Origin of the sequence: Pollutimonas nitritireducens (assembly GCF_002849615.1) — a bacterium.
GTDB classification, from domain to species: domain Bacteria; phylum Pseudomonadota; class Gammaproteobacteria; order Burkholderiales; family Burkholderiaceae_B; genus Pollutimonas; species Pollutimonas nitritireducens.
Genome location: NZ_PDNV01000003.1, coordinates 114,810 through 343,812, shown reverse-complemented (window position 1 = coordinate 343,812; position 229,003 = coordinate 114,810). Strand labels below are relative to the sequence as shown.

Genomic DNA, 229,003 nt, shown 5'->3' with positions numbered 1-229,003 from the left:
TGGGGGCGGGCGGAGGCTTTTTGTCAGTGCCATTCATGACGCGCAGCAATGTCCGGGTGCATAACGCCGTAGCCACGTCTGCTGCCTTGGGTTTCTTTATTGCCGTGGCCAACAGCGCGGGCTACATCTATTCGGGCTTTTCAGAAGCGCAAGGCCAGGAAGGAATGCTGGGCTACATCTTCTGGCCTGCGCTCATAGTCCTGTCGGCCATGAGCGTCCTGACGGCACCCTACGGCGCGCGCTGTGCGCATCGCTTGCCGGTAGTGACATTAAAGCGCGTGTTTGCCTGCCTGTTGTTCTTGCTGGCGGCATACATGTTGTTCGAAGCATATAAGGGATTTTCCTGACCGACAGGACGCGCAGTTTGCGTCCTTGTCGTCATGACGCCCGCTTTCAGCGGCCGTTACAGGGGTGTTAGCCCTGTGGTGGCAATGTGCTGATGAACGAAGGACGGCTTTGCAGCTTCTCGTCGAGGCGTTGCAAATTGCTGTGTTCAGAGCGCCAGTCCAGATGCGGGAAGCGCAGATCCAGATAACCCAAGGCGCAGCCCACTGCAATATCAGCCAGACTGAAATTCACGCCCATGCAGAAGGGTTGGTCGTCCAGGCTTTTATTCATCGATTCAAGCGCGACCGAGATTTTCAGGTACTGACGTGAAATCCAGTCTTCGCTGCGTAGTTCGGCCGGGCGGCGATGCGTTTCGATATGGATTGCGATGGCTGCATCAAGGATACCGTCGCCTATGGCCTCCCAACACTTTGTGGCGGCGCGGTCGCGACTTTGTTGTGGAATCAGGCGTCCTACCGGCGATAGGGTGTCCAGGTATTCCACGATGACACGGGAATCGAAAAGGCTGCCAGAGTCGTCCATGACCAGGCAAGGCACTTTTCCCAGTGGATTGTGAATCTGTATTTGCGTGTCGTCGGCCCACACGTTCTCAAGAACGAAATCGTAATCGAGCTTTTTTTCTGCCATGACGACGCGCACTTTGCGCACGTAAGGACTTGTGAGCGAACCAATTAGTTTCATGTCAAAGTTCGGGAGTTATGGGCAAAAAAAGTATAGCAGGATCGGTCTCTTTATTCGTCAGTAAGCAGGGACAAAGCGGCTGCCGTTACGATCGCGCAAGGAATGTGTCGTTTATATGCGCATTCGGCTCAACGGCATTGACGGATCCGGCAAATCCCGATGCATAATCGGCACTGCCCCCATGCGTTCCGCGTCGTGATTTGCCACGAATGCTAGAATTCGAGCTAATTTTCCTTTACGTGAACCCGCCATGTTGATTGCCTCGCAACTAAGTCATTTAAACGCCTTGTCCCCTCTCGATGGACGCTATGCCGCAAAAGGGCAACCTTTGCGCGCCACGCTTTCGGAAGCGGCGTTCATGGCACATCGAGTCGAGGTCGAGGTTGCCTGGCTCCAGGGTTTGTCGGAAGCGGGCCTGCCCGAACTGAAACCTTTTTCCGACTCTGCCAAAGCCGCACTTAAACAACTGGTCGACGACTTTTCGGAAGCCGACGCTGCGCGCATCAAAGAGATCGAGAAGACCACCAATCATGACGTCAAAGCTGTTGAATATTGGCTGAAAGAACGTGTGGCTGGTAGCAACGAACTGGCCGCGGCTGCCGAATTCATCCACTTCGCCTGCACCTCCGAAGACATCAACAATACATCGCATGCACTCATGCTCTCGCGGGCTCGTTCCGAGTACGTCGTGCCCAAGCTCACCGAGCTGTGCCAGCATTTGAAGACGATGGCGCGTCAGTTTGCCGACCAGCCCATGCTTTCGCGCACCCACGGCCAGCCGGCCAGTCCCACCACGCTCGGCAAGGAGTTCGCCAACGTGGCAGCGCGACTGGAACGCGCCATTGCGGCCATCGAGGCCGTTGAGCCGCTGGCCAAAATGAATGGCGCGACCGGCAACTACAATGCACATCTTTCCGCCTATCCCGAGGTCGACTGGCCGGCTTTTAGCGCCGGTGTGCTACGGAATCTGGGCCTTGTGCAGAACCCGTATTCGATACAGATCGAACCGCACGACTGGATGGCGGCCTTGTTCGATGCCGTCGCCCGCGCCAACACCATCATCCTGGATCTGGATCGCGATATTTGGGGCTATGTGTCGCTGGGTTACTTCAAGCAGCGCCTGAAAGAGGGTGAGGTTGGATCCTCGACCATGCCGCACAAGGTCAATCCCATCGACTTTGAAAACTCGGAAGGCAATCTCGGCCTGGCGAACGCGGTGTTGCGCCACCTTTCGGAAAAGTTGCCACTCTCGCGTTTCCAGCGCGATCTCACCGATTCAACAGTACTGCGCAACCTTGGGGTAGCCTTCGGCTATTGTGCTGTTGCCTACGATTCTTGCCTTCGCGGCTTGCACAAGCTGGAGCTGAATGTCGCCGCTATCGACGACGATATTGATTCGTGCTGGGAAGTCCTTGCCGAGCCCGTGCAGACGGTCATGCGTCGCTATGGCCTGCCGCAGCCCTACGAACAATTGAAAGCGCTTACCCGAGGCAAGGGCATCAACCAGGTGGGTCTTACCGAATTCATCAACGGCCTAGATTTGCCGGCGGAACCCAAGCTGCGACTGCTTGCCCTCACGCCCCGGTCTTATATAGGATTGGCAGCCGAATTGGCCAAAAAAATATAGATTGGTACTGGCACAGGGCCAATTTTCGCGGTAGAATCTTTTTCTTTCCAGGACACGGGCTGTTAGCTCAGTTGGTAGAGCAGCGGACTCTTAATCCGTAGGTCGGGCGTTCGAGCCGCCCACAGCCCACCAGTAATATCAAGCACTTAGGCCAATTCTTCGGAGTTGGCCTTTTTGTGCGTGAGGTGTTTCCGACGTGCCCCGTGTCGATTCTCTGCTGTTGTCTCTGTTAGTCATCGGCGGCGGAACCAGTGATAATCACGGTCTCTTTGTGTTCTTTTTTGTTACGCCCGCACATACTAAAGATCGAATGACGCCCTACACTCACTGTGTTTGTAACTACTCTGCAGAAATATGAAAATCTTTCCAATGATGCTGGCCGTGGCTCTACTAGTCGGTTGTTCCGTCCGTACGCCAGGGGCGTCGGTTTCTATTGGCACCGGATGGGGCTACGATGACGGCTACTATCGGGGTGACCGATACCATGGCGATTACTATGAAAGGGATCGCCACCCTCATGATGCCGGGAATTTCTGCCCGCCTGGGCAAGCAAAGAAAGGGCGTTGTTGAGCTGCGTGTAATGAGCTTTCTTACGCTTGTTTGAACAGCGGTACAGTGCCATTTGCTGTTAACGCAGATCCATGGAAAGATGAAAGTGGTCATGGCCGTCGGGACAGTCGGGAATACAAGGAAGAGTACTGGGAGGGCAATTGCAAGATAAAGCGAGAATTCAAAAAAGACGGCGAATATGAAGAAAAACGCAAGTGCGAGGCACCAAGGCATAGACAGTACGATCGCGCGCCGGTGTATCGCTCCGGCGCACCGGCGATAATTATTGACCCGATGATCAGGATAGGCATCGGACGGGAGTAGAATTCCCAAGCCGTCAAGTTGTGCAGCGGATGGTGCGCCCGAAGATTGCGGATAGTGCCGCGCTTATCCCGACTGCTATGAGCGCCCGGCCTGCTATCATGGTAAACGCAACTACATAGAGGCCACGTATGAACAAATCGTTAATATACAGAGGCCGTGAGGTTGAAGTAACCACCATGGTCAAGTCGGGCGGGTATGGTTTCGAAGCTCACGTCGATCACCGAAGCTTGAATATCGGCAAGTATGAAGGCGCATCGACAGAACAGGAAGCGTTCGATGACGGCATTTTGTTTGCAAAGCAGCATGTGGATCTTCTTTCGCCGGACGGTACGGCCTGAGCACCATCTTTGCTAGCGACCACTATCACCTAAAGCATAGTGCGCGAGACCATTACCAAATGACCAATTTTCCTTCGCGACCTCGACCAGGTTCACGAATATGTCATCCGAACGCATACCTGGGCTTTCACCAAGCAGAATCGAAATTCGCTTGAACAACTCCTTTTTCTGCTCCAGGCTGCGCGTGTTGCTCACCGTAAGCTGGATGAATATAACGTCATCGCTGCGTGAAACGCCCATATAAGACGCGTTGTAGCGAAGGTCATGTGCACCACGCAGGCTGCGGTAAGCTTGAAGTTGAAGCGTCTGGAAGACAGATTGGGCTGCCGGCTGGTTGAGCGGACATCACGATACGTCGAGCTTTCGGCACAGGGTGCGATGTTTCTCGAGCGCGCGCGGGAATTGCTGGATGTGCACGAGCGTGCACTTTCGGTTTTCGTTGCGGCCCGCCAGCGTCTGCCTATCGGCATAAGCGATCATGTTGCCGGCCCGGAACGTCCCTCGCTTATCGCACGTATGAATGCACAGGATCCCCAGTTATTGATCGCAGCATCGTCCGGATGAGCCCGTGCCGCTTGCCACGCTCTCCGAGCCTTGGGGGGGGGGTCGCGCATTGGCTGGAGAGCTATTGGATGGGGCAGGCGTACCCTGGACGCCAATCTTTGTCGGCGGGGGTGTTGCGGCGGTCGCTGCCGCCGTTATGGCAGGACTTGGCGTTGCTGCATTGGCCCCACGTATGCTGCCATTCGGCGCCATTGAGGTCGGCTCCAGACTTCATTTGCCGGACTTGCCGCGATTACCAGTCCTGCTTCATTCCAGGGCCAAGACTGCCCAGGCACGAGGCGCAATGACTGCACTTTCGGCCGCCTTCCGTATTGCTGTACGAGGCTAGCCGGTGTCCAGCCAAGGCAGTGCCTGTACAATTCCTTCCTTATATTCGCATGACCCCTCTGCGACAAGTTACGTATCGTTATAGACAGGATCAACCCGATGATCGATGAATCCAGCAAAATCAAACAAGTAGTGGCTCTCGGCAAGCAGCGTTTTTTTGAGCGCCATCCTGAGCTGATGCGCGAGGTGGATGCGATCGCAGACCAGGATGCACATGCCTCGGGGAAAAGCGCAGATGAACTGCGGGAAATCGCCAAGTATCGCGCCATTGCCGGCGTGACGAAAGCCATGGGGAAAGACAGTTTCGTCATGCTCCTGGAGCTGGGCTCCGACTCTACTGAGGAGTTCGAACAGCTTATCGCCGCCCAGAATGTTCAGATCAAAAGACTAATTGGAATGTAGTCATCCGGGGAATGTTGAGGCTATGTCGAAACAGGTTGCGGCCTAGGCCCGGATGGGATGTTGCGCGATGTGTTTCAATGTGCCCTGCAACGACGGCCAGGTACGCGTTCGCTGCTTGCGGCATGTAGCCGGATACGAACCAATTAACGAGTTGAAAGAGAAAAGAATGATCAAGAGCAAGAGCAGTGCCGTAATTGTGATGGGTATGTTGTCGCTGGCGCTGGCCGGGTGCCAGCCTAAGGAAGGCCCGGCCGAAAAAGCCGGAAAAGCAGTTGACCAGTCCATCAGCAATGCCGGCGCCCAAATCGAGAAGGCCGGCGACAAGCTACAAGGCGCGGCAAGAGACGCCCAAAAATAAAATCAAGTAATCGATGTCCCGGCTCGATGGCAAATGTGGCGCACTGCGCCACCTTTGCTTATGTTTGGGCGAGGTCGGCTCCCTGTTTTATATCCAACCCGCTGTTTCCCCGGGGACCAAAGGAGTGTCGTTCTTGGATTCCAATGGCGACAATTGGTCGCACTTGGAACTCGGTATTGGCCATGATCCCGAAAAAAATGGCCCTCCAACGAGGAGGGCCCTTAACGTGCCTATGAGCTGTGGACTCAACTGGCTTGTACTTCGATACGTCGGGGCCGCGCTTCCTCACGTCGCGGAATAGTTATCCGTAATACGCCGTCCTGTAAATTTGCATCGATACGCGACGTATCGAGATCGGGCGCCAGGGTAAACGTGCGGGCAAAGCGCGATTCCCGGACTTCGGCGTATTGGAGTTGGAGATTTCCAGGTGTCGGGACGACGGCTTCACCTTGAATGCGAAGATTGTCATCGTGGACTTCTATTTCCAATTTTTCTTTCGGTACAGCCGGCATATCCAGCCACAGAGTTATGCCCTGACTGTTTTCCTCCACGTCCACAGCGGGCGTACGCGTCAGTGGCTGAGCCGCTTGCTCATTCTTGCGAGCGGCGACCTGACCTTCATTGCGCTGCAAAGCGTTGCTGCTGGTATCGTTCATGATGCGTCCTCCATGTTCATTGAACCGTGATCGCCCGGGGCTTGGACGCCTCATGTTTTGCAATCGTCACCATGAGGCAGCCATTGGTGCATCGAGCAGTCACCTGATCGGGGTTGGCATTCGGGGGAAGCTCGATGGTGCGACGGAATGAACCGGCGTACCGTTCCTGGGCATAGCGCCGGGCGTCATCGCCGTCTTCCTTGGTGAACGAGGCCTCACGCTGTCCGCTGATGGTCAATAGACCTTTATCGATCGAAACATCCAGCTGATCGGACTTCACGCCAGGGACGAAAGCGACGATCTCGATAGCATCGTCAGTGGTACCTACGTTGAGCTTAGGGAAGGACCCATAGCGATCCGAACGCAGGCTTGAAGGAAGGCCCCCAAATAGCGACGCCACTTGCTGCTGCAAGCGATCAAATTCGCTCGAGAGGTCGGTTTGCAAATAAGAATTTCTCATCGACGTAACCTCCTTGTAAATGAAACGGGAGAACTGGCTACCCGCCTGCTAGCGATATAAGTGCGGTTGCGGAAATTTCAAGAGGTCGAAATTAGTGGGAAGCTAAACGGCCCATTGACGGTGTCTGGCGTTTTATTCACGATCACAACCATGTCCTGAGAGATACAAATCCTGATTGTTCACCCTTGCCAGCCAGCAAAGGAAGGTGTTCCCTTGAATTCCCCGCAGATCGTGAACGGAATCGGCATATACCGGACCCAGGGGGGCAGGCTCGCTTTTATTACCGAGATTACCGCCGGCGGAGAGTCAGGCGAAGTCAGTTGCCTGGGGTATGTGCTCGTCTTCGATCAGCGAGCTGTCGCGACAGAATGGCATCGGTGGTCCCTTAGCGGGCAATGCAATTCGGGGAACGATCTTGAACTTCATCTTGTGGAGCGGGTGTAGTCTGACCTGCCAGCCGCCATGGGCGACAGAGGCCTCTGGCAAAAGGCAAGGACCGCCGCCAGAAACAGCAGACCGGCCGAGGCGGCAAGACCACTCGACAGCGAGCCGGTCAAGTCACTGATCCAACCGCAGACTACGGGTCCGATCGCTTGTCCCAGGGCAAAAAGGCTCGTGGCGACCGCCAATGCATTGCCCCACGCAGGCGCGGGCAGATTTGTTTTGACAAAACCTGTGACTGCAGAAGGGACCATGAACACACTGGCGCCTACCATCAGTGCGGAAAGCCAGATGCCGATCAGGTTGGGCACCAGCAAGGGAAGCGCCGCGCCGCATGCCAGTACGAGAAGAGCCAGGGCCATAGGCATGCCGTCCCGACGCCCGTTGAACACCTTGCGCCAGATGACAGGGGCGACCAGGGTCATTGCGCCAAGGAGTATCCACATTATTGAAGTAATGCTGGCCAGGCGTGATGGATCTGTTGTTTGATGCTTGACCCATGCAATTATGAATGTCATGTAGGCGATGTAGCCCAAGCCGAAAAAGAAATAGGCGGTGAATTCAACAATGCACAGCCGCCAAGTCCAGCTTGCCGACTGGGTCGGCAAGGACGGTTCCTGAATCCTGGCGGAAGCCGCGATGGCGGCGAACGACAAGGGGATGCAGATGGCACCGATGACAAGCCAGGCCCAAGGCCAGGCGTCTGCGCCCGTGTCGTAGAACAGCCAGGGGAGAACGGCGCCTGTCAGCAGCATTCCCAATCCTCCGCCACTGAAGAAAATGACGATGGCGCGAGTCCCCAGCACGCCTGAAAGCACTCCGCCGCAGATGAAAGCGCCGGCGGCGCCAAACCCTGCGAGGAAACGATAGAGCGTGAGCCACTCGAAGTCGTATGTCATGCCGGTGGCTAACAGTGAGGAAGTAGTCACGACCAAGCCGCTGGCAAACAGGAATCGATTCCCGAGCCGGGCGACGACCAAGATGGTCAGCAGGGCTCCCAGTAAGTAACCGAGGGAGTTTGCGGTATTCAGCCACCCAGCCTGCGCATAGTTCAACTTCAGATCAGTCTGCATGGCCGGCAGAATGAGGGCATAGCCGAAACGTGTAAAGCCTACAGAGACTGCGGCCGCTCCTGACAGGGCCCATATGCGGGTCGTCCGATTCATCTTCACCTCCTCAGGGGCCGCTTGCGAAACGACTGGAGCACCGGTGGGTACGTTTCCGTTGATATGCGCTGGCGTATGCAAGCCAGCCGCAAATGGATTCTAATAGCTTCTGACGATGGACCCAGCCAAATTTGGCCAGCTATTCATGGATGGAAGCAAAGTAAATGATCGACGCACTCACGGCAGGCAGGCTTTACGGCGCGCCCAAGCAAGGTACGGGAAAGACGGGCGAAAGCTACACAACGGCGAAAGTAAAAGTAATGGCGGGCAATGGCGACACGCTGTTATGCAACGTCATTGCTTTCGATGAAAGGGTGCAGACTGCGCTCCTGGCCCTGGATGATGGCGATTCGGTGGCGATGTCGGGCAGCCTAACGCCCAAGGTCTATCAGGACAAGGCAGGCGACGTTCGCCCGACCCTGGACCTGGTGTGCCACGCGGTACTTACGGCCTATGACGTTCAACGCAAGCATCAGGCGGTCAACGACAGCAACGACTGCCGCTAATCCGGCTCGACCCAATAAGGATCAAAACCTATGCGTGTGGATAGCCGCGTGCAGACATTGCCCATGATCTCCTTGATTTGCTCGATGTTGGGTCGGGGTGTGCCGTCGATCCTGGCAATATGTGGAACATTGATCGCAGCCACCACACGACCTCCTATGCTGCGCACAGGGAATGCAATATTCGTAATGCCGTCAATCTGGATACTGGGCATGGATGCATAGCCTTTGGCGCGCACCTCCTTGAGCAGGGCAAACAACTGGCCCGGATCCATATTGAGTTCACCTTCCACTCTGATATGGCTGCTTAGCATGCGGGTACGTTCTATTTCGTCCTGGTAGGCCAGCAAAACATGGCCCGACGATGTGTCGGTCAAGCCCATTACCACGCCTATTTTGAGCCCGAAAGACCAGCGCTCGGGACTATCGACCTGGGCAATGACGACCACACGCCCATTCTGGAAAATAGACAAGTGGCAGGATTGCCGCGCACGCTCGGCCAGCTCATGCAGCAGTGGCAGCGAGGCGCTGACGAGTGATTTTATCGGTTGCTGGCGATGCGCCAGTTGAAACATTTTCAGTGTCAGGGTATAGCGGTCGTTCTGATCAGCCTGAATGAATCCGCGCCGTTGCAAGGTAACCACCATGCGAAAAAGCTCGTTCACATTGCGTCCCAGCGTCTGGCACAGCTCATTGAGCGTATAGCCGTCTGCGGTCTGACTTAGCGCCTCAAGAATATCGAGCCCTTTCTCGAGCGCCGGGGCCGCATAACGCGTGGCCTTATCCGCTGGTTGCCTGGTTGTGTCCGGCGTGTCGTCCGATGACATAGTATTCATAGCGTATCGCTCACGCAAAGTCTTTCATATAAAAAAACATATTTTATATACGAATTTGAACTTGATCGTGCTTTTAGTGAGCGTTGGAGCGAATTCTAGGGAATACGCCTATTCAGAGGGAAATCCCTAGCATAAACGCGCGATTATTCCATTGATCTGAGTTTACAAGTGGCTTAGGATAGCCGCAGTGATAGGAAATATGATTTCACAAATAAAATTTCGAGACGACGTCATTTGGACCCCAGGAAGGTTTCCCGCCTGACCAGTCCCTTCATCGAGCAGGAATAGACTTGACCTACGAGTTCGACTTTCAAAGTGTGCTGGCCTATTGGCCCCTGTTTCTGGACGGGGCTTGGACCACGCTTCAAATGTCTTTCTGGGCGACGCTTGCTGGCTTTGTCATTGGCGTCTTATGTGCCATCGCGCGCAGCGGCGGCCCCAATTGGGTGCGCCGGGGCGTAGGCGCTTACGTCGAGATCATACGCAATACACCGTTGCTGATTCAAAGCTACTTCCTGATATTCGGCATGGCCAGCGTCGGCATGAGATTGCCCATTATGGTTGGGGCGGTGCTGGCGCTGGTCATCAATATCGGCGCCTATACCTGCGAAATCGTTCGTGCGGGGATAGACTCCATTCACAAGGGACAGCGTGAAGCGGCCGAATGCTTGGGTCTGTCGCCTGCACAAGTGTACTGGCACATTATTCTTCGGCCCGCCATAGAACGCGTCTACCCGGCGTTGACCAGCCAGTACGTGCTTCTCATGCTCGTCACCAGCATTTTATCGGCGGTAGGGGCCAACGAGCTCTTTGGTGTTTCCAATTCGGTCCAGGCCAATACGTTTCGCAATTTTGAAGTTTTCATCGTGTTATGGGTTGTCTATCTGGCTTTGTCTGCGATGGTGCGCCTGGCTTTCTGGCTGGTCGCTCAACTCGTATTCGTGCGTCGGCGCAAGCTGGGTACGCCCTTATGAAGAGCGCCGCCAAATGACTACGCACCAGTTCGAGTATCTGATTCAGGGTGCTTGGGGCACGTTGGTGTTGTCGAGCCTGACGTTTTTATTTGCGGGCATGCTGGGGCTTCTGGTGGCGCTTTCGCGTGTGTCGACGTCCGGCGTAATCCGCGGCATAGCGTCGGCCTATATTCAGCTCATTCAAGGGACGCCTTTGCTCGTGCTCATGGGTGTCTGTTTCTATGGGCCTAATCTAGTGGGCATGGACAGCGTGCCGGCCCTGTTTGCCGCCACCTTGGCGCTCACCATTCAATCAAGCGCGTATTTCGGCGAGATATGGCGTGGTTGCATACAGTCGGTCGCCAGGAGTCAATGGGAAGCGGCTGAATGCCTGGGCCTCAGTCGTATTCAACGCATGAGCAGAGTCATCTTGCCACAAGCCTTGCGTATCGCGACTCCTCCAACGGTGGGCTTCATGGTTCAGATAGTCAAGAATACTTCGATTGCATCCCTGGTCATCGGGTATGCCGAATTGTCCTATAACTCCAAAATCCTGAATAACTCCACGTTCGAGCCCTTCCTGTATTTCGGCTGCGCTGCCTTTTTGTATTTCGTCATCTGTTACCCGCTATCCCGGTGGAGCCAGAAACTGGAAAGGAGGCTGAATGTCGCCCGTGGTTGAACTCAAAAACGTGCACAAGCGGTTTGGCGATCAACACGTGCTCAAAGGGATATCGCTTGCGGTGAATAGGGGCGAGATCCTGGCCATCATCGGACAAAGCGGATCCGGAAAAAGCACGGCGTTGCGCTGCATGGACCACCTCGAAACGGTGGACGATGGTGAGATAACCGTCTGTGGCCACAAGCTCGATCGTAAGCCGGTGAATTTGCGCAGTCTGCGTCAGAACGTCGGGATCGTATTCCAAAGCTATAACCTGTTTCCGCATCTCACGGTATTGCAGAACATCACGCTTGCTCTGATTCACGTCAAGAAATTAAGCCGGCGGAAGGCTATCGAAGCGGCTGATCGCGCGTTGGTGCAAGTGGGCCTGGCAGAGAAGCGCCAGGCGTATCCCGAGCAACTTTCGGGCGGCCAACAGCAACGTGTTGCCATTGCGCGCTCATTGGCCATGGATCCGCAGCTCATGCTGTTTGACGAGGTCACGTCAGCGCTTGATCCCCAGCTGACCGGCGAGGTGTTGAAGGTCATCGAAGCGCTTGCTGTCAAGGGCATGACCATGGTTCTCGTGACACACGAAATGGCGTTCGCATACCGACTGGCCAGTCGCATCGTATTCATGCATCAGGGACAGGTATGGGAAGAAGGTACAGGCGAGATTCTTAAAAATCCGGCCACCAGGGAATTGCAGGAGTTCGTGGGCAACGGCTTATAACGTAGAAAAAAACCTTCAGGAGAGGCAACAATGAACACAGGAAAGAGCGGTATAAAGACTGCGGTATCGAGCGCGTTGCGATGCGGCGCCCTCGCCGGCGTGTTGGCGCTGAACGTTGCCGGGGTGCAGGCCAATGACCTGGATACCATCAAGGCTAATAAGGTGGTTCGTGTCGCCATCGATCTTGGCGCCCCACCTTTTGCCACCAAGGACAACACGCTCAAGCCCATCGGATCAGACGTCGAGACGGCCGAGCTCCTTGCCAACGACCTCGGTGTTGCGCTCGAGATCGTTCCTACTACGGGTGCCAACCGAGTCCCATTCCTGTTGACGAACAAGGCCGATCTGGTTGTCGCGAGCTTTTCCATCACCCCGGAGAGGGAAAAGGTAGTCGCGTTCTCAGTGCCGTACGCCGCCATCCAGGCGGTGGTCGGAGCACCGAAAGACATGAACATCAGGACGTTGGAAGATCTGGTCGGAAAGACGGTGATCTCTACGCGCGGGACCACGAACGACATAGCGATAACCAAACAGGCGCTTCCCGGCACCAATATATTGCGGTTCGATGATGACGCGACGTCTATCACCGCCGTCGCAAGTGGGCAGGGTGATATTTTCGCCACAGCTCCGCCACTCCTCAAGGCCATCAACACGAAATCGTCCGACAGGAATATGGAGCCCAAGATCTTGTTGTCGACCGCCATGCTGGGTATAGGCCTGGATAAGAAGAGCACCGACCTGAAGGGCTGGGTCGATGGTTGGGTTCGGACCAATCTGAAAAATGGAAAGCTGAACGACATCTACAAGAAGCATCATGGTTCGCCGCTGCCGGAAAATGTCTTGAGCGCCGGAAAATAAGCAGTGGGGCCGAGCAATTGACGGTGAGGGGCGGGCGATTCAACCGCCCTGCCGATTAGTAGTGTATTTGGAGCAGAGAATGGCAGGTCGTTTAGCAGGGAAGGTCGCGCTTGTAACCGCGGCGGGGCAGGGAATAGGGCGGGCAACCGCCGAGCTGTTTGCGGCCGAGGGTGCACACGTCATCGCAACAGATATCAACGAAGGCCTGCTCGGCGACCTGGCAGGTTGTCAGGTACATCGCCTCGATGTAACCAAGCCGGACCAGATCAAGGCGTTGGCTGATGATCTTGGCAGCGTCGATGTCCTGTTCAATTGCGCGGGCTACGTCGATGACGGAACAATTCTTGATTGTGATCTGGACGCCTGGAATTTTTCGTTCGATTTGAATGTGACGGCCATGTATCACATGATCCGGGCTTTCCTTCCCGGCATGCTGCAGCGTCCTCAAGCCTCCATCATCAATATGTCGTCCGCGGCTTCCAGCATAAAGGGCGTGCCCAACCGCTTTGTCTACGGCACCACCAAGGCCGCTGTCATCGGCTTGACCAAGGCCGTGGCTGCCGATTTCGTTTCGCAAGGCATACGGTGCAATGCCATTTGCCCCGGCACAGTCGAATCGCCATCCCTAAGAGGGCGCATCGCGTCTCAGGCCAGCAAGTACGGCAAGACAGAGCAGGAAATACACGCCGCGTTCGTTGCCCGCCAGCCCATAGGCCGCGTCGGCAAGGCGCCGGAGATCGCAGCCCTTGCGCTCTACCTCGCGTCGGACGAGTCGTCGTTCACAACAGGTACGACACATATTATTGATGGTGGCTGGTCAAACTAGTTCACCCGTTTAAAAGGAAGAAGTGATGAAGCTATTACGATATGGGCCTGTTGGAAACGAAAAACCTGGCTGTCTGGATGACCAGGGCAGGGTCCGTGACCTGTCTGGAAAGGTATCCGACATTACTGCCGAAAGCCTGACTCCTGAACGGCTGAAAATCCTGCGGGGGATTGACGTTGCCAGTCTGCCACTGGTCGAGAATCCCGGCCGCATTGGCACGCCTTATTCGGGTCTGGGCAAGTTCATTTGTGTCGGGCTGAACTATAGCGATCACGCTGCGGAAACCGGCGCCGAAGTGCCCAAGGAGCCCATTCTTTTCAATAAATGGTCGCGCCCTTCAGGAGCCAACGACGCTGTCGTCATTCCCAAGGGATCGGTCAAGACCGACTGGGAAGTGGAACTGGGCGTCGTGATCGGAACCAAGGCGCGTTATGTCAGCCTGGCTGATGCGCTCAAGTATGTCGCGGGATATTGCGTCGTCAATGACGTGTCCGAGCGGGAATACCAAATCGAGCGTGGCGGAACCTGGGACAAGGGCAAGGGATGCGACACGTTTGGCCCAGTCGGTCCGTGGCTGGTCACTGCCGATGAAGTCGCCGATCCTCAAAGCCTCGCCATGTGGCTGGATATCAATGGCAAGCGTTTCCAGGACGGCAGCACCAAGACCATGATTTTCGATGTGGCTTATCTGATTCACTACATCAGCCAATTCACCACGCTGTATCCCGGCGACTTGATTTCAACCGGCACGCCTCCCGGTGTCGGGCTTGGGCAGAAGCCGCCGCTGTACTTGAAAGCGGGTGATGTCATGCGTCTGGGCATACAGGGTCTGGGGGAACAGGAACAATCCGTCCATGCGTGGGACGCCGCCTTACTGGATTAGAAGCGTATTCGGGAAAGTACTGACTCATTTATCGTGTCGTCGGACACCTGAGCGGCATTACGATGCACTGAAAAAGTCCGGTTTCTCAATATCTTTATGGTGAAAATGCAAGGAGAGAATGGGCAAGTAGCGGTAAACACTATGCATGTGCTTCAGAAAACAGATCACTATTTTTATATAAGACTGGAGAGAGACAAATGAAAAAAAGCTTGCTGTTTAAATCAGCCATGACGCTTGTTGCCGGACTGGTGGTCAGTACTGCCCACGCGGCCTGGCCCGAAAGACCCATCACCATGATTGTGCCCTGGGGAGCAGGCGGCGGCACAGATGCCACGGCCCGCATCATTGCCGCTCAGCTTGAAAAAGAGCTTGGACAACCGGTGAACGTCGTCAATCGTACCGGCGGCAATGGTGTCGTAGGTCACTCGGCCATCGCCAAGGCCAAGCCCGACGGCTACACCCTCGGAATGCTGACCGTAGAAATAGCCATGATGAAGAAACAGGGCCTCACCACGCTGGCTCCAGCCGATTACACACCACTTGCCTTGATGAATGTCGATCCGGCGGCCGTGTCGGTCAGCGCTACGTCGCCGTACAAGACCATGGCCGAACTGGTCGACGCCATCAAGGCCAATCCCGGCAAGCTGAAGGCATCGGGAACCGGACAAGGCGGCATATGGCACATTGCCCTGGCGGGCCTGCTCAAGAATATCAATATCGATCCCAAGGCGGTGCCGTTTGTTCCGTCCAACGGTGCAGCGCCAGCCATGCTTGAATTAGCTGCAGGAGGTATAGACATCGTGCCTACTTCGCTGCCTGAGGCGAGGTCCATGATCGATGCCGGCAAGGCTCGGCCTCTTGCCGTCATGGCAGCGAAACGCGAGCCTCTGTATCCCGATGTGCCAACGTTGAAAGAATCGATAGGAAGCGACTGGGAAATTGGGGTATGGCGCGGCATTGCAGGCCCCAAGGGACTGCCTGACGACGTAACGCAAAAAATGGTGACGGCGTTAAAGAACATAAATCAAAGCAAAGAGTTCAATGAATTCATGAAGACGCGCGGCTTTGGGGTCGGCTATGCCAGCGGGGCCGATTTTGGTGCCTTCATGCAGAAGTCGGAAGCAGACTTCGGCGAGGTCATTGCCGCAATCGGCATGGCCCGCGAGCCGGCAAAGTGATCCCGTAGCATCCCCAAAAAAGGGCCGGCGAGCGAGTATTGCGCTACCCGGCGCCTCCTTTTCCTGTGAGCGACAATGAAAATCAATGATGCCCTTGTCGGCGTGGTACTCGGTATTTTCTCAATCGCCGTATTCTTGATGGCGCTTTCTTTCCCGGCAATCCCTGGCCAGAACTTTGGTGCCGGGTTGTTTCCCCGTGCCATCGCACTCGGGATGTTGGCATGTTCCGGGCTGCTGATCCTTCAGGGCATAAAGAACAGGAAAACCGATACGCCCATGATGGTGCCCGTCTGGTTGCGGGATAGGGCTTCGGTGTTCCGTTTTTTATTGATACCGACATCGCTTTTTTTCTATTTCGCCGTGGCAGAGTTTCTGGGCTTTCTCATTACGTCGGGCCTGGTGCTGCTGGTGCTTTTCCTGGCCTTCAAGGTGCGATGGCCGATCGCCATAGCCGTGGCAGTCATCGGCTCTTTCATCATTCACTTCATGTTCTACAGCATACTCATGGTGCCCTTGCCATGGGGCCTGCTTGAAACGATGGCGTGGTGACGTCATGGAATACACGAATCTTCTCGCGGCATTCAATCAGGTAACCGACCCCTTCGTCCTTGGCGTAATTTTTATTGCTGCCGTATTCGGCCTGTTTGTGGGTGCGGTACCGGGTCTGAGCGCGACGATGGCAGTGGCATTGCTGGTCCCGATCACGTTCTTCATGGATCCTGTGCCAGCCATAGCAATGATGGTGACGGCAACCGCCATGGCGATCACATCCGGCGATATCCCGGGATGCCTTCTGCGCATCCCCGGCACTCCTTCGTCCGCGGCCTATACCGACGAAGCCTTCTCGATGACAAAGAAAGGGCAGGCTGATACGGCCTTGGGCGCCAGCATTGTGTTCTCGTTTGTCGGGGGCTTGTTCGGCACCATTGTGCTTATTGCCGCTGCGCCCGCGCTGGCCGATTTTGCACTTAATTTTTCTTCCTACGAATTTTTCTGGCTGGTGGTACTTGGCCTGTCATGTGCCATTTTCATTTCTCCCGCCAGCACATTGAAGGGTTTCGTGTCGCTTTTCATCGGTTTGCTGCTGGCCTGCGTAGGCATGAATAATCCCGCGGCATACCCACGCTTCACGTTCGGCAACGAGGACCTGCTCAATGGCGTCACGCTCCTGCCCATGATGGTGGGCATGTTCGCCATATCGGAAGTCTTGCGCTATGCCACGAATTCAGAGCAGAAGCGAGTGGAAATCAAGGCCAGCGTGGGCAATATCTTCACTGGCATGTGGGGGCTGACCAAGAAGTATCCCATGTCCATCCTGCGGGGGTGCACGCTGGGCACCGCTGTGGGCGCCTTGCCTGGGGCCGGGGCCGACATCGCGGCATGGATGTCGTATGGGGTGAGCAAGCGTTTTTCGAAAGAGCCGAAAAAATTCGGCACCGGACACGTTGAGGGCATCGTCGAAGCCGGGGCTGCGAATAATTCGGCCCTTGCGGGGGCGTGGATACCCGCCTTGGTATTCGGAATTCCCGGGGACTCGATCACCGCGATAGTCATCGGAGTGCTCTACATGAAAAACATGGCGCCAGGCCCGATGATATTCACCAACAGCCCGGTTGAGATGTATTCGGTATTCCTGGTGTTCATTTTGGCGAACATCATCATGCTTCCGTTGGGATACTTGGCTGTCAAGGCAGCGAAAACAGTGCTGAATGTTCCGCGGAATATTTTGATGCCCCTGATCCTGATCTTCTGCATCGTAGGTGTCTTCGCCATCAACAACAGTATTTTCGATGTTGTCGTGATGCTGTGCGTGGGCCTGCTCGCCTACTTCATGGAAGAGAACGATTTTCCCATCGCCCCGGCGGTGCTGGGCGTGGTGCTGGGCGGCATGCTTGAAGAGAACTTCGTGTTTTCCATGATCAAGGCCGATGGCGATTTTCTGATGTTCTTCAGCCGGCCCATTGCGTGTGCCCTGGGCATTTTCACTATCTTGATCTGGGCGACGCCCGTGTTCATCAAATTCTATAAATCGTTTTACGATGCAAGGAAGGTGCAGTATGAATGACCTGAAGAACAAAGTGGTCGTCGTCACCGGCGCGTCCACGGGTATCGGTGCAGCCGTCGCACAGGAATTCGGGCGTCACGGTGCCAGCGTGGTCGTGCATTACTTTTCGTCCTCACACGCTGCAAAGGCAGTGGCTGACGGAATTGATGCCACCGGGCAGCGTGCCATAACCGTGCAGGGCGATCTGCACCACACGGCCGAGTGCGAGGGGTTGATCGCCGCCGCTGTTGCGAAATTCGGCCGTATCGACGTGCTCATCAACAATGCCGGCGCCTTGGTCAAACGGGTCCCTATTGTCCAGATGAGTGACGACGTGTTCGATGATGTCGTGAACCTGAATGTGCGGTCGGTGCTGATGTGTACCCGCTATGCCGTGCCTCATATGCCGAAAGGGTCATCCATCATCAATCTGACCAGCGTGGCCGCGCGCAATGGCGGCGGACCGGGCTCCAGCTTGTATGCCGGATCCAAGGGATTTGTCAGCACGATCACCAAGGGCCTTGCCAAGGAGCTCATTCCCAACCAAATCCGTGTCAACGCGGTCGCGCCAGGCGTCATCACGACTCCCTTTCACGAAAAATTCACGACGGCCGAGCAATTGGAGGGCATGCGCTCGTCCATACCAATGGGTAGGTTTGGCACCGCCCAAGAGTGTGTGGGGGCATTTTTATACCTCGCGTCCAACGAAATGTCAGCATATGTGACGGGCCAGATCATCGAAGTAAACGGCGGTCAGTACATGCCCTGACCTGATCCTCGCAACGGAACACCAGACAGCATTGATGTCTTGTTTCCAGGCCGCTCTTGCAGGCCATGTTCGCTTGTTAACCCCGTTCGGGAGATTTGAAGTTGATGAATGATAAGAGCACGACAGCACTAGTGGCGAGGCGGATGGGAAACGCCTTATATGGGGTACTGACGGCCGTCATGGCAATGAGCTTGTTATTGATGTTGATCCTGGTTTTTGGCAATGTCGTCATGCGTTATGTCTTCAATTCCGGAATCATGATTTCCGAAGAAGTGGCGCGCATGACTTTCGTCTGGCTGATTTTCATCGGCTCGGTCCTTGCCTTTCGCGCCAAGCAGCATCTGGCGGTCAATATGCTGATGGTGCGCTTGCCCGTGAAGCAGCAAAAAGTCATCCACATACTGCGGCAATTGCTGATACTGGCCGTGCTTTGGTTGTTGATAGACGGTGGATGGGCGCAAACCATAATCGGCCTCAGCACAGTGACGCCGGTGGCAGGTGTTCCTATTGCCGTCTTTAGCGGAGCTGTCTGGTTTTGTGCCACCGCGATGGCCTTGATGATACTTGCGGATCTCTACGTCGCCATCAGGGCGCCCGCCACTCCCGGGAATGCAAGCAAGTTCATGACGTCTTACGACTATGTCGAAGACATTTGATACCGCGCTACTGTCCAGAATCTGCATTAACCAAAACCAATAGAGTGTTATGACCGTATTTATTTTTGTGGGTACATTGCTCGGCTTCATGGCGTTTGGCATGCCCATTGCCTTTGCGCTGTTGCTCAGCGCCATCGCGCTGATGTTTCACTTGTCCTTCTTCGACGCCCAGATCCTGGCCCAGAACATGCTCACCGGCGCCGACAGTTTTGCCCTGATGGCCGTGCCTCTTTTCATGCTCGCGGGCGAGGCGATGAACGCGGGTGGCATGTCGCGCCGCATGGTCGCATTGGCCAGCGCGTTTGTTGGACATATCAAGGGCGGACTGGGCTATGTGGCCATCATGGCCAGCATCCTATTGGCAGCACTTTCGGGATCGGCTGTTGCCGATGCGGCGGCGTTGGCCGCCATGCTGGTGCCCATGCTCCGTGACCGCGGCTACGACATGAATCAGGCTACCGGCCTTATCGCGGCGGGCGGCATTATTGCTCCCATCATTCCGCCATCTATCTCTTTTATTATTTTTGGGGTTGCGGCGAATGTATCAGTGACCAAGTTGTTCATTGCCGGTATTGTCCCAGGCCTGTTGATGGGGCTTACCCTGGTTTTGGTTTGGGCGTTCATTTCGTCGCGTTCGAAAACCATACAGTCATCACCCAAAGAACCCTGGCACCTTCGCGCAAAGACATTCAAGGATGCGGGTTGGGCCTTGTTCCTGCCAGTCATCATTATTGGCGGCTTGCGTTTCGGCATCTTCACTCCCACCGAAGCGGCTGCTGTCGCCGCAGTCTACGCGCTGTTTGTCGGGATGGTGATCTACAAGGAAATCACCGTCAAGAGCTTGTATCCATTGCTGATCAATGCGGCGATGACCACGGCCATTGTCATGTTCCTGGTGGCTGCCGCATTGGTGACCTCGTACATGATTACGCTGGCCGATCTTCCGCAGGCGCTCATCGGCATGCTCGGTCCGTTGATCGATTCTCCGATGTTGCTGATGTTCAGTATTGTGATCCTGCTTACTCTCATCGGGACGGCCATGGACTTGACGCCGACCATCCTGATCCTGGCGCCGGTGCTTATGCCGGTGATCAAGCAGGCGGGAATCGACCCGACCTATTTTGGCGTGATTTTCATATTGGTGGGATGTACCGGCTTGTTGACGCCGCCGGTGGGTACTGTCCTGAACGTGGTGTGTGGCGTCGCTAAGATCAAAATGGAAGACATCATAAAAGGTGTATGGCCATATGTTTTGGCGTATACAGGGCTGATCGCAATGCTGGTTGTGTTTCCAGAAATAGTATTGGCCCCGTTGCGCTGGTTTTACTAGTACCAAATCAATTAAAAAGGGTGGAAACCATGTTGTCGTTGAAAAAATCGTTCAGTTTTAAAAATATGGTGGTCGGCTTTACCGCCGTCGCCGCCTTGGGACTTTCGGCCCAATCAGTCATGGCACAAGACATCAAGAACCGCATCATCCGTTTCGGTTACGGTCTGGCCGATGACAGCCCGACCGGTAAGGCGACGCGTCATTTCGCCGAACAGGTCGGCCGCCTCAGCGGCGGAAAAATGAATGTGAAGACCTACGGAAACGGCTCGTTGGGCTCGGACGAACAGATGCAAAATGCCTTGATCGGCGGCTCCCAGGAAATGACATTCGTGTCAACCGCTCCATTGGCAGGCATGGTGAAGGAATTCGGCGTGTTCGACTTGCCCTTCCTGTTCGACAACGAAAAGGTTGCTGATTATGTCCTGGATGGGCCCGAAGGCACGAAACTGCTTGATAAATTGACAGACAAGGGACTGATTGGTCTGCTGTACTGGGAAAACGGTTTTCGCAATATCACCAACTCGCGCCTCGCTATTAATACGGCGCAAGATCTTAATGGCATCAAGCTGCGGGTGATGCAGAACCAGGTAGCGCTGAGCGTATTCAAGGGATTGGGTGCCAACGCGATCCCAATGCCATTCACCGAGTTGTTCACGGCGCTCGAAACCAAGACCGTCGATGGCCAGGAGAATCCCTTGAGCACCATCCAGACCAGCAAATTTTACGAAGTCCAGCCTTACCTGACGATTTCCAACCATGTCTATACACCGTTCGTTTTGCTGGCTTCGAAGAAGTGGTGGGACGGCTTGTCGGCCGATGAGCAGGGCGTGCTTCGCCAGGCAGCCAAGGAATCCCAGGCGTTCCAACGCAAAATCAGCCGTGAAGCTGCCATTGCCGCTCTCACTTACTTGAAGGAAAAGGGCGTGAAAGTATCCGAGTTCTCATCGGAAGAAAAGGAAAAGATACGCAAAGACCTTACTCCGATTCTTGCCGACTTGAAGGTCAAGATCGGAGCGCCGACCGTGGACGCCATCATGGCCGAAGCCAAGAAAGCGCAGGCGCTGTAATTCTCATCAACTATTTTTAAATCTACTCAAGGGGAATGTTGTCATGACAACACCTGGCAGTGCTCGGCTGCGTAGTCGCCGGTGGTTCGATAATCCGTCGGATCCCGGGATGACGGCCCTGTACCTCGAACGCTATATGAATTACGGAATCACCCGGGAAGAACTGCAATCGGGCAAGCCCATTATCGGGATTGCCCAAACTGGATCAGACTTATCTCCCTGCAATCGCCACCATATAGAACTGGCATCCCGGGTTCGGGACGGCATACGGGACATGGGCGGCATTCCTCTTGAGTTTCCCGTTCATCCTATCCAGGAAACCGGCAAGCGTCCGACCGCGGCGCTGGACAGAAACCTGGCCTACCTGGGCCTGGTGGAGGTCCTGCATGGCTACCCCCTGGATGGTGTCGTGCTGACGACCGGTTGCGACAAGACGACGCCCGCCTGCCTGATGGCGGCGGCCACCGTCAATATACCGGCCATCGTTCTATCGGGCGGACCGATGCTGGACGGTTGGTGGAAAGGAAAGCTGGCCGGATCCGGAACCGTGGTCTGGGATGCGCGCAAGCGCTTCTCGGCCGGTGAAATCGATTATGACGAATTCATGAATAACGTCGCATCGTCTGCGCCTTCTGTTGGGCACTGCAATACGATGGGCACCGCGCTGTCCATGAATTCACTGGCGGAAGTGCTGGGCATGTCCTTGCCAGGTTGCGCGGCGATACCTGGGCCTTATCGCGAGCGTGGCTGGATGTCCTATGAGACCGGTCGCCGTATTGTCGGCATGGTGCACGAAAATTTGCGTCCGTCGGACATCATGACCAAGGAAGCGTTCGAGAATGCCGTGGTCGCCGCGGCGGCGCTGGGCGCCTCCTCGAACTGTCCCATCCACATGATTGCCATTGCGCGTCACATGGGCGTGGACCATACGCTAGACGACTGGCAGCGCCTGGGACCCAAAATTCCCTTGCTGGTCGACTGCCAGCCGGCCGGGCGTTACCTTGGCGAGGCCTTTCACCGCGCCGGCGGCGTTCCCGCTGTCATGAGGGAACTGCTATTGGCGGGCAAGCTGAACGGCGCTGCCCTTACGGTGACCGGCAAATCCATACAGGAGAACCTGCAGGGCGTTCAGGAACCCGACCGCGACGTCATTCGCGAATATCAAAGCCCCCTATTAGACGACGCAGGGTATATCGTGCTCAGCGGCAATCTGTTTGATAGCGCTGTCATCAAGATCAGCGTCATCGATGTGGAGTTTCGGGCGCGCTTCTTATCGGATCCCGCGCATCCCAACGTTGTCGATTTGAAGGCGGTCGTCTTTGAGGGTCCCGAAGACTATCATGACCGGATCGAAAATCCGGACCTCGGCGTCGACGAAATGACGTTGCTGGTTATCCGCAATTGCGGGCCTATCGGCTACCCGGGAGGGGCTGAAGTGGTAAACATGCAGCCTCCGGCGTCGTTGATTTCCAGGGGTATTGAAACCTTGCCCACTATGGGTGACGGTCGGCAAAGTGGCACATCGGCCAGTCCGTCCATCCTCAACGTGACACCCGAGGCGGCAATCGGCGGCGGTCTCGCCCTGCTCAACACCGGCGACATGATCCGTATCGACTTGAACAACTGCCGCGTGGACCTGCTGGTGTCCGACGAGGAGCTGGCAACAAGAAGGGCAGCCTGGGTGAAACCGAAATTGGTGAACCAGACGCCTTGGGAAGAAATGTATCGGGGCATGGTCGGGCAGCACGCTACCGGTGCCTGCCTGGAACCGGCAACGCAATACCTGGACATCGTCCAGCAACGGGGTGAGTCGAGAAACAATCATTGATGCACTGAAGCGAGCCTGGCCGCCAGGCTCGCTGCCAAATCTTTCCTAAGGATAGGTGTACTATTTCAGACTCCAGGAAGCGTGTTTCAATCGTTCCGGGCAACGCGCCATCGAGGGGTTCTGTATGGATGTCGACGCGCTATTATTAGCTCGTATCCAATTTGGCTTTACGATTTCGTTCCACATTCTGTTTCCTGCCATCACGATAGGTCTTGCCAGCTACCTGGCAGTACTGGAGGCGTGTTGGCTCAAGACGCAAAATACCGTATATCGCGACCTCTACCAGTTCTGGATCAGGATCTTCGCGGTAAATTTCGGCATGGGCGTGGTGTCGGGGCTGGTCATGGCATACCAGTTCGGCACCAACTGGAGCTATTTTTCGGATTTTGCGGGAGGCGTAACCGGGCCGCTGCTTGCCTATGAAGTCCTGACCGCTTTTTTCCTGGAGGCAGGTTTCCTGGGTGTAATGCTCTTCGGATGGTCCCGTGTCGGCCCAGGCTTGCATTTCCTGTCCACCATCATGGTTGCGCTAGGTACCTTGATATCCGCGACATGGATACTGGCTTCCAATAGCTGGATGCACACGCCGGCTGGCTATGAGATCATCAACGGACGCGTCGTGCCTGTCGACTGGCTGGCCGTTATTTTCAATCCCTCGTTCCCTTACCGTCTCGCCCATATGGGTGTGGCTGCTTTTTTGGCGACCGCCCTGATGGTGGGGGCGTCGGCCAGTTGGCATCTGCTGCGCAATAACGACAACCAGGCCATCCGCAAGATGTTGTCCATGGCCATGTGGATGATTCTTGTCGTGGCGCCGCTGCAAGCCGTCATTGGAGACTTTCACGGCCTGAATACGCTCAAGCACCAGCCCGCCAAGATTGCGGCAATTGAAGGGCATTGGGAAAATGGGCCGAGCGAAGAGGGTGTCCCGCTGACCCTGTTCGGCTGGCCCGATATGGAACAGGAAAAGAATCACTTTGCCGTGGAAGTTCCCCACCTTGGCAGTTTAATATTGACTCACAGCTGGACCGGCCAGTTCGCCGGCCTCAAAGAGTTCGCTAAAAACGATAGGCCCAATGCACTGGTTGTGTTCTGGACCTTCCGCATCATGGTCGGGCTGGGCATATTAATGATAGCGCTTGCCTTATGGGCCTTCGCAGCCCGCATGCGCGGTCGACTATACCAGTCCAGGGCGCTATGGCGGTACTCACTGTACATGGGGTCCAGTGGTCTTGTCGCCATACTGGCAGGCTGGTTTACGACCGAAATAGGGCGCCAGCCATGGATCGTCTACAACGTGATGCGTACGGCCGATGCAGTCACACCGCATGGGGCGCTTGAAGTGGGGATTACCCTGGCTCTATTCGTTGTCGTCTACTTCGTTCTATTTGGTGCGGGTACGCTATACATACTGGCATTGATACGCAAGGGGCCCGTCTTGAACGCTATGGAAGCACCACCGGAAGGTGGGCCGGGCGAACATAACACGCCGAGTCGGCCGATGTCGGCGGCACCGGACGCCGACGAATCCCGTGCGCAGGTCAGCATGAATCGAGGGTAGAACCATGGGTATCGATCTGGCTCTTATATGGGCAATTATCATTCTGTTCGGCATCCTCATGTATGTCGTGATGGACGGCTTCGATCTTGGTATCGGAATACTGTACCTGTTCGTCACGGGTAAGGAAGATCGCGATGTCATGATGAATACGGTCGCTCCAGTGTGGGACGGTAATGAAACTTGGTTGGTGCTTGGCGGCGCTGGACTGCTGGCGGCATTTCCATTGGCTTACTCTGTAATCCTCAGCGCCTTCATGCTGCCGCTCATATTCATGTTGCTCGGACTCATATTTCGTGGTGTCGCCTTCGAGTTTCGCTTCAAGGCGCCGGCGCATCGGCGCCATCTTTGGGACAAGGCGTTCATCTGCGGTTCCATCGCGGCTACGTTTTTCCAGGGCGTGACGCTGGGCGCCTATATCCATGGCATCAACGTTGTGAATCGCTCTTATGCAGGGGGCGCGTTGGACTGGCTTAGTTCTTTTTCGATTTTTACGGGACTGGGTCTGATCGTGGCATACGCTCTGTTGGGGTGCACCTGGCTCATCCTCAAGACACAAGGTCCTCTGCAGGACCGCATGTTGCAGTTGGCAAGGCCACTGACGCTGGCGTTGCTCGCCGTCATCGTCGCGCTGAGCATCTGGACGCCTCTCACGCATAGCGACATTGCGCAAAGATGGTTCAGCCTGCCGAACCTGTTCTGGTTCGCACCCGTGCCTTTGCTGGTGCTACTGGCGGTCTACTTTCTTTTGCGGTCTCTGAACAACCGCCCTCACGCAGCCCCCTTTCTGCTGACACTGGCCCTGGTATTTCTGGGGTATAGCGGCCTGGGGATCAGCGTGTGGCCCAATATCATTCCGCCCGATATCAGCATTTGGGATGCTTCCGGCCCTCTGCAGAGCCAGGGTTTCACGCTGGTAGGCGCCTTGCTTATCGTGCCGCTTATACTGATGTATACCGCTTGGTCCTATTACGTATTCAGGGGTAAGGTGACGGCACAGGATGGCTACCATTGATGCCGGAAAACGACATCAAGGCAGCGCGGCCGTCGTGGCTTAAACGCGTAGCCTGGCTGGTGGGAATCTGGGCCGCGAGTATCGCCGTCCTGGCGCTCGCCGCCTATTTGCTGCGTATCGTGATGGAGACCGCCGGGATGACGGCAGGCACTTCTTGATGAAGGTCATTGGATCGCGTGGGGGGATATGGTACCGTCTTGCGATTAGCAATTTATTACCACCGCTGTCGACCATGCTGTCTACGAAGCGGACTCGGACAGACCAAGGATCAAAGCATGCAACAAATGGAAAACACCGCTATTGCGCTGGCTCAGCCGCAAGATATCTCTACGGAGGTTCTTATCGAAAAGTATGCCAAGGGTGGTGAAACCAGCATTACCGAGGTGCGCAGCCGAGTGGCCAATGCGCTGGCCCAGGTCGAAGAACCGAAGCAGCGCAAGAAGTATGCCGAAGAATTTCTATGGGCGATGCAGCATGGCTTTATTCCGGCGGGCCGCGTCAACAGCGCAGCCGGTACTGATCTGCAAAGCACGCTGATCAATTGTTTCGTGCAGCCCGTAGGCGACTCCATCACCGAACGGGTCGACGGCAAGCCTGGCATTTATACGGCGTTGGCCCAGGCAGCCGAAACCATGCGGCGGGGCGGTGGCGTGGGTTACAACTTTTCAGCAATCCGGCCTCGTGGTGCAATGGTAAAAGGCACGGGCAGCAGCGCTTCCGGTCCGATTTCCTACATGAGAGTCTTCGATCGCTCATGCGAAACCGTCGAATCCGCCGGTGCCCGCCGTGGTGCCCAGATGGCGGTCATCAATGTGACGCATCCCGATGTCATGGAATTCATCACGGCCAAGCAAGAGCGTGGTCAATTGAACAACTTCAACGTATCCGTCGGCGTCACCGACGCCTTCATGCAGGCGGTCGAAGCCGACGCATCGTTCGAGCTCACTCACGCCAACGAACCGAATGTCGACCTGAAAAGCAGCGGGGCTTACCTTCGCGACGATGGGCTATGGGTCTATCGCAAGGTGCAGGCGCGCGAAGTGTGGGATCTGATCATGCAAAGCACCTACGCGGCGGCGGAGCCAGGTGTACTGTATCTTGATCGCATCAACGCCGAAAACAATCTTTCCTATTGCGAGACCATTGAAGCCACCAATCCTTGCGGCGAGCAACCCTTGCCCGATTACGGCTGCTGCTGCCTGGGAAGCCTGAATCTGACGGCGTATGTGACCGCGCCATTCACGGCCAATGCCGCGTTTGATTTCAAGCAGATGCGCAAAGCAACGAAGCTTGCTGTTCGCATGCTCGACAATGTGCTCATTGCCACCAAATGGCCGCTCGACGAACAAAAGCGCGAGGCCGATGCCAAGCGTCGGCTGGGTCTAGGTTTTACGGGCCTGGGCGACACGCTTATCATGCTGGGCGTGCGTTACGACACCGATCAGGGTCGTGAGCTCGCGGCCGACATGGCTCGCGAAATGCGCGACGCTGCCTACGAAGCGTCCATCGATCTGGCCAAAGAGCGGGGCGCGTTCCCCTTGCTCGATACCGAAAAGTACTTGCAAGGCGGTTTCGCGTCGCGTCTGCCCGCCGACATCCAGGATGCGATCCGTGTGCATGGCATACGCAACTCCCACCTTACCTCCATTGCCCCTACAGGCACCATTTCCCTGGCGTTCGCCGATAACGCCTCCAATGGTATCGAGCCGGCTTTTTCGTGGTTCTACAACCGCATGAAGCGTATGGCCGACGGCAGCAAAAAAGACTATACGGTCGAGGATCACGCTTACCGCATCTACCGGGCGCTGGGCGGCGATGTCAACAAGCTCCCAGAGGCATTTGTCTCTGCGCTGGAAATCTCGGCCATCGACCACATGCTTATGGTTGCTGCTGTGGCTCCGTATGTCGACGCTGCGATTTCAAAGACGGTCAACGTACCAGCCGATTATCCCTACGACGAATTTAAGAATCTCTATCTCCAGGCCTGGCACCGAGGCCTCAAAGGCATCACCACCTATCGGCCGAACAGTATTCTTGGGGCCGTGTTGTCGGTCGGGGCGGCAGCCGAAGCCAGCAATCCACAGCCCATCACGTTGTCAGAGCAGGACAAGCGCCTGGTGCTCACCGAAGTCGCCATGTCGCCGCCGCTCGCGTCCTTGCGCTGGCCGTCTCGCCCGGGACTGCCAGCCGGTGCTTCCGGGTGGGTCAGCGAGACCATCCATACGCCGCAGGGCGAATTTGCAGTCGTGGTGGCCGATCAGGCTAATGTCCCCTTCGAGGTTTGGGTATTGGGTGGGCAGCCGCCGCGGGGTTTGGACGCCATTGCCAAGACGCTTTCCACCGATATGCGGGCCAACGATAGAGGCTGGCTGCGCAAGAAGCTGTCCGTGTTGTCCAGCGCCTACGGCGACGGCTTCCAGATGCCCATGCCGCCAAGTGGCGAGCTGGTGCAGGTACCCAGCGCCACGGCAGCGCTGGCCAGGCTTGTGGCATGGCGTTACGACAGTTTGGGCGCACTTGCCGCCCAGGAAAATGATCCAAGCCCGGTGCTGAATGCGCTTTTTGCACCGCATGAGCCAAAAACCGGCACCGACGGAACATTGGCGTGGGTAGCCGATGTACGTAATCCCTCCACGCAGGATGACTTCGTGCTGATGCTCAAGGAGCTGCAGATGCCCGACGGCAGCCGGCGTCCCTACAGCATGTGGCTGACCGGTGCTCATCCACGTGCCCTCGATGGCTTATGCAAACTGCTCAGCCTCGACATGCGCGTGGTGGACCCGGCCTGGATCGGCATGAAGCTGCGCAAGCTCCTGAATTATGCCGAGCCTCGCGGCGACTTCCTGGCGCGCGTGCCTGGAAGCGAAAGACAAGCAAATTATCCGTCGACGGTCGCCTATGTGGCGCAATTGGTCATTCATCGGTATGCCATGCTTGGCATTCTGACGGAAGAGGGCATGCCCATCAACGCCATGGGTGTCGTGGCCGACGAGCCCGCGCAGCGCTCGTCGTTGAATGCGGCAATGATAGGTGCTACATGCAACGAGTGTGGCAACCACACGGTAATCAAGAAGGACGGTTGCGACTTCTGCACGGCTTGCGGCGCGATCGGCAGTTGCGGCTAGCGTCTTTTGTCGGCAATGAGTTGTGTACTGCGGTGCTTCAGTGTCTTGCCGTCGTACACGTACATGTCTACCTTGTCGGGGGTATGCGCGCTGGGGGTCAGCATGGTCAGCTTGCGCCCCTTTGCTGTGACCTTGATCTGATCATTGCACGACCCGAACTCAGGCGAAACCTTGTAGCCGGATTTTTCAAGTACTACCCAGCGGTACGTGTATGGACAGGCATTACTTCCTGTATTGATTGAAACGAGCGCTGCATGGGAATTCGGTGTGCTGAACGCATAAGTGATGTTCAGGATGCCTTGCACCATCGGATCAATATCAGTATTGTCGATTTGCAGGCGTGACTCATACACGTACTCGTTATTGGCGACGTGCAGGTTTCCGTAGGGTGTTGGCAATTGGGTCCGTGAGGGACTGGTGGGCCATAGCGTCGGCGTCGCCAACGCAGCGTGGCCGACTAACGCGGTCAGCACGCCGGCCAGTATTTTTAAGGCGGGAGCAGGCATGATGGGACTCATAGTGGAAAACGGGTACACGCTTTTTCAAGGCCCGGATAACGGCGGCCGTGGCACTCGTACCGCATCAAAAAAGTTTATGACGCAAGTTACAATTTCGCGGACAAATACCACGTTTTGTAAGCCCTATTACATTTCATTTTAGGCAATCTTGCAAGTTTTATTCGCTTTTTGCATGGATAGGGCCATCCGGAGTATTGATTAGGATGTCGTAATCATTAAATAGACCACAGCGCAGGCCATCAGGGCAAAGTAGACGACAGCGCCGGCGGCCAGGCATTTCAGAATATTCTGAAATTGGTGTCCGAAGCTGGGTTTGCCCGCGCTTTGACGGGCTCGTGTGTTCCACCACCAGGTTGCTGTGGCCGCCAGGATACTCAACAGGATAATTGTGGTTTTCATACACGCATCTTAGGTGACATGGGTGCGCGATGGGGTTTAGTGAACCTTGGTCTCGTTGCTCCGCTTAAGCAGCTCGACTAGTTTTTGCTTCAACCCGGTGGAAAATATGGGAACCAGCAGCAGGGCGCCTTCAGCATCCACCACTGACTTGATCTCAATGGACTGCTTGGTGAAAGCAGTGGTGTTGCGCGCATTCCTTTCATAGGCCTGCACCAGTTTATTGGCGGCGGCTTGCGCCTGGAAAATTACCGCTTCGGGTTGGGCTGCGGCCTGGCCGGTGTAATGTTCAATGAGACGCTCCATGTCGTCCAGGAACAGGCTTAGCGCGAAGCTTCCGCGACAGTCGGCGCGTTCATAGCCCCATTGCTTTGTAGTCATGTGGACTCCGGTAATGGACCGCGCATGCGGCTTGGTATGCGTCGTTTTCAGTTGATGGAGCGGGATGCCTGTTGCTGGGCTTGCGATTCTATGATCAGCTGTTCCAGGTGGGGCGATGTATGCAGAGCCAGGACTGGCGCTGTATCGGGGTCGGTCTCGTCGCTTTCCAGGTGCAGCTCGATGCTTTGACCTTCAAATGCATCGGGATTGGCCTGTATCTGGACATACTGGGTAAGCAGGCGGTCTACCGCCTTTTGCGCTTCGTACAGTTGTATGGCCAACGACGACTGGGCATGCAAGGTAAATTGCTGCTCGATGGTCTTGGCCAGGTCCCAGCTGAAAAACATCAGTGCCTTGGCGCCGTGGCATTCAGGATGGAGAAAGCCCCAGGATTCAATCGGTGTCGTATTCAAATTACAAATCTTCAAAGTTAAAGTGGCCAGTGCGCGCCTTGGCGTTCACCAACTTGCCGGACGACTTCATTTTATCTGGCTTTTCGACTGCGTGTATTGGGCAGACATAGGCGCCAGAGGGCATTGAGGGGCGATTGTCCTTTGTGCGGGACGGTGAAAGCTGTTTGGAGACACTACTGCTGACCGCAGCACAGAAGTATCATGGAAGTCAGGCTGGCGGCCCGGAGACCGCCAGTGGAATTCGACGTGAGGGCCGGTTGGCTTTCTGTGCCGCGACATAAGCGCATTGAAGAATGTTAATCTCCGTTGTACTTCCGTTTCGAGGTTAAATTTTATGCAGCCCATGTACGGCGCTGACGCTGGCGTATTGGAAATCGAAAAAGCAGCAATTGAACAGCTCGCCCCTGCAGTCCAGGAACTCAGCTACGTTGCATCAAGCGAACTGCCCACTCCCTGGGCCACGTTCGGCATTCATGTGTTCGTCGAGGCCGCCACCGGGAAAGAGCATCTTATGTTGACATTGGGCGACGTCAATAATGGCGAGCCAGTGCTGGCCCGCGTTCATTCAGAATGCTTGACGGGTGATGCCTTGTTCAGCCAGCGTTGCGATTGTGGCGCCCAACTTGAAACTGCAATCAAGGCCATCGCTACGGAAGGACGTGGGGCCTTGCTATATATGCGGCAGGAAGGTCGCGGCATCGGCCTCGTGAACAAAATCCGTGCGTATCAATTGCAGGATGCGGGCGCCGACACGGTCGAGGCGAACGAGCAATTGGGTTTTCCGGCCGATATGCGCCGATACGACTTGTGCAAGCCCATGCTGGATCACTTCGGCATTGCCTCGTTGCGGCTGATGACGAATAACCCTCGCAAGGTGAGCACACTTGAAAGTCTTGGCGTGCCTGTGGTCGAGCGCATACCCATTCAGGTAAATCGCAATCCCTTCAATGAGAACTACCTCAGTACCAAGGCGGCCAAGCTGGGACATTGGCTTAAAGAGCACCTTTGACCCATAAGGCCGGAAGCGGGCGTCAGAGTTCCGACATAAAGCGCATCCTGAAGCGACGGCCCTTTATATTGCCGTTGCTCAGCTTATCGTAGGCTTCCTGGGCAATATGTCTGTCCAGCGCAACGAAGCTTACAAATTCCAGGATGTTGATCTTCCCGATCTGGTCGGCTGCGAAGCCGGCGTCCTTGGTCAGCGCGCCCAGCAAATCCCCGGGTCGCAACTTGTCTTTCTTTCCGCCCTGCACGCAAAGCGTGATCATTGGAGGATTGAGCCGACCACCCGGCGCAGGCTTCAGTGTCTTGGGGTTCACCCATATCAGCGGCTGGCCCTGGTATTTTTCAATTTGGTTGGCCCAGCGCATTTCATCGGGTGAACACAGGCTGAGCGCCAGGCCCTTGGCCCCCGCGCGACCGCTGCGCCCGATACGATGGATGTGGACTTCCGCATCCGGCGTTACGTCGACGTTGATGACGGCATCCAGCGTCTGGATATCCAGCCCCCGCGCTGCCACGTCGGTCGCCACCAGCACAGAGCAGCTTCGATTCGAGAACTGTACCAGCACATCTTCACGTTCACGCTGCTCCAGGTCGCCGTGCAGGGACAAGGCACTGAACCCCCGCGACTCCAGATAGGTGACCAGCTCGCGACATTGCGCCTTGGTATTGCAGAACGCCAGCGTCGACACAGGGCGGAAATGTTCAAGTAGCTGGCCGACCACAGCAAGCCGGCGATCGGCATCGATCTCATAGAAAATCTGCTCGATATGGCTGGCATCATGCACGGATTCCACTTTCACTTCGGCCGGCTTTTTAAGGAAACGCGCACTGGCCTTGCGGATGTCGTCGGCATAAGTGGCCGAGAAAAGCAGCGTCTGACGCTGGGTCGGGCACGCGCTGACAATGTGATTGACGTCGTCGTAGAAACCCATGTCCAGCATGCGATCGGCCTCGTCGAGTACCAGCGTCTTTATGCGGGACAAGTCGACCGTACTCCGGTCGATGTGGTCCATCAGCCTGCCTGGCGTCGCAACAATGATGTGGGCGCCAAACTTGAGCGATTCAACTTGCGGACGTATGGGCGTGCCGCCGCATAGCGTGATGATCTTGGTATTGCTCAACGCACGCGCCAGGCGACGCAGTTCATTGGCGACCTGCTCGGCGAGTTCGCGCGTGGGACACAGAACCAATGCTTGAGTCGCTGACAAGGCGACATTCAGGGAATGGACGATGCCAAGGCCGAATGCCGCGGTCTTGCCGCTGCCGGTCTTGGCCTGCGCAATGAGATCGCGTCCTTCGACGATGAGCGGAAGGCCCTGCGCCTGGATAGGCGTCATGGCTTGATAGCCAAGGTTATCGAGATTGTCGAGTATGGCGCGCGAGAGCGGGAGGGAAGAAAAAGAGAGGGGGGTCACAATAGGCAGGCATTTCAGTGCGTCCCGGCCCCGAGCCAGGATTGGGTCGGGGTCGGGATGTCTGGCCTGATTGTAGCCCGTGATTGACATTGGGCTGTCGCTGCCCGGGCAAACGCACGAGGGCAGGTTCAAGGCGTGATGACCGTCAGGCGGCCATTTCAGCCGTGCTGGGGTCAAATGATTTGGTAGCCAGGACCTTGATACATTTATCAGCCGTCTGCAATGCGTTCGTGCGGCTCTCGGCGCCCATGTCAGTGCCCTCGGCTCGCACGACCCGCACGTCGGTGATGCCGAAGAAGCCGAATATCGTCTTCAGGTAGCTTTCCTGGTGCTCCATGGCGCGGCCGGCTTCGCTGGTGGAGTAGATGCCGCCGCGGCTGAGCGCTGCGATGACCGTCTTGCCTTTGGCCAGCCCTTCCGGACCATTTGCGGTGTAGGTGAATGTACGGCCAGCCTGAGCCAGCCGATCGATCCAGGATTTGAGCTGGCTGGGAATCGAAAAATTATACAGAGGCGAGCCGACCACAATCACATCGGCAGCCAGGAATTGCGATACCAGCTTTTCCGATAATTCATTCTCCTGACGCTGCGCTTCGGTCGGCGTTGCGCCGGATGGGGGAAGGCGGAAACCCATGGCGTCTTGTGAGAAGTGACTGGGTGTATCGGCTGCGAGATCCAGGTATTCGACCTGGGTGTTGGGGTGGTCGGCCATCCATTGGGACACGATGTCTTTGGTGAGTTTGCGCGACACCGAGTTGGCGCCGTTGATGCTTGAATCGACATGTAGAAGTTTCATGAATTTGCTCCAGATTGGTTTAATAACAATGCATGGATCCATTGTGCATTAGCATCTGTTTATTGATAAGACTGTAAAAATGCAATAGATTGTCCTGAAATCAAGCCTAGTGGATATGCGATGCAAGATCTGAACGATATGATGTACTTTGCGGAGGTGGTGAATCAGGGAGGGTTTGCCGCTGCGGGACGGGCGCTGGGCGTGCCCAAATCGCGTTTATCGCGTCGCGTCGCCGCGCTTGAAGACGAATTGGGGGTAAGACTGCTCCAGCGCACGACGCGAAAGATTTCCCTGACGACAGTGGGCCAGTTGTATTACCGTCATTGTGCCTCGATGCGCGAAGAAGCCCTGGCAGCCGAAGCCGCTGTCGCGCAGGTCCAGTCAGGGCCGCGAGGGCTTATCCGGGTGGTGTGCCCTGTGACGCTTGCACAGAACGCGGTAGGGCCCATTTTGTCCGACTATCTCTTAACGTACCCCGAGGTCCACGTGCACATGCGCGTCAGCAATCATGTTGTGGATCTGATCGAAGAGGGCGTAGACGTGGCGCTGAGGGTTCGCGTGTCATTGGCCGATAGTGGCAGCGCCGTGATCAAGCATCTGGGGCTGAGTCACACGTTTCTTGTCGCCAGCCCAACACAGCTCCAGCGTCAGATTACGCCGGCAGATCCCAGTGATCTCTCGCTGCTGGATTCGGTGTCCATGTCGGTCAGTGATGGACGTGCCACTTGGCAGTTATTCGGGCCTAATGGTGCACAGTATGCCGTGTCGCACAGACCGGTATTTGTCGCCGATGACCTTTTCACCTTGAAGTTCGCGGTGCTCGGGGGCGTAGGCATGGGGGTTTTGCCCGACTATATGTGCCGCGACGAGATTGCGGACGGTCGGCTGGTCCATGTCCTGCCCGACTGGGCGCCCCAGCCGGGCATTGTTCACGCTGTGTTCGCATCGCGCCGGGGACTCGTGCCGGCAGTACGCTCATTCCTGGACTTTCTCGGCGAACGTCTGGCCCAGCAAACACCTTCTCATATTGCGTAACGCAAGATGCGGGGCGACGCCAGGCGTGACTGATCATCATGCAAGCAGCCGCCGCATCCAGTCCAGCAGCACAGTGGGAAGCAATTCCGGCTTGGGCAGCAATGCATACTGGCGCGGCCCGAATACAGCCGGCAGATAGCTTGCGGCTTGTCTATCTATAGTCAGGCAGAACGGGAAGATGCCCTGCAGTTTTGCTTCGTTGACGGCCTGCCGCATATCCTCCACGCCGTATCGTCCATCATACTCATCAGCATCATTGGGCTTGCCATCCGACAGCAGCATCAAGAGCCGATGCTGGGACGGTTGCTTCATGAGCAGCATGCTCGCATGGCGCAGGGCGGCACCTGTACGTGTATAGCGCTCAGGCTCCAGCGCGGCGATGCGCTGGGCAATCTGCATATCGTAGCGTTCCTCAAAGCCCTTGATGGCGCTGACTGTAACGCCCTGCGGGCCTTCGCCTGAAAATGCCTGGACGGAGTAGGGTTCGTTCAGGCCTTCCAGCGCGGCGCATACCAGCAACAAGGCCTCGCGCTCCACGTCGATGACGCGTTGCGTGGACGACAGCCACGAGTCGGTGGATCCACTGATATCGATCAACAGCATGATGGCCATATCCCGCTTGCCTGGCCGCTGGCTTTCGTAGAGACCCTGGGGCATGGCAATTCCCGCGTGCCTGTCCGCGAGCGCTTCGGTATACGCGGCCAAGTCTATGCTGTCGCCTTCGAGCTGTTTGCGCAGTCGTACGCGTTCGGGACGCAGCATCTCGAAGCGCCGCCGTATGACGGCCAGCATGCCTTGATGCTTGTCGAGTGTTTCCTTCACCCATTCCAGGGCGCCGAATCCAGGTGTCAATAAATGCACAGTTACCCCTGGATCACGGTAAGCATTGATCCGGCAGTCCCATTCGGGATAGCGTAATTGCATCGAGGTGGCGTCGGCGGCGTTTTCGCCTTGCTGTCCCGCGTGGGCCTGGGGCGGATCGTCTGACAACAGGACGTCCTTCGGACTTCCCGGTGTTGATACCAGCCGTGCTTCCGCCAGCTCCGACAATGAATCGGCAAACTCCTCCGGAGGCGTCTGATCGTCCTGGTCCGTGGGCCGTTGCATCCCCATGGGATCTTCCGCGTGCTCGTTCGGCGGGGATGGCTGAACCATCCATGCTCCCTGTTCGTCGTCGTCCTCATCTTCAATTGCATCGCGGACCTTGGGCCGGCGAAGCAACCTGGCACTACGGAGCTTTTGCGTATCGTCTCGATCCGAGGCGCCGCCAGCCGCGTTGAACTCCCCTGCACCGGGGGCGTCCGACTGGATATCGCCAGTCCAGCGGTCTTTGTATACCGCCGTCTTGCCCCATTTCGGCGACAAGATGTCGATAGCGGCAAGGCGCAGCGCCAGTTCCCGGCCCCGGTCAATGACTGCGGTGGCCGCCATGCAACCGGCCAGTTCGGCTGGCGGTGTGGCGCATGGGCTCTCGAGTATGGAGCGCAACAACCGTTCAAGCGGATGATAAAGAGGCGAGATGGTGGTCAAGGGCGGCCGGGCGCCCAATGCCTTGCGACGCAGCGCATCAATGGCGGGTTCCAGGCCGGGCAGCATGGCAATCAGGGCCTGATCGCTAGCGCAGGCTTCGACGATCAGACAGGTATCACGCTCCAGGGACGAGGGCAGGCTTGCGATCATGCGCGCGTTACCGCGAAACGCGCGCATGGCCTGTTGCAGGGCCATCGTCCTGAATTGTTCCAGACTCGCATCATAATCACTACTCTGGACGTCTGCCGGCAACCATAGAGAATGTCCGTCGGTTGATGGCAACGCCTGGTTCGGCGAAGGCAGGTCATTACGTCGGAACATTCTGGCCAGCAGGGTGCGCGCAGCTGGCGCCTGTGCGGTACGCAGGGGGTAGTGAATGCCGAATACGGCGCCGATCAACAAGTCCACGCGATCGGCAACTTCGGCAAGCTGTACGATTTTTGGCGTATTCGACGTGTCCTGGTGGCGCCTCCACACTTGCCGTGCGAATATCGTTGCATGGCGTGCCGCATCGGTGATGACATCTTCGGCTTCCGCCATAAACTGCCTCCGTGCTGGCTTAGACGAACGTCAGGTCGACCAGATCGCGCATGGCTCCTGCCAGGGACACATCGTCCGATAGCGGTGCCACCAAACCCACGTAGCAGGCCTGTCGCAAGGGAATGCCTCCGGCGATAAGCTTGGCGGTCGCCACCAGGAGCCGTGTGCTGGGCACCTCAACGAGCCCCCTGTCATGCAAGCCGCGGAGCTTATGGGCCAATGTGACCAGCGCGTGCGCCGTTGCGGTATCGGTTCCGCCTTCACGCAGCACAATGGCAATTTCGCGGTCTGTCGGCGGGAACTCGAAATCCAGCGCGACGAACCTTTGCCGGGTACTGGGCTTCATGTCTTTCAACATGCGTTGATATCCGGGGTTATAGGACACGACAAGCTGGAAACCTGGATCGGCGTGGATGAGCTCGCCCGTTTTCTCCAGGGATAAGGTGCGGCGGTGGTCTGTTAGCGAGTGCAGGACAACGACGGTATCCTGACGTGCCTCGATCACCTCGTCCAGATAGCAGATGGCGCCCTGGCGCGCGGCGCTGGCCAGCGGTCCGTCCTGCCATGCCATGTGGTCGTGATGGATAAGAAAACGGCCAACGAGGTCGCTGGCGGTCAGGTCGTCGTGGCAGGACACGGTGACAAGCGGCCGGCCCAGTCGCCAGGCCATATGTTCCACGAAACGCGTCTTGCCGCAGCCTGTCGGCCCTTTGAGCATTACCGCCAACTGATTGGCATGGCATTGTTCAAATACGGCAATCTCGTTGCCGGAGGGCATGTAGAACGGTTGTGACGCATGCTCCGGCATCGGCGGCGTCAACGGATCTGCCAACGACGCGGTGTCCTCACGGGTAAAGGAAGCACCGAGGCCGATGAAGCTGTTGCGATGTCCCGGTTCATTCAACTAGTTGACCCTCGTGCTGGTCGCCGGCGAGGCGTGCAACGGTGAACCTATTGTCGTATCCGCTGTACGGGAGCCGGGGATATGGCGGAAGAAGTCATAGATGAACAGGCCCACGCCGACGGCGAACAAGGATGCGCACGCGATTAGCATGACGAAGTGGATCTGGATTTTTAACTGCACATCGAGGTAGCCTATGCCCAGCACCCGCTCGAGATAGACCTGTCCGATGCCGGCAGTGGCAAATGACAGGGTCATGCCGAACATGCCGCTGACCTGCAGCCAGAATGCCCAATAGCCGACGCTGGTGCCGCGCTCGTTGGGTGTGCGCATCATGGAGGGCATGGCGTAGGAAATCATGGCCATGACGACCATCGCATAGGCACCATAGAATGCGGCATGTCCATGCATTGCGGTAATAAGCGTGCCATGAGTCCATTTGTTGATATCAGGAAAGGTATGCGCCAGGCCAAGAAGGCCTGCGCCGAACAAGCCGAAAATGGCACTGCCCAACGTCCAGTGCAAAGCCAGGTTGTTGGGATGGTTGACGCCGGAGCGCCGCATGGCGGCATAGGCATACATGGCCATGCCCAGCAGTGACAAGGGTTCCAGCGCACTGAAAAAGCCGCCCAGGGGAAGCCAATAGGTAGGTACACCTATCCAGTAGTAATGGTGAGCGGTGCCCAGTATGCCGCCTATGAATACCAGCCCGACTATGACGTAAAGCCATTTCTCCATGACCTCGCGGTCAGCGCCCGATAGGCGAATCAGCAAGTAAGCCAGGAAAGACGCCTGTATCATTTCCCACACGCCTTCCACCCACAGGTGTATGGTCCACCACCGGTAATAGATGGATACGATGTAGTTTTCGTAGTGCAGAAGGGCGGGCAGGTAAAGCAGGGCGGAACTTCCCAATCCCAACAACAGCACGCCTTCGGTCGTGGTGAAGCGCCCTGACCGCTTTATCGTCATGCCTACGTTGTACAGAAACATGAGCATCACGACCACGATGACTATCTTGTGCGGCAGTGGCTGTTCGAGGAATTTGTTTCCCGTGCCGTAGCGAAAGAAATAACCGATGATCGCCGACACACCCATCACGGCCCATAGTCCCAACTGAATATAGGCCAGCTTTACGCTATAGATTTCGCCGCGCGATTCATCACTGACCATCCAGTAGGTGGCGCCCATGAATCCCGTGAGGAGCCACACAATGAGCAGATTGGTATGTATCGTCTTCGTGACATCGAACGGCATGATATTCAGAAGCGGATCGGGACCGAGGTATTTGGTCGCTGATAACAGGCCGAACACGATTTGCAGGCCGAACAGGATCAGGGCGAGTGCGAAATACCAGTAGGCAACAGATTGCGATTTATAGCGCATGGCGACTCCTCAATTTTTCTATGTCGTATCCGATTTTCTGGCCTACTATTTGAAGCTTGCCAGGTAGGCCACCAGATGGGCAATCTGTTCCGGTGTCAGGTCCTTTCCATAGGTGGTGGGCATGAATGACGTGCCGCCGGCCGAATACATGGCGCCGGGATGCAGATAGGCGCTGGGCTCCACGATGGACTCTTGAATGAACTCTTCAACGGTTTTGGCCTTTCCCTTGTATTCGGGCGATGCAATTGTTACCTGCGCCCGGGTCGAAAGGCCAGCCAGGGTGGGACCCGCCAGGTTCACACCAGGCGCGGTGGAATGGCAGGCGTTACAGGTCGGTGTCACCGAACTGAAGAGCGCTTCACCTAGTGCAATGGGATCGTTTCCGCTTGCAACCGGCCTGGCTCCCGGCGGCAATTCACCGGAAGCGCCGCTTGCAGAGCGATCTGCCTGCTGCGCAACGGAAAGGTCGGTACCCGGTATGGACCCACCCGTGACGAGGATGGGGCGCGGAGGCCAGCCCTGGTTGTCGACTTTGCTGACCCAATCCATGAAAGCAATCAGGTCCGCGATGTTCTCGTCCGTCAGGTCTTGCTGGGGCATCAATCGGCGATGTTTTTGTTCGTCGTAGAACTGGGACGGGTCTTTAAGAAAAGCTGTCAGGTAGGGCGTGCCGCGATGCTGTGTGATTTTGGTGAGGTCGGGGGCATAATAAGCGCCTTCGCCCAACATAGTGTGGCAGTTGATGCAGTTTTTGGCGTGCCAGACATTCTGTCCCCGAATCACGCTCTCGGTGATGTTCTGGGAATTTGTCAGTGCTGGAAACTGGCGATGGGTGTCTACGGTCAACACCAGAAGGACCAGGACTGCAATGCCGGTCGAAGCCACGGCGAATAGGCGAGTCTGTTTTTTATTCATGTCCGCCTCCGCCTATACACCGATACCGGACCAATACATCCCGGCGATCACGGCGGCATAGCAGATGGCCGCCCCTCCCAATCCCAGAACAACAAAGCTCACGATCTTAAGTATTCGATATATCCCCGAATCTTGCATGATGAAGCGCTCCTCTGTGGTCTGCCGCGGGTGGCAGGACGTCCCGAATAGGCTGTTTTTCTGATGCGTGTCGCTACACTACCCCTTTCCTATGCTGCAGTGAGGTAAGCAAGTTATACACCTACAATGGATTATTGCCAAACTTATGCAGAAAATGCATTATGCGCGTCGCGGAACCACCTTGTGCATGGCCCGGCGTAAGTATGTCGGTTATTGGCAACAATCTGCGTGCATCGCTGCACAACCACGAAAGGAATTGCCGGGCGCACGGCGTCGCCACGATCGCAAGCGGAAGGTGAACATTACGGCGACCGCTGGCGAAGCAAACCGGAAGCATAAGCAGGTCTCGCAGCTTTTCATTGGATTTGAAGGAAGGGTTGGAAGCGGGAATTTGGGATGGATGTAACGGGTCGAAATGAACCGACGGCAATACCCCACATATTCCGGAGAACGATGTATATTCCATCGGTCGCGCATTGCAGGCGTAGCAGGCTGCGCCGGTGGTGAGACGCGACAGATTTTATTTATCAGGGGGGGGTCCCATGAAACTGTTTTTCGCATTTATAGCGTTTGCCCTTTCAGTCGGGTGGGCGGCGCCGTCCGCTGCCGCTGAAGTCAATCCCGCGCGAGGTAACGTAACGTATACGCCGGACGTCACCTTCACGTTTCGCACCAGCATTGCCGATGGCAAGCTGGTATTCATCGGTGACGCAGGCGCCATTTCGGGTCAGATCAACCCCGACCTCAAAGTGCCGGAAAATGCCGTCGTGCAAATCAACGTCATCAACGATGACGGCGCCATACACGATATTGCTGTACCGGAATTCGGCGCCAAATCGGACCAACTCGTCGGCAAAGGCGCGTCCACGGCCATTGTGTTCAGGGCGACCAAGAGCGGTACATTCGAGTATTTGTGTACCTTGCCTGGCCATAAGGCAGCAGGCATGTTCGGCAAGCTGATTGTGGGCGATCCCCAGGCGGCCGTCGTAAGCACTGCTTTGGATGTATCCCAGAACCCTACCTCGGTCGGCGAGCCGGTCGGTGCGCGCGCGCCCATGAAAGTCACCCTCGACCTGGAAACCACTGAAGTAGAGGGTCAACTAACGACGGGCAGCACCTATAAGTACTGGACATTCAATAATAAGGTGCCAGGGCCGTTTGTGCGGGTCCGGGTGGGCGACACCATCACGGTAAACTTGACCAACTCCAAGGAAGCTACTCACATCCACTCGGTGGATTTTCACGCTGTCACGGGCCCGGGGGGTGGTGCCGCAGTCACGCAGGTGGCTCCCGGCCAAACCAAGAGCTTCACGTTCAAGGCAATGCATCCAGGCTTGTTCGTCTACCATTGCGCTACGCCTATGGTGGCTCAGCATATTACCAACGGTATGTATGGGATGATTCTTGTGGAACCGGAAGGCGGCTTGTCCAAAGTGGACCGCGAGTTCTATGTCATGCAGGGTGAACTCTATACCGCGCAAAAGCACGGATCACAAGGACTGCAGGAGTTCTCCCTCGAGAAACTGCTGGACGAAAATCCGGAACATTTGATGTTCAACGGATCGATGCACGCGCTTAGCGACAAGTACAAGCTGCAAGCCACGGTAGGCGAAACAGTGCGCATTTTCTTCGGTGTAGGCGGCCCCAACCTCACGTCCAGCTTCCATGTCATCGGCGAGGTATTCGACAAGGTTTACGACCAAGCATCGCTGACCAGTCCTCCGTTGACCGATGTGCAAACCACGCTGGTTCCACCCGGTGGCGCTACGATGGTGGAGTTCAAGGTCGACGTCCCCGGCAATTACATCCTTGTAGACCATGCGCTCTCGCGGGTCGAAAAGGGTCTGGCCGGCATTCTTAGCGTCACAGGCAAGGAAGACCCCTCGATCTTTCACTCCAACGAGAAGATCGATCCTACGTCCGGACATTAACGCCAGGGGATTCCATCTAGAGGCGTAGTCATATGGCGGCGCAGCCCGGCACCAGGCCCGGGAACGCCGCTTGCTTGAATCGACCCATGTCATCACAACCGACCGGTCGGTCCAGGAACCTCTATGAATTGGCAAATGTTATTTGGTGAAAAGGCCACGACCAAGATCGCCGCGGTGTTCGACTCGGAGTCGCAGGCGCTTTCGGCGGCCGACTTCCTGAAATCGGCCGCAGGCCTTCAGAGCACGCAGGTGTTGCTTGTGGAGCCGTACGAGAGGGACTACGCAAAAAAACTGGAGCCCGAACCGCAAGGCGTTGCCAGGACGGCAATACGTGCCCATGCAATGCTTGGGCTGGCAGGCTTGGTCGCAGGTATCCTCGTCTGGTTTGCGCTTTATGCAGCCGATATTCCCGCAATTGACAGTTCCCCCGGTCTGAGCGCCATGGCAATCATCTTTCTGGGCTCGATAGCGGGGCTGCTGCTGGGGGGCTTGATCACGTCGCGGCCAGATCATCAGATCGTCATCCAACGGGTCAAGACGGCCACGGAAGCGGGTCAATGGTCGCTGATCGTACATCCCAGGGACGCCAGGGAGTGCGATGTCGTCATTGAAAAATTGACCGCTGCTGGGGCCGACATAGCGCGCACCGTTTGATTTGATCGAGCCGTTTGAGCCAGGTTGAATGCAGGGTTACTATGGCAGACGGCAAACTATGCCAGATTGGTGCGAGAGGGCATACATGCAAGCAATAAACAGGACAATTTCCTTACTGGCCGTCGTCGCAGGGGCAATCGGCATCACGGCCTTATCCGGCTGCACCCCAATGATGGCGGGGCAAATGGCGGAAGCCGGCTATAACGTCGCAAAAACAACGCTGGGCGGTACAGATGCTACGACGGCGGTTGGCGACGAGCGGCAGAAAAAATTACAGTCCGTCTTGTATTCTGTCGATATTGGACAAGAGCTCAAACCAATACTCGAGGCGATGGGCGAGCCGCCCAAAGAAAAGTCCGGCAATACCTATGGCTTTACCTGTTACGAATATGCGGCTGTTTACTCTGCAACCGAGGCGGCGGTCATCATGGCGCGCGACGGTAAAGTGGTCTTTTATGGGAATTCACGCTGTATTGTTGAAATGCAGGACGCCAATTTCAAGGGGGGCGGTAAGTACATGGTGACTCCTCCAGCCAACTAGGCCAGCCGCCTGGACTTACCTCGCAGTATTTCAACCGTAGCAGAATGACGAGCAAGAAGAAGCCAGTTTCCCGTAAAAGACGCAACACCACCACATCAAAACCAAGCAAGGTATCTGCCGGCCGCCTTGCCAGCTTCCTGAAGGCACTAAGCGCCTCCACCATTACCGCATTTAGCGTTGCGAGTTGTGCACTCAACCCACAATTAGTTGAGCAACTACCGATCGAGCCTATCCTCCGGCAGCTTGGGTTGCCTGGCCATGAGCAGGACCAGGTGGCTACGCAGGAAGTTCCTGCGGGATCGCTGGTTCAAACGCACTTTGTCCAGTGTCCCCAGTTCTTTCCAGAGGGCCGGCTTCCGGCCGTTCCTGGCGGCAAGGGGCTCCGCGAACTGTGCTTTTCGTCCTTTGCCATCCTGCACAGCGGTCAGACCAGGACGCCTGTATTCGTTGCTCAGCGCATCAACCGCGGAATGCTGTTGCGTGCTTCGAGCATAGAACGGATAGATCAATTTTACGCAGATGCCCGGCTGCCGAAGACTGAACGCGCGGAACTGGACGATTATCGAAACTCTGGGTATTCTCGCGGGCACATGGCGCCGGCGGCTGACATGCATAGCCTTCAGGCAATGACACAGAGCTTTTCGCTTGCCAATATGGTTCCACAGAATCAGACGCACAATGCGGGGGCCTGGAGCCAGATCGAGCAGGACACGCGCAAGTACGTAATGCGCGCGGCCGGCGATGTTCATATTTTCACCGGTCCTGTCTATGATGACCGGCTGCTATCCGCCCGGGCGGGGCGGGTCGCGGTGCCGACCCACCTGTATAAAGTGGTCCGCGATGCAACGACGGGGCGGACATGGGTGCATTGGCAGATGAACAAGGCAAGCGCAAAGGCAGGGCCGCCAATCACCTACGAAGAATTTGTCCGCCGTACCGGGTTGCGATTACTGCCTTAATCTTGCGGCATGTCGAGAAGGTCGTCATCCACGTCTTCAGGCGTCTGAGTGGAGGGTCCAGTGCCCTTTTCCGTTTTAGCGGCCCAATCTCTTCCTTTCTCGATGGTTGCTATGCCGGCGGCTTCCTTGATGTCGGCTTTAACTTCATGGTCCGAGTCGATCGCTTTGTCCTTGTCCATGGTGCCTCCTTCAAGAGTCCAGTCGTATGGTGCTGCACCAGCAAAAAAGAGAGCAATCAATATGCCAGAGCGTTCAAAGCGTATCAACCTTTTCTCAGGAAGAATGCTGAATTAAGTGTATCGTATGACTATGGCCAATACCGCTACTCTCTCAAGCAAGCCGCGTGTCCTGGTGTCAGGAGGAACGGGTTTTGTCGGGAAAAATCTGGTTCGCACGCTGGTTGATGCGGGCTACGTTGTCACGGTTCTCAGTCGGCACGCCGATCTTCACAAGGATCTGGCGTCGCCGCCGTTGCTGCGGGTGTTGGGCCTGCCGATGAACCTCGACGCCCATGGCCCAGAGCCTTCCGCCGCGTTGGTCGAATTGCTGAAAGGGCATGTTGCATTGATCAATCTGGTCGGCATATTGAATGAACCGCGCCATAACGGAGAAGTCTTCGAACAGGTGCATGTCGGGTTTACAAAACAGATACTGACTGCAGCACACCAGGCCGGCATAAGCCGCTACCTCCATATGAGTGCGTTGGGAGCCGATGCCATCAATGGCTCAAGCGTCTACCTGCGCAGCAAAGGAAGGGCGGAATCCTGGGCACACGAATTCGGGGCGTCGCACGGTATCGCGGTCACCAGTTTTCGGCCTTCGGTCATTTTCGGGCCGGGCGATTCGTTTTTAAGTCGTTTTGCTTCATTGGCCCGTTTGATGCCGGGGATTTTCCCACTGGCCTGTGCGCAAGCGCGTTTCGCGCCGGTATATGTGGGCGATGTCAGCAAGCAGTTTCTTGAAGCGCTTAACGATCCCGGCAGAGCTGGACAGCACCTCGATTTATGCGGTCCGCGCGATTATGCACTACGCGACCTGGTCGACTATGCTGCTCGTGTGTCGGGGCACCCGCGCCGTATTCTTCCTTTGCCTGACTGGGTCGCGCAAATACAGGCTCGCGTGCTGGAGCTTGCGCCAGGCCAGCCTTTTACCCGCGACAACTATGCTTCGCTGCAGACACCAAGTGTCTGTGCCGCTGGTTGCGCGCGCCAGCCGACCCGTCTGGAAGACATCGCGCCCGATTACGTGGGGCGTTCTTCATCATGACGGACAAGCGCTATGTCCACCGGCTTTCAGCTACGATCACGGTCTCGTCCGCAAAGGAAAATTAACCCGTGTTAAGGCAGAAAAGGAAGTGGGCTTTGGTAGCCATTGTTCTGTTGGTGGGCTTCGGGTTCATTGCTTATCGCGCATGGCTGGGTCCGGAAGTCTCAGGGTTCCAGATGGTCAACCGTCCACTTGTGCAGTACGTCGTGGCAACAGGCCGCGTCGTGTCGGAATCCCGCGTTCAGGTGGGAAGCGAGATCACCGGTGTGGTTACTGACAGGCCAGTCCGGGAGGGCGATCACGTTGTTGCAGGCCAAGTGCTGATTCGCTTGCGGGCCGACGAGTTGCTCGCCAGGCAGCGGGAAGCCTTGGCCGCTCTGACACAATTGGACGATGTCCGTCGGCCCCGGGCTATGGCTGACTTGAAGCAGGCGGAGGCGCAATTGGCGCAGGCCAGGCGTGAAGTTAAACGGCGCCAAGTGTTGTTGGCGTCGAAGGCAACGCCGCGTGAAGAGACGGAGAGAGCAGAACAGGCGTTGGCTATCGCATTGGCGGGGGTTGAGCAGGCACGGGTCGATGCAGCGTCGCTTGGCCCGGGGCAAATCGAAGAGGCTTTGATACGGGCCCGGCTGGACGCGGCCGAGGCGGCTTTGTCCAAGAGTGTATTGCGTGCACAGTTTCCGGGGACCGTTCTTACACGCAATGTCGAGCCGGGTGACTTGGTACAACCGGGGAAAGTGCTGCTTGAAATTGCGCATGATGACGGCGTTGAGATTTTGGTGCCTGTCGACGAGCGCAACCTTGGCCTGCTCAGGGTAAGCCAACAGGCCGTTTGCGTTGCCGATGCCTATCCCTTGCAACGATTTGCCGCAGTGGTGCATCGCATTGCTCCCAGCATAGATGCGCAGCGTGGCACTGTGGACGTGCGATTGGCTATTAAAGATCCCCCTCACTATCTGCGTGACGACTTGACGGTTACGGCCACCATGGAAACCGGTCGACAGGAAAGCGCGCTTGCTCTGCCCAATGACGCATTGTTCAAGAAGCGCGGCACGCAAGCCAGCGTCTGGCGTATACGCCATGGTGTCGCACGGGAAGTTCGAGTTTCGCTTGGTTTGCAGGGCGGGGCTATGACGGAAGTGACGTCGGGCCTTCAGGAAGGAGACTGGGTGTCGACGTCTGTCGACCTGACCGAAGGAAAGCGCGTAAGAGTCATTGTTCATGGTTCAAACGCTGCGTTACCCGATGCCGAAACGCGCAAAGAAGTACCATTCAAGTTCTAGTCGACGGTGGGCACGCATATGTGGCTGGAACTGATGATAGCCATCAAATTTTTGAGACAAGGCATTTCACAGACCCTGCTTATTCTGGTTGGAATCGCGGTCGGGGTGTCGGTCATCGTCTTCATAACGACGCTGATCTTGGGTTTGCAGAGCAACATCATCGATCGAACGTTAGGTACGCAGTCTCATATCCGCGTTGAACCGCCTCGCGAAGAAAATGCAGTGATTGGCGTTCCTGACGGCACTCTGGCGCTTCGGATCGACGAGAAACGTGGGCAGCGCCTGCGCTCAATCAATAACTGGATCCAAGTGCAGAGCGTCCTTGATACCCTGCCTGAGGCGACCGCCGTTTCGCCGGTCGTTGCCGGTCCCGCATTTGCGCGCCGCGGCGACGTAATCAAGTCTGTCTCCCTGCTGGGTATCGATCCGGTTCGATATGAACGCATTGTTCCAGTAAGTGAAGACATTGTTGCAGGCCAGTTTCGAGTGGGCGCGGGCAATGCTGTCATAGGGAGACTATTGGCTGATGACTTGGGGCTTGAGGTGGGCAGCAAACTGAGGCTTGAGACCGGAGATGACCGCCACGCGATTGTAACCGTGATGGGAATTTTTGAGTTAGGTGTGCGGGAGCTCGATCTGCGTTATGTGTACGTCGACTTAAAGCAGGCCCAGTCGCTGCTTGACTTGGCCGGCGGCGTCACGCTTATCGACGTCACGGTTCGAGATTTGTTCGCCGCGGATGTTGCTGCAAGGAGGATTGCGCGATTGACAGGTCTGAAGTCCGAAAGCTGGATCCAGTCTAATGCTCAGCTCATGAATGCACTGACATCGCAGCGCATTTCAACGTCTGTGATCAGTTTCTTCGTGGCCATTTCAGTCGCGTTTGGGATAGCCAGCGTTCTGGCCATCACGGTCACGCAGCGCACCCGCGAAATCGGAATCCTGCGCGCCATGGGCGCACGACGCGAGCAGATATTGGGTGTCTTTCTGTTGCAGGGCGGCTTGTTAGCCTTCTTGGGATCCATTTTCGGCGCGGCACTGGGCTATGGCCTGATCTGGAGTTTCAATCGTTTTGGCCCCAAATTGTTCTATATTCCTCTGCCGGGAGGGCTGCTCTTCGTCACCATGGGGGTGGCAACGCTGACTGGCCTGTTGGCGGCCATGGTCCCTGCGTGGCGCGCCTCGCGCTTGCATCCTGTAGAGGCTATTCGTTATGTTTGACCATGGTCGATCAATTCTCCGGCTTGAAGGTCTGCGCAAGTCCTACAACCTCGGCAAACCCAATGAAATAGAAGTGCTGCATGGCATTGATCTCAATATAGGCGCGCATGACTTTGCGGCACTCGTTGGTCCTTCGGGTTCGGGAAAAAGTACCTTGCTCAATATGCTGGGCTTGCTCGACGCGCCTACCGCTGGCGAGCTGTACCTTCTGGATCGGCCTACAGCCCGGATGAGCGACGCAGAGCGTACGGCATTGCGTGGTGCGCAGCTTGGATTCGTCTTTCAGTTTCATCACCTGATACAGGCCTTCACGTCTGTTGAAAACGTATTGATGCCACTGATGCTGACTAACGGAAAACCGTCACAAAAAGATCGCGATCACGCCATCGACCTGCTTTCTGAAGTTGGGTTGCGAGATTATGTTGACGTAAAGCCCAGTGATCTGTCGGGAGGACAGCAGCAACGCGTGGCCATAGCGCGCGCGCTTGTGACCCGCCCCGCACTATTGCTCGCTGATGAGCCAACGGGCAATCTCGACACAAAAACAGCCGACAACGTGTTCGAGTTGTTCAGGCGGTTTAATAAAACGCTTGATTGTGCGGTTTTGATCGTCACGCACGATCCTCGCCTGTCTGAATCGTGCGACCGCACGATTACGCTGGTTGATGGACGCATCGTAAGCGATGAACTCAAAGCCGGAAGTTCTGTGAGCCAAGGCACCAACTGATATAGCCGCTTATCATGCGCAACGGCACGTCCCCGTACCTTGCGTTTGTTCGAGTCGGTTCCCGCCCCTTTTCGCATCCAGTGCGGCCGTCGTGAAAGAAGGTGGTAACGTTTACTTTTCCACACCGGCAGCTGCTGTGCCTTTCCATGAACCAAACCGATAACGCGCGTTATTCCGACCTTCCTCCGTCCCCAGATCGTGGGCCCTTGGCCTGGATGCCGGGGCTGCATCTTGCGCGTCACTATCGAACGGAATGGCTGGGGGCTGACATTATGGCTGGATTGGCCCTCGCGGCGGTGCTCGTGCCGGTTGGCATCGCTTATGCGGTGGCGGCCGGACTTGCCGGCATCTATGGCCTGTACGCGACTATTGTCCCTCTGCTGGTCTACGCGCTCTTCGGCCCCAGTCGCATTCTAGTCGTCGCCCCCGACTCCGCCCTGGCAGCAATCATACTTGCTGTGGTGCTTCCCTTGGCTCATGGGGAGCCTGATCGCGCTATCGTGCTTGCCGGCGGTATGGCCCTGGTGGCCGGGTTGACCTGCGTGGTGGTAGGCGTTGCGCGCCTCGGTTTTGTGAGCGAGCTGCTGTCCAAACCCATACGTTATGGATACATGAATGGTATTGCCCTGACGGTGATGATCAGTCAGTTTCCGGCCCTGTTCGGGTTCCAGGCGGGGGGCGCGAGCGCGCCGGAACGTTTTATGGCCTTTGCCCAAGGTCTCTGGGATGGCGCCACTATGCCGTGGGCGCTGGCAGTCGGTGTCGGATGTTTGGCCGTCATGGATGTGCTCAATCGATACAGTCGTGTCCCGGGCGCGCTGCCGGCTGTGGTACTTGCTATTCTCGCGGTATTTGCTTTTGGCTTGGAAACGCAGATTGCCGTGTTAGGCGAACTGCCCAGGGGTTTTCCGATGCCTGCGTTTCCCCTGGTGGGTTGGGCTGATTTGGGGGCAGTCATTGCGGGCGGCATGGCAGCCGCCTTTCTTGCCTTTGCTGAAACCAGTATTCTTTCCCGCAGTTATGCCACCCGGCTCGGGCAGCCGGTTGATCCCAACAAGGAGGCCGTAGCCTTGGGCGCGGCCAATTTGGCCACGGCTTTCTTCCAGGGATTTCCCGTCAGCAGCAGTGCATCCCGCACACCGGTGGTGGAAGCGGCGGGGGGACAGACCCAGCTTGCGTGTGTGGTAGGCGCATTGGTGGTGGCGGTACTGCTGGTATTGGCGCCCGGTCTTCTTCGAAATCTTCCGGATGCGGCGCTGGCCGCCGTCGTCATATCGGCTGCTACTCAACTCTTTATTCTGCGCGACCTCAAGCGGATCTACCGCATTCAGCGGTGGGAGTTCTGGCTATCCATTGCATGTAGCGTGGGCGTTGTGGCGCTGGGTCCGATACCCGGCATAGGCTTGGCGATCGTAATCGCTGTAATCGAGTTTTTATGGGATGGCTGGCGGCCGCACTTTGCCGTGCTGGGGCGTGTGAATCAACTCAAAGGCTATCACGATCTGAAACGTTATCCCGAGGCACGCCAGATTCCGGGGCTGGTGCTGTTTCGCTGGGATGCGCCACTGTTCTTCGCGAATGCCGAGTGGTTCCATCGTTCGGCGGTCGACGCACTGAACGCAGCACCCCGTCCGGTTTCATGGCTGGTCGTGGCGGCTGAGCCTGTGACCAGCATTGATGTCACGGCGGCCGATATGCTGAAGGAATTTGATGATGAGCTGAAAGCTCGCGGGGCACGCCTGTGCTTTGCCGAAATGAAGGATCCGGTGAAAGACAAGCTGAGGCGCTTCGGCCTGTTCGAGCGTTTCGACGGATATTTGTTCCCGACGATCGGCGTGGCGGTCAACACCTACGTGGCAGCCAACGACATCGACTGGATCGACTGGGAAGAGGGCGGGCCGCACTGACGCGGTCGCTCGGGCAAAAAATCGTTACTGACGGGCGCTGCGTCGTAGCAAGCAGAAGCGTTCATTGTTGCTATGGAAGCATGGGTTCTTGCGTTTGCCGTGCTTAGCGCACTCCAAGAATCCGGCCAAGGATGGCCGTTCGAGGAACATAAGGGTCGCGCCAAGTTCGGCTGTCGCTGGAGGCGTCACGGTTGTCGCCCAGCAGGAAATAGTGATCCGGTGGCACCCGGTAAGTGTCGGTGAATACCGACAAGCTGGCATAGGGCTCCTCCAGGGCGCGACCGTCTATGCGGACCTTGCCAGCCTTGATTGTCACCGTCTCGCCCGGCAGGCCAATGATGCGCTTGACCATGGGTTTACCCAGCGCGCGCGAATCCACGACCACCAAATCACCCCGACGGATTGGCGTGGATCGGCGCAGCCTGCGCGTCAGCGCCAGGCGGCTATCTTGCAACGTTGGTGCCATCGAGTTCGATCGAACCCTGGTGAACCAGAACATCAGTTGTGTCCGCAACCGCCCGAAGCATGCTCGTGCGCATGGCCGGCATGGGCGTGTGCGTGATCATGGCCTTCGGCATACTTGAAGAACGAGACGTATGCGTCCATGTAGTTACGTGCTGCCACCAGATCGTCGGTATTGAAATCTTTGAGCGCGAGGGCGTGGGTGTAGCGCTTTTCCAGTTCTGCCCAGCGTTCTGTTTCAATCAAGCCACGCAAAGGTTCAATCGTACCCCGTTCGAGCGCTTCGTCCGCAGCGCGAACCTGCGGGGGGATCGCGGTTCCGGCAGGCTTAATGCCCTCGTAGCCCTCTCCTTCGCCGGCGCGGTGGATGCGCACCAGATTTTCCAGAAACCACTGATCCGCCAGCGCCGCAGCGTCACCGCCGACCGCCCGGACCTTGCGTGCGCGCTCAAAGGCCGTACGAACCTCGCTTTCGTCTTCGGGACGCACCCATTTCAACGCGATATTGACGTTACCGGAATCCAGGGCGCGACGCCCATCGGTAACTGCCGGCCCATCCTCCGTGTCGCAGTGGGCCGAAGCTGAGCGAATTATCAGACTGGTGAGCGAGTCAGCGAGGTTGCGCACGTATATGGTGAATTTCATGAACTTCTCCTATAGGAACGGGCGGACGGGTGATAGTCATGCTGAGTCCAGTAAACTCTCTATCCGCCGCACTATGGATTTGACAGACCAACCGTTCAGGCGTTCAGATCAGGGCCCGATTTCTTAATATGGATCAAGTTGCGGGCGATACGCGAAAAAGCCGCATGAATTCTGGAGGCCGGAGCCAGATCCAATGCGACCGTTGCAGTATTAAACATGGCGTTCTCCTCGTGTCTGGTTGAGGTGGGATTCGCGCGCTTTGGATAATGTCGACTCTGTCGTTGGGAACCATCCGGCGCTGCGGTTAGCGAAATACACCAGCGACAACATCACTGGCACTTCCACCAGCACGCCGACCACAGTGACCAGCGCTGCACCGGAATTGAGACCAAACAGCCCAATGGCCACAGCCACGGCCAGTTCGAAAAAATTGGACGTGCCGATCAATGCGCAAGGGGCTGCCACATCGAATGGGACTTTCCACAGCCGCGCCGCACCATAGGCAATGGCAAAAATGCCATAGGACTGAATCAGTAGCGGGACCGCGATCAACGCTATCAGTAGGGGCTGATCGAGAATGATCTGACCTTGAAAGCCGAACAGCAGAACCACCGTGCCCAGCAGGCCGAGTATCGACAAGGGCTTGACCCGGGCGTTGAAGCGCGAGACCGCCAGGTCTGCTTGTGCTTGATTGTCTGCTTCCCGACTGAGCCTGATGCGTGTGATGACGCCGGCGATCAGCGGGATCAACACGTATAATCCCACTGACAGAATCAAGGTTGCCCAGGGCACCTGGATATCGGTAACGCCCAGCAGCAACGCAACCAAGGGTGCAAACGCGAAGATCATGATCACATCATTGAGCGCCACCTGTGCCAGCGTATAGGTCGCGTCGCCACGCGTGAGTTGCGACCACACAAATACCATGGCGGTGCAGGGCGCAGCGCCGAGCAGAATCAGCCCGGCGATGTACTGGCTGGCGTTGGCTGGATCGATCAAGTCAATGAAGAAGTAATGGAAGAACAGCACGCCGAGGCCGGCCATGGTGAACGGCTTGATCAGCCAGTTCACCACCAGTGTGATGATCAACCCTTTGGGCCGTTCATGGATGCGCTTGAGGCTGGAAAAATCCACCGACACCATCATCGGATACACCATGAACCAGATCAGCACGGCGACGATGAAGTTGACGGAGCCGTATTCCCATCTGGCCAAGGATTGAAACAGAAAGGGAAAAGCACTACCCAGGCCAATGCCAGCGGCAATACACAGGGCGACCCACAGCGACAGGTAGCGTTCAAAAAAGCCGATCGATGACGCGGTGCTCATAGATCGGCCTCGGCGTTCGTGGTTGCCTGGCTTTGTGACAGTGCTCGCAGGTTCTCCTCGCCGACAGGTTCGTCTTTCAGCAGCGGCACCAGCGCATACCGCTGAGCGTGTACTTTGGCCACGGCATCAATTTCGCGACGTTCATTGGCGGCGCGTTGCAGCAAAAGCGGAGAGCATGTGCGCGCGGCGGCAATGCTGTTGTTGATGATCCAGGCCCAGGGTTCGATGCCGGCACGGCGCAGATCGTCCTGCAGATTGGCAGCTTCCAGTACCGGGGTGGTTTCCGCCAGCGTGACCAGTAGCACTTTGGTCTGCTTTGGATCCTGCAACTGCATCATCGGGGTGGTGAAGTGGATGCCCTTGTCGTCCATCTGACGGGCAATTTCCCGGTGGTAGGCGCCGGTGGCGTCCAGCAACAGCAAGGTGTGGCCGGTGGGGGCTGTGTCCATCACCACGAATTTCTTGCCTGCTTCGCGAATAATGCGCGAGAAGGCCTGGAAGACGGCGATCTCCTCGGTACAGGGCGAGCGCAGGTCTTCCTTCAGCAAGGCGCGGCCTTGGGCATCGAGCTTGGCGCCTTTGGTCTCCAGTACGTGCTGGCGGTAGCGTTCAGTCTCGGCGTGGGGGTCGATGCGGCTCACGCTCAGGTTCTCGAGCGTTTCGCTGAGGGTTTCGGTCAGGTGCGCGGCCGGGTCGGAGGTGGTAAGGTGAACCGGCAGGCCGCGATGCGCGAGCTCAACGGCCACTGCTGCCGCCAGCGTGGTTTTGCCCACACCACCTTTACCCATCACCATCACCAGACCGTGGGCATCGGCGGCGATCTCATCGACCAGGGTGGCCAGCGTAGGCGCCACTATTGGTTCGGCGTTTGTTGCTGCCGGATGCTCGGCCAGCGTTTCGACGTTGTCCAGCAAATGATGTAAGGCGTCGAGCCCCACCAAATTGAAGGACTTGAGAGCGATCTGATCGCGCGGCAGTGCTTTCAGTGCATCAGGAATCGTGGTTATGGCTGCTTGTTCACGTGCAAAGACGGCAGCGGCGAGCTCGTCATCACCTGCCGCACCCTCGGGTAAGACGCCATTGATCACCAGGTATTGCTGGCGCAGGCCAATGTCTGCGAGTTCCTCGTGGGTCCGGGCCACTTCACGCAGTGTGGAAGCTTGCGCACGCGCGACCAGAACCAGCCGTGTGCGAGCGGCATCGGCCAATGCATCGACGGCTGCCTTGTACTGTTCCCGTTGTTTTTCCAGCCCGGCCAGTGGGCCAAGACAGGAAGCATCGCCTTTGCCTTCCGCCAGAAAGCCACTCCAGGCTCCTGGCAACTGCAGCAAACGAATCGTGTGTCCGGTGGGGGCGGTGTCGAACAGGACGTGGTCGTAGTCTGCCGTCAGCGCAGAATCGACCAATAGCGCGGTAAACTCGTCGAAAGCTGCAATCTCGGTGGTGCAGGCGCCTGAAAGCTGTTCCTCGATGCCTCTGACAACGGTGTCGGGCAACACACCGCGTACCGGACCCACAATGCGGTCACGATAGGTTTGTGCGGCGGCTTGGGGGTCGATTTCAAGTGCAAAAAGATTCGGTACAGCCACGATGGCAGTAATCGCATTGCCAATGGCTACACCGAATACCTGCCCCACGTTGGACGCCGGGTCGGTGCTGACCAGTAGCACGCGCTTGCCTGCGTCCGCCAGTTTCACAGCGGTCGCGCAGGCGATGGAAGTCTTGCCCACGCCACCTTTGCCGGTGAAGAAAAAGAAACGTGGCGGATGATCAAGAAAGTTCATACAGATGTCTCCGGCAATCAGCAGCAATGGGTGCCAGTGCAGCAGTTCGCTTCTGTGGATTGGCTATCGGTCGTCTCGGCAATGCTTGCCCAGCGCGCCAGTTCCTTGCGGGTTGGGTAGCGCCCGGCCAGCGCCATTTCCCCATCGATCAGTACCAGCGGCAAGGCGTCTTGTCCGGACCGCTTCAGAAAAGACTTGACCACCGCGTTTTCGGCAAACGCCATCGGTTGCTGCGCCAGGTTGAAACGCTCGATCTGCGCGCCGTTCTGTTTGGCCCAGTCCACATCGGCGAAGAAGCTCACCAGTGCCTGCTCAACATCAACGCCGCACACGCCCGTGCTGCAGCACAGTGCCGGGTCATAGACTTGGATGGCTGTCATTTGATATCTCCATATAGTTGAATGGTCATTCTTCTTCCCGCTAGCACTGCAATCGTCCTTCTTGACACGCGGCGGCACGCATCCCGCCGTACGACCAATGAAAGTGATTCAAAAATCGTAGTCGACGAACTTATTTTTACGTTTTAATTATACGACAAAGATTGAAATATTGAATCGAAAAATCAGTTCATTACCCTGCGCTAGCCAATGCAATCAATCCGCAAGATTGCGCTGATCAGGTCCGTCGTTTGCTGAATGCACGACTACTATCGCATTATGTAAAAAAGAGGTAGTGCCTATGCTATCAGGAGGCGCAGGAGAAACCGTAACGCAACGAGGCATGTGCTTATGCACGTATTCTGAGTCGCCCGCCAGCACAGGTGCGCTGCCATGATGCCCAGGTGGCGCTGGTTGCTCTTGCAGTTCAGTCGGAAATTATGGTTTCGCGCATCTTTTTTTGTTATAGCGGGAGTTGTGTCGGCCGTCGCTAGTCTGATTCTCGCCCCTCACATTCCCTACGACTTTCCCGGAAAGATAGGCAGTGACGCGGTCGTCGACGTGCTGAAGATCATGGCTTCGAGCATGCTAGCAGTCACGACTTTCTCATTGGGGGTCATGGTTCAGGCGTATTCTGCCGCTACCAACAATGTAACTCCACGTGCAACCAAGTTGATTATGGAGGATCACACCTCTCAAAACGTCTTGGGTACCTTTATCGGATCTTTCTTGTTCAGTCTGGTGGGAATCATCGCCTTGAGCACCGGGTACTTTGATATGCAGGCGCGGCTGATTTTGTTCGGCGTCACCATATTGGTGGTCGCGCTAATCGTAATCACGTTGCTGCGTTGGATCGAATATTTGTCTCGGCTTGGAAGCGTGGCAGAGACGTCGCAACGAGTTGAGGAAGCTGCGCTGAACGCCATGAGCGACCGCATTGCTGCTCCTTACCTAGGCGGGCGTCCCTTGCGGAATCCGTACAGTCTGCCGCCAGAAGCCTATCCGATGGCGTCCTCCAGAACGGGATATGTGCAGCACCTCGATATAAAAGCTTTGCAAGTCTGTGCGGACGAACATCAAGCCGAGATTTTTGTTGTCGCACTGCCGGGAACATTTATTCATTTAGGCAAATTGATCGCTGCGGTAGTGCCGGGGGCCGATGGACAGCGTGTCTCGTCGGAAAGGATAGAAGAGGCCTATACCGTTGGGAATGAACGTTCTTTTGATCAGGATCCCCGGTTCGGCCTTTCGGTATTAACCGAGATTGGTTCGCGGGCCCTATCTCCCGCCCTCAATGACCCAGGTACTGCCATAGAAATCATAGGCAGGTTGACCCGCGTGCTCATGGCGTGGGCGGGACGAGATCAGGGGATGGCGGCAGAGCACATACTTTACGAGCGAGTATATGTTCCGCCACTTCGTGATGAAGATCTTTTGGATGATGCATTCCGACCGTTGATACGGGACGGGGTTGCTCTATTGGAAATCCAGTTGCGTCTTCAGAAGGCGTTAGCGGCATTGGCATCAATAACTAATGGGGAGCTTCGCGCGGCGGCATTCCGATTGGCTTTCACGGCCCATGAAGCCGCTTCGGGTGCGATGGCGCTGCCTGAGGACACGGAAAGGCTACGGGTTGAATACCGAGCGGCGTGGCAACCTGCCGAACGAATTCCCAATAAGTCGAATATTGCTTAACATGCTAAGTTGGTGGGCCGTTGTCCGTTTTCTCTGTTGGTCGGGGCAACAAGCAATAGCTTTGTGACCATATCCGGCGGACGTTAAACCTCACGAGGTTGCTTTTCGGCAGTATTGGCAGGAAAGAACCCGCGGATAAGCCAGGCGACGGCTCGAATGCCAACCGGGATGGCAACCGCGAAGATCATCCACTGAATGAAGAAGTCACGGAAAAAACCGCTAGTCATTGCAACTGCAAACATGGAAAAAGTGGCGACGATTGCCCAAACAACGCTCAGAAGATCTAGGCCTTTCGCGGTTCGCAACATGCCCGATTCGATACTAAAAGCCATTAGTAACTCCCAAAATTCTGCTCGCGTGACATACATAAGCGCTACATCGGATGCGGCCAGAATCAAAGTCGCTAGCTAAACTCGAAGAAGACGATATTTCCGCTCGCTCACAACTGTGTTTCATTCTGCTGATACCAGCGCTTTGAAATCTGATTCGCAGATAATTCGAATATTTTGACCGTCAACTATGAATTGCTCTGCTTTCCTCTGTTTGGAACTTTTTTCATGACCAGCGAGCTTCATAGTGTCTTGGTCTCCAACGACAAGGATGGTTGTTTTCTTAGTTACTCCCTGTGCGACCTGACAGCCAGCTTTCGCTGCAAGATCGGCTGCCATGCTTCGTGGCAACTCCAATGCTCCCGTGAATGCGAGAACCGCGCCATATAAATCTCCTTCCGGATTGCCATCGCGCTGTATGGATGCACTCGAAGAGGAATTGCAAAGATCGATGGGTCGATTAACACGATGAATCCAATGATCTAAATTCTGTTGTGACTCGCGAAATGCGGCAAGCAGAATATGCCCTGCCGCTTTGGCATCTTCTAACGCGTCGTGATGCTGAAAATCGTAGCCGATTATCCGACAAACATTAGATAGCCCATAGCCTTTCCAAGCAAGTTCTTTCCATGTGCGCCGTACCACCCTTGCGGAGTCCAACCATATGGTAGTTATTGGATCGAGATTGTATTTCGCGAATGCGCGCGAAAGTGCGACCCGGTCAAAATGCGTATGACAAACGGTCACGGTGCCTTCAAGTTTGGCTCGAAGAAGCGGAGCGACTTCGGGAAGTTTGGGTTGTCCTAATACCATTTTTTCCATGATGCCGTGAATTGAGATGTTCATGGGATCAAAGTACTCTTCCGGGTCCAGAAGCGTTGTCCACTCCTCAACAAGCTGGCCGTTAGCGAACCGAGCGATACCGATTTGACATATCGAACTCATATTCGCATTGGCTGTTTCAACGTCTATCGCTATGAAATCCATATCAAAATGCCTGGATGATTCTATGCATCGGCATACTTTGAAGGGTCATTGGTGAAAGTAACGCTCACCTTGAACTTTGAGCACTGAAATGTGGGCTCGTCTGTAGTGTCGATATCGAGGGGCTCACCGCGAAGGCCCTGCCACATGGCCAAGTATCTGAGGGTCCCCATTTTGGATTTCGTTTTTATGACCTTTTCAACACCACCTTTCCATGGCAAAGGGACCAGCTGGCCCATGCGTGCTCTCGTGGCTAGTTCAGGAACTTCTGACGAGACCTCTCTGCCTCTTTCCCAGCACGCAATGAGGCCGTTATCGGTTCCGTGCCATAGCTCGTTTATAGACAAGTCCTTACGTAGTGGCTCGGTTACGCAGCGCTTCAATTCCATTCTCGACCTCTTGTGATTTATTTTTATAAAATACACGTTTAGTTACGTTGTAACTAAAGAGAAAGGTTAAGTCCAGGAGAAATCGCAAGTTGCCATGCGGCAGTGGGCGTCAGGCAGAAAATTCGTTAAAAAAAGTGTTATCTATTTCGTAGGTGGTGATCGGCCGCAAGCCTAGCTCCAGGTGCTCAAGCATGTTGATGAGTTTTTCACTATCAACAAGCTCAATGGGCGGTACGCCATCACGATTCGCTTCCCTGCGCGCTTCGGTAGTAAATGAGCCGGTGGTGATAATGATGCCCTTGTCAGCACGGCCCGCCATTGCCCCGCGAAAATCTCGTACCAGCGACGGCGTTACAGAATTTGTGTAGCGTTTGCACTGGAATAAGACCTTGAAGGACACAAGAGGATTGATCTGCAGTGTGCCGTGCCCGTCGATGCCGCCGTCATTGCTCTGGCCGGTCACTTCAACATGAGTAAAGCCGGCCTCGCGCAGGATACGCTGTGACAAGCGCTCGAATCCGGCGGGCGAGAGCGACCGGAGCATTTCAAGGACAACCACCCTATAGTCATTCGACGGGACTCCAGTCTCCTCTGCAACTTGCTCTGCAAGTGACTCTTCTTCAGCGGCCTTCGCGCGCCGCTGTGCCTGAAAGACCGCTACCCAGCGACGGAATATTTCGTGCGATTGCTCGAGCGTCAAGCTTGTAGTTCGTCCGCGCTCGGTCAGGCTCCAAACTCCGCGCTTGGAGGAGTCGAGTAAGCCTTCCCTGGCTAAATAAAATCGAGCCCAGGCAACCTGATTGCGAAATCTCGGTTGGCCTGACGGGACAAGTTCATTTTGTATTTCATCGGAGAGCCCAAGCTCGGCGGCGATCTGCTCCACCACTTCGTCCGGGGAGCCTGAGCCGCCTAAATTACGAAGCGCATTCAATAGCGGACCGAACCAACTTACAAACTGAGAGCCTTCTGATTTTCTATTGCTTGCCACTGCGAACTCCGGATCAATGCACGCTGCGATCATATCACCGCAGTTCTAATCCAGTCGCTTTCTTTGTACCAGCCTATAAACCAAATCCGACGCCCTGAAACCCGCATAAAGCCTAGAGGCGGCCTGTTGAACGCTCAAGAGACAAAGAGAGAACGGAGAGCGGAAATTGCAGGAAACCCGGCTAAAGCGGGAAATGTAGTGATCGGCGCTCAAGAGGCCAAACCGCCAACCCCCGCTAACACTGGCGCTTCAGCCAAAAAAAATCCCAACCGATTAAGGTTGGGATTTGAATACTGGTGGAGTCGGCGGGAATTGAACCCGCGTCCGCAAGCCCTCTGCAGGCAGTTCTACATGCTTATTCGGTTCATTTTGAGTTTTAACCTTGGATCATGCCAACCGACAGGCCCTTCCTTGGCGATTCACATTAATTTAAGAGCAGGCTGAGTGACCCAGCAAGATCCGATTCTTTGTAAATGACGCTGCTGTAGGTTTTACCCTACCTAACCCAAAGACAAATTAGTGCAGCGGCTTACCGCACTAGGCGGCTAAAGCGAAACGCTCGTCGTTGGCGTTTGTAGTGTTCCAGTGGATTTACGAGCTTACTGGTGCTCGGCATGCCCTACTCTGTTTCGCGACCCACGTCGAAGCCGGATCGACCCCAGAAAACCAATTATACAAGTTTTCACTTCAAATGGCCAGTGTTGCAGCGATGGTAAAATCCCTCGGCCTGTTTCAGAGTTCTTTTCACCACATTGCGTGAATGGATGACGCTATTTCAGCGCAATGCCGCTCTACGACTGTCGGAGATTCCACGACACCGCTTACGAAGTGCAGGCACCGTTTATTAAGCAGGCCGCAGGGCCTCATTCTGGAGTTGGTAATGAGTCGTGGCCCGACAAGGCAAAATCCCCTGGTGCAATTTGTGAGCAGCGGCAGCCTGGTGACGCAGATCCTGGCCGGCCTGATTTTAGGAGTGCTGCTGGCATACTTTTTTCCGGGCGCCGCGAAATACGTCGAGTTACTGGGTGAGCTGTTCATCAGTGCTTTGAAATCGGTGGCACCGATCCTGGTGTTCGTGCTGGTGGCGGCATCCATCGCCAATCACAAGCGAGGTGAAAAGACCCGTATCGGGTCTATTCTTATTCTTTACATCGTCGGTACGTTCGCCGCCGCTTTAGTAGCCGTGATTGCCAGCTTCCTGTTCCCATTGACACTACAGCTTAAGAGCGGGGTGGCAGAGTTGAGTCCACCCGGCAATATTGGTGATGTATTGACCACTTTGCTTATGAATATCGTGGACAACCCCATCCGGGCATTGGCCAATGGCAACTATATAGGCATCCTGGCCTGGGCAATTGCAATAGGAATTGCTTTGCGTCATGCGCATGGCGCCACCAAGAACGTCATTGCCGATTTATCGCTCAGCATATCGTTTATTGTCAAAATCGTCATCCGCCTTGCGCCCATAGGCATCTTCGGGCTGGTTGCCTCCACAATAGCCAATACCGGTTTCGGCGCATTGTTCGACTACGCGCGTTTGTTGGCTCTTCTGTTGGGATGCATGGCTTTCGTGGCACTGGTCGTAAACCCCCTGATCGTCTTTGCCAAGCTGCGTCGCAATCCCTACCCACTCGTCTTTACTTGCCTGCGTGAAAGCGGGATAACAGCCTTTTTCACGCGTAGCTCGGCGGCCAATATCCCAGTGAACCTGGCCTTATGCAAGCGCTTGGGTTTGCACGAGGACACGTATTCGGTGTCCATACCCCTGGGAGCCACCATAAATATGGCTGGAGCTGCCGTAACCATTACGGTGCTCACGCTTGCAGCGGTGAACACGCTCGGCATTGTGGTAGACCTGCCGATGGCTCTTTTGCTGAGTATTGTCGCAACGGTCTGCGCATGTGGCGCATCCGGTGTGGCAGGTGGTTCGTTGTTGCTGATACCGCTGGCGTGCAGTCTGTTCGGGATTTCCGACGATATTGCAATTCAGGTTGTGGGAGTGGGATTCATTATTGGCGTACTGCAGGACTCGGCCGAGACAGCCCTGAACTCGTCGACAGACGTACTATTTACTGCGGCTGGATCGTATTCTTCCGAAGATAAACCGCTTACCGTAGTGCAGTCGTGATGATTTCAGCCACACTGCAACGGAAGGTTCCGGTGCATCCAGCCTTCATGGCTTGTTTACCGGACAGCCCAGCGCTGAATGGCGGGCCAAATATCCAGCGGTGATTCGGCTATGGCGTCGGCCTGCCAGGTGTGCAAGGCAGTCTCCTTGCCGCAGTATCCGTAGGCCGCGACAATAGTTGCCATGCCCGCGGCCTTGCCGGCAATGATATCGCGCTCGTCGTCGCCCACATAAATGCAATCGGCCGGTGCGAAGCCGGTTTCCTTGGCAGCGTGGAGCAATGGTGCCGGGTGTGGCTTGGTGTGGCTGGTGGTGTCGCCGCCCACAGTAACTGCGCATTCAGTGAACAGGCCCAGGTGCACCACCAACGGAATAGCCAGGTACTCCATCTTGTTGGTGACTATTCCCCATGCGTAGCCCTCGTCCTTCAGCGCCCCCAGAAGCTCGTTGACTCCAGAGAACAACGTGGTGAGCGTGGTCATGCCTTGCTCGTAGTCTTCCAGGAATTGCTGGCGGCAGGTCTCGTAGTCGCGATCGCCAGGCGCAATATCGAGCGCCACTTTCAGCAGGCCGCGGGCGCCGTGCGAAGCGTAAGGCCGGAAAGTTTCGTGGGGCAGGGGAGGCAATCCTTTGCGCTCGCGCTGTTTATTGGCAGCTGCAGCCAGATCCGGTGCGGTGTCGGCTAACGTGCCATCGAAATCGAACAAGACAAGTTTTTGCATGGGATCAGTTCTCGCGGCGGCTGGCCATGAGGTAATTGACGGAAGTGTCTCGGGAAATCTTGTAGAGATCGGTGATCGGGTTGTATTCGAGGCCCGCCAGGTCGGTGGTGGATAACCCCGCCTGTCGAATTGCAGCGGCAAGTTCGCTGGGTTTGATAAAGTTTTCGTAGCTATGTGTGCCGCGTGGCAATAGCCTTAACACGTATTCGGCTCCCACGATCGCAAACAGGAAAGACTTCGGATTACGATTCAGCGTGGAAAAGAATACCCAGCCACCCGGTTTTACCAGGGTCGCACAGGCCTGGACGATGGATGCCGGATCAGGCACGTGTTCCAGCATTTCCATGCAGGTCACGATATCGTATTCGCCAGCGTGCTCTGTAGCCATCTGTTCGGCGCTGACGGCCTGGTACGTAACAGGTACGCCTGATTCCAGCCCATGCAGTCGCGCTACCGTGAGGGATTTTTCCGCCAGGTCGATGCCTGTGACCTGGGCTCCTGCCTTGGCCATGCTTTCAGCCAGAATGCCGCCCCCGCAGCCGACGTCCAGCACCTTTTTGTCGACGAGAGTACTGGTGTGCTGCTGAATCCAATCGAGACGCAGAGGATTTATGGCGTGCAGCGGTTTGAATTCGCTTTCTGGATCCCACCAGCGTGAGGCCAGCGCGCTGAACTTGTCGAGCTCGGCCTGGTCGACGTTGGGGGTGTGTGTCGTTGTGGAATTTGCAGTGGCGTTCATGAGCGACCCGAGGCGTGCTTTGAAAGGGTGAGGCAAGGGCAGCGCGTAATCATAGGCTTGTCCGTCAATGAATAAGGGCCCCGCAATGCGGAGCCCTTATTGTAGCGTTTAACGCAAGCAAGTATTACATTGAAGTATTACTTCCGAACGCCAACGATTTCGATCTCTACGCGACGGTTCTGTGCGCGGCCTTCACGAGTCTTGTTGTCGGCGACGGGGCTCAACTCGCCCTTGCCTTCAGCATAGATACGATCAGCAGGAATGCCCTTGGTAACCAGGTAGTTCTTGACCGTATTGGCACGGCGCTCGGACAAACCTTGGTTGTACTTTTCAGTACCGATGGAATCGGTGTGGCCAGTTGCGATCAGTGTTTCCAGATTGATCGTGTCGGCTTGTGCGGCGACCTGATCAAGAATCTGGCGACCTTCTGGTTTCAGTGTGGCTTTGTCGAAATCGAAGAAGGTGTCAGCATTCAACACAACTTTGGTTGATGTAGGAGCAACCACTGGAGCCTGAGCTTGCGCTACTGGTACGCCGTCGCAGCCGGGGATGCCGGTAGCTGGGGTCCAGAAATTGTCGCGCCAGCACAATTCGTTGGTGCCGTTTTTCCAAACGTCGCCGAACGGATTTTGCCAGTTATCGACAGTTTGCGCAGAAACTGCACCAGAAGCCGAAGTGGCTGCAATGGCGAGTGCTAGTGCGATTTTGGAGGGTTTGTTCATGTTTCTCCTCGTTGAGCTTAATGCTGGTAAGTGACCGCAGCGAACCCCCGCCGCATATCAAGAAAACGGAGCCAGTATAGCAACGCTATGGGTTAATAGTATTGCGCTGGGTTTCATGCGTGTTAGGGCGAATCTTACGGCATTTCTGGGCGGTTAGTTAAGCCTCCACTGCGCATATGGCTCAGATATCAGGATTTCTACGCTATCTCCCCTTTTAATGTTGGTTTTTACCAACATTGCCCTGGGGCCGCCGGTCAATTCTCCAGCTGCTATATGTAGCGATCATCGACCGCGGGCAAAAATCAAGGCCCTGGGCCCACTGGGTTGTCGCTAGGGCGTAGCCATAGACGCAAGTGTTAGAATTTCCCATTCGCCCGTCATCGGTCCAGTTTCACGATTTTTAAGCTTTAGACAATCTATGGATTCCTTTGCCAAGGAGACCCTTCCAATTTCGTTGGAAGAGGAAATGCGCCGCAGTTATCTTGATTACGCCATGAGCGTGATCGTGGGGCGAGCCCTCCCGGATGTCCGGGACGGCCTGAAGCCGGTGCACCGGCGCGTGTTGTTTGCCATGCACGAACTTAACAATGACTGGAACCGGGCCTATAAGAAGTCGGCGCGTATTGTCGGTGACGTTATCGGTAAGTACCATCCTCATGGTGATTCCGCCGTCTACGACACTATCGTTCGTATGGCACAGGATTTCTCGCTGCGCTACATGCTGGTCGACGGCCAGGGTAACTTCGGTTCCATCGATGGCGATAACGCCGCCGCCATGCGTTACACCGAAATCCGCCTGGCCAAGATCGCGCACGAACTTCTCGCCGATATCGACCAAGAGACCGTCGATTTCGGTCCGAACTACGATGGCAGCGAACAAGAACCGCTGTTGTTGCCTTCGCGCTTGCCTAATCTTTTGGTCAATGGCAGTTCGGGTATTGCCGTAGGCATGGCCACCAATATTCCCCCGCACAATTTGTCCGAGGTAATAGAAGGGTGTCTGTATTGTCTTCGCAACCCGACCTGCACAATAGACGAGCTGATTGAACTGATACCGGCGCCCGACTTTCCCACCGGCGGCATTATCTACGGTATGTCAGGGGTGCGAGAAGGTTACCGGACCGGCCGCGGCCGCGTCATCATGCGCGCCAAGACACACTTCGAAGACATGGAGAAAGGCAATCGGCAGTCCATTGTCATTGACGCTCTTCCTTACCAGGTAAACAAGAAGACTCTGCAGGAACGCATTGCCGAGCTGGTCAACGAAAAGAAAATCGAGGGTATCTCCGATATCCGCGACGAGTCCGACAAAGACGGCATGCGTCTGGTCATCGAACTCAAGCGTGGCGAGGTGCCGGAAGTCATACTGAATAATCTGTACAAGCATACGCAGTTGCAGGACACCTTTGGCATGAATATGGTGTCGCTGGTCGATGGCCAGCCGCGTCTGCTTAACCTGAAACAAATGGTGGAGTACTTCCTGTTCCACCGTCGCGAGGTTGTCACACGGCGCACAATTTTTCAATTGCGCAAGGCACGAGAGCGCGGCCACGTGCTGGAAGGCCTGGCCGTGGCATTGGCCAATATCGACGACTTCATTACCATCATCAAGGCTGCACCCACGCCACCAGTGGCGCGTCAGGATCTCATGGCGCGCACCTGGGATTCATCGCTGGTGCGCGAAATGCTGTCGCGCGCGGATCAAGGCGACACCCCTGGCGGTCAGGCAGCGTATCGGCCCGATACACTGCCGACGGGATTCGGCCTGCAGGCCGATGGTCTGTATCGGCTCAGTGATGTGCAGGCCCAGGAAATCCTGAACATGCGTCTGCAACGCTTGACCGGCCTGGAGCAGGACAAGATTGTCGGCGAGTATAAAGACATCATGGCGACCATCGCCGATTTGCTCGACATTCTGGCCCGTCCCGAACGCGTCACTACCATCATCAGCGATGAACTGCTTGCCATCAAGCTCGAATTCTCGACCAACGCGAAGGATTTCCGCCGCTCCGAAATCGAGCACAATGCCACCGAACTCGACACCGAAGACCTGATCACCCCGATGGACATGGTGGTTACCTTGTCGCAGTCGGGATACATCAAGAGCCAGCCTTTGTCCGAATACCGCTCGCAAAAACGCGGCGGCCGGGGCAAACAGGCTACCACCATGAAAGAGAACGACTGGATAGACCAGTTGTTCATCGCCAATACGCACGACTACCTGCTTTGTTTCTCCGACCGCGGCCGGCTCTATTGGCTCAAGGTCTGGGAAGTTCCGCAAGGCTCACGCGGTTCCCGCGGCCGTCCTATCGTTAACATGTTCCCGCTGCTCGATGGCGAGAAAATCACGGTGGTTCTGGCGGTCAAGGAATTCAGTGATGACCACTATGTTTTCATGGCAACGTCGCGCGGCACCGTCAAGAAGACGCCGCTGTCCGACTTCTCCAATCCCCGCAAGGCAGGCATTATTGCTGTCGCGCTCGACGAGGGCGACTACCTGATTGGCGCCGATCTTACCGATGGCAAGCACGATGTCATGCTCTTTTCGGACTCGGGAAAGGCGGTGCGCTTCGACGAAAACGATGTCCGGCCCATGGGCCGGACCGCACGCGGTGTGCGGGGCATGATGCTGGAAGAAAATCAGTCGGTCATTGCCATGCTCGTGGCGGGCGATGAAACACAAAGCGTGCTCACGGCTACCGAAAACGGGTTCGGCAAACGTACTTCCATAACGGAATACACGCGCCATGGCCGAGGTACCAAAGGCATGATTGCCATCCAGACTTCCGCGCGCAACGGCAAGGTGGTTGGAGCCGTGTTGGTCGAACCGACCGACGAAATCATGCTGATTACCACTGGTGGCGTGCTGGTTCGCACGCGTGTCTCCGAAATTCGCGAAATGGGTCGTGCCACACAAGGTGTCACCCTGATCAACGTTGACGAAAACACCGTGTTGCAAGGTGTGCGCCGCGTTGTTGAAAGCGACGCCGATACCGATGACGAGCTGGCGGATTCCGATGAGGCCCAGTTGGTCGATGGCACACCAGGTCTGGAAGCGGCGGACGCGGACGATATCGCTACCGACGATCTCGGGGATGATGCCGATGAATCGGATCATCCGGACGTCGATGGCAGTGACGATGTCACGAAGGACGACAATTGATGCGCCCATGGAATTTTTCGGCAGGCCCATCGGCACTGCCGCTTGAAGTGCTGCAGCAAGCGGCTGCGGAAATGACCGATTGGCATGGCAGCGGCATGTCGGTAATGGAAATGAGCCATCGGGGCAGGCAGTTCACCCAGATACGCGACGAAGCTGAAGCCGACCTGCGCGAGCTGCTTGCCATACCGACGGACTATGAAGTCCTGTTCATGCAGGGCGGGGCCACCGCGGAAAACGCGATCGTTCCCTTGAACCTGATCGCTCGCGGTAGGGCGGGCAAGGCCGACTATATACTTTCCGGTATATGGTCCAGCAAGTCGCACAAGGAAGCGCAGCGCTATGGGGATATCGCCGTGGCAGCGTCCAGTGGATATGCAACGGAACTGGATGGCGCGACCCAGGCGCCATGGACCTGGTTTCCCAGTGTCGGCTCCTGGAAGGTCCGTCCTGACGCGTCTTATCTGCATTTATGCAGCAACGAGACCATAGGCGGCGTCGAGTTCCCCGATTGGCCCGACCTGGCCGCATTGGGCGCCTGCGATGTTCCCTTGGTGGTCGACGCTTCTTCGCACTTTCTGTCCCGCTCCATCGACTTTTCGAAGGCGGCCATGGTGTATGCGGGTGCTCAGAAGAACGCGGGGCCGGCAGGCGTTACCGTTGTCATTATTCGCAAAGACCTTCTCGGGCATGCCTTGCCGGTGTGTCCTTCGGCCTTTGACTACAGCAATGTCGCCGCCGCGGATTCCATGTTCAATACGCCTCCGACCTATGCTATTTACGTGGCGGGGCTGGTCTTCAAGTGGTTGAAGAAGCAGGGTGGCGTGGCTGCCATTGAGGCCGCCAACATGGCCAAGGCACAAGCGCTTTATTCCTATCTGGATTCCGCAAATTTCTATCTCAGCACCGTCCATGCGCCGGACCGTTCGCGCATGAATGTGCCGTTCTTCCTGCGCGACGAGTCGTTGAACCATGAATTTCTGGCCCAGGCGGATGCCGCCGGGTTGATGCAGCTTAAAGGACACAAAAGCGTCGGAGGCATGCGTGCCTCCATTTACAACGCGGTCCCCATGGAAGGCGTTCAAGCCCTTATTTCATATATGCAGAATTTCGCACAACGACATGGATAACTCTTTACAAGCCCGTTTGTTGCCTTTGCGTCACCAGATCGATGCGTTGGACGAGCAAATCCTGGACCTTCTGAACCAGCGTGCCATGACGGCGCAGGAAGTCGGCAAGGTTAAACAGGACTTCGATCTTGAAGGGCCGGTACTCAAGCCGGAGCGCGAGGCAATGGTCATACGCCGCTTGCAGGCCCTGAACAAGGGGCCGTTCACAGAGCAGGCCATAGACGCGGTCTGGACTCAGATCATTTCCACCTGTCGTGGCCTGGAAAGCGTGCTTACGGTCGCCTACCTGGGTCCGCAAGGGTCGTTTTCCGAGCAGGCGGCACTTGAACACTTCGGTCATGCCGTGACCCGGTTGCGCTGCGATTCTTTCGACGAGGTCTTTCGTGCCGTTGAGGCAGGTCAGGCGGACGTCGGCATGGTACCGGTCGAGAACTCCACCGAGGGTGCCGTCAATCGTACGCTTGATCTGCTTTTGAATTCACCCCTGAAGGTATTGGGCGAGCGTTCCATAAAGATCCATCACAATCTGATGTCGCAGTCGGGATCGCTCGAAGGTGTGACGCGCGTCATGGCGCATCCTCAGGCCTTGGCACAGTGCCAGGCATGGCTGACGCAACACTACCCGAAGCTCGCACGCGATGCGGCTTCCAGCAATGGCGAAGCAGCGCGCATCGCATCCCAGGATCCCACCGTGGCGGCCATCGCCGGCGCCGGTGCTGCGCAGGCGTGGGACTTGCAAATTGTCGCTTCCGGCATACAGGACGATCCGCAGAACCGGACCCGGTTCCTCGCCGTCGGCGCCATCGAGACACTGCCCAGCGGAAACGACAAAACCAGCATTATTCTGGCCGTTCCGAATCGGGCGGGTGCCGTGTACGACATGCTTGCGCCGCTTGCGGCCAACAAGGTGTCCATGACGCGTCTGGAATCCAGGCCGGCGCGTACCGGCCAGTGGGAATATTACTTTTACGTCGATTTGCAAGGCCACCGCAACGAGCCGGCTGTCGCCCAGGCGTTGTCCGACCTTAAGAAACAGGTCGCCTTTTTCAAAGTTCTGGGCTCATATCCCAGTCAGTAATCGAGCTTTGCATGAATAGTGAAATCCTCCATCGCGCAGGTAAGAGGTCGGTCAGCAAGGTTGTTCCGTTCTCATGAATGCTGGAAGGCCAGCGCCAGCCACGCCATTGGTGCCCGTACTGGCTATTGTGGGCGTGGGCCTTATCGGCGGCTCATTCGCGGCGGCACTGCGAAATTGTGGCGCCGTGGGGCGCGTGCTAGGAGTGGGCCGTCAGCCCGCGACGCTGGCGCGGGCCTGCGAGCTGGGCCTGATCGACGAAGCCGTCACGCTTGAAAGTGCCGCAGACCAGGCAGATCTCTTTTTTCTGTCCACCCCCGTTGGTGCCACAGAAACGATCTTGTCACGTCTTAAGCCTATCCTGCGGCCTGGCACCATTGTTACTGATGCCGGTAGCACCAAGGCCGACGTGGTGGCGGCCGCACGCACCGCCCTGGGTGCGAAAATCGGGCAATTCATACCCGGTCATCCCATAGCAGGTGCGGAAAATACAGGCCCCGAAGCGGCCGTGGCGTCACTTTACCGAGGCCGCACTGTTGTGCTGACGCCGCTGGACGAAAACACAAACGCGGCAAAATCCTACCTCACGAGAGTCTGGGAGTCTTGTGGCGCCCGTGTCATGGCCATGGATCCGCGGGTCCACGACACGGTGCTGGCATCGGTGAGCCACGTGCCGCACTTGCTATCGTCGGTCTTCATGTGGCAGGTTGCCACGGCGCACGACTCAGACATACGGATGGCGTTGGCCGGAAGCGGCTTCCGCGATTTCACGCGGATCGCCGCTGGCTCACCTGAAGTCTGGCGCGATATATTTCTTGCGAATCGCGCGGCGGTACTGGCCGAACTCCAGGAAGTCAAGGCGGCGCTAGGTCGCGCTGAGCAGGCGCTGCAAGATGCCGATGGTGAAGAACTTGAGAATTTTCTGGAACGCGCGGCGCTGGCCCGTCGATTCTGGGGCAGCAGGAGTGGTTTGACATGACGACAAGTCGCAGTCTGGATCTCGCACCGGTAAGCGCGGCTGCGGGCCAAATGCATTTGCCGGGCTCGAAGAGTATTTCTAATCGCGTCCTGCTGCTTGCTGCCATGGCGGCGGGCGCGACCCAATTGGAAGGGCTGCTTGATTCCGATGACACACGCGTCATGCTGGCCGCTTTGCGCCAACTCGGCGTGGTGGTCAAGGAAACCGGTCCCGCCCAGGTCGAGGTTCAAGGCGGCATTCCTTTTGCCGTGCGTCAGGCGGATCTTTTCCTGGGAAATGCCGGCACGGCATTTCGGCCACTGACGGCGGCGCTGGCGCTGATGGGCGGCGACTACCGTCTGTCGGGGGTCGCGCGCATGCACGAAAGACCCATTGGCGACCTTGTGGAAGCCTTGGTCCACCTGGGCGCCGATATCCGCTATGAAGGCAATGCCGGCTATCCGCCGTTGCGTATCGGCCAGGGCGAAATCCATGGCGGCAAGCCGGTGGTCGTAAAAGGCGCGGTATCCAGCCAATTCCTGACGGCGTTGTTGCTTGCTGCCCCGCTGTATGCAGCCCAGGCATCGGACGACGTGGTTATCGATGTGGAAGGCGAACTGATTTCCAAACCTTATATTCTGATCACGCTGAATCTGATGGCGCAGTTCGGCGTGCAGGTCGAGCGGCAGGATTGGACCCGCTTCACCATTCCGGCCGGTTCGCGCTACAGAACGCCCGGCCGTATGCAAATCGAAGGAGATGCCTCCACTGCCTCGTATTTCATGGCGTTGGGCGCCATAGGCGGCGGGCCCATCCATATCCACGGCGCAGGTTCGCAAAGCATACAGGGCGACATGGCATTTGCCGATGTTGTCGAAGCGATGGGCGCGACGGTTATCCGCCATGCGCAGTCGATCGAAGTGCGGGGAGTTCTCGTCGCGCGTGGCGATAAGCTCAAAAGTTTCGACCGCGATTTCAACCTTATCCCGGACGCCGCCATGACTGCAGCGATGCTGGCCCTGTATGCCGACGGCCCCTGCACATTGCGCAATATCGGCAGCTGGCGCGTCAAGGAGACCGACCGGATACACGCCATGCATACGGAGCTGGAAAAACTGGGGGCCTCGGTGGAGTCCGGACCCGACTGGATACGGGTTCATCCCATGCAGCCATCGCGCTGGAAGGCTGCCAGCATAGAAACCTACGATGATCATCGCATGGCCATGTGTTTTGCGTTGGCGTCTTTCGGGCCGGTGCACGTCACTATTCTTGATCCCGGTTGCGTCAGCAAGACATTCCCGGAATTTTTCTCGGTCTTCCAGAGCTTGGTGCAGGTATGAACACGTCGTCGACCCGCATCCCGGTCATTACCATCGATGGTCCCACGGCTTCCGGCAAGGGCACGATCGCTCATCGTGTGGCCGAGGCTCTGGGCTGGGTCGTCCTGGATAGCGGCGCGCTATACCGTCTTACCGCACTTGCGGTCCAGCAGCAAGGGGTGGATCCCGATGACGAGATTGCCGTGGCACAGGTGGCACACGACCTGGACGTCGCCTTCCAGGGGGACCGGGTAATGTTGTCCGGAATCGATGTAGCCAGCCTGATCCGGCAGGAAAACATCGGGAATCTGGCGTCGAAGATTGCGGCCTATCCTCCACTGCGATGCGCCTTGCTGGAGCGGCAACGTGCATTCCGCCTAGCACCCGGCCTGGTGGCCGACGGGCGCGATATGGGCACCGTCGTCTTTCCTGATGCTCCCTTGAAAATATTTTTGGAAGCCGATGTCCGGGCCCGGGCGGAAAGACGTTGTAAGCAGTTGAAGGAAAAGGGGTTTTCTGCTAACCTTATGCGCTTATTGGAAGACATGCGAGAGCGCGATGCGCGCGACCGCACAAGGGCCAATGCGCCGCTGGTAGCGGCGCCTGACGCCAAAACGGTCGATTCGTCCGCATTAAGTATCGATGAAACGGTCAACGTAGTGCTCGATTATTGGTCGAGTCTGGGGTTCCCGGCGGCACAATAGCACCATTGCCATATCTGCTGTCTGGAATTATTTTTTACTCCACTGGGGCTTTTTACCCTGGTGTGTTTTTTAACAGCCATCCCGGCTTATGGATTTCATTTAATGTCCACCATTCCCACCTCTGCCGCCGCCGGCGGTGAAAGCTTTGCCGACCTTTTTGCCGAAAGTATCAAGAACCAGGACATGAAGTCCGGTGAGGTCATTTCCGCAGAGGTCGTACGCATCGATCACAATTTTGTGGTGGTCAATGCCGGCCTCAAGTCCGAGGCATTGATCCCTCTTGAAGAATTCCTGAACGACCAGGGCGAGCTCGAAGTCCAGCCTGGCGACTTTGTTTCCGTTGCCATTGATTCGCTCGAAAACGGTTATGGCGACACCATCCTGTCGCGCGACCGCGCCAAGCGCCTGTCGGCCTGGCTGCAACTTGAACAAGCACTCGAATCGGGTGAAATGGTTACCGGCACCATCACCGGCAAGGTAAAGGGCGGCCTGACGGTCATGACCAACGGCATCCGCGCGTTCCTTCCAGGTTCGCTGGTTGACCTGCGTCCCGTCAAGGACACTACGCCCTACGAGGGCAAGACCATGGAGTTCAAGGTCATCAAGCTCGACCGCAAGCGCAACAACGTTGTGCTGTCACGTCGCTCGGTGCTTGAAGCCAGCATGGGCGAAGAGCGCCAGAAGCTGCTTGAAACTCTCAGCGAAGGCGCTGTGGTCAAGGGCGTGGTCAAGAATATCACCGACTACGGTGCTTTCGTCGACCTCGGCGGTATCGACGGCCTGCTGCACATCACCGACATGGCATGGCGTCGTGTTCGCCATCCTTCCGAGGTCTTGCAAGTAGGCCAGGAAGTCGAGGCCAAGGTACTCAAGTTCGATCAGGAAAAAAGCCGTGTGTCGCTGGGCGTCAAGCAGCTGGGCGAAGATCCATGGGTCGGCCTTGCTCGTCGCTACCCGCAAGGTACGCGTCTGTTCGGCAAGGTCACGAACCTCACCGATTACGGTGCATTCGTTGAAGTCGAAGCCGGTATCGAAGGCCTGGTGCACGTTTCCGAAATGGACTGGACCAACAAGAACGTTGATCCGCGCAAGGTTGTCACCTTGGGCGAAGAAGTCGAAGTCATGGTCCTGGAGATCGACGAGGACCGTCGCCGTATCTCCTTGGGCATGAAGCAGTGCCGTGCCAATCCTTGGGAAGAATTCTCCATCAACTTCAAACGCGGCGACAAAGTCCGTGGCGCCATCAAGTCCATTACTGACTTCGGCGTGTTTGTCGGCTTGCCGGGTGGCATCGACGGCCTGGTTCACCTGTCCGACCTGTCCTGGACCGAAACCGGTGAAGAAGCGGTTCGCAACTTCAAGAAGGGTGACGAAATCGACGCAGTGGTTCTGGGTATCGACACCGACAAGGAACGCATCTCGCTGGGCATCAAACAGCTTGAAGGCGACCCATTCAACAACTTCGTGGCTACTTACGACAAGGGCGCGGTTGTTCCTGGCGTGGTCAAGTCCGTTGAAGCAAAGGGCGCTGTTGTAACGCTGTCGCTCGATGTTGAAGGCTACCTGCGCGCTTCCGAGATTTCGACGGGTCGCGTCGAAGATGCAACAACGGCGTTGAAAGCCGGTGAAAACATCGAAACCATGATCGTCAACATCGACCGCAAGACGCGTTCGATTCAATTGTCGATCAAGGCTCGCGATACAGCCGATACTGCTGAAACCATCCAGCGCATGTCGGATGCCAGCGCTTCGTCCGGTACGACCAACTTGGGAGCCTTGCTCAAAGCCAAGCTTGACCAAGCACGCGACGACGGTTAATCGATGTGACCAAGTCTGAACTGATAGCGATCCTTGCCAATCGTTACCCGCAATTGGCTGTACGCGACACGGATTACGCCGTCAAGACAGTGCTCGAAGCGATGACCCAGGCTCTGGCTGGTGGTCAACGCATCGAGATCCGGGGTTTTGGCAGCTTTTCCTTGTCTGAACGTTCACCACGCGTAGGTCGCAATCCGAAGTCCGGTGAAAAGGTGTTGGTGCCTGGTAAACAGGTACCGCACTTCAAGGCTGGCAAGGAATTGCGGGAACGCGTGGATTCTGCCTACGACGACGAAGTCAAGGCGGCAATAAACGAGTCGTCCGTCGCATTAGGGCAGTTCGATACGCGCATCATGCATGGGTAGGTCGGTTTAAACGGCTTGTAGTAAGCAATTCGACCGGCATTTGCGGGCTCTCTGTTTCGAGAGCCCGCTTTTTATGGGTCGGCCCCCGGGTATTGCGCTCGATTCCCCTTACAATTGTCGAAATCCCAGTTTATTGGAGTGTTCGTTATGCGCTATCTCGTTTGGATATTGCGGCTGGTGGTGTTCGTTGTCGTTCTAATGTTTGCGCTAAAAAACACGGGCCCTGTGGACGTCAATTTTTTTGCTGACCGCGTGGTCACGGGAGTGCCGCTGATCGTGGTCATGTTGTCCGTATTCGTCTTGGGCGTGGTGTTTGGCCTGTTGATCGCGGCGCCTTCGATCATGCGCCGTCGTCGCGAAGCGAACAAGTTGCGGCGCGACGTGGCGCGCCTTGAAGACAAACTCAAGTACCCCAATGTGCCGGGTGAAGCCGTGGCACCCGAAACGGTTGCCCCTCTGGCACCTCTCTGAACTACCGAGGTTATGAATAGTGGATTTTGAACCCTGGTGGTTGATTTTTTTGCCCTTGCTTTTTGCGCTCGGCTGGATCGCGGCGCGCGTCGACATCCGGCAGATGCTGTCCGAGACCCGCAATTTGCCGAACTCTTATTTCAAGGGTCTGAATTTCCTGCTCAACGAAGAGCCCGACCGCGCCATCGACGCCTTCGTCGAGGTGGCCAAGCTGGATCCAGAAACGACGGAATTGCATTTCGCATTGGGGAGCCTGTTTCGCCGTCGTGGCGAGATGGAGCGTGCCATACGGGTGCATCAAAGCTTGCTGTCGCGGGCCGACCTGCCGCAGGTCGATCGGGAAACCGCCCAGCATGAACTGGCTCAGGATTTTCTCAAGGCAGGAATGCTGGACCGCGCTGAACAGGCTTTTGAGCAGGTTCTCGATAGCCGTTTCGCGGTCCCTGCCGTCAGGGCGCTGATACGCATCTATGAGTCTGAACACGATTGGCCCCGCGCCATTGAGGCGGTCAAGCGTCTGCGCGCATTGGTGGACGAGCCTGTGCCGCAGTTGATCCACTATCAATGCGAGCGCGCCGTCGCGGCCATGGCGACGAAGCCGCCTGATATACCCGCCGCGGAAGAGGCGCTTGACGCGGCAGACAACGCGGCGGCGGCGCTGGGCGCGAAGACTAATGGCCAGGCCTCGGAAGCACGCATCGCCATAGAGCGGGCGCGCCTGGCGCGGCTCAGCAGTAAGCCCGAACGCGAACGCAGTTACCTCGTGTCCATTCTTGATATCGCGCCCGAATACGCCAGTCTGGTGGCCGCAGATATTCTTGAAAGCTACCGGCGCGTCGGTCAGCAGACCGAGGGCCTGCAGTTGCTTCGCAATCACTATATGCGTTATCCCTCGCTCGATACGTTCAATGTGGTATTTCGCGAACTTCGCGCCCAGGAAGGGCACAGGTTGGCCTGGGCTTTCGCGCGTGAAGCCTTGCGCGCCCATCCATCACTGCTCGGTCTGGATCGTCTGCTCGAGGCGGAACTCGCCAGTAGCGGCGCCCCCGATCCGCGCACTCCATTGTCAGCGCCCGATGCCGGTGCTTCGCCGCAGGGGCAAGCGCTCGCATCATTGGTTCCGACACATGAAGCCGCAGCGGGCGCCGATCTCAGCCTCCTGCGTTCCCTCATTCACAAGCATACGCAGCGTCTGGACCGCTACGCATGTCGGGTGTGCGGCTTTGAGGCGCGCAATTTTTATTGGCAATGTCCGGGGTGCAATTCTTGGGAAACCTACCAGCCGCGTCGACTGGAGGAAACGAAATGACGCCTTTTCCAGTACAGGCGGCACGCCGTGTAAAAATCCTCGTGGCGGGCGATGTCATGTTGGATCGCTATTGGTTCGGCGAGGTCGAGCGTATTTCACCTGAAGCGCCGGTGCCGGTTGTGCGCGTTGCCAGGCGCGAAGACCGTCTCGGTGGCGCCGCCAATGTCGCGCGCAATATCGTGGCACTGGGTGCGCAGGCCACTTTACTGGGCCTGGTCGGCAATGACGAGGCAGGCGAAAAAGTGCAGGCGCTGGTGCACGACGCCGGCATTCGCCCCTGCCTGGTCGTCGATCCGCAGGCGCCGACAACCCTTAAAATGCGTGTATTGGGCCGCCAGCAGCAATTGCTTCGGGTCGATTTCGAAGACTCGCCGGGCATACAGGGTGTTGCCGACTTCGATGCCCGGGCACGCGAGCTCATAGGGCAGCACGATATCCTGGTTTTGTCCGATTACGCCAAAGGCGCATTGTCGCAGGTCGGGTCGCTGATACATATGGCTCGCGAAGCCGATATTCCTGTGCTCGTCGATCCCAAAGGACACCTGTACCAGCGTTATAGCGGCGCCACCATGATCACGCCGAATCGCGCCGAGATGCAGGAAGCCGTCGGCCGTTGGCACTCTGAACAGGAACTCGAGGATAGGGCCCAGAAGCTCAGGGCCGAGTTGAATCTTGAAGCCTTGCTGGTGACGCGCTCTGAACAGGGAATGACCCTGTTCACCGACCGTGGACGTCAGCATACCGATGCGTATGCGCATGAGGTCTTCGATGTTTCTGGCGCCGGCGATACGGTATTGGCCACGCTGGCCGTTACCCGGGCCACAGGACTTCCCTGGTTTGATGCCGTCCTGTGGGCGAATCGGGCCGGTGGTGTCGTCGTGGGCAAGTTGGGAACGTCAACCGTTACCCCGGAGGAATTAGCATGATAGTAGTAACCGGAGGCGCCGGCTTTATAGGAAGCAACCTCGTCCGAGGTCTGAATCGCCGCGGGTATACCGACATTCTTGTGGTCGACGACCTGACTGAAGGCGACAAATTCGTCAATCTGGTCAAAGGTCAGATTTCCGACTACATGCACAAGGACGAATTCCGCAGGCGCGTTGCGCAAGGAGAGTTGGGCAAGGTTGAAGCCGTACTGCACCAGGGGGCATGTTCCGACACGACCGAACGCAATGGTCGTTACATGCTCGATAATAATTATCGTGTCACGCTTGAACTGTTTGAGTACTGCCAGGTAAACAAGATTCCGATGTTATATGCGTCGTCGGCGGCGGTCTACGGTGCGGGGCCTGTGTATGCCGAAGAAATTCAATACGAATCGCCGCTGAATGTCTACGGCTATTCCAAATTTCTGTTTGACCAGGTCCTGCGTCGCCGCTTGGCGTCACTGACGGCTCCGGTCGTGGGTCTGCGCTATTTCAACGTTTACGGACCGCAAGAGCAGCACAAAGGGCGCATGGCTTCCGTGGCGTTTCACAACATGAACCAGTTCAAGGCAGAGGGACATGTGCGCCTGTTCGGGGGCTGGGACGGGTATGGCGATGGCGGCCAATCCCGCGACTTCATCTTCGTGGACGACGTGGTGGACGTGAACCTGTTTTTTCTCGACCATCCGGAAAAATCCGGTGTGTTCAATTGTGGTACTGGCCGCGCGCAGCCATTCAATGATGTCGCGCGAACGGTCGTCAATACCATGCGTACCTATGGCGGTCTGCCCGAATTGACGCTGGAAAATCTTGTATCGCAGGGCCTGCTGCGGTATATCCCATTCCCGGACGATCTCAAGGGACGCTACCAAAGCCATACGCAGGCTGATCTGACCCAGCTTCGCGCTGCGGGCTACGATAAGCCATTCAACGATGTGCAGACGGGCGTCGCCGCGTATGTGAACACGCTGGTGGCCACGTAGTACGTCAGCGTGCAGGGTAGCTTTACGCATGGACTATATGCCGCTGGATGACTGTAGTTAGGGGCGTAATGCAGGGATCATTGAAGTCCTGTTCATATTTTGGAGACTGCAATGAATCCCTTTACTGAATCCACGGTGGCACGGCCGCTGGCGCCTATGCAGGCTGACCTGCCAGGAGCAGTTGCGCTTGGGGTCCCGCCGGCTGCGGGCGCTCGTCACGCAAAACGGCGCTCATTGGTGGGATTGACCCTGGGTGCAATGAGCCTTGCCACCGGTCTGGGGCTTCCCGCTACAGGCGTATTGCCAGCTGCAACCGGCCACTTGCTGGCGCGTGCCGGATTTCTCGCAGGTTCCGTCGTGCCCGGACTGGCCTTCGCCATTGACGTCAATAACGCGACGCAGCAGCAACTCGAAAGCGTGCGTGGCATTGGTCCGCGGACCGCGCAAACCATCATCGATGAACGCAGGCGCGGCGGTCGTTACGAATCCTTCGAAGACCTTTCCGACCGCATCAAGGGCATAGGGCCCAAGAAGGCAGCCTCCTTGAAAGCCGCGGGGCTGACGCTGGGCGCAAATGCACCAGTCGTGCCGCAAAGCGGGCCACCAAAAAAATGAACACGGCACCGGCTTTTATCCAATGACATCCATGATCGGTGTATTATTTCGAGCATGAAATCGTATTCCACAATTGAAGACACCATAGGCGTGACACCTCTGGTTCGCTTGCAACGCATTCCTGGCGAGGCTGGCGAGCAGCGCGGCAACGTGATTCTGGCAAAGCTCGAAGGAAACAATCCGGCGGGCTCGGTCAAGGACCGCGCTGCCAGCGCCATGATCCGCAAGGCTGAAGAGCGCGGCGATATCAAGCCGGGCGATACGCTTATCGAGGCTACCAGCGGCAATACGGGTATTGCCCTGGCCATGATGGCAGCGATCCGCGGCTATAAAATGATCCTGATCATGCCCGACAATCTGTCGGTCGAGCGGCGCGCCGCCATGGCCGCATACGGTGCCCAATTCATCCTGACGCCCGCCAACCAGGGCGGTATGGAATACGCGCGCGACCTTGCCAATACCATGCAGGCCGAAGGCAAGGGCAAGGTGCTGGACCAATTCGCCAATGCCGATAATCCCGCAGCCCATTTCGAGACCACCGGCCCAGAGTTGTGGCAGCAAACCGATGGACGCATAAGCCACTTTGTCAGCGCCATGGGAACCACCGGTACGATAATGGGCGTTGCGGCATATTTGCGTTCACAAAATCCGCAGATCCAGATCGTTGGCGCCCAGCCGGCCGAAGGCGCTCAAATTCCGGGCATACGCAAGTGGCCCGAGGCCTATCAGCCTTCTATCTACAAGCCTGAACAGGTCGACGCCTTTGAAGCAATAGGCCAGGCAGAGGCTGAAGACATGGCGCGCCGCCTGGCTGCCGAAGAAGGGATTTTCGGTGGTATCTCTTCGGCCGGTGCCCTAGTGGCCGCCATGCGGGTCGCCGGCCGAGTACGCAACTCCACGATCGTGTTCATCGTCTGCGATCGGGGCGACCGGTATTTGTCCACAGGCGTGTTCAATTAACAGTCCTTAGTTCGGGTAGCCATATCCCACGCGGTCCGCCAGGGCTTGTGCCAGATCGGCAACCGATGTTGCATAGAAATAACTACGGTTGTAATGCGTGATTGCGAAAAAATTCGGTGTGCCGGCACGGTATTCCGCCGTGTTTCGCGGTTCGTCGAGCAGATCGACAACACCAAGCTTGTGGCTCTTCCATCCCGACAGCGGTACATCTGTCGGCGAGGCGCTGGCGACCAGCGTTTCATTTGTCATAGGATTGCCGACGGTTGGCCTGACTTTTGCACCTTGAGTCTGTAATGTCGCCCAGTCTGTCGTGGGGTAGAGCCCTCCCACCACCAGCTTTTGTGGATCCTCGGGTAGAACCAGCGGTGCGAAGACGGGCAGTCCGGGTTGCCAGCCGTGCATTCTCAGGAATCGCGCGACCGAAACGATGGCATCGTCGACGCTGTATAGCAGGTCGATACGGCCGTCCCCATTCCCGTCCGCGGCATACCGCATCAGGCTTCCAGGCATGAACTGCGGCAAACCCATTGCGCCCGCAAACGAGCCCTCGACGTTGCGGGCGTCGAGCTTCTTCTCGTAGTCCAATTGAATCAGGTCGGCCAGCTGGTCGCGGAACAGCTGGCTGCGTTCCGGACGGCTGCTGTCCGGGTAGCGGAACCCCAGGGTGGCCAGCGCATCGAGGACCCTAAAATTGCCCGTATTTCGACCATAAACGGTTTCCACGCCAATAATGGCGACGATGATCGAGGGAGGTACGCCGTATTCCCGTGCCGTTCGATCGAGCGTCGTTTTGTGTTCCGCCCAGAACTCGACCCCGCGATTGATGCGCACCGGCTCGACAAAACGATTGCGGTAGGTAACCCAGCTGCGGCGTATGCGGGTTTTGCCGGGTGTCATCAATCGGGATGCTGTGGCGTTGTATTGGGCTGTCTTGAGAAGATCGATGACATGCGTCAACGGCACGTGTCGTACGCTGGACACTTCGCGCGCATACGCCTGGATGTCTGGCGTCAGTTCTCCGTCCGGTCGCAGGAAGCCGCCAGCGCCCGGCGTGGATGAACCCGCCTTGATCGATACGTCGGTACCAGCAGGCGCGGCAGGGGACTGGCCAGGCGTAACCGTTGCAAGCTGTACAGGTGTTGAGGTGGCGGTGGGCAACTGGCCTGGTGCAAGCGCTGCGGTTTGCGTGGTGCCGCAACCAGCCATCAACAGGAAAATAGAAGTAGCTTGCAAAATACGAGCAGGTTTGAACATAATCTTCCTTATGGAGACTCTATATATTACTCATCCCGCGTGCCGCTTGCATGAAATGGGAAATTGGCATCCGGAATGCCCCCAAAGGCTCGATGCCATCAACGACCAGTTGCTGGCCAGCGGGGTGATGTCATTGTTGACCGAAGAGCAAGCTCCTCTTGCGCGCGACGCCGACATATTGCGCGTTCATACGTTCGAATACCTTGCCCAGCTGCGCGCCAGCCTGCCAGCCGAAGGATATCTGGCCATCGATCCAGACACTCTGATGAATCCGCATACGCTGGAAGCAGCGATGGCGGCTGCCGGCTCAGGCATCGCTGCGGTCGACGCCATCATGGAAAAAAAGTCGCAGACTGCATTTTGCTCGGTACGTCCGCCTGGTCATCATGCGCGACCTGGCGTGGCCATGGGTTTCTGTTTTTTCAATAACATCGCCATTGCGGCGGCATACGCAGTAGAAAGGTACGGGCTCGAGCGTGTTGCGATCATCGACTTTGACGTGCATCACGGCAACGGTACCGAGGAAATGTTCTCCGGAGATCCCCGTGTTCTGATGTGCAGTTTTTTCCAGCATCCGTTTTTTCCCAATATACGCCAGGAAGATCCGGCCGAAAACATGGTAAACATACCGGTTCAGGCTTACACCCAAGCCGATGACCTTCGCCAACTGGTCAGCGACATATGGATGCCCAGGCTTGACGCCTTCAACCCGGAGTTTATATTCATCTCTGCCGGGTTCGATGGCCATCGGGAGGACGACATGGGGCAGTTGAGCCTGGTGGAATCCGACTATGCCTGGATCACAGAGCAAATAGTGATATTGGCCAAGCGATCTGCGCAAGGTCGGATTGTCAGCTTTCTGGAAGGCGGCTACAACTTGTCGGCCCTGGGACGCAGCGCGGTAGCCCATATCAAGGTACTCGCAACGTTGTAGAATAAGAAAATTTACTTGAATTATTTCCTAGCGGGCAGGTTGGGGCCAACGGGCGACTGGTTCGACAGTCCGCTTGCCGAGTTGGGTGGCACGATTTTTTTTCAATTCTTGGAGAATGCTCGATGAAGGTATTGGTACCTGTCAAGCGTGTGGTTGATTACAACGTCAAAGTACGCGTCAAATCCGATCAAAGTGGCGTGGACATCGCCAACGTCAAAATGTCGATGAATCCATTTGACGAAATCGCTGTCGAGGAGGCTACGCGGCTCAAGGAAAAAGGCATCGCCACTGAAGTGGTTGCCGTTACTTGCGGCGTCGCCCAATCCCAGGAAACCTTACGCACCGCCATGGCCATCGGCGCCGATCGCGCGGCACTGATCCAGACCGACGTCGAATTGCAGCCTTTGGCGGTTGCCAAATTGCTCAAGGCTCTGGTAGACAAAGAGCAGCCTCAGTTGGTCATACTGGGCAAACAGGCGATCGACGACGATTCCAACCAAACCGGCCAGATGCTGGCCGCCTTGCTGGATTGGCCACAGGCCACGTTCGCCAGCAAAGTCGAGGTCTCGGGCGATTCCGTGTCGGTCACGCGTGAAGTAGACGGCGGGCTCGAAACCCTGACGCTCAAGCTGCCGGCCATCATCACGACCGACTTGCGCCTGAACGAGCCGCGCTATGTCACGCTGCCCAATATCATGAAGGCAAAGAAAAAGACGCTCGACGTGATCACGCCTGAAGAACTCGGGGTGGACGTTGCCCCGCGTCTGAAGACACTCAAGGTTTCCGAGCCGCCCGCACGTTCGGCCGGGATCATGGTGCCCGATGTGGCGACGCTGGTGGACAAACTGAAGAATGAAGCGAAGGTGGTTTAAATGACGATTCTAGTAATTGCAGAACACGATAATTCGCACCTGAAAGGTGCCACGCTGAACACCATTGCCGCAGCATTGAAACTGGGCGACGACGTACATGTATTGGTGGCCGGCAACGGTGCGCAAGCGGTGGCCGACCAGGCAGCGAAAGCGGCTGGCGTAAGCAAGGTATTGGTGGCCGACGGTCCGGCACTGGCCGAAGGCCTGGCTGAAAACGTCGCGGCCCAGGTCTTGTCGATTGCCGAGGGCTATAGCCATATCCTGTTTCCAGCGACCGCAGCAGGCAAGAACGTAGCGCCGCGCGTGGCGGCCAAACTCGATGTCGCCCAGATCTCCGATATTATTTCCGTGGAAGCCGCAGATACGTTCACGCGTCCCATCTATGCTGGCAATGCCATCGCCACCGTGCAGTCGGCCGATGCCGTCAAGGTCATCACCGTGCGCACCACGGCGTTCGATGGCGTGGCCGCTGAAGGTGCAAGCGCAGCCGTGGAGTCCGTAACGGTGGTGGCCGATTCCGGCTTGTCGTCGTTCGCGGGCCGCGAAGTGGCGGCCAGCGATCGGCCTGAACTGGCCGGCGCGAAAGTGGTGGTGTCCGGAGGCCGGGGCCTGGGTAGCGCCGAGAATTTCAAGATCCTCGATCCGCTGGCCGACAAGCTCGGTGCCGCACTGGGCGCATCGCGCGCCGCCGTGGACGCCGGTTACGCGCCCAACGATTGGCAGGTCGGCCAAACCGGCAAGATCGTTGCGCCTGAGCTGTATGTCGCGGTAGGTATTTCGGGGGCCATCCAGCATCTGGCCGGCATGAAAGACTCCAAGGTCATCGTGGCCATCAACAAAGACGCCGAGGCTCCGATATTCGGCGTGGCCGACTATGGCCTGGTGGCAGACCTGTTCCAGGCCGTACCAGAACTGGTCCAGGCGCTGTAGTCATACCGGTTCGTCTGTAGCAAGTAACAAAACGGGCCTGTGGCGCAAGTCTCAGGCCCGTTTTTACGGCAATTCAACCATGGAGAAATAATGAGCTACCGAGCCCCTACCGAAGATATCCGTTTCGTGTTGAACGAACTGGCCGATCTTGAAAATGTCCTGGCATTGCCCGGATTCGAAGACGTGTCGTCCGATCTGGTCGACGCCGTGCTCGATGAGAACGCCAAGTTTGTAGAGCAGGCGATTGCGCCGCTGAATCAGTCCGGTGACACATCTCCGGCGAAATGGTCCGACGGGTCGGTCAGCACATCTCCGGGTTTCAAAAAGGCGTTCTCCGAATTTGCCGCGGGGGGCTGGCAAGGGCTTCAGCATGAGCAGGAATGGGGCGGGCAGGGTTTACCGAAACTTATCGGCGCTGCGGTCAGTGAAAACATGAACGCAGCCAACCTGGCGTTCTCTTTATGCCCCTTGCTTACCGATGGCGTCATCGAAGCCTTGACGGCGGTGGGCACACACGATCAGCAGTCGCGTTTCATCCCTCCCATGCTCGAAGGGCGTTGGACCGGAACGATGAATCTCACCGAGCCCCAGGCCGGTTCGGATCTGGCCCAGGTTGCCACGAGGGCGGTGAAGCAGGGCGATGGAAGCTACCGCTTGTCCGGCCAGAAAATCTTCATCACTTACGGTGAACACGATATGGCCGAGAATATCGTGCACCTGGTACTGGCCCGTACGCCAGATGCGCCCAGAGGCGTGAAAGGGATTTCACTGTTCATTGTGCCCAAGTTTTTGGTCGGCGAAGACGGCACGCTCGGGCCGCGCAACGATGTATGGTGTGCATCGCTGGAGCATAAGCTGGGCATACACGGAAGTCCGACGGCCGTCCTGCTGTACGGCTCTGGCAAGGGCGACGTCGGGGAAGGGGCTGTCGGCTACCTCGTCGGCGAGGAAAATCGCGGACTTGAGTACATGTTCATCATGATGAACGCGGCGCGATATGCAGTTGGAATCCAGGGCATTGCCGTATCCGAACGAGCTTTGCAGCATGCGGTGGCCTACGCGCACGAGCGGGTTCAAGGCCAGGCACTCGAAGGGTCGGCGGGCCCTGTCGCCATTTCGAATCATCCGGATGTGCAGCGCATGCTGTTGAACATGAGGGCGCTGACTGAGGGTGGCCGCGCCTTGGCTTACGTGGCTGCGGCGGCGTGCGACACCGCGCGCCGTCATACCGACCCCGCAGCCAGGGCGCGCAGCAAGGCTGTGTACGAGTATCTGGTGCCAGTGGTCAAAGGCTTTTCGACTGAATCTTCCCTCGAGGTAACCTCTTTGGGCGTTCAAGTCCACGGCGGGATGGGCTTTATCGAAGAGACGGGAGCCGCCCAGTATTATCGTGATGCCAGAATCTTGCCCATTTATGAAGGAACGACGGCAATCCAGGCGAATGACTTTGTGGGGCGCAAAATATTGCGCGACGGCGGCGCCGTTGCAAAGGTTCTTTCCGCGGAGATGCGGGCGTTGGTCGTACAGCTGCAACAAGAGTCCGACAAGGCAGGCCGCGATGCAGACGGGTTGGACCTGATAGCGCGGCGCCTGGGCGCCGGCATAGAGGCGTACGACAAGGCGACCTCGTTTATTTTGGCCAATGCGCAATCGTCCCTTCGCGCCGTTTTTCTGGGCAGTGTCCCTTACCTGATGTTGGCGGGCACGGTCCATGCTGGTTGGCAACTGGCACGCGCGGCGCTGGTTTGCAGCCAAAAAGCCCATGCAGATGAAGCGGCGGCATTCTACACCACTAAGCTCGCCACCAGTGTCTTCTATGCGGCACACATCCTTCCGCGGGTGGAATCGTTGTCGGTGAGCGTCCTGGAAGGGATAGTTGCCAGTCGGTATGCCAATGAGGCCGGCGGGAAATAAGTATATAGCTATGGCTTGTTTCCTTTAGGGTTCTTATGCTGACACAATATATGGCATACCCTTTCCTTTTGTTCTACGACCAAGAGAGCCAATATGTCAACTTTGCGTCTGGGCGATACCGCCCCCGATTTCGAACAGGATTCTTCCATCGGAAAAATTCATTTTCACGAGTATCTAGGCAACAGTTGGGGCGTGCTGTTTTCCCACCCCGCCGACTTCACGCCAGTTTGCACGACAGAACTCGGCTACACGGCCATCGTGTCCGGTGAGTTCACCAAGCGCAACGTCAAGGTGCTTGCCGTATCCGTAGACGATGCCGAGTCACACAAGAAGTGGATTGAAGATATTAATGACACGCAGAACACCAAGGTAGACTTCCCCATCCTTGCGGATGCGGACCGTAAAGTATCAACTCTCTATGACATGATTCATCCGAATGCCAGCACGACGGCGACAGTGCGTTCGGTATTCATCATCGATCCTGCCAAGAAAGTTCGCTTGACCTTAACCTATCCGGCCAGTACGGGGCGCAATTTCAATGAGATCCTTCGTGTGATCGATTCCTTGCAACTGACAGACAGTCATAGCGTGGCTACACCGGTAAATTGGCAGGACGGCGACGATGTCATCATTGTGCCTTCGCTGAAGGATGAAGCCGTACTGAAAGAGAAGTTCCCCAAAGGGTATAAAGAAGTACGCCCCTATTTGCGCGTCACGCCCCAACCTAATAAATAGGAACGAAACAGCAATCCTTTAACCCGCCACTTGGTGGGTTTTTTTCTAGCTGCTTTTCCATTACGGTTGCCAATAACGGGAAGCCGGGAAGGGGACAGGCAAGGACGGGTTATCAAGCCAACTGTCGGAAAAGTGCCGCAGAAGCAAAAATATCGCTTGCAAATACTACTGTTGTTTTATACAGTTCTATTTACGCGATAGCTGTTTTTATAAACAGTATGCAGCACCAGCTCGCACGTATGGCATTTGGTGTGTGCAGTAATCCCATAGTCGCGACCAATTCCTTCCGGAGACAGCTCATGCAAACTTATCAGCCAAAAAGCCGGCCATCCAAATGGCCCTTCCAGTCGTGCCCAAGCCGTGGCAAGTCCACGCCACTCACACGTGGCGCCATGGTGGCTGACATCTGCCTGGTCGCTGCCTGGGGTGCAACAATCCCCGGGCTAATGTGGCTTGCTGCCGCAGGTGGCTTTTAATATCAGCCGTTTACCTGTACAATAATCGGCTTTGCTAACTCATCCTCTGCCTGGCTTGCTACATACCAAGAAATGCCAGCGTCATGATGAAATCAGGAGCTTTACCGTGAATTTGATTGAAATTCTTGAACAAGAAGAAATTGCACGCCTTACCGGCGGCGCAGAACTGCCTACTTTTGGCCCTGGCGATACCGTTATTGTTAATGTAAACGTGGTTGAAGGCGCCCGCAAGCGCGTCCAGGCCTATGAAGGCGTGGTCATCGGCCGTCGCAACCGCGGTCTGAATTCATCCTTTATCGTGCGCAAGATTTCCTCTGGCGAAGCCGTTGAACGTACATTCCAGCTGTATTCCCCGCAAATCGCAAGCATTGAAGTAAAACGTCGCGGCGATGTACGTCGTGCTAAACTTTACTACCTGCGTAGCCGTTCGGGTAAGGCTGCTCGTATTAAAGAAAAGCTGGTTCGCAACCCCAAGAAAGCAGCCGCTAAATAAGCAGCGTTTTTCCGGTTTAAACCAGCAAAGGCACCTCATGGGTGCCTTTGCTTTATTGATTTTATGTCTCAGAGCACCGTTATTCCTCGAAACAGGCGCATGATTCTCCCGGGTTTCGACCCGCTGGTACAGCCTATCATTTCGAGCGAGATATTGCAGCCTCTCTCCAAAGCCTCGCTCCAACTCGATTTCATTTCTTCTGCCTTCGCACACCCCGTCGAATGGAAAGTCGAACCCATCTTTGCTGATTCGTTCCAGGCCGATGTGCTCGGGCACCATGGCGTCATCAAGGCGGCAGTCTTTGTCGCGCTGGTACAGCGTCCTGCTGGCGTGCACGTGGTATTCACCCGCAGGGCCTCGCATTTATACGATCATGCAGGCCAAATCTCTTTTCCGGGCGGGCGTATTGAATCCACAGACACCGATGCAATTGCCGCTGCAATACGGGAAACCCACGAGGAAATTGGTGTGGCGCCTGAATTTATCGACATAATCGGTACTCAGCCCAGCTTTCTCACGTCGACGCGTTTCACCATGAAACCGGTCATAGGTGCCATACGCCCTGGATTCACCATCAGTCCCGATCGGACCGAAGTCGCCGAGGTATTCGAGGTGCCTTTGTCCGTGCTGATGGATACCGGTGTGCACCGACTGCACCAGGCTTCGCTTCCCGGTGGCGGACACCGCTATTATTTTTCGATAACGTGGAAGTCTTACTTCATCTGGGGCGCTACGGCGGCCCTGATACGAAACTTCTATCATTATCTTGCCGCCGCGCAATCCAAGCTCGCTTAGTGGCTATTTGCCGGATTCGAATACCGGACTGAGCAAACAGCGCAGCAGTCACCAGGCGCATGGTAGTCAGTATCTTCCCTGGGCTTCGTTCTCGGCCAGTATGCGCTTGTAAAGCTCATGGCGCGCCGTGGTGATGGCGCCACTTTCAATGGCTGCCAGCACGCCGCAACCCGGCTCGTGCCTGTGCGTGCAATTATAAAAGCGGCAGTGTTGAATGGCCTCTGTGAATTCTGGAAATCCGCGCTCGATATCCGTCGCGGTCAGATGATACAGACCAAAGGCCTGGAAGCCGGGCGAATCGATGATGTCGCCGGGCTGATCCGGCAAGTGATACAGGCGGGTGCTGGTCGTCGTGTGCTTTCCGGCTCCCAACGCCTGGGAATGTTCCTGAGTGTGCGCGCGCGCGTCCGGCACCAGTGCGTTCAGTATTGTCGACTTCCCCATGCCGCTCTGGCCCAGCAGCAGCGTGCAGCGGTCCCGCAGCAAAGGCAGGAGGGCGGCGCGCATTTGCTCGGGCGCATGTGCGCTCAGCTCGACGATGTGGATTCCGAGCTGCATAAGCGTGGCCAGACGCTGGCGCGCCATGCCTATGCTGTTTTCGAGATCGACCTTGTTCAGAACCACAATGGGTTCTATGCCAGCGCTCCACGCCGCAACAAGTGCGCGGCCGGTCAAGTCGTCGGAAAAGGCGGGCTCTGGTGCGACGACGATAAGCAACTGATCCACATTGGCTGCGAACTGCTTGGTGCGCATGTCGTCGGAACGGTACAGCAGGTTGCGACGCTCCAGGATGCGGTCGATGGAGCCTTCATCGGCACCCTGGGGGCTGATGACGACATAATCGCCGACCGTTGCGCCGGCCTTCTTTCCACGTGGAAAACACTTGCGCAAGCTGCCATCGGGCAGTTCTACCGTGTAGTGGCGTCCGTGTGCGGCAATAATGCGCCCTTCGGGCGCGGCCGCGTTAGGCATGCTTTAAGTTCTGTATTCGTATCACGGCTGGTGGGTGGCTATCATAAAACGCCGAGTGTACCGGATCGGGTGTCAGCGTGGCCGCATTATCATCATAAAGTTTCACCAGGGCTGACACCAGAGAATCCGGAGAGCACTGTTGGGCTGCATAGTCGTCAGCCTGGAATTCGTCTTTGCGGGAAAGCCAGCTGGCAAGCGGCGTGAGCCAGAACGTGAACACGGGTAGCGCCAGGAAAAACAGTATCAGTGCGAGGGCGTCGTTGGGACGGCCAAGCTGCGGTAATACGCCCAGCTGTACGTAGAACCAGACCTGTGTCGACAGCCAGCTCAAGAGCAGGGCAAACAGCAATGCAACAGTGAACGTGATGGCCATGCGCTTGAGAATATGCTTGTGCTTGAAGTGGCCCAGCTCGTGTGCCAGCACGGCTTCGATTTCGTCGATATTCAGTCGCGCAAGCAAGGTGTCGAAGAAGACGATGCGCCGCGCTTTTCCGAAACCGGTGAAGTAGGCATTCCCGTGCGCCGAGCGTTTGGACCCGTCCATGACGAACAGGCCGCTTAGCGAAAAGCCGCAACGCTGCGCCAGCCGGTGGATGCGATCGGACATCTCCGGATTATTCAAGGGCGTGAACTTGTTGAACAACGGAGCGATGATCGTGGGCAGAAGCCAGAGAACGAGCAAATTGAACGCGACCCATAGTCCCCAGGCCCATAAAACCCAGTAGGGGCCTGCATTTTCCATGATCCACAGAATGCTTGCGACCAGCGGTGTGCCAAGCAGAAGGCTGAGGACCAGCGTTTTGAATGCGTCCAGCAGGAACAGGCGAGGCGTCATACGATTGAAGCCGAACCGGGCTTCAAGCTTGAATTTCTTCCAGGCTGAAAACGGCAGCCCGACCACACCGAGCAAGGCCAATACGACTCCGATCAGGCATAGCTGACGCAGCATTTCATTGTCGATCAGGTTGCCCAGTTGAACATCCAGGGCTTGCAACCCCCCCAGCAAGGTGAACGCGACCAGCACGACGGCTTCGGTGACGCGCTCCACCATCGATACTTTCATCTTGGCTGTGGTGTAGTCGGCGGCTCGTTGATGGCTATGCAAGCTTATGCGGTCGGAAAACTCCGCCGGGACGGCCGACCGATGTTGACGAACGTGGCGTACCTGGCGTGATGCCAGATATAAGCGCATCGCAATATCGGATAGCAGGAAGACAATAAAGGCCAGGGTAAACATAGAGAGCGCCATTATGCGAAAATCGGTGTTTTAAGGAAGGATTATATGGCGGCGAACGAGCAGCGGTTGGTGTGGCTTGATATGGAAATGACGGGTCTTGACCCCGAAAAAGAACGCATTATCGAGGTAGCCGTGGTCATTACCGAGCCCGACCTGACCTTTGTCGCTGAAGGCCCAGTGTTGGTTATACACCAGAGCGCCGAACTATTGGACGCCATGGATAAATGGAATCAGTCCACGCATGGGAAGAGCGGGCTGATTGACAAGGTCAAGACCTCCACCCTATCTGAAGAACAGGCCGAACAGCAACTGCTGGAATTCATGGCTCAATACGTGCCCGCCGGGAAATCGCCCATGTGCGGCAACACCATAGGTCAGGATCGGCGTTTTATGGTTAAGTACATGCCGCGGCTCGAAGCTTTCTTTCATTATCGTAATCTCGACGTCAGCACATTGAAAGAGCTTTCCTTGCGGTGGAAGCCTGAGGTGTACAAAAGCTTCGTCAAGAAAAGCAGGCATGAAGCGTTGGCCGACATCTACGAATCAATTGAAGAACTCAAGCATTATCGCGAGCATTTCATCAAATTGTAGTTTGTTGCGCGTTGCCCGCGAAACCGTTCGTACACGGACGGTTTCGCGGGCTGGTAATGCGCGGGATCCTTATCCAGCAAATAGTCCAGGTGGCGTTCCGCCATGTCGAAAATCGCCCAGTACAACTCGCCGCATAGCATGCGTGCCGCATGTCCGGGCCAGTCCTCGGGCAGCATCTGAGTAGGCAGCTGGGGGTCGTGCAAGACGATGCGGCGCCATTCGTGTATGGTCAAGGCACGCACCGCGAAGGCCTGCGACGGCCGCATGCTATCGCCCACAGCCGCCAGCATGGGTCCGAAGGTATCGGAAAACTCCTGATACTGGCGCGCCACCCCATCCAGGTCCCAGCATTGCGAGATTAGAGAGCTGATGGCCAACCCCTTGCTTTCGTTCATGTCATGCGCGCCCAGCACCAACGCATTGTTCGATAGCTTCAGTTTGCCGAGTACTTTCTGTGCGACGTCCGCCTGGTTGCGCGGCAGCGCAAAAATGCCAGGTGCGATGGCGCCAAATCCAGCCCAGATCAGCTCGCGGCGCACCTCGCTGCGTTTGCTCATGCTGCCGTTTCCAAAGCGTGGCAGGATGACCAGCGTCCAATCGCCTGCCCATTGCTGCGGCGAGCCTTCATAGATACGGCTCGAGGCCTGGCGGGTGAGGTCCTCGCCCAGTTCGCTCAAGCGATACAGGCTGCGCCGGCCGTGGCGCTCGGATTGCAGCCATCCCTGGGCTACCAGACGAAAGACGCTCGTGCGCAGCAGCCGTTCGTTGATGCCAAGAGGAGTGACCAGCTCAATAAGATCGCTGAGCCAAATCCGGCCGCCGTGAGGCCCTATGGCGTCGCCCAGAAGGGTCACGCAAAGCGATTTTGCCCGCGGTGGGTCACGTTCGAGCAGGGAATGGATCAGACGCTGGAGGGTGCTGGGCGAGTCTTGCATGAGAGGGTGTCCGTAGGCAGAACGCTCATGTTATACGAAGCAGGCCGGGTCTTATTTGATACCATAATTTGATTGACATCAATATTTTTGTATTAAATAATGAAGGCATAAAGTATTGTTCAAGCCTAAAGGAGACTCTCATGTACGCTCAGCTTGTTGAAACCGGGGTAAAAAGCGTGCGCACCGTCGATCAGCTGACCGGGCCTGAACTGGCTTTCCAGCAGCGGATCGACGAAGGCGTGCGAATCGAGGCGAAGGATTGGATGCCCGAGGCCTATCGCAAGACGCTGGTCAGGCAAATCTCGCAGCATGCGCACTCTGAAATCGTCGGGATGCTGCCTGAGGGTAACTGGATCACCCGGGCCCCTTCATTGAAACGCAAGGCCATCTTGTTGGCCAAAGTTCAGGATGAAGCTGGGCATGGACTGTATCTGTACAGTGCGGCCGAGACCTTGGGCGTTTCCCGCGATGACCTGGTCGACGACCTTCATTCGGGCAAGGCAAAATATTCAAGCATTTTCAATTATCCAACCCTTAGCTGGGCCGATATCGGCATGATAGGCTGGCTGGTCGACGGCTCGGCCATTATCAACCAGATACCGCTTTGTCGTTGTTCATACGGGCCTTATGCACGCGCCATGGTCCGTGTCTGCAAGGAAGAATCCTTTCACCAGCGGCAGGGCTATGACCTTCTGATTCAAATGTGCCTGCATGGCACGCAAGCCCAGAAAGAGATGTGCCAGGAAGCCTTCAATCGTTGGTGGTGGCCGGCCCTCATGATGTTCGGCCCTTCTGATGCCGATTCCCCGAACAGCGCGCAATCCATGCAATGGCGCATCAAGCTCTTCTCCAATGACGAGCTGCGCCAGAAAATGGTCGACCAGACTGTGCCGCAGGCGGACTATTTAGGCCTGAAGGTGCCGGATCCGGACCTCAAATGGAACGAGGAACGCGGCCATTACGATTTCGGCGAAATCGATTGGTCGGAATTTTATGCCGTCATCAAGGGCCATGGCCCGTGCAATCGTGAGCGCCTTCAAGCCCGCGTCAAGGCGCACGAAGAGGGTGCCTGGGTGCGAGATGCCTTCATGGCATATGCCGACAAGCATGCCCGCAACAAAGCCGCTGCCTGAAGCTTCTTTTATTCAATGCGTGTGTCGGCGGCCGAGCCGGCGAAGGATACGAAAATGAGTCAAAACGGATGGCCCCTCTGGGAAGTCTTTATACGCAGTCAACATGGCCTGGCCCATAAGCATGTGGGCAGCCTGCATGCATCCGACGCCGAAATGGCCATCAATAACGCACGCGACGTCTATACACGGCGCAACGAAGGATTGAGCATTTGGGTGGTGAAGGCGGCCGATGTTGTCGCCAGCAGCCCCGGCGACAAGCAACCATTGTTCGAGCCGGCCAATAGCAAAATCTATCGTCATCCCACCTTTTTTCCCATGCCTGAAGAAATCAAGCATATGTAGGAGATCCCATGGATCAACCCTTGTTTCAGTATTTGCTGCACATGGGCGACACGTCCTTGATACTGTCGCACCGTTTGTCCGAGTTGACCGGCCACGGGCCGGCGCTTGAGGAAGATCTTGCCATGACCAACGTAGCGCTCGACCTTCTGGGTCAGTCGCGCCTGTGGCTGACCCTGGCCGGCGAGGTCGAAGGGCAATCGCGCGATGAAGATCAGCTGGCTTACCTGCGGGACGCTCCGGAGTATCGGAACTACTTGCTGGTCGAGCGGCCGAATACTCATTATGGTAGCGTTATCGCGCGCCAGTTCCTCTTCGATACGTGGCATTACTTCCTGCTCAAGGAATTGTGTTCGTCTTCTGACGAACGGGTGGCCGCCATCGCAGAGAAATCCATCAAAGAGGTCACGTATCACGTACGTCGTTCTTCGGACATCCTTGTGCGTCTCGGAGACGGAACGGCCGAAAGCCACGCAAGAATGCAGGTAGCGGTCAATGATGCGTGGCGTTTTGTCGGCGAACTGTTCCTGGATGACGAGATCATTGAAGCACTGGCAGACCGCAAGGTCGTGCCGCTGCATTCGCAACTATGGCCAGCCTGGCTCGAGCATGTGTCAGGCATCTTCCAGGAGTCTACGCTGATTCTGCCTGATCCTGATGATGCCAGTCACCGCGCACACCGGGGTGGAATCTCCGGGCGCCATACCGAGGCGCTAGGTTACATACTGGCTGAGATGCAGCATCTGCAGCGCACTTATCCCGGAGCTGTGTGGTGAGCGGGCTGGTTCACGCGTCGCCTGACGATGTGATGCAGTGGCTGACCGGTGTCCCCGATCCTGAGATTCCTGTGCTGTCGGTAGTCGACCTGGGTCTGATTCGTCATATCGCCTGGGAAGGATCCACCTGCGTCGTGACCATAACGCCGACTTATTCAGGGTGTCCAGCCATGCGCGAGATTTCGGCCGATATCGCCGGCACGCTTGGCGCGCACGGCATCGAGCACGTACGAATCGAAACACAGCTGTCGCCGGCATGGACCACAGACTGGATGACGCCGCAAGGCCGTGCTGCGCTGAATAACTACGGGATTGCGCCGCCGGGTGAAAAGGCGATCAACATTTCCGGTATTACAAGACGCGCCACGAACGTCGTCGTGCCTTGTCCCCTATGTGGTTCGAGCCATACCCGGCTGGTCAGCCATTTCGGGTCGACATCGTGCAAGGCCTTATACCGCTGTAACGACTGCCGGGAGCCCTTCGATTATTTCAAGGCACATTAATGAATCAGTTCTATTCTCTGAAAGTGGCCTCGGTGGCCAAGAACACGCGCGATGCGGTGGTCGTTACATTCGACGTTCCCGGCCAATTGAACGACAAGTTTTCATTCCGGCCGGGGCAGTACCTTACGCTGCGCACCAATGTCGGCGGTGAAGAGTTGCGTCGCTCATATTCGATCTGCGCCGCTCCCAGCGACAGGCAGTTGCGGGTGGCTATCAAGCGCCTTAACGATGGGGCATTTTCAAACTGGGCCAACCAGCACCTTGAAGCGGGGCAGTCCCTGGATGTCATGCCGCCGGATGGCAACTTCACAGTCGAATTCTCACCGACCAATGCACATCGGTATGTAGCCTTTGCAGTGGGCAGCGGTATCACCCCCATACTATCGTTGGTGAAAACCGCGCTGGACACCGAGCCCGAAAGCAGCTTTACGCTGTTTTTCGGCAATCGGGCGTCGTCCGCCGTATTGTTTCGCGAAGAAATCGAAGACATCAAGAACCGCTACATGACGCGATTCTCGCTGATATATGTAATGAGTCGCGAGCACCAGGACATTGACCTCTTCAACGGAAGGCTGGATGGGGACAAGGTGACGCAGTTGCTGAACGTCTGGATGGATCCTTCCATGATCGACTATGCCTTCGTCTGTGGACCGCAAGACATGACCGAATCCGTGACCAGGGCATTGATGGACAACGGTATCGACAAGTCCAGGATCAAGTTCGAGCTTTTCGGATCGCCCAAAGGGCCGCGCGCACTGCGCACCGGGCACGAAGCCCGCAAGGCGCCAGGCAGGGATCTCTGCGAAGTCACCGTCATACAGGACGGTCTGACGCGAACACTGAGTATAGAAAAGAACAAGGACAGTGTGCTCGATTCCGCACTGGCGCAAGGTATAGAGCTGCCTTATTCATGTAAGGGTGGGGTCTGCTCCACCTGTCGGTGCAAAGTCATCGAAGGCGAAGTTGATATGGATGCCAACTTCGCCCTTGAAGATTACGAAGTCGCACGGGGTTTCGTTTTGTGTTGCCAGAGTTTTCCTGTAACCGACCGGCTCGTCATCGATTTCGATCAGGAAACCTGAGTCCTCGGTGAATGGCCCTATCGAAAGATATCGGTTGAATCTTAAAATATATATGTGGCGGCCCCTGCCCCGGGAGCGGCCTTAGAAAGGAGCGAGTGTAGTGTCCACTGATTTTTTTACCACGCATGAAGACGTGCTGGCGCAGGCCATGGAGGCCATCGCGACACGAGGGTACTGGAGTCCTTTTCCAGAATCCGCCAGTCCACGCTTCTATGGCGAGACAGCCAACGATGAAGGACGCGCGGCATTTGAAAGCTACCTGGGCAGTGATTTTCCCCTGCACCTTGAAGGCGCCTCGGGTCGTGTCGGCAGCGAGGTCTCGCCATTCGGGATCGAATTGAATATCGGCTATCCCCAGGTTCCGGCCGAACGGCTTATCGAACAGTCCGCAGCAGCGCTTGCCACATGGCGCGAGGCCGGTCCGCGTGCGTGGGCAGGTGTATCGCTGGAGATACTCAAGCGTATCAACAAGCGTAGTTTCGAAATGGCTTATGCGGTGCAGCACACTACCGGGCAGGGCTTCATGATGGCGTTCCAGGCAGGTGGACCGCACGCACAAGACCGCGGGCTGGAAGCCGTGGCCTACGCATGGCAGGAGATGGCCAGGATTCCCGGGTTGGTCACCTGGGAAAAGCCGCAGGGCAAGCATGATCCCATCAAGATGCAGAAGCGGTTCACTATTGTGCCGCGAGGCATCAGTCTGGTGGTGGGATGCTCCACATTTCCCACCTGGAACGGATATCCCGGTCTTTTTGCCAGCCTTGCAACCGGCAACACGGTCATTGTCAAACCACACCCGGCGGCGATTCTTCCGCTGGCAATCACTGTCGGCATCGCCCGCGACGTACTTAGCGAAGGCGGGTTCGATCCCAATGTCGTCTTGCTGGCCGCGCACTCTGCTGCCGATGACACCGCCCAGGCATTGGCATTGAACCCCGCGGTCAAACTCATTGATTTCACCGGCAGCAGCGCCAATGGAGACTGGATCGAGGAACACGCCCGCCAGGCCCAGGTCTATACCGAAAAGGCCGGCGTAAACCAGGTGATCATTGATTCCGTTGACGATTTCAAAGGCGTCGCGCGCAATCTGGCCTTCTCGTTTTCCTTATACTCGGGCCAAATGTGTACTGCGCCGCAGAACGTCTACGTACCCCGCGACGGCATCAAGACTGCCGAAGGTCACATGACCTTTGACGAGGTGGCCGCCGGATTGGCGCAAGCCGTCGATAAACTCACCGCCGATCCTGCCAAGGCCGTGGAACTCACTGGAGCCATTCAGAGCACAGCTACGCTGCATCGTATTGACGAAGCCAGGGGCCTGGGTATGCCGGTACTGAGCGACAGTCGCCGTCTTGATCACCCTCAATTCAGGGATGCGCAGGTGCAAACGCCGTTGCTGCTCAAGGCCGATGCCGGCAACGCGGCAATATTGAGAGAATGGTTTGGGCCCATTGTTTTTATCGTGGCCACCGACTCGACCGAGCAGAGCATCGAGCTGGCCAGGCAGACCGTTATCGACCATGGAGCGCTGACTCTGTCTGCTTACACCACCGACGATGGCGTTGCGCGGCAAGTGCAAAAGGCTGCCGAGCAGTCGGGTGTTTCGCTCTCTTTGAATCTGACGGGGCCTGTGTTCGTGAACCAGACGGCGGCATTCAGCGACTTTCACGGCACAGGGGCCAATCCCGCCGCCAATGCCGCACTGTCCGATTCGGCTTACGTCGCCAACCGCTTCCGGGTGGTGCAAACGCGCTGGCATGCCTGAACAACCCGATCAAAAGAGACACAATGAGCTACGAAAATATCGAACTTAAAGACGAAGACGCCATAGCACGTATCACGCTGAACCGACCGGAAAAGCTCAACAGCTTTACTGCGGCCATGCATGCTGAATTGGCCGACGCATTGATCAAAACCGAAACCCGGGGGGCGCGCGTGCTGGTCCTGACCGGCAGTGGTCGCGGCTTTTGCGCCGGGCAGGATCTTTCCGAACGTGAAATGAGCGCGGGCTCAGGGCCTATCGACCTGGGGGCCACAATTGAAAAGCATTACGCGCCCCTGGTTCGCCGCTTGCGGGCGCTTCCCATGCCGGTAGTGGTGGGCGTCAACGGTGTGGCCGCCGGCGCCGGGGCCAACCTGGCGTTGGCGGGCGATATTGTCATTGCAAAGCAATCAGCCAGCTTCATTCAGCCGTTTTGTCGCCTGGGCCTGTTGCCTGACACCGGCGGTACGTATGCATTGCCAAGGTTGGTGGGGCATGCACGGGCCATGGGTCTGTCGATGTTGGGAGACAAGCTCAGCGCCGAGCAAGCGGCGCAGTGGGGACTGATCTGGCAGTGTGTTCCGGATGATCAATTCGACGCCCGCCTGGACGAGCTGGCTCGGCATTTTGCGAGGGCGCCCACCAAGGGACTGGCATATACCAAGCGAGCCTTGAATCACAGCCTGGCCAATACGCTGGATCAGCAGTTGGACCTGGAGCGCGACCTGATGCGCGAGCTGGGCGCCAGCGTTGATTATGCGGAAGGGGTGTCGGCCTTCCTGGGTAAACGCCAACCGGAATTCAAAGGAAAGTAATGAATATTGTGCCCATTTCTTCGTCGGCGGACTCACTTGAACTGCCCGATGATCCCCAGACGCTGGCCGAATTGACCGCGAAAGTTATGTATGACAACGATGCGGCGTCGCGGGCGCTCGGTGCACGCGTCGTATCGGTGGCACCCGGGCAGGCCAGCATGTCCATGATGGTACGTGCCGATATGTTGAACGGCCATAAGACATGCCACGGCGGTTTCATTTTCGCTCTTGCCGACAGTACCTTCGCTTTCGCCTGCAATTCCCGCAACATGGTGACAGTTGCGTCAGGGTGTTCCATCGATTACCTCGCGCCCGGGTACGAGGGCGATATTTTGACCGCCGAAGCACTGGAATATTCGCTGGCCGGGCGCACTGGTATCTACGACGTCCATGTAACGAATCAGGACGGCAGGCGCATTGCGATTTTTCGAGGCCGTTCATACCGGGTGAAAGGCCAGGTTGTAGGCGACTAACGCAATACATATCGAAAACATAGACGGAGTGGAAAATGTCCGAGTTGAAAACGTCGAATGCGGGACGCGATGCCATTGAGCACGCCAGCCGGGATCAATTGCTGGCCTTGCAGCTCGAGCGCATGAAGTGGTCGCTCAAGCACGCCTATGAAAAAGTTCCTCATTACAAGAAATCGTTCGATGCGGCGGGCGTGCATCCTGACGACTTGAAGCAGCTTTCGGATATTTCACGGTTTCCGTTTACCACCAAGCAAGACTTGCGCGATAACTATCCGTTCGGAATGTTCGCAGTACCGCGTGAGCAAGTGGTACGCATACATGCATCCAGCGGGACCACAGGCAAGCCCACCGTCGTAGGATATACGGCAAACGATATTGCCACCTGGGCCGATCTGGTAGCGCGTTCAATCTGGGCCGCCGGCGGTCGTCCCGGCGATATTGCACATATTGCCTATGGCTATGGTCTGTTCACCGGAGGCCTGGGCGCCCATTACGGTGCCGAGAAGCTGGGTTGCTCCGTGGTGCCGATGTCGGGCGGCCAAACCGAGAAACAGGTCCAGCTGATCCAGGATTTCAAGCCCGCCATCATCATGGTGACTCCCTCCTATTTCTGCAATATCCTCGAACAGATGGAGCGCGAAGGAATCGACCCGCGCGACAGCTCCTTGCGGATAGGCATTTTCGGCGCGGAGCCGTGGACGGGACAGATGCGTGCCGACATCGAACGCCGCTCGGGCATCGATGCATTGGATATCTATGGACTGTCCGAAGTCATGGGCCCAGGAGTGGCCATGGAATGCGTCGAATCCAAAGACGGCCCAGTCGTATGGGAAGATCATTTCTATCCGGAAATCATCAATCCGGATACCGGTGAGCCTGTTGCGGATGGGGAAGCGGGCGAACTGGTATTTACATCGCTGACCAAAGAAGCCATGCCGGTGATCCGTTACCGCACCCGCGACCTCACTTCCTTGCTGCCGCCCACTTCCCGCAGCATGCGCCGTATCGGCAAGATCACCGGGCGCAGCGACGACATGCTGATTGTGCGCGGAGTAAACCTTTTCCCGACACAGGTAGAGGAAGTCGTACTTCGTATTCCTGAACTTGCCGCTCAATATCAATTAGTGCTCACGCGCAGCGGCAATCTGGACGAGCTTGAAATCCTTACCGAAGTGCGGCCGGAATTCGACCATCTAAGCGTAGCGGACCGCGATGTGCTGGCCGCGAAGCTGCGGCATGCCGTCAAGACTTATATCGGCGTTTCGGCACGCATCACAGTGCAGACTTCCGGCCTGGTGGAACGCACGCTGACTGGCAAGGCCAAGCGCGTGGTGGACAAGCGGTCCCGACAGTAAGGGCGCTGAAGCTTTGGGCGACGCTTGCGCAATGGGCAAGGTATCATCTAGGGTCTTATCACGCCGCACCGGCGTCGAGCTATCCGGATGGTTAAATGATTGTTCAGGCAGCACCAGGCAAGATCGCGGGGATTGGGGTCGACCTGTTGAAGGTCGACCGCATCGAGCGGGTATTCGCACGCCACGGCGCCAAGTTTGTCGGCCGCATCCTCGGGCCCGAAGAAATCCAAAAATTTCATCAGCGTCACCAGCGGGATCCCAAACGCGGGATACGATACCTGGCTACGCGGTTCGCCGCCAAGGAAGCTTTTTCCAAGGCAATAGGCCTGGGCATGCACAGTCCGATGGCCTGGTCGCGCATGCAGACACTCAACGATATCAGCGGCAAGCCCCGTGTGCAGCTGTCCGAACCCCTCGCCAGCTGGTATCACCAGCGGTTTGGCCCTGCCCATGTTTCAATAACGGATGAAAGCGATTCGGTTCTGGCGTTCGTCATGATTGAGACTGCCGCGAATCATCCATCCAATCCAATCGAACGAATAACGGATCAATAGAATGACAGCCCAGCACATGCGTGTGAGCCTCCCGCCAGGACCGGTAATGGTTGATGTCGAAGGCACGACGCTGACTGACCACGAACGTGAACGCTTGCAAAATCCTCTGGTCGGAGGTGTGATCCTGTTCGCACGCAACTTCGACAATCGCGGCCAACTGTCAGAGTTGTGCCGGGCGATTCATGCCGAACGCGACGAACCATTGTTGATTGCCGTGGATCACGAGGGGGGCAGGGTGCAGCGGTTTCGCAGCGATGGTTTTACCGAAATTCCGGCCATGAGCGTATTCGGCGAATTATGGTTCGAGGATTCGCTGGCAGCCATGCGACTGGCGTCCGAAACTGGCTACGTGCTGGGCGCCGAGCTCCGCGCCTGTGGTGTCGACCTCAGCTTTACCCCGGTGCTCGATCTTGATTACGGGGTCAGCAAGGTCATAGGAAACCGTTCCTTTCATCGAGATCCGCGTGTGGTGGCCATGCTGGCGCGCTCCTTGATACAAGGCCTGATGCTTGCCGATATGGCCGCTTGCGGCAAGCATTTTCCAGGCCATGGCGCGGTCGAGGCCGATTCACATCATGAAATTCCGATGGACCAGCGCAGCTTCGAGGAGATCATGCAAGAGGACGCTGCGCCCTACGGCTGGCTGGGCGACATGGTCTTGCCTTCGGTGATGCCGGCCCATGTCATCTACCCCAAGGTGGACCCTCATCCGGCGGGGTTTTCTCCGCACTGGATCCAGAAGGTTCTGCGGCAGGATCTTGGCTACGATGGCGTCGTGTTTTCCGATGATCTGACCATGGAGGGCGCGACGGTAGCGGGCGATATCCTGGCGCGGGCCGAGGCCGCCCTGAATGCGGGGTGCGACATGGTCCTGGTTTGTAACCGCCCCGATTTGGCCGATGACCTGCTTGCGCGATTGCAGACTGCGCACAGCGCCGAGTCCATCCAGCGGATACGACGTCTGATGCCGAAAAAGCAAGCCTGCGACTGGGACGCACTGCAAGCCGATGAACGTTACCAATATGCCCGACGACTTCAATCTCAAATCATTTCTGGCTGACCTGCCGCATTTGCCTGGCGTATATCGGCATATCGATGCACAAGGAGAAGTGCTGTATGTCGGGAAGGCCCGCGACCTCAAAAAGCGTGTGAACTCCTACTTCCAGAAGACACCGGACAGCCCTCGTATTGCCCATATGGTGGCGCGGGTAGCGCGGCTGGAGGTCACGGTCACGCGGTCCGAAGCCGAAGCGTTGCTGTTGGAAAGCAATCTCATCAAGCGCCTGAAGCCGCGCTATAACATTATTTTCCGGGACGACAAGTCATACCCCTATTTGATGCTCAGCGCCCACATGGCGCCACGCATTGCCTATTATCGTGGCAGTACAAGTGGGAAAGGGCGGTTTTTCGGGCCATATCCCAATGCGTGGGCTGTGCGCGAAACCATACAGATTTTGCAGCGCGTATTTCGCCTTCGTACCTGTGAAGACAGTGTTTATGCCAATCGGTCCCGGCCTTGCCTGTTGTACCAGATCGGCCGATGCTCGGCGCCTTGCGTAAACCTGATCGGTGAGGACGACTACCAGGCCGATGTCGAGCGCGCGGTCCGGTTTCTTGATGGCCACGCCAAGGAAGTCATGCAGGAAATCGATGCCCGTATGCGTCAGGCATCCGATATGCTCGATTTCGAGAAGGCCGCCATACTGCGCGACCAGATGGGCTCGTTGGCTAAAGTCCTTCAGCAGCAATCGATGGAGCAGGTCGGCAATGACGATGTCGATGTCATCGCATTGGCTTCAGCGGGTGGTCGCGTATGCGTAAACCTGGCGATGATACGTGGCGGGCGCCATCTGGGCGACAAACCATTTTTCCCCACCCATACCAACGATGACAGCCCTGGTGACGTGCTCGCCGCTTTCGTCAGCCAACACTATGCCGAGAGCGGTATGCCTGCCGTCCTGGTGTGTTCGCATCCCTTGCCCGATCCCGATCTCATTGCTTTGGTCGCCGAGCGCACGGGCGTCAAGGCGCGTGTCATCGTCAAGCCTCAAGGCGTGCGCAAAACGTGGCTGGAGCAGGCTTTGAAGAATGCCGGTATGGCCCTGGCACGTCTGCTGACAGAGTCCAGTGCACGCGCTGCCAGAACTCAGGCCCTGGCAACCGTGCTCGAGCTCGACACCGACGAGGCTGCGCTGGACGCGCTGCATGTCGAGTGTTTTGACATAAGCCATACTTCCGGCGAAGCAACCCAGGCGTCCTGTGTCGTGTACCGACATCATGATATGCAGCCGTCCCTGTATCGCCGTTACAACATCGCGGGAATCATACCGGGGGATGACTATGCCGCCATGCGACAGGTCTTGACCCGGCGGTTCAGCCGGGTGGCCGACGGCCTGGCGGAGATGCCCGATATCGTATTGATAGACGGCGGCAAGGGTCAGGTCGAGGTCGCCAGGCAGGTCTTTGTGGAGCTTGGTCTGGACACCCGCAGCATTGTCGGCGTCTCCAAGGGTGAGGGGCGCAAGGTCGGGCTTGAAACCCTGGTCTTCGTGGATGGCCGAGAATCTGTCGCCTTGGGCATCGAGTCCGCGGCCTTGATGCTGGTGGCGCAAATCCGCGACGAAGCACATCGGTTTGCCATCACCGGCATGCGCGCGCAACGCGCCAAGGCCCGCAACGTGTCGCGCCTTGAGGAAATCGAGGGCGTGGGAGCCCGGCGGCGCCAGAAGCTGCTGGCCCGATTCGGAGGATTTTCGGGGGTCGTTGACGCGAGCGTCGACGATCTGCGTTCAGTGGATGGAATTTCCGCCGATTTGGCGGAACGTATCTATCATGCGCTGCGATAAGGTAGTATTCAACTTATGCCATTCAATTTACCCATCGCCCTGACTTGGCTGCGCATCGCCATGATCCCGCTTATCGTGGGGCTTTTCTATATCCCGACCGACTGGATATCCGCTCCGGTGCGCGATATGGTCGGTGCAGCCGCATTTGTCATAGCCGCCCTGACCGATTGGTTCGATGGCTGGCTGGCGCGACGCTGGAATCAAACGTCGTCGTTTGGCGCCTTTCTCGATCCGGTCGCCGACAAGCTCATGGTCTGTGCCGCGCTACTGATTTTGCTGGATCTGAACCGCGTCGACTCTTTTATTGCTTTTGTGATCATAGGCCGTGAAATCACCATATCGGCTTTGCGCGAGTGGATGGCAAAGATAGGCGCCAGTGGCAGCGTGGCTGTGCATCGGCTCGGCAAGTTCAAGACAGCGGCCCAGATGATCGCCATTCCTTGTCTTCTCTATTGGCAACCCTTCCAGGGCGTGTCCGTTCAGTTGGTAGGGCAGATCCTTATCGTGGTGGCAGCGGTACTTACTGTGTGGTCCATGTGTTATTACCTGCGACGGGCGTGGCCTCAGATCCGTGACAGGGGCGGCGAGACGCTCTAGCCTGTCCCGCGGCAGTAGCGGCAGTAGCGGCAGCATACGCTGCGACCTGTATCGTTTCATTCAAGAAGGTTTTGGGCATGGATTCCGCGACGTTAGATCAGGCACCCGATACATCCTCCCGGAAGCGCCAGGACTGGCTCATTATCAGTCTGGTGGGCGCCGTTCATTCCAGCTCGCATTTCTTCCAGCTTGTGCTGCCTACGCTGTACCTGTCGTTGGCCCACGAATACGGCTACGATTTCGTCAAGCTCGGCATGCTGGCATCCGCCTTTTTTCTCGTGTCATGTTTTGGGCAGGCCTCATCGGGTTTTGTCGTCGATCGTATCGGACCGGCGCCGGTTTTGCGGTTCGGGCTGACATGTTTCGTCGTATCCGGCATCCTTATCGGCATCTCTACGGGGTATCCGATGCTGTTGCTTGCGGCCGTTATCGGGGGGATTGGAAATTCTGTTTTTCATCCGGTCGATTTTTCCATCCTGAATCACAAGGTCAGCCCCCGGCGGCTGGGCCACGCGTTCAGTACGCATGGTCTCACAGGCAATCTTGGCTGGGCGCTTACGCCGGTGTTCATGGCCACCATCATCTATCTGGCGAATTGGCGGGTAGCGGCATTCTCCGCGGCTTCCCTGGTGGCAGTGGTTCTTTTCCTCACGTGGCTGGGACGTGGGCTGCTGGCAAACAGCGGGCAGGCCTTGCCCAACGATGAAGCCGTGGCCAATGTGGCGGTCGCCTCGAACGCGGCCGTAGCGGATTTATCCGACCGGACTGCCATGCAGACATTGACTACCCTGCTTGGGCAGCCGGCATTGTGGGGCGCTTTCCTGTTCTTTGCCTTCACCTCAATGGCGTTGTCGGCGGTCCAGAACTTCACCATACCGATGCTCAGCGAGGTATACGACATCGATAAAATTGTTGCAGGCACCACCTTGTCGGCGTATATGGTTGCGGCTGCGCTTGGCATGCTGGCGGGAGGCTTCCTGGCAGGCGCCACGCCCAACACCGAGCGCACGGTGGCGGTGTCACTGGTATTGGCAGGCGTGCTCCTGCTCGTGCTCGCCTACGGGGCGATTCCACCTTCATATGCCATTGCACTCGTTGCAATGGCCGGCTTCTGCTCAGGCGTGTCAGCCCCATCCCGCGACATGTTGATCCGGCGTGTGACCCCTAAAGGTGCCACCGGCGCCGTATATGGCCTGGTCTATTCAGGCATGGACGTGGGCTCGTCACTTGCACCGGTCGGCTTTGGCCTGATGCTGGATGCCGGCTTTGTGCAAGGACCCTGGTTTGGTGCCGCCATCGGCTTTGGCGTTGCGGCGGCATTGGCTCTGTGGGTGGCAAGAACCGCTACCAGCACGGCGCTTCGACCGGTTAGCGCCTGAACTTCAACACTTACTGCCGTGGTGTGCGGGTCTGGCTGACGCTGGCAGGTCGGCTGCTGCGCCATGGGTTGATGTCCAGGCCGCCGCGCCGTGTATAGCGGGCGTAGACCAGCAGGGACTCGGGCCGGCAACTGGCCCAGATGTCGCAATACAGCTGCTCGACGCAATGTTCGTGAAATTCGTTGTGCTGGCGCAGCGAAACGATATATTCCAGCAACGCGTCACGGTCTATCCGTTTTCCGGTATAGCCTATCTGGACGCTACCCCAATCCGGTTGTCCGGTGACGGGGCAGTTTGATTTCAATAAATCCGACACCAAGGTTTCAGTCACTACCCCGGCCCCGGCGACGCAGCGTAACAGCTCGGGCGTTGGCTGAGTAGCGGTGATTTCGATATCGGCGTCATCAATGCAGATGCCGTCCATAGGTTCACATAAAAATGTTTGCTGCCTGATGTCAGTGTCGATCTCAACGGTTACCGGTGCACCGGCTGCATTGCTCAAATCCGCGGCCATGCGTTGCTGGACCAGTGTCGCGTAGGCAAAACGTTCTTCATTGAACGAGTTAAGGTATAGCTTGAAGGATTTGGATTCAATGAGTCTGGGGCTCGCGGCCGGGAAGCTGAAGCGGGCCATGCCTACGATGGGCTTGCCTTTGCTGTTGAGCCACGATATTTCGTAGGCATTCCAGATGTCGTCGCCGTGCCAGACGTGGGGAATGCCGAGCTTTTCGCGGTTAAGGCTGCGATCGATCGGGAAGAGCAGGGCGGCATCGTATGAATCGGGGTAGGACACATTCTGGCCGAGCGGCGCGTTGGGTAGAACAAAAGCAGTCATGGCAAAAGGAATGGAAAAGTCGATAGGCTATTGTACCTTCCCCCCACGCACAGTTCCACAATGTGAAAAACGCCTCCCGTCATATGAAAACCGTGTGCTGCATTGCACGAAAATACTTTCCATGAGAGGAAAATTCGTTCCATAATATGGAAACAAAATCATAAGTGATTGAAAATAAAACGTTATATTTTTTGTCTTATATAAGAGTTACGGGTTCCTTGCCCCGCAGCAAACGCGTAGACTTTTCTTAATGGTTTCTCATTCAGTTTGTCTCACTTCACAAGGAAAACATCATGACCACAAGAGAAAGCGAAGTTCGTAATCTGCAAAAGAACTGGGCCGAAGATGCACGCTGGCAAGGCATCAAGCGCGGCTATAACGCGGAAGAGGTTATACGACTGCGTGGTTCCGTGGTGGTGGAGCATACGTTGGCAAGGCGCGGCGCCGAAAAACTATGGGGCCTGCTGCATTCGGAACCGTTCGTGAACTCGTTGGGGGCCCTTACCGGCAACCAGGCGATGCAGCAGGTCAAGGCAGGACTTAAGGCCATCTATCTTTCCGGCTGGCAGGTCGCTGGCGATGCAAACGGCGCTGGCGAGATGTACCCCGATCAATCTTTGTATCCGGCCAATTCGGTGCCGTTGGTGGTCAAGCGCATCAATAATGCGCTTACACGTTGCGACCAGATCCAATGGATGGAGGGCAAGAATCCCGACGACGAAGACTACCTGGATTACTTCGCTCCAATCGTTGCTGATGCCGAAGCTGGATTTGGCGGTGTGCTGAACGCTTTCGAGTTGATGAAGGCCATGATCGAGGCCGGGGCGGCGGGCGTACACTTCGAAGACCAGCTTGCCTCTGTCAAAAAATGTGGTCATATGGGCGGCAAAGTGCTCGTTCCCACACGGGAAGCCGTGGCCAAACTGGTTTCGGCACGCCTGGCGGCGGATGTGCTGAACGTGCCCACTTTATTGTTGGCACGCACCGATGCCGATGCGGCCGACCTCGTCACCAGCGATGTCGATGAAAACGACAGGGCCTTCATCACCGGCGAACGTACGGTCGAGGGATTCTTCCGTACACGACCTGGCATCGAGCAGGGCATCTCCCGCGGCTTGGCCTATGCGCCATATGCCGACTTGCTGTGGTGCGAAACGTCCACGCCCAATCTGGAATATGCGCGCCAGTTTGCGGAAGCCATTCACCGCCAGTTTCCGGGCAAGATGCTGGCCTACAATTGCTCGCCGTCCTTTAACTGGAAAAAGAACCTGGACGACGCCACGGTCGCGAAGTTCCAGCGTGAACTGGGCGCGATGGGCTACAAGTTCCAGTTCATCACACTTGCGGGCTTCCATGCCCTGAATTATGGAATGTTCGAACTGGCGCATGGCTATGCGCGTCGGCAGATGAGCGCTTTCGTGGAACTGCAGCAGAAGGAATTTGCTGCCGCGGAACTGGGCTTTACTGCCGTCAAGCACCAGCGTGAAGTCGGCACAGGCTACTTCGACGCCGTGACTCAAGCGATCGAAGGTGGACAATCGTCGACAACGGCTCTGACGGGTTCCACCGAAGAGGCTCAGTTTGACAGCCACAGTAGTCAAGGCCTGAAAGTCGCCTGACTGCCGCGCGTGGCATAGACGGGCAGGGGGCTATATTGCGCCCCCTCGCGTCGTTTGTACTGCTTGCTTATTAAAATTGATCTATATCAATACGGAAAATCCCTCGGTTGGTATAGTTCATTCCCATGCGCGCCTTCTCGATTTTTTCCACGCCCCAGGGCTTGTCCGACTCTGATCGCCAGAAGCGGCGCCACATGCTGGCTCGCATGGGGCTGGCGTGGCTGGGCATGATGCAAGTCATGATGTTTGCATTTCCAGGCTACCTGCGTAGCGACAGCATGGCACCGGATAACCTGGCGCTGCTCGATCAAGCCATATTCATTATGAACTGGATCAGCCTGGTACTCACCGTTCCCGTGGTGCTTTATTGTGCTTGGCCGGTTTGGGGCGGAGCTTTGAGCCGCCTCATGCAGGGAGGTGTCAGCATGGATGTTCCGGTAGCGCTGGGCATTGTCGCGGCATTCTTCCCTAGCGCGTATGCCACGTGGTCGAACGAAGGCGAAGTCTATTTCGACTCAGTCACCATGTTCGTGGCATTTTTATTGACGGCTCGCTATCTGGAGCTCTGTGCGCGCCAGGCGGTGGGCGTGGGCAAGGCCCACCTCGTCATCGAGCAATTCCGGCTCGCCGTCACGCGACGGGCCAATCAGCTGGCATTCTGGTTTGTTGTCATTCAACTGGCCCTGGCGTTCATAGTGGGGGCCGCGTGGTATGTCTATGCGCCTGAACATGCCCTGGCGGTGATGGTGTCCCTGCTGGTGATGAGTTGTCCCTGTGCCATGGCCATGGCCGTACCCACGGCCGTCGCCGCTGCCCACGCCAGCCTGTCAGCCCGTGTGCCAGTCTCCGATCTCGATATTGTGCGACTGGTACAGGCCACAGGCCGTGTCTCGCGACAAAACCTTTATGCCTCGGTAGCTTGGCACCTTCTTATGGCGCCTCTTGCCGCATTGGGCTTTGTCGCGCCCTGGCTGGCCGCAATATCCATGCTGTTGTCTTCGTTGGCAGTGGCAGCGAACTCCTGGCGCCTGTACCGGGCCCAATTACGCGTACCATACGGCGATTGGCTGCCCGCGGTCGCCCGGAGCTAGCGCGTGGCGTCGTCGCTGTTTTTGTTGTTGCCCATATCACTGGTGTTTGTCATTGTGATAGGCGTGTTTTTCTGGTGGGCAATCTTCTCGGGGCAGTTTGACGATACGCAGTCACGTGGCGAGTCAATACTGAACGATGATGACGTCTCTTGCGAAAGTCCGGCTGTCGCAGAAGATGAGGCAAGCAAGGCCGGTCCCCATCGGGAAAATGACCGCCCGCATGGCCGCTGAACCCCTTGGAAGAAGCCGCTTGGAAGAAGCCGCTTGGAAGAAGCCGCTTGGAAGAAGCCGCTTGGAAGAAATCACGGGGCATCAGATCGCCAGGATCGTATTGTTATCTATCTATCTATTTAGTGTGGTGTGGAAACGTCAACCTGCCCAGCTCTAATTTGACCTTGATGCATATCAAAGTCAGCTTCAGTGCCATGCTGGATCATGCTTGACGTCAAGCATTGTTTATTTGTTTTAGGGGAAACTCATGGGCACTTCCGATACGGTCGGAAAACAGGCCGAAATCTTCAACTATGGTGTGGTTCGTCAGTTTACGATCATGACCATAGTATGGGGTGTGGTAGGGATGGCGGTGGGTGTATGGATAGCCGCACAACTTATATGGCCACAGCTGAATTTCGACATCCCGTGGCTCAGCTACGGCCGTTTGCGACCATTGCATACGAATGCCGTCATTTTCGCTTTCGGTGGCAGCGCCTTGTTTGCCACAGCCTATTACGTGGTCCAGCGTACCTGTCAGGCGCGCCTGTACAGCGACAAGCTGGCGGCGTTCACTTTCTGGGGCTGGCAGACTGTCATCGTTGCGGCCGTCATCACGCTGCCCCTGGGTTACACCAGCACCAAAGAGTATGCGGAACTTGAATGGCCTATCGATATCCTGCTGACCTTTGTGTGGGTTGCATTCGCCATCGTGTTTTTCGGGACCATCGTCAAGCGCAGGGTCAAGCACATTTACGTGGCTAACTGGTTTTATGGTTCCTACATCCTTACCATTGCGGTGCTGCACATATTCAACAATCTTGAATTGCCGGTTTCAATGTGGAAGTCATATTCCGCTTACGGCGGCGTGCAGGACGCCATGGTGCAATGGTGGTATGGCCACAATGCCGTGGGTTTCTTTCTGACCACCAGCTTCCTGGGCATGATGTATTACTTCGTGCCCAAGCAGGCCGAGCGTCCCATCTATTCCTATCGCCTGTCCATCGTGCACTTCTGGGCACTGGCGTTCACCTATATGTGGGCCGGCCCGCACCACCTTCTGTATACCTCGCTGCCCGACTGGACCCAGTCGCTGGGCATGGCGCTTTCTCTGATCCTGCTTGCTCCATCGTGGGGCGGCATGATCAACGGCATCATGACGATGTCAGGCGCCTGGCACAAGCTGCGCACCGACCCGATCCTGAAATTCCTGGTCGTGGCGCTGTCGTTCTATGGCATGTCCACCTTTGAAGGTTCGATGATGTCCATCCGCACGGTCAATGCCTTGTCGCATTACACCGACTGGACCATTGGGCACGTGCATTCGGGGGCCCTGGGCTGGGTCGCCATGATCACCTTCGGATCGCTGTACTACATGATTCCTCGGCTGTATGGCCGCACCGCCATGGCCAGCACGAAGCTTATCGAGCTGCACTTCTGGCTGGCGACGCTGGGCGTGGTGATGTATATCAGCGCGATGTGGATCGCCGGGGTGATGCAGGGTCTGATGTGGCGCGCCACGGGCGTCGACGGCACGCTGACGTACAGTTTCGTTGAAGCGGTCAAGGCAACGTATCCTTTCTATGTCATCCGTATGCTGGGCGGCCTGTGCTTCCTGAGCGGCGTGTTCGTCATGGCCTGGAATACATGGATAACGATCAAAGGCCAGGTCAAGGTGAATCCGATCGTGCCTTTGTTCAGTCCCGATGCGCGTGATCCGGCCTTGCTCGGACCTGCATCGGCAACCGCTTGAGGAGAACCGGAATGTCCAAGCAAGAACATGGTTTTTTTTCGCACAAGACATTGGAAAAGAATGTCGGCCTGCTGATTATTTTAAGTGTTGTGGTTATCTCGTTTGCAGGGCTGGCGCAAATCGTGCCGCTGTTTTTCCAGCACTCGACGACCACACCTACTGAAGGTGTGCTGCCTTACGAGCCGCTTAATCTCATCGGGCGCGACATTTATATTCGCGAGGGCTGTGTCAGTTGTCATTCGCAGCAGATCCGGATGCTGAGTTCGGAAGTCCAACGCTATGGTCCCTATTCATTGGCTGGCGAGTCGCAATATGACCACCCCTTCCTGTGGGGCTCCAAGCGCACGGGCCCCGACCTTGCCCGGGTCGGGCAGCGTTATTCGGATGACTGGCATCGTATCCACCTGCGCAATCCGCGCGACGTCGTGAAAGAATCGAATATGCCGAGCTATCCATGGCTGCAGCACAATTCGGTGGCCAATGAAAACATACAGGACCGCATGTCGGTGCTCCGTACTCTGGGGGTGCCGTACACGGATGAACAGATTGCCAAGGCGCCTGAGCAATTGAAAGGCAAGACCGAAGAGGATGCCCTGGTTACCTACCTGCAAGGATTGGGCGTGGCCGGTCGTGCCGCGGCAGCCAAAGCTGTTTCGGAAGGAGGCTTGTAAATGGCAGTGCTCAACGGAATTATGACGATCATCGCCATGGCGACTTTCCTGGGCATCGTATGGTGGGCTTTTTCACGCGGCCGTGCCGATGCAAACCACGAGGCTTCGCTCCTGCCCTTTGCCGTGCCGGACGAAAGACCAATCAACAAGAATGACGGGGGCTCCCATGAGTGATTTTGTCAGTAGCTTTTGGAGCTACTTCATTGGTGTGATCGCCCTGGGCGGGATCGGCTTTTGCATATGGTTGCTGTTCAGCCAGCGCGCCTGGCTTAAGCATGATGTCAAGCAGGTCACGGATACGGGACATGTTTGGGACGGCGACCTGACCGAACTCAACAATCCGGTGCCGCGCTGGTGGACCGTCATGTACCTGGGCCTTTGCGGCATCGCCCTGGCCCTGCTATTTTTATATCCAGGCGTAGGCAGTTACAAAGGTACGCTGGGGTATACGGCCGCCAAGCAGGTCAAGGACGAGCAGATAGCCTTGAACGAACAAATCAAGCCTTTGTTTGAGCGCTATCAGCAAATGCCGGTTGAACAGGTCGCCCACGATGCCGAGGCCCGCGAAATCGGCCAGCGGCTGTTCCTGAACAACTGTGCACAGTGCCATGGCTCAGATGCCCGGGGCAGTGGCAGCTTCCCCAATCTTGCCGATCAAGACTGGCTATACGGCGGTGAACCAGAGCAGATCATGCAAACCATCACCAAAGGTCGTCATGGCATGATGCCACCGTGGAACGCCCAGATCAAGCCTAGTGAGGCTGCCGACATTGCCCAATATGTGCGGTCGCTGTCGGGCCTGGCCAGCGATTCCCTGCGGGTTGTGCCTGGCAAACGCGGCTTCGACACGTTCTGTGTCGCCTGTCACGGTGTCCAGGGCAAGGGCAATACAGCCATGGGTGCGCCCAACTTGACCGATGGCGTCTGGCTGTACGGCAGTTCCGAGGCCTCCATTGTCGAGACTATCCTCAATGGACGCCAGAATATCATGCCGGCACAGGAAGGCCTTCTGACTGAAGCCCAGATCCGCATGCTTACCGCATGGGTGTGGGGCCTCTCGAATCAAGGTAATACGGTAGCAGCAAAATAGGACATATCATGAGTAGCGAGCCATCCGTAATCCCGGAACAAGACCCTGCAAAGACGGCAGCACCGGCCTGGCAGCCGCCGCGGGTCACGAAAGTGGGTGGTGGTTCGTCTCCCCAGGTCGAGAAGGCCCTGGCCGACGTCCGCAAGAAGATTTATCCACGTTCGGTTTCGGGTCTGTTCGCCCACTGGCGCATAGCCATGGTGGTGCTGACACAGGTCATTTTCTATGGTCTGCCATGGTTGCAATGGAACGGGCGTCAGGCCGTACTGCTGGACCTGGCGGCCCGCAAGTTCTACATATTTGGTATGGTGCTCTGGCCGCAAGACGTCATTTATCTTGCGGTCTTGCTGGTCTTGTCCGCCTTTGCGCTGTTTCTGTTTACGGCCATGGCCGGCCGCCTTTTCTGTGGCTATGCCTGTCCGCAAACCGTCTACACGGAAATCTTCATGTGGGTCGAGCGCCGTATCGAGGGCGATCGATTGGCGCGCATACGTCTTGACGAACAACCCTGGACCTGGCGCAAAATACGCTTGAAAGCGGCCAAGCACACTGTCTGGATACTTATTGCCTGGTGGACGGGGTCCACGTTTATTGGCTATTTTGCACCCATACGTGAACTGGGCATGGGCCTGATCACCTTATCACTGGGACCATGGCAATGGTTCTGGATGGCCTTTTATGCTTTCGCCACATGGGGAAATGCCGGCTTCATGCGCGAGGCGGTTTGCAAATACATGTGTCCCTATGCGCGATTTCAAAGCGTCATGGTCGATGACGACACCTATGTGGTCACCTACGACTTTGAGCGTGGCGAACCCCGGGGAGGGCGCTCGCGACGTATCGATCACAAAGAAGCCGGCATGGGCGATTGTGTCGACTGCAGCTTATGCGTGCAAGTTTGCCCCACAGGCATCGACATCCGCGACGGCTTGCAGTACATGTGCATTGGTTGCGGAGCCTGTGTCGATGCTTGTGACCAGGTCATGGAGAAGATGGATTATCCCAAAGGATTGATCCGCTACACCTCAGGCCGCGCCATAACCGAAGGTCTCACGCAGCCGCAGGTTCGCAAACGATTGTTCCGCCCACGTGTTCTTGCCTACATGGCGATTCTTTCGGTAATAGGCATTGCCTTCGTCGTTTCACTCGCGACGCGCACCACACTGCGTGTCGATGTCATTCGCGATCGTGGCGTAATGGGACGTGAGGTGGCTGGCGGAATGATAGAAAACGTCTACCGTCTTCAAATCATCAATACGACGGAGTCTCCGTTGTCTGTCACCCTGGGCGCCAGTGGCGTGCCGGGTTTGTCCATACTCACTGCCGACAGTTCCTCGACATCGGTGGACATTGATGCTGCATCCAATAAGCTGGTGCCTGTGGTGCTGCGGGCGCCGACCCAAGAGGTCAAACCCGGGCTCTACGATATCAATCTAACGGTTACGGCCACCTCTGTCGACGGTAACGAGAAAGTCGTGGTCGAACGTTCCAGCTTTTTTGTCCCGAAATAGATGTAATTGTCGACCAAGGAGGACGTCATGCCACAAGTCGCTACCAAAGATCAAATGAATCCTCGTCCGGCCAAGCCGTGGTGGCGGGAGCCTTGGCCGTGGATACTGATGGCGGGTCCCGCAGCGGCCATCATAGGCTGTATTATTACCATCGTTCTAGCTGTGCAGAACTTCAGCGACCAGGCGATAGTCGATGGCGGCGTCAAGCGGGGGCTGGTGGTAAGTAAACCAGGGCCAGTCTCTAGCCCAGCGCAGGCATCGCCGGAACGTTGACAATACACCGAGAAGGAAAAGGGGTCGATATGAAGTGGCGTGCATTGATGTGGGTTTTATGGCCATCGTTTCTAATCGCCGGAGCTACCAGCGCGACAGTGTTCGCGCTGGTAGACCCGCTGGAAATCAACTTTCTTGGCCACCTACAGGTAGGGCGGCAGTTTGCCTATGCCGCAGGTTTCTTTTTGTTCTGGATCATGGCGGCGCTATCCAGCGCATTGACCTTGCATATGGCGCCGCGCGGCCAAGTGTTCGACGAGTTCGGCGACCCTATCTAGGCAACCCCTTCCAGGCAGGAAGGATCAGCCGCAATCGGTTCCCGCCAAGGCGCGCAGAGCCTGGAAATCGACGATATGGACCTGGCGTTGCTGGATGTGCAGCACGCCTTCGCGGGCAAAACGGGAAAACAGCCTGCTTACTGTTTCAAGCGTCAGGCCCAGGTAATTGCCGATTTCTTCACGGCTCATGCGCAGCAGGAATTCGCTGGACGAATAACCTAATGCGGCCAATCGTTGCGACAGGTTGATCAGGAACGCCGCGAGGCGTTGTTCGGACCGCAAGGAGCCCAGCGACATGACCAATTGATGCGAGCGGTTGATTTCCTTGCTCATCAGGCGTCGAAGTTGCTGGTTCAATATCGGAATGTGTTGCCCTAACTGATCCAGCTCGTCAATGCGTATCACGCATACTTCGCTGTCTTCGAGTGCAAGGGCATGCGAAACCTGCCGGTTTTCCAGCAGACCATCCATGCCCAGGATTTCACCCGGTAGCAGGAAACCGGTGATTTGAACCTGGCCGTTGACGTCTTCCAACTGGGTCTTGAGCGACCCCGAGCGTATGCCATAGACGGCTTCCGCCTTGTCACCCAGATGGAAGAGTGCCGATCCCTTGGGGATGCGGATCCGTTCCTTGATCAGTTCATCAAGTTTGTCGACATCGTGTCGGGCCATGCCCAAAGGCAGGCATATCTCGCTGAGCATGCATGTCGAACAGCGGGTTGAATCGGGTGTAACGGTGATTGTCTTTTGCATACAGATACAGCGGGGCGGGTGAGGCTGTTTCCACAGCATTTTCGGGCGGTTTGACAGAACTTGCAGCGATTTTACTGCACGAGCCAGCCGGGCCTAGATTTGATTTATATCAAGTATACGGGATAGAAGCCATCATGCGGACCGGCGGTCGTACATGTGGTATTTCCGCTAATGGGTTTCCCAGTATGACGGTGCCGCATAGTGTGCGCGTAACATATCCACGAACAGGCGCACGCGCAATGGAAGATGCTTGCGCTCTGGCAGCATGGCGAAAATTCCATTGGCCGGCGCGGCATACTCATCCAGGACACTTACCAGCCGGCCTGTCGCGATGTCTTCGCGGACTTCCCACAGAGATCGCCATGCCAGGCCATAGCCTGCCAAAGCCCATTTATGCAGGATGGAGCCGTCGCTGCATGCAAGATTGCCTTTCACCCGTATGGCCTTGACCTGTCCATCCTCCGTCAGCAGCCAACCACGGGATTGGTTGCCCTGATGGCCGAACGACAGGCAATTGTGCTTCGCGAGGTCGGCGGGCGTATTGGGCCGGCCGTGTTGACCGAGATAGGATGGAGCGGCGACGATTACGCGTTTGTTGTCGGCGATCCGGAGTCCGACGATTTGCGAGTCATCGAGTTCGCCTATACGGATGGCGCAGTCGTACCCTTCTTCAATGAGATCGACCAGCCGATCGCTCAGGTCCAGGGCGATCGTCACGTCGGGATAGGTGGTGACGAAATCCGGGAGCAGCGGCGCCACATGGCGCCGGCCAAAGCCAGCGGGAGCGCTGATGCGCAGATGGCCGCTGGGATTCACGCTGCCTTGCGCGATGCGGGTTTCAGCGTCGTTCAAGTCGCGCAGTATGCGCTGTGCCTCCTCCAGAAAATCATTGCCTTCAGCGGTAAGCGTCAGGCGCCGCGTGGTACGCAGCAAGAGCTTGATGCCCAGGCGCTCTTCCAGCGCATTGATGCGTCGTCCCAGCATGGCAGGCGCCACACCTTCGGCACGCGCCGCGGCGGAAAGGCTGCCCAGCGTCGCAGCAGCCACGAAGCTCTTGAGTTGTTTGAATTTGTCCATGCGGATCAGGTGAAGGTGGAGTGCGACCGATATTCGGGGAAGCGAATGATAGCAAAGCCGCTGGTTACCGGGCTGGTCAGGCCTTGAAGATGAGTGCCTGCAATTTTGCCCTCACCTGGCCGAGTTCATTCGAATCGATACGTCCATGATGGCTTATTTTTGTGTGGGCCCAATCCAGGCTCTTGACCTGGTCGGCGAGCACCGCCAGACGGTTCTCGGGCGCTATCAGCACCTCGAAAGGATAGCCCTTGGCATTCGATGTGATTGCACAGCATACGACCAGTCCCGTTTTCTTGTTATACGGCAAGGGACTAAGAACCAAGGCAGGTTTATAGTCTTGTGCTTTGCTGCCAGTGGGCAGGTCGAAATGTAGCCAGATAATATCACCAGCATCAGGTATGTAACGTTTGTTCATGGCCGCTCCGGCAATCAGCTGTCGGCAATGCCGAAATCAATTTCGGCATGCAGGTTACCGGGCTTTATTGCGCTTAGCAGCTGAGAAAGCAGGTATTCCTGTGACCGTATCGGTTCGATGACAATGCTTCCGCGCTCCACCTTGATTTCCACCATATCTTCCAGGTCGAGTTTGAGCGTTTTCATCATTGAAGAGGGCAGGCGGACTGCAGCACTGTTGCCCCATTTTTTTATCACTCCACGCATGATGAGCTCCTTTGCACGTTGGAATAAATCGGGTTTTTTGAGCTTAACAGTTTAGACTGTGTGTCAACAAGAGGCTCTTGAAATCCCTTGTTATGGCCGCACTTATTCTTTATTCGAGCGAAGCAGCTCTCTTTTCATGTGAAATGATTATGCGATTCGACAAATTAACCACAAAATTTCAGCAAGCGCTTGGCGACGCACAGAGCCTGGCGGCCAAGCATGATAATCCCTATATCGAACCGGCGCACGTGCTGGCGGCTCTGTTGGCCGATGCCGATAGTGGGGCAGCTAGCCTGCTGGCGCGCTCTGGCGTGGCGGTAAACCGATTGGGGCCATCCTTGAATACCCTTATCGAAGGGTATCCGCAAGTGAAGGGTGCGGGAGGAAACATACAGGTCAGCCGCGACCTGCAAGCCGTTTTTACGCGAACTGACAAAGAAGCGTCCACGCGGGGCGATAGCTATATTGCTAGCGAACTGTTCCTGTTGGCGCTTGCCGACGACAAGGGCGAGACAGGACGTATCCTGAGAGAATCGGGTCTGCAGCGCAAGGCGCTGGAGGTGGCTATTGACGCGGTACGCGGTGGGGCCAACGTAACCGACTCCGAGGGCGAGTCCAACCGCGAGGCCTTGTCCAAATACACGACAGATCTCACCGACCGCGCACGCCAGGGAAAACTCGACCCCGTGATTGGGCGCGACGACGAAATTCGCCGCGCAATCCAGATACTGCAACGTCGCACCAAGAATAATCCTGTGCTTATCGGAGAGCCGGGTGTCGGAAAGACGGCGATAGTCGAAGGTCTGGCCCAGCGTATCGTTAACAATGAGGTGCCCGAGACGCTCAAAGGCAAGCGCGTACTTTCGCTGGATCTGGCCGCATTGCTTGCAGGCGCAAAGTATCGGGGCGAGTTTGAAGAGCGCTTGAAAGCGGTGTTAAAGGAACTGTCGCAGGACGATGGGAAAACCATCGTCTTCATCGACGAATTACACACCATGGTAGGTGCCGGCAAGGCCGAAGGCGCCATGGATGCCGGCAATATGCTCAAGCCTGCTCTCTCTCGAGGAGAACTGCACTGCATAGGCGCGACCACATTGGACGAATACCGCAAGTACATTGAAAAAGATGCCGCACTGGAGCGCCGCTTCCAGAAAGTGCTGATCAATGAGCCGGACGTCGAATCGACCATCGCCATCCTGCGCGGCCTGCAGGAACGTTACGAGCTGCACCATGGAGTCGCAATTACTGACCCCGCTATCGTGGCGGCGGCAGAATTATCCCATCGCTATATCACCGATCGATTCCTCCCAGACAAGGCTATCGATCTCATCGATGAGGCCGCCGCGCGCATACGCATGGAGATCGACTCCAAGCCCGAGGTCATGGACAAGCTGGACCGGCGCATCATCCAATTGAAAATCGAACGCGAGGCCGTCAACAAGGACACCGACGAGGGCTCCCAGCGACGCCTCAAGGCAATCGAGGATGAACTGCTGAAACTTCAGCGTGAGTACAACGATTACGAGGAAATATGGAAATCCGAGAAAGCGGCTGTGCAGGGGTCGCAAGCCATCAAAGAGGAGATAGAACGCGTTCGTTCCGACATGGCCGAACTGCAGCGCCGGGGCCAGTTCGATAAGCTGGCCGAACTTCAGTATGGCAAGCTGCCGGAACTGGAGGGGCGACTTCAGACAGCCGAGGCGGGGCAGCAGGCCGAACCTGATGCGAACAAACCGCGACTCTTGCGTACTCGGGTCGGTGCCGAGGAAATTGCGGAAGTGGTGTCCCGTTCTACCGGTATTCCGGTGTCAAAAATGTTGCAGGGGGAGCGGGCCAAATTGTTGGGCATGGAAGATTTCCTGCACCAGCGCGTGGTCGGACAGAACGAAGCAGTCAGTCTGGTTGCCGACGCGATTCGCCGTTCACGGGCGGGTTTGTCCGATCCAGCGCGTCCTTATGGATCTTTCCTGTTCCTTGGGCCCACCGGAGTAGGCAAGACCGAACTGTGCAAGGCACTGGCAAGCTTTCTGTTCGACTCGGACGACCACATGATCCGTATCGATATGAGCGAATTCATGGAGAAACACTCCGTGTCGCGGCTGGTTGGCGCGCCGCCGGGATACGTCGGGTACGAAGAAGGGGGATACCTGACCGAGGCTGTTCGCCGCAAGCCGTATAGCGTGATATTGCTGGACGAGGTCGAAAAGGCGCATCCGGATGTATTCAATATTCTCTTGCAAGTGCTGGACGACGGCCGTTTGACTGACGGGCAGGGACGTACGGTGGATTTCCGTAATACCGTCATCATCATGACGTCGAACCTGGGTTCGCAGCATATCCAGAGCATGGCCGGTCAGCCCTATGACGTTATCAAGGAAGTGATCTGGGATGAATTGAAAACGTCATTCCGGCCCGAGTTCCTTAACCGGATCGACGAGGTCGTGGTCTTCCATGCGCTGGAATCCAAGCATATCGAGGAAATTGCGCGGATTCAGGTGCAGCGGCTGGCGCAGCGCCTGGCGCTGCAAGAAATGCGGCTGGAGGTCTCCGATACAGCACTGGCGCAGTTGGCGCGGGCCGGTTTTGACCCCGTATTCGGCGCGCGTCCATTGAAACGCGCCATCCAGCAGCATATCGAGAATCCGGTCGCCCGCCTGATACTGGAAGGAAAATTCGGACCCAAGGATGTCGTGCCGGTGGACTGGCAAAACGACAAGTTCGTATTTTCCAGAACCTTGCAGTAAGGAAGTTATTGGGGACGGCCTTATTTTTCGTGGGGGGGCGGGTTCAGTTGCAACTCGTCCTTCCCATAGAACTTGATGCCGATTTGTACGCGGTCCCGCCCTTGGGCGCGGCGGTGCCGGTTGGTGTCGCGTAAGGAATACACGCAGCCGCAGTATTCCTGCTGGTAGAACGCCTCGCGCTTGCTGATTTCTATCATTCGGGCGGATCCACCCCCCTTGCGCCAGTTGTATGTCCAGTAGACCAGATCCGGATACCTGGCCGCGGCCCGTTCACCGCAACCATTGATCTGGTTCATGTCCTTCCATCGGGAAATTCCCAGTGAACTGCATATCGTATCGTAGCCATGCTCGTGCGCGTAGAGCGCCGTACGCTCGAAGCGCATGTCGAAGCAGACCGTGCAGCGTTGCCCGCGTTCGGGTTCGTTCTCGAGACCCTTCACGCGCTCGAACCAGTTATCGCGATCGTAGTCGGCGTCGATGAACGGTATGTTGTGTTCAGCGGCGAACCGGATGTTCTCGTTTTTTCGAATGTCGTATTCGCGGTCTGGATGGATATTGGGATTGTAGAAATAAATGGCGTAGTCGATGCCCGATGCGGTCATTGCTTCCATGACTTCGCCCGAGCAGGGCGCACAGCATGAATGCAAGAGGACTTTCTTGCGGTTATCGGGCAGGGCAAGCTTGGGGCGTTGAATGTCGGTCATGGTCAGAATACGTGGATACCGGCGTATCGATTGATGGTCGCAATCGCCATTTTAGCCTCCGATGACGGTATTCCAAAGCGCTTGTACGGCGGCGCGTTCCTTGATCAGTGCATTGGGCGGTACCCTGGCCTTTTCAGCGCCCTGCAGACGCAATGCATGTTGCGCCTTGCGGAACTCCCTGTAGGCATCGCCCGACTGACGTGCCAATTCGGGAGATATGAGCCCGGCTTCAGCAGACAGGCGCAATAGCGCGATATTGCCCAGGTTCTCCAGCAATACCGGATACTGGCGAGCATGGCAAAGCACCAGATACTGTGTGATGAACTCCACATCCACCATGCCGCCGCGATCATGCTTCACGTCGAAGTTGGGCCCCGGATTAGGATGCCCGGCAATGATTTTTTCGCGCATGCTGCGTACTTCCATCCGGAATGCCTGGGGATCACGCGGCAACAGCATGACGTCCTGGCGTATGCGGTCGAACCGCTTGCCGATTTCCGGGTCTCCTGCCACGAATCGCGCCCGTGTGATTGCCTGGTGCTCCCAAGCCCAGGCGTGCTTGGTCTGGTATTCGGCAAATGCTTCGACCGATACGGCGAGCAAGCCGGCATCGCCATCGGGACGTAGCCGCAGGTCAATTTCATATAGACGACCCGACGACGTCATGGTGGACAGCCACGACGACATGCGCCTTCCCAGTTTGGCGTAGATCTCGCCTGCCTCATCTTCGCCGGGGTGGTCGTAGAGGAATACCAGATCGAGATCGGACGCATAGCCAATTTCCTTGCCGCCAAGCTTGCCATAGGCAATGATCGCGAATTTCGGGGGAGTCAGGTCTTTTCGGTTCTTGCGGCGTTGCACCAGCGGCCACACACGGTATATCGTTTCCGCGAGGAGCGTGTCGGCCAGCGCCGACAGGCGGTCTCCCAGATGTTCAACGGTCACGACGCCTTCCAGGTCCTGGGCGAGGAGTTGGAATGTGATCTGATGCTGCAGATCGCGCATCAGGTTCATCTGCTGCTCGATATCCGGCTGTCCGTCAGGCAGGGTGCACGCATCCAGTTCGCTGTGCAATTGTTTGGCGATTTGTTGGAAGTCTGGCGGTTCCAGCAGAGAATGCCATTCGATGAGGCTGTCCAGCAAAAGAGGATAGCGGCTAAGATAGTCGGAGGCCCAGGGACTGGCGCTGACTATGCGCGCCACCCGTGCAAGAGTGTCGGGATACTCGGCCAGCAGGGCCAGGTATGCACTGCGCTGCGCAATGTTCTCGACCAGCGTCAATAGTCGTATGGTCGTTTCCTGGGGCTGTTCGGTCTGGGCCGCGATACTGATAATGGAGGGCAGCAATGTTTCAATCCGCTTCCGGCTGGTTATAGGCAGGCTGCGGATGCGGTGGCTGTCCATCAAGGCATCGACGCGCTGGCAAATGGCTGGCGCCTGCGCGCCCAGGTGCTCACAGATATGCTCAGTCAGATTACCGCAAGGCGCTTCGGCGTGTGAAGGCGATGTATCGTCGCCATTCTCGTCATCGCCTCCCATGCCTGCAAGTCGAAAGGCATTACGAAAATTCTGTTCGACGTAGGCTCGGTGATCCGACAGCTGGGCATCGAATTCCGATAGTGTCATGTGCATGGATTGCGCCAATCCGAGGCGTTGCTCTTCGTCGCGCGGGAGCAAGTGGGTCTGCTCGTCCTCCCGATACTGCAGCCGGTGCTCGACCTGCCGCAGAAAGCAATAGGCGGCTTCGAGCTTGTCGGCGACTTCACTTGAAATGACGCCCGCGTCTTTCTGAGCGTGCAGCGCGGACAGTAGTGAACGTTGTTGCAGCGACGGCATGCGGCCGCCGCGTATCAGTTGGTTCAATTGAACGATAAACTCGATTTCGCGGATGCCGCCGTCGCCAAGCTTGATGTTATGCACCGTATCGACGCCTGTGCGTGCCAAAGCACGTCGCTGCCAGTCCTGGCGTATGCGTTCACGCAAACCGCGCAGTGCCGACAGGGCGTCGAAGTCGAAGTACTTGCGGTAGACAAAGGGAATGCGCAGGGACTCGAGTTGTTCAAGCTGGCTGGCGGGATCGCTGTCGGGAAATGCCTTGCAGGGAATGCTTCGGCTTTTCAGCCAGGCATACCGTTCCCATTCGCGTCCCTGGGTTACCAGATAGTTTTCCAGAGCGTCCAGGCTCCAGGCCAGAGGACCTGAGTCGCCGTCCGGGCGCAGGCGCAGGTCGGTACGGAATACCTGGCCATCGGCATCGAGTTCCGAGAGGACCGGCATCATGCGTTGCGTCACGCGTCCATAGAACTCGTGATGACTCAGCTTCCGCCTCCCTGTGGTTTCTCCTTCCTCACCGTACAGCATGATGAGATCGATGTCGGACGATACGTTGAGTTCTTCCCCCCCGAGTTTCCCCATGCCCACGATCAACAATTCTTGCGGTCGGCCCGTATTCGGATCCAGTGGCACGCCATGAGCGTCGGCAAGGCTGTTTACGACACTTTTATATGCTTCGGCCACGGCCAGGTCGGCGAGTGCGGACATGGCTGTCACCACTTCATGAAGGGGGGCGCAACCGTTGATGTCACGTACCATGGTGGTGAAGAACACCCGTTCGCGCAACTGGCGCAATACCCTGCGGATATCCGGCAAGGCAAGTGCGGTGACGGTGGTGTCCTGTCGCAGTTCATCAAACCAGGCATGGATGGTGTCTGGCGAGACAGGCTGCTGGATCGCGCTGATCAGCCAATGCTCGAACGCGTTGTTGGCGCCCAGCTTGCGGCGCAGGGCGCCAGACCATTGCAGGGCGGGCTCTAATATAATGGCGAGTGACATAAGGTTTGGAAGAAAGGGGTGAGGCTGGCAAACAGCGAGATGAAAACCGTGAAAACGGGTACAAGATACTGCAAATAATACTGTTCTGGCTAATTCTCAATCGGTGCTACGAATCGCTTCCCCCTTCTTAAAATTGCTCGCCAAGCTGTTGCTCCTCGTCTATTTCGCGGCAGGCGGCCTGTTTCTCGGTGTCAGGTACTGGTTGCTGCCCAATGTCGATCAGTGGAGACCGCAGATAGCGCAGCAGCTGTCTTCAGCCTTGAATGTCACCGTAAACCTGGGGCATATCAGCGCCGACTGGAGCGGTCTGCGTCCGCGACTTGCCATGTCCGATGTTACGTTGATCGACAAGCGTCAACGCAAAGTGCTGGACCTCCCGCATGTCCGGGCCGAGCTGAGCTGGCGCAGCGTGGCCACATTGACGCTCCAGTTTTCACGCATCGATGCCAGCGGTGTCGATGTCAGTGTGCGCCGCGACCGTTTTGAGCGGTTCTGGGTCATGGGGCAATCGTTCGAGCCCAGTGTTCCCGAACAGCTGGATTCCGGCGTGTACGACGAAGTGATGGGCTGGCTGGCGACCCAACGCCAGGTTGTGTTGCGTGATTCGACGCTGCGTTGGCTGGATGAAACACGTACGAGGATCCCCTTGGTGTTCAGGGATATGACACTGGTCCTGCAGAATCGCGGCAGTGACCACCGTTTTTCCTTGAGTGCGGCGCCCCCCTCGGAGTTGGGAAGGTCCTTGGACCTGCGCGGCGAATTCAGGCAATTAACGGCTGCGCAAGGGCAGGCCTTTTCTTTGCGCAATAGCGTAGGCACCTTGTATGCTCATATAGACCGGATGAGTCCTTTGGGCTGGAGCACCTGGATCGACACACCACGCCAGCTTTTGTCGGGCGAGGTTACGGCAAAGGGGTGGCTGGAACTGAATGCGGGCACGATGGGACGCTACACGTTGGACATGGCGGCCTGGAACGGACGCTGGACGCTGGATGAACTCCCTGACGGCGGCCACGTCGCGGCTGAATTCCTGCACCTTTATCTGGCAGGCGGCTGGAACGGCTTCCAGGACGTATTTCCGTCGCTTTTGGACCTCGAGATGGCCGGTCGGCCACTCATCGGAGCCACCGGTTCAGCCGCGCCCATCGCACCGGTCGAAATTCGTCTGGCGGCCAAAGGCCTGGAATTCCAGGCCCCGACCCTGTTTGGTCGAACATTGCGTTTCGACATGTTGGATGCAAAAGGCAGCGCCAAGAGATCCCCGGACTCCACCTTGCAGCTGGATGTCGAACGTGTCAACCTGTCCAATCGCGATATGCAGGCCAGCCTGGCCGGCAGTTGGCGCGAAGGTGGCTCGAGCCCTGCCGGGCAGATCGATGCGTATGGACGCTTTCGACATGCGCTGATCGCATCAATCGACGATTACCTGCCCAACACTGTCAGCGTGGAGGCTCGCGACTGGATGGCCACAGGCCTGCTGGATGGTCAGATTGACAATGCAACTCTGACGCTCAACGGTGATCTTGCGCACTTTCCGTTTGCCCAAGACCCATCGAAAGGCAATTTTCGTGTCGTCGGGGAGTTTTCAGGAGGCGTCATCGACTACCTTCCCGCCGACGATAAATCGCCGGGCTGGCCGCGGATTTCAGATATGCGAGGCCGGGCGTCGTTGAACAGGGCCGATCTTCGCTTGGTCACGGACCGGGCGCTGATGCATCCCGACTCCGGCCTGCCCATCCAGTTAAGCACCGTCTTTGCCCATATTCCCAACATCGAGGAAAAACCTGTGCTGACCGTGCAGGGCACTACGCGCGGTGATAGTAAGGCCTATCTGGCGCTGATAACCCGTTCGCCGTTAGGTGAAATGCTGGATGGCGTGCTCAATACGGCAACGGCCGAGGGCGAATGGGTGGTTCCGCTAGGCTTGAACATCCCCCTGCTTCATAGCCGCGATACAACAGTGCGGGGCGCAATCAGGTTTTCAGGCGGCAGCGTGCGCCTGTCACCAGCCATGCCGCCGTTTACACAACTGGCCGGCACTCTCGATTTTTCAGATGCCGGTCTCAGCGCAAAGGGATTGAAAGGAAGGTTTCTTGGAGGTCCTGTGTCCCTGAGTGGTGAGGCTGGTAAGGACGCGTCCACGGGTTTGCAAATGCAAGGACAGGTCGGCGCTGACGCGTTGGCGGGCTTTGTAGGCATGCAGGGAATGAAGCGCCTGAAGGGTACGGTACCGTACACGGCAGTGTTTCACCACGCCCGTACCCAGAAACTTTCTTTCACGATCAATTCAGATTTATCCGGTTTGGCACTTGATTTGCCCCCACCCCTTGGAAAGACTGCCGCGCAGTCGATGCCGTTGAGAATCGATTGGGGCGAACATACTGATGGCAAGCTCGTGGCCATGAAGATTGCGGTGGGCAACACGATACATGCCACGCTGCTGCATGACAGGAAGCAGGTTGCCGGCCCGTACTTCTCTTCGGCCGCGCTGGGCGTGAACCAGGATGCGGTGCTTTCAGGCGCCGGTGCGAATGTCGATATCCGCTACCCATCTGTCAATGTCGATGCCTGGGACCGCGTGATCACCGAATTTGCCACCCCGCTGCCCGAGACAAAAAAAGGCCAGAACTACCGATTGTTACCCGAGCTGCGCCAACTGCGCCTGCAGACCGGGCGGGCGCAGGCCTTGGGGCTGGTATTTGATGAGCTGACCTTCACCGCCCGTCGTCCAGCAACCGCACAGTGGCGTGTGGACATTAGTTCTTCGCAAACGGCCGGCACACTGTTCTGGCGCGAAGCGCATCAGCGGATTGCGGGACATATCGACGCCAAATTCGACCGGCTGGCCCTGGGGTCCCAAAAGAAGGCCGGTGCAGACGGCAAAGCGCCCGACGACCAAAGCTACGAGGTCAGCGATCAACTCGATATACCGGGCGTCAATCTGTACGTGAAGAACTTGCGTCTGTACGGTCGGGATGCCGGTGAATTGACTGTCGTAGGCGTCAATCAGGCCCGTGGACAGTTATGGCGGCTTGATCAGTTGAAGGTGACCGGTCCTGGAGGTCTATTGACGGGGGCGGGTACGTGGCGGCTTAGCGGCAAGGACCGCGGGTTGACACTGGATGCCGAAGCGACGTTCAGCAACCTTGGTGAATACCTCGAGCACGCCGGTTTCAAGGATCTCATGAGGGGAGGCGCTGGCAAAGTCGTTGGCCGCCTGGAATGGCACAATATGCCGTGGGACGTGAGTCGGGCCGACTTGAACGGTAAAGTGGAGATCGACCTGCAGAATGGCCGGTTCAGCAGCGTGAATTCTCGATCGTCACGCTTGCTGGAATTATTATCGCTGCAGTCGTTGCAAAGATTGGCGCGTATGGACATCAACCCTGCCGGATTGGCCAAAGACGGCTTTCCGTACGACAGGCTGCGTGGCACTTTGCTATTGAATAGCGGTGTGATGAGTACTGACGACTACCGCGTCGTAGGTCCGGTGGGTACTATCGTCCTTGCCGGCGACATCAATTTGATCAGTGAGCGATTGGATCTCGAAGCGGTGGTCGTACCGAACCTGGATGTCAGCGGAGCGGCCATCGCGGCTGGTATCGCCATCAATCCTATCGTGGGTATAGGCGCGTTTCTGACGCAGTGGTTGTTGAAAACGCCTTTGGCCAAGGCAATGACTGCACAATATCATATCGACGGCGACTGGGATGATCCCAAGATCAGCGATACGGTTGTACCCGCCGCGTCAAAGGTGAAAGAATCCAGTCCCATCACACCCTGAAATGTCGGGGGTGTACGGATGTCGGAAACAATGATGCCGCAGCGCGTGGCCCGCGAAGGCACTACGCTGCGGCATCATTGTATTGGTTGCCAGCTGCTAACAAATACCTTGTTGAAGCATGGCGTCAGCCACTTTGACGAAGCCAGCGATGTTGGCGCCATTTACGTAGTTGACCGATTTGGCGCCAGAGCTTGTACCGTGCCGCACACAGTTCTCGTGAATGTCGCGCATGATCGCGTGCAACTTGCTATCGACCTGTTCACGTGTCCACTGCAGACGCTGTGAGTTTTGGCTCATTTCGAGACCGGATACGGCCACGCCGCCCGCATTGCTGGCCTTACCCGGCGCATACAGGATGTTGGCATCGATAAAGGCGTCGACGGCATTCAGGCTGGTTGGCATGTTGGCGCCTTCGGCGACACAACGGACACCATTCTTGATCAGCGTTTTGGCATCGTCGATTTCAAGCTCATTCTGCGTGGCGCAGGGAAGGGCGACATCGACTGGCACGTGCCACGGTCTTTTTCCCGCTTCATAGACGAGCTTGAACTGCTTGGCGTAGTCTTCGACCCGCCCCCGCTGCTTGGTCTTGAGCTCGATGAGCGCGGCCAGCTTTTCAGGGGTAAAACCGGCTTTATCGATCACGGCCCCATGAGAGTCACTGACCGTGATGACCTTGGCGCCCAGTTGCATGCACTTTTCGATGGCGTATTGAGCAACGTTGCCCGAACCCGATACGGACACCGTCAGACCTTCCATCGATTGGCGCGCGTGCTTGAGCATTTCTTCGGCAAAATAGACCGTGCCGTATCCCGTGGCTTCCGGGCGGATCAGGCTGCCTCCGAAGCTTAGACCTTTGCCAGTGAAGACCGACCCGGCCGAATTCGACAGCTTCTTCATCATGCCAGCCATGAAGCCGACTTCGCGAGCTCCTACGCCGATATCCCCGGCCGGAACGTCGGTGTCGGGACCCAGGTGTCGGTACAGTTCGACGATGAGGGCCTGACAGAAGCGCATGACCTCGCCATCGGACTTGCCTTTCGGGTCGAAATCGGAGCCGCCTTTTCCGCCACCCATGGGAAGCGTCGTCAGCGCATTCTTGAATGTCTGTTCAAATGCCAGAAATTTCAGGATCGACAGGTTTACAGACGGGTGAAAGCGCATGCCGCCCTTGTATGGACCGATGCTCGCGCTGTGCTGGATACGAAAACCGCGATTGATTTGCACTTTGCCTTGGTCGTCCACCCAGGAAATGCGAAATTGAATGACCCGCTCCGGCTCGACCAAGCGTTCCAGGATGCCATGCTGCGCGTAATGAGGGTTCTGTTCAATGAACGGCCAAAGGCTGTGCATGACCTCTTTGACGGCCTGCATGAACTCCGGCTGATTCGGGTCGCGGGCGTGTATCTGGGCAAGAAACTGATCGAGCGTAGGTAGGGTCATCGTTTTATTTCTTCATCATGTCGAAAAATTCGGAATTGGTCTTGGTCGCGCGGATTTTATCCAGGATGAATTCCATGGCTTGGACTTCATCCATGTCGTGGATGAATTTACGCAGTACCCAGATCTTCTGCAGAAGTTCTGGTTTGATCAAGAGTTCTTCGCGGCGCGTACCGGACTTGTTCAGGTTGATAGCCGGATAAACGCGTTTTTCGGCCAGGCGGCGTTCCAGATGAACTTCAGAGTTGCCGGTGCCTTTGAATTCTTCGTAGATGACTTCATCCATCCGGCTGCCCGTTTCCACCAGGGCTGTACCAATGATGGTCAGCGAGCCGCCTTCTTCCACGTTGCGGGCAGCACCGAAAAATCGTTTGGGTCGTTGCAGCGCATTGGCGTCGACGCCACCGGTAAGGACCTTGCCGGAGGCGGGGACCACGGTGTTGTAGGCACGCGCCAGGCGTGTGATGGAATCAAGCAGGATGACGACATCTTTTTTGAGCTCGACCAGGCGCTTGGCTTTTTCAATGACCATTTCGGCCACTTGTACGTGCCGCGTGGCGGGTTCGTCGAAGGTGGATGCCACGACTTCACCGCGCACGGTGCGTTGCATCTCGGTAACTTCTTCCGGGCGTTCATCGACCAGCAACACGATCATGACCGCGTCAGGATAGTTGGCACTGATCGCGTGAGCCATGTGCTGCATGATCACTGTCTTGCCGGATTTGGGGCTGGCCACGATAAGGGCGCGCTGACCTTTGCCGATCGGGGCAAAGATATCCATGATTCGGCCGGTGACGTTTTCTTCGCTTTTAATGTCGCGTTCAAGCGTCATTACCTCGTCCGGATGCAGTGGCGTGAGGTTCTCAAACATGATGCGGTGCTTGATGGCCTCGGGTTGCATGCCATTGACTTTGTCGACCTTGACCAAGGCAAAATAGCGCTCGCCGTCTTTGGGAGTACGAACCTCACCCTCGATGGAGTCACCGGTATGCAGATTGAAGCGACGAATCTGTGACGGCGAAATATAAATGTCGTCGGTACTGGCCAGATAGGAGGTTTCAGGCGAGCGCAGGAAACCAAAACCGTCAGGCAGGACTTCGAGGACGCCGTCGCCGAAGATCTGTTCGCCTTGCTTGGCATGCCGCTTCATGATGGCAAACATCAGTTCTTGTTTGCGCAGCCGGCTGGCATTGTCTATGTCAAGGGCGGCGGCCATTTCGAGAAGCTTCGAAACGTGCTGTGCTTTTAATTCGGTGAGATGCATGTGCAGAAAGAGGGGGGTATTTGCAAAGTAGTGGCGAGCCTAGAGCAGGCTCGCGCGAAAACGACCTTTTACAGGGATTCGTCTAGGAAGGTGTTGAGTTGCGACTTGGACAGTGCGCCGACTTTCGTGGCAGCAGGCTTGCCGTCTTTGAAGAGCATGAGGGTGGGGATGCCGCGAATGCCGAACTTGGCAGCTGTCTCGGGGTTTTCGTCCACGTCGACTTTGGCTATGATAACACGCCCCTCGTATTGGCCCGCTGCCTCTTCGAGCAGGGGGGCGATCATTTTGCAGGGGCCGCACCATGCGGCCCAGTAATCGACCAGTACGGGTACGTCGGAGTTCAGGACGTCATTCTCGAAAGACGCGTCGCTCACGTGTTTGATGGATTCGCTCATGATAGGAAAACTAAGAAGATGATAGTGACTTGAATTTGCCGTCAGGAAGAAAGACAGCAAGACCATGTATTCTAATAAGCAAACGGCGCCTGGCGCCCGTTTTTTTACAAGCATACCACTGACAGCCCCGCCGCGCACAAGGCGTTTTGTCCATGATGGCGCGGGCTGCATCCACTGCAATAAAGCGCATACTCCGTAAAATACCGTAATTCCTACAGAAATTAGAGAAAAAATTGGCTACACCACGCTACGACGAAACATCCATCCGAGTACTCAAAGGTCTTGAACCCGTGCGTCAACGGCCCGGCATGTACACACGTACCGACCATCCCCTGCATATTCTCCAGGAAGTCATCGACAATGCTGCAGACGAAGCCCTGGCCGGATTCGTCCAGCAAATAAAGGTGACCCTGCACACCGACGGCAGCGTGACCGTCGAAGACGATGGGCGTGGCATTCCCGTGGGTCTGCACCCCGAAGAGCACGCTCCTGTGGTCGAACTGGTTTTCACACGGCTCCATGCCGGAGGCAAGTTCGACAAGAAGGATGGCGGTGCCTATGCGTTTTCAGGCGGCCTGCATGGTGTCGGCGTTTCAGTGACCAACGCACTGTCCACCCGGCTCGAAGTGCGCGTGTGGCGTGATGGCAAGACACACGAGCTGGTATTTGCCCATGGTGACGTGCTGGAACCCTTGCAAGAGCTGGATCCGGTCGGGCGAAAAAAAACCGGTACGCGAGTGCGGGTCTGGCCCGATCCCAAATATTTCGACTCGGCGACCATACCCATGGCGGAGCTTGTGCATGTATTGCGCAGCAAGGCTGTCCTGTTGAATGGCATCAAGGTTACGTTGACGCTCGAGAAAACCGCCGAAACACGCGAATGGCAATATGAAGACGGCGTGCGCGGCTATCTGGAAGAGGCCTTGGGCGACGCCGAGAAAATCATACCGGTCTTCGAGGGCAGACAATACGCCGGCGACGACGACGATTCCTTTGCGCCGGGGGAAGGCGCGCACTGGGTGGTCGTATGGACGGCCGACGGCCCCGTGGTAAGGGAGTCGTATGTGAACCTTATCTCGACCACGGCGGGCGGTACCCATGAAGCGGGGCTGCGCGACGGATTGTTCAACGCCGTCAAGTCGTTTGCCGAGTTGCACAGTCTGGTGCCCAAGGGCGTCAAGCTGCTGCCGGAAGATGTCTTTGCACGGGCCAGTTTCGTATTGTCCGCCAAAGTGCTCGATCCCCAGTTCCAGGGGCAGATCAAGGAACGCCTGAATAGCCGGGATGCCGTGCGACTGGTGAGCGGGTTCTCCAGGAATGCGCTGGACCTCTGGTTGCATGCCCATGTCGAGTATGGCAAGAAGCTGGCCGAGAGCGCCATACGACAGGCGCAGGCCCGTGCCAAGTCGGCGCAGAAAGTGGAAAAACGCAAGAGCTCCGGTGTGGCGGTATTGCCCGGCAAGTTGACTGACTGCGAGTCCAGTGACATTTCCCGGACGGAGGTCTTCCTGGTCGAAGGAGACTCGGCTGGCGGCTCGGCAAAAATGGGGCGCGACAAGGGCTTTCAGGCGGTCCTGCCCCTGAGAGGCAAGGTATTGAATTCCTGGGAGGTCGACCGCGATCGCTTGTTCGCCAATAATGAAATCCACGATATTGCGGTGGCCATCGGGGTGGATCCCCATGGGATTGACGACAAAGCCGATCTTTCCGGCTTGCGCTACGGGCGTGTCTGCATATTGTCGGATGCCGACGTGGATGGCTCGCATATTCAGGTGCTTTTGCTGACATTGTTTTTCCGCCACTTTCCCCGGCTGGTCGAAGCCGGACATGTATATGTTGCTCGTCCTCCCTTATTTCGGCTGGACGTGCCAGCGGCCGGCAAGCGGCCTGCGCGCAAGGTATATTGCCTGGATCAGGGCGAGCTCGATGCGGCACAGGACAAATTGCGCAAGGAAGGCGTGCGCGAAGCGTCGTGGAGCATCAGCCGGTTCAAGGGCCTGGGCGAAATGAGCGCCGAGCAGCTATGGGACACGACGATGAACCCCGATACCCGTCGGCTTACGCCAGTGGCGTACGGCGACCTTGGGCTGGCGGCTACAACGCAGATGTTCGATATGCTGATGGGAAAGGGGGAATCGGCGCAACGCCGCACCTGGCTCGAGCAGAAAGGAAATCTGGCCGAGGTCGACGTTTAAATCCACACAGAGATGACAATGGACAGTATTCAAACAGGCTTGTTCGACGAAGCACCGAACGGCGATAGTATTACGCTCGCGCATTACGCGGAGCAGGCATACCTTGATTATGCCGTATCGGTGGTACGGGGAAGGGCATTGCCCGATCTCACCGATGGCCAAAAGCCGGTCCAACGCCGCATTCTCTACTCCATGCAGGCCATGGGGCTTACCTCCGGCGCGAAGCCGGTCAAATCCGCCCGGGTCGTGGGCGATGTGCTTGGCAAGTATCACCCTCATGGCGATCAAGCCGCTTACGATGCCATGGTGCGTATGGCGCAAGATTTCATGTTGCGCTATCCCCTGGTGGATGGTCAGGGCAACTTCGGCTCGCGTGACGGCGACAACGCGGCGGCCATGCGGTATACCGAGGCCAGGCTCACCCCTTTTGCCCGCGTGTTGCTCGACGAACTCGACGAAGGCACGGTGGATTTCGCGCCGAACTACGATGGTAGCCAGAAAGAGCCCATGCTGCTGCCGGCGCGATTGCCGGTCATGCTGCTCAATGGCGCGTCGGGCATTGCCGTGGGCATGGCCACTGAGATTCCCGCCCATAATTTGCGGGAGATCGCCAGTGCATGCGTGAGCCTCATCAAGAATCCCAAACTCTCCGACGAGGATCTCTACGCCCTTGTGCCGGGGCCCGATTTCGCGGGAGGCGGACAGATCATTTCCTCACCGGCCGATATCGCACATATCTATAGCGTGGGGCGCGGTTCCATCAAGGCCCGCGCACGGTGGCAGTTCGAGGAACTTGCCAGGGGGCAATGGCAGCTGGTCATCACCGAACTGCCGCCCGGCACCTCGTCGCAGAAAATCCTGGAAGAAATCGAGGATCGGACCAATCCCAAGATCAAGGCGGGCAAAAAAAGCCTCAGTACCGATCAACAGCAGACCAAAGCCCTCATTCTGGGATTGCTGGACACCGTGCGCGACGAATCCGGCAAACAGGCCTCGATACGTCTGGTTTTCGAACCCAAGAGCAGCCGCATAGACCGGAATGAATTCATCAACACGCTCCTGGCCCAGACCAGCATGGAAACCGGCGTTTCCATCAACCTGGTGTGTATCGGCACCGATGGGAGACCCGGCCAGCGGTCCCTGCGCCAGGTCTTGACCGATTGGCTGGGATTTCGCGCGCACACGATTACCCGTCGCACCCAGTTCAGGCTGGATAAAGTCACCGATCGCATCCATGTGCTGGAAGGCCGGATGGTCGTTTACCTGAATGTGGACGAAGTGATCCAGACCATACGCGAATCGGATGAGCCACGCACTGCACTGATGCAGCGCTTTGACTTGTCCGAGCGTCAGGCCGAAGATATTCTTGAAATGCGCTTGCGTCAGTTAGCACGGCTGGAAGGCTTCAAGATAGAAAAAGAGTTGGCCGTCCAGAAGGACGAACAGACTACCCTACAGGAATTGCTGCACAATCCCAATGCTTTCAAGCGTCTGATGATCAAGGAAATCGAAGCCGACGCGAAGACCTATGGCGATGATCGACGCACGCTGATAGAAACCGCTGAACGCGCTGTGCTAGAAAGCCGCGTCATTGAAGAGCCGGTAACAGTCATTATTTCCCAACGTGGCTGGCTTCGTACCCGCCAGGGGCATGGCCACGATGTCGGGCAGTTCAGCTTCAAGGCGGGCGACGGCCTTTATGATGCGATTGAATGCCTCAGTACCGACGATCTCGTCGCGTTCTCCACCAGTGGCCGCGTGTATACCGTGGCCGTGGCAGGATTGCCTTCGGCACGTGGCGATGGCCAGCCGATCACCACGATGATAGAAATGGAGGCAGGCAGCCGCATCACCCACATGATCGCCGGTGCTGCCAGCCAGCGTTATGTGCTTGGCACACAGGATGGCTATGGTTTCATCACCACGCTCAAAGACCTCACCTCGCGCCAACGCGCTGGCAAGCAATTCGTTACGCTGGAAAAGGACGGCGTTTTATTGAAACCCATAGGACTGCGCGCTACAGATCACTATATCGCGATGTTGTCCAAAAAAGGGCGTTTCCTGGTCGTGGACCTTGCTGAACTCAAGTCCCTTTCCGGAGGCGGGCGAGGCACCATACTCATGGGTCTGGATGCAGGCGATGTGCTCGCCCAGTGCGTGCCAGGGGGTGCGGCCGGCATATCGGTCAGCGGGATATACCGCAACAAGGAAACAGTGCAGGAACTCGACACTGCCGCCCTGGAAGACTATGTGGGAAAACGGGCACGCAAGGGCAAAGCCTTGTCGGTAAAGGTCAAGCAACCCGTGCTGTCCCCGGTGTAACCCGCGGTGCCCTAAAATGCGTACATTCCCTTAAATTTTTGACTACTAGCGATTATGAGTTTCAAGGTCACGGTTCACCCCAGCAATCACGAATTCCAGGTCGAAGAGGGCCAGTCCGTGCTCGATGGCGCCCTGGCGGCGGGCATCGTTCTGCCTTATAGTTGTCGCAATGGAGCATGCTCGACCTGTAAAGGCAAGGTGGTTTCGGGCGAATTCGATGCGGGACCGAGTCCCGCACAGATACTGTCTCCTGAAGACCTGGCGCAGGGCTATACCTTGTTCTGCCAGGCCAGGCCCCAGTCCGATCTGTTGATCGAGGCCCACGAAATCCGCATGGCCAGCGACATCCAGATACGCAAGATGCCATCCCGCGTCATGGCCCTCGACCTCGCCGCCAGCGACGTCATGATAATAAAGCTGCAATTGCCTGCTACGGACCCGTTTCGGTTCTATGCGGGACAGTATCTGGAATTCATCCTGAAGGATGGCCGCCGGCGCAGCTATTCCATGGCCACGCCGCCGTCCGAAAACAACCTGGTCGAACTCCACATTCGCCACACGCCAGGAGGCGTCTTCACCGATCATGTATTCGGAGCCGGCGCAACGCAGATGAAAGTTCGCGAGATCCTGCGTGTCGAAGGGCCATTCGGTTCATTCTTTTTGCGGGACGATAGCGACAAGCCGGTAATTTTCCTGGTCAGTGGCACGGGCTTTGCACCCATAAAGGCCATCGTCGAGCGCATGATTGAGTCCGGCAACCAGCGCGAGGCAGTCCTGTACTGGGGGGGGCGCCGCCCAGGCGATCTGTACATGCACGACAAGGCGATGGAATGGACGCAGACCTTGCCCCATTTCAGCTATGTGCCGGTGGTGTCCGACGCTCGAGCCGAAGATGGCTGGAACGGTCGTACCGGGTTTGTCCACCAGGCTGTACTCGATGACTTTCCTGATCTTTCCGGGTATCAGGTATATGCCTGCGGGGCTCCCATCATGGTGGAAAGCGCCAGGAAAGCGTTTATTGGGAACAGAGGATTGCCCGAAGAAGACTTCTTCGCCGACGCATTCACGACGGAAGCCGACGTACCCTAGGCGATCGCGGACAGAGCGCGGGCCGGCAGCAAAGGCGTCTTATAGCGCCTCTCTTCATCAGCGGCAAAGGCAACGACTATGAGAATAGCAATACTGGGTAGCGGTATTATCGGAATTTCGACCGCATGGTGGCTCAACCAGGCGGGACACGACGTGGTGGTCATTGACCGCGAAACTGGGCCTGCCCAGGAAACCAGTCGAGCCAACGGCTGCCAGATCTCGGTTTCTTACGCCGAGCCCTGGGCAAATCCGCAGGCGCCCCTTAAACTCGCTCGTTGGCTCTTTCGGGACGATGCGCCCTTGCTGTTTCGTCCGCAATTTGATTTGCGCCAATGGTGGTGGGGCCTGATGTTCCTGCGTGAATGCCTGCCCGGTCGCCTCGCGCCGAATATACGTGCCATGGTTCGTCTTGCAGAATACAGCCGGAATACATTGCGTCATATGCGCAGCGACCTGGGCATACAATACGATCACCTCGAACAGGGCATTATCAATTTCTATCGGGATCCCGCTGAATTTGAAAGTTCCCAGGAAATGGCGGGCGTCATGCGCAACTTCGGCGTAGACCGGCGCATCGTGACGACCGACGAAATCGTCCAGCTGGAACCGTCCCTGGCTCATATGCGCAGCTCAATCGTGGGCGGTGATTACACCGCGGAAGATGAAACCGGCGACATCTATTTGTTTACGACGGCTCTCGCCGAGCGGGCGCGACATGCGGGCGTGGAATTCCGTTACTCTACCGAGCTCACCCGGTTGATACCCGCGGGTGGACGAATCACCGGGGCGGAAGTCATCCGGCCGGACGGTTTATATGAAACCGTACACGCTGATGCCTACGTGGCCGCGCTGGGTTCTTATACGCCGCATTTCGTGGCACCCCTGGGTATTCCCTGCAATGTCTATCCGGCCAAAGGCTATTCCGCCTCGTTCGATATCGTGGATGCAACCGCGGCGCCGACAATCAGCCTGACGGACAGCGCACACAAAGTCGTATACAGCCGTCTGGGCAATCAACTGCGTATGGCGGGCACGGCGGAACTTTCCGGGTATTCGCGTGCTCTTAATACAATCCGTTGCGATAATATGCTGCGGCTCGCCCAAGAGTTGTTTCCAACGGCGCTGGATTTTGATAACGTACGCTTCTGGTCGGGACTGCGCCCTGCAACACCTTCGAATGTTCCTCTTATCGGCAAGACAAGAATCCGGAACCTGTATCTCAATACCGGCCACGGTACATTGGGTTGGACCATGGGCGTTGGTTCAGGCCGCGCCTTGGCCGACATCATTTCGGGCCGCCAACCCGAACCCGAATTTCCTTTTCTAGGTTAATTGTTTTATGACACAACATTGGTTTTTTGACGCTCTTGGTTCGGGGCGTCGGCTGGCGTGGATGAGCGCCGGATCCTTGCTACTTTCTTCCATGGCAGCCGCAGCCGCGACTGACATCCAGGTTTGGCACTCGCTTAACCCTTACAATAAAAAAGTCTTCGAAGAACTGGTCAAGGATTTCAACAAAGATCAGAAAGATGTCAAGGTCCAGTTGAAGTCCTTCGACACTCCGCAGCACATCGAGGCGGCATTGAACAAGGTCAAGAAAGGCGAAAACAAGCCAGCGCTGGTTCAGCTCGATGACGCACGGGCGCCAGACAATATTGCAGCACGGTCCTACATACAACCGCTGCACGCACTGATCGCCAAGCACCCGATCAAGGACGCCAAGTGGTTCCTGCCGGAATTCAACACGTTCATGCGGGATGCCAAAGGCCGACTTGTCGCCTTTCCGTATATGGTCGACGTTCCGGTCATGTACTACAACGTGGACGCATTCAAGAAAGCAGGCATCAAACCCGCCGAGCCGCAACGTTCCTGGAAAGGGTTGCAGGACCAGTTGGTCACCATGGCGAATAACGGTTCGCGAAATTGCCCGCTGACCAGCGATCAGTCGGTATCGGTCAATCTGGAGAACCTGGCAGCCGTAAACAACCAGCCGTATACCACGCAAGGCAATGGTTTGACATCCAAGGGTACACCCGTATTTTCATTCGATTCGATGTACATACGGCATCTGTCGATGATGATCAGTTGGGTCCGCACAGAGTTGCTGGTCAAGCCAGAACACGATGCGGTGGCCGCCAAGCGTTTTGCCCAGGGTGAGTGCGCCGTGCTGATGTCGACATCCAGCAACCTGGGCTGGTTCAAAGACGTGAAGAAACTCGACTTTGCCATCAGTGGCTTACCGTATTACCCCGAAGTCACGCCGAAGCCTGGGAATCCATTCGTGGGCGGCTCCGCGCTGTGGGCGATATCTGGGCATCCCAAGGAAAGCGATGCAGCCAGCCTTCAGTTCCTGTCTTGGTTAAGCCAGCCAAAACAGGCCGCCGGCTGGTTCCAGAACACGGGCTTTTTGCCTTTGACCAAGCAAGCGTTCGACCAGACCGATAAATCGTATTACAAGAATCTTGGCGACTGGCAGCAGCTTGTAGCGGTCTACGCTACAAAGCCAGCAGTCACGTCTCGCGGTTTCCGCATCAAGAACTATCCGCAGATCCGTGCCATGTTCCAGCAGAAGCTTGACGGGGCTTTCAATGGCAAGCAGCCAGCGGTGACAGCACTGAAGTCAGCCTCTGCTGAAGCAGGCAAGCTCATGCAGTAAAGGAAGAGTCCTCGGCAACGGCGCTGCCGCCACCGCCTTCCCGCAAGAAATGAAACACCCCATGGGCAACTCCAGCCCACGGGGTGTTTCGCATTTTCCGCCGGATGCTTGCTTTAAGTGATTGATTTATTGGGGATAAATAGTTGGAATAGGGACGATAAAAGCCTCTATTCGTAAAAGTCTGTCTAGCGGCAAAAAGAAGTGGCGCCCAAGATAGCTGAAACGCCAAGGTGGCGTGAATCACTATCTTGGATCTGAATATGGCCAGAATGCTTATTGCTTCGATACTGTCTGGATTCTTGTCGGCGTGCTCGGGCCTGCCCGATTGGGCCTTGGTCTATCCTTTCCAGAATCAGCCAACTGCCGGCCCGGTCTCACACTACAGCTTCGCATGGCGTCTGTCGGGCGACAGGGCAGTCGCGCCAATTCAGGTTTTCGACAACGGACGACAGACATGGCTTCAGTTTCCGCCACAGCGGCCCCTGCCGGCAGTATTTGAACATACCACCGCAGGCGATCGAGCCTTGCATTACAAGCGGGAAGGTGCCTACGTAGTATTGGATGGTGTCTGGCCCAAGTTGGTCTTGCGCGGCGGACGACTGCAAAGTTGGGTCGAACAGCTGCCCGTTTCCTCTGACGTCCCGGTCTCTGCATCAACCGTTACATCCGTCACGCCGACCATGATTCCTGTCGATGCGTCTCCAGCTGCACCTGCGATCGTGCCAGCGGCCACTACCATGGCCACTGCGACCGCCGATCCTGAAGTCGCTCCGGCGACCGTGCAGCCAGATCTGCAGACAGCGGCACAGCCACCTGTCCAGCTACCACTGAATCCTGCCCTTGCGTCCAGGGACAGTGCAAATTCCATAGCCTTGCCGGCATCCGGCATGCCAGACGAGTCGCCGCAACGTTATACCGTGAGTCCCAAAGACCTGAATTTGCGCTTGGCATTGACACGCTGGGCGCAATCCGTCGGATGGACCTTCGAGTCCGAGCATTGGGCCGTTGATGCCGATATCCCCATTGTGGCATCTGCGACGTTCGAACCAGGTTTCAAGCCTGCGGTGCAGGATCTTGTGGCAAGCACTGAACTGGCGGACCGGCCTTTGCGGCCATGTTTCTATTCCAACCGGGTGCTGCGTATCGTCCCATATGCCCAGCAGTGCGATCGCACGGTTGCTGGCGCGGGGGCTTCGTAATGGCCTTGATGCGATGCCTGCCTGCGACCTTGTCATGCATTCTGCTGTCAGCTTGTGCGGTCGGTGAACGAATGCAAGATATGGTGGCCGTGATAAGCCAGGCGCGTTCCAGCGCCCAGGCCCAGCACGAAGGCTTCGCCCGTTCGGTTGGCAGCAAGGAAGAGAGGCGGGCAGCCCAGGTGGTAGACAAGCCGTGGCTGGTTGGCCGGGCCCGTCCACTTGCGCGGGAAATAACCCTGCCACCTGCATTGCGGGCCAATGTCAACACCACGTTAATGTTCGCAGACGGAGCCATGGATTTATCCCGATTGGCTCAGCGCATCGCCTCGGCAACTGATATTCCGGTATTTGTTGCACCCGACGCGTTGCTGCCGCTGGAACATTTCGCGCCCCGTCTTGGCGTAATCGCCAAGGGCAACGCGATAGCGGCTCCCAGTATTGTCACCTTATCCGGAGGACCCGAGCCGCTGGCCCGGATACTGGATCGCATCAGCGCACGTCTGGGCGTCATGTGGCAATACCGAAATGACCGCATTGAGTTCTATCGCACTGAGACGCGGGTCTTCAATGTGCGTGCCTTGACGCTGAACGCCAGTGCTGAAGCGTCCCTCGGTTTGGGCGCCGGTACAAAAACCGAAGGTTTTGTCAGCACATCTAAAACTGTCCTGAGCAGCAGTACCCAGGATCTGCTTGGCGTCGTGCGCTCGCGCATCGAACCTTTTCTTTCGCACGCAGGCGTGTTGGTGGCAGAGTCGGGTGGCAGTTCTTCAATTGTCGTTACCGATACCCCTGCCGTCTTGCAACGTATCGGACGCTACCTCGACGACGAGAATCGGGCCTTGACCCGTCGGGTGCGCCTCGTATTCGAAGAGCTTACTGTCGCCGTTAATGACAACGCCGAGGCCGGTCTGGACTGGAATCTGGTATTTTCCAGCGCGAAAGTCGCAGCCTCTCTGGCGGTACCGGGATCCGGCCTTGTCGAAGCCGCCAGCATGAGTCTCGGCATGAATGAAGGATCCTTCCAGGGATCGGATGCCATCATCAAGGCATTGAGCCAGGTCGGGCGGGTATTGCGGCGCAGCCGCATGCCGGTGCTCACGCTGAACCGGCGCCCCGTCACCCACGCCGTAAGAACGACCTTCTCATATATTGATAAAGTCCAGACGACAGCACTTTCAACCAGTGCGGGCATGGCCTTGCCGTCTGTTTCGGTGAGCCAGCGGGAAGAGACAGTGGGCTCCCTGATTACACTGGTGCCGGATGCCCAGGATGATGGACAGATCCTGCTGTCTGTCGCCTACGACAACACCGTGGCGCAACCGCTAAAGACCGTCACCTTTGGCGACAAAGACAACCCCCTGCAATTGCAGCAGATCACCATAGATGGAAACGGTACCGTGCAGCAGGTCGCGCTGCAACCCGGCCAGCCTTTGGTTATTTCCGGTTTTGATCGCAGCCAGGAAGAAACCGAAGGGCGACGATTGAATCCTGGCGTTCCTATTGCGCTGGGAGGAAGCGACCGTGCATCATCTCAGAACCTGACCACAGTCATGGTCGTTACGGCACAGGTCGAAGAAGGGTATTGAACGGCATGGCCAATGACGAACTCGTTATCATGCCTTTGCCGTCGGCCACGTTGGTGTTCGGTCTACAGTGGTTGCCATTGCTGGGCGGCAAAGTGGAGCGAGTCGGTTCGCGCCTGGCGAGACATCACCGCGCCACCCACATGGTGCTGGCAGGCGATTCGGCCGCCTCCGTGGGTATCGCCAGGCTGAAGGGCGGCAGGACCCAACGTAAGGTTGGTCTGTATTCCGCGGCGCAGAACGTTGCCCAGCTCTTCTCCGCGGGAACCATAGCACTGCTGCTGGATCTCGGACAGGCCGGGTTCTGGCTTGTCGCGGTGCATGAAGGGGCAGTGATCGCCCGTACAGATCGCCTGTTTGGGTCAAGTGCCGACGCCCGACTCGTGCTTTCCGAACTGTGCCAGTCATATCCTCAACTGGTGGTGCTCGGCGATCCCCAGGCCCCAGTATCACCCGGCCTGGGTGCCATTGAGGCGGCAAGTTCCCATCATAGCCGTTTGCGCGCATTGCGACGCTGGACGCCGATCTTGCCTTGGCCCGTGCAGTTTTTCTTGCTGGCACTGGTTCTTGTGTTGCTTGTGCCGCGCGCTCTTCATGGCCTTCGCCCGAATGTTCGGGCCCCCGCGCAACGACAGCCCGATGATCCAGGACTGGCCTGGAAAGCCGCAGTCGATAAAGCGATACAAGGCCGGATTGTTCATGGCTTGGCGGGCACTCGCAGTTTGCTTGATACCCTCCATCTACTACAGGTCCGTGTAGGCGGGTGGGCACTGAAGGAGGCCGAGTGCACCCGGCAATTGCATAAGTGGCGATGTCACGCTCGCTATGACAGAAGCACTGCTCAGGCGAGCAACAGCGAATTCCTGGCAGGCGCGCCGGCACACTGGCGGGTCGAGTTCATCTCCATCGAGCAGGCGCGGCCCACCTGGGAGGCCGGCTCTTTTGGGGTGCCGGTGAGCGTCGCCCACCTGAAAACCTCCTCGCATAACGAGCGCGAACTGTTCAGCTCGCTCCAATCGATCCGGATGGCGTTCAATCAGATGCAGATAGGCCAACCCTCACCGCTCCCGCTTTCCGTGCCCAGCGACGAAAAAGGACAGATGCATCCAAAGCCGCCCGGACTGACGACGTATCAGTCCCGGTCGTTGCGCTTTAGCGGTCCCTTGCGATCTGCCAGCCTGATGCTGCCGTACGCCGCATCCATTGAATGGAACAAGGCACTGCTGGTCGTTCGCGATGTTGATAAACCAGGCTTGACGAATAGTGGCTTGAGCCTGTCTCTCCAAGGAGTGCTCTATGAAACCGAAACGTCTGTCGCGCATGAGTTCCGCCCGGCCATCGTACCGGCCGATCACCGTGTCGACCAGGGCGAAATCCTCTATTGAGGCAACGGTGCTGGGAATGTTCCTGGGTTTGTGCGCCATGGCGCCACGACCTGCCTGGGCGTCCCTGGACGGACCGGCTGCCGACCAGATGTCCGTGCGCGAGTTGATGCGCATCGAGACCGACCTGGCGCTTGGACGCGCCAGGAAATCGTTGCGCAACCTGGACAAGAAGTCGCAAGGAGCAGAAGAGGAAAGTCCGGTCTCGCGTAGCGGCTCATTGAAACTCGTGGGGATATACGGCGTCGGGAAAAAGCTGCTCGCGGAAGTCGAAATTGGCGCCCAGGCGTACGTATACATGCGTGGGCATGCTTTGCCGGTCGGAATGAAGGCCAGCGCGTCGTCATATAAGTTGCGCGGAATTTCAGGTTCGTGTGTCCAACTCGAACGCAAGGAAGAAGCCCACACCTTGTGCCTGTCTCCTGCATGGAGGTAAATGGGATGGTTGCGTTTTCTTCATGGCGACGCCATTCGCTCGGCGTGTCGCCTGCCTCAACATCGATTCCCGCGCGATTCGACGCTGCCCAGGCGGTCGTCGTATCCAGTCCCGGTGAACTCGCCGACATGAAGCCGGGCTTCGTACGCTCGCTGAGCAGTCAGTTCAATGTCGACGCACTCGCCGCACGTCTATGCCCTGTTTTATTGAGCGACCAGACCGTCGCCGTGTTCGCGCTCGCTGAACATGTTGGCAGCGATCAGGCCGATGAGCTTGCTCATTTGATCGTCAAGTCAGGTCAGGTGCTGGCCAGTCCGTCGCGTTACGTTCTGGCGGCGCCCTTGCTTCTGGCTATCGCGCGCAAGCAGATAACGGCACAAACGCTTGCCAGTCAGCCCCTCGTCCACTTGGCACAATCCAAGACAGCCTTGGCCGATGCATTTCACGATCTCGTCGAATGGGGTGTACGCAACGGCGCCAGCGACTTGCACGTGAACGTATGCTTGCGCGAGCCGGAATCCGAAGTCAAGTACACCATATCGGGACGCTATGTCTCGCCCGAGCGCTTTCGCCGCATGCCGACCGGTCTGCTGGTGGATATGCTGTCGGTCGCATGGATGGACATTGGCGGTGGAAATGGCGCCGTGTTCGATCCAACGATAGAGCAACAGGGAAGCCTCATTCGCCAGGTGGAAGGACGCGACATCATGCTGCGCTGGGCTTCGTTGTCTTCCGAGCGCGGACCCAGCGTATGCTTGCGCCTGCTGAAACGGGAAGGATGTGCGCAGTTGCCAACGCTTGAACAACTGGGCTACCTGCCCGACCAGATCGCGCAGATCAAGCGCGTAATGGTGTCGGAAGGCGGCGCAATCGTGTTTGCCGGTACGGTGGGCTCAGGAAAGTCCACCACCCTGGCTTCCCTGATCGCGGCCCTTCCTTCGCACCGCAAAGTAATCACCATCGAAGATCCCGTGGAATACCTGATTCCCGATGCCATACAGAACACGGTGGCCAGAAACCTGGACAAGACGGCCCATCAAGACTATGCGGCCAAGCTCAGGGCGCTGAAGCGATCAGCTATGAGTGACGTGTTATTGGGCGAGATTCGCGATCAGGAAACCGCAAGGGCATTCATGGATCTGGCCGGTTCGGGTGTCAACGTCTACACGACGGTGCACGCACCGTGCGCAACGCAAGTGCCGGAACGCCTGGCCTCTGACTTCATTGGTGTGTCGCGCGATTTTCTTGCTGCGCCCGGGATGCTCAAGCTCCTGGTCTGCCAGGCACTCTTGCCGACGCTGTGTCCACATTGTTCTCTGCCTGCACAGGCGCTTGCCGCGGGCGTGGTCGATCATGAAGCCTCACATCGCACTGCTGCGCAATGGCGTTGTTGGCTCTGTCTCATTGAAGAGCTGTACGGCTTGCCGACTATGTCCTTTCGCATACGCAATTCCCAGGGCTGTCCGGCCTGCATTAAACCGCATGTTCCCGAGTTGAACGGCTACACGGGCCGCACTGTCGTCGCTGAACTGATAGAGCCGGCACTATGGCCTGAATTTTTGCAAGGCATCCGCCGTGGCGCCTACGCGGCGCTCGAGCGTGCACCTGTCTTGAATCCGCATTCAAAAAACGACTCGATTAGTATGCGAACGTCCATGGAATGTGCTGTTGCAAAGGCCAGTCACGGCCTGATAGATCCCCGGGATATCGAATTGCGCTTCCGTGCATTCGAAACTGAACGGCTGCTTCGTGATCTGCATCCGGGGCCTCGGCCTTCCAGGCCGCAACTCAGGGCAGTGCCATGAGCCACCATTCCCGTGAGCACTGTCTGAAGTCCATCCAATACGCTGTGGACCGTTTCCGCTTTGCCAGAGTCCGGGCCGACTACTACGATTACCTTGGCGCATTGTTGCAAGGCATGCAGGGGCGCCGTACGCTCAGGGAAATCTTCGAGCGGGATGCCAAGCGTTATGGCGTGAACTCGGTACGAGGCAGGTTGTCGCGACGGTGGAATCATGCCTACCAATTGACGGGCGGCGACCTCTACGCGACGTGGTTGGGTTGTTTTCCACAGGACGAACTCGGTCTGATACGTATGGCGCAATCGTTTGGGAACGCCGCGTTGGTCAGGACATTGGCAGAGCTGGCGCAGGTGTTGCAGCTGACCGCCCGCGCCAAAGCCACCCTCACGGCGACCCTATGGTCGGGTGCAATGGCGCTGCTTCTGGCATTTTGCATGGTGCTGGCGGTTCCCTGGTTCACGGTACCGCGCCTGATGCGTACTTTCTCCACCGTGCCATCCGAATACCATGGCGGTCTAACCCGTTCGCTGCTCGGGTTCTCGGACCTCATCCAGGACAACTGGCCGTTCATCACAGTGCTGACTGTGGGCGGAGGCCTTCTCGTACTGTGGTCGTTGCCTAATACTTGTGGGCCGTTGCGCCGCCGCCTGGAGCGATTCGCCCTGTGGCGCGTATACCGCTACGTTGCGGCGCTGCGCTTTTTGACTTTGCTCGCCGTCGTGCTTGGCCGCGATGGAAGCGAGTCGACGCAATTGCGTACCGCTCTCGTCATGCAGAGGACCGGCGCGTCCAGATGGCAGGCCAGCCACATCAACGCCATGCTGAATCGCATCGACGCGGGTATCGCTGGCGCCGATACCTTCGATACCGGTCTGCTCGATAGATCACAGTTATGGTTCCTGGCCGACATGGTGGCCGCCCGTGGACTTCAGGCCGGATTGATCCTGGGAGGCGAGCGCCTCCGATCCCAGGTCCTGGGCACTGTAGCCAGGCAGGCGTTGGCCTTGCGCTGGGCATTGATGCTGGCGAGCCTGGCTTGCCTGCTGGGTCTGGGTCTTTGGCATTACGCCGTCATCGACGAACTGCGTCGGTCGATGATGCTTTTCTACGCCAGCCGATAAGGGCGGGCGCAACTTCAAGGAGCTGTCATGTCTGTTGCTGCTATACGTGCTCAACAAGGGTTCTCGCTTATCGAAGTCTCGATTGTTTCGGCCATTGTATTGTTGCTGGCCATCATCGGAGTGCCGGCCATAGGCGGCTATCTCATCGAAAATAAAGTCCCCAAGGTCGGCGAGGAACTGGCGCGCTTCATCCTGCAAACGAAAGTAAACGCTCCAACCGGGACATCTGATCCTTACGAGGGTATCGATATCACGAATTTTGCAAATCTGGTGCGTGATTCCAGCGTCTTTACAGTCTCCGGGACGGGCGCAAGCACAAAGGTGTTGCACGGGCTTGGCACCGATGGTGAAGTAGGCGTAGGGGTTTCAGCTTCGACCGAAAGCTTCGAGATCACCTTGTCGAAAGTCAATAATGCGGCATGTCCTTCCATCGCTTCGGTCATGCAGCGTGTGTCCGACGTCATAACGGTCGCGCCCGACAATGGCGCGGCTATCGTGGTGAAAGATGCCAGCCAAAACATTCACTACAGCGCGTTGACCGTCGAGTCCAAGTGCGCCAGGGGTGACGTAAACACGTTTGTATTCACCGCCGGCTAGAGGCGGATATGCGGATGCAGCAAGGTTTTGTCATGCTCGAACTTATCGTCGCGGCAATCGTGACGACGCTTGTCGCCGTATGGGCCACCAATACACTGGTCAATAAAATCAATGATGCGCAGGCGCAGGCGGGTGCGGTATGGATGATGTCGGTTAAAAAATCGGTACATGACTACATTGGGCGTTATGCGGATGCACTGATCCAGGCGGATGATGCCGGTGAGCTCAATGCCAAAGGTTATGCCGACTGGGCGGCTCCGACAATCAACGAGCTCAAGGCGGACGGGTTATTGACACCCGGCTTTCCGGAGACCGTCGCGGCAGCGGGGAGCGCAGCCGTTCGATTGATGCGGCACGGCTCTTGTCCTGGTCTTTCGTGCCGCCTCGAAGCGATCGTTTACAGCACCATACCGTTCAGGGTTTCCTCAGGCCAGCAGGTGAACGAACAGATGGTGGCGCAATGGCTGATGGCCGCTCAAGGATGGGGTGGCTCGGTCTCCACATCCCAGCCGCATCTCTTTCGCGGAGCGGCGTTCCAGATGCCGAATCCGCCGGGACCCGGCGCAGCCTTGCCTCCTGGTACGGTGGCGCTGGCCATCACAGCCGAACAACTGGCTCATCTCGATTTCCTCCGCGTACGCGATTCCCGCGACCCTCAATTTCGCGGCATGGCCACTGTGGAGGGCAATATCAATGCACGGAGCGATCTACACGTGGCGCAGTATGTGCACCTGGGGGCGCAGGAAGAACTGCACAGCCCTTGTTCGGCGGATACGGCCATAGCACGGGACAAAAATGGCGGCTTGCTGGTTTGTCGCGAAAATGTTTGGCGTTCATCCAGCCGAACGGGGGGCGGCGGTTATTCGGTGAATCTATTGTATGGCTGCCTGACGCGAGCCGGAGGCTCGACCGCAAACCCGGTCACTGGTACGTGCGGATGTCCGTCCGGATCAAATCCTGTGCTGATTTCCGATAGTGGGCCTCAGGCATTTCCCGAGGGGCGCACTGTGGGTTACCTGTGCGTGGATTGACGCATCACGGTTCCTGCACTGGATCTGCATAGAGTTGAAGCGGTTTTACAACATCGCTCATTCCGATTTCTTGGGCTGATCGGGTAGCGGAGCAACAGGGCGCGCTTCGAGTCCCGGCCTGCTGCCGTGCTTCAGCAGTGCGTCCAGTAGCCCATCGGCCTGCCAATCACGCCAAGCAAGCTTCTCGTCGCGATTGCCGTGTGGACGGTTGCACAGCTGCTCGCCTTCCTTGCGGCTTAGCGTTTTTGACGAAACACCCCCTATAATCAAAGGTTACTTATCAATTAGTGTTTTTCTGCAATGAAAACATCCGAAATACGCCAGAAGTTCCTGTCTTTCTTTGAGTCGAAGGGGCACCAGGTCGTGCCATCATCGTCGCTGGTGCCGGGCAACGATCCAACTCTATTGTTCACCAATGCCGGCATGGTGCAGTTCAAGGACGTTTTCACCGGGAAAGACACGCGTCCCTATAGCCGCGCCACATCATCGCAGCGCTGTGTGCGCGCGGGCGGCAAGCATAACGATCTGGAAAACGTCGGTTATACGGCCAGGCACCACACGTTTTTCGAGATGCTGGGCAACTTCAGCTTCGGCGACTACTTCAAGCGCGAAGCAATCCAGCACGCATGGGAACTGCTTACGTCCGTCTACAAGCTGCCTGCCGAAAAGCTATGGGTCACCGTATACCAAGAAGATGACGAGGCTTACGACATCTGGGCGAACGAAATTGGCGTTCCGACCGAACGCATCATCCGCATTGGCGACAACAAGGGCGCCCGTTATGCGTCGGACAACTTCTGGCAAATGGCTGACACCGGTCCTTGCGGTCCTTGCTCGGAAATTTTCTATGACCATGGTCCCGCAATCTGGGGCGGGCCGCCGGGATCGCCCGAGGAGGATGGGGACCGCTACATCGAAATCTGGAACCTCGTTTTCATGCAATTCGAGCGCGATGCCGCCGGCAATATGCCGCAATTGCCCAAGCCCTGTGTCGATACCGGCATGGGCCTCGAACGTATAGCTGCCGTCCTGCAGCATGTACATTCGAACTACGAGATCGACCTGTTCCGGTCTCTCATCAAGGCCGCTGCGCGCGAAACCGGGGCGACTGACCTGAACAATAATTCGCTCAAAGTCATTGCCGATCACATTCGCGCCTGCAGTTTTCTTATTGTGGATGGCGTCATTCCCAGCAACGAAGGCCGAGGCTACGTATTGCGCCGCATCGTGCGCCGCGCCTTGCGCCATGGCCACAAGCTCGGCCAGTCTGGCACGTTCTTCTACCGCCTTGTGGCCGACCTTGTCGCTGAAATGGGCACGGCTTACCCAGAGCTCGCCGCCCAGCAGTCCCGCGTCGAGCAGGTGATCAAGCAAGAAGAGGAACGCTTCAGTGAAACGCTGGAAAACGGTATGAAGATACTCGACTCGGCGCTGGCAAACATTCCCGAAAATGGCATGCTGGATGGTCAGACGCTGTTCGCGCTGTACGATACCTATGGTTTCCCGGTAGATCTTACGGCAGATATTTGCCGTGAACGAAACGTCAACGTCGATCACGAAGGCTTTGAACTGGCCATGAACCGGCAGCGCACACAGGCGCGCGCGGCAGGCAAGTTCAAAGCCGTGGAAGGCCTGTCCTATAGTGGGGCGGAGACCCGTTTCGACGGATACGACAACCTGGCCAGTCAGGGCAGGGTCACCGCACTGTACATCAACGGTACATCGGTCGAAACATTGGCGGCGGGCCAGGACGCTATCGTGGTGCTTGATGCCACACCGTTCTACGCGGAATCCGGCGGCCAGGCGGGCGATGCAGGGCTGCTGCTGGGCAGCGGCTCGCGATTCGAGGTTGCCGATACGCAAAAGATCCAGAACGGCGTGTTCGGCCACCACGGCCGCTTGCTCGATGGTGCGCTGTCTGTAGGCGATACGGTAGATGCGCGGGTTGACACGCTGCGGCGCGCGCGCACGGTGCGCAACCACTCGGCCACTCACCTTATGCACAAGGCTTTGCGGCAGGTCCTTGGCGCACATGTGCAACAACGCGGTTCCCTGGTCGACGCTGACAAGACGCGGTTCGACTTTGCGCACGACGCACCGCTGACGCCTGCTCAAATCATCGAAGTCGAACAGTTGGTCAATGCGGAAATACTGGATAACCATGCCACCAATGCACAGTTGCTGCCTTATGACGAGGCGGTGCAGGGTGGGGCCATGGCCCTATTCGGCGAAAAGTATGGCGATGTCGTTCGCGTTCTGGATATCGGATCCTCACGCGAACTGTGTGGAGGAACACACGTAACGCGTACGGGGGATATCGGCCTGTTCAAGATAGTGTCCGAAGGCGGTGTCGCCGCGGGCGTACGCCGTGTGGAGGCCATCACTGGCGACAATGCGCTCAAGTGGGTGCAGCAGACCAACGATACCCTGGTGCGTGCAGCAGGCATGTTGAAGACTCAGCCCACCGAACTCGTAGACCGTATCATTCTTCTTCAAAGCCAGATCAAGGCTCTCGAACGCGATCTCGACCAGCTTCGCAGCAAGCAAGCCTCCGCCGCCGGCAACGATTTGGCAAGCCAGGCAGTCGATCTCAACGGCGTGTCCAAGCTCCTGGTCGCCGGCCTGTCGGGTGTCGAAGCCAAAGCCTTGCGAGGTATGGTCGACCAGCTTAAAGATCGCCTGAAGTCGGCGGTGGTACTGTTGGCCACCGTGGCCGATGGCAAGATCAGCCTTGTTGCTGGCGTGACCGCCGATCTTACCGGGAAGGTGAAGGCGGGCGACCTCGTTAGCCTGGTCGCGGCGCAAGTGGGTGGCAAGGGCGGTGGACGTCCCGACATGGCCATGGGCGGCGGTACCGATATCGCAGCGCTCAATGATGCGATCGCCGGTGCCGATGCATGGGTACGCGAACGTCTGGGACTGGCTTGACGCAATGAGCGATACCCTGGGCGGACTGGCTGCCGATCTTGAAGTGGATGCCTCGGGCCTGAAATGTCCGCTGCCGATCCTGCGTGCCAAGAAAGCATTGGCTCAATTGCATAGCGGACAACTGCTGAAGGTGATAACCACCGATACGCATGCCTTGCGGGACTTCCAGGCCTTTGCCAAGCAAACCGGCAACGTGCTTGAAGGCCAGTTCGAAACCGAGGGGTCGGCCGTCCACTTTTTGCGGCGTCGCTAAATGGTTGTTCTTCCTGTCGTTTTTTAGTTGTCGACAACGTCGCGATACCGATTGAGTTTGCGGAAGCGGCCCGAAAAGTGCTAGAATCTTTTGTTTTTCACAGTATATTTTAAGGATTACCAATGGTTGTGATTCGTCTAGCCCGTGGCGGCTCGAAGAAGCGTCCGTTTTACAACGTTGTAGCAGCCGACTCGCGTAATCGCCGCGATGGCCGCTTCATTGAGCGTGTGGGCTTCTACAACCCTGTAGCCAACGAAGGCCAGGAAAACCTGCGTCTTGCCCTGGATCGCGTTCAGTACTGGACCGACAAGGGTGCGCAATTGTCGCCTGCAGTGGCACGTCTGGTTAAAGATTTCTCGGCCAAAGCCGCTGCCTGATAGCAGCGCTACACAGCATTCATAGTGGCCAAGGCTGATTCCACACACGTCAAAGCTCCTGCGGATTTGGTAGAGCTTGGGCGTGTGGTATCAGCCTACGGAGTGCGGGGCTGGGTCAAGATCCAGCCGCATTCCACGAATGCGCAGGTTTTGCTTGCGGCAAAAACCTGGTGGTTGAAAGCGCCCGTTCCGGTTGGAAGCACGGGCGCTTTGCCGTCTTTTCTTTCCGCAGACGTGCTTGCGTGCCGCCCTCAGGGGTCCACGATCGTCGCCGAACTCAGTACTGTCGCCGACCGGGACCACGCCGAAGCCATGAAAGGGCATACGGTCTGGGTACCCCGAGGCGATTTTCCGTCTGCCGACGACGATGAGTACTACTGGGTCGACCTGATCGGCTGCCAGTTGTTCGGCGAACTCGATGGCCAACCCGCGCTTATCGGCCAGGTGATCGACGTAGTCGACAACGGCGCTCATGCGTTATTGCGTGTGGCACGTGCTAGGTTGGATGCCAACGGAGACCTGGTTCTGATGCAAAATGACAAAGGCTCTGCGAAAGGCCGTGCCATTGAAGTGCTGGTGCCTTTTGTCAATGCCCATGTCCATACCGTGGATCTCGCCAAAAAACGCCTCGATAGCAATTGGCCGGTCGAATTCTGACTATTACGCTGCGGTAAGACTGTTATTACAGCAGCAAGGCGGGCGCAATGCGATTCGATGTTATATCTCTATTTCCCGATATGTTCTCGGTGGTGCGCGATCTCGGTGTGACCGGGCGTGCCCACAAGCAGCAACTGTGGTCGTTGGCCTTATGGAATCCGCGCGATTTCACCCACGATGTTCACCGCACAGTCGACGACCGGCCTTATGGCGGCGGTCCTGGTATGGTCATGATGGCCGAACCGCTGGAGCAGGCTGTCAGCGCCGCGCGGAAAAGCAGGGAAGAGCTGCACGGAACGAGGTCGGATTCATCATTACCGGACGACAGCCCGGTAATACTGATGAGTCCCACAGGCAAGCGCTTTGACCAAGCCATGGCTCAGGAATTGGCCAATGGTCCGGGCGCCATCCTGATTTGTGGACGCTATGAAGGCATAGACCAGCGTTTCATCGACCGCAACGTCACCCACGAAGTCTCCATGGGTGATTTTGTGCTGTCTGGGGGAGAAATCGCCGCGCTTGCGATTATTGACAGCGCCGTTCGTTTGCTTCCCGGCGCGTTGAACGATGCGCACTCCGCCCTTCAAGACTCTTTCAACACCGCGTTGACCGGGCTGCTGGACAGTCCACATTACACCAGACCCGAAGTTTACGGTGGCGAATCCGTCCCTGCTGAATTGTTGTCCGGGCACCATGCAAATATTGCCGTGTGGCGTCGCCAGCAGTCCCTGGCCATCACAGCCGCGCGTCGTCCCGATCTGATTGCCGCCGCCCGCGAGGCTGGCCTGTTGTCCAGGGTCGACGAAAAATTTCTTCATGAATCAGGTGCCTGCAGCGTCGGCACATCGCGGGTCGCTACATCGGGCGTCGACAAGCCTGGCTCGCAAGGTCGCCGGTAGCGACGCCAGTAATAGATGTAATGCCCCGGCATTGAACATGTCGGGCGTCGCTACGTCGGGCGTCGCTATGTCGGGCGTCGCTACGTCGGCGTAGCCACGCCCGGTGTTCATCAGGCCAGCTTGGTCAGCTGTTCCTGCACCTTTTGCAATGTTTCACCGAATTGGGCCATGCGCAGCTTTTCCTGTTCCACCACGGCGGCTGGGGCACGTTCCACAAAACTGGCGTTCGACAGTTTGCCGCGTGCCTTTGTTATTTCATTCTGAAGGCGGTCGATCTCTTTGCCCAGGCGCAGCCGTTCCGCGTCGATGTCGATTTCGACGTGCAGCATCAGTTGGGTCGTGCCTACAACCTGGACTGGTGCGCCCACGTCGGGCAATTGATCGACGATATCCACGGTCTCGAGTTTGGCCAGCGCGGCCAGATACTGGCCGTTGGCCTGTAGCATGTCGCGTTCGCCTTGCGCGATCAGCGGGACGCGTTGTGCGGGCGACAAGTTCATTTCTCCGCGCAAGGCCCGTACTGCTTCAACCTGGGCTTTAAGCAACGCCACCTGTGCCTCGGCCTGATCGTCCAGCATCGCGTCATTGGCAGACGGGTAGGGCTGCACGCAAATGCTGGTGTTGTCGTGTGGGTCGCGCTTGCCGGCAACCACGGAGACTTTCTGCCAAAGCTCTTCCGTGATGTACGGAATAATGGGGTGAGCCAGCCGCAACACGGTTTCCAATACCCGGATAAGTGTGCGGCGGGTCCCCAACTGTTGCTCCGGAGTCCCATGCTGGATTTGTACCTTGGCCAGTTCGACATACCAGTCGCAGTACTCATCCCAGACGAAGCGATAGAGCGCATTGGCAATATTGTCGAAACGATAATCCGTGAAACCGCGTTCAATTTCTGTTTCGAGGCGCTGCAACTGGCTGATTATCCAGCGATCGACGAAGGAAAGTTCGCCTGGTGCCTGGGCGGCGTCGGCCTGTGCCACCAGGTTATGGCCTTCGGTGTTCATCAGCACGAAGCGCGTCGCATTCCACAGCTTGTTGCAGAAGTTGCGATAGCCCTCGCAGCGCTTCAGGTCGAAATTGATGTTGCGCCCCAGGGTGGCATAGGCCGCCATGGTAAAGCGCAGTGCGTCCGTACCGTATGCAGGGAACCCGGTGGGGTAGTCCTTGGCGGTCTTTTTCCTGATACTGGCAGCCTGCTTGGGATTCATTAGCCCGGTGCTGCGCTTTTCAAGCAGCTCGTCCAGCCCGATGCCGTCGATAAGGTCGACAGGATCGATCGTATTGCCTTTGGACTTGCTCATTTTCTTGCCTTCCATGTCGCACACGAGGCCGTGCACGTAAACGGTCTGGAAGGGGACTTTGCCAGTCATGTGCATGCTCATCATCACCATGCGGGCAACCCAGAAGAATATGATGTCGAAGCCGGTCACCAGGACACTGGACGGCAGGTAGCGCGCAAGGTCGGGAGTTTGCTCGGGCCATCCCAGATCCGTAAAGGGCACCAGCGCCGATGAGAACCAGGTGTCGAGCACATCGGCATCGCGCGTCAGTGGTCCGCTGACACCGGCTGCAATTGCTTTTTGGCTTGCTTCGGCTTCGGTGCGCGCCACGAAAATGCGACCGTCTTCCGCGTACCAGGCCGGAATCTGATGGCCCCACCACAACTGACGTGATATGCACCAGTCTTGAATATTTTCCAGCCACTGGTTGTACGTCGTGGTCCAGTTTTCAGGATAGAACTTGATGCGTCCATCGGACACAACTTCCAAGGCCACATCGGTAATACTTTTTCCGGGGTTCAATGTGCCGCCCGGTGCCGGCTTGCTCATTGCCACGAACCACTGATCGGTAAGCATGGGCTCGATGACAGTATTCGTGCGATCGCCGCGCGGCACCATCAACTTGTGCGGTCTTGCCAGTTGGAGCAGGTTTTGCTCGGTAAGATCCTGGACGATTTTCTTGCGCGCTTCGAAGCGGTCCATGCCCTGGTAGGCGGTCGGGGCAGTGTCCGCTATTTTTGCATCGAGCGTCAGTACACTGATCATGTCCAGTCCGTGGCGCTGGCCGACGGCGTAGTCATTGAAGTCGTGCGCCGGCGTGACTTTGACCACGCCGGTACCGAATTCGCGATCTACGTAGTCGTCGGCGATGACCGGTATCTGGCGGCCTACCAGCGGCAGCGTCACTGTCGCGCCAATAAGGTGAGCGTAGCGTGTGTCTTCGGGATGTACCATGACGGCGACGTCGCCCAGCATGGTCTCAGGCCGTGTGGTCGCCACGACCAGGTATTCAATATCGCCGACCGGTGTTGTGAGCGGATAGCGGATTTCCCACATGAAGCCATCTTCTTCGACGCTGACGACTTCAAGGTCGGACACCGCCGTTCCAAGCACGGGATCCCAATTGACGAGTCGCTTGCCGCGATAGATCAATCCTTGTTCATGCAGACGCACGAAGGTTTCCACCACCCCTCGGGAAAGGTTGTCGTCCATGGTGAAGTACTCGCGCTTCCAGTCGCAGGACGAACCCAGGCGCCTGAACTGCTCGGTAATGGCATTGCCCGATTTCTGCTTCCATTCCCAGACCTTTTCGACGAAAGCCTCGCGGCCCAGGTCGTGTCGCGAGATATTCTGGGCATCGAGCTGGCGCTCGACGACGATTTGGGTGGCGATACCCGCATGGTCGGTGCCGGGGATGAACACCGTATCGTCGCCCCGCATGCGGTGATAACGCACCAGGCCGTCCATGATCGTCTGGTTGAAGGCATGTCCCATGTGCAGCGTGCCCGTCACATTCGGTGGAGGAAACTGGATGACAAAAGGCTGGCTGCTACGGTGACCGGTAGGATGCACATGCTGGCCGCCGGTGAAGTAGCCCTGACGTTCCCATTCTGCGTACCAGCGCTTTTCTAGTTCTTGCGGTTCGAAGCTCTTGGAGAGTTGTGCGGGGTCGGTCGGTGCAAGTTCGTTGGTCATGGTGTAAAAAGTAAATGCAGACAGCCGCAGAGCGGCGAAAGTCTGACTATATATGAAACCGGAAAGGCGTGCGGACCGGGGTCCGGGCGCGGGTTCGGCGGCAAAACCGGATGTTGGTACGACCGGCCAGGTAACGCTATTTTATGATATGGCACCTGTGCTTAGGCATGTTAAAATGCCCGGTTAACAAAAACATTGTCAAAGTTATTGTTTTTATTAAGAAAACCATTATGCAACCCGGGTTTTCGTTGTCCTTCTTCTGAGCCGAGTCTGTCCGGAAGGCGTCGTGCGTAATGACAACGTCAAAATTCCCACCTATTCTTTGGATTTTATATGGCTATTGAACGTACCCTTTCCATTATCAAACCTGATGCAGTCGCCAAGAACGTCATCGGTCAAATCGTGGCCCGTTTCGAACAGGCCAACCTGAAAGTCATTGCAGCCCGCTTGCAACAGCTGTCGCGCGAAGATGCAGAACGCTTCTACGCCGTGCACAAAGAGCGTCCATTCTACAAAGACCTGGTCGATTTCATGATCTCTGGCCCCGTATTCGTACAGGTATTGGAAGGTGAAAACGCCATCCAGACGAACCGCGACCTGATGGGCGCGACAGATCCCAAGAAGGCTGAAGCCGGCACAATCCGCGCCGATTTCGCCGACAGCATCGACGCCAATGCGGTGCACGGCTCCGACGCCGCTGAAACCGCCGCCGCCGAAATCGCTTTCTTCTTTGCCGAAAGCACCATCCACAGCCGTTAATCCGTCAGGATTGCATCTTATTCACTGCGCCAAGGTTATGTCATCTACTGAACCCATCAATCTTCTGGGCCTCGATACCGCGGCCCTGACCGATCTGGTTGGCCGGTGGGGCGGAAAGCCGTTTCGAGCCAAGCAATTGCAGCGCTGGGTACATCAGCGCGGCGCGGATTCGTTCGACGATATGACCGATCTGGCGCGTGAATTCCGCCAGCAGCTCACCGCGCACTGTTCGATTCATGCGCCCGACGTATCAAGCGAGCACCGCTCTGCCGATGGCACGCGCAAATGGCTGTTCGACGTTGGCAAGAATAATGCCATCGAGACTGTCTTCATTCCTGAAGACGATCGCGGCACCCTGTGCATATCCAGCCAGGCAGGTTGCACCGTTGCATGTCCTTTCTGTTCGACCGGCTATCAGGGCTTCAATCGCAACCTGACCACCGCCGAGATCATCGGCCAGCTATGGTACGCGAAACGGGCCGTTCAAGCGGACCTGTCCAGTGCACGCGTGGGCGACCAGGCCGAGGCCGTGCCCGAGCCGGCGCGCGTGATCAGCAACGTGGTCATGATGGGCATGGGCGAGCCCCTGCTCAATTACGATCAGGTGCTCGGCGCCTTGCGCCTCATGATCGATGACAACGCCTATGGGCTATCGCGTCGGCGCGTCACCGTGTCGACGTCCGGGGTGGTGCCGATGATGGACAGGCTGGGCCGCGACTGCCCGGTTGCACTGGCTGTTTCGCTGCATGCACCCAACGATGCACTGCGCGACAAGCTTGTACCCCTTAATCGCAAGCATCCTCTGGCCGAACTCCTGGCGGCATGCAACCGCTATCTCGAACATGCGCCGCGTGACTTCATCACTTTCGAGTACATCATGCTCGACGGTGTCAACGACACCGATCAACATGCCCGAGAACTCATCGACATCGCGAAGCAGGTGCGTTGTAAATTCAACTTGATTCCTTTCAACCCATTTCCGCAGTCCGGGCTCAAGCGCTCACCCGCCGCACGCATACGTCTGTTTGCCCAGCGTCTGATGGACGCGGGCTTGGTCACCACCGTGCGCAAGACCCGTGGCGACGATATCGCCGCAGCCTGCGGACAACTCGCAGGCGACGTTAAAGACCGCACTCGCATCAACGAGCGCTTGCCCGACCGGGCAGTCATTGCAATCAAACAGGAGCGTGGATGAATCAACCATTGCTGAAAGAGGCCCGGCTTGAAGTCGTGGCTCCTCCCGTACCCATGGGAGTAGGACCCACGCTACGCAGTCTGCGCGAAGCCCGTGGCTTATCGCCTGGTGAAGTTTCGGCCAGGCTGAAGTTCACCAGCCGTCAACTCGATGCGCTGGAAACCGAGCAATGGGACCGTCTTCCATCGGGCGTTTCTCTACGAGGCTTCGTGAAGAATTACGCGCGCTACCTCGAGGCCGACGTCGAGGCATTGCTATCCATGCTCGACAACCAGGTCGGCACAACGGCGGCGAAAACCGTGCCCGTAACCCACGCCGGTTCGCTGGGGCCTGCCGACCTACCCATCCACGGCGAGCCCGTGCACAGGCCCTGGGGCTGGCTGCTTATTATCCTGGTCCTGCTTTTCGTCGCTGGTTTCTACGCGATCGAGCGTGGCTGGATCCCCGATTCCTGGCTTATTTTCGACTGGCTCAAATCCCTGAAAAAATGAACGATCTTCCAGGCAACGCTCCCGGCATCCCTTCTTCACCTGTTGGCGCCTCGCCACGGCGACCCACGCGCACGGCCGTGGTGACCTGGGGCGGTCATTCGGTGCGGATCGGAGGCGGGGCGCCCGTCGTAGTGCAGTCCATGACCAATACGGATACCACCGATGCCGTCGCAACGGCCATCCAGGTCAAGGAATTGGCCATGGCGGGATCCGAACTCGTACGCATTACGGTGAACACGCCGGAAGCGGCGCGCGAGGTCCCCGCGATCCGCGAACAGCTCGACCGCATGAACGTTTCGGTTCCCCTGGTGGGTGATTTCCATTACAACGGTCACAAGCTGCTGACCCAGTTTCCAGAATGCGCCCAGGCGCTGTCAAAGTACCGTATCAATCCGGGCAATATGGGCGGCGGAAAAAAGCGCGATGACAATTTCGCCCAGATGATAGAAATCGCTTGCCGCCACGATAAGCCGGTTCGCATAGGGGTGAACTGGGGCAGCCTCGACCACGAATTGCTTGCCCGCATGATGGACGAAAATAGCGCACATCTTCAGCCCAGGGATGCACAGGCGGTCATGCGTGATGCCTTGGTCGTGTCGGCCATCAGCAATGCCCAGCGCGCCGAAGAACTTGGCCTGTCACCGAATGCCATCGTGCTGTCGTGCAAGGTCAGCCACGTGCAAGATCTGATCACCGTATACCGCGACCTTTCAGGGCGCTGCGATTATCCTTTGCACCTCGGACTGACCGAGGCCGGAATGGGAAGCAAAGGCATTGTGGCGTCCACGGCGGCATTGTCGGTGCTCCTGCAGCAGGGCATAGGCGATACCATTCGTATTTCGCTGACACCAGAGCCTGGCGGCGATCGGCGGCGCGAAGTCATCGTCGCGCAGGAGATCCTGCAAACAATGGGGTTGCGTGCCTTTACGCCCATGGTGGTAGCATGCCCGGGTTGCGGCCGTACCAGCAGCACGGTATTCCAGGAACTTGCCGACAGCATACAGACCTATTTGCGCGAACAGATGCCGGTCTGGAAAAGCCGCTACCCCGGCGTTGAAACCATGAACGTTGCGGTGATGGGCTGCGTCGTGAACGGGCCTGGCGAAAGCCGGCATGCGGACATCGGCATCAGCCTGCCGGGCACAGGCGAAGTTCCGTCTGCGCCAGTCTTCGTGGACGGTCAGCGCACAGTAACGTTAAAGGGCGACAGCATTGCCCAGGAATTTCAATCCATTGTCGAACAGTACGTCGAACGTCGATATGGCGCCGGCCATCCGGAAAATTACAAAGGGCGGGTCTGACCCGCGGAAAACAAGAATTCTATGACGCAGTCGTTTCAAAAGGTCCGTGCCCTGACCGGCATGAAAGATGTATTGCCCGATACCAGTGGGCAGTGGGAAGCGCTGGAAGCGGTGGTTCGAGAGTGGCTGTCCAGCTATGGCTACCGCAATATGCGCACACCGGTGCTGGAACACACACGATTGTTTACGCGCGGCATCGGCGAGGTCACCGACATCGTCGAGAAAGAAATGTATACGTTCACCGACGCCCTGAACGACGAGCAGCTGACCATGCGACCCGAGTTCACCGCCGGAATGGTGCGCGCGGCAATCGAGCACAATATTCTGTATGATCGGCCGCAGCGGGTCTACGCCATGGGTCCGGTGTTCCGTCACGAAAAGCCGCAGCGTGGACGCTATCGGCAATTTCATCAGATCGATGTCGAGGCCCTGGGATTTGCAGGACCCGATGTCGATGCCGAACTTATCGTGATGTTGTCGCGTTTATGGAAAACGCTGGGCTTGACCGATATCCGGCTCGAGATGAACTCATTGGGACAGGCCGACGAGCGCGCCGCACATCGCGACGCACTGATCGCTTATCTTGAACAGCATAAAGACGTGCTCGACGTCGAAGCGCAACGACGCATGTACACCAATCCTTTACGCGTGCTCGATACCAAGAACCCGGCCATGCAGGAAATGGCGAACAACGCGCCGCGGCTCTTTGATATCCTGGGCAGCGACTCGCTGGCCCATTTTGAAGGCGTTTGCGAACGATTGCGTGACGCGGGCATCGATTACACGCTCAACACACGTTTGGTGCGTGGGCTCGATTATTACAACCTGACTGTTTTCGAATGGGTCACCGACCGATTGGGCGCCCAAGGCACAGTATGCGGCGGCGGACGCTATGATGGACTGATAGCGCTATTGGGCGGCAAGGCGGCCCCGGCTGTCGGGTTTGCCATAGGCGTTGAACGTCTGCTCGATCTTTGCGCGCAGTCCGCCGAGCAGGTCACTTTGCCGGAATGTCAGGTCTATATGATTCACCAAAGTCCGGATGCTCAGCGTCTTGCCGCCAAGGTAGCCGAGTCCTTGCGCGATGCGGGCCTGCGCGTCATTGTCCATGCAGGGCCAGCCGGCTTCAAGGCCCAGTTCAAGCGGGCCGATGCCAGTGGCGCCACGGTTGCGGTTATTCTTGGCGCCGATGAACTAGCTGCGAAGACGGCAAGCGTCAAATGGTTGCGGGTAAAAGAAGATGGACAAGATCAGCCGCAGCAAGAGACGATCGCACTCGATCGGCTCGTTACTGAATTGAAATTAAAGGTCTAAAGCATGGCATACGATTTGGAAGAGCAGGAAAAGCTTGACGCGCTGCGCGCATGGTGGGAGCGGTACGGCACGATATGCGCCGTTATCGTTTTTGTGATCGTCGCGGGTATCGCGGGCTGGCGCGGATGGCAGTGGTACGACGGCCATAGGGCCGGGCAGGCAATGGGCTACTTCGAGGCTCTCGAGAACGCAGCGGCGCAAGAAGGCGATGACGCGGTCGCGCGCATCAAGGCCGCGAGCACCACCTTGCGCGGCGACTTTTCCGGATCAGGCTATACGACCCGAGGCGTGCTGGTTGCGGCACAGGCGCTACAAGAACGTAACGATCTCGATGGCGCTCGCGAACAACTCGAATGGTTGATACAAAACAGCGCCGACGTCGCGCTCGTATCGCTGGCACGGTTAAGACTGGCCGGTGTGCTTCTGGATCAGAAACAGTATGAACCGGCCCTGGCCCAGCTTACCGATGCGCCTGCTGGGTTCGAAGGCTTGTATGCCGATCGCCGCGGCGATATCCTTCTGGCTCAGGGCAAGATAGCCGAAGCGAAAACGGCTTGGGAGAACGCATTGAAAGAGCTCGGGTCCGATCCCGTGGCACAAATCGTGCGTTTGAAAATTGATGCTTTAGGTGGAGCCTGACCCATGTCCTTAGCCTTTACTCGCCGTGCCTTGCGTAACTCCGTGCTGGCGCTCAGCGTCTCGGCGCTCGCAGGTTGTTCGTTGTTTTCGAACCGCAATCCACGCTACGATCCCTCGCCCCTGACCGAATACACGGCCGGTATTTCCGCCACGATAGTGTGGTCCGTCTCTGTCGGCAGCGATGGCGGATACGGTTTCGCGCCTGTCATGGTCGGTGACTCGGTCTATGCCGCTACGCCCAACGGCTCGGTCAGCAAAGTCGATATCGCGTCCGGCCGCATCCAGTGGCGCGGAGACGCCAAGCACGAGCTCACCGCTGGTGTCGGTTCAGACGGACAAACCACAGCCGTTGCCACCGCCGATGGAACCATAGTAGCCTTTGACGATACCGGCGTCGAAAAATGGAAAACGAAAGCGTCCAGCGCGGTCAATATCCCTCCGACGGTTGGTGCTGGCGTCGTGGTCGTTCGCAGCAGCGACTATCGTATCCAGGCATTCGATGCGGCAACGGGCGAGTTGCGCTGGAATATCCAGCGTCCGGGGCCGGCCCTCGCGCTCAAGACCACTATGCAGATGATCATCGTTGACGGCCTTCTGATTTCAGGCATGCCCAACGGCAGACTGATGGCAATCAATCCCGCCAACGGCGCCGTGCAATGGGAAGGTACGATATCGATCTCGCAGGGCGCAACAGATCTTGAGCGCATCAGCGACGTGGTAGGCAGTCCTCAAATACAAGGCCCCTTGCTTTGTGGCGTAAGCTATCAGGGCAGGATGGTGTGCTTCGATGTGTCGCAGGGCGGCCGCCCCATATGGGAACAGAACTTTTCCAGCAACACCGGGATGGCTACCGACGCGCAACAGGCCTATGCAGCCAATCAGCGCAGCGTTGTGTATGCCTTCTCCCTGGCCGACGGACACGAGGTCTGGAAACAGGACGCACTTAGCAATCGTCGCCTTTCCGCGCCCGCTGTCGTTCCGCAGGCGGTCGCATTCGGCGACCTTGAAGGCTATGTGCATTTTCTATCGCGTACCGACGGCAAATTGCTGGGTCGCGTGCAGGTCGGTGGCGACGCCATTACGTCGCCATTGCTGGCCACCAATCGGGGTGTGCTGGTGCAAACAGGTAATGGCAATTTGGTTCTGGTTGGTGTCAATTGAATAGTGTCAAGTTCAAACCGGTAGTGGCCATAGTGGGGCGTGCCAATGTGGGCAAGTCCACGTTGTTCAACCGGATCACACGCTCCCGCGCGGCTCTGGTTGCTGACTTCGCGGGCTTGACCCGTGATCGTCACTATGGTGAAGGACGCGTTGGCAACCATCCGTTCATCGCGGTGGATACGGGTGGCTTCGAGCCGGTTGCCAAAGACGGCATCCTGCTTGAAATGGCACGCCAGACGCAGCAGGCAATCGCTGAATCCGATGTTGTCATCTTCCTGGTCGACGCGAGAGCAGGCGTAAACGCGCACGATCACGAGATTGCGCGTTTGCTGCGTAAAACCGGGCAGCGCGTGTTTCTGGCGGTCAACAAGGCCGAAGGGATGCGTTACGGGTCGGCGGCCTCCGAGTTTCACGAGCTTGGCCTTGGCGAGCCGCATCCAATTTCCGCGTCGCACGGCGACGGCGTGGTCGACCTCATCGATCTTGCCCTGTCGTTCCTCGACAAGGAAGAGACCAGCGAATCCGAAGCGCCGGTTTTCGATCTCGACGAGGCCAATGCAGCCTTCGAAGACGATGGCGATATCGATCTTGATGCCGAAGAGGCCAAAGAACCCGACGAAGACGCCGAGGCGCCGATCAACCATCGCATCAAGCTTGCCATAGTCGGAAGGCCCAACGTAGGGAAATCCACGCTCATCAATACTTTGCTGGGTGAAGAACGCGTGATCGCCTTCAATATGCCGGGCACGACGCGGGACGCCATCGAGATCGACTTCGAACGCGGCGGGGTTGCTTACACGCTAATCGACACGGCGGGCCTGCGCCGGCGCGGAAAGGTGTTCGAAGCGGTAGAAAAATTCTCGGTGATCAAAACCCTCCAGGCTATCGAAGCGTGCAACGTGGTGTTGCTCATGCTGGATGCACAAACCGAAATCTCGGACCAGGATGCCCATATTGCGGGCTTTGTACTTGAAACGGGCAGGGCGCTGGTGGTGGGCATCAATAAGTGGGATGGACTCGACGCTCATCAGCGCGAAACCATATTGCGTGAATTCGAACGCAAGTTGCGCTTCCTGTCATTTGCTAAAATGCACACCATCTCGGCCCTTAATGGCGCCGGCATCAATGCACTGATCAGGTCCGTAAATACCGCCCATGCCGCGGCGTTTGCCAAGCTGTCCACACCCAAGCTCACCCGTGTGCTGCAGGCCGCGGTGGAGCAGCAACCGCCGCCGCGCAAAGGAATTTTCAGGCCCAAGATGCGCTACGCGCACCAGGGCGGCCAGAATCCGCCGCTTATCGTCATACACGGCAACGCATTGGACAACATTTCAGAGTCGTACCGTCGTTATCTCGAAACCCGCTTCCGCACCACATTCAAGCTCGAGGGCACGCCATTGCGCATTGAATTCAAGTCATCGCATAATCCATACGCACAGGGGGCCTCGTGAGTCGTTACTGGAGTGATCATGTCGCGGATCTGTCTCCGTATACTCCGGGCGAACAGCCCAGGTTGGACAATCTGTTGAAGTTGAATACCAACGAACATCCCTTTGGTCCTTCGCCGCGTGTACTGGCCGCCATCAAGGCGGCCACCAACGATAACCTGCGCCTGTATCCGGACAATGACGCCATGGCATTGCGCCAGACGGTCTCCACCCTGCATGGTGTCGACACGGCACAGGTCTTTCCCGGCAACGGATCGGACGAAGTGCTGGCGCACATTTTCAATGGCTTGTTCCGGCATGGCGACCGACCATTGGTCATGCCGGATATCACCTATAGCTTCTATCGTACGTATTGCAAGCTATACGGCATTGCCTGCCAAACCATACCGCTTGCCGACGACTATTCGATACGTGTTTCGGACTACGCTGGTGTGCAGCCTGCCAAGCCGGCCGGCATCATCTTTTCCAATCCGAATGCACCCACCGGTATTGCGTTGTCTCTGGCCGATATCCGGGTTATTGCGCTCGCCAATCCAGACGTCCCGGTGGTGGTCGATGAGGCCTATGTCGATTTTGGAGCAAGCTCGGCAATCGCATTGCTGTCGGAATGCCCGAATCTTGTCGTGGTGCATACGCTGTCCAAGTCGCGTTCACTTGCCGGGCTGCGCGTCGGCTACGCCGTCGCATCGAAAGAAATTGTCGATGGACTCATGCGCATCAAGGACAGCTTCAACTCTTATCCCTTGGACAGCCTGGCGCAAGTCGGGGCGGTTGCCGCCTTGCAAGATACGGCCTATTTCGACGAGACCCGAAATGCCGTGATCCGGTTGCGGGAAGCACTTACGCAACAATTGAAAACGCTTGGATTCCAAGTTTTACCTTCTCAAGCAAACTTCGTTTTTGCACGCCATTCCGAACATGACGCAGCGGCGCTAAGCCGCATGCTACGGGCACACGGCATACTTGTACGGCATTTCAGCATCGCGCGAATCGACCAGTTTTTGCGTATCACGATAGGAACTCAGGCCGACTCCGACCGTCTATGCAATACCTTGTCCGAAATATTGTTGAAAACCCATTAGAATTAGATCGATCTGTCGGATTTGGCCTGTTACCAGTGCGTATTCAGGGAAAACCCTGTACAGTAGATCCCTTCACCAAAATTACTTTAAATAACAACACAATTGGAGCCTAGCCAATGAGCAACAAAGGGCAAACACTACAAGATCCGTTTTTGAATGCATTACGCAAGGATCACGTGCCCGTATCGATTTACCTGGTTAATGGAATCAAGCTGCAAGGGCAGGTTGAATCGTTTGATCAATATGTCGTTCTGTTACGCAATACCGTTACACAAATGGTTTACAAACACGCCATCTCTACCGTAGTCCCCGCAAGACCGGTTGTTTTCCAAGTGGATGAACCCTCTGAGTAAGTCCCCGCTTTACCCAGCCAATCAAATGCCCGCCGTGCGCTCAGTGCCGGCGGGTACTTCGTTAATGGCCTTCTCATGAAGGTCCTTATCCTCAATGTAGACCTCGGCAAGCCGGATTATCAGGCGCATGCCGATGAGTTCCTGATGCTGGCCAAAGGCGCAGGAGCGGAGGTCGTTGCCACTGTTGTGGCGCGTCGTTCCCGGCCTGATGCAGCGCTGTTCATTGGTACCGGAAAACTCGACGAAGCGGTCTTGATTGCCGATGAAACGGGTGCGGAAATCGTCTTGTTCGACCAACCTCTGACTCCTGGCCAGCAACGCAACCTGGAACGTGGTTTCAATCGTCGTGTCGTGGATCGGGTTGCCTTGATTCTTGACATATTCGCGCTGCGTGCCAAAAGTCATGAAGGTAAACTCCAAGTCGAACTCGCCCAGTTGCAACATTTATCCACGCGTCTGACCCGTATGTGGTCTCACCTCGAGCGTCAGCGCGGCGGCATCGGAATGCGGGGACCGGGCGAGGCGCAGCTTGAAATGGATCGCCGCATCATCGGCGACAAAGTCCGCCTCTTGAAAGAGCGTCTGGAACGTGTCCAGCGCCAGCGCACCACCCAACGTCGTTCACGTTCGCGTGGAAGCATACTTTCGGTATCGCTGGTGGGCTACACCAACGCTGGCAAATCCACGTTGTTCAATTCGCTTACCCGGGCCGGCGCCTTTGCCGCCGACCAGCTGTTTGCTACCCTGGACACCACCACAAGGCGTGTCTGGATAGAAGGGGCGGGCCAGGTGGTCATCTCGGACACGGTCGGTTTTATTCGCGACTTGCCACCTACGCTCATCGCCGCCTTCCGTGCGACCCTGGAAGAAACGGTCCAGGCCGATTTGCTTTTGCACGTGGTAGATGCCTCCAGTCCGCAACGTGACGAACAGATGGCTGAAGTCGACAAAGTGCTGGCTGATATCGGGGCTGACGAGATCCCACGCATTCTGGTCTATAACAAAATAGATGAAGCCGGGTACGAGCCCAGGGTAGAGCGCAATGAACATGGTACGATTGCACGAGTTTTTGTGAGCGCTCTGAAGCGCGCCGGTTTAGATGGTTTGCGTGGGGCAATTGTCGAATCAGGTCAAATCGCGGGAAATAATGCGTCAAATATCGAAAATCTTTAATCTGAATGATCCAGGCTGGGGCCGTGGTGGTAATAACGGTTCCGAACCTCCTCGCCGTCCAAAGGGCGACGGACCTCCCGACCTCGATGAGGTCTGGCGCGATTTCAATTCACGCCTGGGGTCCCTTTTCGGACGCAAGCCCAAGCGCGGTGATAATCGTTTCGGCGGCGGCAATGGTTCGGGCGGCAACGGCCTGCCCTCCATGCCCAAGGGTTCCCCAAAGATGATCGCCGGCGTGGCCGTCATCTTGGTGGGATTATGGCTGGCCAGCGGGCTGGTGATCGTGCAGGAAGGGCAGGTTGCGGTGGTTACGCAGTTTGGCAAGTACACCAAGACACTGTCTCCAGGCTTGCAGTGGCATATGCCTTACCCTATCGAGAGCCACGAGTCCGTCAATATTTCGCAACTGCGCACATTCGAAGTCGGTTTTCGAGGCACCGCGAGAAACAAGGTTCTGCCTGAGTCCCTCATGCTTACCACCGACGAGAACATCGTAGATCTCCAATTCGTGGTGCAATACCGTTTGATGCCTACCGGCGCGCCTGATTACCTGTTCAATACCAGCCAGCCCGACGAATCCGTTCGTCAGGCGGCCGAAACAGCCATGCGTGAAATCGTCGGCAGGAAGCCGATGGACTTCGTCCTGTATTCCGGTCGTACCGAGGTCGCAACCGAAGTGCAGACCCTGGCGCAGAGCATACTCGACGTCTACAAGACCGGCGTACAGATCAGCACTGTGGCAATCCAGAACGTACAGCCGCCCGAGCAGGTGCAGGCCGCCTTTGACGACGCGGTAAAAGCCGGACAAGACCGCGAACGCCAGATCAACGAAGGGAATGCCTATGCCAACAAGGTATTGCCCGAGGCGCAAGGCCAGGTTGCACGTATGGTGCAGGAGGCCGAGGGCTACCGCGCTACGACCATCGGTGACGCCCAGGGTGATACTTCCCGCTACACCAGTGTCGAGTCCGAATTCGCCAAAGCACCCGACATAACGCGCGAACGCATGTACTTGTCGACCATGCAAGAGATTCTTGAACGCAGCAGTAAAGTCATGATCGATTCCGAGGCAAGCAACAACATGTTGTATTTGCCCCTGGACAAAATCGTGCAACAGGCGGCGGGTGCAGGCACCCGTTCCAGCAGTTCGGTCGAGAGCACCACGGGCGCGGCTGCCATGGCTGCTCCGCCTCCGAAGACGGCCAGTACTCCAGCGAGAACCAGTACGCCCGATAACAGCGCTTCAACCAAGAATGCGCTGACGAATCCGTATTCACGCTAGGAGGCCATGATGCAACGTTTTTTTCCCGCTTTAGTCGGCCTGGTCATCTTGCTGGCAATTCTTTCCACGTGCGTGTTCGTCGTTCGCGAGCGTGATTCTGCTCTGGTGTTTGCCTTGGGTGAAGTTCGCGAGACCATCACCGAGCCAGGTCTGTATTTCAAGTTGCCACCGCCGTTCGAGAATGTGGTGCGTCTTGACAAGCGCCTGCAAACCATCGAAACCAACGATCCTGAACGAATCCAGACAGCAGAAAAGAAAAACCTGCTGATCGATTCCTTCGTGAAGTGGCGCATCGCCGACCCTCGCCTTTTCTACGTTACCTTCGGCGCCAACGATCGTGCTGCCGTCGAACGTCTGCAAGCGCAAATTCGCGATGCGCTTAACGCGTCCGTCAACGTCCGTACTGTGAAGGAAGTGGTTTCCAGCGAACGCGACACCATCATGAAGGAAGTGCTCACTACGGTAGAGGCTCGCGCCAAGCCGCTGGGTGTCCAGGTCGTCGACGTACGTCTGCGCCGCATCGATTTCGCGCCTGAAATTTCCGAGTCGGTTTACCGGCGAATGGAAGCGGAGCGCAAGCAAGAGGCCAACCGTCTGCGTGCCACAGGCGCTGCCGATAGTGAACGCATTCGTGCTCAAGCCGATCGCCAACGCCAGGAGCTGGTTGCAAAAGCCTACGCTGAATCGCAAGGCATCCGCGGCGAGGGCGATGCGAAGGCCGCGGCGATTTATGCCGACGCTTACGGGAAAAACCCCGAGTTCTTCAGCTTTTACAAGAGCCTCGAAGGATACCGCGCCGCCTTCTCCGGTGCCAACGATACCCTGGTCCTCAGCCCGAAATCCGACTTTTTCAAGTTCTGGACATCGCCCGAGGGCGGCAATCCTGCCAAACCCTGACCTGTCTGCCTGACCAAACACCTGCCCGGCCCATTGCTTGACGCAGCGGCGCCGGGCAGATGGTTTTCGTCAGCAGTGAAATCGCATGTTCATTGCGCGGCGATGTGCCGGTGGACGGACAAGGCGACCCGGTCCGGTTTCCTTATTGGTCCCTATCGTTTATACTATCGCGTAAGTTTTGTTTAACTTCCTACCGCAAGCGACTTGGCGGGCTTACGCCCCAGGTCGCTTTTTGTTTGGCAGTGCTATTTGCAATATTTTTCAGGACCGGATGATGTCCAATTGGTTGTTGCCAGAAAGTCTGGCCGATATTCTGCCTGCCGAGGCGCGTCGCATCGAAGAGCTGCGGCGCAATTTGCTGGACCTGTACCGAACTTATGGCTTCGAACTTGTCGCACCGCCGTTGGTTGAATACATCGACTCTCTGCTTTCAGGCACAGGCAGTGCGCTGAATCTGCGCACCTGCAAGCTGGTTGATCAGCTATCGGGCCGCACCATGGGCGTGCGCGCCGACATGACGCCACAGGTTTCGCGCATCGATGCTCACCTGCTCAATCGCGAGGGCGCCACCCGCTTATGCTACTGTGGATCGGTCTTGCACGCGCGGCCGTCTGGTTTGCTGTCCGATCGTGAGCTACTCCAGATCGGTGCCGAAATATTCGGTCATGCGGGCGTCGAAGCCGATATCGAAGTGCTGGAACTAGCACTGGAAAGCGTCAAGCGGGCCGGCGTCAAGCATGCCAGGCTCGATCTCAACCACCCCGGCGTAGTGCGGGCGATCATCGATTCCGACCCCGCCTTGCAGGGTGCGGAAGAAGCCATATCCGAATTGCTCAGCACCAAGGATATCCCGGCCATCAGCGATCTCCCGTCGACGATGCCGGATATCCAGCCGGTCACGATCAAGGCCTTGCTCGATTTGGCCTCTCTGTACGGCGGACCAGACGTCATTGCCAGGGCACGCGTGGTCCTGCCTGCTTTACCCGCCTTGCTGGCCGGACTGGACGATCTCGAAACGCTGGTCCGGGCCCTGCCCATGCACCAGTTCAGCATCGACCTGGCAGATATGGGCAGCGGTTATGGCTATCATTCAGGCGTCGTGTTTTCCATCTATGCCGAAGGATGGCATGATGCCCTGGTCAAGGGCGGCCGTTACGACGGAGTGGCCAAGGCGTTTGGGCGTTCCCGTCCCGCCACGGGCTTCAGTCTCGATTTGCGCAAGTTGTCGGCGGGCCTGCCACCTGCGCAGATCGCCAAGGCCATACGCGCTCCCTGGGGCAATGATGCAGCCCTGGTTGCGGTGTTGCGCCAGTTGCGCGGCGCCGGCGAGATTGTCGTGCAGGTGTTGCCGGGCCAGCCGCATCGGCTGGATGAATTTACTGTCGACCGGGAGCTTGTTCTGGACGACGGGGTATGGAAGGTAAGGGCGATTCAGTAATCCGCTATGCCGGACAGCTTTATCGTATGGTTTGAACCTGATTTGGCCTTGTGTATGTCGGGCCGTACTTTTTGATACAAGACATGAGCAAGAATATTGTAGTGATCGGCACCCAATGGGGTGACGAGGGCAAGGGCAAGATCGTGGATTGGCTGGCTGAATCGGCCCAGGGCGTGGTGCGATTCCAGGGCGGTCATAACGCCGGGCATACGCTGTGGATCAACGGCAAGAAAACGATACTCCGACTTATTCCGTCGGGCATCATGCATCCACATGTCACTTGCTATATTGGCAATGGCGTCGTGCTGTCGCCCGAAGCGTTGCTGAAAGAAATCGGCGAACTCGAAGAGGCGGGTCTGGACGTACGTTCGCGCCTGCAAATCTCACCCGCCTGCCCGCTCATACTCCCCTACCATATTGCTGTCGACCAGGCCCGCGAAACCCGCAAAGGCGAGGGCAAGATCGGAACGACCGGCCGTGGCATCGGGCCTGCCTATGAAGACAAGGTGGCTCGGCGCGCATTGCGTGTGCAAGACCTCTACGACCCCGCCATCTTTGATGAAAAACTTGCCGAAGTGCTCGACTTCCACAATTTCGTCCTGTCCCAGTACTTGGGCAGCAAAGCCGTCTCGGCCGACGAGGTTCGCGACCAGGCCATGGCGCTGGCACCTGCCATCCGGCCCATGGTGGCTGACGTATCGCAGAATCTTTATATCGCGCAGAAGGCCGGCCAGAAATTGCTGTTTGAAGGCGCGCAGGGTGCCTTGCTCGACATCGACCACGGTACTTACCCGTTTGTCACCAGCAGCAACTGCGTGGCCGGTGCCGCATCCGCAGGTGCGGGCGTGGGGCCGCAATCGCTCGACTACGTGCTCGGCATCGCCAAGGCCTACACGACCCGGGTTGGGTCAGGTCCGTTCCCCACCGAATTGCTGGACGACACCGGCGCCCGCCTGGCGACGGTTGGCAAGGAATTCGGTTCGGTCACCGGGCGGCCACGGCGTTGCGGCTGGTTCGACGGCGCCGCCATGAAACGATCGGTCATGATCAACGGAATATCAGGGCTTTGCATCACGAAGCTCGATGTCCTGGACGGTGTCGAACAGCTCAAGATCGGCGTCGGCTATCGCTATAAGGGCGAGTTTCTCGATGTATTGCCTTACGGCGCTCATGCTGCCGCCGAAGCGGAGCCGGTCCTGGAAGAAATGGCCGGCTGGACCGAATCGACAGTCGGCGTGACCGACTATGATAAGCTTCCGGCCAATGCGCGTCGTTACCTGGAACGCATCGCGGACGTCTGCGATGTAGCCATAGATATGGTTTCCACCGGTCCGGACCGCCTGGAAACCATCGTATTGCGCCATCCTTTCAAAGGATAAAGACAGGCGGCGGAGCTGCACTCAAGACGTTTGCGTGTAAGTTGCAACAAATCACCCCGTATTTCGCAAGGAATGCGAGGTTTTTCCATTTTCGGCTTTTCGCTGGTCGGCTGGCGGTTTATCATAACGGACCCTCGAAACAGTATGGAACCATCGACTTATGACCAATCCAAGCACCGACCGGGACCATTGGGTCAGCTGGGATCAATATCACGCGCTTATCGAGCGGCTTGCCCTGACGGTACACGAGTCGGGCTGGCATTTCGATAAGATCGTATGCCTGGCGCGCGGTGGGGTCCGTGTCGGTGATGTATTGTCGCGCATATACGACGTGCCCCTGGGCATTCTGGCCACCAGCAGCTATCGCGAAGCGGCTGGCACCGAACAGGGTCAGCTCGATATTGCGCAGTTCATCACCATTACCCGCGGTACGCTGGATGGCAGGGTGCTGCTGGTCGACGATATGGTCGATACAGGCATGACTTTCGGCCGTGTGCGCGACCATCTCCTGTCGCAATTTCCGGCCATTACCGAGCTCAAGACTGCCGTCCTGTGGTGGAAAGGGCACTCGCAGTCCATCCCCGATTATTTCGTGGAAAAACTGCCGACCAATCCATGGATACACCAGCCTTTCGAAGACTACGACAGCATTCGTCCCCATCAGCTGGAAGCATGGGTGCGCAAAGGTGTTCGTGGTTGAGTTTTTCGTCTGTCCAATGCCCATGGCAAGGACGGGTGGCCCAACGTTGATGGTCTGAGATCGAACCATGAACCAACTATTCGTGGTAAACTCTTAGGTTGTCGTTAATTCACTAATCTATAACTTGCAAGGCTTAAGATTACATGCCTATCGTTCGTCTGAAAGAAAACGAGCCGTTTGAAGCCGCATTGCGTCGCTTTAAGCGCACCATCGAGAAAATTGGTCTCTTGACCGAATTGCGCGCCCGCGAATTTTACGAAAAGCCCACTGCTGAACGTAAACGCAAGCATGCTGCAGCCGTCAAGCGCCACTACAAACGCATCCGCAGCCAACAACTGCCTCCGCGTCTGTATTGATTGATTCCTGAATCATTTGTTCAGGATCTTCTCGCCCGAGTAGATGTTGTTGACGTCGTCGGGCGATATGTACAGTTGCGCAAGGGTGGGGCCAATTTACTTGGCCTTTGCCCGTTCCACAATGAAAAAAGCCCCTCTTTCACCGTAAGTCCCACCAAGCAGTTCTATCACTGTTTCGGCTGCGGTGCGCATGGCAGTGCCATCACTTTCCTGATCGAACATACCGGCGCCAGCTTCCCCGAGGCGGTCCGCAGTCTGGCCGGGAGTGCCGGCATGACGGTTCCGGAAGAACCGCGCAGCCCACGGCAACGAGCCGCCGATCAGGTACGCAAAGACGAAGTATCCCGCCAACAGCAGATTCTTGATCTTGCCCAGGCGTATTATGTGCGCGAACTCAAAGGCGCGCGAAATGCTGTTCATTATCTGAAGCAGCGTGGACTGTCAGGGGAAATCGCTGCGCGTTTCGGACTGGGTTGGGCAGGCGCCGACCGGCGGGGGCTCGCATCGATTTTTCCCCATTACGAGGATCCCTCGCTGGTGGAATCGGGCCTGGTGATCGAAGCCGAGGACGGACGCCGCTATGATCGTTTTCGCGAACGCATCATGTTTCCCATACGCAATCAGCGGGGAAACTTGATTGGATTCGGTGGACGCATTATCGGCAAAGGCGAGCCCAAGTACCTCAATTCGCCCGAAACATCGCTTTTTTCGAAGGGCCACGAGCTGTACGGCCTCTGGGAGGCACGGACCGGAATCCGGAAACAAGGACATGTTCTGGTCGTGGAAGGCTATATGGACGTGGTCGGCCTGGCGCAGCACGGCCTGGACAACGCGGTGGCCACCCTTGGTACCGCCACCACATCGTTCCATATCCAAAAGCTGTTACGGGTCAGCAACAAGATCATCTTCAGTTTCGACGGTGACAAGGCTGGTCGCAAGGCAGCCTGGCGTGCGCTGAATACCTGTCTGCCTCTGGTGCGCGACGATGTGTCGATGCGGTTCCTGTTTCTGCCTTCCGAGCATGATCCGGATTCCTACATCCGCGAGTATGGTCAGGAGGCATTCAAGGCGACGGTCGCCGAGGCCGTCCCCTTGTCGAGGTTCATGCTGGATGAGCTGGCGTCGCATCATGCGATGCATGAAGCGGAAGGGCGCGCAGCATGCGTGCACGAGGCCAAACCGTTGCTGGCATCGCTTCCGGAAGGCACGTTACGCGTGCAGATCGAACGCGAGTTTGCAAAGCTCGTGCATCTGACGCCCGAAGAATTGGCGCAGATGCTGACGGAAGTCGTACCGGCGGAGTCCGCGCCGCCATTGCCCGGCATCCCAGTTGCCCAGCGCGAGGCGTCGCAGCCTGGCGAAAATGAAGAGCCGCCCGGGTTTATGGATGCGCCCATGTTCGATCCGGATGATTATGGCGCTTACGACAGTATCGATGTCAGGCCATCCCAGTCGTTTTCCCGTGATGCGCCACGAGCTTCCCGCGGTAATAGGGCTCGCACGGTCACCCCCATGGCCAAGCGACTGTTGCGTCTGTTGCTGGCTCATCCGGAACTTGTTTCGAGTCTGGGCGACCAACAACTTGAAATATTGGAACAAGGCCCCCATCTAGTGCTTGTCCGGGACCTTATTGCACTGGCCAATGTCAGCGGCGCGCGTCATGCCGGCGCCTTGTTGCAGGCAGCCGATCCAGCTTCAGACCTGGCTGGCATATTGGCCTCGGTAAGCCCTGAGCTGTTGGCTCAGGAAGATCTGCCCGATCCGCAGGCCGAATGGAACGACGCAATGCGACGTATCGAGCTCGAGGCCATCAAGGCAGAGCAGTCGTCATTGGTGCTTGCTGGACTGAAGGATGAAAGTTCACGAAAGAGGTATCACGAATTGACGCGACGAATTGCACTGCTGAGTAGTGCTTCTTCACGTTAAGTACTGTAAAATTGAGAGTTTTCGCAACTCTTGTGCATGGTAGTGCACTAACAATGGTGCAGACCGGCTAGCCCCCTTTGCCTTGCAACGATAACGTCAAGGAATATTAAATATGGGCTGCTTGGGTCGACATCAGCGTTAAATGCAGCCTATGCGTATTTTTTGCGATAAGTAAGTTCTGCCCTGCAACACTCGTTGGCCTATGGCTGACCGAGTGGTTTTGCGCCTACGGAAGCGACTATGACCCAAAGTACTGGTAAAACCCCCCTGTCGGCCGAAGAAGCTGTCAAGAAATCTACAACTGCGGCTGCGACAAAAACCGTCGCCAAGGCGGCAGTGAAGATTGGGGACGGTGTTCCGGCAGATAAAGCCCCTACCGTGAAAAAGGCTCCGGCCAAGAAAGCGGCGGCCACCAAGGCCGCTGCCAAGAAGACCGCTGAGCCGGGTTCGACCGAGGTAAAGAAAACTGGCAAGACCGCCGCTCGCGCTGTCCCGACTGGGCGTCGCCCCGGGCGGCCGGCCAAGAACGCGAATAATGACAGCGCCGATTTCAACGACGATGATTCCGGCGACGCAGAAGTCATTCCCGATCTAAAGCCACTGCCCAAGCGTGGCGGCAAGCGCGCGAAGGGTGATAAGGACGTCCCGGCACGCAACCAGATGACGCCAGAGGAACAAGAGGCCCGTCGCAATCGCTTGAAAGTCCTGATCAAGCTGGGTAAAGACCGTGGCTACCTGACGTACGGTGAAATCAACGACCATTTGCCCGACGATCTGGTCGATGCGGAAGCCATCGACGGCATCATCAGCACGTTCAGCGACATGGGTATCTCCGTGTACGATCAGGCACCCGATGCCGACGCGCTCCTCATGAGCGACAACGCGCCTGTAGCCACCAGCGACGACGATGTCGAAGACGAAGCCGAGGCAGCGCTGACAACGGTTGACTCTGATTTCGGCCGCACCACAGACCCCGTGCGCATGTATATGCGCGAAATGGGCACGGTCGAACTCTTGACCCGGGAAGGCGAGATCGAAATCGCCAAGCGCATCGAAGACGGTCTCAAGCATATGGTCATGGCCATTGCGGCGTGCCCCACCACCGTCAATGAAATCCTGCAGTATGTGCAGCGTGTGCGTGACGGTGCTGCGCAGATCGATGAGGTCGTGGACGGTCTAATCGACCAGGAAGGCGAAGAATACGCCGGTGCTGGCGTTTCCGTCGACAACGACGAAAACGAAGACGGTCCCGCAGGCGGCATGAGCAGCAAGCAACTCGAATACCTGCGCACCACCGCCCTGAAGAAGTTCGAAACCATCGGCGTATGGTTTGGAAAAATGCGCAAGGCGTTCGAGCGCGACGGTTACCAAGCCGAGGAATATATCCAGGCACAGGAAGCCATCCTCAACGAACTCATGGGGATCCGTTTCACGGCGAAAATGGTCGAGAAGCTGGCGGACACCCTGCGCGAACAGGTCGGCGAAGTGCGCAAGCTCGAGCGTGCCGTTCTGCAAGCATGTGTGGACCGCGCCGGAATGCCCCGTGCTTATTTCATCAAGGTATTTCCCGGCAACGAAACCAACCTGGATTGGGTATTGGCCGAAGTCGCCGCCGGACACGCCTATTCACAGACACTTGAGCGTCACATCCCCGCCGTGCAGGAAATCCAGCAAAAGCTGATCGACCTGCAAACGGCTGTCGTCCTTCCGCTGAAGGACCTCAAAGACGTCAATAAGCGTATGGCAACCGGCGAAGCCAAGGCTCGCAAGGCCAAGCGCGAAATGACGGAAGCCAACCTGCGCCTGGTCATCTCCATCGCCAAGAAGTACACGAATCGCGGCCTGCAGTTCCTGGATCTCATTCAGGAAGGCAATATCGGGCTGATGAAAGCCGTGGACAAGTTCGAATATCGTCGCGGCTACAAATTTTCGACGTATGCCACATGGTGGATCCGTCAGGCCATCACGCGTTCCATTGCCGACCAGGCACGCACCATTCGCATTCCGGTGCACATGATTGAAACGATCAATAAAATGAATCGCATCAATCGCCAGATTTTGCAGGAAACCGGTGCGGAGCCCGATCCCGCCACGCTGGCACAAAAGATGGACATGCCGGAAGACAAGGTTCGCAAGATCCTGAAAATCGCCAAAGAGCCGATTTCAATGGAAACTCCTATCGGTGACGATGACGATTCTCATCTGGGCGACTTCATTGAAGACACCGGTACCTTGTCACCATCCGAGTGGGCGCTGCACGGCTCGATGCGTGATGTCGTCAAGGAAGTGCTCGATTCGCTTACGCCACGCGAGGCAAAAGTGCTGCGCATGCGCTTCGGTATCGAAATGAGCACCGACCAGACACTGGAAGAAGTCGGCAAGCAATTTGACGTTACGCGCGAGCGTATTCGCCAAATAGAAGCCAAGGCCTTGCGCAAGCTGCGTCATCCAAGCCGGGCCGACAAGCTCAAGAGTTTCCTGGAAGGTCAATAAGCCGGACGCGCCTGGTTTACTGGGCGCGACGGCCAGCGTTACGAAGCAGTCCAGTTATAGCGGCATCCTCGAGGATGCCGTTTTTTATGGATCAAGGACTGGCGGGATGCCGGCGCAGGTAGCGGTACAGCGTGCTGCGGTGCACGCCCAGGCTACGGGCGGCATGGGTGATGTTGTTGCGGGATTCCGCAATGGCGCGTTCGATGGTCTGGTCGCTGATAGCGCGCAAGGTCGACGCCGGGCACGTGGGGGTGACGCGTTGGGCAGGCGCAATGCAATCGCGCCCCTGAAATTCAGGCGGCAGGTCTGTGGCTTTGATGGCGCTGCCAGCGGCTTGCAAATGAACCAGGCGACGCAGCACACTATGGAGCTGCCGGTAATTGCCAGGCCACGAATAGGCGGCGAGATTCTGCAGTGCCGAATCGGTGAGTATCATCGAGCGGTCGGCACCACCCAGGCGCTGGAATTCCTGGCACAGGTAATTGCGCAGGTTGTGCCGCTCGCGCAGGGGCGGCAAATGGACATCGAAGTCTTGCAGGCGGTAATAGAGATCAGCACGGAAACTGCCGTTTTCCACCATCGTCATCAGGTCATGATTCGTTGCGCTGATCAGACCGAATTCCACCGGTATGCGTTTGTCGGATCCTAGCGGTTGTACTTCGCGCTCTTGCAATGCACGTAGCAGACGCGTCTGGAGCAATAGCGGCATGTCGCCGATCTCGTCAAGGAAAAGTACGCCGTCATGGGCCTCGCGAAGTCGACCGCGGGAACCTTCGCGGCGCGCGCCGGTGAAGGCACCGGCTTCATAACCGAACAACTCCGACTCGATCAGGCTTTCGGGCAATGCACCGCAGTTTATGGCGACAAATGGACCTTGATGCCATTGACTGAGATTGTGGAGGTGCCGGGCGAATATTTCCTTGCCGGCTCCGGTTTCTCCTTGTAGCAAGACGGCCATACCGGCGTTGACTGCCGTGATTGCGTGCTGCATGTTCGATTTCATTTCATCCGCCAAGGGCGGCAGCGCCAGTTTCATGCCGGCGGTGGCGCGCTTCTTCTGACCAGGCGCCGGCGCGTCTTGAGCCGGAATTATGGGAGCGGAACGGGGAAGGCCGGGCGCACGACCTGATCGCAGCGTACCGGTTAACTGGGCGCCGTTGCGTGTATGCAAGGCGCGAGGCGATTCATCCAGCTGTCTCCAGTCATCCAGCCAGTCGTGCACCGACGTATCCAGCAGGCTCCAGTCGCTACCCAGCAAGCACAAGGCTGCTTCGTTCGCCCCGACGATTCGGTCTTCTTCCAGTAACAAAATGGCGCGTTCCACGGAGTCGAGCATAGATGCGTGACGCTGGAACACGACTCGGTGCAGGCGTGTGTCGGTATGTTCCAGCACCCGATTGCCAATCTGACGTGCACAGATTTTGGCCAGGCCCATGGCATAGGCATGCAGCATGGAGGCCTCGCTGGAAATATCAAGCACGCCGATCACCTCGCCGCGTGGCGAAAATATGGGCGCCGCATGGCAGCTGAGTATCTTGTTGCATTCCAGGAAATGTTCGCTCCCGTGGACCTGTACCGGCGCCGCATCGAACAAAGCCGTCCCGATCGCATTGGTGCCCCGCAGGGATTCAGCCCAACTGACCCCGGGCTGCAGCGCAACTTTCTCGGCCTTGCGCAAGAATTCGGTGCTGCCCGCTTCCTGAAGAATGACACCGCTGGCGTCAGCCAACAGCACCACGCTCTGCGCGCTGGCGACCAGTGACGCCAAGGTTGCGATTTCCGATTGAGCCAAATGCAATACATTGGCGTGTTGCTCTAGGCGGGTTTGAAGGTCTGCCGCGAGGATGGGATTGGGGTCGGCATGCAGGGCGGCGCCACTGGCCTGGCAGCGCTCCCAGGAACGTAGGATGCGGTTTTTTGCAAGTACGGCATCCTGCGGCTTGGCCGATGTGAGCGGCTTGAGCGAATTCATCCCGAGTGCCTCCTGTTGCAGTCTGCGTCAGTGTTGTGTCGCAAAATTGGCCGTTGGATGTCGCTATTAGCGACAACTCTCGCTTCTACAAGCAATTATGCCATCCCGCAAGCCATATAGGAACGGGCCTGCGAAGGCCGGTCTTTCCTGTTTAAACTGGCATGCGTATTGCTAGTTGTTGTGAAGGCCAGTCCGCGACGCGAGACTGCTTCCACAACAAGGAGACAAGCAATGGACTTAACAGATCTTAAACATTTCGGTATCGACGTCGAGTACCCTTACAAGCGCCACTATGAAAACTATATAGGCGGTAAATGGGTGGCACCGATCTCGGGCACTTATTTCGAAAATATCTCGCCGATCACCGGACAGGTATTCTGCGAGGTGCCACGCTCAGACGCTGCCGACATCGATGCGGCTCTCGATGCGGCACACGCGGTACGCAAGCAATGGGGCGAAACCTCCGTCACGGAACGTTCCAACACGCTCTTGCGCATGGCCGACAAAATGGAACAGAATCTCAAGGTGCTCGCCGTTGCCGAATCCATCGACAATGGCAAGCCGCTGCGTGAAACCATGGCCGCTGACGTTCCACTGGCCATCGATCATCTGCGCTATTTTGCCGGGTGTATCCGGGCACAAGAGGGCGGAATATCTGAAGTCGACCACGACACGGTCGCCTACCATTTCCCCGAACCGTTGGGTGTCGTCGGCCAGATCATTCCCTGGAATTTTCCGCTATTGATGGCCATTTGGAAGTTGGCGCCGGCCCTTGCCGCCGGAAACTGCGTAGTCCTCAAACCGGCGGAACAAACGCCCGCCTCGATACTGGTCCTTATGGAGCTGGTCGGCGACTTGTTCCCGGCCGGCGTCATCAACATCGTCAACGGATATGGCAAGGAGGCGGGTCAGGCCCTGGCGACCAGCAAGCGTATTGCCAAGTTGGCGTTCACTGGTTCCACGCCCACCGGCAAGCATATATTGCATGCCGCTGCCGAAAATCTTATACCCAGCACGGTCGAATTGGGCGGAAAAAGCCCCAACATCTTTTTTGCCGATGTCATGGATCAGGAAGATGCCTTCTTCGACAAGGCCCTGGAAGGCCTGGCCATGTTCTCTTTGAATCAGGGCGAAATCTGCACATGTCCCTCGCGCGTCCTGATCCAGGAATCGATCTACGAGCGATTCATCGAGCGTGCCATCAAGCGCGTCGAAGCCATTAAAACAGGACATCCGCTGGATGCCTCCACTATGGTGGGAGCGCAGGTTTCCAAGGTGCAAATGGACAAAATACTCTCGTATATTGATATCGGTCGCAGCGAGGGGGCGCAATGCCTCACCGGCGGTGGGCGAAATGCGCCGGGTGAAGGGCTGAACGAGGGCTTTTACGTCAAACCCACCTTGCTTTTCGGCGACAACAGCATGCGGGTGTTTCAGGAAGAAATTTTCGGGCCGGTGGCGTCGGTGATGACTTTCAAAGACGAAGAGGAAGCCATTGAAATTGCCAACGATACCGAATATGGACTTGGTGCAGGCGTATGGACCCGTAATGGTACACAGGCTTACCGTGTCGGCCGGCAGATCCAAGCGGGCCGCGTGTGGACCAATTGCTATAACCTGTATCCGGCTCACGCGGCATTCGGCGGCTACAAGAAGTCAGGCGTCGGACGGGAAAATCACAAGATGACATTGGCTGCCTACCAGCAAACGAAGTGCTTGCTGGTCAGCTACAGCCCGAACGCGCTGGGATTTTTCTAGCCGTCCGTGCAGCGCTGTCGATCCGATGGTTCGTCGATGATCGTTGGTGTTTGCCGGCCATGGCGATAAACTCTCGTTTATCCCATACCGGCAAACCTTCCGAGTTGATTATGACCTTATCGATAGACCTGAATTGCGACATGGGCGAAAGTTTTGGCGCCTGGAACATGGGGCAGGACGACGAGATCCTGCCTTTTGTCACATCCGCCAATATCGCTTGCGGCTTTCATGCCGGTGACCCTGGGGTCATGCGAAAGACCGTGGCGGCGGCCTTGAAACATGGTGTTGCACTTGGCGCGCACCCCGGCTTGCCGGACCTCGCGGGTTTCGGGCGTCGCAGCATGGATATCAGCCCCGATAACGCGTACGACATGGTGGTCGTCCAACTAGGTTCCATGGCCGGTGTCGCCGCCAGCCAGGGCAGCCGCCTGCATCACGTGAAAGCGCATGGCGCCTTGTATAACATGGCTGCCAGGCAACCGGAACTGGCCAAGGCCATCGCGCAGGCCGTCTATGACGTGGACCGCAGCTTGGTGTTCTATGCACTGGCCTCCAGTGTGCAGGCTGGAATTGCGCAAGATGTCGGCCTGAATGTCGCGCAAGAAGTCTTTGCGGATCGCAGCTACCAAAGCGATGGTTCGTTGACCCCCCGCAGGCAACCAGGGGCCATGATCGTGGATGTGGAAGTTTCGATTCGGCAAGTGCTGCGCATGATCACCGAAGGCAAGGTGAGCAGCATGCAGGGTGTCGACGTTGCGGTCCAGGCCGATACACTATGCATACATGGCGACCAGCCGGGCGCAGTTATGTTTGCGCGAGCAATCCGCCAAGCACTTCACGACAATAATATTTTGGTAAAGACAGTTCAGCAGTTAGACAGCAGGCCAGAATCCCAGCTTCAACACTGAAACGGCATGTCAGGCAGGAACGCCTGGCGGTCATGGCCTGCCTGTGTCGGCGGCGGGCTGCGCTGCGGTCCTTGCAATGATTTCGGTGCCGGAAATACCGGTGCGCCGCCTCGTAATAAGGAAGTGCACGACGATTCCCAGCGCCAGACCCCAGAACGCACTGCCAATGCCCAGGAAGCTCGTACCGGATGCAGTACACAGGAAGGTGACGAGAGCTGCTTCGCGGCCGGATTCGGCAGCAAGTGCTCCTGCAAGGCTATTGCCGATCGTGCCCAGCAGGGCCAGCCCCGCAATGGCGGCGACCAACTCCAAGGGGAAGGCGGCAAACAACCCTACCACCGTCGCGCCAAACACGCCGGTGATCAGATAGAACACACCCGCCCAGACGGACGCCAGATACCGTTTACCGGGATCCGGATCGGCATCCCTGCTCATGCATATTGCAGCCGTGATAGCCGCAAGATTGAAAGAGTAGCCGCCGAAAGGGCCGAGCAACAGACCTGTGATACCGGTCCAGCTGATCAAAGGCGATGCCGGTGTGTCGTAGCCGTTGGCCTGCAGTACGGCAAGGCCGGGAATGTTCTGCGAAGTCATCGTCACGATGAACAAGGGGATGCCCACTCCGATCACCGAGGATAGCGTGAACTCCGGCGTCATCAGCATTGGTCTTGCCGGTGACCATTCCAATAGCTCCAGATGCAACAGGCCTTGGAAACCCGCGCATGCGATGCCTGCCAGCAAGGCGAACGGCACGCTGTAACGCGGCAAGGCGATGCGACCAAGCCAGAAAGTCAGAAACATGATCGCGACGAGCAGGAGCTGGGACTGCATCGAGGTGAACAGATCCATGCCGAAGCGAACGAGTATCCCGCCCAGCATGGCGGCCGCGATATGCCTTGGTATGTAGTGCATGGCTTTCTGAAACCAGCCGGTAATGCCGCAAAGCGTGATCAACATGGAGGAGAACAGAAAGACGCCAATGGCCTCGTTCATGCCGAGGCCGGATAGGCCGGTGACGAGCAAGGCGGCACCGGGAGTCGACCATGCAGTTAACGTGGGGCTGCGGTATCGTAGCGACAAGGCAATGCTGCTGACGCCCATGCCGATTCCCAGCGCCCACATCCACGACGCGAGCTCGGCCGGTGTCGCACCCGCCGCGCTGGCCGCCTGGAAAATAATGGCAACTGAACTGCTGTAGCCCACCAGCACAACAATGAAACCGGACGTTATGTGCGAAATTTTGAAGTAATTACCCATAATGTTCTCATCGTTGCCTGTGCGTTATAACGGCTGGTGCAACTCATGCTAGCATCGTACGTTATAACGCACAATGCTTTTCGGGCGTGGTCGATTTACGGCCGTGCATCACGATGAGGTCACCATGCAAGATCCTGCCAGCTATCTGGCGCAGGCGTTGAAAGAACTGCGGACCCGGCGCGCCTGGAGTCTGGACCAGACCGCTCGCAAGACCGGCGTCAGCAAAGCAATGCTGGGTCAGATAGAACGCGCTGAATCGAGTCCCACGATCGCCACGCTCTGGAAAATTGCGAATGGATTCCAGACGCCTGTTTCAAGCTTCCTAACTCCGCCCGTTGAGATGAGCGTTAACAGAAGCATCGGTTCCGACACCGATCGATATGTGCGCGGCTTGACTGTCGAACCCGGGATCGTCGTGCGTTCTTTATTTTCCTACGACGCCCGCTTCGGATTCGAGATGCTGGAACTTGTACTACTGCCGGGTACCGTGCGACTGTCGGAGCCGCACGCGGCTGGGGTCACCGAGCACGTGGTGATCATCAGCGGTCCTATGGAATTGCTGGTCGACGGACGATGGAATGTCCTGCCCAAGGGCAGTGCCGTACGGTTTGCCGCGGACCGTCCGCATGGATACCGCAATCTCACCACGCATCCCGCCATTTTTCACAATCTCATTCACTATCCGGCTGACTATGAAGAGTCCGTCGGAGACCCTGGACCAATACCATGAAAACAGCCTTTCCCGATGCCGAGCGACGTCATGCCCTGCAGGAAGCCATACAACAAGGCCGAGCCTACACGCTGGCGCAGGAAGATATCGCTTTTCTTGCCAGTGAGGATTTACGCCCGGTACGCATGCAACTGGAACTCTTGAAGACCGAGCATGCCCTGCGGGAGCACGACGTGAATGCCACCATAGTGGTATTTGGCAGTGCCAGGATACTGTCTCCGGAGGACGCCAGGGCAGCGCTTGAACTGGTCGAGGAACAGTCGCGCATACGGTCGGACGATCCAGGACTGCGACGGGCTATTGCGATGGCAAGGCGGCGAGTTGAGCAATCGCACTGGTACGACGAAGCCTACAGCTTTGCACGCAAGGCATCCCAGTGCTTCGAGCACGAGGAGCCGTGCGATCTGGTCGTGATGACCGGTGGTGGGCCCGGCATCATGGAGGCGGCCAATCGTGGCGCTTTTGAAGCCGGTGAACGCTCGGTAGGCCTGAACATCACCTTGCCGCACGAACAATATCCCAATCCTTTCATCACTCCCCAGCTGGCATTCCGGTTCCATTATTTCGCATTGCGCAAGATGCATTTCCTGTTGCGTGCAAAGGCGCTCGTCGCTTTTCCGGGCGGCTTTGGGACGCTCGACGAACTCTTCGAAGTTCTGACACTGGTGCAAACCCGCAAGATGGGACGTATTCCTATCGTTCTGGTGAATAGCGCGTTCTGGCGGCGTCTGATCGATATTGACTTCCTGATTGAGGAAGGCATGATTGCGCCAGAGGATGCGCAATTATTCGTCATGGTGGACAGCGCGGAGGAGGCTATCGATGCGCTTCGTGAATTCTATGCAATGACACCACCGTAGATCCGGGCAGGCATCACGCTTGCTCGGGGATGTCCGGAATTCATCCGCCAATCCACCCAACAGGAGGCCGCCATGGCCACGAATGACCCGAAAAAACCACACGCAGCAGGCAATCCCGGGTCCGGCCGTGCCGAGCCGGCCCCGGGCCCGAACGACTCTTCCGACACCTTCACTGATATGCCGTCTGCTACTCCAGCTCAGGTTCGTGGGAACGAAAACCGCAAAGTCGATATATCGTCCGCCGACGACGTGGACGTTGACAAAGATACACCGGTCGACGATGAAGAAACGCCGCCTACCTCCCCTCCCAATGCTGTATCGGGCGGGGGATAAGGGTTTAGTGCAAGAAGCGCTTCATTCGGGAACCAGATTGATGGTGGTTTCCGCATGGGCCTCGATTTTTCCCTTGGAGTAGAGCAATGGGAAATATTGACCGGCGGCCCAGATCGGCGCCAAGTCCCGATAATGCTTGCTTGATGCATTGCCTGATTGCCCGGGCGTGTTGATTACCTGCGATGCATCCCAGTTTCCCACGTCCAGTATCATCCGGTAAGATGCACCAGACTGCAGCTGGAAGTTCTCGCCATAGCTGGCGGCGAGGGGAGTGTAGGCGGATCCCGGCAAAGGCCATGTACCCACGTTGAATTTTTCCTTTTCTGCTGCATTCAGAACAGGACTGAGCGGGTGGGTGAACACGGCCTTGTGCAGATTTCCCCATTGCCAGCCGGCCGGGTCTGGACCCAGCAGCCTCTTGGTCTGAATCATCGCCTCTTTGAGTGTCGTAGTCAGAACCTGGTCTCTTGCCGTCGTGGAAAGCCAACCCTGAGGACTCTCCAGTACCTGGATTACCCGCTCGGCATCGCCTTGACCGACCAGCGCGGCGGCGTCCGCGTCCAGGGCGGCCTTGACCAGTCCTTTTCGCAGGTGCTTGCTGAACCATACCTCAAACAAGGCGGCTTCTGCGCTTTCCACCGTTTCATTGCCATCCCATTCCTTCAGCAAGTTTAGTCCTTGTCGTGTATCGGCATCGTCGGGGATCGCTACGTTCTTGAGCAAAGCAACCAGACGCACGGCTGGTAGGGAAGTGGTGTCCAACTGCCATGCCTTGGAATCGTCAAGTGAGGATTTATCGTTCTTTGCAATAAGCGCCTGCAAGCGCTTGGCGCGAGAACTGTTGCTCCATTCGTAACCTATACCTTTCTGAAAGGCGGGATGTTCGGGAGGAATGTTATTTTCGTTGGCCGTGACTATATAACCGGCGTCGGGATTATGCTGTGACGGCAGTTCGTCCATAGTGCGGTAATCGGCCCACTCGTAGCGCCCGTCTCCCGGCACGGGAGTCAAACCGTCCCAATTTGGCCGATTGACCGTCAAGCCACCTGGCATCCATGCAATATTTCCGCTTTTGTCTGCATATACTTGATTTTCTCCGGGAGCACCCCAGCGATTCATCGCCGCACTGAACTGATCCCAATTCTGCGCCCGCATATAGTCCATGGAGCCGAAGTAAGGTGCCATGCCAAAATCCAGCCATGCCGCTCGCAAGGCCCACGCCTGATTCTTCGTATTATCTTTGTGCAGGACCGGTCCGTGGCGCGTGTACAAGATGTCCACCTTGCGGGGCGTGCTCTCGCCCTTGACCAAAATGTCTTCGGAAATCACCTCGAAAGGCTCCCAACGGCCTTTGTATTGATACTCGGACTTTGCATCAGGGTTCAGTTCATAGGCATAGACATCCTCCTGGTCCATATAGAAGCGTGTGAGGCCAAAACCGATGGTGCCATTGTGACCAATGGAAATACCGGGCAGGAAAGGTTCGCCCGCGCCGATGACACTGAGTCCGGGCGCTTCGAGGTGACTGATGTAACGCAGGCTGGGCGCACCGTGAGAACGATGTGGGTCATTAGCCAATACCGGTCGCCCCGTGCTGGTGCGCGAACCGGCAATGACCCAGTTGTTAGAACCCAGGCTGCGCGCCCCATCGCTATTGAAATCCACTACGTTATAGAGCGTTGCTATATCGGTGGACGCAGCTGCGACGGCATTGATCGAATCCTTCGTGAATTTAGGGGTGGCCGTCGCAAGATCGTAAGCCTTTTTCAACGCAGCGAACGGCACTTCGCAAGGGTCCAGGCCTGCGGCGACGACCGGATTGACCTCAGGCACCGTTTCGCGGCGCAACCAGTCGACACGAACTGGATCCCTCTTGATTTTGCAGAATACTTCAGCGCGGTCTATTTCATTTTTCGCATTCAGCGTCAGCCCATGGTGGCGAATGCGGACGATGTCTTCGGCCTTCCATTTTGATGGCTTGTAACCCAATAGCTTGAATTCTTCGGGAACCAGTGCGGCATCTTTTTCGGTTTGGTCGATATAAGCGTTCACACCAGCGACGAATGCTTCAGCAACCCGTTTGGCATCCGAGCCGTAGGCTAGCCATTCTCGATACATGTCGCCTCGGAAAAGCACGGCCCGAGCCATCCGATCGCCTTCGACATACGAGGGGCCAAAATCTTTCGCCATTTCGCCCAGGCCGCGCTTGCGCCAGGTATCTATCTGCCACAAGCGGTCGCGTGCCGCCATAAACCCCTGGACGTAGAACGCGTCATAAAAAGTATTGGCATAAATATGCGAAATGCCCCATTGATCTATTAATACACGCGCTGGCTTCTCGATGCCAGTCGTGGCATAGCGTTCCTCGGAATTCGAGTTGGCGGCCTGGACCAGACCTGTACCGGCCATGATCAAAGCTGCGCCAGTTGCGCGCGCCAGCGCGTGTAGACGATGTGTATTCATACATTCTCCTTTGTTGACGGTTTACGACCACTCTTTCCGGAAATCCACCGTAACGGTGTCACATAATTTCGTGACAGTGTTCGACCATGAGTAACGGCACGTTGGTTCGTCAGGAATGCAGCTTGCTGTCCCAAGGCGCATGCATTCAGCGTGATGGCGGCAACTCCCGGGAGGAAACAGCATGGAAGGTACGCAGCGTAGGCTAGGTCTCATCGTAACTGCCAGTGTCATTGGCATGCTCGGCCTGGCGCTGGTCTTAGGCGGAGGATGGCTTGTTGCGTTGGGGGGGTCATGGTATTACCTTTGCGCCGGCGTAGCCCTCGTTGCTACCAGCTTGCTGCTGAGCAGGCGCCGGCAGTCTGCCTTGTATTTGTATGCCTTGCTTGTTATTGGAACCTTGGCATGGAGTCTGTGGGAAGCAGGACTGGACTGGTGGCCACTGGCAGCCCGAGGCGATGTGATTTTCATCGCAGGCGTTTTTCTTTTGATGCCCTGGATTACACGCCCACTGTTGGCAACAGCCATATCCGAAGCGGGTGCCCCGACGTCGACAACGAAACGCCGTGGCGGCAGGCTTGCGTTAACTGCTGCGCTTGGCCTATTCCTGTTCGTGGCTATCGCGTCCTGGTTCGTCGAGCCGCAACGCGTAGAAGGAGAACTGCCGGGAATACGCGCGCAACTCGAGGCCGATGCCGCCGTGATACCGGCGGGCGAGTGGCATGCCTATGGGCGCGATGGACTCGGACAACGCTACTCACCGTTGACACAGATTACCTCCGATAATGTTGATCAGCTGGAAGTTGCCTGGCATTTCCAGACAGGCGATACGCGCGGACGTCCAGGAGACCCGGTCGAAACGACTTTCGAAGTGACACCCCTGAAGGTCGATAACAGCCTCTATCTCTGCACACCGCATCAATCGGTGATTGCGTTGGACGCAACCACCGGCGAACAGCTATGGCGCTACGAACCTCAAGTAGAGGGCGATCTGGCCTTGCAACACCTGACGTGCCGAGGCGTTTCCTATCACAAAAGAGCGGACAATCCAGCATCGGGTGAGTGTCTGGCGATGCTGTTCATGCCAACCGCCGATGGGCGGGTGATTGCGCTCGATCCCGAAGATGGTGAAGTGTGCCAATCCTTTGGACAAGGCAAAGGCTACATCGACCTTTGGGAGAACATGCCTCATAAAAAACCCGGGGGTTATTACTCCACGTCGCCGGTCGTGGTCACTGATCGCTTGCTGATTGTAGGAGGGACCGTACTGGATAACGTTTCCACCCGCGAAACTTCCGGTGTGATCCGCGCTTACGATGTCAATACCGGTGCCCTCGTGTGGAACTGGGACGCTGGCAATCCAGAGGTGACGACTCCACTGCCGCCGGGAGCGAATTACACGCCGAACTCACCGAACAGCTGGTCGATTTCCAGCGTGGACGAAAAGCTGGGCATGGTCTATGTCCCATTGGGAAATCAACCGCCCGACCAATGGGGCGCCGAGCGAAGTGAAGCCGTGGAGCGATACTCTTCGTCCGTTGTGGCCCTGGACCTGGCCACCGGACAAGCACGCTGGCATTTCCAGACAGTGCATCACGATTTGTGGGATTACGACGTTCCGGCGCAGCCCAGCCTCATTGACCTCACTATCAGCGGCAAGACAGTGCCTGCCCTGGTTCAGCCCACCAAGCAAGGGGAGCTCTTCGTTCTGGATCGCCGCAATGGCGAGCCCATATTGCCGGTTACAGAGCGGCCTGTGCCGCAGGGGACCATTGAAGGTGAACGCCTGGCGCCGACACAACCTGTCTCCGCATTGTCTTTCGACCCACCGGCGTTGACTGGGGCCGACATGTGGGGTGCGACGATGCTTGATCAGCTCGCCTGCCGTATCGCATTCCACAAATTGCGCTATGAGGGACGGTACACACCTCCATCCTTGGAAGGGACATTGGTGTATCCGGGAAACTTCGGCGTGTTCAATTGGGGCGGCATCGCCGTGGATCCGCAGCGTCAAGTTACTTTCACTACACCCACCTATCTGGCGTTCGTTTCCCAGCTGGTGCCTCGGGCCGACGACACTACGCTATATGTTCAGGGCGAGGCCCGTCCAGAAGACAGCTTGCCGGCGCTGAACGAAAACTTCGGGGCTCCATTCGCGGTCAAATTAAGTGCCTTCACCTCTGTCCTTGGTTTGCCATGCCAGGCGCCGCCATGGGGATACGTGGCGGGGGCGGACCTGACCACCGGTCAGGTTGTCTGGAAACATAAAAATGGCACGGTCATCGATAGTTCGCCCCTGCCTCTGCCGTTCAAAATGGGCGTGCCGAACCTCGGCGGTCCTATCATGACGGCCGGAGGGGTTGCGTTCCTGTCCGGCACGCTGGACTACTTTGTGCGGGCCTACGACGTAACGAACGGCGAGCAACTCTGGGAGAGCCGCCTTCCCGCGGGCGGGCAGGCGACGCCCATGACCTACACGGGTGCCGACGGACGTCAGTTCCTGCTTGTCGTGGCGGGCGGCCACGGTTCATTAGGCACCAGAGCGGGCGACGATGTGATCGCCTATGCACTTCCCAGCAGGAGGTAAATAATCATGGCAGCAACCAACGCTTATAGCGCCATTGAGCCAACTCGTTCAGAGATCGATGTCTTGACCGGGCCCACCATGCTGGAATTCGGCACGCCGTGGTGCGGCTACTGCCGGGCGGCGCAGCCTGCCATCGTGGCGGCGCTCGAAGCGCACGATAATGTCCGTCACATCAAGGTGGAAGACGGCAGCCGTCGGCCCTTGGGCCGTTCCTTCACCATCAAGCTCTGGCCGACGTTGGTGTTTCTGCGCGATGGAAAAGAAGTTCTACGACTTGTCCGGCCTACTGAAGAGCAGGCTATCGCCCGGGCCTTATCGCAAATCGATCCCGATCCGGCATAGTTCCGCACTACTGGTTTTTCTGGTTCAGAGCGTTGATCAAGCCGTCTACGCCATTCTCGCGAATTTGCTGCGCGAACTGATTGCGGTAATTTTGAATCAGCCAGATTCCCTCGACGTTGATATCGTAGATCTTCCAGCCTTCGGGTGTGCTTTCCATACGGTAGTCGACATTGACCTGCGGCCCGTTGCGCTGCGAGAAATAGCTTCGAACGACGACGTCCTTGGCCTTCGGGTCACCGCGGAAGGGCAGAAGGTTCAAGGCGGCGATCTTGTCGACATCCGTTAGCGCACCCGCATACGTCCGGATCAGCGTGCCCCGGAACGCTTCGACCAGCTGCTTGCGTTGCTGGCTACTTGCGGTCCGCCAGCCCTGTGCTGCCGCCAGTCGGGTGGTCTTTTCAAAATTGACGTAGGGCAGCAAATATTGATCGATCAACTCGTTGATCCGGCGAGTGTCTCCTCGCTTAGCGGCGGGATCCTGACGGACGGCGTCCAGGGCGTTATTGCCCACAGCCTCGATAAAGGCATTGGGCTCGGCCAGGGGATTCACCACGCGCTGAGCATGAACGTTGTTGAGCAAGGCCAGGATGAAAAGTGTGGCAATAAAGAAAATCACCGATGCATTGCGCTGCGATGTCCCGCCGCGGGACGTGTGTTCACGGGAAGCTGAGGATATATGCTGGTTCATGAGGCAAATTCTAATTGACGGAGACCTCTTCATTCTATTTCGCTGGAGTAGCCGCTGACCGGCTGTTTGGAAACCACTTGTGTCCCCATCGACACATTCGCATCTTGGACACCAGTGGCACGTCGATTGCTATCAGTCGAGAACGGGGTTTAAAAAAATGGACATCTTTATCCAACACTATAAAAAAAACATGGCAGGTCGGGACTATGCCGTGGGCGACATACATGGACATTTCGGCCGGCTGGAACACGCCATGGAAACGATTGGTTTTGATCCCGGCCAAGACCGGCTATTCAGCGTTGGAGATCTGGTAGACCGCGGTCCGCAGGCGGATCAGGCCCTCGACTGGCTCGCTTTGCCCTGGTTTCATGCGGTCAGAGGCAATCATGAAGATTATGCAATAAGGCATAGCCTGATTGGCGGTGTCGACATAGAGAACTACAGGAGCAACGGAGGGGGATGGTTCCTTGACATGCCGCGCACACGCCAGAAGCAGTTCGGCCTCGTCTTCAATGACTTGCCTTATGCCATGGAGATTGAAACCGATAACGGTCTGGTGGGCATCATCCACGCGGTTTGCCCTGTGCCTGATTGGGCACAGCTTGCGGACGCATTGGGATCGGAGTCCGCGAGGATGCAGGCGATATGGTCGCGTGAACGTATACAAAGTCTTGATGAAACGAAAGTCAAGAACATCCACGCCGTCGTGGTCGGGCATACACCGCTGCAAGAGGTCGTCGCATTGGGAAATACCGTACACATCGATACAGGAGGCTGGCTGGAAAAGGGGCACTTCACCCTGCTCGATCTGGGAAATTTTTGATTCATGCAGGCGTGGTCATGAACCACGTCGTTTTTTCGTTTTCGTCACTGAAAAAGAGGGTAATACATGAGCATCTTGAGAACCAAATCTATTTCTACGGCGCTTGCCATAGGCGTTACGGCCTTCGCGTTGACGCCGGTTTCCGCTCAATATACGGGGCCTTCTGAAAAAGTCATGGCCGTGACGGTCGCCGATGTCATGGAAAAATCCAAGGACGACGATAAAGTGGCGCTCAAGGGCATGTTGATCCGGAAAACGTCCGATGAGCACTATGTTTTCTCCGATGCGACCGGTGAAATTTCAGTCGAGATCGACGACAAGGTCTTCCCGAAAGTGCCGGTAGACGACAAGACCACTGTCCAGATCAGGGGCGAAGTGGACAAGGGTCTAGTCGGCAAGACGGAGATCGACGTCGAGGCGATCGAGATCCTTAAATAGACTATTTCACCGAGGCACACTATTTGCTATGAGAGTTTAAACGGCGAATTGCCGTTGCATACCTCTCCTGAACTTTCACAAATTCCTTACTGCAATCACAAAGGTGCTTAATATGAGAACACTTCAAAAAACTCTTCTTGTGGCAGCGTTGCTGGCCATTCCGTTTGCGGGCGCTCAAGCCCAAACCCAGGGCACCAATAAAGTCGGTGAAATGCCCGAGAGCTCCAAACCTGATGCCAGTCCACCGCCGACCAAGAGTCCGAACACGGGCACACCTGCCACATCATCCACAGCGACAGGGGAAGCGCCTCATAGCAGCTTACCGGGAACCGACAAACCTGCCACGGAAAATACCGCTAATCCGAAATTGAGCGGATCGGATGTCCCATCCACCAGCGCGCCGCCGCCTGCGACGACGGGAACGCCGCAACAGACAGCCCCGTCGGGTGAATCACCTCCACGTGCAGCACCCATGCGTTCCGGCGCGGGTGCCACCAGCAATGAAGGAAGCAGCACCATATCGGGAAGCGAGAAGCGTCAATAGCAGCAGTAACGGCACGCGTCCGATCACGCAAAGTAGGGCGTGACGGGCGCGGTGCCTGGCGTGGGCCTTTGCGCTACCACTTAAAAATATTCGAAAGGTAAATACAATGAATAAATCACAGATTCCTGTTGCCCAGAAAGAAGTTTTAAGCTTGCTGCTGGACGATCATCGGAAGGTCAAAAAACTGTTCAAAGAATTCGAGGATGTCACCGACGCGGCAAAGAAGCAAAGCATTGTTGCCGAGGCCTGTATGGACTTGACTGCGCACACGCAGATCGAAGAGCAGCAGTTTTATATGTTTTTGCGCGACCAGGATCCTGAAGCTTTCGGCGACCTGCTGGATGAAGCACTGGTCGAACATGCCAGTGCCAAGGATTTAATTCGACAGTTGCAGGAAATGAAGCCGGGCGACGACTTGTACGACGCGAAATTCATTGTATTGGGTGAATATGTCAATCACCACGTCGCCGAGGAAGAGGATGAGCTTTTTCCGAAAATCATTTCGAAAAAAATTGATTTGCGCGAGCTTCTTCCAGCAATGGTACAGATGAAGGAAGATTTGCTGGCCGAAAACACCAATGCTTAGCGGATCGTCGCTTTCGCAGATCCCCAGCGGCACCTGAACCAGCGCAGTAGCCTTCAATGGCTACCGCGCTTGACGTCGACACTGTCGCTTTCAGTTGATGTGGGTGGATCCATGTCAATCGTCAGGCTCAAAGGATCCGATCACACTTTCTTGACGAACTCCGATTTCAGGCTCATGGCCCCGAAGCCGTCGATTTTGCAATCGATATCATGATCACTATCGACCAGCCGGATATTCTTCACCTTGGTACCCATCTTGACTGCGCCCGCCGAGCCCTTGAGCTTCAGGTCTTTGATAACCGTGACGGTATCTCCATCCTGCAGCACATTTCCCGCCGAATCGCGATAAACCCGGCTCGTTTCGATGGGTGCCACCGCCAGTCCAGACCATTCGTGGGCGCATTCGGGGCAGATGTAGAGGTCCCCATCTTCATAGGTGAACTCGGAACTGCATTTCGGACAAGAGGGCAATGTGCTCATGAATAATTCCTGGTGCGTGGCATATGCCATAAAAGCAGAAAAGTATAGCGTGGTGGCCATGCCTGCGGATTGCATTCGCAGGCATGGCCACGCCAGCCGCCTGATCCGTCCTAGCGAGGAAGCTGTGCGGATGTCGCGGTGATACTTTCTTCGAAGTCCATGGTGTCCATGTCCGTGTCGGTGGCCACCGGTTTGCCGAAGATCTTCAACCAGGCAAAACCAATGATGCCGGCGGCCAGAGACGCCACAAGGATCGCCATTTTGGATGCATTGATGACGTCGGCCTCTCCTGTGAAGGCGAGGTTGGTGATGAATATGGACATCGTAAAACCTATGCCTCCCAGTAGGCCGGCGCCAAATACATGGCGCCAACGCAGATCGAGGGGCAGCTTGCAGATTCCGAGGGCAACGGCAAGCAGGCACAACAGAGTTATGCCCACTGGTTTGCCTAGAACCAGCCCGGCCATGATGCCAAGGCTGTTTGTCGAGGCAAGTTCCTGGGTCCAGCCGGAACTGATGATGATCCCGGTATTTGCCAGAGCGAAGACAGGCAGAATGATGAAGGCCACAGGCTTGTGCAGAAAATGTTCCAGCTTGTGCGATGGGGAATCTTCATCATCCTGTTTGGCAGAGAAAGGAATGGCGAAGGCCAGGAGCACGCCGGCGATCGTTGCGTGAACGCCGGATTTCAGCATGAATACCCACATTACTGCGCCGCCCAGCAGGTAGAGCCAAACAGACATGACGCGCAGATAGCGGTTCATGCAGGCCAGTAGGGCGAACACGACCACCGCAGCCAACAAGTAGATGAAGGACATCTCTGCGGTATAGAAAACAGCAATGACAATAATGGCGCCCAGATCGTCCATGACGGCCAGGGCAGCGAGAAATACTTTCAGCGACGCAGGAACCCGGCTTCCAAGGAGAGCAAGAACACCTAATGCGAAAGCGATGTCCGTCGCCATGGGAATACCGATACCGGCCTGTGTTTGTGTTCCAGCATTCATGCTGAAATGTATCAATGCCGGTACGCAAATCCCGCCGACGGCGGCAACGATGGGCAAAAGCGCATTCTTGAGTTCCGATAGTTCTCCGTTGTAGAGTTCACGTTTGAGCTCAAGGCCGATCAGCAGGAAAAAGATGGCCATCAACGCATCATTTACCCAGTGTTCTATGCTCAGTCCGCCCACATACACGCGCCATATCTGAAGATAGCCTTCTCCCAGCGAGGAATTCGCCAGAAGCAACGAAATAACGGTACAGACGATCAACAGAATCCCGCCTGATTTTTCAGAATCGAAGAACTGTTTGAATGTTTGCGATAGTCTTCTTTCTATAATGGCCATGTGGTCTCTTGTTAGAAAAAAACGATAGTATTTGCCGACGATGGGCCGCTGCGTAGGGCACAGCTGGGCCTAAGCCGGCGGCTCAATGGATTTGTTCTGGAACGGGGCTAGGCCAGACACGCCGAGAAGGGTGAAAACTGACAGTGGAATAATAAAGGGGTGCGGGCATGGGGTCGTGGTTAAGGCGCGTGGCGGCCCGACCATCGCATACCCTGCCACACAGAAAGTGTGAGCACCCGCAGAAAGTATAAACGATTGTTTTTAAGCAAACGTTCATGCCCGGGGAGTCAGAAATGGCGACCATGAAAATGCTAATCAATATCGACGTTCCGCAGCTTGGTCCAGCTATTGCTTTTTACTGCGGGGCATTACCGCTGAGCCTGCGTCGAATCATCGATGACGATGTGGCGGAACTGAGCGGCGCATCGTCGGACATATGTCTTCTGCAAACGGCGGCGGGTTCAAGTCCAGCAAAAGGAATTGATGATGTGCGTCATTACAGACGCCATTGGACGCCGGTTCACATTGACTTCGTCGTGGACAATATTGAGCACGCGGCTAAGCGCGCCATCGAGGCCGGCGCTTTGCAGGAAGGCGAGTGCATCGAGTGGAGAGGGTCACGCTGGATCAGTTTCTCGGATCCATGGGGCCATGGCTTTTGTTTGATTGAGTTTACGGGTGACGGCTACAGCGGCACCGACTGACTGAACAAGCTTCTTTAGTCCTTCTCCACAGATTCGTGGTAAAAATACTGTATATTTACACAGTATTTTTATGAGGCGCTCATGTCCCATCTCCAAATTGCTTCGCCAGAGCGCATTCATCCGTCCCTCTGGCGAGCCTCCCAGCTTTCACGCTCGCAGGGCCGTTGCACGGACACAGGATACAACCAGCTTTCGGCTGAATTGCCCGGCGGCGGATGGCCGTTGGGAAACTTGATCGAAGTGTTGGTGCAGCAGCCTGGCATTGGCGAAATGCAGCTGTTGCGTCCTGCCCTGAACCGTTTGAACGGACGATCCGTCATGCTCGTCCAACCTCCACATCTGCCACAAATCGCGGCGTGGGCAAGTTGGGGTTGTGCGCCTTCCTCGCTTCTATGGGTCCACGCCCAGCGCGCGGCCGACGCATTGTGGGCGGCTGAGCAAGTTTTACGTAGCGGCACGTTCGGTGCGCTCCTGCTTTGGCAAGACCGTATGCGCAATCAGGCGTTGCGCCGGTTGCAACTGGCTGCCCAAGAGGGCGATACGCTTTTTATCGTGATGCGCCCGCTGGCTGCGGCGGAACAGTCTTCACCCTCGCCACTGCGCCTCGTCTTGCAGTCCACCCTTCAAGGCCTGGATATTTCCATCCTGAAGCGGCGAGGAACCACACACACAAGGCCCATCAGCCTGCATCTCTATCCCGACACCCGATTTCCCGAGTTTGACCATGCGATTATGGATAGGCGTGCACTTGTCGCACGCGAGCCTGGACACACACTGCTTGAACTGGCGCACTGAGCCTGCTGTTGTGCTCGAGCGCGACCATGTCAAGGCCGTTACGCCGTCTGCCGCCAGGGCGGGGGTGCGCCCCGGCATGCGTCGCGGCGGTGTCAGCGCACTATGCCCCACAGCTACGCTGGTTCAATACAATCCACACGTTGAAAAACGTGCATTGGATGAAGTTTCTTTGGCTTTGCTTCAGTACACCCCCGAACTCGCGCTATCGCAAGACAATACGCTTTTGCTCGATGTTTCGGCCAGCCTTAGCCTGTTCGGAGGTGTGCGGCAGCTCTTTCGACGTGTAGGCCGCAGCCTGGAAGGGCTTGGTTTTTCAGCATGCATTTCCATCGCGCCCACGGCTGGCGCAGCCTGGCTGCTTGCTGCCCGCGCTCCCCGATTACGGCGGGTGCTGCGGTTGCCCACGCTGAGCAAACGGCTGGATGAACTGCCTTGCACCTCTCTGCCCGCAGTCATGCCTTATCGCGACTGGCTCGATGGTATCGGCTGTACCACCTTGGGTACCCTGCGCGCCTTGCCGCGCGCCGGCCTGCAACGTCGTACCAACAAGGCTGTGCTCCAGGCGCTGGACGCCGCCTACGGCCAGGCTCCCGAACTCTTTGAATGGATTGTGGCGCCGCCGGAATTTACCGGCCGCATCGATTTGATGGAGCGCATCGAGCACGCTGAAACCATCATGCATGTTGCCCGTCGTCTCATCGAACAGCTCTGCGGGTGGTTGACGGCCCGTCGACGCGCCGTTACACGCGTCGTCTTCGAGTTGGGGCACGAACGGGGGCGCCACGCCCGCGCGCCCACGGAAATAGAGTTGGTACTGGGCGCACCTGCCTGGGAATCAGATCATTTGCTGAGGCTTCTTGTCGAACGCCTGCACAATCTGGAATTGCCCGCGCCTGTGATCAGGGTAGATCTGCATGCGACCGATACAGAAACCATGGCTCCGGCGCCTAAAGACTTATTCCCTGATCCCGGCGGCAGTCCCGCTGACCGTCAACGTCTTATCGAAGTGCTCGTGGCGCGTTTGGGGCGCGACAATATCTTGCAGCCCAGTCCTGTTGCCGACCATCGCCCCGAAATCGCCAATCGCTGGGTGCCGGTTGATCAAAAGGCTGTTTCGGCTGGCTGCGTAGACGGCGCGGAGCGGCCCTTCTGGCTGCTTGCCGATCCTGTGTCTTTGCCGGTGAAAAAGCATCGGCCATTCTATGGTTCGCCGCTGTATATCATCCGGGGACCCGAGCGTATCGAAGATGGCTGGTGGGCGGGCCTTGCAGTACGCGACTATTACATTGCGCAGGCTGAAAACGGTGCACGCTATTGGCTGTATCAAGAACGCGGTAGTGAATCGGGCTGGTTCCTGCACGGTTTGTTTGCCTGATAGCCATGTATACATCATCCATTTTGCCACCCTATGGCGAACTTCATTGCCTGACGAATTACACATTCCTGCGTGGCGCCTCGCACCCTGAGGAGTTGGTGGAACGTGCCGCTGAACTGGGTTATAGCGCAATCGCCATTACCGATGAATGCTCGGTCGCGGGTGTTGTGCGGGCCCATGTCGAAGCCAAGAAACAAAAATTACCGCTCTTGATCGGATCCAGTTTTATGCTGCGCAATGCGGCAGGCGATGTCGTCGTATCGCTGGTTGTGCTGGCTCAAACACGCCGCGGTTATGGCAACTTGTGTGAATTCATAACCCTGGGCCGGCGTCGGGCTCCAAAAGGAGAGTACCTGCTATCGCCCTCGGATATCGAAAGTCCGGTCGATCCGCGTCTTCTTCATTTGAAGGGCCTGCCCGAATGCGTGGTGCTGCTGGTGCCCGAATACGGCGTGCCTTTTGAACGGCTGGTCGCCCAGGCTGAATGGGCAGCCGCCATCTTTGCGGGCCGCTGCTGGATGTCGTTGACGCTCTTGCATCGTGCCCAGGACGAGCGCCATAAGGCCGCCGTGCTGGCGGCCGCCCGTCACGTGGGCATACGCGTTGTTGCGACGGGCCAGGTCGAGATGCATCTGAGATCACGCAAGCCTCTGCACGATACGCTCACGGCCGTACGCCTGGGTATGTCGGTACAGGAATGCGGCTTCCAGCGTGCACCCAATGCTGAACACCATCTCAGGGCGCGATTGCGCCTGGCCAACCTTTATCCGCGCGAAGCGCTGGAAGAAACGCTGGAGGTGGCCACACAATGTCCCTTCAATCTTGATGAGCTGAAATATGAGTACCCGGATGAAATATGTCCGGAAGGCCTGACGCCAGAAGCCTACTTGCGTCAAGAGACCTACACCGGTGCACATCGGCGTTTTCCCAAAGGCATACCACGCAGCGTCCAGGAACAGATAGAGCATGAACTGGCGCTCATCGGCGAACTCAAGTATGAACCCTATTTTTTGACGGTCTACGATATTGTGAAGTTTGCCCGTGGCCGTCAAATACTCTGCCAAGGACGCGGCTCCGCGGCCAATAGCGCGGTGTGCTATTGCCTGGGTATCACCGAAGTGGATCCGGCACGTGGCAACAATCTGTTCGAACGCTTCATCAGCAAGGAACGTAACGAGCCGCCCGATATCGACGTCGACTTCGAGCATCAGCGGCGCGAAGAGGTTATCCAGTACATCTACGAGAAATACGGCCGGGACCGCGCCGCGCTCACGGCCGTTGTCATTACCTACCGGGTGAAAAGCACAATCCGCGATACGGGCAAGGCGCTGGGTATCGATCCCATGATCGTCGACGCGGTGGCCAAGTCCTACCATTACTGGGACGGGCGAAACAATCTGGCGGCCCGCATGGCCGAATGCGGTCTTGATCCGGAGTCGGCTGCCGCCCGGCAATGGATCATCCTGGCCGAGCGCCTCATGGGATTTCCCCGGCACTTGTCGCAGCATCCCGGCGGTTTTGTCATATCGCGCGGACCTTTATGCCGCCTGGTTCCCATAGAAAATGCCGCCATGGCCGATCGCAGTGTCGTCCAATGGGATAAAGACGATATCGACGCCGTAGGCCTCCTGAAAATCGACATCCTCGCGCTGGGAATGCTCAGCGTGATCCGACGGGCCCTCGAAGGCGTTTCGCAGCGACGCGACGAGCCCTTTGAATTGCAGGACATTCCGGCCGAAGACAGCGACACCTATGACATGATTTGCGAAGCCGACACCATTGGTACATTTCAGATTGAGTCGCGTGCGCAAATGACCATGCTGCCGCGCATGCGTCCGCGTCAGTTCTATGACCTGGTCATCGAAGTGGCTATCGTCCGACCCGGTCCGATCCAAGGCGGCATGGTCCATCCTTATTTGCGGCGCCGGCAAGGTCTTGAAGATGTGGAATACCCCAGTGGCGAAGTGCGCAAAGCGCTGGAACGTACCCTAGGCATACCCATTTTCCAGGAACAGGTCATGCAAGTGGCCATGCTGGCGGCTGGCTTTACGGCCGGCGAAGCCGATGAATTGCGCCGCTCGATGGCGGCTTGGCGGCGCAAGGGCGGCCTGGGTAAGTTCTACGACAAGATCATCAACGGCATGGTCAGCCGCGGTTATGAGCAAGAGTTTGCGGAACAGATCTTCAAGCAGATACAGGGATTCGGGGAGTATGGTTTTCCAGAAAGCCATGCCGCCAGTTTTGCTTTGCTGGCTTATGCAAGCTGCTGGCTTAAACGCCACGAGCCCGAAGCCTTCCTGATGGCGCTTCTGAATAGTCAGCCTATGGGCTTTTATTCTCCCTCTGTGCTGGTGCAGGACGCCAGGCGCCACGGCGTCACGATACTGCCGGTCGACGCAACAATCAGCAACTGGGAAGCGCAGCTTGAATCAACAGCAGGCATGCGCCCAGCCGTACGCCTGGGCCTGAATCAGCTGAAGGGCATGCACAGGGAAAGTGCCTGGCGTATTGAAGAAGCGCGTGCCGTGCAACCGTTCGACTCAGTCGCCGACATGGCCAAGCGCGCCGATTTGAACCGACACGATTTGAACAGTCTGGCTGCCGGCAATGCGTTGCAGTTGATGGCCGGCCATCGGCGCGCAGCGCTATGGGAATCCGTCGTCAGCACACCCGAGCGCGGCCTGCTGAAAGAAGCCCAGATCCATGAGCAGGGCACGCCGCAGTTGCCATTACTCAGCGAAGGCCAGGCGCTGACAGCAGACTATCGCAGCTTGGGCCTGACACTGGGGCGGCACCCATTAGCGCTTCTGCGCGACAAACTGACAGCCATGCGTTTTTCTTCATCGGCGCAGTTGCGCGGGCAACCCGATCGCCGGCTGGTGCGCGCCTGCGGTATCGTCACCGTACGCCAGCGGCCTGGAACATCCAAAGGCGTGGTCTTTGTGACGCTCGAAGATGAATCGGGTCATGTCAATTTGGTGGTCCGACCGCAAATCATCGAGCGCCAACGAAAGGAACTGCTGACATCCAGGCTTCTGGGTGCCTATGGAACCTGGCAGTCGCAAAGTGGCGTGCAGCATCTTATTGTGGGCCACTTGGTTGATTTAACGCCATTATTGGGTGAACTGGAAACCTCAAGCCGTGATTTTCATTAGACGGCCAAGGCACGAAATGATGATTGCGGTGCGTCGAAGCGCCAAAAGCTTATTGGTACGCCGACTTCGTCCATCGACCCCATGCAGCTACCCAAGGGTACCCAAATCATTCATCCGGATATGGCTGTGACCCAGGACTACCGCCCTGATCGGCGCGGCAGGGTTTCATCGGCACTCAAAAGCTGCGGCGCCGGCTCGACGACTCCCTTTTGTTGCAGCCAACGCTCGATAAGCCAGCATAGCCCGGCCCATGCTGCACCCAAGGTCCATCCTGCCACGACGTCGGTCGGCCAATGTACGCCCAGGTACACACGGCTTGCGCCTACCAGTATCGTCAGGAATAATGCCGAAGCCAGGAAAAAAACCTTGAGCCGCCATGGTGAAATGGCTCGACTCAGTAGCGCAGCGAGGGTCAGATAGGTGACCGCCGACATCATGGCGTGACCGCTGGGGAAACTGGCGGTATAGACGATAGCCTCGTGCGGGACCAGATCAGGTCTGGATCTGTCATAAGCGATTTTAAGCGAGTGGCTGACCAACCAGCCGCCGCTGATGGCGGCTATTGCAAACAAAGCCGTACGCCCGCGATTGAGCAATAGCAAATAGACGCAAGTGGCCACTGTGATGAGCACCAGCACGCCAAAGCTGCCCAGGGCGGTAAAGTCGCGAAACATTTCTTCTATCCAGCCCGGTCCGAGGGGATCTGAATAATCAGCGGGATTGCGCAACGCAATCAGGATCATTTTGTCGATCTCCATGGTTTCTTGCTCGTTCACCTCGTCGGCAAGTTCAAGGAAAGCCCATAGGGCGGCAAAGACCGAAGCGGCAGCGATGAGCATTATCAATTCGCGACGTCGAAGCCATTCGAAGCCCTGTTTGATCATTTTCACGGGGTCTTTACGTAGCAATGAATTCTCCTTGTCGATCGAGACGGTTGAGTCCAAGAGTGACTTCTTCTTCACGCCTGGCGGGAGCAATGCTTCAGCGTAGTTTTTCTGATCTTAACTGAGGCCGAACTCCCTGGAGCTTACAATTGAGCGTGTAACAGTCGTAAAGGTATGGCCGTCAAACGCCGTTAACCCTTACGTCATGCAGATTTATACCAACACTTCTTCCTTGCTCGCCCAGCAACACTTACGTTCGTCCACCGGGGCCTTATCGACCAGCATAGAGCGCCTCTCTTCGGGCCTACGCATCAACTCGGCCAAGGATGACGCGGCTGGACTGGCTATTGCCAATCGCATGACCAGCCAGATCCGTGGCTACGGCCAGGCTCAACGAAACTCGATGGATGCCCTGAGTCTGGCACAGACGGCTGAAGCAGGCGTGTCAGGCATGAACGATGCCCTTCAACGGGTCCGCGAATTGGTTGTCCAGGCCGGAAACGGTACGATGGTCGAAGAAAACCTGCAAACCATCCAGAGCGAGATCGATAGCAACCTGGCTCACATCGAAGCTATTTCCCGAGATTCGATTTTCAACGGCATCGGCCTGTTGAACGAATCCAGGACACTTTCGATGCAAGTGGGGCCAAATGGAACACAAGCCGATACCTTTCCGTTTTCACTCAAGGCCCTGAACCTGGAAACGCTGGGACTTGATAATGGCCTTTTTCCTTTTCGAGTCGTAGAGGACGGTAATCCGTTGCCTTTGGGGCCGCCATTACAGAGCATTGTGGCCGGGACAGCCGATAATGCCGGCGCCTATAAGCTTCAGATCAATGGCGTCACGCACTGGAACACTGTACTCAACCTGGATGAAGCGGCCGCCTATTATGGGACCACGCCGCAAGAGGTCACCATTCATCGCGTCATTGATCCAATCAGCGGTGACGAAGTGCAAGGATACGTCATTGCCAAGTTTGGCGAGCATTACATGATCGAGGAAGACAGCTCTCTTCAATTGGACTTCGCGGCCGGCACTGCGACGCTGGTCATTACGTCCCACCAACGCAGCACTTATATTGATCCCGATAATGGCGTGGTGTCAGCAACGATTGTGACCGATCCGACCATCATCGCCAAGAGCGGCATGACCGCCGACGGCAAGGTGGTGCTTTATTACGAGTTCCAGGATAAGACGTTTGCGCGCGATGGAACGCCATTCAAGCTCAGCGGCCCAGGCGCCAATGCCATCCAAATCCTTCGGCGGACGCCGGTCACGGATGAACCGCTGAAGAAGATCGACGCGGCACTTTCCAAACTGAATGATTACCGTGGTTATCTTGCTGCGGTGCAAAATCGGCTGTCGGCCATCATGGCCGGAAGCGGGAACGCCGTGGTGGCGCTATCGCAGGCAAGATCGCGCATCGAAGATGCAGACTACGCAAGCGAAATTGCCGCTATGACGCGCAGCCAGATCCTTCAGCAGGCGGCGACTGCCTTGCTTGCGCAGGCGAACCAGTTTCCCCGGCAGGTGCTTTCACTATTGTCGTAGCGATTGTCGATCAGAATGATCCGCTGTCTTCGCTGTCTTCGCTGTCTTCGCTGTCTTCGCTGTATGGCGAAAATCGTCCGGTGATTGGATCCCGTATGAAAAGCAGACCGGTGCCGACGCCGAAGTAAGCGCCGTGCAAGGTGAGCGTTCCATTTTCGACCGCGTCGCGCACGGCAGTAAATGTCATCAAGTTTTCGAGGCTGTACTCGACGACGCCCCATTCAAGTTTTCTGATCCATTCTTGCCGGTCCTCGGTGGCTGGACCGACGCGCTCGGCCACGGGTGCAATCTGCGACATCCATTTTCCGATGAAATCGCGTTGAGTCAACGGCGCGGCATTATTGGCATATGCCGCGACGCCACCGCAGCTTGCATGGCCCAGCACCACGATATGTTTGACTTTCAGCGCGTTCACGCCGAATTCAATGGCGGCACTGGTACCGTGAAACGACGTTTCCGTGTCAGGTTCGCACGGCGGGACAATATTGGCAATATTGCGTATTACAAAAATTTCACCGGGGTCTGCATCGAAGATTGTCTCGGGGGCGACACGGGAGTCGCCACAGCCTATGACCATGATCTCGGGGTGCTGTCCCAATTTGGCCAGCTCTTCGTAACGCTCGCGTTCGCGAGAGAGCCGTCCGTTCAAGAACGATTGGTAACCGCTGGTCAGCCTTGTTGGAAACACGTTTACTCCTTTTTGTATGAGAATTCGAAATTTTACCGCGCGCGGAACTGACGCCTATCCGTCGATGAGGACCCGCTACTCGCCCAATCAAGTGTAGACGTCAGCGGATGAGGTATTGTCTTGCGCTCCAGAATTTTGAATTCATCCGATGTGTCTTCATAGTCCCAGCGTTCGATCTCGCAGTAGCGAGGCATGTCTTCGAAAGCATGACGGATAAGATTCACTGAGTTGTTTGAATCATGGCGAATACGGGATGACACTGCCGTTCCGGCTTGCACAGCCCAGACCGGTCGCCGCAGATCGGCAAAGTGGTCATGCAATCCACGAATGAAAGGTCGGTGGATGTGGCCGCCCAGTATCAAATCAACTCCGGCGTCTGTCCAGCTGCGAATCGCCTGTTCATGGCCACGCAGCAAATGCTCTTGATCGACGGCGTGCGTGACATGGACGGGTTGATGTGTGACAACAATGCGCAATTGCTTCTGCCCGGCCTGCCGCAAGCGCTGCGCAACACGTTCAATCTGTGAGGCCGAGACCTCCCCTTCAATATGTCGGTAACGACGTGTTGTTCGCACGCCAATAACAAGCAGCTCGGGTGTTTCATGGATAGGCTCAAGCTCGGAACCAAAGACTCTCTTGTAGCGCCAGTAGGGATGCAGGAGTCGGGTGGCGACGTCAAATAGCGGGATATCGTGATTTCCGGCTATGACAAGTCGGGCGGGAACTGCAAGGCGATCCATGAAGGCGCCGGCCGCGGCGAACTCCATCTTGCGTGCGCGTTGCGTGATGTCGCCCGATAAAATGACGATATCAGGCGCCTGAACATGGGTGAGGCGTTCCAGCGCTTTGACGACCAGCGGCCGTTCGGTGCCAAAATGAAGATCAGATATATGCAACACCACCCTCATGCCGCTACGCCTTGCATTCGGTGTGAACCATCGGACTCCACTTCTTGGGCACGCTTGACCAGCATCAACGGCTCCGGTGCCACGCGAAACTCGAGCGGCGACTGTAGCCATATGATTTCACCATCTACGGCGACCTTGATGCGACGCCTGCGCGAATGTTCGACGGTAACCGGACGTTCGGCACGGCGTGCGACGGACTTGCTGCGAAACAAGCCACGTGGGACAACGGTCAGGGTATGGAAACTGAAGCCAGTAACATGTTCGGCGTTGCCAAGCTTTCCCAAGGCGCCGCGCGCGGCGAGCCAAAGCAAGGGCATTGTCCCGACGGGGTTTACTGCGATCGCGGCGAGCTGACCGTGTTTCAGCGACTCTGCCTGTTCGATGCCGACCTGCTCGAGTTGGAGGCGATTATTGCCAATGAACAGCGTGGTCGTTCGAAGGTATATCCGTTTACCATCCTGATCCAGGGTCATGTCCAGGTATCGATGGTCGCCCAGTGCCGTGACCAGGGCCGACCATACGGCAACAAGTCGACTTCGACCATAGCGCTGCTTGAATACTTCCCGGTCTTCTAGCAGTTCAGGATACAAGCCTACGCTGGCGTTGACGAGAAAGATTCGGTCATTCACCAGCCCGACCTGCACGGCTACGGGTTGTCCGTGCAATAGGTCCGAGAGCGCCGATTCTATGTCTTCAGGAATGCCATGCGTGCGTCCAAAATAGTTGAACGTGCCTTGTGGAACAGCACCGAACAAACAGCGACTGGCAAGTGCGGCCGTTGCCACGGCGTTGATCGTACCGTCTCCGCCTACCGCGACGGCTACCCCGCTGTTTTCCTTGGCGGCATCAACGGCCTGACGTACGATGGCCTTCAGGCCATTTGTGTTCTCGACAACGAATATACGGTAGTCGCGCCCCGCGGAACGCATGGCGGAGTCAATGGCTTGTTCGGTCGCGCTGGACGCCTGACGCCCCGAAGCACTATTGACGATGAAATAGAGAGGGGCGTCGGATATGGACAAATGATCAAGCACGGATGGCCTCGGAATAGTGAAGCGATGGGACAATACAGCTTGATAGTACCGGTGGGATTTGATTTTAGCCGTTTAAGTCCTTCAGCAAACGGCTGTGCTTGCGCACCTCGGCCAATACATCACCAAACGTTTCCAGTCCCCGTGCCTTCAAGGCGGGGATCAGCTTCAGGAAGACATCGGCAGTCGCGCTGGCATCGCCAATGGCTGTATGCCGGGCTTCTTCGGTAATCGTAATACCAAGGCGATGACTGAGTGAGTCCAGGCTGTGGCTGTCGCTTTGGCCGAATACAAGCGCCGATAGCAAGACAGTATCGAGTACCGGATTATCGAACTGGCAGCCCATGGATTGTTCGTACCGGCGCAGGAAAGCCATATCGAATGGCGCATTGTGAGCGACCAGCACGGCTCCCTTGATAAATTGATGGAACTTGCGTCCGACCTCTTCAATCGTAGGTGCCGAGGCAACCATGTAATCCGTAATGCCATGCACATTGGTCGACGATGTCGGGATGGCCCGGCGCGGGTTGACCAGTGTGTTGAATACCTCTTTGTGAACCCTGCGGCCATTAACGATTCGCACCGCGGCGATTTGAACGATTTCATCTCCCTGGTCGGGCCTGAGCCCGGTGGTTTCCGTGTCGAATACAACGTAGGTCAGATCTTCGATATGGCTTGAAGATAGCTCAGTTTTGGGCGTCTTGAGCAATAATTCAAAGTCATACACCAGTCCTTGCGAAATCGCTGGCGCGCGGGGCTGTGCCAGGCGGGCCTCTGAAATCGTCACGCTCAAGCTGGCACGGTCAGGCGGTTGCACACCGCTTTCGAGCGAGGCGGCATGGCCGTCAAGCACCGCCTGGATGGGAATCGTGGCCGGGTAGGTAGCCAGATCGGAAGACAAAAGTTGCTCGACTTCATGCTGCGGCAAGGGCAGGCCTTTCCAGTTAAGACTGATCGAGGCACCTGATCCTTCAGGTTTGATGTCCAGCGACAGGTCTGATCCGCGAGATGCCACATGCCGGGTCAACGCATCGAGCAAGGCGACGACTTGAAACCCGTTGCAACGCAGGATGATGTGGGGCGCGCTATACCGTAATCCAAACCCGGTTGCGTTCAGTTGTGCCTGCAACGCACCCGCCAGGTCGCTGGCATGGATCATCCATAGGGAGTGGGGATCGGAAGAAACAAGTGGATCGTCTCCGCTTTCGAAGGAGAAGGCCGCATTGTTATGAAGCGTCATCATATAGCCGGGGGTTGCCCCTTGCTCGTGGACAGGCAGGAGCCGCATACGGGCCAGCAGTGTCGTCCCGGTGGTCTGTGTAGCACAGAGAATATCCGATGCGGCGTCGGCGTCCCCGGTTGACCGCAGCCGCGCATAGCCGGCCAGTACGGGGGGCGGATGAAGGTAATCGAACAAGGACCGGTTGAGGCCAGGCGTGGCGTCCGCGTCCAGGCCGCCGATCAGGCTTGCGGCCCGCCCGTTGTAGAAGACCAGCTGATGAGACGCCGAGCACATCAGAACCCCTGCGGAAATGTCGGTAAGCAGCGTTTCAAGCAGGGCTTTCTCATAAGCCAGCCCGGCCGTTTCGCGGGCTGTGGAGGCGGCCAGGGACTGTCGGGTGTCATGGAGAGTCTGGGCAAGGTCTTGCGCCGCGGTGGCTAGATCACCCAAATAACGAGAGGGGCCGGGGTCTATTGGCGTGGTCACCGAGCTATGGGTGCGCGTGCGCAGGTGACCCGCCAGGCGTTCAATGGGTTTGGCGATATTGTCGTCAAACAGAAGCCACGTCCAGGTTATGAGGCCAACGATGGTAGTGCCGGCCAAGAAACCGCCGATGATGACGGCATCCGGCGAGCCGGCCTGATCCTGCTTATGGAAGCCAAAGTAAAGGCCTGCAGCCAGGGCAACGATGCTGCCCGCAGCCAGCGCCGTGAAAATCAGGAATATCGTGAATCTAAGACTGGGGCGGTTTTTCATTACTACACTAAGCGATCAGGTCGATTCAGCAGCCATGGCACTCGCATTCATGTCGACTTGCAGGCGGCTCGTAAAGCGGGCTCGGTGGGAGCAACGGCCTGCCATTGTGCGCCGCTCAGGACTCCGTCGGCGGCAAGCGTGGCATTGCCCATCAAATCGGCGCGCAAATGGGCGGCACAGTCAAAGGCTACGGCGACTGTGCGCGTAGGTTGCCAGCGCTCTACCAATAAAAGATGGCCCTTGACCAGCTGTGGTTTTTGCTCGGACCGCGAAATAGCGTGAGTGTCCATGGCGATGAAACGTATGGTGACGGGAGCGGCGTAGGTCCATGGCGCCCATGGAGCACTGCGTTCGCCAGTGCTGAGTACCACCACATTTTGCGGCAGGGCCGCCTGCATGCGCGTGAACCAGGAGTATTCGCTCCAGATTGAAAACGCGATCATAGAGCAGCCCATGGCAGCGGGCATTGCCCAGCGGGGCAGCTTGCGCTTTGATTTGCGCAAGAAACGTCCCAGTATGAATACCAGGCATGCCGCCAGGACGGCGGTTGCCAGCATTGAAAGTAAATCAACCCACATATGTTTTTCTCGTCATGTTAATGCGCTTTTGCCTTGACCCAGAGCCGACTGCATGGTTCGTACCACCATAAAGGCATTGCGCAGATGGTTACGTTGGAAATTGGAAAGCTCTACAGGATCGAGGTAGTTGTTGGGTTTATCACCAGACCTGATGAGGCGGGCCTGGTGTTCAAGTCGAAGTCGGGCGATCAGATCGTAGGCCTGGACTAGGTCGTGGGCTCCTGAAGCCGAGATAATTCCTGCCTGTCCCGCAGCCAACAATCGCGCCCGCGTATTGACTTCAGGCAGGCGTGCCTGCAAGGCATAGATACGTGCCAGGTCGGTAATTGGGATGACCCCATTGAGTTTCATATCGATATGGTTGCGGTAAGTTCCAGATCGAACAGTGGAAAATTGTCGTATGAATCCCAGTGCGGGTCTATGTTTAAGACTGTTTGCGATCATGTGTGCAACGAAAATGGAATTTTCCGACGCTGCCTTGAGTGTTTCGACTTGCAAGGTCTTGTGCAGCCCGATTGTGCCGCCTACGGGCCGCAGGTCGAACATGACAGACGCCAGCATTTGCGCCTCGGGATTCGGTTTGGCCGCCCAGCTATGGAAGTACTGGCGCCAGATTCTTACAGGCTGGCGCCAGCGTGAATTCGTGGCCATCATGTCGCCCGGGCAGTAAACATAGCCGCTTGCGTTCAGGCCATCGGAAACAATGCGGGCCAGCCGTTCAAAATACGTCATATCGGCGGTCGAGACGGCGTCGTCCAGAAAAAGGCAATTGTCCTGGTCGGACAGTCCGGTTTGCTCTTGGCGACCTTGGCTGCCGCAGGCAAGCCAGAGGTATGGAACCGGTGCCGGACCGAGTTCCTGTTCGGCCAGCATCAGCAAACGACGTGTTACCGCATCGGCAATATCGGTAATGAACCGTGTAACGACTTCATGGCCTTGATGTCCGGCGACCAATTTGACGAGCAGATCGGGAATGCTGCTGGTGGCGACAATCATGGTCGGTACATCTTGCGCAACGGTAATTTCATGTACCAGGGTTGCGGCGTTGGTGGCATTGACCCGTATCAGATCGGTCTGGGTGATCATGCCATCGAGCTTGCCATCGTTGCTGATGGGAAGGTGGCCGACTTTGTTCCTGAGCATGAAATTGAGAATGTCCACACCCAAGGCCGACGAGGGCAGCGTGATGGGGTCCGGCGTCATGATGTCCCGTACAGGCGTATCGGGGCTGCGTCCTTCAGCCAGAACCCGGCTGACCAGGTCGCGTATGGTGATGAGGCCGACGAGTTTGCCGCCAGTTTCGACGACTCCGAGCGATGAGACATGGGCGTCACGCATCGTCCGCGCGGCTTCCCCGGCTGTCGTTTCTGGTGTGCAGGACAGTGGTGCGCGGGTGATCAGGTCGTGGGCGGTGTATGCGTGGCTCAGCAGTGCCCTGGCGGCAGGCGCAAGCGCCTCACGTTTGAGAATATCTTTGGAATGGACGGTATGCAGTGGGCCGGTCAGGGCCGTTTTATGTTCGTCCATTTAGCATGTTTCGGCGTTGTTTAGGTGATTGGTAGAGAAAAAAGCGCCGAGCGGTTTCCCGCCCGGCGTATTCATTTACTACTTAGTGCTGTACAGCAGTGCCCGACCCTTTGGGAACGCGGATGGACTCAACCAAATGCTGAATATGAGCAGGTGGTGCAGCGGTTACGGAAGATACGACGTAGGCGGCAATGAAATTCACCAAAGCGCCAACTGCGCCGATGGACAGCGGTGAAATTCCGAAGAAATAATTGGCGGGAATATCGGCCAGATTATTGGTGCCGGGTATAAAGAACCAACCCTTGTAGACGAAGATGTAGCTTGCTGTAAACACCAGACCCAGCAACATGCCGGCAATGGCGCCTTCTTTGTTGATGCGCTTGGAGAAGATGCCCATCATCAGGGCCGGGAAGATGGTTGCTGCTGCCAGACCGAAGGCGAGGGCGACAACCTGCGCTGCAAACCCCGGAGGATTCAGGCCCAGCCACGTGGCCAGTACAATAGCGAAGGTCATGGAAATGCGGGCGGCTTGCAGCTCTCCTTTTTCCGTGATGTCCGGCTTAATGGAGCCTTTGATCAAGTCATGCGAGATGGCCGATGAAATGGCCAGCAGCAAACCCGCTGCGGTGGATAACGCCGCTGCCAACGCGCCTGCCGCTACCAAAGCGATCACCCAGCCTGGCAAGGCTGCGATTTCTGGATTGGCAAGCACCATGATGTCGTTATCGATCTTGACCAGTTCGTTGCCTTTCCAGCCTTGTTCGGCTGCTGCCTTCGTGATCGGATGATCGGCGGGAGCCTTGTCGTTATAGTACTGGATAAGACCGTCGCCATTCTTGTCTTCCATGTCTAGCAGACCGGTGTTTTCCCATGTGCGGATCCAGGATAGTTCGGGTTTGCTGTCGATGTCGGCACGAGAAAGGGCAGGGCCTGAAAGCGCCGTGCTGGAGATCGCCGAAGGCCACATCGTGGTAGTCAGATTCAAACGGGCCATTGAGCCGACTGCGGGTGCCACCGTGTAGAGCAAGGCAATGAATACCAGAGCCCAGCCGGCAGACGAGCGTGCGTCGGCAACTTTTGGAACAGTGAAGAAACGAATGATGACGTGTGGCAGACCTGCCGTTCCGATCATGAGCGACATGGTGAACAGGAACATGTTCAGCCGGTTGCCGGAGTCGGCTGTATAGGCTGTAAAGCCCAGCTCAGTCACGACCATGTCCAGTTTGGCCAGTAACGTATGCTGACCACCTGTTGGTGCATAGTCCCCAATCAGTCCAAGCTGGGGCATGAAGTTGCCGGTCAGCTGGAGAGAGATGAATACGGCCGGGACGGTATAGGCAATGATAAGCACGACATATTGCGCCACCTGGGTATAGGTGATGCCTTTCATGCCGCCGAACACGGCGTACACGAATACGATGGCCGCACCAATGTAAAGCCCGACGTCGGTCGACACTTCAAGAAAGCGTGAGAACGTGACGCCCACACCGCGCATCTGCCCGATCACATAGGTAATCGAGATGATGATCAGGCAGAGTACGGCAAGCAGTCTTGCACCCTTGGAGTAAAAGCGATCGCCAATGAACTCGGGAACCGTGAAGCGGCCGAATTTACGTAAGTAGGGCGCAAGTAATAATGCCAGCAATACGTAGCCGCCTGTCCATCCCATCAGGAAGGCGGATTGCGTATACCCTCCGGCTGGAGAAAGGGCAATAATGCCGGCCATGGAAATAAACGAAGCTGCCGACATCCAGTCGGCACCGGTCGCCATGCCATTCAGGACCGGGTGTACGCCTTGACCTGCTGCATAGAACTCGGACGTCGTGGCGGCACGGGCCCACACGGCGATGCCGACATAAAGGGCGAACGTAGCACCGACGAAAATAAGGTTGAGCGTGAATTGATCCATTTTGGCTTCCTTATTCTTCCAAACCGTGTTCGCGATCCAGTCGGTTCATGACGGATGCGTAGACGAATATCAAGATGATGAAAATGTACATTGATCCGTTCTGAGCCATCCAGAATCCGAGGTCTGCTCCGCCTACCATGATGCCCGACAGCATAGGGCGCAAGATAATGCCCATGCCAAAAGAGCAGATGAACCAAATAGCCAGAGAAATCAGGATGATACGAATGTTTGCCTTCCAGTAGGCATTTCTTGATGCGGTGTCTTCCATTTGTGTGCTTCCTTATTGTTGACGTTTCAAGTCGTACGTCTATAAAGACGCCGCCTCTCCTTGTATGCCCGAGGGCTGTGTCTGCGAGCTGCACACGGCATTACCCGTTGCGCAGCACGCAGACAAAAGCAAATTGGGCATGATGTTTAGGACATCATGCCTATGCAATCGTCGATGCCGCTCCGCGCTACGGCACGGTGCCATATAGTTTCAGTTTGGTTGTTGACACGGACGGGCGTGGCAGGAAGCCTCACAGAATGATGCATACGAGGACGTCCCGTGCAGTGACGTGACGGCCGCATGCGGCATGGCGGACTGTGTAACGACCCCATTCTGGTATTTCCCTTTGCTACCGAATTCTTGTGTGTCGTGACCCCTGAGCTTGCCAGAGGTGCTGTGATTTTTTCAAATTCTATACCTCATGCCGCGGCGTCTGTAAGGAGGGCTTACCCGAACTGTATGTTCAATGACACACTCCGTGCCGGTGCAATCGTCGAATACCTTCGTTACTAATTCGGAGGTTGCAGTGAGCCTCTGGCGGTAGAATAGACTTGGGCAATATGCCTAGGTAAATCGAAGGAACCGTCATGAAATCGATACTGATTGCAATCATAATTTCGGTCCTGTCGGGTTGCGGGACGTATTCGGAAGGCTCTGCAACTAACTACGACGCCAGTTATCAGAACGAGATCCCCTCCAGCGGTAATGGGGGCTAGCTTCTCTGCCGGGTCTATTGAGGTACACCGGTAATCAGATTACTCGAAATCTGACCCGGCACTGGCTGATCGAGCTGCAGTATGATGGTGTTTTCCCTAGTGGAAGAGCATTATGTGGACGTGCAGGCATTGTGGAATGGTCGTCCCGACCGAAGCAATCGAGCCGGAGTCGGATGTCGATGGCTTCTATTTTGTGTGTCCCGGCTGCGAGGGCAGGAACAGGCTCATCAATACCTCCGAAGATGGTGATGAGAACGGCGGCGGGCTTATGCAGCCGGACGTTTAAGCGTGTCGCGCGCAGCGCGCTTGCAGGAATCTGCTATAGGAATGGCTGTATTACTTCTGTAGAGTAAAACAATGCCCATTCAAACGTTTGGCCGATTCACTGTGGCGATGTGGCTTATCGCACTAGTTTCCGGTTGTTCTTCAAACGGCCTAGGGGATTCGAAACTCGTCAATGAATGCACGTGGAATCGTAGCAGTTGCATGCACGAAGGGTCGTATGAACCAGGCGAGCGGGAATACGCCGAACAGGAAGCGAAGGACCTCAATAAGGCTTCATCGAAAAAATTACGGCGGTACGGCAAGTGATCAGGATTTTTTTCTAATTTTCTGCGCCGACGCCAAAAACTGCCAATTCGCAGGCTGATTTCGTCGGCCTGATGACGGCAGGGCTAACCTTACCGCTGCAACCATGTTATCTGCCAGCGTTGCGGCGAAATGTCTCCAATGCGATGCGGTTCAGGCGTTTGGCTTCTTCTTCCGCATAGTCCCTTTCCTTTGCCTCATACGCCCCTTCGTGTATGCAGCTGCTGCGGTTCCATTTGCAATCGTTGCCACGAGCCGGTGCGCTGGCCTTCGAACTGAATTTTTTCGCTCCCGCGTCTGGGGTGTCGGCGGCGATTAGCGAGCAGCCCGAGACAAGCGCAGCAAGAAACGCTGCAGCGCCAAATCGTGTGAACGGTTGAATGTGCATTTTTAGATCCATAGAGATCCGAATTTCAATCTTATAGCAGATCATTGGTGTCGGGATGGCGGGCCATGCGCATGGCCACCATCCGGCCGAGCCTTCAGAACCCGCAAATAAGACTATTTTTTCGGCGGATTGAGGGGCCCATTCCTACCATTTTGCTCATTGCGGCGGGCCGTTCCAACATTCTTGTTCTCGTCTTTTGTTGCCTGGTCATTTTCGACGATGCCATCGTGCTGAAGTTCCCGCGCTTTCGGTCCCTTTATGCCGGGATAGCTCTGGGTCTGAGCTTGGCCGGGCTCTCCCAGGTCGTGCTGGCCTGGTTGATCTTGGCGGATTCTACCCGGCGTGTTGTGAGCCGGGTTGGCTTGGCCGGGATTCTTGCTGCTGGAAGAACCGGGTTCGTCAATGCCAGACCGATACCCTTCAGGACCGTAGGGTTCTTTCAGCCGCGGATCGACCTCGTTTCCTTGTTCCGGGTCCTGCTGTGAAGGTTGTGCCGGCTTCTTGTCTTGTCTCATGAATTGTTCTCCATCATGCAATCGCCCGGCTGAATGACCGAGCGCTACTTGATAGAAGGGCAAGCCATGTGCCTGGTGCATATACACTCCAACGCGCTGCACCCAATTCAAACGGCCATCGCCAACTTCCCTTTTCTCGTTGCAGGGCGATCGGAAGGCTGGTCAATACGATCCAGCAATACTTTAAGCGTCTTTTTGATTTCCTGCTGGATGGTTTTCATCTCGACATCCAGGAGGGCCGATTGATACTGTAATGGATCAGGTCGGGACCTATCCGCCGCGGATTTCAGGGCGTCACAGGTCGAGTTCAAGATGTCGTCTATATCTCGGAGAATTTTTCGTATTATTTCCTCGCTACGAAAGAATCCGACGCGGTTCTCAAGGCGGACCAGGGCCGAGAGCTTCAATCCCTGCGGTATACCGACGAGGCCATAGGCGGCCAGCCCGATGTCATCGCGCGGGAGTCGATCTACCGCACTTATTATTCTATCGAAGTCGAGTTTGCGGTCATCGATCAAGACCTCGACTTGCCCTTTCATCTGTGCAGTAAGGGGATCCAGCGCGGCGATCCGCTCGAAACCGACCAGCCTGTTTCGCATCGTATCGAACAGAAATCCCCATGCGTGCTGCAGAAAGCTTACAAGGTGATCCTTCGATGGCTCAGTCACACCCTCAAATTCGTCGAAGTAAGACATAAAACCTCCTTGCTGCATTTAGTCAGGAAAGGTTTCAAATACTATCGACCCCGGCTTGGTATGGCACTTGGCCCTATAGCGTAAGCCGAGTCTCGGCTCATGTTTGAATCTACGGTCTTTCGTCGTGATTCACTGCCACTTAGAAAGGCTCGCTGGCATCCGCCAATTGATACCGCGAATTTCCCATCGCCGGCGTCACCGGATGCCAGACAAAGGCAGATTCTGGCCGGGGCGTCGTCAGCATGGCCAGAGCGTCCTCGACACGCGTGGCCGGATCCAGCCAGGCGAGGGCGTCTTCAGGTGCCAGAACGATAGGCCGCCTGTCATGGATATCCACCATTCCGCCGGCAGCATCGTCTGTGACGATGGCAAACCCGTGCGCCGCGTTCATTTCCGCACCGGGGCTCCAGGCAGCAATGGCAGCCATCAGTATCGGGGCATCGTTCTTTGCATGTATATACCACGGTTGCTTTGAGGTTTTTTCACCTATCCATTCATACCATCCCTCAGCCGGAACCAGAATCCGCCTGGTCAGGAGTGGCAGCCAGAATGGCGAACCGTTCAATACCGTATCGAGTCGGGCATTGCTGGCCGGGCCGCGCTTGTACCATGCGGGCTTGTACCCCCAAAACATTCGCTCGACCTGTTCAGATCCATCGCCCAAGCGGTGCAAGGTAAGCGGCCGCGTCCCTGGCGGAACGTTGAATTTCGGCGCCTGCACATCGTTGAGAATCGCCCGCGGATTCCAGTTCAACGTTTCCATGTACTGTTCGCCGTCACCAGCCTGCCGTATTCGCCCACACATAGCTAGTCCTGTTCGAGATTTGTCCTGCCAATGCGTTTCGGATTGTTGCTCGCCACTCAGTTCATTATTGACCAATGTGGTCAGCAATGCCAGCGGCGAATTCATGATCTCCCGATCTTTTACTAACGCAGATTTCGATCAAATAAGATAGGAGGGCCTGGAGAAAGAAGGGGGATAAAAAATGCCCTCCGAAGAGGGCATGAACCGTGTCAGGGGTTCAAATGCGCTGCAACGTTATTTGCCATACTTCGTTTTGGCCTGGGCAATACATTGGTCCTTCGCATCACCCGACATAGCGTCGCATTTTTCTTTCGCTACGTCATACGCGGAATCGCGCTTTGTTTTCACGGCGTCATGTTGTGCTTCTGCGGATTCTTTATTAGCCTTTGCATCAGCCTTTGCTGAGTCCCTCCGGGCTTCAGCCGCTTTCTCGCAGACGTCCTGGTCGTTACCTTTCAACGTTTTGCACTGCTGCATGTCCGCGTTATATCGGGTCTTGGCGTCTGCCGCGGTCGTCGATTGAGCCCATGCCGATGAACTCATTCCTGTCGCTCCCTCTTTATAAATTGCGTCTCAAAAAGCTCAGTGCCGGGTCGGTCACGCTTTCTGATAACGTGATGACAGCAACTGGTGTGCCCGACATGGGGATTGTGCATAGTGTGGAGGGAAGAAGGGCATAAGTGGCTGGGCAGGAGCGAGCGAAATGGTGCCGGCTATACCAACAACGCCGCGCTATTTCGCGGTGGGCACCAGCTTAAACCCGCAGCTGGATCCCCATCTATCCCTATGGCACAACCAAACCGTGTCGCATTCCAGACATCGGTATTGGGTGTCGGTGCCGCCATGGTTTGGGCGCTGTCCCTCACTCTTCATGTATTTATGAGGCTCTACATGGCCGGGGAGGGTGGCGACCTCAGCGCACGCTGCGCATACCGTTGCCGTTGAGCCGGGCATAGCCGTTCTTTTCTTTTCGCGATCCGTTAATGTCGGGCTGCTCGAGGTAGCCTTCTGCGGATCGACATGGCGCGGAGCATTGAAATCTTTCAAGGCTCTGCCTTTACCGGGTGGAATTCCGTATCAACACCATCGGGGTCAGTACGGCGTATCCAGACCGTATTACATTCCGAGCACTCGTAATGTCGTTCAAGCGATGCCATATAGACGGAGGCATATATTCTTCGCAGCTCCATTTTCTTATGGGGCTTTGGGGCAGGGTGCATAATGCGCACTCACCGCAAGAATCGCACATATGAACGGAATAGGCTGGGTGCATCCGGTAACACTACGCCAGCGTTTCTCGCGTACCTATAGCCTATTCGGATTAATCCATCCGTTCCGGAAGCTCTGCCAGATAGCGTATGCACGGGACCAGCCGATTCGGCCCACTTGTGTCCGCCAGCTGATGCTGTGGCTTTCCCATAGCCGGCGTCGCTTGATACCAGACAACGGAGGACTCGGACCGCGGCCTGGATAGCAATTCCAGCGCATCCTCGATAGACGTCTCCGGATTTACCCATGCATGGGCGTCATCGGGTGCCAGTGTCCCAGAACATGCGTTCGGCCTGCTCAGTGCTATCGCCAAGACGGTGTAACGTGAGCGGGCCGCGTACCGGGCAGCACGTTGTACTTGGTTGCCTTGATGTCATCAAAAGCGCCCGAGGGTTACATCTTCGCATACCGCCAGATCTGCGTAAGCGCGTCGACGCGGCCAGGAAAACGACCGGCCGATCTTTGAACGGGGAGATTCTCGCTCTGATTGAGGCGGCGCTCGACATCAATGAGCCGAGCCTTATGTCTACTGTACAAAGCCTGAAGGAATCAGTCGATGCGCTAAATAAGCGCCTGGACGATAAGTAGCCCACAAAGAAGCCCCAATGAAGGGGCCAAATATCGCTTGTCGCTGCTGACATTAATTGTTTCGGCATTATTTTCCCAGAGACATGGGCGCCTCATTATTAGGTACAGGCGGAGTCGCAGGGGTCCCTTGCGGGTTTTGGTTGCCGCCACATTGCGTCGCTTTCTGTCCCGCCGCTTCCTGCATGCCTGGATCCTCGTTGGCGTACTCCGATTCTTCTGCTACAGATTTCAATCCTAGTTCCGGGCGAGGGTGCATTTCATTTTGGTTCTTTGCTTTTTTCTGGTCAGGCTGTGACGGGCTTGTGAGTTTCTTAGCCTCTGCCATGATATTTCTCCATAAGCATGGTCTAGGCGGTTTGGTTAAACAGCCTGTACTCTGCATATGTATTGAGCGGCAAGCCATGTGCCCAACGTGGAGAGGCGTAAAAAAAGCCCTCGGAAGGGGGCTGTCCTAACCGTTACGGCCGTGATCGGACCGCTGGATCGTTGAGGTCGTTGGCGTCATCGACATCATCTAGCGCATCCCGAACATCGTCTTTTGTTTCGCCGTACTTGCGCTGAATCTTACCGGCAACCTGTTCGGTTTTGCCGTCGATCTCTGTGCTTCGGTCGCCGGTAAGCTCCCCGAAGGCTTCCTTGACGTTGCCTTTGATTTCCTTTCCGGCGCCTTTAATACGATCGCTATCCATATCAGTACTCCTTACTTGCGTTCATCGAACCGGGTTACCGGTGCTCATGAAAGAGAAAGCAAGCTATGTGCCCAGGCGATAAACGTAAAAAGCCCTCCGGAGGGGCCGGGCGCTGGCCGAATATCGGAGACATTCGACTAGTTGCTCATAGGCGCCGCAGAAAATCATTCAGCATAGCCTTAGCTTGTCGCAGTCGCGATTGAAAGGAGGTAAATTGAAAATAAGGGAAGCGAGGCGGGTAGAGACTGGAGTAATAGTCCTCAAGCGCATCATCCAGGTCGCCAATCGCGCCGTCTATTTCGATTAATATCGGGCTTTGACTCGCCTGGGGGGTGAAGCTGCTTAAAACACGGGCATATTGGGACGCTCCGTGGGACAATACGGCAGGGCCACTGCGCCTTGAGTAACCGAACCCGCCAAGTGCGGGTTTTTGCATCTATGCGCGGGCACAGGCTACGTGCCCTTATTGAGAAGGTGCTGCAAACGTTCTTGGTTTGGATGCTCTTTGATATCTATGCGAATAGCCTCTACCAAAACAGCGAAGACCTTTTCGGTCTCCAATCCGTGCCGATCCGCAATGTCGCCGATCCTTTCCGAACGCTGGTGGTAGTACGCGGAGTCGAACTCTTCGACACCGTTTAGCTGATCAAGTATTTGTAGAGCAAATGCGTAGTCGTCTTCCATGTGGCGTCCATCGGTAAGCTGTTATCTTGGAAATCACAACATACCATGGTGGTATCGTGACCGCTGATTCCGGCATCATGACCGCCGATTCCGGTGTCCCCGGAAATCGGACACGATAGACCGGAATGGGTGGTCGCAATGGACCAGAATGGCTGGTCACGATAGACCGAAATCACTGGTCACGATAGGCCGGAATACCCACTCACGGCGCGACGATCAGCCGGCTTAATGGAGACGCGAAATCGCACCGCGAACGCGCCGAGGCCGCCGAAACGAAGTACAAGCTGTTCGAGGGTACGCGCACCTTGCGCCCGAACACTTAGAAAGTGCGGCTCTTCATCATTAACGGGGGACGCCGACATTCATTAGACTTGTTTTTGCGACGAAACACGTTTAATGGAAGCAATGCCGATGTCCCCAGTAAATTCTATCTTAGGAATCAGAGATTTATTAATTGATCGAGTCGAACGTGGCCGAGAGATTCATGTCTGGGCCAGGCCAGCCAAGCGCTTGGCGTGCGTACATTGCCAGCAAGAGTCGGTACGTATTAAAGCCACGCACCCACGTACGCTCAAACACACGCGCCAGGGCAATCAACTGATGGTGCTGCATCTGCGCGTGCCCAAGTATCACTGCACCGATTGCAATCGCTATTTTCGCCACCGCTTCGCGGACATCCGGCCGCGGCGCCGAGCCACCGAAACGTATCGTCTGGAGGTCTTCGAGGCCCACGACGGGGGCGTGAGCCAGCGCCAACTGACTCGCACGCACCGGATCGGCAGTGCGACCGTCGAGCGCTGGTATCAATCGTTTATCAAGCAGCGTGTGTCAGAGTTGTCCGGCCGTAGCTGTCCCCAGGTACTGGGGATCGATGAGCACTTCTTCAGCCGCAAACGTGGCTACGCCACCACGTTGGTCGACCTGAAGAACCACAAGGTGTTCGATGTGGTGTTGGGGCGATCAGAGGCGAGCCTGCGCAGCTATCTGAAGCGCCTGCCAGGCAAGGAGAACGTGCGGGTGATCGTGATGGACCTGTCCGAGACGTATCGCCGGATTGCTCAGAAGTACTTCCCCAATGCCATGATCGTGGCCGACCGATTTCATGTTGTGCGACTGGTGAATCAGCACTTTCTGAAACTGTGGCAGCAACACGATCCCGAAGGCCGCAAGAATCGAGGGTTGCTCAGCCTGATGCGCCGGCATCACTGGAAGCTGACGGCGGTGCAGAAGGAGCGCTTGGATCAGTATCTGGCGCAGTCGCCGGTGCTTCAGGCACTGTACTTCGCCAAGCAGCAACTGAATGGCTTTCTGGTGATGAAGAGCCTCAAGCGCAAGCGGGCCAAGCAGATGCTGCCCAAGTTCCTCACGCTGCTCGAGCAGTTCGAAAGGAGTCCTGCGCGTGCCTTGGTCGAGACATTGAGGTCCTGGTTGGAGCCGATCGTGCGCATGTGGCGCTTTACCAAGTCCAACGGCATCACCGAGGGCTTCCACACTAAAATGGAAATGCTCTCACGCCGTGCATATGGCTTCAGGAACTTTGAGAATTACCGCATGAGAGTCTTGGCTCAATGCGGTTGGAACGGTGTGATCAACCGTGTCTGATGAATGCCCATCCCCCGTTAATGGGGAAGAGCCTAAAGCATATCCAGGCCATTTGGCCACTTTATGCTTTACGGCACACCGCCGCCGAGCGGGAAGGCTGGAAATTTTGGTGGGCGGTACAAGGTTCGAACTTGTGACTTCCACCGTGTGAAGGTGGCACTCTACCACTGAGTTAACCGCCCGGGGTAGGGCGCAATTGTACACCAACTTACGCAGCGGCAGCGCGCCAAAGACAAGGTCCACCGGAGGCCTTGTCCAGCCCGGCAAGGTAGTCTTCGTGTTGCCGGATTTCTTCCGGATTCGCCCACAACACCTTCAACACAGATGCGTCGAATCGCTCGATTCGCACTCCGTTCGAATCCATTCCACCCTCGTCCTCGAAATCCATCAATAAGGCATCCTGCCCGCGCGTCATGGCGATCCAGACATCGGCCAGTAATTCGGAATCGAGCAAGGCGCCATGCAGCGTACGGTGTGCATTGGAAATGCCATAGCGCTCGCATAGGGCGTCCAGCGAATTGCGCTTGCCGGGGTGCAGTTCGCGCGCATGCAACAAGGAGTCAGTCACCTTGGCGCACAATGTGTCGAAGGCAGGCAGGCCGATGCGATTAAGTTCGGCATTAAGAAACTTGGTGTCGAACGCCGCATTGTGAATGATGACTTCAGCATCTTTTACGTAGTCGACCAACTGGTGTGCGACGTCCTCGAATCGTGGATGTTCCGACAGGAATTCTGTGGTCAAGCCATGTATGGCCAAGGCCTCGGGGTCGCTGTCGCGGTCGGGATTCAAATATAGGTGCAGGTGACGACCCGTCAGCGTGCGATTCACCATTTCGACGCAGGCAAGTTCAACCACTCGATGGCCCCTGGATGGGTCAAGGCCTGTGGTTTCGGTATCCAGCATAATTTGACGCATATAAATCCTGTTCTTTACAGCTAATGTTCGCACACAATCAATAAACCCGGGCGTTGGGCAACAGCGTCGTCAATCGGCGACCACCAGCGGCAAATCACCGCTTTGCTGCGCTCCCTTTGGCTTCGTCTTGCGCGCGATCAGTGTATAGGCCACGGGCACCACGAAGAGTGTCAATAATGTGCCCAGGCTCAGGCCGCCAACGAGAACCCACCCGATTTGCTGGCGCGACTCGGCGCCTGCGCCCGTCGCATAGGCCAACGGCAAAACACCCAATACCATGGCGCCGGTAGTCATAAGTATAGGACGCAAGCGCAATACGCTCGCTTCAGTGACCGCCTCGTAGATATCTGCGCCCTCTTCTCTCAGCTGCGTGGCGAACTCGACGATCAGGATGCCATGCTTGGTAATGAGGCCCACCAGGGTAATGAGCCCGATCTGGCTATAGATGGACAAGGTGCCGCCCGATAGCCACAATGCGAGCAGCGCGCCTGTCATGGACAAGGGCACCGAAAACATGATGATCAATGGATTGCGCCAGCTTTCGAACTGCGCTGCCAGGACCAGATAGATAAACGCCAACGCCATGACGAAGACGAGGTAAATACTGCCGGATGAGTCGCGAAACTCGCGCGACTGGCCATCCAGGTCAGTCTGTACGGTACGCGGCAGCGCTTCGCTCGCGACCTGGTTCATGTGCTCAAGCACCTCGCCCAGCGCATAGCCCGGTGCGATGGATGCCTGAACCTTCACGGCCCGCAGCCGATTGAAGTGGTTCAGCGACTGCGGAGAAACGCTTTCGACGACGTTGACGAAATTCGACATCTGCACCATGCTGCCCGCATTGGTACGCAGGTAGATGTCGGAAATGTCGGCGGGATCGGCACGATCCGCTTTCTTGACCTGGACAATGACGTCGTATTGTTCGCCGCTATCCTGGAAGCGCGTAACCTGGCGACCGCCCAGCATCGATTCCAGGGTGCGCCCTACATCGCCGACGTCGATCCCGACATCGGCCAATTTGTCGCGGTTGACGACCACCCTTAGCTCCGGTGTGTTCAGCCGCAGATCCGTATCGATATTCTGCAACCCTGGATAGTCGCGCAGCTTGTCGATAAAGCCGGCCACAAGCTTGGCCATTTCAGAATAACTGGCCTGGCTCATGATCACGAAATCGACAGGCTTGGAGGTTGCCCGCTCGCCCAGTGAAGGCGGATTGGTCGGAAAGGCACGTACGCCAGGTAGCGCGGCAAAGCTGGGCTGCAGCGCCGCGGCGATGCTTTGCTGAGAACGTGATCGCTGATCCCACGGCTTGAGACGCAGGATCGCTATGCCGTCAATTACAGTGGGATACCCGATGATGGTCTGATTGCCGCTGGCCTCGGGAATGTCCGCATAGAAGCTTTCGATAGTCATCACGCTCTGCATGGTGTAGTCCATGGTGGACCCTTCGGGCGCGCTGACCATCCCGTATATGACACCGCGGTCCTCAATGGGAGCAAGCTCGCTCTTGACTGTTTTGAACAATACGACGCTGCCCGCGGCCACCGCCAGCCCGACGAGCAGCACAATGGCCCGGTGGCGCAGCGCGCGCGCAAGGCCGTTACGATAACGTCGGGTCAGGGCTATCAGCAGGTTCTCGATAAAGGTATAGACACGCCCATGGCCAGACTCATGGCGCAGCATGGTGGCGCACATCATGGGCGTAAGGGTCAAGGCTATGAAACCGGACACCAGCACCGCGCCGGCCAATGTCAGCGCAAATTCGATGAACAGGCGGCCCGTGCGGCCGGTGGCAAAGGCCAATGGGGCATACACCGCCACCAGGGTAAGCGTCATGGCGACGACCGCAAAGCCTATCTCTTTGGAGCCCAGGAAGGCAGCCTCCAGCTTGGTTTTGCCTTCCTCCATATGCCGGAATATGTTCTCGAGCACGACGATGGCGTCGTCGACGACCAGACCGATGGCCAGCACCATCGCCAGCAGAGTCAAGGTATTGATGGAGAAACCGAACAGGTACATGATCCCGCAGGCGCCTATGAGCGATACGGGAATGGTGACGATGGGGATGAGACTGGCGCGCAGGTTGCGCAAGAAAAAGAAAATGACCAGCACGACCAGGATGATGGCCTCGACCACCGTCATGTACACCGACTTGATGGACTCCTGGATAAACACCGAGCTATCGTAGGCGATAGTCAGCTTCATGCCAGCCGGCAGATTCTCGTTGATCAAGACCACCTCGTTGCGGGCTTCCCGGGACAGGTCCAGCGGGTTCGCGGTGGATTGCTTGGTGATGCCTATGGTCAGGCTTTGCTCTCCATTGAATCTTGCCAACACACGATCATCGGCCGGACCGATTTCGACATCGGCGACATCGCCCAGCCTGACCGGGTAACCGCGAACATTGGCGACCACTACGCGATTGAACTGGTCTGCCGTTTGAAGGTCGGTGGACGACACAACCGAAAACTCGCGGTCCCTGGACTCGATCCGGCCCGCAGGAATCAATACATTCTGCTGGCGCAATGCCGCTTCGACGTCTTGCACAATCAGCCCGTAGGCACCCAGCTTGGCACGATCAACGTATACCCGCATGGAGGGCAGGCGCTCTCCGAACACGCGAACCTCGGCGGCCCCGGGCAGAACGGACAAACGGGTCTTGATGTAGCGATTGATATAGTCCGAGGCCTGCAGCGGCGTGTAATCGCCGGAGGTCACCCCTATATAAATAATGGGAGTCGAATCAGCCTCGACCTTGCTGATGATGGGTTCATCGATCTCGTCGGGCAGGAATCGCCGGGCCCGCGACACCTTGTCGCGGACTTCCGCCGCGGCGGCATCGGGATCGCGTGATAGGTTGAACTTGATGTTGATAAGGCTGCGCTCGGACCGGCTGCGAGAGGTCATTACATCGACCCCTTCGATACCGGCCAACTGATCTTCCAGCGGCTTGGTCACCTGCGATTCGACGACTTCCGGCGACGCGCCCTTGTAGACCGTGACGACCGATACGACAGGCTCATCGATGGCGGGGTACTCGCGCACGGTCAAACGCTGGTACGAAATCAGGCCGACCAGAACGATAATGAGCGACAGCACTGTCGCGAATACCGGGCGCTTGATGCAGACGTCAGAAAGAATCATGGGAATACCAGGTATCAGGAGATGGCTGGCTTTTCGGCAGGCGGCAGCGCTTCGACAGCGGCTCCATCGGATACTTTCTGCAGGCCCGAAACCACTATCCGGTCGCCCTCGCGCAGGCCGCTGATGACTTCTACCTGTCCGGCGCGCCGCTGCCCTATGCTTACTTCGACGCGATTCACGCGTCCGTCCACCAAGCGATAAACATACTGCGACTGCCCCGACGGAGCAAGCGCGGCTTCAGGTACCACCAGCGCCTGGTCGTTGGCAAACTGCAGTTGCACGCGGGCAAACATGCCAGGACGCAGGGCGCCATCGGTATTCGGAACATCTGCACGCAGCAAGATGGACCGCCCCCCCACATCGACCAGCGGACTGATCGCACCCACGACACCTTCCCGGGTCTGTCCAGGAAGCGCATCAAACTGCAAGGTCAGCTTGATTCCTACGCGCGCCTGCCCCAGGAATTGTTCCGGTACTCGAAAGTCGACATTCAACGGATCGATGGACTCGATAGGCACCAGATCGATACCGGGGCTGACGTAGTCACCCACCGACACATTGCGCAGGCCGACCAGGCCGTCGAAGGGAGCTCGTATTTCGGTCTTATCCAGATGGGCCTTGGCCAATGCCGCCGCTGCCTGCTGGACCTTGAGCTGGCTGGCTGATTCGTCACGTGCCTGCTTGCTGAGGAAGCCTTGCTTGGTCAGTTCGACCGCACGCCGGTACTGACTGGACGCCAGGCTGAGATTGGCCTGCGCCTGCTGCAACTGAGCTTTCACCACACTATCGTCGAGGCGCACCAGGACTTGGCCTTTCGATACCTTGCCGCCCTGATCGAAATTGATCTCGGCGATACGGCCAGTGACTTCGGGACGCAACATGACTGAATTTTCCGACCGCAGGCTGCCCACGGCCGACACCCCGCGTTCCCACGGCACCCGCTTTACCGACTCGACCTGCACGGCAATCTTCTTAGGCGGAGTGATCGCCAGGGGAGCCTTATTTGCCTTGGTTGCCGCAAGCGACGAGGTGGCGTCATGATCAGCCAGCCACCTGGCTCCGCCCACGCCCATCGCTATTCCGGCGGCCAGTATCAGCAAAACGCTTATCGCAGGGTTCTTCATCGAATAAAAATAGTTCTGGACACAATTTGTGACTGTAGCATTGGACGCGACATCAACTGATGCTTTTTTCAACCAAGGCTGCGCGTGCGTGATCGACCCCCAGGTTAGCGAGCTGGTCGGCACGCTCGTTGCCGGGATCGCCCGCATGTCCGCGCACCCAACGCCAGGTCAACGTATGCTGGGCAACGAGTTGGTCCAGTTCTTGCCACAGGTCGGCATTCTTCACTGGCTTCTTGTCGGCGGTGCGCCAGCCTCGCCGCTTCCAGTTGGCCAGCCACTCACTCATTCCCTTCTGCACGTACTGGGAATCGGTATGTACCACCACATCGCAGGGACGTTTCAAGGCCTTCAGCGCCTGAATCACTGCCATGAGTTCCATGCGATTATTCGTGGTGTTGGGCTCTCCGCCGTATAAGGCCTTTTCGTGTCGTCCCTGGCGCAGCAACGCGCCCCAACCGCCCAGACCGGGATTTCCCTTACAGGCACCATCGGTCCATATTTCAACTTGACTGCTGTTCATTAACGTGTGCTGCCCAGACTATCGCTACAGGAATAAATCAGAATTTCGGCTGGTTACCACCGCTTGTCGCCTGACGCGCTTTTTCGATGTCTTCCATGCCGGCCCTACCAGACGCATGCCAGCCACCCGCTTGACGGCAGACACCACGTACACTGCCCCGCAAACCGGCCACCAGCGATCGCCCGCCGCCTCCATGAAGGCCCAACGGTCTAGCCAGGTTTTACTGACACACGGAGGCGCATAGCAACCGAAACGGCCGCGATCGAGCTCGAAAGACAGGAGCTTGAACCAGTCTTTCAGCCGCGCGAGCGAAACCTGCATATGAGCTGGTATAGGCGTCAATGGATCGAGCCCGGGTACACGTTCGCGCCCGCCCCACAGGCTCCAGGGGTTGAACCCCGATATCACCACGCGGCCTTCGGGCACAAGCACCCGTTCGGCTTCCCGCAATATCTGATGAGGCGCATTAGAACACTCCAACACGTGCGGCAAGACCAGCAAGTCTATGCTTTGGGTTTCGAAAGGAAGATGTTCGGGGTCGGTCACCAATACAGCACCCTGCTCGGCTGCCCGTTCAAAGAGAATCCGGGTACGCCCCTTGAACGGGATGCGATTCGTCCGCAATAAGTCCCACTGCGGGAGGCCAATTTGTATGGCATGATAACCGAACACATTTGCAACGATGCCGTCGATCTGTTTCTGTTCCCACGCTTGTACATATTGACCTGGCGCAGTGCCCAGCCACTCTGCCAGCTCTACAATCAGAGGTTGGTCCGCCAATACATCAACTCCCGTAGCTTATGGTAAATACTGAACTCATCCCGATACCCGCGTTCTCCGACAACTATATATGGATGGTACGCAAGAATGGGCATGCCATTGTTGTCGATCCGGGACAATCCGATCCGGTCATTGCTGTGCTGGATAAGCACGAATTGGTACTGGATGCCATTTTACTGACTCACCACCACGCAGACCATGTGGGGGGCGTCCTGGCATTACAACAGCGAACCGGTGCTGCCGTCTATGGTCCCGCAACAGAAACCTTGCCCGCGTGCGATCACGCCTTGGTGGAAGGCGATACTTTCCACCTACCCGAGGTCGGCCTGTCATTGCGGGTGCTCGATATTCCCGGCCATACCGCTGGGCATATTGCGTACCATGGACAATATGCCGAAGGAAAACCCCTGGTTTTTTGCGGTGACACACTATTTGCGGCGGGTTGCGGCCGGATATTTGAAGGCACTCCACCCCAGATGTTCAATTCTCTGGGTAAACTACGTGCTTTACCGCTGGATACACTCGTTTGCTGCGGCCACGAGTACACTCTTGCGAACCTACGTTGGGCACTTGAAGTCGAGCCCGACAACGCCGCTCTGCATCGTTTGTGGGAATCGGCTACGCAACTCCGCAAGGAAGGCGTGCCTACGTTGCCATCCACCATCGCCGCCGAGCACGAGACCAACCCTTTTTTTCGAACCTCGCAGGCCACCGTATCGAATTCCGCTTCGCGTTATGCGGGCAAGCAACTGAATTCGGCCGTAGCGGTTTTTGCTAGTTTGCGTGAATGGAAGAACAATTTCAAATGAATTGCCGATGACCAGCCTACAACGACTATTCATTCTGCTCATCATAGCAGTCTTGTCTGGATGCGCCACCAACAC

At 56.9% G+C, this 229,003-nt stretch carries 216 protein-coding genes, 2 tRNA genes, 1 other RNA gene and 3 pseudogenes (2 of these 222 only partly in view); 148 read left to right on the top strand and 74 right to left on the bottom strand.

Features of this window, described 5'->3' with window-relative positions; genetic code table 11:
- Nucleotides 1-347 carry the 3' end of a sulfite exporter TauE/SafE family protein gene (locus tag CR155_RS06120; protein WP_102069100.1) on the top strand. 469 nt of this gene lie to the left of the window's left edge, so only the last 347 of its 816 coding nucleotides appear in the window; its start codon lies off the left edge, out of view; its stop codon occupies nt 345-347.
- 67 nt (nt 348-414) lie between these two features.
- Here CR155_RS06120 and CR155_RS06115 read toward each other — a convergent pair whose 3' ends face one another.
- A complete protein-coding gene (locus tag CR155_RS06115; RefSeq protein WP_102069099.1) occupies nt 415-1,029 on the bottom strand; it encodes a glutathione S-transferase N-terminal domain-containing protein in 615 nt (204 codons plus the stop codon).
- Nucleotides 1,030-1,279: 250 nt separating this feature from the next.
- Here CR155_RS06115 and purB point away from each other — a divergent pair, with 250 nt between their 5' ends.
- The 4 genes from purB to CR155_RS06090 all read left to right on the top strand — a co-directional run bounded on the left by purB (nt 1,280) and on the right by CR155_RS06090 (nt 3,867).
- Entirely contained in the window at nt 1,280-2,656 is a 1,377-nt protein-coding gene (purB, locus tag CR155_RS06110; protein WP_102069098.1) for an adenylosuccinate lyase, read from the top strand.
- Nucleotides 2,657-2,712: 56 nt separating this feature from the next.
- Nucleotides 2,713-2,788 (top strand) — tRNA-Lys (locus CR155_RS06105).
- 322 nt (nt 2,789-3,110) lie between these two features.
- Complete coding sequence (locus CR155_RS20745) at nt 3,111-3,260, top strand: hypothetical protein (RefSeq protein WP_158238239.1); 150 nt, start codon at nt 3,111-3,113, stop codon at nt 3,258-3,260.
- 397 nt (nt 3,261-3,657) lie between these two features.
- Nucleotides 3,658-3,867 carry a hypothetical protein gene (locus CR155_RS06090; protein WP_102069095.1) on the top strand — a complete coding sequence of 70 codons (210 nt, stop codon included), beginning with the start codon at nt 3,658-3,660 and terminating at the stop codon, nt 3,865-3,867.
- Between the two features lie 12 nt (nt 3,868-3,879).
- On the opposite strand, the pseudogene CR155_RS06085 reads toward CR155_RS06090, so the two are convergent.
- Nucleotides 3,880-4,131: pseudogene (locus tag CR155_RS06085) on the bottom strand (tautomerase family protein); the annotation flags it as partial.
- Here CR155_RS06085 and CR155_RS06080 point away from each other — a divergent pair.
- The 3 genes and pseudogenes from CR155_RS06080 to CR155_RS06070 all read left to right on the top strand — a co-directional run.
- A pseudogene (locus CR155_RS06080) lies at nt 4,123-4,759 on the top strand (LysR family transcriptional regulator); the annotation flags it as partial. The pseudogenes CR155_RS06085 and CR155_RS06080 overlap by 9 nt on opposite strands.
- 98 nt (nt 4,760-4,857) lie before the next feature.
- Nucleotides 4,858-5,160, top strand: coding sequence for a DUF6388 family protein (locus CR155_RS06075; RefSeq protein WP_102069093.1), 303 nt, complete (start codon nt 4,858-4,860; stop codon nt 5,158-5,160).
- A gap of 166 nt (nt 5,161-5,326) precedes the next feature.
- On the top strand, nt 5,327-5,518 hold the full coding sequence (locus CR155_RS06070) for a hypothetical protein (RefSeq protein ID WP_102069092.1): 192 nt from the start codon (nt 5,327-5,329) through the stop codon (nt 5,516-5,518).
- 245 nt (nt 5,519-5,763) lie between these two features.
- On the opposite strand, the gene CR155_RS06065 is transcribed toward CR155_RS06070, so the two are convergent.
- Together CR155_RS06065 and CR155_RS06060 are read right to left on the bottom strand one after the other, a co-directional pair.
- Entirely contained in the window at nt 5,764-6,174 is a 411-nt protein-coding gene (locus tag CR155_RS06065; RefSeq protein ID WP_102069091.1) for an Hsp20/alpha crystallin family protein, read from the bottom strand.
- Nucleotides 6,175-6,190: 16 nt separating this feature from the next.
- On the bottom strand, nt 6,191-6,634 hold the full coding sequence (locus CR155_RS06060) for an Hsp20/alpha crystallin family protein (RefSeq protein ID WP_102069090.1): 444 nt from the start codon (nt 6,632-6,634) through the stop codon (nt 6,191-6,193).
- Nucleotides 6,635-6,847: 213 nt separating this feature from the next.
- On the opposite strand from CR155_RS06060, the gene CR155_RS20655 reads away from it, so the two are divergent.
- Nucleotides 6,848-7,078: a hypothetical protein gene (locus CR155_RS20655; protein ID WP_143705184.1), complete on the top strand. Its 231-nt coding sequence runs from the start codon at nt 6,848-6,850 to the stop codon at nt 7,076-7,078.
- On the opposite strand, the gene CR155_RS06055 is transcribed toward CR155_RS20655, so the two are convergent.
- Entirely contained in the window at nt 7,057-8,241 is a 1,185-nt protein-coding gene (locus CR155_RS06055) for a YbfB/YjiJ family MFS transporter (RefSeq protein ID WP_102069089.1), read from the bottom strand. The two genes, CR155_RS20655 and CR155_RS06055, sit on opposite strands and share 22 nt — an antisense overlap.
- A 164-nt stretch (nt 8,242-8,405) precedes the next feature.
- Between CR155_RS06055 and CR155_RS06050 the strand changes: the two genes are divergently transcribed.
- Nucleotides 8,406-8,747 carry a single-stranded DNA-binding protein gene (locus tag CR155_RS06050; RefSeq protein ID WP_102069088.1) on the top strand — a complete coding sequence of 114 codons (342 nt, stop codon included), beginning with the start codon at nt 8,406-8,408 and terminating at the stop codon, nt 8,745-8,747.
- Here CR155_RS06050 and CR155_RS06045 read toward each other — a convergent pair.
- Nucleotides 8,744-9,580 carry an IclR family transcriptional regulator gene (locus tag CR155_RS06045; protein ID WP_102069087.1) on the bottom strand — a complete coding sequence of 279 codons (837 nt, stop codon included), beginning with the start codon at nt 9,578-9,580 and terminating at the stop codon, nt 8,744-8,746. The genes CR155_RS06050 and CR155_RS06045 overlap by 4 nt on opposite strands.
- A 290-nt stretch (nt 9,581-9,870) precedes the next feature.
- On the opposite strand from CR155_RS06045, the gene CR155_RS06040 reads away from it, so the two are divergent.
- From CR155_RS06040 to CR155_RS05955, 18 genes are all read left to right on the top strand, one after another.
- Nucleotides 9,871-10,554: an amino acid ABC transporter permease gene (locus CR155_RS06040; RefSeq protein ID WP_102069086.1), complete on the top strand. Its 684-nt coding sequence runs from the start codon at nt 9,871-9,873 to the stop codon at nt 10,552-10,554.
- Between the two features lie 13 nt (nt 10,555-10,567).
- Nucleotides 10,568-11,215: an amino acid ABC transporter permease gene (locus tag CR155_RS06035; RefSeq protein WP_102069085.1), complete on the top strand. Its 648-nt coding sequence runs from the start codon at nt 10,568-10,570 to the stop codon at nt 11,213-11,215.
- The gene (locus CR155_RS06030; RefSeq protein WP_102069084.1) at nt 11,199-11,927 is read left to right on the top strand and encodes an amino acid ABC transporter ATP-binding protein; all 729 of its coding nucleotides are present in this window, start codon (nt 11,199-11,201) and stop codon (nt 11,925-11,927) included. Before CR155_RS06035 ends, CR155_RS06030 begins: the two co-directional genes overlap by 17 nt.
- A 30-nt stretch (nt 11,928-11,957) precedes the next feature.
- Nucleotides 11,958-12,785, top strand: a complete 828-nt coding sequence (locus tag CR155_RS06025) for a transporter substrate-binding domain-containing protein (RefSeq protein ID WP_102069083.1) — start codon at nt 11,958-11,960, stop codon at nt 12,783-12,785.
- 79 nt (nt 12,786-12,864) lie between these two features.
- The gene (locus CR155_RS06020; RefSeq protein ID WP_102069082.1) at nt 12,865-13,611 is read left to right on the top strand and encodes an SDR family oxidoreductase; all 747 of its coding nucleotides are present in this window, start codon (nt 12,865-12,867) and stop codon (nt 13,609-13,611) included.
- 25 nt (nt 13,612-13,636) lie between these two features.
- A complete protein-coding gene (locus CR155_RS06015) occupies nt 13,637-14,494 on the top strand; it encodes a fumarylacetoacetate hydrolase family protein (RefSeq protein ID WP_102069081.1) in 858 nt (285 codons plus the stop codon).
- 197 nt (nt 14,495-14,691) lie between these two features.
- Nucleotides 14,692-15,672 (top strand): tripartite tricarboxylate transporter substrate binding protein, encoded by a 981-nt coding sequence (locus CR155_RS06010; RefSeq protein ID WP_102069080.1) that lies wholly within the window; start codon nt 14,692-14,694, stop codon nt 15,670-15,672.
- A 75-nt stretch (nt 15,673-15,747) separates the two neighbouring features.
- Nucleotides 15,748-16,221, top strand: coding sequence for a tripartite tricarboxylate transporter TctB family protein (locus CR155_RS06005; protein ID WP_102069079.1), 474 nt, complete (start codon nt 15,748-15,750; stop codon nt 16,219-16,221).
- A gap of 4 nt (nt 16,222-16,225) precedes the next feature.
- Nucleotides 16,226-17,737 (top strand): tripartite tricarboxylate transporter permease, encoded by a 1,512-nt coding sequence (locus CR155_RS06000; protein WP_102069078.1) that lies wholly within the window; start codon nt 16,226-16,228, stop codon nt 17,735-17,737.
- Nucleotides 17,730-18,485 (top strand): SDR family NAD(P)-dependent oxidoreductase, encoded by a 756-nt coding sequence (locus tag CR155_RS05995; protein ID WP_102069077.1) that lies wholly within the window; start codon nt 17,730-17,732, stop codon nt 18,483-18,485. The genes CR155_RS06000 and CR155_RS05995 overlap by 8 nt, the downstream gene beginning before the upstream one ends.
- 104 nt (nt 18,486-18,589) lie before the next feature.
- A complete protein-coding gene (locus CR155_RS05990; protein WP_233213936.1) occupies nt 18,590-19,141 on the top strand; it encodes a TRAP transporter small permease in 552 nt (183 codons plus the stop codon).
- 49 nt (nt 19,142-19,190) lie between these two features.
- On the top strand, nt 19,191-20,471 hold the full coding sequence (locus tag CR155_RS05985) for a TRAP transporter large permease subunit (protein ID WP_102069075.1): 1,281 nt from the start codon (nt 19,191-19,193) through the stop codon (nt 20,469-20,471).
- Between the two features lie 29 nt (nt 20,472-20,500).
- Nucleotides 20,501-21,538, top strand: a complete 1,038-nt coding sequence (locus CR155_RS05980; protein WP_439650419.1) for a TRAP transporter substrate-binding protein — start codon at nt 20,501-20,503, stop codon at nt 21,536-21,538.
- Between the two features lie 43 nt (nt 21,539-21,581).
- Entirely contained in the window at nt 21,582-23,366 is a 1,785-nt protein-coding gene (locus tag CR155_RS05975; RefSeq protein WP_102069074.1) for an IlvD/Edd family dehydratase, read from the top strand.
- Between the two features lie 124 nt (nt 23,367-23,490).
- A complete protein-coding gene (locus CR155_RS05970) occupies nt 23,491-24,927 on the top strand; it encodes a cytochrome ubiquinol oxidase subunit I (RefSeq protein ID WP_102069073.1) in 1,437 nt (478 codons plus the stop codon).
- 4 nt (nt 24,928-24,931) lie between these two features.
- Nucleotides 24,932-25,939 carry a cytochrome d ubiquinol oxidase subunit II gene (gene cydB / locus CR155_RS05965; protein WP_102069072.1) on the top strand — a complete coding sequence of 336 codons (1,008 nt, stop codon included), beginning with the start codon at nt 24,932-24,934 and terminating at the stop codon, nt 25,937-25,939.
- Nucleotides 25,939-26,097 (top strand): DUF2474 domain-containing protein, encoded by a 159-nt coding sequence (locus CR155_RS05960; protein WP_102069071.1) that lies wholly within the window; start codon nt 25,939-25,941, stop codon nt 26,095-26,097. The genes cydB and CR155_RS05960 overlap by 1 nt, the downstream gene beginning before the upstream one ends.
- 117 nt (nt 26,098-26,214) lie before the next feature.
- Complete coding sequence (locus CR155_RS05955) at nt 26,215-29,064, top strand: adenosylcobalamin-dependent ribonucleoside-diphosphate reductase (protein ID WP_102069070.1); 2,850 nt, start codon at nt 26,215-26,217, stop codon at nt 29,062-29,064.
- Here CR155_RS05955 and CR155_RS05950 read toward each other — a convergent pair.
- From CR155_RS05950 to CR155_RS05935, 4 genes are all read right to left on the bottom strand, one after another.
- Complete coding sequence (locus tag CR155_RS05950) at nt 29,061-29,570, bottom strand: hypothetical protein (protein WP_102069069.1); 510 nt, start codon at nt 29,568-29,570, stop codon at nt 29,061-29,063. The two genes, CR155_RS05955 and CR155_RS05950, sit on opposite strands and share 4 nt — an antisense overlap.
- Nucleotides 29,571-29,780: 210 nt before the next feature.
- Complete coding sequence (locus CR155_RS05945) at nt 29,781-29,981, bottom strand: hypothetical protein (RefSeq protein WP_102069068.1); 201 nt, start codon at nt 29,979-29,981, stop codon at nt 29,781-29,783.
- 36 nt (nt 29,982-30,017) lie between these two features.
- Nucleotides 30,018-30,359: a hypothetical protein gene (locus CR155_RS05940; protein ID WP_102069067.1), complete on the bottom strand. Its 342-nt coding sequence runs from the start codon at nt 30,357-30,359 to the stop codon at nt 30,018-30,020.
- Nucleotides 30,360-30,406: 47 nt separating this feature from the next.
- Nucleotides 30,407-30,772, bottom strand: a complete 366-nt coding sequence (locus CR155_RS05935) for a hypothetical protein (RefSeq protein ID WP_102069066.1) — start codon at nt 30,770-30,772, stop codon at nt 30,407-30,409.
- Between the two features lie 343 nt (nt 30,773-31,115).
- Between CR155_RS05935 and ribA the strand changes: the two genes are divergently transcribed.
- Complete coding sequence (ribA, locus tag CR155_RS05930) at nt 31,116-31,781, top strand: GTP cyclohydrolase II (RefSeq protein WP_102069065.1); 666 nt, start codon at nt 31,116-31,118, stop codon at nt 31,779-31,781.
- A gap of 22 nt (nt 31,782-31,803) precedes the next feature.
- On the opposite strand, the gene dbpA is transcribed toward ribA, so the two are convergent.
- Together dbpA and CR155_RS05920 are read right to left on the bottom strand one after the other, a co-directional pair.
- Entirely contained in the window at nt 31,804-33,192 is a 1,389-nt protein-coding gene (gene dbpA, locus CR155_RS05925; protein ID WP_102069163.1) for an ATP-dependent RNA helicase DbpA, read from the bottom strand.
- 145 nt (nt 33,193-33,337) lie between these two features.
- Entirely contained in the window at nt 33,338-33,988 is a 651-nt protein-coding gene (locus CR155_RS05920; RefSeq protein ID WP_102069064.1) for an FMN-dependent NADH-azoreductase, read from the bottom strand.
- Nucleotides 33,989-34,108: 120 nt separating this feature from the next.
- Here CR155_RS05920 and CR155_RS05915 point away from each other — a divergent pair, with 120 nt between their 5' ends.
- Nucleotides 34,109-35,023 carry a LysR family transcriptional regulator gene (locus CR155_RS05915; RefSeq protein WP_102069063.1) on the top strand — a complete coding sequence of 305 codons (915 nt, stop codon included), beginning with the start codon at nt 34,109-34,111 and terminating at the stop codon, nt 35,021-35,023.
- A 36-nt stretch (nt 35,024-35,059) separates the two neighbouring features.
- Here the strand turns inward: CR155_RS05915 and CR155_RS05910 are convergent, their stop codons facing one another.
- The 4 genes from CR155_RS05910 to CR155_RS05895 form a co-directional block, all read right to left on the bottom strand.
- Nucleotides 35,060-37,093, bottom strand: coding sequence for a nitric oxide reductase activation protein NorD (locus CR155_RS05910; RefSeq protein WP_102069062.1), 2,034 nt, complete (start codon nt 37,091-37,093; stop codon nt 35,060-35,062).
- Nucleotides 37,094-37,112: 19 nt separating this feature from the next.
- A complete protein-coding gene (locus tag CR155_RS05905) occupies nt 37,113-37,901 on the bottom strand; it encodes a CbbQ/NirQ/NorQ/GpvN family protein (RefSeq protein WP_102069162.1) in 789 nt (262 codons plus the stop codon).
- Nucleotides 37,902-37,997: 96 nt separating this feature from the next.
- Entirely contained in the window at nt 37,998-39,380 is a 1,383-nt protein-coding gene (locus CR155_RS05900) for a cbb3-type cytochrome c oxidase subunit I (RefSeq protein WP_102069061.1), read from the bottom strand.
- A 45-nt stretch (nt 39,381-39,425) separates the two neighbouring features.
- Complete coding sequence (locus CR155_RS05895) at nt 39,426-40,295, bottom strand: c-type cytochrome (protein WP_102069060.1); 870 nt, start codon at nt 40,293-40,295, stop codon at nt 39,426-39,428.
- A gap of 680 nt (nt 40,296-40,975) precedes the next feature.
- Between CR155_RS05895 and nirK the strand changes: the two genes are divergently transcribed.
- The 4 genes from nirK to CR155_RS05870 all read left to right on the top strand — a co-directional run bounded on the left by nirK (nt 40,976) and on the right by CR155_RS05870 (nt 44,518).
- Nucleotides 40,976-42,364, top strand: a complete 1,389-nt coding sequence (nirK, locus tag CR155_RS05885; protein ID WP_102069058.1) for a copper-containing nitrite reductase — start codon at nt 40,976-40,978, stop codon at nt 42,362-42,364.
- A gap of 123 nt (nt 42,365-42,487) precedes the next feature.
- Nucleotides 42,488-43,018, top strand: a complete 531-nt coding sequence (locus tag CR155_RS05880) for a hypothetical protein (RefSeq protein WP_102069057.1) — start codon at nt 42,488-42,490, stop codon at nt 43,016-43,018.
- Between the two features lie 28 nt (nt 43,019-43,046).
- A complete protein-coding gene (locus tag CR155_RS05875) occupies nt 43,047-43,559 on the top strand; it encodes a hypothetical protein (RefSeq protein ID WP_143705183.1) in 513 nt (170 codons plus the stop codon).
- 44 nt (nt 43,560-43,603) lie between these two features.
- Nucleotides 43,604-44,518, top strand: coding sequence for a DNA/RNA non-specific endonuclease (locus CR155_RS05870; protein ID WP_102069055.1), 915 nt, complete (start codon nt 43,604-43,606; stop codon nt 44,516-44,518).
- Here CR155_RS05870 and CR155_RS05865 read toward each other — a convergent pair.
- The gene (locus CR155_RS05865) at nt 44,515-44,697 is read right to left on the bottom strand and encodes a hypothetical protein (RefSeq protein ID WP_102069054.1); all 183 of its coding nucleotides are present in this window, start codon (nt 44,695-44,697) and stop codon (nt 44,515-44,517) included. The genes CR155_RS05870 and CR155_RS05865 overlap by 4 nt on opposite strands.
- A 124-nt stretch (nt 44,698-44,821) precedes the next feature.
- Between CR155_RS05865 and CR155_RS05860 the strand changes: the two genes are divergently transcribed.
- The 5 genes from CR155_RS05860 (at nt 44,822) to CR155_RS05840 (ending at nt 50,922) form a co-directional block, all read left to right on the top strand.
- The gene (locus tag CR155_RS05860; protein WP_199171688.1) at nt 44,822-45,784 is read left to right on the top strand and encodes a complex I NDUFA9 subunit family protein; all 963 of its coding nucleotides are present in this window, start codon (nt 44,822-44,824) and stop codon (nt 45,782-45,784) included.
- Between the two features lie 95 nt (nt 45,785-45,879).
- Entirely contained in the window at nt 45,880-47,067 is a 1,188-nt protein-coding gene (locus CR155_RS05855; RefSeq protein ID WP_199171687.1) for an efflux RND transporter periplasmic adaptor subunit, read from the top strand.
- A gap of 33 nt (nt 47,068-47,100) precedes the next feature.
- Nucleotides 47,101-48,288, top strand: coding sequence for an ABC transporter permease (locus CR155_RS05850; protein WP_233213931.1), 1,188 nt, complete (start codon nt 47,101-47,103; stop codon nt 48,286-48,288).
- Nucleotides 48,281-49,015 (top strand): ABC transporter ATP-binding protein, encoded by a 735-nt coding sequence (locus tag CR155_RS05845; protein ID WP_102069051.1) that lies wholly within the window; start codon nt 48,281-48,283, stop codon nt 49,013-49,015. Before CR155_RS05850 ends, CR155_RS05845 begins: the two co-directional genes overlap by 8 nt.
- 146 nt (nt 49,016-49,161) lie before the next feature.
- Nucleotides 49,162-50,922, top strand: coding sequence for a SulP family inorganic anion transporter (locus CR155_RS05840; RefSeq protein WP_102069050.1), 1,761 nt, complete (start codon nt 49,162-49,164; stop codon nt 50,920-50,922).
- A gap of 103 nt (nt 50,923-51,025) precedes the next feature.
- Here the strand turns inward: CR155_RS05840 and lepB are convergent, their stop codons facing one another.
- The 6 genes from lepB to arsD all read right to left on the bottom strand — a co-directional run bounded on the left by lepB (nt 51,026) and on the right by arsD (nt 55,522).
- Complete coding sequence (lepB, locus tag CR155_RS05835; RefSeq protein ID WP_102069049.1) at nt 51,026-51,421, bottom strand: signal peptidase I; 396 nt, start codon at nt 51,419-51,421, stop codon at nt 51,026-51,028.
- Complete coding sequence (locus CR155_RS05830) at nt 51,421-52,029, bottom strand: DUF6448 family protein (protein WP_102069048.1); 609 nt, start codon at nt 52,027-52,029, stop codon at nt 51,421-51,423. Before CR155_RS05830 ends, lepB begins: the two co-directional genes overlap by 1 nt.
- Before the next feature lie 95 nt (nt 52,030-52,124).
- A complete protein-coding gene (locus CR155_RS21210; protein ID WP_255399171.1) occupies nt 52,125-52,247 on the bottom strand; it encodes a hypothetical protein in 123 nt (40 codons plus the stop codon).
- A complete protein-coding gene (gene arsB / locus CR155_RS05825) occupies nt 52,240-53,358 on the bottom strand; it encodes an ACR3 family arsenite efflux transporter (protein ID WP_102069047.1) in 1,119 nt (372 codons plus the stop codon). The genes CR155_RS21210 and arsB overlap by 8 nt, the downstream gene beginning before the upstream one ends.
- Complete coding sequence (arsA, locus tag CR155_RS05820) at nt 53,355-55,142, bottom strand: arsenical pump-driving ATPase (RefSeq protein ID WP_102069046.1); 1,788 nt, start codon at nt 55,140-55,142, stop codon at nt 53,355-53,357. The genes arsB and arsA overlap by 4 nt, the downstream gene beginning before the upstream one ends.
- Before the next feature lie 17 nt (nt 55,143-55,159).
- On the bottom strand, nt 55,160-55,522 hold the full coding sequence (gene arsD, locus CR155_RS05815) for an arsenite efflux transporter metallochaperone ArsD (protein WP_102069045.1): 363 nt from the start codon (nt 55,520-55,522) through the stop codon (nt 55,160-55,162).
- Between the two features lie 411 nt (nt 55,523-55,933).
- On the opposite strand from arsD, the gene CR155_RS05810 reads away from it, so the two are divergent.
- Entirely contained in the window at nt 55,934-57,214 is a 1,281-nt protein-coding gene (locus tag CR155_RS05810) for a DUF2254 domain-containing protein (RefSeq protein ID WP_199171686.1), read from the top strand.
- Nucleotides 57,215-57,297: 83 nt separating this feature from the next.
- Here the strand turns inward: CR155_RS05810 and CR155_RS05805 are convergent, their stop codons facing one another.
- From CR155_RS05805 to ssrA, 4 genes are all read right to left on the bottom strand, one after another.
- Nucleotides 57,298-57,546 (bottom strand): hypothetical protein, encoded by a 249-nt coding sequence (locus tag CR155_RS05805; protein ID WP_102069043.1) that lies wholly within the window; start codon nt 57,544-57,546, stop codon nt 57,298-57,300.
- A 120-nt stretch (nt 57,547-57,666) separates the two neighbouring features.
- The gene (locus tag CR155_RS05800; RefSeq protein ID WP_102069042.1) at nt 57,667-58,530 is read right to left on the bottom strand and encodes an exonuclease domain-containing protein; all 864 of its coding nucleotides are present in this window, start codon (nt 58,528-58,530) and stop codon (nt 57,667-57,669) included.
- 495 nt (nt 58,531-59,025) lie between these two features.
- Nucleotides 59,026-59,904, bottom strand: coding sequence for a restriction endonuclease (locus tag CR155_RS05790; RefSeq protein WP_233213927.1), 879 nt, complete (start codon nt 59,902-59,904; stop codon nt 59,026-59,028).
- Nucleotides 59,905-60,198: 294 nt separating this feature from the next.
- Nucleotides 60,199-60,564: a transfer-messenger RNA gene (gene ssrA / locus CR155_RS05785) on the bottom strand.
- A gap of 220 nt (nt 60,565-60,784) precedes the next feature.
- Between ssrA and sstT the strand changes: the two genes are divergently transcribed.
- Nucleotides 60,785-62,032 carry a serine/threonine transporter SstT gene (sstT, locus tag CR155_RS05780; RefSeq protein ID WP_102069039.1) on the top strand — a complete coding sequence of 416 codons (1,248 nt, stop codon included), beginning with the start codon at nt 60,785-60,787 and terminating at the stop codon, nt 62,030-62,032.
- A gap of 56 nt (nt 62,033-62,088) precedes the next feature.
- Here sstT and gph read toward each other — a convergent pair whose 3' ends face one another.
- From gph to ompA, 3 genes are all read right to left on the bottom strand, one after another.
- On the bottom strand, nt 62,089-62,754 hold the full coding sequence (gene gph, locus CR155_RS05775) for a phosphoglycolate phosphatase (RefSeq protein ID WP_102069038.1): 666 nt from the start codon (nt 62,752-62,754) through the stop codon (nt 62,089-62,091).
- A 4-nt stretch (nt 62,755-62,758) separates the two neighbouring features.
- A complete protein-coding gene (gene ubiG, locus CR155_RS05770; protein ID WP_102069037.1) occupies nt 62,759-63,493 on the bottom strand; it encodes a bifunctional 2-polyprenyl-6-hydroxyphenol methylase/3-demethylubiquinol 3-O-methyltransferase UbiG in 735 nt (244 codons plus the stop codon).
- Nucleotides 63,494-63,630: 137 nt separating this feature from the next.
- Nucleotides 63,631-64,215, bottom strand: coding sequence for an outer membrane protein OmpA (ompA, locus tag CR155_RS05765; RefSeq protein ID WP_102069036.1), 585 nt, complete (start codon nt 64,213-64,215; stop codon nt 63,631-63,633).
- A gap of 418 nt (nt 64,216-64,633) precedes the next feature.
- Here ompA and gyrA point away from each other — a divergent pair, with 418 nt between their 5' ends.
- From gyrA to cysM, 14 genes are all read left to right on the top strand, one after another.
- Nucleotides 64,634-67,378, top strand: a complete 2,745-nt coding sequence (gyrA, locus tag CR155_RS05760) for a DNA gyrase subunit A (RefSeq protein WP_233213925.1) — start codon at nt 64,634-64,636, stop codon at nt 67,376-67,378.
- Nucleotides 67,378-68,505, top strand: a complete 1,128-nt coding sequence (gene serC, locus CR155_RS05755) for a 3-phosphoserine/phosphohydroxythreonine transaminase (protein WP_102069035.1) — start codon at nt 67,378-67,380, stop codon at nt 68,503-68,505. Before gyrA ends, serC begins: the two co-directional genes overlap by 1 nt.
- Nucleotides 68,498-69,583, top strand: a complete 1,086-nt coding sequence (pheA, locus tag CR155_RS05750; protein WP_102069034.1) for a prephenate dehydratase — start codon at nt 68,498-68,500, stop codon at nt 69,581-69,583. The genes serC and pheA overlap by 8 nt, the downstream gene beginning before the upstream one ends.
- Before the next feature lie 73 nt (nt 69,584-69,656).
- On the top strand, nt 69,657-70,559 hold the full coding sequence (locus CR155_RS05745; protein WP_102069033.1) for a prephenate dehydrogenase: 903 nt from the start codon (nt 69,657-69,659) through the stop codon (nt 70,557-70,559).
- Nucleotides 70,556-71,878, top strand: coding sequence for a 3-phosphoshikimate 1-carboxyvinyltransferase (gene aroA, locus CR155_RS05740; RefSeq protein ID WP_102069032.1), 1,323 nt, complete (start codon nt 70,556-70,558; stop codon nt 71,876-71,878). Before CR155_RS05745 ends, aroA begins: the two co-directional genes overlap by 4 nt.
- Complete coding sequence (cmk, locus tag CR155_RS05735; RefSeq protein WP_102069031.1) at nt 71,875-72,561, top strand: (d)CMP kinase; 687 nt, start codon at nt 71,875-71,877, stop codon at nt 72,559-72,561. Before aroA ends, cmk begins: the two co-directional genes overlap by 4 nt.
- Nucleotides 72,562-72,663: 102 nt before the next feature.
- Complete coding sequence (rpsA, locus tag CR155_RS05730; RefSeq protein ID WP_102069030.1) at nt 72,664-74,379, top strand: 30S ribosomal protein S1; 1,716 nt, start codon at nt 72,664-72,666, stop codon at nt 74,377-74,379.
- Between the two features lie 5 nt (nt 74,380-74,384).
- Nucleotides 74,385-74,744, top strand: a complete 360-nt coding sequence (locus CR155_RS05725) for an integration host factor subunit beta (protein ID WP_102069029.1) — start codon at nt 74,385-74,387, stop codon at nt 74,742-74,744.
- A gap of 147 nt (nt 74,745-74,891) precedes the next feature.
- Nucleotides 74,892-75,215 carry a LapA family protein gene (locus CR155_RS05720; protein WP_102069028.1) on the top strand — a complete coding sequence of 108 codons (324 nt, stop codon included), beginning with the start codon at nt 74,892-74,894 and terminating at the stop codon, nt 75,213-75,215.
- A 19-nt stretch (nt 75,216-75,234) separates the two neighbouring features.
- Nucleotides 75,235-76,524 (top strand): lipopolysaccharide assembly protein LapB, encoded by a 1,290-nt coding sequence (lapB, locus tag CR155_RS05715; protein WP_102069027.1) that lies wholly within the window; start codon nt 75,235-75,237, stop codon nt 76,522-76,524.
- Complete coding sequence (gene rfaE1, locus CR155_RS05710) at nt 76,521-77,450, top strand: D-glycero-beta-D-manno-heptose-7-phosphate kinase (protein ID WP_102069026.1); 930 nt, start codon at nt 76,521-76,523, stop codon at nt 77,448-77,450. Before lapB ends, rfaE1 begins: the two co-directional genes overlap by 4 nt.
- Nucleotides 77,447-78,433 carry an ADP-glyceromanno-heptose 6-epimerase gene (gene rfaD / locus CR155_RS05705; RefSeq protein WP_102069025.1) on the top strand — a complete coding sequence of 329 codons (987 nt, stop codon included), beginning with the start codon at nt 77,447-77,449 and terminating at the stop codon, nt 78,431-78,433. The genes rfaE1 and rfaD overlap by 4 nt, the downstream gene beginning before the upstream one ends.
- A gap of 111 nt (nt 78,434-78,544) precedes the next feature.
- Entirely contained in the window at nt 78,545-79,048 is a 504-nt protein-coding gene (locus tag CR155_RS05700) for a ComEA family DNA-binding protein (RefSeq protein ID WP_102069024.1), read from the top strand.
- 54 nt (nt 79,049-79,102) lie between these two features.
- A complete protein-coding gene (cysM, locus tag CR155_RS05695; RefSeq protein WP_102069023.1) occupies nt 79,103-80,008 on the top strand; it encodes a cysteine synthase CysM in 906 nt (301 codons plus the stop codon).
- Nucleotides 80,009-80,014: 6 nt separating this feature from the next.
- Here the strand turns inward: cysM and mltB are convergent, their stop codons facing one another.
- The gene (gene mltB / locus CR155_RS05690) at nt 80,015-81,262 is read right to left on the bottom strand and encodes a lytic murein transglycosylase B (RefSeq protein ID WP_102069022.1); all 1,248 of its coding nucleotides are present in this window, start codon (nt 81,260-81,262) and stop codon (nt 80,015-80,017) included.
- 10 nt (nt 81,263-81,272) lie between these two features.
- On the opposite strand from mltB, the gene CR155_RS05685 reads away from it, so the two are divergent.
- From CR155_RS05685 to CR155_RS05655, 7 genes are all read left to right on the top strand, one after another.
- Nucleotides 81,273-82,196 (top strand): histone deacetylase family protein, encoded by a 924-nt coding sequence (locus CR155_RS05685; RefSeq protein ID WP_102069160.1) that lies wholly within the window; start codon nt 81,273-81,275, stop codon nt 82,194-82,196.
- Between the two features lie 122 nt (nt 82,197-82,318).
- Entirely contained in the window at nt 82,319-83,068 is a 750-nt protein-coding gene (locus CR155_RS05680) for an electron transfer flavoprotein subunit beta/FixA family protein (RefSeq protein WP_102069021.1), read from the top strand.
- A complete protein-coding gene (locus tag CR155_RS05675) occupies nt 83,069-83,998 on the top strand; it encodes an electron transfer flavoprotein subunit alpha/FixB family protein (protein WP_102069020.1) in 930 nt (309 codons plus the stop codon).
- 90 nt (nt 83,999-84,088) lie between these two features.
- Nucleotides 84,089-85,912 (top strand): acyl-CoA dehydrogenase, encoded by a 1,824-nt coding sequence (locus CR155_RS05670; RefSeq protein WP_102069019.1) that lies wholly within the window; start codon nt 84,089-84,091, stop codon nt 85,910-85,912.
- 93 nt (nt 85,913-86,005) lie between these two features.
- The gene (locus CR155_RS05665) at nt 86,006-86,647 is read left to right on the top strand and encodes a peroxiredoxin (RefSeq protein ID WP_102069018.1); all 642 of its coding nucleotides are present in this window, start codon (nt 86,006-86,008) and stop codon (nt 86,645-86,647) included.
- A 582-nt stretch (nt 86,648-87,229) separates the two neighbouring features.
- Nucleotides 87,230-87,616, top strand: a complete 387-nt coding sequence (rplS, locus tag CR155_RS05660) for a 50S ribosomal protein L19 (RefSeq protein WP_102069017.1) — start codon at nt 87,230-87,232, stop codon at nt 87,614-87,616.
- A 99-nt stretch (nt 87,617-87,715) separates the two neighbouring features.
- A complete protein-coding gene (locus CR155_RS05655) occupies nt 87,716-88,411 on the top strand; it encodes an NUDIX hydrolase (protein ID WP_233213920.1) in 696 nt (231 codons plus the stop codon).
- Nucleotides 88,412-88,477: 66 nt separating this feature from the next.
- Here CR155_RS05655 and rsgA read toward each other — a convergent pair whose 3' ends face one another.
- Both rsgA and CR155_RS05645 read right to left on the bottom strand, forming a co-directional pair.
- Nucleotides 88,478-89,383, bottom strand: coding sequence for a ribosome small subunit-dependent GTPase A (gene rsgA / locus CR155_RS05650; RefSeq protein WP_102069015.1), 906 nt, complete (start codon nt 89,381-89,383; stop codon nt 88,478-88,480).
- Nucleotides 89,376-90,620 (bottom strand): M48 family metallopeptidase, encoded by a 1,245-nt coding sequence (locus tag CR155_RS05645; RefSeq protein WP_102069014.1) that lies wholly within the window; start codon nt 90,618-90,620, stop codon nt 89,376-89,378. Before CR155_RS05645 ends, rsgA begins: the two co-directional genes overlap by 8 nt.
- 45 nt (nt 90,621-90,665) lie before the next feature.
- Between CR155_RS05645 and orn the strand changes: the two genes are divergently transcribed.
- Nucleotides 90,666-91,211 (top strand): oligoribonuclease, encoded by a 546-nt coding sequence (gene orn, locus CR155_RS05640; protein WP_102069013.1) that lies wholly within the window; start codon nt 90,666-90,668, stop codon nt 91,209-91,211.
- On the opposite strand, the gene paaX is transcribed toward orn, so the two are convergent.
- Nucleotides 91,184-92,146, bottom strand: coding sequence for a phenylacetic acid degradation operon negative regulatory protein PaaX (gene paaX, locus CR155_RS05635; protein WP_102069012.1), 963 nt, complete (start codon nt 92,144-92,146; stop codon nt 91,184-91,186). The two genes, orn and paaX, sit on opposite strands and share 28 nt — an antisense overlap.
- A gap of 140 nt (nt 92,147-92,286) precedes the next feature.
- Here paaX and paaA point away from each other — a divergent pair, with 140 nt between their 5' ends.
- The 14 genes from paaA to CR155_RS05565 all read left to right on the top strand — a co-directional run bounded on the left by paaA (nt 92,287) and on the right by CR155_RS05565 (nt 105,760).
- A complete protein-coding gene (gene paaA, locus CR155_RS05630; RefSeq protein WP_102069011.1) occupies nt 92,287-93,279 on the top strand; it encodes a 1,2-phenylacetyl-CoA epoxidase subunit PaaA in 993 nt (330 codons plus the stop codon).
- Between the two features lie 54 nt (nt 93,280-93,333).
- Complete coding sequence (paaB, locus tag CR155_RS05625; RefSeq protein WP_102069010.1) at nt 93,334-93,621, top strand: 1,2-phenylacetyl-CoA epoxidase subunit PaaB; 288 nt, start codon at nt 93,334-93,336, stop codon at nt 93,619-93,621.
- A gap of 8 nt (nt 93,622-93,629) precedes the next feature.
- Nucleotides 93,630-94,394, top strand: coding sequence for a 1,2-phenylacetyl-CoA epoxidase subunit PaaC (gene paaC / locus CR155_RS05620; RefSeq protein ID WP_102069009.1), 765 nt, complete (start codon nt 93,630-93,632; stop codon nt 94,392-94,394).
- A 32-nt stretch (nt 94,395-94,426) separates the two neighbouring features.
- Nucleotides 94,427-94,897, top strand: a complete 471-nt coding sequence (paaD, locus tag CR155_RS05615; protein WP_102069159.1) for a 1,2-phenylacetyl-CoA epoxidase subunit PaaD — start codon at nt 94,427-94,429, stop codon at nt 94,895-94,897.
- A complete protein-coding gene (paaE, locus tag CR155_RS05610; protein ID WP_102069008.1) occupies nt 94,897-95,979 on the top strand; it encodes a 1,2-phenylacetyl-CoA epoxidase subunit PaaE in 1,083 nt (360 codons plus the stop codon). The genes paaD and paaE overlap by 1 nt, the downstream gene beginning before the upstream one ends.
- A 100-nt stretch (nt 95,980-96,079) precedes the next feature.
- Nucleotides 96,080-97,744 carry a phenylacetic acid degradation protein PaaN gene (gene paaN / locus CR155_RS05605; protein ID WP_102069007.1) on the top strand — a complete coding sequence of 555 codons (1,665 nt, stop codon included), beginning with the start codon at nt 96,080-96,082 and terminating at the stop codon, nt 97,742-97,744.
- Nucleotides 97,745-97,767: 23 nt separating this feature from the next.
- Nucleotides 97,768-98,556, top strand: a complete 789-nt coding sequence (gene paaG / locus CR155_RS05600; RefSeq protein ID WP_102069006.1) for a 2-(1,2-epoxy-1,2-dihydrophenyl)acetyl-CoA isomerase PaaG — start codon at nt 97,768-97,770, stop codon at nt 98,554-98,556.
- A complete protein-coding gene (paaI, locus tag CR155_RS05595) occupies nt 98,556-99,029 on the top strand; it encodes a hydroxyphenylacetyl-CoA thioesterase PaaI (RefSeq protein ID WP_102069005.1) in 474 nt (157 codons plus the stop codon). Before paaG ends, paaI begins: the two co-directional genes overlap by 1 nt.
- A gap of 35 nt (nt 99,030-99,064) precedes the next feature.
- Nucleotides 99,065-100,384 (top strand): phenylacetate--CoA ligase PaaK, encoded by a 1,320-nt coding sequence (paaK, locus tag CR155_RS05590; protein ID WP_102069004.1) that lies wholly within the window; start codon nt 99,065-99,067, stop codon nt 100,382-100,384.
- A gap of 95 nt (nt 100,385-100,479) precedes the next feature.
- Nucleotides 100,480-100,938, top strand: coding sequence for a holo-ACP synthase (gene acpS / locus CR155_RS05585; RefSeq protein WP_102069003.1), 459 nt, complete (start codon nt 100,480-100,482; stop codon nt 100,936-100,938).
- A gap of 1 nt (nt 100,939) precedes the next feature.
- The gene (gene nagZ / locus CR155_RS05580; protein ID WP_102069002.1) at nt 100,940-101,998 is read left to right on the top strand and encodes a beta-N-acetylhexosaminidase; all 1,059 of its coding nucleotides are present in this window, start codon (nt 100,940-100,942) and stop codon (nt 101,996-101,998) included.
- Complete coding sequence (gene uvrC / locus CR155_RS05575; protein ID WP_102069001.1) at nt 101,961-103,784, top strand: excinuclease ABC subunit UvrC; 1,824 nt, start codon at nt 101,961-101,963, stop codon at nt 103,782-103,784. Before nagZ ends, uvrC begins: the two co-directional genes overlap by 38 nt.
- 15 nt (nt 103,785-103,799) lie before the next feature.
- On the top strand, nt 103,800-104,381 hold the full coding sequence (gene pgsA, locus CR155_RS05570; RefSeq protein ID WP_102069000.1) for a CDP-diacylglycerol--glycerol-3-phosphate 3-phosphatidyltransferase: 582 nt from the start codon (nt 103,800-103,802) through the stop codon (nt 104,379-104,381).
- A gap of 77 nt (nt 104,382-104,458) precedes the next feature.
- Nucleotides 104,459-105,760 carry an MFS transporter gene (locus CR155_RS05565; RefSeq protein ID WP_102068999.1) on the top strand — a complete coding sequence of 434 codons (1,302 nt, stop codon included), beginning with the start codon at nt 104,459-104,461 and terminating at the stop codon, nt 105,758-105,760.
- Between the two features lie 10 nt (nt 105,761-105,770).
- Here CR155_RS05565 and queF read toward each other — a convergent pair whose 3' ends face one another.
- Nucleotides 105,771-106,595, bottom strand: coding sequence for an NADPH-dependent 7-cyano-7-deazaguanine reductase QueF (queF, locus tag CR155_RS05560; protein WP_102068998.1), 825 nt, complete (start codon nt 106,593-106,595; stop codon nt 105,771-105,773).
- A gap of 293 nt (nt 106,596-106,888) precedes the next feature.
- On the opposite strand from queF, the gene aceA reads away from it, so the two are divergent.
- The 10 genes and pseudogenes from aceA to CR155_RS05510 all read left to right on the top strand — a co-directional run bounded on the left by aceA (nt 106,889) and on the right by CR155_RS05510 (nt 115,091).
- The gene (gene aceA, locus CR155_RS05555; protein WP_102068997.1) at nt 106,889-108,214 is read left to right on the top strand and encodes an isocitrate lyase; all 1,326 of its coding nucleotides are present in this window, start codon (nt 106,889-106,891) and stop codon (nt 108,212-108,214) included.
- A 125-nt stretch (nt 108,215-108,339) separates the two neighbouring features.
- Nucleotides 108,340-109,305: a P-type ATPase actuator domain-containing protein gene (locus tag CR155_RS05550; RefSeq protein WP_102068996.1), complete on the top strand. Its 966-nt coding sequence runs from the start codon at nt 108,340-108,342 to the stop codon at nt 109,303-109,305.
- Between the two features lie 3 nt (nt 109,306-109,308).
- A pseudogene (gene ccoS / locus CR155_RS21335) lies at nt 109,309-109,449 on the top strand (cbb3-type cytochrome oxidase assembly protein CcoS); the annotation flags it as partial.
- A 334-nt stretch (nt 109,450-109,783) separates the two neighbouring features.
- A complete protein-coding gene (ccoN, locus tag CR155_RS05540) occupies nt 109,784-111,268 on the top strand; it encodes a cytochrome-c oxidase, cbb3-type subunit I (protein WP_102068994.1) in 1,485 nt (494 codons plus the stop codon).
- An 11-nt stretch (nt 111,269-111,279) separates the two neighbouring features.
- Entirely contained in the window at nt 111,280-111,939 is a 660-nt protein-coding gene (gene ccoO / locus CR155_RS05535) for a cytochrome-c oxidase, cbb3-type subunit II (protein WP_102068993.1), read from the top strand.
- Nucleotides 111,940-112,113: a cbb3-type cytochrome oxidase subunit 3 gene (locus CR155_RS05530; RefSeq protein ID WP_102068992.1), complete on the top strand. Its 174-nt coding sequence runs from the start codon at nt 111,940-111,942 to the stop codon at nt 112,111-112,113. It begins immediately after the preceding gene.
- Nucleotides 112,106-113,029: a cytochrome-c oxidase, cbb3-type subunit III gene (gene ccoP / locus CR155_RS05525; RefSeq protein ID WP_102068991.1), complete on the top strand. Its 924-nt coding sequence runs from the start codon at nt 112,106-112,108 to the stop codon at nt 113,027-113,029. Before CR155_RS05530 ends, ccoP begins: the two co-directional genes overlap by 8 nt.
- Nucleotides 113,030-113,037: 8 nt before the next feature.
- The gene (gene ccoG / locus CR155_RS05520) at nt 113,038-114,540 is read left to right on the top strand and encodes a cytochrome c oxidase accessory protein CcoG (protein ID WP_102068990.1); all 1,503 of its coding nucleotides are present in this window, start codon (nt 113,038-113,040) and stop codon (nt 114,538-114,540) included.
- 27 nt (nt 114,541-114,567) lie between these two features.
- A complete protein-coding gene (locus CR155_RS05515; RefSeq protein ID WP_439650418.1) occupies nt 114,568-114,813 on the top strand; it encodes a FixH family protein in 246 nt (81 codons plus the stop codon).
- Between the two features lie 29 nt (nt 114,814-114,842).
- A complete protein-coding gene (locus tag CR155_RS05510; RefSeq protein WP_199171685.1) occupies nt 114,843-115,091 on the top strand; it encodes a hypothetical protein in 249 nt (82 codons plus the stop codon).
- A 24-nt stretch (nt 115,092-115,115) separates the two neighbouring features.
- Here the strand turns inward: CR155_RS05510 and fnr are convergent, their stop codons facing one another.
- From fnr to CR155_RS05490, 4 genes are all read right to left on the bottom strand, one after another.
- Nucleotides 115,116-115,844: a fumarate/nitrate reduction transcriptional regulator Fnr gene (gene fnr, locus CR155_RS05505; RefSeq protein ID WP_102068989.1), complete on the bottom strand. Its 729-nt coding sequence runs from the start codon at nt 115,842-115,844 to the stop codon at nt 115,116-115,118.
- A 168-nt stretch (nt 115,845-116,012) separates the two neighbouring features.
- A complete protein-coding gene (locus CR155_RS05500; protein ID WP_102068988.1) occupies nt 116,013-116,921 on the bottom strand; it encodes a LysR family transcriptional regulator in 909 nt (302 codons plus the stop codon).
- Nucleotides 116,922-116,997: 76 nt separating this feature from the next.
- Nucleotides 116,998-117,336, bottom strand: coding sequence for an endoribonuclease MazF (gene mazF / locus CR155_RS05495; RefSeq protein WP_102068987.1), 339 nt, complete (start codon nt 117,334-117,336; stop codon nt 116,998-117,000).
- 14 nt (nt 117,337-117,350) lie between these two features.
- Complete coding sequence (locus tag CR155_RS05490) at nt 117,351-117,581, bottom strand: AbrB/MazE/SpoVT family DNA-binding domain-containing protein (RefSeq protein ID WP_102068986.1); 231 nt, start codon at nt 117,579-117,581, stop codon at nt 117,351-117,353.
- 149 nt (nt 117,582-117,730) lie between these two features.
- Between CR155_RS05490 and clpB the strand changes: the two genes are divergently transcribed.
- Nucleotides 117,731-120,325 carry an ATP-dependent chaperone ClpB gene (gene clpB / locus CR155_RS05485; protein ID WP_102069156.1) on the top strand — a complete coding sequence of 865 codons (2,595 nt, stop codon included), beginning with the start codon at nt 117,731-117,733 and terminating at the stop codon, nt 120,323-120,325.
- Nucleotides 120,326-120,345: 20 nt separating this feature from the next.
- Here the strand turns inward: clpB and CR155_RS05480 are convergent, their stop codons facing one another.
- Both CR155_RS05480 and glnE read right to left on the bottom strand, forming a co-directional pair.
- Nucleotides 120,346-121,029 carry an epoxyqueuosine reductase QueH gene (locus tag CR155_RS05480; protein ID WP_102068985.1) on the bottom strand — a complete coding sequence of 228 codons (684 nt, stop codon included), beginning with the start codon at nt 121,027-121,029 and terminating at the stop codon, nt 120,346-120,348.
- A gap of 51 nt (nt 121,030-121,080) precedes the next feature.
- Entirely contained in the window at nt 121,081-123,861 is a 2,781-nt protein-coding gene (gene glnE, locus CR155_RS05475) for a bifunctional [glutamate--ammonia ligase]-adenylyl-L-tyrosine phosphorylase/[glutamate--ammonia-ligase] adenylyltransferase (RefSeq protein ID WP_102068984.1), read from the bottom strand.
- A gap of 103 nt (nt 123,862-123,964) precedes the next feature.
- Between glnE and CR155_RS05470 the strand changes: the two genes are divergently transcribed.
- Nucleotides 123,965-127,645: a YhdP family protein gene (locus tag CR155_RS05470; protein WP_143705182.1), complete on the top strand. Its 3,681-nt coding sequence runs from the start codon at nt 123,965-123,967 to the stop codon at nt 127,643-127,645.
- Between the two features lie 96 nt (nt 127,646-127,741).
- On the opposite strand, the gene gdhA is transcribed toward CR155_RS05470, so the two are convergent.
- The 3 genes from gdhA to trxA all read right to left on the bottom strand — a co-directional run bounded on the left by gdhA (nt 127,742) and on the right by trxA (nt 130,744).
- Complete coding sequence (gene gdhA / locus CR155_RS05465) at nt 127,742-129,088, bottom strand: NADP-specific glutamate dehydrogenase (RefSeq protein WP_102068982.1); 1,347 nt, start codon at nt 129,086-129,088, stop codon at nt 127,742-127,744.
- A gap of 4 nt (nt 129,089-129,092) precedes the next feature.
- Entirely contained in the window at nt 129,093-130,349 is a 1,257-nt protein-coding gene (rho, locus tag CR155_RS05460) for a transcription termination factor Rho (RefSeq protein ID WP_102068981.1), read from the bottom strand.
- A gap of 68 nt (nt 130,350-130,417) precedes the next feature.
- Entirely contained in the window at nt 130,418-130,744 is a 327-nt protein-coding gene (gene trxA, locus CR155_RS05455) for a thioredoxin TrxA (RefSeq protein WP_102069155.1), read from the bottom strand.
- A 233-nt stretch (nt 130,745-130,977) separates the two neighbouring features.
- On the opposite strand from trxA, the gene CR155_RS05450 reads away from it, so the two are divergent.
- The 13 genes from CR155_RS05450 to CR155_RS05390 all read left to right on the top strand — a co-directional run bounded on the left by CR155_RS05450 (nt 130,978) and on the right by CR155_RS05390 (nt 148,157).
- A complete protein-coding gene (locus CR155_RS05450) occupies nt 130,978-132,939 on the top strand; it encodes a DNA topoisomerase IV subunit B (protein WP_102068980.1) in 1,962 nt (653 codons plus the stop codon).
- Nucleotides 132,940-132,957: 18 nt separating this feature from the next.
- The gene (gene parC, locus CR155_RS05445; protein WP_439650417.1) at nt 132,958-135,261 is read left to right on the top strand and encodes a DNA topoisomerase IV subunit A; all 2,304 of its coding nucleotides are present in this window, start codon (nt 132,958-132,960) and stop codon (nt 135,259-135,261) included.
- A gap of 54 nt (nt 135,262-135,315) precedes the next feature.
- Nucleotides 135,316-136,350: a CDP-6-deoxy-delta-3,4-glucoseen reductase gene (locus CR155_RS05440; protein ID WP_102068978.1), complete on the top strand. Its 1,035-nt coding sequence runs from the start codon at nt 135,316-135,318 to the stop codon at nt 136,348-136,350.
- A 78-nt stretch (nt 136,351-136,428) separates the two neighbouring features.
- Complete coding sequence (locus tag CR155_RS05435; RefSeq protein WP_102068977.1) at nt 136,429-137,682, top strand: D-amino acid dehydrogenase; 1,254 nt, start codon at nt 136,429-136,431, stop codon at nt 137,680-137,682.
- 7 nt (nt 137,683-137,689) lie between these two features.
- Nucleotides 137,690-139,006, top strand: a complete 1,317-nt coding sequence (locus tag CR155_RS05430; RefSeq protein ID WP_102068976.1) for an extracellular solute-binding protein — start codon at nt 137,690-137,692, stop codon at nt 139,004-139,006.
- Between the two features lie 260 nt (nt 139,007-139,266).
- A complete protein-coding gene (locus CR155_RS05425; RefSeq protein WP_102068975.1) occupies nt 139,267-140,205 on the top strand; it encodes a TrbG/VirB9 family P-type conjugative transfer protein in 939 nt (312 codons plus the stop codon).
- A gap of 71 nt (nt 140,206-140,276) precedes the next feature.
- A complete protein-coding gene (locus CR155_RS05420) occupies nt 140,277-141,791 on the top strand; it encodes a hypothetical protein (protein ID WP_233213918.1) in 1,515 nt (504 codons plus the stop codon).
- A gap of 5 nt (nt 141,792-141,796) precedes the next feature.
- Nucleotides 141,797-143,173 (top strand): type IV pilus inner membrane component PilO, encoded by a 1,377-nt coding sequence (locus CR155_RS05415; RefSeq protein WP_102068973.1) that lies wholly within the window; start codon nt 141,797-141,799, stop codon nt 143,171-143,173.
- Nucleotides 143,085-143,606: a hypothetical protein gene (locus CR155_RS05410; RefSeq protein WP_143705181.1), complete on the top strand. Its 522-nt coding sequence runs from the start codon at nt 143,085-143,087 to the stop codon at nt 143,604-143,606. Before CR155_RS05415 ends, CR155_RS05410 begins: the two co-directional genes overlap by 89 nt.
- A 5-nt stretch (nt 143,607-143,611) precedes the next feature.
- On the top strand, nt 143,612-145,411 hold the full coding sequence (locus CR155_RS05405; RefSeq protein WP_102068971.1) for a GspE/PulE family protein: 1,800 nt from the start codon (nt 143,612-143,614) through the stop codon (nt 145,409-145,411).
- Entirely contained in the window at nt 145,408-146,529 is a 1,122-nt protein-coding gene (locus CR155_RS05400) for a type II secretion system F family protein (RefSeq protein ID WP_102068970.1), read from the top strand. Before CR155_RS05405 ends, CR155_RS05400 begins: the two co-directional genes overlap by 4 nt.
- A 27-nt stretch (nt 146,530-146,556) precedes the next feature.
- Nucleotides 146,557-147,126: a type 4 pilus major pilin gene (locus CR155_RS05395; protein ID WP_102068969.1), complete on the top strand. Its 570-nt coding sequence runs from the start codon at nt 146,557-146,559 to the stop codon at nt 147,124-147,126.
- Between the two features lie 14 nt (nt 147,127-147,140).
- Nucleotides 147,141-148,157 carry a hypothetical protein gene (locus tag CR155_RS05390; RefSeq protein ID WP_143705180.1) on the top strand — a complete coding sequence of 339 codons (1,017 nt, stop codon included), beginning with the start codon at nt 147,141-147,143 and terminating at the stop codon, nt 148,155-148,157.
- 57 nt (nt 148,158-148,214) lie between these two features.
- Here the strand turns inward: CR155_RS05390 and CR155_RS05385 are convergent, their stop codons facing one another.
- The gene (locus tag CR155_RS05385) at nt 148,215-148,427 is read right to left on the bottom strand and encodes a hypothetical protein (protein WP_102068967.1); all 213 of its coding nucleotides are present in this window, start codon (nt 148,425-148,427) and stop codon (nt 148,215-148,217) included.
- A gap of 30 nt (nt 148,428-148,457) precedes the next feature.
- Between CR155_RS05385 and alaS the strand changes: the two genes are divergently transcribed.
- The 5 genes from alaS (at nt 148,458) to trmD (ending at nt 153,271) form a co-directional block, all read left to right on the top strand.
- Nucleotides 148,458-151,085, top strand: a complete 2,628-nt coding sequence (gene alaS / locus CR155_RS05380) for an alanine--tRNA ligase (RefSeq protein ID WP_102068966.1) — start codon at nt 148,458-148,460, stop codon at nt 151,083-151,085.
- A 4-nt stretch (nt 151,086-151,089) separates the two neighbouring features.
- Nucleotides 151,090-151,338: a sulfurtransferase TusA family protein gene (locus tag CR155_RS05375; RefSeq protein ID WP_102068965.1), complete on the top strand. Its 249-nt coding sequence runs from the start codon at nt 151,090-151,092 to the stop codon at nt 151,336-151,338.
- Between the two features lie 122 nt (nt 151,339-151,460).
- Complete coding sequence (rpsP, locus tag CR155_RS05370) at nt 151,461-151,715, top strand: 30S ribosomal protein S16 (protein WP_102068964.1); 255 nt, start codon at nt 151,461-151,463, stop codon at nt 151,713-151,715.
- Nucleotides 151,716-151,739: 24 nt separating this feature from the next.
- Nucleotides 151,740-152,372 carry a ribosome maturation factor RimM gene (gene rimM, locus CR155_RS05365; protein ID WP_102068963.1) on the top strand — a complete coding sequence of 211 codons (633 nt, stop codon included), beginning with the start codon at nt 151,740-151,742 and terminating at the stop codon, nt 152,370-152,372.
- 47 nt (nt 152,373-152,419) lie between these two features.
- Nucleotides 152,420-153,271 carry a tRNA (guanosine(37)-N1)-methyltransferase TrmD gene (gene trmD, locus CR155_RS05360; protein WP_102068962.1) on the top strand — a complete coding sequence of 284 codons (852 nt, stop codon included), beginning with the start codon at nt 152,420-152,422 and terminating at the stop codon, nt 153,269-153,271.
- 110 nt (nt 153,272-153,381) lie between these two features.
- Here trmD and CR155_RS05355 read toward each other — a convergent pair whose 3' ends face one another.
- Nucleotides 153,382-156,246, bottom strand: coding sequence for a valine--tRNA ligase (locus CR155_RS05355; RefSeq protein WP_102068961.1), 2,865 nt, complete (start codon nt 156,244-156,246; stop codon nt 153,382-153,384).
- Between the two features lie 333 nt (nt 156,247-156,579).
- Between CR155_RS05355 and ndk the strand changes: the two genes are divergently transcribed.
- The 19 genes from ndk to rpoD all read left to right on the top strand — a co-directional run bounded on the left by ndk (nt 156,580) and on the right by rpoD (nt 177,633).
- Complete coding sequence (gene ndk, locus CR155_RS05350) at nt 156,580-157,005, top strand: nucleoside-diphosphate kinase (protein ID WP_102068960.1); 426 nt, start codon at nt 156,580-156,582, stop codon at nt 157,003-157,005.
- A gap of 37 nt (nt 157,006-157,042) precedes the next feature.
- Nucleotides 157,043-158,200 carry a dual-specificity RNA methyltransferase RlmN gene (gene rlmN, locus CR155_RS05345; RefSeq protein WP_102068959.1) on the top strand — a complete coding sequence of 386 codons (1,158 nt, stop codon included), beginning with the start codon at nt 157,043-157,045 and terminating at the stop codon, nt 158,198-158,200.
- On the top strand, nt 158,197-158,691 hold the full coding sequence (locus CR155_RS05340; protein WP_102068958.1) for a helix-turn-helix domain-containing protein: 495 nt from the start codon (nt 158,197-158,199) through the stop codon (nt 158,689-158,691). Before rlmN ends, CR155_RS05340 begins: the two co-directional genes overlap by 4 nt.
- Entirely contained in the window at nt 158,688-159,992 is a 1,305-nt protein-coding gene (ispG, locus tag CR155_RS05335) for a flavodoxin-dependent (E)-4-hydroxy-3-methylbut-2-enyl-diphosphate synthase (RefSeq protein WP_102068957.1), read from the top strand. The genes CR155_RS05340 and ispG overlap by 4 nt, the downstream gene beginning before the upstream one ends.
- Nucleotides 159,993-160,013: 21 nt before the next feature.
- Nucleotides 160,014-161,306 (top strand): histidine--tRNA ligase, encoded by a 1,293-nt coding sequence (gene hisS / locus CR155_RS05330; protein WP_102068956.1) that lies wholly within the window; start codon nt 160,014-160,016, stop codon nt 161,304-161,306.
- A gap of 3 nt (nt 161,307-161,309) precedes the next feature.
- Nucleotides 161,310-161,945, top strand: a complete 636-nt coding sequence (locus CR155_RS05325) for a YfgM family protein (protein WP_102068955.1) — start codon at nt 161,310-161,312, stop codon at nt 161,943-161,945.
- A gap of 3 nt (nt 161,946-161,948) precedes the next feature.
- Complete coding sequence (gene bamB / locus CR155_RS05320; protein WP_102068954.1) at nt 161,949-163,106, top strand: outer membrane protein assembly factor BamB; 1,158 nt, start codon at nt 161,949-161,951, stop codon at nt 163,104-163,106.
- Entirely contained in the window at nt 163,103-164,557 is a 1,455-nt protein-coding gene (gene der / locus CR155_RS05315) for a ribosome biogenesis GTPase Der (protein ID WP_102068953.1), read from the top strand. Before bamB ends, der begins: the two co-directional genes overlap by 4 nt.
- Nucleotides 164,554-165,636 (top strand): histidinol-phosphate transaminase, encoded by a 1,083-nt coding sequence (gene hisC / locus CR155_RS05310; protein WP_102068952.1) that lies wholly within the window; start codon nt 164,554-164,556, stop codon nt 165,634-165,636. Before der ends, hisC begins: the two co-directional genes overlap by 4 nt.
- Before the next feature lie 116 nt (nt 165,637-165,752).
- On the top strand, nt 165,753-165,989 hold the full coding sequence (gene hfq, locus CR155_RS05305) for an RNA chaperone Hfq (protein ID WP_073101368.1): 237 nt from the start codon (nt 165,753-165,755) through the stop codon (nt 165,987-165,989).
- Between the two features lie 75 nt (nt 165,990-166,064).
- Nucleotides 166,065-167,162, top strand: coding sequence for a GTPase HflX (gene hflX, locus CR155_RS05300; protein ID WP_102068951.1), 1,098 nt, complete (start codon nt 166,065-166,067; stop codon nt 167,160-167,162).
- Nucleotides 167,137-168,444, top strand: coding sequence for an FtsH protease activity modulator HflK (hflK, locus tag CR155_RS05295; protein WP_102068950.1), 1,308 nt, complete (start codon nt 167,137-167,139; stop codon nt 168,442-168,444). Before hflX ends, hflK begins: the two co-directional genes overlap by 26 nt.
- Nucleotides 168,445-168,453: 9 nt before the next feature.
- Nucleotides 168,454-169,341, top strand: a complete 888-nt coding sequence (gene hflC, locus CR155_RS05290; protein WP_102068949.1) for a protease modulator HflC — start codon at nt 168,454-168,456, stop codon at nt 169,339-169,341.
- Between the two features lie 274 nt (nt 169,342-169,615).
- A complete protein-coding gene (locus CR155_RS05285; protein ID WP_102068948.1) occupies nt 169,616-170,779 on the top strand; it encodes an ATP phosphoribosyltransferase regulatory subunit in 1,164 nt (387 codons plus the stop codon).
- Nucleotides 170,780-170,862: 83 nt separating this feature from the next.
- Nucleotides 170,863-172,158 (top strand): adenylosuccinate synthase, encoded by a 1,296-nt coding sequence (locus CR155_RS05280; protein WP_199171684.1) that lies wholly within the window; start codon nt 170,863-170,865, stop codon nt 172,156-172,158.
- 160 nt (nt 172,159-172,318) lie between these two features.
- Complete coding sequence (locus CR155_RS05275) at nt 172,319-172,858, top strand: phosphoribosyltransferase (RefSeq protein WP_102068947.1); 540 nt, start codon at nt 172,319-172,321, stop codon at nt 172,856-172,858.
- A gap of 143 nt (nt 172,859-173,001) precedes the next feature.
- Nucleotides 173,002-173,214 carry a 30S ribosomal protein S21 gene (gene rpsU, locus CR155_RS05270; protein ID WP_102068946.1) on the top strand — a complete coding sequence of 71 codons (213 nt, stop codon included), beginning with the start codon at nt 173,002-173,004 and terminating at the stop codon, nt 173,212-173,214.
- On the top strand, nt 173,215-175,140 hold the full coding sequence (dnaG, locus tag CR155_RS05265; protein WP_102068945.1) for a DNA primase: 1,926 nt from the start codon (nt 173,215-173,217) through the stop codon (nt 175,138-175,140).
- Nucleotides 175,141-175,380: 240 nt separating this feature from the next.
- Entirely contained in the window at nt 175,381-177,633 is a 2,253-nt protein-coding gene (rpoD, locus tag CR155_RS05260; RefSeq protein WP_102068944.1) for an RNA polymerase sigma factor RpoD, read from the top strand.
- Nucleotides 177,634-177,724: 91 nt separating this feature from the next.
- Here the strand turns inward: rpoD and CR155_RS05255 are convergent, their stop codons facing one another.
- Nucleotides 177,725-179,605 (bottom strand): sigma-54-dependent Fis family transcriptional regulator, encoded by a 1,881-nt coding sequence (locus tag CR155_RS05255; RefSeq protein WP_102068943.1) that lies wholly within the window; start codon nt 179,603-179,605, stop codon nt 177,725-177,727.
- Nucleotides 179,606-179,836: 231 nt separating this feature from the next.
- Here CR155_RS05255 and CR155_RS05250 point away from each other — a divergent pair, with 231 nt between their 5' ends.
- Nucleotides 179,837-181,363, top strand: a complete 1,527-nt coding sequence (locus tag CR155_RS05250; RefSeq protein ID WP_102068942.1) for an aldehyde dehydrogenase family protein — start codon at nt 179,837-179,839, stop codon at nt 181,361-181,363.
- A gap of 110 nt (nt 181,364-181,473) precedes the next feature.
- Nucleotides 181,474-182,271 carry a LamB/YcsF family protein gene (locus tag CR155_RS05245; RefSeq protein ID WP_102068941.1) on the top strand — a complete coding sequence of 266 codons (798 nt, stop codon included), beginning with the start codon at nt 181,474-181,476 and terminating at the stop codon, nt 182,269-182,271.
- A gap of 30 nt (nt 182,272-182,301) precedes the next feature.
- On the opposite strand, the gene CR155_RS05240 is transcribed toward CR155_RS05245, so the two are convergent.
- A complete protein-coding gene (locus tag CR155_RS05240) occupies nt 182,302-183,528 on the bottom strand; it encodes a benzoate/H(+) symporter BenE family transporter (protein WP_102068940.1) in 1,227 nt (408 codons plus the stop codon).
- A gap of 124 nt (nt 183,529-183,652) precedes the next feature.
- Here CR155_RS05240 and CR155_RS05235 point away from each other — a divergent pair, with 124 nt between their 5' ends.
- From CR155_RS05235 to CR155_RS05225, 3 genes are all read left to right on the top strand, one after another.
- Entirely contained in the window at nt 183,653-184,258 is a 606-nt protein-coding gene (locus CR155_RS05235) for a helix-turn-helix domain-containing protein (RefSeq protein ID WP_102069153.1), read from the top strand.
- Nucleotides 184,255-185,118 carry an LOG family protein gene (locus tag CR155_RS05230; RefSeq protein WP_102068939.1) on the top strand — a complete coding sequence of 288 codons (864 nt, stop codon included), beginning with the start codon at nt 184,255-184,257 and terminating at the stop codon, nt 185,116-185,118. The genes CR155_RS05235 and CR155_RS05230 overlap by 4 nt, the downstream gene beginning before the upstream one ends.
- 72 nt (nt 185,119-185,190) lie before the next feature.
- Nucleotides 185,191-185,451 carry a hypothetical protein gene (locus tag CR155_RS05225; RefSeq protein ID WP_102068938.1) on the top strand — a complete coding sequence of 87 codons (261 nt, stop codon included), beginning with the start codon at nt 185,191-185,193 and terminating at the stop codon, nt 185,449-185,451.
- Between the two features lie 21 nt (nt 185,452-185,472).
- On the opposite strand, the gene CR155_RS05220 is transcribed toward CR155_RS05225, so the two are convergent.
- Nucleotides 185,473-187,914: a penicillin acylase family protein gene (locus CR155_RS05220; protein ID WP_439650416.1), complete on the bottom strand. Its 2,442-nt coding sequence runs from the start codon at nt 187,912-187,914 to the stop codon at nt 185,473-185,475.
- A 181-nt stretch (nt 187,915-188,095) separates the two neighbouring features.
- On the opposite strand from CR155_RS05220, the gene CR155_RS05215 reads away from it, so the two are divergent.
- Together CR155_RS05215 and CR155_RS05210 are read left to right on the top strand one after the other, a co-directional pair.
- The gene (locus tag CR155_RS05215) at nt 188,096-190,498 is read left to right on the top strand and encodes a glucose/quinate/shikimate family membrane-bound PQQ-dependent dehydrogenase (RefSeq protein WP_102068937.1); all 2,403 of its coding nucleotides are present in this window, start codon (nt 188,096-188,098) and stop codon (nt 190,496-190,498) included.
- Between the two features lie 6 nt (nt 190,499-190,504).
- Nucleotides 190,505-190,840 (top strand): thioredoxin family protein, encoded by a 336-nt coding sequence (locus CR155_RS05210; protein ID WP_102068936.1) that lies wholly within the window; start codon nt 190,505-190,507, stop codon nt 190,838-190,840.
- Between the two features lie 7 nt (nt 190,841-190,847).
- On the opposite strand, the gene CR155_RS05205 is transcribed toward CR155_RS05210, so the two are convergent.
- The gene (locus CR155_RS05205) at nt 190,848-191,528 is read right to left on the bottom strand and encodes an MlaC/ttg2D family ABC transporter substrate-binding protein (RefSeq protein ID WP_102068935.1); all 681 of its coding nucleotides are present in this window, start codon (nt 191,526-191,528) and stop codon (nt 190,848-190,850) included.
- A 157-nt stretch (nt 191,529-191,685) separates the two neighbouring features.
- Between CR155_RS05205 and CR155_RS05200 the strand changes: the two genes are divergently transcribed.
- The 4 genes from CR155_RS05200 to CR155_RS05185 all read left to right on the top strand — a co-directional run bounded on the left by CR155_RS05200 (nt 191,686) and on the right by CR155_RS05185 (nt 193,919).
- Entirely contained in the window at nt 191,686-192,351 is a 666-nt protein-coding gene (locus tag CR155_RS05200) for a metallophosphoesterase (protein WP_102068934.1), read from the top strand.
- Nucleotides 192,352-192,417: 66 nt separating this feature from the next.
- Nucleotides 192,418-192,789 (top strand): NirD/YgiW/YdeI family stress tolerance protein, encoded by a 372-nt coding sequence (locus CR155_RS05195; RefSeq protein ID WP_102068933.1) that lies wholly within the window; start codon nt 192,418-192,420, stop codon nt 192,787-192,789.
- A 112-nt stretch (nt 192,790-192,901) separates the two neighbouring features.
- Nucleotides 192,902-193,333, top strand: a complete 432-nt coding sequence (locus tag CR155_RS05190) for a hypothetical protein (RefSeq protein ID WP_102068932.1) — start codon at nt 192,902-192,904, stop codon at nt 193,331-193,333.
- A 106-nt stretch (nt 193,334-193,439) separates the two neighbouring features.
- On the top strand, nt 193,440-193,919 hold the full coding sequence (locus CR155_RS05185; RefSeq protein ID WP_102068931.1) for a hemerythrin domain-containing protein: 480 nt from the start codon (nt 193,440-193,442) through the stop codon (nt 193,917-193,919).
- 140 nt (nt 193,920-194,059) lie between these two features.
- Here the strand turns inward: CR155_RS05185 and CR155_RS05180 are convergent, their stop codons facing one another.
- Nucleotides 194,060-194,398 carry a zinc ribbon domain-containing protein YjdM gene (locus tag CR155_RS05180; protein WP_102069151.1) on the bottom strand — a complete coding sequence of 113 codons (339 nt, stop codon included), beginning with the start codon at nt 194,396-194,398 and terminating at the stop codon, nt 194,060-194,062.
- Between the two features lie 110 nt (nt 194,399-194,508).
- Nucleotides 194,509-195,744, bottom strand: coding sequence for a Na+/H+ antiporter NhaA (gene nhaA, locus CR155_RS05175; RefSeq protein ID WP_102068930.1), 1,236 nt, complete (start codon nt 195,742-195,744; stop codon nt 194,509-194,511).
- 302 nt (nt 195,745-196,046) lie between these two features.
- Here nhaA and CR155_RS05170 point away from each other — a divergent pair, with 302 nt between their 5' ends.
- The 4 genes from CR155_RS05170 to CR155_RS05155 all read left to right on the top strand — a co-directional run bounded on the left by CR155_RS05170 (nt 196,047) and on the right by CR155_RS05155 (nt 201,773).
- Complete coding sequence (locus tag CR155_RS05170; RefSeq protein ID WP_102069150.1) at nt 196,047-196,448, top strand: VOC family protein; 402 nt, start codon at nt 196,047-196,049, stop codon at nt 196,446-196,448.
- Between the two features lie 81 nt (nt 196,449-196,529).
- The gene (gene imuA / locus CR155_RS05165) at nt 196,530-197,243 is read left to right on the top strand and encodes a translesion DNA synthesis-associated protein ImuA (protein ID WP_102068929.1); all 714 of its coding nucleotides are present in this window, start codon (nt 196,530-196,532) and stop codon (nt 197,241-197,243) included.
- Entirely contained in the window at nt 197,227-198,618 is a 1,392-nt protein-coding gene (locus tag CR155_RS05160; RefSeq protein WP_369406172.1) for a Y-family DNA polymerase, read from the top strand. The genes imuA and CR155_RS05160 overlap by 17 nt, the downstream gene beginning before the upstream one ends.
- 5 nt (nt 198,619-198,623) lie before the next feature.
- Nucleotides 198,624-201,773: an error-prone DNA polymerase gene (locus CR155_RS05155; RefSeq protein ID WP_102068927.1), complete on the top strand. Its 3,150-nt coding sequence runs from the start codon at nt 198,624-198,626 to the stop codon at nt 201,771-201,773.
- Between the two features lie 137 nt (nt 201,774-201,910).
- Here CR155_RS05155 and CR155_RS05150 read toward each other — a convergent pair whose 3' ends face one another.
- Nucleotides 201,911-202,717: a phosphatase PAP2 family protein gene (locus CR155_RS05150; protein ID WP_199171682.1), complete on the bottom strand. Its 807-nt coding sequence runs from the start codon at nt 202,715-202,717 to the stop codon at nt 201,911-201,913.
- A 145-nt stretch (nt 202,718-202,862) separates the two neighbouring features.
- Between CR155_RS05150 and CR155_RS21265 the strand changes: the two genes are divergently transcribed.
- On the top strand, nt 202,863-204,209 hold the full coding sequence (locus CR155_RS21265) for a flagellin N-terminal helical domain-containing protein (RefSeq protein WP_102068925.1): 1,347 nt from the start codon (nt 202,863-202,865) through the stop codon (nt 204,207-204,209).
- A 10-nt stretch (nt 204,210-204,219) separates the two neighbouring features.
- Here the strand turns inward: CR155_RS21265 and CR155_RS05140 are convergent, their stop codons facing one another.
- The 8 genes from CR155_RS05140 to CR155_RS05105 all read right to left on the bottom strand — a co-directional run bounded on the left by CR155_RS05140 (nt 204,220) and on the right by CR155_RS05105 (nt 213,096).
- Nucleotides 204,220-204,897 (bottom strand): carbonic anhydrase, encoded by a 678-nt coding sequence (locus tag CR155_RS05140; RefSeq protein ID WP_102068924.1) that lies wholly within the window; start codon nt 204,895-204,897, stop codon nt 204,220-204,222.
- Nucleotides 204,898-204,929: 32 nt separating this feature from the next.
- Nucleotides 204,930-205,805 (bottom strand): metallophosphoesterase family protein, encoded by an 876-nt coding sequence (locus CR155_RS05135; RefSeq protein WP_102068923.1) that lies wholly within the window; start codon nt 205,803-205,805, stop codon nt 204,930-204,932.
- Nucleotides 205,802-206,839 carry a diacylglycerol/lipid kinase family protein gene (locus tag CR155_RS05130; RefSeq protein WP_102068922.1) on the bottom strand — a complete coding sequence of 346 codons (1,038 nt, stop codon included), beginning with the start codon at nt 206,837-206,839 and terminating at the stop codon, nt 205,802-205,804. Before CR155_RS05130 ends, CR155_RS05135 begins: the two co-directional genes overlap by 4 nt.
- Nucleotides 206,840-206,903: 64 nt before the next feature.
- Nucleotides 206,904-208,814, bottom strand: coding sequence for a 3'-5' exonuclease (locus CR155_RS05125; RefSeq protein ID WP_102068921.1), 1,911 nt, complete (start codon nt 208,812-208,814; stop codon nt 206,904-206,906).
- A gap of 47 nt (nt 208,815-208,861) precedes the next feature.
- Nucleotides 208,862-209,392 (bottom strand): hypothetical protein, encoded by a 531-nt coding sequence (locus tag CR155_RS05120; RefSeq protein WP_102068920.1) that lies wholly within the window; start codon nt 209,390-209,392, stop codon nt 208,862-208,864.
- Between the two features lie 12 nt (nt 209,393-209,404).
- Nucleotides 209,405-210,919 carry a putative nucleotidyltransferase substrate binding domain-containing protein gene (locus CR155_RS05115; RefSeq protein WP_102068919.1) on the bottom strand — a complete coding sequence of 505 codons (1,515 nt, stop codon included), beginning with the start codon at nt 210,917-210,919 and terminating at the stop codon, nt 209,405-209,407.
- An 82-nt stretch (nt 210,920-211,001) separates the two neighbouring features.
- Nucleotides 211,002-212,828, bottom strand: a complete 1,827-nt coding sequence (locus CR155_RS05110) for a sodium:solute symporter family protein (RefSeq protein WP_102068918.1) — start codon at nt 212,826-212,828, stop codon at nt 211,002-211,004.
- A 10-nt stretch (nt 212,829-212,838) separates the two neighbouring features.
- A complete protein-coding gene (locus CR155_RS05105; protein WP_102068917.1) occupies nt 212,839-213,096 on the bottom strand; it encodes a DUF4212 domain-containing protein in 258 nt (85 codons plus the stop codon).
- A gap of 587 nt (nt 213,097-213,683) precedes the next feature.
- Here CR155_RS05105 and CR155_RS21205 point away from each other — a divergent pair.
- Entirely contained in the window at nt 213,684-213,812 is a 129-nt protein-coding gene (locus tag CR155_RS21205; protein ID WP_255399165.1) for a hypothetical protein, read from the top strand.
- 136 nt (nt 213,813-213,948) lie between these two features.
- Complete coding sequence (locus CR155_RS20880) at nt 213,949-214,098, top strand: hypothetical protein (protein WP_199171681.1); 150 nt, start codon at nt 213,949-213,951, stop codon at nt 214,096-214,098.
- Nucleotides 214,099-214,509: 411 nt separating this feature from the next.
- On the opposite strand, the gene CR155_RS05095 is transcribed toward CR155_RS20880, so the two are convergent.
- From CR155_RS05095 to CR155_RS05080, 4 genes are all read right to left on the bottom strand, one after another.
- The gene (locus tag CR155_RS05095; RefSeq protein ID WP_233213914.1) at nt 214,510-214,833 is read right to left on the bottom strand and encodes a hypothetical protein; all 324 of its coding nucleotides are present in this window, start codon (nt 214,831-214,833) and stop codon (nt 214,510-214,512) included.
- Nucleotides 214,834-214,901: 68 nt separating this feature from the next.
- The gene (locus CR155_RS05090; RefSeq protein ID WP_143705179.1) at nt 214,902-215,303 is read right to left on the bottom strand and encodes a hypothetical protein; all 402 of its coding nucleotides are present in this window, start codon (nt 215,301-215,303) and stop codon (nt 214,902-214,904) included.
- A gap of 107 nt (nt 215,304-215,410) precedes the next feature.
- Complete coding sequence (locus CR155_RS05085) at nt 215,411-215,998, bottom strand: hypothetical protein (RefSeq protein ID WP_102068915.1); 588 nt, start codon at nt 215,996-215,998, stop codon at nt 215,411-215,413.
- A gap of 139 nt (nt 215,999-216,137) precedes the next feature.
- On the bottom strand, nt 216,138-216,908 hold the full coding sequence (locus CR155_RS05080) for an SOS response-associated peptidase (RefSeq protein ID WP_233213912.1): 771 nt from the start codon (nt 216,906-216,908) through the stop codon (nt 216,138-216,140).
- 1,410 nt (nt 216,909-218,318) lie between these two features.
- On the opposite strand from CR155_RS05080, the gene CR155_RS21330 reads away from it, so the two are divergent.
- Complete coding sequence (locus tag CR155_RS21330) at nt 218,319-218,660, top strand: Arc family DNA-binding protein (protein WP_143705178.1); 342 nt, start codon at nt 218,319-218,321, stop codon at nt 218,658-218,660.
- A 67-nt stretch (nt 218,661-218,727) separates the two neighbouring features.
- Here CR155_RS21330 and CR155_RS05070 read toward each other — a convergent pair whose 3' ends face one another.
- The 3 genes from CR155_RS05070 to CR155_RS05060 all read right to left on the bottom strand — a co-directional run bounded on the left by CR155_RS05070 (nt 218,728) and on the right by CR155_RS05060 (nt 220,033).
- Nucleotides 218,728-218,985, bottom strand: a complete 258-nt coding sequence (locus tag CR155_RS05070; RefSeq protein ID WP_102068914.1) for a hypothetical protein — start codon at nt 218,983-218,985, stop codon at nt 218,728-218,730.
- Between the two features lie 133 nt (nt 218,986-219,118).
- On the bottom strand, nt 219,119-219,349 hold the full coding sequence (locus CR155_RS05065; RefSeq protein WP_102068913.1) for a CsbD family protein: 231 nt from the start codon (nt 219,347-219,349) through the stop codon (nt 219,119-219,121).
- A 453-nt stretch (nt 219,350-219,802) separates the two neighbouring features.
- The gene (locus CR155_RS05060; RefSeq protein ID WP_102068912.1) at nt 219,803-220,033 is read right to left on the bottom strand and encodes a hypothetical protein; all 231 of its coding nucleotides are present in this window, start codon (nt 220,031-220,033) and stop codon (nt 219,803-219,805) included.
- Between the two features lie 396 nt (nt 220,034-220,429).
- Here CR155_RS05060 and CR155_RS05055 point away from each other — a divergent pair, with 396 nt between their 5' ends.
- Nucleotides 220,430-221,635, top strand: a complete 1,206-nt coding sequence (locus tag CR155_RS05055; RefSeq protein ID WP_199171680.1) for an ISL3 family transposase — start codon at nt 220,430-220,432, stop codon at nt 221,633-221,635.
- Between the two features lie 107 nt (nt 221,636-221,742).
- Here the strand turns inward: CR155_RS05055 and CR155_RS05050 are convergent.
- The 6 genes from CR155_RS05050 to CR155_RS05025 form a co-directional block, all read right to left on the bottom strand.
- Nucleotides 221,743-221,817 (bottom strand) — tRNA-Val (locus CR155_RS05050).
- Nucleotides 221,818-221,843: 26 nt separating this feature from the next.
- Nucleotides 221,844-222,551 carry a DNA polymerase III subunit epsilon gene (dnaQ, locus tag CR155_RS05045; RefSeq protein ID WP_102068910.1) on the bottom strand — a complete coding sequence of 236 codons (708 nt, stop codon included), beginning with the start codon at nt 222,549-222,551 and terminating at the stop codon, nt 221,844-221,846.
- Between the two features lie 69 nt (nt 222,552-222,620).
- Nucleotides 222,621-225,695, bottom strand: a complete 3,075-nt coding sequence (locus CR155_RS05040; protein WP_102068909.1) for an efflux RND transporter permease subunit — start codon at nt 225,693-225,695, stop codon at nt 222,621-222,623.
- A 14-nt stretch (nt 225,696-225,709) separates the two neighbouring features.
- Entirely contained in the window at nt 225,710-226,819 is a 1,110-nt protein-coding gene (locus tag CR155_RS05035) for an efflux RND transporter periplasmic adaptor subunit (protein ID WP_102068908.1), read from the bottom strand.
- A gap of 52 nt (nt 226,820-226,871) precedes the next feature.
- A complete protein-coding gene (gene rnhA, locus CR155_RS05030) occupies nt 226,872-227,339 on the bottom strand; it encodes a ribonuclease HI (protein ID WP_102068907.1) in 468 nt (155 codons plus the stop codon).
- Nucleotides 227,340-227,363: 24 nt separating this feature from the next.
- Nucleotides 227,364-228,119, bottom strand: a complete 756-nt coding sequence (locus tag CR155_RS05025) for a class I SAM-dependent methyltransferase (RefSeq protein WP_102068906.1) — start codon at nt 228,117-228,119, stop codon at nt 227,364-227,366.
- Between the two features lie 20 nt (nt 228,120-228,139).
- Here CR155_RS05025 and gloB point away from each other — a divergent pair, with 20 nt between their 5' ends.
- Together gloB and CR155_RS05015 are read left to right on the top strand one after the other, a co-directional pair.
- Entirely contained in the window at nt 228,140-228,928 is a 789-nt protein-coding gene (gene gloB, locus CR155_RS05020) for a hydroxyacylglutathione hydrolase (protein ID WP_102068905.1), read from the top strand.
- Nucleotides 228,929-228,935: 7 nt separating this feature from the next.
- A protein-coding gene (locus CR155_RS05015) for a transglycosylase SLT domain-containing protein (RefSeq protein ID WP_102068904.1) crosses the window boundary here: on the top strand, nt 228,936-229,003 show its start. 1,324 nt of this gene lie beyond the right edge of the window; the window shows 68 of its 1,392 coding nt (coding positions 1-68); the start codon lies at nt 228,936-228,938; its stop codon lies off the right edge, out of view.

What these genes read in the sequence shown, in the direction of transcription:
- CR155_RS06115 (WP_102069099.1), bottom strand. Translation starts at nt 1,029, where the DNA reads ATGAAACTAATTGGTTCGCTCACAAGTCCTTACGTGCGCAAAGTGCGC.
- purB (WP_102069098.1), top strand. Translation starts at nt 1,280, where the DNA reads ATGTTGATTGCCTCGCAACTAAGTCATTTAAACGCCTTGTCCCCTCTC.
- CR155_RS20745 (WP_158238239.1), top strand. Translation starts at nt 3,111, where the DNA reads ATGACGGCTACTATCGGGGTGACCGATACCATGGCGATTACTATGAAA.
- CR155_RS06090 (WP_102069095.1), top strand. Translation starts at nt 3,658, where the DNA reads ATGAACAAATCGTTAATATACAGAGGCCGTGAGGTTGAAGTAACCACC.
- CR155_RS06075 (WP_102069093.1), top strand. Translation starts at nt 4,858, where the DNA reads ATGATCGATGAATCCAGCAAAATCAAACAAGTAGTGGCTCTCGGCAAG.
- CR155_RS06070 (WP_102069092.1), top strand. Translation starts at nt 5,327, where the DNA reads ATGATCAAGAGCAAGAGCAGTGCCGTAATTGTGATGGGTATGTTGTCG.
- CR155_RS06065 (WP_102069091.1), bottom strand. Translation starts at nt 6,174, where the DNA reads ATGAACGATACCAGCAGCAACGCTTTGCAGCGCAATGAAGGTCAGGTC.
- CR155_RS06060 (WP_102069090.1), bottom strand. Translation starts at nt 6,634, where the DNA reads ATGAGAAATTCTTATTTGCAAACCGACCTCTCGAGCGAATTTGATCGC.
- CR155_RS06055 (WP_102069089.1), bottom strand. Translation starts at nt 8,241, where the DNA reads ATGAATCGGACGACCCGCATATGGGCCCTGTCAGGAGCGGCCGCAGTC.
- CR155_RS06050 (WP_102069088.1), top strand. Translation starts at nt 8,406, where the DNA reads ATGATCGACGCACTCACGGCAGGCAGGCTTTACGGCGCGCCCAAGCAA.
- CR155_RS06045 (WP_102069087.1), bottom strand. Translation starts at nt 9,580, where the DNA reads ATGAATACTATGTCATCGGACGACACGCCGGACACAACCAGGCAACCA.
- CR155_RS06035 (WP_102069085.1), top strand. Translation starts at nt 10,568, where the DNA reads ATGACTACGCACCAGTTCGAGTATCTGATTCAGGGTGCTTGGGGCACG.
- CR155_RS06030 (WP_102069084.1), top strand. Translation starts at nt 11,199, where the DNA reads ATGTCGCCCGTGGTTGAACTCAAAAACGTGCACAAGCGGTTTGGCGAT.
- CR155_RS06025 (WP_102069083.1), top strand. Translation starts at nt 11,958, where the DNA reads ATGAACACAGGAAAGAGCGGTATAAAGACTGCGGTATCGAGCGCGTTG.
- CR155_RS06020 (WP_102069082.1), top strand. Translation starts at nt 12,865, where the DNA reads ATGGCAGGTCGTTTAGCAGGGAAGGTCGCGCTTGTAACCGCGGCGGGG.
- CR155_RS06015 (WP_102069081.1), top strand. Translation starts at nt 13,637, where the DNA reads ATGAAGCTATTACGATATGGGCCTGTTGGAAACGAAAAACCTGGCTGT.
- CR155_RS06010 (WP_102069080.1), top strand. Translation starts at nt 14,692, where the DNA reads ATGAAAAAAAGCTTGCTGTTTAAATCAGCCATGACGCTTGTTGCCGGA.
- CR155_RS06005 (WP_102069079.1), top strand. Translation starts at nt 15,748, where the DNA reads ATGAAAATCAATGATGCCCTTGTCGGCGTGGTACTCGGTATTTTCTCA.
- CR155_RS06000 (WP_102069078.1), top strand. Translation starts at nt 16,226, where the DNA reads ATGGAATACACGAATCTTCTCGCGGCATTCAATCAGGTAACCGACCCC.
- CR155_RS05995 (WP_102069077.1), top strand. Translation starts at nt 17,730, where the DNA reads ATGAATGACCTGAAGAACAAAGTGGTCGTCGTCACCGGCGCGTCCACG.
- CR155_RS05990 (WP_233213936.1), top strand. Translation starts at nt 18,590, where the DNA reads ATGAATGATAAGAGCACGACAGCACTAGTGGCGAGGCGGATGGGAAAC.
- CR155_RS05985 (WP_102069075.1), top strand. Translation starts at nt 19,191, where the DNA reads ATGACCGTATTTATTTTTGTGGGTACATTGCTCGGCTTCATGGCGTTT.
- CR155_RS05980 (WP_439650419.1), top strand. Translation starts at nt 20,501, where the DNA reads ATGTTGTCGTTGAAAAAATCGTTCAGTTTTAAAAATATGGTGGTCGGC.
- CR155_RS05975 (WP_102069074.1), top strand. Translation starts at nt 21,582, where the DNA reads ATGACAACACCTGGCAGTGCTCGGCTGCGTAGTCGCCGGTGGTTCGAT.
- CR155_RS05970 (WP_102069073.1), top strand. Translation starts at nt 23,491, where the DNA reads ATGGATGTCGACGCGCTATTATTAGCTCGTATCCAATTTGGCTTTACG.
- cydB (WP_102069072.1), top strand. Translation starts at nt 24,932, where the DNA reads ATGGGTATCGATCTGGCTCTTATATGGGCAATTATCATTCTGTTCGGC.
- CR155_RS05960 (WP_102069071.1), top strand. Translation starts at nt 25,939, where the DNA reads ATGCCGGAAAACGACATCAAGGCAGCGCGGCCGTCGTGGCTTAAACGC.
- CR155_RS05955 (WP_102069070.1), top strand. Translation starts at nt 26,215, where the DNA reads ATGCAACAAATGGAAAACACCGCTATTGCGCTGGCTCAGCCGCAAGAT.
- CR155_RS05950 (WP_102069069.1), bottom strand. Translation starts at nt 29,570, where the DNA reads ATGCCTGCTCCCGCCTTAAAAATACTGGCCGGCGTGCTGACCGCGTTA.
- CR155_RS05945 (WP_102069068.1), bottom strand. Translation starts at nt 29,981, where the DNA reads ATGAAAACCACAATTATCCTGTTGAGTATCCTGGCGGCCACAGCAACC.
- CR155_RS05940 (WP_102069067.1), bottom strand. Translation starts at nt 30,359, where the DNA reads ATGACTACAAAGCAATGGGGCTATGAACGCGCCGACTGTCGCGGAAGC.
- ribA (WP_102069065.1), top strand. Translation starts at nt 31,116, where the DNA reads ATGTACGGCGCTGACGCTGGCGTATTGGAAATCGAAAAAGCAGCAATT.
- CR155_RS05920 (WP_102069064.1), bottom strand. Translation starts at nt 33,988, where the DNA reads ATGAAACTTCTACATGTCGATTCAAGCATCAACGGCGCCAACTCGGTG.
- CR155_RS05915 (WP_102069063.1), top strand. Translation starts at nt 34,109, where the DNA reads ATGCAAGATCTGAACGATATGATGTACTTTGCGGAGGTGGTGAATCAG.
- CR155_RS05910 (WP_102069062.1), bottom strand. Translation starts at nt 37,093, where the DNA reads ATGGCGGAAGCCGAAGATGTCATCACCGATGCGGCACGCCATGCAACG.
- CR155_RS05905 (WP_102069162.1), bottom strand. Translation starts at nt 37,901, where the DNA reads ATGCCGGAGCATGCGTCACAACCGTTCTACATGCCCTCCGGCAACGAG.
- CR155_RS05900 (WP_102069061.1), bottom strand. Translation starts at nt 39,380, where the DNA reads ATGCGCTATAAATCGCAATCTGTTGCCTACTGGTATTTCGCACTCGCC.
- CR155_RS05895 (WP_102069060.1), bottom strand. Translation starts at nt 40,295, where the DNA reads ATGAATAAAAAACAGACTCGCCTATTCGCCGTGGCTTCGACCGGCATT.
- nirK (WP_102069058.1), top strand. Translation starts at nt 40,976, where the DNA reads ATGAAACTGTTTTTCGCATTTATAGCGTTTGCCCTTTCAGTCGGGTGG.
- CR155_RS05880 (WP_102069057.1), top strand. Translation starts at nt 42,488, where the DNA reads ATGAATTGGCAAATGTTATTTGGTGAAAAGGCCACGACCAAGATCGCC.
- CR155_RS05875 (WP_143705183.1), top strand. Translation starts at nt 43,047, where the DNA reads ATGCAGGGTTACTATGGCAGACGGCAAACTATGCCAGATTGGTGCGAG.
- CR155_RS05870 (WP_102069055.1), top strand. Translation starts at nt 43,604, where the DNA reads ATGACGAGCAAGAAGAAGCCAGTTTCCCGTAAAAGACGCAACACCACC.
- CR155_RS05865 (WP_102069054.1), bottom strand. Translation starts at nt 44,697, where the DNA reads ATGGACAAGGACAAAGCGATCGACTCGGACCATGAAGTTAAAGCCGAC.
- CR155_RS05860 (WP_199171688.1), top strand. Translation starts at nt 44,822, where the DNA reads ATGACTATGGCCAATACCGCTACTCTCTCAAGCAAGCCGCGTGTCCTG.
- CR155_RS05850 (WP_233213931.1), top strand. Translation starts at nt 47,101, where the DNA reads ATGATAGCCATCAAATTTTTGAGACAAGGCATTTCACAGACCCTGCTT.
- CR155_RS05845 (WP_102069051.1), top strand. Translation starts at nt 48,281, where the DNA reads ATGTTTGACCATGGTCGATCAATTCTCCGGCTTGAAGGTCTGCGCAAG.
- CR155_RS05840 (WP_102069050.1), top strand. Translation starts at nt 49,162, where the DNA reads ATGAACCAAACCGATAACGCGCGTTATTCCGACCTTCCTCCGTCCCCA.
- lepB (WP_102069049.1), bottom strand. Translation starts at nt 51,421, where the DNA reads ATGTTCTGGTTCACCAGGGTTCGATCGAACTCGATGGCACCAACGTTG.
- CR155_RS05830 (WP_102069048.1), bottom strand. Translation starts at nt 52,029, where the DNA reads ATGAAATTCACCATATACGTGCGCAACCTCGCTGACTCGCTCACCAGT.
- CR155_RS21210 (WP_255399171.1), bottom strand. Translation starts at nt 52,247, where the DNA reads ATGTTTAATACTGCAACGGTCGCATTGGATCTGGCTCCGGCCTCCAGA.
- arsB (WP_102069047.1), bottom strand. Translation starts at nt 53,358, where the DNA reads ATGAGCACCGCGTCATCGATCGGCTTTTTTGAACGCTACCTGTCGCTG.
- arsA (WP_102069046.1), bottom strand. Translation starts at nt 55,142, where the DNA reads ATGAACTTTCTTGATCATCCGCCACGTTTCTTTTTCTTCACCGGCAAA.
- arsD (WP_102069045.1), bottom strand. Translation starts at nt 55,522, where the DNA reads ATGACAGCCATCCAAGTCTATGACCCGGCACTGTGCTGCAGCACGGGC.
- CR155_RS05805 (WP_102069043.1), bottom strand. Translation starts at nt 57,546, where the DNA reads ATGGCTTTTAGTATCGAATCGGGCATGTTGCGAACCGCGAAAGGCCTA.
- CR155_RS05800 (WP_102069042.1), bottom strand. Translation starts at nt 58,530, where the DNA reads ATGGATTTCATAGCGATAGACGTTGAAACAGCCAATGCGAATATGAGT.
- sstT (WP_102069039.1), top strand. Translation starts at nt 60,785, where the DNA reads ATGAGTCGTGGCCCGACAAGGCAAAATCCCCTGGTGCAATTTGTGAGC.
- gph (WP_102069038.1), bottom strand. Translation starts at nt 62,754, where the DNA reads ATGCAAAAACTTGTCTTGTTCGATTTCGATGGCACGTTAGCCGACACC.
- ubiG (WP_102069037.1), bottom strand. Translation starts at nt 63,493, where the DNA reads ATGAACGCCACTGCAAATTCCACAACGACACACACCCCCAACGTCGAC.
- ompA (WP_102069036.1), bottom strand. Translation starts at nt 64,215, where the DNA reads ATGAACAAACCCTCCAAAATCGCACTAGCACTCGCCATTGCAGCCACT.
- gyrA (WP_233213925.1), top strand. Translation starts at nt 64,634, where the DNA reads ATGGATTCCTTTGCCAAGGAGACCCTTCCAATTTCGTTGGAAGAGGAA.
- serC (WP_102069035.1), top strand. Translation starts at nt 67,378, where the DNA reads ATGCGCCCATGGAATTTTTCGGCAGGCCCATCGGCACTGCCGCTTGAA.
- pheA (WP_102069034.1), top strand. Translation starts at nt 68,498, where the DNA reads ATGGATAACTCTTTACAAGCCCGTTTGTTGCCTTTGCGTCACCAGATC.
- CR155_RS05745 (WP_102069033.1), top strand. Translation starts at nt 69,657, where the DNA reads ATGAATGCTGGAAGGCCAGCGCCAGCCACGCCATTGGTGCCCGTACTG.
- aroA (WP_102069032.1), top strand. Translation starts at nt 70,556, where the DNA reads ATGACGACAAGTCGCAGTCTGGATCTCGCACCGGTAAGCGCGGCTGCG.
- cmk (WP_102069031.1), top strand. Translation starts at nt 71,875, where the DNA reads ATGAACACGTCGTCGACCCGCATCCCGGTCATTACCATCGATGGTCCC.
- rpsA (WP_102069030.1), top strand. Translation starts at nt 72,664, where the DNA reads ATGTCCACCATTCCCACCTCTGCCGCCGCCGGCGGTGAAAGCTTTGCC.
- CR155_RS05720 (WP_102069028.1), top strand. Translation starts at nt 74,892, where the DNA reads ATGCGCTATCTCGTTTGGATATTGCGGCTGGTGGTGTTCGTTGTCGTT.
- rfaE1 (WP_102069026.1), top strand. Translation starts at nt 76,521, where the DNA reads ATGACGCCTTTTCCAGTACAGGCGGCACGCCGTGTAAAAATCCTCGTG.
- rfaD (WP_102069025.1), top strand. Translation starts at nt 77,447, where the DNA reads ATGATAGTAGTAACCGGAGGCGCCGGCTTTATAGGAAGCAACCTCGTC.
- CR155_RS05700 (WP_102069024.1), top strand. Translation starts at nt 78,545, where the DNA reads ATGAATCCCTTTACTGAATCCACGGTGGCACGGCCGCTGGCGCCTATG.
- cysM (WP_102069023.1), top strand. Translation starts at nt 79,103, where the DNA reads ATGAAATCGTATTCCACAATTGAAGACACCATAGGCGTGACACCTCTG.
- mltB (WP_102069022.1), bottom strand. Translation starts at nt 81,262, where the DNA reads ATGTTCAAACCTGCTCGTATTTTGCAAGCTACTTCTATTTTCCTGTTG.
- CR155_RS05685 (WP_102069160.1), top strand. Translation starts at nt 81,273, where the DNA reads ATGGAGACTCTATATATTACTCATCCCGCGTGCCGCTTGCATGAAATG.
- CR155_RS05680 (WP_102069021.1), top strand. Translation starts at nt 82,319, where the DNA reads ATGAAGGTATTGGTACCTGTCAAGCGTGTGGTTGATTACAACGTCAAA.
- CR155_RS05675 (WP_102069020.1), top strand. Translation starts at nt 83,069, where the DNA reads ATGACGATTCTAGTAATTGCAGAACACGATAATTCGCACCTGAAAGGT.
- CR155_RS05670 (WP_102069019.1), top strand. Translation starts at nt 84,089, where the DNA reads ATGAGCTACCGAGCCCCTACCGAAGATATCCGTTTCGTGTTGAACGAA.
- CR155_RS05665 (WP_102069018.1), top strand. Translation starts at nt 86,006, where the DNA reads ATGTCAACTTTGCGTCTGGGCGATACCGCCCCCGATTTCGAACAGGAT.
- CR155_RS05655 (WP_233213920.1), top strand. Translation starts at nt 87,716, where the DNA reads ATGATTCTCCCGGGTTTCGACCCGCTGGTACAGCCTATCATTTCGAGC.
- rsgA (WP_102069015.1), bottom strand. Translation starts at nt 89,383, where the DNA reads ATGCCTAACGCGGCCGCGCCCGAAGGGCGCATTATTGCCGCACACGGA.
- CR155_RS05645 (WP_102069014.1), bottom strand. Translation starts at nt 90,620, where the DNA reads ATGTTTACCCTGGCCTTTATTGTCTTCCTGCTATCCGATATTGCGATG.
- orn (WP_102069013.1), top strand. Translation starts at nt 90,666, where the DNA reads ATGGCGGCGAACGAGCAGCGGTTGGTGTGGCTTGATATGGAAATGACG.
- paaX (WP_102069012.1), bottom strand. Translation starts at nt 92,146, where the DNA reads ATGCAAGACTCGCCCAGCACCCTCCAGCGTCTGATCCATTCCCTGCTC.
- paaA (WP_102069011.1), top strand. Translation starts at nt 92,287, where the DNA reads ATGTACGCTCAGCTTGTTGAAACCGGGGTAAAAAGCGTGCGCACCGTC.
- paaB (WP_102069010.1), top strand. Translation starts at nt 93,334, where the DNA reads ATGAGTCAAAACGGATGGCCCCTCTGGGAAGTCTTTATACGCAGTCAA.
- paaC (WP_102069009.1), top strand. Translation starts at nt 93,630, where the DNA reads ATGGATCAACCCTTGTTTCAGTATTTGCTGCACATGGGCGACACGTCC.
- paaD (WP_102069159.1), top strand. Translation starts at nt 94,427, where the DNA reads ATGCAGTGGCTGACCGGTGTCCCCGATCCTGAGATTCCTGTGCTGTCG.
- paaE (WP_102069008.1), top strand. Translation starts at nt 94,897, where the DNA reads ATGAATCAGTTCTATTCTCTGAAAGTGGCCTCGGTGGCCAAGAACACG.
- paaG (WP_102069006.1), top strand. Translation starts at nt 97,768, where the DNA reads ATGAGCTACGAAAATATCGAACTTAAAGACGAAGACGCCATAGCACGT.
- paaI (WP_102069005.1), top strand. Translation starts at nt 98,556, where the DNA reads ATGAATATTGTGCCCATTTCTTCGTCGGCGGACTCACTTGAACTGCCC.
- paaK (WP_102069004.1), top strand. Translation starts at nt 99,065, where the DNA reads ATGTCCGAGTTGAAAACGTCGAATGCGGGACGCGATGCCATTGAGCAC.
- acpS (WP_102069003.1), top strand. Translation starts at nt 100,480, where the DNA reads ATGATTGTTCAGGCAGCACCAGGCAAGATCGCGGGGATTGGGGTCGAC.
- nagZ (WP_102069002.1), top strand. Translation starts at nt 100,940, where the DNA reads ATGACAGCCCAGCACATGCGTGTGAGCCTCCCGCCAGGACCGGTAATG.
- uvrC (WP_102069001.1), top strand. Translation starts at nt 101,961, where the DNA reads ATGCCCGACGACTTCAATCTCAAATCATTTCTGGCTGACCTGCCGCAT.
- pgsA (WP_102069000.1), top strand. Translation starts at nt 103,800, where the DNA reads ATGCCATTCAATTTACCCATCGCCCTGACTTGGCTGCGCATCGCCATG.
- CR155_RS05565 (WP_102068999.1), top strand. Translation starts at nt 104,459, where the DNA reads ATGGATTCCGCGACGTTAGATCAGGCACCCGATACATCCTCCCGGAAG.
- queF (WP_102068998.1), bottom strand. Translation starts at nt 106,595, where the DNA reads ATGACTGCTTTTGTTCTACCCAACGCGCCGCTCGGCCAGAATGTGTCC.
- aceA (WP_102068997.1), top strand. Translation starts at nt 106,889, where the DNA reads ATGACCACAAGAGAAAGCGAAGTTCGTAATCTGCAAAAGAACTGGGCC.
- CR155_RS05550 (WP_102068996.1), top strand. Translation starts at nt 108,340, where the DNA reads ATGCGCGCCTTCTCGATTTTTTCCACGCCCCAGGGCTTGTCCGACTCT.
- ccoN (WP_102068994.1), top strand. Translation starts at nt 109,784, where the DNA reads ATGGGCACTTCCGATACGGTCGGAAAACAGGCCGAAATCTTCAACTAT.
- ccoO (WP_102068993.1), top strand. Translation starts at nt 111,280, where the DNA reads ATGTCCAAGCAAGAACATGGTTTTTTTTCGCACAAGACATTGGAAAAG.
- CR155_RS05530 (WP_102068992.1), top strand. Translation starts at nt 111,940, where the DNA reads ATGGCAGTGCTCAACGGAATTATGACGATCATCGCCATGGCGACTTTC.
- ccoP (WP_102068991.1), top strand. Translation starts at nt 112,106, where the DNA reads ATGAGTGATTTTGTCAGTAGCTTTTGGAGCTACTTCATTGGTGTGATC.
- ccoG (WP_102068990.1), top strand. Translation starts at nt 113,038, where the DNA reads ATGAGTAGCGAGCCATCCGTAATCCCGGAACAAGACCCTGCAAAGACG.
- CR155_RS05515 (WP_439650418.1), top strand. Translation starts at nt 114,568, where the DNA reads ATGCCACAAGTCGCTACCAAAGATCAAATGAATCCTCGTCCGGCCAAG.
- CR155_RS05510 (WP_199171685.1), top strand. Translation starts at nt 114,843, where the DNA reads ATGAAGTGGCGTGCATTGATGTGGGTTTTATGGCCATCGTTTCTAATC.
- fnr (WP_102068989.1), bottom strand. Translation starts at nt 115,844, where the DNA reads ATGCAAAAGACAATCACCGTTACACCCGATTCAACCCGCTGTTCGACA.
- CR155_RS05500 (WP_102068988.1), bottom strand. Translation starts at nt 116,921, where the DNA reads ATGGACAAATTCAAACAACTCAAGAGCTTCGTGGCTGCTGCGACGCTG.
- mazF (WP_102068987.1), bottom strand. Translation starts at nt 117,336, where the DNA reads ATGAACAAACGTTACATACCTGATGCTGGTGATATTATCTGGCTACAT.
- CR155_RS05490 (WP_102068986.1), bottom strand. Translation starts at nt 117,581, where the DNA reads ATGCGTGGAGTGATAAAAAAATGGGGCAACAGTGCTGCAGTCCGCCTG.
- clpB (WP_102069156.1), top strand. Translation starts at nt 117,731, where the DNA reads ATGCGATTCGACAAATTAACCACAAAATTTCAGCAAGCGCTTGGCGAC.
- CR155_RS05480 (WP_102068985.1), bottom strand. Translation starts at nt 121,029, where the DNA reads ATGACCGACATTCAACGCCCCAAGCTTGCCCTGCCCGATAACCGCAAG.
- glnE (WP_102068984.1), bottom strand. Translation starts at nt 123,861, where the DNA reads ATGTCACTCGCCATTATATTAGAGCCCGCCCTGCAATGGTCTGGCGCC.
- gdhA (WP_102068982.1), bottom strand. Translation starts at nt 129,088, where the DNA reads ATGACCCTACCTACGCTCGATCAGTTTCTTGCCCAGATACACGCCCGC.
- rho (WP_102068981.1), bottom strand. Translation starts at nt 130,349, where the DNA reads ATGCATCTCACCGAATTAAAAGCACAGCACGTTTCGAAGCTTCTCGAA.
- trxA (WP_102069155.1), bottom strand. Translation starts at nt 130,744, where the DNA reads ATGAGCGAATCCATCAAACACGTGAGCGACGCGTCTTTCGAGAATGAC.
- parC (WP_439650417.1), top strand. Translation starts at nt 132,958, where the DNA reads ATGGACAGTATTCAAACAGGCTTGTTCGACGAAGCACCGAACGGCGAT.
- CR155_RS05440 (WP_102068978.1), top strand. Translation starts at nt 135,316, where the DNA reads ATGAGTTTCAAGGTCACGGTTCACCCCAGCAATCACGAATTCCAGGTC.
- CR155_RS05435 (WP_102068977.1), top strand. Translation starts at nt 136,429, where the DNA reads ATGAGAATAGCAATACTGGGTAGCGGTATTATCGGAATTTCGACCGCA.
- CR155_RS05430 (WP_102068976.1), top strand. Translation starts at nt 137,690, where the DNA reads ATGACACAACATTGGTTTTTTGACGCTCTTGGTTCGGGGCGTCGGCTG.
- CR155_RS05425 (WP_102068975.1), top strand. Translation starts at nt 139,267, where the DNA reads ATGGCCAGAATGCTTATTGCTTCGATACTGTCTGGATTCTTGTCGGCG.
- CR155_RS05420 (WP_233213918.1), top strand. Translation starts at nt 140,277, where the DNA reads ATGCAAGATATGGTGGCCGTGATAAGCCAGGCGCGTTCCAGCGCCCAG.
- CR155_RS05415 (WP_102068973.1), top strand. Translation starts at nt 141,797, where the DNA reads ATGGCCAATGACGAACTCGTTATCATGCCTTTGCCGTCGGCCACGTTG.
- CR155_RS05410 (WP_143705181.1), top strand. Translation starts at nt 143,085, where the DNA reads ATGAAACCGAAACGTCTGTCGCGCATGAGTTCCGCCCGGCCATCGTAC.
- CR155_RS05405 (WP_102068971.1), top strand. Translation starts at nt 143,612, where the DNA reads ATGGTTGCGTTTTCTTCATGGCGACGCCATTCGCTCGGCGTGTCGCCT.
- CR155_RS05400 (WP_102068970.1), top strand. Translation starts at nt 145,408, where the DNA reads ATGAGCCACCATTCCCGTGAGCACTGTCTGAAGTCCATCCAATACGCT.
- CR155_RS05395 (WP_102068969.1), top strand. Translation starts at nt 146,557, where the DNA reads ATGTCTGTTGCTGCTATACGTGCTCAACAAGGGTTCTCGCTTATCGAA.
- CR155_RS05390 (WP_143705180.1), top strand. Translation starts at nt 147,141, where the DNA reads ATGCAGCAAGGTTTTGTCATGCTCGAACTTATCGTCGCGGCAATCGTG.
- alaS (WP_102068966.1), top strand. Translation starts at nt 148,458, where the DNA reads ATGAAAACATCCGAAATACGCCAGAAGTTCCTGTCTTTCTTTGAGTCG.
- CR155_RS05375 (WP_102068965.1), top strand. Translation starts at nt 151,090, where the DNA reads ATGAGCGATACCCTGGGCGGACTGGCTGCCGATCTTGAAGTGGATGCC.
- rpsP (WP_102068964.1), top strand. Translation starts at nt 151,461, where the DNA reads ATGGTTGTGATTCGTCTAGCCCGTGGCGGCTCGAAGAAGCGTCCGTTT.
- trmD (WP_102068962.1), top strand. Translation starts at nt 152,420, where the DNA reads ATGCGATTCGATGTTATATCTCTATTTCCCGATATGTTCTCGGTGGTG.
- CR155_RS05355 (WP_102068961.1), bottom strand. Translation starts at nt 156,246, where the DNA reads ATGACCAACGAACTTGCACCGACCGACCCCGCACAACTCTCCAAGAGC.
- ndk (WP_102068960.1), top strand. Translation starts at nt 156,580, where the DNA reads ATGGCTATTGAACGTACCCTTTCCATTATCAAACCTGATGCAGTCGCC.
- rlmN (WP_102068959.1), top strand. Translation starts at nt 157,043, where the DNA reads ATGTCATCTACTGAACCCATCAATCTTCTGGGCCTCGATACCGCGGCC.
- CR155_RS05340 (WP_102068958.1), top strand. Translation starts at nt 158,197, where the DNA reads ATGAATCAACCATTGCTGAAAGAGGCCCGGCTTGAAGTCGTGGCTCCT.
- ispG (WP_102068957.1), top strand. Translation starts at nt 158,688, where the DNA reads ATGAACGATCTTCCAGGCAACGCTCCCGGCATCCCTTCTTCACCTGTT.
- hisS (WP_102068956.1), top strand. Translation starts at nt 160,014, where the DNA reads ATGACGCAGTCGTTTCAAAAGGTCCGTGCCCTGACCGGCATGAAAGAT.
- CR155_RS05325 (WP_102068955.1), top strand. Translation starts at nt 161,310, where the DNA reads ATGGCATACGATTTGGAAGAGCAGGAAAAGCTTGACGCGCTGCGCGCA.
- bamB (WP_102068954.1), top strand. Translation starts at nt 161,949, where the DNA reads ATGTCCTTAGCCTTTACTCGCCGTGCCTTGCGTAACTCCGTGCTGGCG.
- hfq (WP_073101368.1), top strand. Translation starts at nt 165,753, where the DNA reads ATGAGCAACAAAGGGCAAACACTACAAGATCCGTTTTTGAATGCATTA.
- hflX (WP_102068951.1), top strand. Translation starts at nt 166,065, where the DNA reads ATGAAGGTCCTTATCCTCAATGTAGACCTCGGCAAGCCGGATTATCAG.
- hflK (WP_102068950.1), top strand. Translation starts at nt 167,137, where the DNA reads ATGCGTCAAATATCGAAAATCTTTAATCTGAATGATCCAGGCTGGGGC.
- hflC (WP_102068949.1), top strand. Translation starts at nt 168,454, where the DNA reads ATGCAACGTTTTTTTCCCGCTTTAGTCGGCCTGGTCATCTTGCTGGCA.
- CR155_RS05285 (WP_102068948.1), top strand. Translation starts at nt 169,616, where the DNA reads ATGTCCAATTGGTTGTTGCCAGAAAGTCTGGCCGATATTCTGCCTGCC.
- CR155_RS05280 (WP_199171684.1), top strand. Translation starts at nt 170,863, where the DNA reads ATGAGCAAGAATATTGTAGTGATCGGCACCCAATGGGGTGACGAGGGC.
- CR155_RS05275 (WP_102068947.1), top strand. Translation starts at nt 172,319, where the DNA reads ATGACCAATCCAAGCACCGACCGGGACCATTGGGTCAGCTGGGATCAA.
- rpsU (WP_102068946.1), top strand. Translation starts at nt 173,002, where the DNA reads ATGCCTATCGTTCGTCTGAAAGAAAACGAGCCGTTTGAAGCCGCATTG.
- rpoD (WP_102068944.1), top strand. Translation starts at nt 175,381, where the DNA reads ATGACCCAAAGTACTGGTAAAACCCCCCTGTCGGCCGAAGAAGCTGTC.
- CR155_RS05255 (WP_102068943.1), bottom strand. Translation starts at nt 179,605, where the DNA reads ATGAATTCGCTCAAGCCGCTCACATCGGCCAAGCCGCAGGATGCCGTA.
- CR155_RS05250 (WP_102068942.1), top strand. Translation starts at nt 179,837, where the DNA reads ATGGACTTAACAGATCTTAAACATTTCGGTATCGACGTCGAGTACCCT.
- CR155_RS05245 (WP_102068941.1), top strand. Translation starts at nt 181,474, where the DNA reads ATGACCTTATCGATAGACCTGAATTGCGACATGGGCGAAAGTTTTGGC.
- CR155_RS05240 (WP_102068940.1), bottom strand. Translation starts at nt 183,528, where the DNA reads ATGGGTAATTACTTCAAAATTTCGCACATAACGTCCGGTTTCATTGTT.
- CR155_RS05235 (WP_102069153.1), top strand. Translation starts at nt 183,653, where the DNA reads ATGCAAGATCCTGCCAGCTATCTGGCGCAGGCGTTGAAAGAACTGCGG.
- CR155_RS05230 (WP_102068939.1), top strand. Translation starts at nt 184,255, where the DNA reads ATGAAAACAGCCTTTCCCGATGCCGAGCGACGTCATGCCCTGCAGGAA.
- CR155_RS05225 (WP_102068938.1), top strand. Translation starts at nt 185,191, where the DNA reads ATGGCCACGAATGACCCGAAAAAACCACACGCAGCAGGCAATCCCGGG.
- CR155_RS05220 (WP_439650416.1), bottom strand. Translation starts at nt 187,914, where the DNA reads ATGAATACACATCGTCTACACGCGCTGGCGCGCGCAACTGGCGCAGCT.
- CR155_RS05215 (WP_102068937.1), top strand. Translation starts at nt 188,096, where the DNA reads ATGGAAGGTACGCAGCGTAGGCTAGGTCTCATCGTAACTGCCAGTGTC.
- CR155_RS05210 (WP_102068936.1), top strand. Translation starts at nt 190,505, where the DNA reads ATGGCAGCAACCAACGCTTATAGCGCCATTGAGCCAACTCGTTCAGAG.
- CR155_RS05205 (WP_102068935.1), bottom strand. Translation starts at nt 191,528, where the DNA reads ATGAACCAGCATATATCCTCAGCTTCCCGTGAACACACGTCCCGCGGC.
- CR155_RS05200 (WP_102068934.1), top strand. Translation starts at nt 191,686, where the DNA reads ATGGACATCTTTATCCAACACTATAAAAAAAACATGGCAGGTCGGGAC.
- CR155_RS05195 (WP_102068933.1), top strand. Translation starts at nt 192,418, where the DNA reads ATGAGCATCTTGAGAACCAAATCTATTTCTACGGCGCTTGCCATAGGC.
- CR155_RS05190 (WP_102068932.1), top strand. Translation starts at nt 192,902, where the DNA reads ATGAGAACACTTCAAAAAACTCTTCTTGTGGCAGCGTTGCTGGCCATT.
- CR155_RS05185 (WP_102068931.1), top strand. Translation starts at nt 193,440, where the DNA reads ATGAATAAATCACAGATTCCTGTTGCCCAGAAAGAAGTTTTAAGCTTG.
- CR155_RS05180 (WP_102069151.1), bottom strand. Translation starts at nt 194,398, where the DNA reads ATGAGCACATTGCCCTCTTGTCCGAAATGCAGTTCCGAGTTCACCTAT.
- nhaA (WP_102068930.1), bottom strand. Translation starts at nt 195,744, where the DNA reads ATGGCCATTATAGAAAGAAGACTATCGCAAACATTCAAACAGTTCTTC.
- CR155_RS05170 (WP_102069150.1), top strand. Translation starts at nt 196,047, where the DNA reads ATGAAAATGCTAATCAATATCGACGTTCCGCAGCTTGGTCCAGCTATT.
- imuA (WP_102068929.1), top strand. Translation starts at nt 196,530, where the DNA reads ATGTCCCATCTCCAAATTGCTTCGCCAGAGCGCATTCATCCGTCCCTC.
- CR155_RS05155 (WP_102068927.1), top strand. Translation starts at nt 198,624, where the DNA reads ATGTATACATCATCCATTTTGCCACCCTATGGCGAACTTCATTGCCTG.
- CR155_RS21265 (WP_102068925.1), top strand. Translation starts at nt 202,863, where the DNA reads ATGCAGATTTATACCAACACTTCTTCCTTGCTCGCCCAGCAACACTTA.
- CR155_RS05135 (WP_102068923.1), bottom strand. Translation starts at nt 205,805, where the DNA reads ATGAGGGTGGTGTTGCATATATCTGATCTTCATTTTGGCACCGAACGG.
- CR155_RS05125 (WP_102068921.1), bottom strand. Translation starts at nt 208,814, where the DNA reads ATGAAAAACCGCCCCAGTCTTAGATTCACGATATTCCTGATTTTCACG.
- CR155_RS05120 (WP_102068920.1), bottom strand. Translation starts at nt 209,392, where the DNA reads ATGTGGGTTGATTTACTTTCAATGCTGGCAACCGCCGTCCTGGCGGCA.
- CR155_RS05115 (WP_102068919.1), bottom strand. Translation starts at nt 210,919, where the DNA reads ATGGACGAACATAAAACGGCCCTGACCGGCCCACTGCATACCGTCCAT.
- CR155_RS05110 (WP_102068918.1), bottom strand. Translation starts at nt 212,828, where the DNA reads ATGGATCAATTCACGCTCAACCTTATTTTCGTCGGTGCTACGTTCGCC.
- CR155_RS05105 (WP_102068917.1), bottom strand. Translation starts at nt 213,096, where the DNA reads ATGGAAGACACCGCATCAAGAAATGCCTACTGGAAGGCAAACATTCGT.
- CR155_RS21205 (WP_255399165.1), top strand. Translation starts at nt 213,684, where the DNA reads ATGAAATCGATACTGATTGCAATCATAATTTCGGTCCTGTCGGGTTGC.
- CR155_RS20880 (WP_199171681.1), top strand. Translation starts at nt 213,949, where the DNA reads ATGGTCGTCCCGACCGAAGCAATCGAGCCGGAGTCGGATGTCGATGGC.
- CR155_RS05095 (WP_233213914.1), bottom strand. Translation starts at nt 214,833, where the DNA reads ATGATCTGCTATAAGATTGAAATTCGGATCTCTATGGATCTAAAAATG.
- CR155_RS05090 (WP_143705179.1), bottom strand. Translation starts at nt 215,303, where the DNA reads ATGAGACAAGACAAGAAGCCGGCACAACCTTCACAGCAGGACCCGGAA.
- CR155_RS05085 (WP_102068915.1), bottom strand. Translation starts at nt 215,998, where the DNA reads ATGTCTTACTTCGACGAATTTGAGGGTGTGACTGAGCCATCGAAGGAT.
- CR155_RS05080 (WP_233213912.1), bottom strand. Translation starts at nt 216,908, where the DNA reads ATGAATTCGCCGCTGGCATTGCTGACCACATTGGTCAATAATGAACTG.
- CR155_RS21330 (WP_143705178.1), top strand. Translation starts at nt 218,319, where the DNA reads ATGCATGGGCGTCATCGGGTGCCAGTGTCCCAGAACATGCGTTCGGCC.
- CR155_RS05070 (WP_102068914.1), bottom strand. Translation starts at nt 218,985, where the DNA reads ATGGCAGAGGCTAAGAAACTCACAAGCCCGTCACAGCCTGACCAGAAA.
- CR155_RS05065 (WP_102068913.1), bottom strand. Translation starts at nt 219,349, where the DNA reads ATGGATAGCGATCGTATTAAAGGCGCCGGAAAGGAAATCAAAGGCAAC.
- CR155_RS05060 (WP_102068912.1), bottom strand. Translation starts at nt 220,033, where the DNA reads ATGGAAGACGACTACGCATTTGCTCTACAAATACTTGATCAGCTAAAC.
- CR155_RS05055 (WP_199171680.1), top strand. Translation starts at nt 220,430, where the DNA reads ATGGAAGCAATGCCGATGTCCCCAGTAAATTCTATCTTAGGAATCAGA.
- dnaQ (WP_102068910.1), bottom strand. Translation starts at nt 222,551, where the DNA reads ATGCGTCAAATTATGCTGGATACCGAAACCACAGGCCTTGACCCATCC.
- CR155_RS05040 (WP_102068909.1), bottom strand. Translation starts at nt 225,695, where the DNA reads ATGATTCTTTCTGACGTCTGCATCAAGCGCCCGGTATTCGCGACAGTG.
- CR155_RS05035 (WP_102068908.1), bottom strand. Translation starts at nt 226,819, where the DNA reads ATGAAGAACCCTGCGATAAGCGTTTTGCTGATACTGGCCGCCGGAATA.
- rnhA (WP_102068907.1), bottom strand. Translation starts at nt 227,339, where the DNA reads ATGAACAGCAGTCAAGTTGAAATATGGACCGATGGTGCCTGTAAGGGA.
- gloB (WP_102068905.1), top strand. Translation starts at nt 228,140, where the DNA reads ATGGTAAATACTGAACTCATCCCGATACCCGCGTTCTCCGACAACTAT.